This window comes from Micromonospora sp. NBC_00858 (assembly GCF_045207365.1).
Taxonomy (GTDB): Bacteria; Actinomycetota; Actinomycetes; order Mycobacteriales; family Micromonosporaceae; genus Micromonospora.
The window spans coordinates 56861-280975 of the sequence record NZ_CP108828.1; the positions used below are offsets into that span (position 1 = coordinate 56861).

Sequence of the window (224115 nt, forward strand, 5' to 3'; positions counted from 1 at the left end):
TGACTTTGCCTGTGGACGGGGGACGGGCCGTGCTCGGCCTCGACCCGGAGGCCCGCTGACAGTCAGCGGCCACGAGCCCAGTCGACGAAGCGGTCAGTGAGGTTGGCCGGCAGGGCGCTCGGGTTGAGCGCGGCGAGGTGGCCGGCTGCTTCCTCCTGAAGGGACGCCAGGTGGACCAGCAGGGCCGGGCGGTCGTTGCGGTACTCGCCGAGGAGACGCAGCTTCGCGGCCGAGCAGGGCCAAGCGATCCCACAGGTCCGGCAGCGCCACGATGGCTTGATCACGGGGTGTTCCGAGCGGCCGGTCATCCGCCGACCCGCACCGGGTCCCGGCGGACTGGCCGGCGACTCTCCGGAGCGAGCGCAGGAGCGATCACCCGCTGCGCACCCTCCGGCATGAAGTACAGGGACCGCCGGGCCAGCGCCATGCCGTCAGGCCCGAGCTGGTAGGCGTCGATCCACAGCCAGCCGTCGTACGTGATCCAGTCCAGGACCCGGATGACCCGGACCGTGATGGGTCGGAAGAACTGCGGGCTTGCCGCACGGGTCAGGAGCAGAACGTCGCTGGGATGAACCTTGCGCGTGGTCACCGCGACCACCGACGGCGATCGGGAACGCGGTTCCCGACCTGGCCCGGCCCACGGAACGGCGGGATGAACGGCCCGATGGGGCCCCGTACGACCGGCCGGGCGGGCGGCGACGCCGGCGGTGGCGTCGGTGGCGGGTTTGCGGGCTTCGGCTGCGGCTTGTTGTTCGGCACGGTCTCCCCTGGGTGCTGGTGGGAGGGGCCGCCCCGTGAGTGCTCGCCCGTGGGGCGGCCCCGCTACGAACGCGTCCGCCGGGTTCGGGTCCCTGCCGGCCGCGCCGTCCACGAAGCACCTTGCCAAGGGTTGCGGGCCGAACACACTGCGTAGCAGTATCTCCTGTGGACGTGCAGAACGTTCCGGGGAGGATTCGGATGAACCACGCAGTCATTGAGGCGATGTCGGCAGCCGGCGAAACAGCGGACAGCCTCGCAGCTCAGATAGGCGTCGACCCGAAGACGGCAGCCAAGTGGGCGAACCCCGGACGTATCCCGCAGACGCGTCACCGATCGACGGTCGCGGGAATTCTCGGCCGCGAAGAGGCGGACCTTTGGCCCGACCTGTTCAAGCGACGAGAGCCAGCATGGTTCCGGCCGTGGACCGACATCGAGCGTGAGGCTCTCGCGTTGCGTTGGTACGAGTCCGCCGTGTTACCCGGTCTCCTTCAGACCGAGGCGTACGCGCGAGCCGTGCTGAGTAGCGGGCAATGGGCTAGCGACGATATTCAAGGGCACGTCGAGACCCGCCTTCGCCGTCAGGCTGCCGTGTTTGATCGGCCTCGTCCGCCGCTCACCGTCTTCGTCGTCGACGAGGCCGCACTACGCCGGGGGAAACCCGACATTATGACCGATCAGATCGATCACCTGATGGCGCTCGCCGAGCGGCCAGCCGTCATGATTCACGTGGTCCCGCTGACGGCTGGTTTCCACCCCGGACAGGCCGGACCCTTCGTCATCGCCAGCACACCGGCAGGTCAGGATGTCGGCTACCTAGATGACCAGGCGTCCGGGCGCATCAGTAATGACGTTGCTCCGTTGTGGGCGGTGTGGGATACCGTGAGGTCGGTCGCGCTACCGCGAGACCTGACCATCGATCTGATGAGAGCGCGAGCATGGTTGACCTGACCGGCGCCCACTGGCGCACCAGCACCCGCAGCAGCTCGAACGGTGGGGCGTGCGTGGAGGTCGCCGACAACCTTCCTGGCGTCGTGCTCGTCCGCGACACGAAGGACCGCGACGGTGGCACGCTGACCTTCGGGCCGGAGGCTTGGCAGAGCTTCGTGAACCTGGCCAAGGGGATCGCCGCCCAAGGCTGATCGACGCAAGGTGGAGCCCCGGTCACCCGTGATGGGTGTGCCGGGGCTTATCTGTCGCAGGTCGCCGCGTCCCACGGCGCCGTCCGTCGCCTAGCGTCGAGTCCGGCGGCATGGAACCGGCCAGGCCGGCATGCCCGTTCTGGCGGTCGTGGGCGTTCGAGGATTGCTTGGTGTAAGCGGCCCGTTCGTAGGCCAGGCGAGTTCGGCGAGGACGCCGTCGGCAGGGTTTCGGCGCATCGTGGGCGGCCAGGGCACGACTGTAATCGAGCAACGTGTAGTGCCGAGTCAGCACGAAGATGCCGTCTCAACCGTCCGAGTCAGACACGTGCACTAGTTGTCGGCTACGAAGACGCCCTGCCCCTGCTGGCCGTAAACCAGGTTCCGCTCGTGCAGCTCTTTGACGGCTCGATAGGCCGTTGAGCGCGCCACCTTGTAGATCTCGCCGATTTCGGAGACTGACGGCAGTTGTTGGCCAGGCAGGTATTCGCCTGAGCGGATCTTCTGCTCGATGTCATCAGCGACGCGACGGTAATGCGGTGGCCTGGTTGGCATGATCGGCTCTCCTGGACTTCAGCGGAGATCATGTTTCCAGCCCGAACCTGATCAAGACAAGGCGACAACCCATCAGTAGAAGCAGTGACTGATCATGCCGCGTTGCTGTGTTAGCCTCGCTGCGCGCCCCAGATGGGCCTACCCCCCGGAGGTTCTGGCTACTTCAGCCACCACGCCGAGATAGACGCGACGTACGCGTCTCTCGTGCGGGATCCGGGGCGTCGGCGCCCTCGGGGCTTTGTCATAGGTGTGGCTGGGTGAACGCTGTGGGCTTCCGGTCGGGTCTTCGGATCGACCGGGAAGACGGTACGCATGACAGTCACGTTCAACCACACCATCATCGCCACCAAGGACAAGCACGCGTCGGCCGCGTTCTATCGGGGGTTGTTCGAGCTGCCCGAGGCACCCTCTTGGGGGCCGTTCGTGAACGTCCTGCTGGACGAGGGCGTGCTGCTCCAGTTCGCCGAGCCGCCGGTGGACATCCAGATGCAGCATTACGCGTTCCTTGTCGACGACGACCTGTTCCCGCGGTGCCTGGCGTTTGTCGAGGAGCGAGGCATCACGTACTGGGCCGATCCGCAGATGAAACGGCCGGGGGAGACCAACACCGAGCACGGCGGGCGCGGCTTCTACTTCATGGACCCGGCGGGGCACGCTATCGAGATCATCACGCGGCCCTACCTGTAGCACGTTCATGCATGATCAGGGCGTTGTCCACACTGGCGTTACTTGTCCACAGGGCGAGGCCAGGCCGCGCCGCCGCGCCGTCCGTCGCCATAGCGTCGCGTCGTGTCGCACGACGAGGAGACAGAGGTACGCCAGCGTCTGCGCCGGCTGACGGCCCCGCCGGTCGGCGCGTTGCCGCCCCGGGCCGGGGTGCCGCTGGTGGAGCCGGACGCGGGCGGGCTGCCGGGGCCGGACGGCCTCGCAGCCGGGCCGGGTTCGCGGCTGCCCGGTCCCGGGGCGTTCGACCCGGGGCGGCGCGGCGTGCGGGCGCTGGCGGTCGTGGCCGCGGTGGTCGTGCTCGGTGCCGCCGGTTGGGCCTGGCGGTCCCGGCCGCAGCAGGAGCTGGTCGCGCCGCTGGCCAGCGAGGCCGCTCCGGCCACCTCGGCGGGTGACCCCAGCGCCTCCGGCTCGGGCGAGCTGGTGGTGGCGGTCGCCGGCAAGGTCCGTCGACCCGGGCTGGTGCGGTTGCCGGCCGGATCCCGCCTCGCCGACGCGGTGCAGGCGGCCGGCGGCGCGCTGCCCGGTGTCGACGTGGCGCTGCTCAATCCCGCCCGCAAGGTCACCGACGGGGAGCTGATCGTGGTGGGGGTGACGCCACCGCCGGTGCCGGGCGATGCGGCCGGCCCGGCGGCGGGTGGGGCGGCACCCGCCGCCGGGCCGCTGAACCTCAACACCGCCACACTGGCGCAGCTCGACGCGTTGCCCGGAGTCGGGCCGGTGCTCGCCCAGCGGATCCTCACGCACCGGGATCAGCACGGCGGGTTCAAGTCCGTCGGCGACCTGCGCCAGGTCGACGGGATCGGCGACGCCCGCTACGAGCAGCTCAAGGATCTGGTGACGGTGTGAGGGGCCAGCCCGTCGCCGATGACCCGCCGCCGGGCGGCTTGAGCGCCGACCAACCCCAGCCCTCGCCGCCGGACCTGCGGCTGGCCGGGCTCGCCGTGGCCGCCTGGCTCAGCGCACTCGCCGGCCTGCACCTCGGCGCCCGGCCGGTCCTGATGCTGGGCGGCACAGCCGCCGGCCTGACGGCGTTGAGCGCCCTGCACCTGCTCGGCCGCCTCGGCCACCCCCGTGCCACCGCCCGCCGGTACGGCTGGATCGCTGTGGCGGTCGGCCTCGGCGTGGTCTGCGGCGCGACAGCCACCGCCGCCCGGCTCGTCGTCCGGGACGCGCAGCCGATCCGCGTCCTGGCCGAGCAGCACGCCCCGGTCACCGCTGACCTGGTCGTCCGGGACGATCCGCGTCCGATCCGGTCCGCCGCGCGGCGGGGCATGTTGCTGGTGCCGACGGAGCTGGTGCGATTCACCGGCCCGGACGGCCGACGGGTCGAAGCATCGGTGCGGTTGCTGATTCTGGCCACCGACCCGGCCTGGCGGGGGTTGCTGCCCGGGCAGCGCCTCACCGCCGAGGGTCGGCTCGGCGTCCCGCGCGGAGGTGACCTCACCGCTGCGGTGCTCAGCACCACCGGCCCGCCCGTGCGGCACGGTGTGCCGTCCTGGGCACAGCGCGCCGCCGGGACGCTGCGCGCCGGCCTGCAACGGGCCTGCGCGCCGCTCCCCGACGAGCCGGGTGGTCTGCTGCCCGGGCTGGTGGTGGGCGACACCAGTCGGCTGCCACCCAGCGTCGAGGAAGACTTCCAGGCCACCGGCATGACGCATTTGAACGCCGTCTCCGGTTCCAACGTGGCGATCGTCGTGGGCGCGGTGCTGCTGCTGGCCCGGTGGGCGCGGGCCGGCCCGTGGCTCGCCGCCGGGCTCTGCGGGGTGGCGCTGGTGGGTTTCGTCATCCTGGTGCGCCCGTCGCCGAGTGTCGTGCGGGCCGCCACGATGGGCGCGATCGGGCTCGCCGCGCTGGCGGCAGGCCGGCCCCGGGCCGCGCTGCCCGCGTTGGCCGCCGCCGTCACCGTGCTGGTGCTGGCCGACCCGGAGTTGGCCGGCGACGCCGGGTTCGCGCTCTCCGTGCTGGCCACCGGTGGCCTGCTGCTGCTCGCCCCGCGCTGGCGAGACGGGCTGCGCCGACGGGGCGTCCCGACCGGGCTGGCCGAGGCACTGGCCGTGCCGGCGGCCGCGCAACTGGCCTGCGGGCCGGTCGTCGCCGGCATCTCGGGCACGGTCAGCCTGGTGGCGGTGCCGGCCAACCTGCTGGCGGTGCCTGCCATCGCGCCGGCCACCGTGCTGGGCGTGCTGGCGGCCACCGTGTCGCCGCTCTGGCCGGCCGGCGCCGAGTTTGCCGCCTGGCTGGCGAGCTGGCCGGCCTGGTGGCTGGTGGTCATCGCCAAGCAGGGCGCCCGACTGCCGGCCGGCACCCTGCCGTGGCCGGGCGGGGTGTGGGGCGCCCTGCTGCTGGCCGGGCTGACCGTGGCGCTGCTGATCGCGGTGCGCCGGCCGCTGGTGCGCCGGCTGGTGGCGGTGGTCGGCGTGGCCGCGCTGCTGGGCGCCCTCCCGGTCCGACTGGTGGCCTCCGGGTGGCCGCCGTCCGGCTGGGTGGTGGTGGCCTGCGCGGTCGGTCAGGGCGACGCCCTGGTGCTGCCGGTCGCCCCGGGCCGGGCGGTGGTGGTGGACGCCGGTCCGGAGCCGTCGGCGGTGGACGGCTGCCTGCGCCGGCTCGGCGTCCGGGAGGTGCCGCTGCTGGTGGTCAGCCACTTCCACGCCGACCACGTGGGCGGGGTGGCCGGGGTCTTCCGGGGGCGCCGGGTGGCCGCCGTGTTGACGCCACAGTCGACGGATCCGGAGAACGGGCGGGAGTTGGTACGTGCGGCGGCGACCGCCGGGCGGGCCGCGGTGCTGACCACCGTCGCCGGTGCCCGCCATCCGGTCGGCGGAGTCGACCTGCTCGTGCTCGGCCCGCCCTACCCGCTGGCCGGAACGAGGTCCGACCCGAACAACAACTCGCTTATGTTGCGGGCCACGGTGGCCGGGGTTCGGATCCTGCTGCCCGGCGACGCCGAGACCGAGGAGCAGCACGCGATCCTGGCGCGGGCAGGGCCGGGGCAGTTGCGGGCTGAGGTGTTGAAGGTGGCCCACCACGGCTCGGCGTACCAGGATCCGGGGTTTCTCGACGCCGTCCGGCCGGCCGTCGCCCTGGTGCCGGTGGGCACCGGCAACACCTACGGGCACCCGAATCCGGGGCTGCTCGCCCGGCTGAGCAGGGGCGGTGCCCGGGTGTTGCGGACCGACACCGACGGGGACCTGGCGGCGATCCGGGCGGGCGATGGCCTGGCCGTGGTCCGCCGGGGCGTGCCGGCGGGTCAGCGCCCCTGACGGCCGGGCGCCGGTCAGCCGGTGAGGAGGTTGACCAGGATGCCTGCGGGGATCGACGCGGCAACCCCGGCCAGGAACCACCAGATCTGGGACTGCTGGCCCCTGCGGGTGGTCTCCACGATCGTCGTGATGCCCCTCAGCATCTCGTCAGGTGTCGGCGAGTGAGCCGCCATCGTGGCCCGCGTGGAAAGGTTCGACGCGGGCGCCTCCGGTCGCCGGACCCGGCTGGTCGCCGAGTGGGAGTCGCGTGCCTGCGACGCACGGAATCGGGGGCCTGCCTCGCCCGGCCGTGCGGCCGGCCGTTCTGACGGTCTCCCCCATGGTGCCGGCCCGGTCTGGTGCGGATACGACGGCGGCGCATCGGTGGTTGGTGGGAACCATGGCTCAGGCAGGTCGTCCAGCGGAGGTGGGGGCGGCGGTGCGGTGGTGCCGCGCCACGGAGCGCTCCCCACCCGGATATCTCCGTCGCCCGGCCGGGTCTCGCTCGTCCCCTGGTCGTGCTCGCCAACATGGCCGGGGCGCTGGCCGATCGGAGGGACGTCCTCCAACCTTCTCGCTTCGACGATGTTCGCGCTGCGTCCGGGTTCGACGACGTTCGCACGGCGTCCGACCCTGGTGAGGAGTACAGCCGTCGACAGCAGGAGGAGGTCGAGCGCGACCGCGACGACAGACCACGGCGTCGGAACGAAGTAGCCCGCCGTGCCGACTGCGATGGCCGCCGCGATCGAGAGCCGGGATGCGTTTCTCACCCGGGTAATCGAAGCACTTCAGTGCATCGGACGCTACGCACGACATGGCCTCGACATCAGCGCTCGCTGGTGCTGTTGCCGTTCACGTCTGCCGTCTTATGCATTAGATAATGAAATGCGATAAATGTCGGGATTTGCACTGAGTGCGGGCTACGCCGACTGAGCGGCGAATGACCAGGCACGATCCCACCGTGGGCCGTGCGAATATGGGCGGCGTGACCCCCGCCAGCCTCGCCCCCATTCTGCTCGTCCTCGGCGATGAGGAACTGCTCGCCACGCGCGCCGTGACCGAAGCGATCGCGAGGGTCCGCAGCGTCGACCCCGAGGTGGACGTCCGCGAGTACCAGGCGAGCGCGCTCACCGTCGGCGAGATCGCCGAGATGCTCAGCCCGTCGCTGTTCGGCGGGCGGCGGCTGCTCATCCTGCGCTCCGGCCAGGATGCCCGCAAGGACCTGGTCACCGCGCTGCTCGCGTACGCGAAGAACCCCGACCCGGAGGTTCAGCTGCTGGTGCTGCATCTGGGCGCTGCCAAGGGCAAGGCATTCGCCGACGGGCTGCGGGCGGCGGGCGCGACGGTGGTCCCGGCGGCGAAGCTCAAGGGGCACCGCGAGCGGGTGGCCTTCGTCCGCGACGAGATTCGTCGGGCCGGTGGCAAATGCACCGACGACGCCGCCGAGGCGCTGATCGCGGCGGTCGGCAACGACCTGCGCGAGCTGGCCGCCGCCTGCTCCCAACTGATCGCCGACACCGACGGGCGGATCAGCGCCGACACCGTCTCCCGCTACTACCGGGGTCGGGTCGAGGTGACCGGCTTCACGGTGGCGGACGCCACCATGGTCGGCGACGTGCCGGCGGCTTTGGAGGCGCTGCGCTGGGCCCTGCACGTTGGGGTCGACCCGGTGCCCATCGCCGACGCCCTGGCCGACGGGGTGCGCACGGTGGCCCGGGTCGCGTCGGCCGGGCGGGGCAACCCGTACCAGCTCGCCAGCAGCCTCGGCATGCCGGCCTGGAAGATCGAGCGGGCGCAGCGACAGGGGCGCGGCTGGACGCCTGAGGGCCTGGTCCGGGCCATGCAGGTCGCCGCCGAGTGCAACGCGGCCGTCAAGGGCGGCTCGGACGACCGGGCGTACGCCCTGGAGCGTGCCGTCTTTTCGGTCGCGGCAGCCCGGCAGGGCAGCGGCCGGTGACCGGGCCGAACCGTACGGCGTGGGCCACCATCCCCGCCGATGAGGAGCGTTACCGGCCGCTCTACGCCCGGCTCCTCAACCTGCGGTTCGTCAACCCCGGCGGGGTGCTCTGCTTTCTCTTCTTCGAGGGCACCATCGCGCTGGCCGCACTGCTCGCCCTCGCCGAGCTGGTCACCTGGTGGTCCGTGCTGGTGCTGCCGGCCGTGGTGGCGGTGATGGTCAAACTCAACGACATGGTGGCCGCGATCGTGGTCCGCTCCGCCGCGCTCGTGCCCGAGCAGGAACGGGATCGCTTCCGCCGCCAGATGGAGCCGGTTGTCGGCCGGGCCCGGGTGGAGTGGATCTCGCACAGCGTCACCGGCGTGGTGATCGACGCCGATCCGGCGCGGCCTGTTCGCCCGGACCGGGCGGACCGACCGACGCCAGCGACCGAGGCTGGACACACGGAAGCCCCGGACCGGAGTCCGGGGCTTTCCGAATAGGTCTGACGGTGAGTCGTCAGGCGGAGAGAGCCACCACGCGCTTGGCGATCGCGGACTTGCGGTTCGCGGCCTGGTTGGAGTGGATCACGCCCTTGCTGACGGCCTTGTCCAGCTTGCGCGAGGCGTCCTGCATCAGCGCGGTGGCCTTCTCGACGTCACCGGCCTCAGCAGCCTCGTTGAACTTCCGGACGGCGGTCTTCAGCGACGACTTGACCGACTTGTTGCGCAGCCGGGCCTTCTCGTTCTGCCGGTTGCGCTTGATCTGGGACTTGATGTTCGCCACGCGACAGCCTCGTCTTGATAGCTCGGGTTGGTCAGCTTATGCGCGGGATGACGAACATGCGTCATCGCTGCGCGAAGAGCCAGGTTACCAGGTCGCCCGGGACGAGCCAAAACGGCCGGCCACCGCGCGGCCGAACGCGTCGATCACCCGGCCCATCGAGGACAAGTTTACGCCCCGGCCGGTCACCGCCAGCCCTGGCGGTGGGCGAGCCAGTCGAGTGCCTGCTCGCCACTCCACCGCTGGTGCGCGGGCAGATGCGGCGAGGCCGTCACCGGCGCTGCCGCGGCGCCGGTGAGGTAGTAGCCGGCCAATGCGGCCAGGGTGGCGTCCAGCGCGTCCGGGGGTGCGCCCGCGGTCACCGGGTGCGCGGCGAAGAGGCGGTCCGCGTCCAGGCCGCCGGCGTACGCGGTGATCAGCAGGCCGGCCAGATCGAACCAGGCCGGCCCGTGGCAGACCCAGGTCCAGTCGCAGAACCAGGCCCGGCCGTCCGTACCTATGAGCACGTTGTCCACCCGCAGGTCGCCGTGGATCAGGCCGGTCACACCGGCGGCGTACCGGGGGAGGCGGGACTCCAGCGCCACCAGCTCGGGCAGCCGGTCCCGCAGGGGCGGCGGCAGCACCGGCGACGGCTCCCGACCGGCCGCGACCTCCTCCCACCAGAGGATGTCCGACCGGGCCAGGTCGGCCAGGTGCGGCAGGCCGAGCGCGGTCAGCTCGACCGGCGGGTCGGACAGCGCGGCGGCGACCTCGGCGTACCCGGTGAGCGTGGCGTCCAGCTCGGCCGGCACCCAGGGCAGCTGCGGCGTGTGGCCGTCGACGGCGTCGGTGCACAGCACGAACCAGCCGGCCTCGGACAGCGTCCACCGGGGGCGGGGCGCCGGCAGGCCGGCCGGCAGCCGGTCGAGGATCGCGGCCTCCCGGGCGTACCAGTCGACCAGGTGCGGTTGCTCGGCGGCGGGTGCGGCCTTGACGAAGACCCGGCCGCCATCGGCGGTGCCGAGCACGGCGGCGAAGCCCCGGGTGAAGCCCGCGCCGGCGACCCGGGCGGTGACCACCGGCGCGCCGAGCCGGTCGGCGATCGCGTCCCGCAGCGCCGCCGGCAACGACGGCCACGACGGGCGCAGCGCACTCGCGTGGTACGGGACCGGAGGCAACGGCGTGGGGGACGACACCCCACCATGCTGCCCCGGGGTACGTGCGCGGCGTGCGGCGACACTGCGAGACTGCCAAGCCATGAGGACCGAGGACTTCTGGCAGCTGATCGACCAGGCCCGTGCCGGCGGTGGGGGAGAACCGGGTCCGGTCGCCGCGCGGGCTGTCGCGCTGCTCGCCGAGCGTGACCCGGAGGACATCGTCGGATACGCCCGGCACCAGACGCGGGTGCTGGCCGCCTCGCACAAGGCGGATCTCTGGGGAGCGGCGTACCTGATCAACGGGGGTGCCTCGGCGGACGGCTTCGAGCACTTCCGGGGCTGGCTGATGACCCAGGGCCGGGCGGTCTTCGCCCGCGCGGTCACCGACCCGGACTCGCTGGCCGAGCTGCCCCAGGTGCGGGCCGCCTCGCTCAGCGGCGAGGAGTTCTCCGCCGAGCACATGTTGGCGGTGCCCTGGGACGCGTACCGCAAGGCCACCGCGGCGGAACTGCCGGCGGACCGGGAGCCGGTGCGCGCGCCGGACCTCAACGACTTCTGGGACTTCGACGACGAGGAGGAGGCCCGCCGCCGGCTGCCCCGGCTGGCCGCGCTCTTCGTTGAGCCACCGATGGAGTGAGGTGTTGGGCGGTTCGGCGCCCAGTGCCGGGGTCGCGGGGTAGGGAGGATCGCCCGCGCAGCGGACGCACCCCGGCGGCGTGGGAGCATAGAGGGGGTCGGCGGCGCGCCGGCCTGCTCACGTCAGCCGACCAGAACGGACCGCTGTGCCACCGAAGCTCGATCCCGGCGCGAACGCTCCTGGTGCCACCGACCCCGGTCGCATCCGGAACTTCGGCATCATCGCCCACATCGATCACGGGAAGTCGACCCTGGCCGACCGGATGTTGCAGCTCACCGGTGTGGTCGACCCCCGGCAGATGCGCGCCCAGTATCTGGACCGGATGGACATCGAGCGCGAGCGCGGCATCACCATCAAGAGTCAGGCCGTCCGGATGCCGTGGACCATCCGCGAGGGCGAGCGGACCGGCGAGCACGCGGTGCTCAACATGATCGACACCCCGGGGCACGTCGACTTCACCTACGAGGTGTCCCGGTCGTTGGCCGCCTGCGAGGGGGCCGTGCTGCTGGTCGACGCCGCGCAGGGCATCGAGGCGCAGACCCTGGCCAACCTCTACCTGGCCCTTGAGAACGACCTGCGCATCATTCCGGTGCTCAACAAGATCGACCTGCCGGCCGCCCAGCCGGAGAAGTACGCCGAGGAGTTGGCGCACCTGATCGGCGGCGACCCTGCCGACTGCATCCGGGTCTCTGGCAAGACCGGCGAGGGGGTTCCGTACCTGCTCGACGAGATTGTCCGGCAGTTCATCCCGCCGGTCGGTGACGCCGAGGCGCCCGCCCGGGCGATGATCTTCGACTCGGTGTACGACGTCTACCGCGGCGTGGTCACCTACGTGCGGGTCATCGACGGCCGGATCAGCGCCCGGGACCGGATCAAGATGATGTCCACCGGGGCGGTACACGAACTGCTGGAGATCGGCGTCATCTCGCCGGAGATGGTGAAGGCCGAGGCGCTCGGTGTCGGCGAGGTCGGTTACCTGATCACCGGCGTGAAGGACGTCCGGCAGTCCCGGGTCGGTGACACGGTCACCATCAACAGCCGGCCGGCGTCCGAGGCGCTGGGTGGCTACAAGGACCCGAAGCCGATGGTCTACTCCGGCCTCTATCCGATCGACGGGTCCGACTACCCCAACCTGCGTGAGGCGCTGGACAAGCTCAAGCTCAACGACGCCGCGCTGGACTACGAGCCGGAGACCTCCGGGGCGCTCGGCTTCGGCTTCCGCTGTGGCTTCCTCGGCCTGCTCCACCTGGAGATCATCCGGGAGCGGCTGGAGCGCGAGTACAACCTCGACCTGATCTCCACCGCGCCGAACGTGGTCTACCGGGCGATCACGGACGACGGCGAGGAAATCGTCGTCACCAACCCCAGCGAGTACCCGACCGGCAAGATCGCCGAGGTGTACGAGCCGGTGGTCCGGGCCACCGTGCTGACGCCCAACGACTACGTGGGCGCGGTGATGGAGCTGTGCCAGGGCCGGCGCGGCAGCCTGCTCGGCATGGACTACCTCTCCGCCGACCGGGTCGAGCTGCGCTACACGCTGCCCCTCGCGGAGATCATCTACGACTTCTTCGACCAGTTGAAGAGCCGGACCAAGGGCTACGCCTCGCTGGACTACGAGCCCTCCACCGAGCAGGCGTCGGACCTGGTGAAGGTGGACATCCTGCTGCACGGCGAGCCGGTGGACGCGTTCAGCGCCATCGTGCACAAGGACAAGGCGTACAACTACGGCGTCACCATCGCCGCCAAGCTGCGCACCCTGATCCCGCGCCAGCAGTTCGAGGTGCCGATCCAGGCGGCCATCGGCAGCCGGGTCATCGCCCGGGAGACCATCCGGGCGATCCGCAAGGACGTGCTCGCCAAGTGCTACGGCGGTGACATCAGCCGTAAGCGCAAGCTGCTGGAGAAGCAGAAGGAAGGCAAGAAGCGGATGAAGATGGTGGGCCGGGTCGAGGTGCCGCAGGAGGCCTTCATCGCCGCCCTCTCCTCCGACTCCGGCGACGGCAAGGCCGCCGGCAAGAAGTGACCCCGACGCTGGTCCGCCGGCGCTGACTCACGAGAACCGCCGGTACGCCGGCGCTGACTGACGAGAACGGCCGGTGCCCCGGCCGGGCCGGTCGCCACGATCAGGCGTACGGCCGGGGGCGCCGGCCGTCGCCGTGTCCGGATCCCGGTGGCCCGCTGCCTGCCGCCCGTCGTGGGCAGAGCGCCAGCACGGCCTGGCGGCTGGCGGCAGGGCTTGCTCGCGACAGGGCGCGCTGGCGACAGACGGCTGACGGCTGGCGGCTGGTGAAGAAAATTTTCTCCGCCTCGCCGTGCGGTGGGCGACCCGACGAGATGGCCTTCTACCTGGTTGGACGCGCTCCCGTGCCAATCGACGCACCCGTCCGGCATTGACGTGTGCCGCTCTCCGTTGCGAGTGAGTCGGTTTGGATTTCAGGTGGGTCGGGAACTTAGCGGTCACGACAGGAAGCACACATTGTGTGTCAGACATTCTTTGAAGGAGGGCGATCGTGGAGCTCACCGTGTGGGGCATCATCACTGCGCTTGTTGTTGGTCTCATCATCGGGGCCCTGGGCCGCCTGGTCGTCCCGGGCCGGCAGAACATGCCCATGTGGCTGCACATGCTGATCGGCGTCGGCGCGGCCCTGCTGGGCACGGTACTGGCGCGGGCCATCGGCATCGCGACGGAGACCAGCGGGATCGACTGGGGCGAGCTGCTGGTGCAGGTCGTCGTGGCGGCCATCGCGGTCGCGCTGGTGGCAGGTGTGGGTAGCCGCCGCAGCGTCACCCGATAACACCCCCCAACATCACCTCGTACCACCGCAGCACTTCCGATGGGCGCCCGGCCAACAGGCCGGGCGCCCATCGGCGTTCACCGGGCCGCCCGGGGTGACCGCGTCGCGCGATGGCCTCAAGATCCGCGCACTTTCGCCGAAAGTGCTGTCTCAACCCGTTGGGAGGCAGCACTTTCGGCGATGTTGCGCGGATCTTGCTGCATCTCCCGAGAGGCCGGTTGCCGCGGGAGAGCGGTCGCCGGTGGAACACGTCCGTGTATGCCTGATCGTGATCCTCTGGTGGACAAAGTCGGTTTGGAATTTCGGTGGATCGGGCACTTAGCGGTCACGACAGGAAGCGCACGTTGTGCGTCAGACATTCTTTGAAGGAGGGCGACCGTGGAGCTCACCGTGTGGGGCATCATCACTGCCATCGTTGTTGGTCTCATCGTCGGCGCGCTGGGCCGCCTGGTCGTCCCAGGCCGGCAGAACATGCCGATCTGGCTGCACCTGCTGATCGGCGTCGGCGCGGCCCTGCTGGGCACGGTGCTGGCGCGGGCCATCGGCATCGCGACCGAGACCAGCGGGATCGACTGGGCCGAGCTGCTGGTGCAGGTCGTGGTGGCCGCGATCGCGGTCGCGTTGGTGGCTGGCGTGGGTCGCCGCCGCAGCGTCACCCGATAACGACCTGGCATCACCTACGACCACCGCACTACTGAAAGAAGCGCCCGGCCATCGGCCGGGCGCTTCTTCGTGCTGAAGTGCCCGACTTCGGCCTGATGCCACGGTCCCTTTCGCCGATCCGCTGCGGTACGGTCGCCTCGCTCCGTCGATGCGCCCACTGTCGTAAAGGAATTCTTCGTACTAGGGTGCGGCGTGGAAGGTTAGTTCCAGGCGGCGCGAGGGGAGAAGTGGCGTGAACAGGTGGAAGCGGCTGGCCCCGGTCACTGCCGTAGTGGCCTCGGCCGCGATGGTGCTGACCGGCTGCGGCGGGGGCTCCGATGACGACGCGGCCGACAACAGCAAGCTCACGGTCTGGATGATGGGCGAGGGCGGCGACGCGCAGAACGCCTTCCTCGACGGAGTCGAGACCGAGTTCCGGCAGAAGCACCCCGACACCGACGTGGTGGTGCAGTACCTCCCGTGGCTCGAGGCGCCCAAGAAGTTCCAGGCCGCGCTCGCCGGCGGTGAGGGACCGGACATCACCGAGCTGGGCAACACTGAGACCCAGGGCTGGGCGGCCCAGGAGGCACTCGCCGACGTGAGCGGGCGGATGGGTGGCTGGACCGACGGCAAGGACCTGCTGCCCGACCTCGTCCGCAACGCGCAGCTCGACGGCAAGCAGTACGGCGTGCCCTGGTACGCCGGCGTCCGGGCCATCTACTACCGCACCGACTGGTTCGCCGAGGCGGGCGTGCAGCCGCCGAAGACCTGGGACGAGCTGGTCAGCGCGGCCAAGGCCGTGCAGGCCAAGAAGCCGGGCACCTACGGCATCGCGTTGCCGGGCAACTCCGAGCTGCCGTTCTACTCCTTCCTCTGGGGGGCCGGCGGTGAGATCGCCAGCAACCAGGGCGGCACCTGGAAGTCCGGCTACACCACCCCCGAGGCGCAGCGGGCGGTCAAGTTCTGGACCGACCTGGTGACCGTGCACAAGGTGGCTCCGCCGGCGGCGGCAGGCTGGAACGAGATCGACGCCCGCACCCAGTTCGCCACCGGCAAGGCCGCGATGGCGTTCGCCGGTAGCTGGCAGCAGGGTGCCATCAAGAAGGACAACCCCGAGATCGAGAAGGTCTGGGGTACGTTCCCGATCCCCGGCCCCGACGGCAAGGCGGCACCCGCTTTCGCCGGTGGGTCGGACCTGGCGATCTGGAAGGACAGTGAGCGCCAGGACCTGGCCTGGGACTACCTGACCGTGCTGCTGAACAAGAAGAACTCGCAGAGCTTCGCGAGCAGCCTCGGCTTCTTCCCGGTCTACCAGGACCTGGTCGCCGGCGACACGTACGCCAACGACAAGATCATGGCGGCGTTCGCCACCACCATGCAGAACACCAAGCTCACGCCGCTCACCCCGAAGTGGGTGGAGGTCAGCCGGACGAAGACGGTGACCCAGGCGATGAACAGCTCGGTCATGAAGGGTCAGAAGACGGTCGAGAAGGCTACCGCCGATGCGGCCGGTGAGATGGAAAGCATCCTCAACGCCAAGTGACCACGCTGACCGAGGCGCCGGAGGCCGCTGCCGCGCGGGAGACCCCCGCGCGGCGGCGCCGCCCGGTGGACCGCCTGCCCTACCTGCTGCTCCTGCCCGCGCTGGTGATCATCGGTGTGCTGCTGCTCTGGCCGCTCGGCCAGGTGGTGACGATGTCCTTCTACCGGCTGAACAGCGTCCGGCAACTGCGCGGCGACCGGGAGTGGCCATGGGTGGGGCTGGGCAACTACACCGAGATCCTCTCGGATCCGTTCTTCCTGACCGTGCTGCGCAACACGGTCCTGTTCGCCGCGGCCAACGTGCTGCTCACGATGGTTCTCGGCACCCTGGTCGGGCTGCTGCTCAACCGGCTCGGCCGCAAGATGGCCACCTTCGTGGCCAGCTGCGTGATGCTTGCCTGGGCCACCCCGGCGCTGACCGGCACGATCGTCTGGAAGTGGATCTTCGACGACACGAGCGGCCTGGTCACCTGGCTGTTCAACGCGCTGCCGGACGGCCTCTCCAACGGCCTGTTCGGCCGCAGTGACTGGACCGGCTACGGCTGGTTCAACTCGCCACTGCTCTTCTTCGCCATCCTCACCCTGGTGGTGGTCTGGCACTCGTTCCCGTTCATCGCGGTGAGCGTGCTCGCCGGCCTGAAGAGCGTGCCGAGCGAGCTGCACGAGGCGGCCCGGGTGGATGGCGCCAGCCCTTGGCGGGTGTTCTGGAAGATCACCTTCCCGCTGCTGCGCCCGGTCTTCGGGATCCTGATCGTGCTCTCCACCATCTGGGACTTCAAGGTCTTCACCCAACAGTTCGTGCTGGCTGGCGGCACCCAGGACCGGCCGACGTTCATGCTCTCCATCTACTCCTACGCGGAGGCGTTCTCGCCGCCGCCGAAGTACGGCCTCGGTGCGGCCATCGCGGTGATCCTCACGCTGATCCTGCTCGTGGTCACCGGCTTCTACGTGCGGATGGTGCTCAAGCAGGAGGACGAGTAGTGAAGAAGGTCGCCCTCAACGCCGCCGGGCTGCTGGTCGCGCTCTTCGCGGCCTTCCCCGTCTACTGGATGATCTCCACCTCGCTGAAGCCGAGCAGCGAGATCTTCTCGGCCACCCCGCAGCCGGTGCCGACCCACCCGACGCTGACGCACTACCGGGAGATCCTGACCGGCAACCTCATCCCCGGCGTGAGCTTCTTCGACTTCTTCCTCAACAGCGCGCTGGTGGCGGTCTCGACGGTGGTGCTCAGTGGCCTGGTCGCGCTGCTCGCCGCGACGGCGGTCGCCCGGTTCCGGTTCAAGCTGCGGACCAGCTTCCTGATCATGCTGCTGGTGGTGCAGATGATCCCGCTGGAGGCGTTGGTCATCCCGCTGTTCCTGATGATCCAGCGGCTCGGGCTCTACAACACCCTGCCCAGCCTGATCCTCACGTACCTCGGCTTCTCGCTGCCGTTCGCGGTCTGGATGCTGCGGGGCTTCGTCGCGGCCGTGCCCAAGGAACTGGAGGAGGCGGCGGCCATCGACGGGGCCACCCGGGCCCAGACCTTCCGCCGGATCCTCTTCCCGCTGGTGGCGCCCGGCCTGGTGGCCACCAGCATCTTCTCCTTCATCACCGCGTGGAACGAGCTGATCTTCGCGCTGACGTTCATCAACGACCAGGGTCGCTACACCCTGCCGGTGGCGATGACTTTCTTCTTCGGCCGGGACGACACCAACTGGGGGCCGGTGATGGCCGCCTCCACCCTGTTCACCCTGCCGGTCATCATCTTCTTCCTGCTGGTGCAACGACGGATGGTCTCCGGCCTGGTCGCCGGCGCCGTCAAGGGCTGACCAGGGCAGGCAGCGTCGGGGCTGACCGACCGCGTGCGGCCCAGGCCGTCTGGGCCGCCACGCCGCGTCGAGTGCGGGTATCGGCGGGCGCGTCGGGCGCAGCGCCGCCACTAGGCTGACCGTCATGACGGGCAGGGTGGCAGCGGTGAACCTCGGCGTGGTGACCGAGGCGGAGTGGGCCGGCGACGCGAGCGGTCGCAGCGGCATCGACAAGCGACCGGTCGACGGGCCGGTGCCGCTGCTCGCCGGTGGCCTGGTCGGCGACTTCATCGCCGAGCGCGCCCACCACGGCGGGCCGGACAAGGCCGTCTACGCGTACGCCGAGGAGGACGCCGCGTGGTGGTCCGCGGAGATCGGCCGCGCCGTCCGGCCCGGCGGCTTCGGCGAGAACCTGACCACCTACGCGGTCGACGTGACCGGGGCGGTGATCGGCGAGCAGTGGGCGATCGGCACGGCGGTGCTCCAGGTGACCATGCCGCGTACCCCCTGCACCACGTTCGCCGGCTTCTGGGGGATGCCCGACCTGATCCGGCGCTTCACCGTGCGTGCCACCCCGGGGGCGTACCTGCGGGTGCTGCGCGAGGGCGAGGTGGGTGCCGGTGACCCGGTCGAGGTCGTGGAGCGGCCGGCGCACGGGGTGACCATCGGCGAGGTGTTCCGGGCGACCAGCCTGGAGCCGGAGTTGCTGCCCCGGCTGCTCGACGCGGAGGACCTGCCGGTGGCGATCAGGGAGAAGGCCCGCCGCCGCCTCGCCAGCCGCGCCTGACCGACCACCGACCGCGCCTGACACTTGGCTGTCCTCGGGGCGCTACACCCTTGCTCCGTCCGACCGCGCACGTCCCGAAGCGGCGCTCGTCAGGACGTCGCGGCCGACTGCCCGCTGCGGGTGCCCTGCCTCGTGTCGTGCCCGGGGCGGGGGGTCAGCACCTGGGGGCCGGCCTTGGTGATCGCGACGGTGTGCTCGGAGTGGGCCGTGCGCGAGCCGTCCGCGGACCGGATCGTCCACCCGTCCTTGTCATATTTGATCTTGTCGGTGCTGTGGCAGAACCACGGCTCGATCGCGATCGTCAGGCCGGGCTTGAGCTTCATGCCCCGGCCGGGGCGGCCGTCGTTGGCCACGTGTGGGGCCTCGTGCATGGTGCGGCCGATGCCGTGCCCGCCGAATTCGGCGTTGACCTGGTAGCCGTAGCGGCGGGCGACCTCGCCGATGGCGGCGGAGATGTCGCCGAGCTGATTGCCCAGCCGTGCGGCGTCGATCCCGGCCTCCAGCGCGGCCTCGGTGGCCTCGATCAGCTTCAGGTCATCCGGGGAGGGGGTGCCGATGACGGCGGACAGTGCGGAGTCGGCGACCCAGCCGTCGATCCCGACCGCCATGTCGATGCTCAGCAGGTCACCGTCGCGCAGGGCGTAGTTGTGCGGCAGGCCGTGCAGCACGGCGTCGTTGACCGAGAGGCACAGGACGTTGCGGAACGGGCCGCGACCGAACGACGGTGTGTAGTCCCAGTAGCAGGACTCGGCGCCACGCTCCTTGATCCGGCGACGGGCGTGGTGCTCGAGGTCCATCAGGTTGACCCCGACGGCGGCGACCTCCCGCAGCTCCGCCAGCAGCTCGCCGACGAACTGGCCGGTCACGGCCATCCGTTCGATCTCCTCAGGGGACTTAAGCTCGATCACGATCAACCCTTCCCTCTTCGTGGCGGTATATTTATACCACGCTGGTCGGCGCGCCGGCCGGTGGGCGTTGCCGGTCCGAGAAGGCGGATCTATCCTGCTGACATGGTTCGCCCACCGCTCACACCTGAACAGATCGCAGCGGGGCAACGTCTCGGGGCGGCGCTTCGGGTCGCCCGAGGTGGTCGCAGCCCCGTCGAGGTGGCCTTGGCGGCCGGCATCTCACCGGAGACGCTGCGCAAGATCGAGGTGGGCCGGCTCCCGGCACCCGCGTTCGGCACGGTGGTCTGCCTCAGCGAGGTCCTCGGCGTCGCGCTCAGCGACCTGGCCGAGGTGTGGCTGGCCGACCTGCGCCTCCGCGAAGCGTCCTAACCGCGGGCCGGCCGCGCCGAAGGGCCGGCCGGGCGGCGGATGCGCGAGAGCCCCCGACATCGGCGATGTCAGGGGCTCTCGGCTAACGACTCAGCGAAGCCAGGGGATGTTGCGGTCCAGCAGGCCGCGCTCCTTGAGCTCCTTGCGCAGCGGGATCTCGTCGTCGACGTACCCGTCCCAGTTGATGCCCCAGTAGTTGGCGGTGTGGGTGCCCTCACCGATCAACTGGCGCTGCACCGGCGTGCGGTTGCGGTACCACTCGCCGTTCAGGTCCGGGTGCAGCTCGTCCAGCGGGCGGATCCACCGGTAGGTGTAGCCCACGAAGAGCATCTTGCGGGTGATGGTCGACAGGTTCGTCGACCGGGAGTGCCACTGCCGGCGGTCGAAGATGAAGGCGTCGCCCGGCTTGGCGGTGATCTCCACCGTGCCCTCCGGGTCGGGGTTGTGCACGCTGAGGTCCTTGGGCCGGTCCAGCGAGTTCCACAGGTGGCTGCCCGGGATGACCTTGGTGGCGCCGCGGCCGGTCTCGGAGAGGTCGGAGAGCACGTACGCGACCTTCAGCGAGAACATCGGCCGGGGCAGGTTCGGGTCCATCGTCTCCGGGTCGGAGTTCTGCCGGTACCCGTCCTGGTGCCAACCCCAGTACGGCTTCTCCGGCTCGGCGGCCGGCGGAGTGACGTCCAGGTGGTTGTGGTGGGTGTAGATGTTCCAGCCGGCCAGCCCCCACATGTACGGGAAGGCGATCGGGTGGGTGAGCAGCTCACCGAAGAGCTCGTCGCGCTCCAGGAAGCCCAGCAGGTGCAGGGTGCCGTCCTTCTTGGTGGTGCCCTTTGCCTGCTCCTCCGCGTAGACGCGGTCGACCGCCGCCTCCAGCGCCGCCCGGTGGTCCTCCGTCAGGACGTTGCGCAGCAGGAGGAAGCCCTGCTCGTGAAACTCCTTGCGGTCAGTGTCGCTGATCGGTTCGTAGCCGGTCCGGTCGCCGTAATCGAACACCGCGTCGTACCCCTCCCCATGAGGTGAAACCATTTCTGGCACAGGCCGCCGATCGTAACGCGATCACCTTGGCAGCGGGGAGTGCGCATGACAGGAATGGACCTCAGCCGGACCATGCGCAGCGGAGCCACTCCGTAGAGTCAGATTTTCGCGATAAATAGCGGCGTTTGTTGGCCGTTGTCCGATTGTGCGGTGACTGCCGGTTAAGAGATCCGGGCCGCTCACCCCTCGGCGAACACCTCGGCCACCACCTGACCGGCCGCGCTCTGCTCGCCGGTCACCCGCCCCCAGGTGCCGTCCCGGGCGGTCCACTCCAGGTCGCCGAAGCGGACCCGCTTCACCCCGTGGTCCTGGGCGTGCGAGACCAGCCAGTGCGCGTACCGCCAGCCGTCGCGCTGGTCGCCCGCGGTCACCGCCAGCCCGGTCTGGCCTGCGGTGTCCGTGCCCGACAACCCCCAGTCCAGCACCAGGTTGCGGGTCAGTTGGGCGGCCGCCGCCGCGCCGCGCATCACCGGGGTACGCCCCACCGTGCAGGCGACCGCCCCGGTGACGTCGCCCAGTAGCGCCCGGCTGAGCACCTCGGAGTCGTCGGCCCACTTCTGGTACGCCTCGGGGAACGCCGAGCGCTGCACCCGCTGGGCGGCGTCGGTGACCCGCATCTTCTCCCAGCCGCGCACCTTCTTCAGTGCCGCGTAGAACCGGTTCGCCGCGTAGCGCGGGTCGCGGATCTGTGTCGGGGTGCCCCAGCCCTGGCTCGGACGTTGCTGGAACAGGCCGACCGAGTCACGGTCGCCATCGGCGAGGTTGCGTAGCCCGGACTCCTGGTACGCGGTGGCCAGCGCGACCACCACGGCCCGCTCCGGCATCCCGCGCTGTGCGCCGATCGCCGCGATGGTCGCCGCGTTGGCCATCTGGTCGGCGTCCAGGGCGACCCGGCCGTCGGCTTGGACCGTGCATTTCCGGGTCGCCAGTGGTAGCTGCAGACGGTCCCCGACCTGCCGCACGACGAGCCAGACTGCGATCACGGCGACGAGGATGAGAACCACCCCGCCCGCCACGGCTGCACGAGTTCGCACCCACACCCCCAGATCGACAGTCCGCCAAGCGTACGTCCCCGATGGCGTCGTCCGGGTCGTCCGACCGGTTCACGCCCGAGGGGAGCGGGGAAGGCCAGAGTGACGTTCCCCGCCGTCGGCAGGACAAACCGGCTAATCCGCGGCGGGTACCCAGCTGGCGTCCCGCTTCTCCCGGAACGCGGTGACCCCTTCGCGTCCCTCGTCGCCGAGGAAGTAGCCCGTCGACAGCGCCGACAGCCGGGCCAGTTCGCCGCGCAGCTCGGCGGTGCCCGGCCGGCGCAGCAGGTCCTTCGCGCCGGCCAGCGCGCCGGGCGCGCCGCGCACCAGCGAGTCGCAGTACCGACGTATCGCCGCGTCCAGCCCGTCCGCCGGGACGGCGGCGGTGACCAGGCCGATCTCGGCGGCCCGCCGGCCGTCGAAGGTGTCCCCGGTCAGGTACAGCTCGGCGGCGGCGCGCGGGTGCAGCCGGGGCAGCACGGTCGCCGAGATGACCGCGGGGATCACCCCGATCCGCACCTCGGTGAAGGCGAACGTCGCCTCGTCGGCGCAGACCGCCAGGTCGGCGGCGGCGATCAGGCCCAACCCACCGGCCCGCGCCGGCCCCGCCACCCGGGCCAGCACCGGCTTGGGGCACTCCCAGAGCGCGGCGAGCACCTCGCCCAGCATCCCGGCCGGCACCGTCCCGCTGGCGTACGCCAAGGCGGTCTCCTTCAGGTCCGCACCCGAGCAGAAGACCGGGCCGGTGTGGTCCAGCACGATCACCCGGACCGCCTCGTCGGCGACCGCGTCGGCCAGCCCGCCCAGCAGCTGGGTCATCAGGGCTGTGGAGAGTGCGTTGCGGTTGTGCGGGCTGTCCAGGGTGAGGGTGGTCACCCCGCGGGCCGTGGCGACCCGCACGAGGACGTCGGGAGAGGTCATGCCGGGCACACTAGTGGCCATGCCCGGCGTCCTTCCAGATGGTGAGACCGTCCCCGTCGACGGATCGCTGCCCACCACCGCCACCGCTGCGGTCGGCCAGCGCGGCTTCGGCGTGTACGTGCACGTGCCCTTCTGCGCCAGCCGCTGCGGCTACTGCGACTTCAACACCTACACGGCGAGCGAGCTGGGCGGCGGTGCCAGCCGTGAGGGGTACGCCGACACGGTGCTGGCCGAGCTGGCGCTCGCCGCCCGGGTGCTCGGTGACAGCCCGCCGCCCCGGGTCGACACGGTCTTCGTCGGCGGTGGCACGCCCACCCTGCTCCCCGCCGACGACCTGGCCCGCATCCTCGACGGCATCGACCGCACCTGGGGGCTCGCCGCCGACGTCGAGGTGACCACCGAGGCCAACCCGGAGTCGGTCACCCCGGAATCGCTGAAGCTGCTGCGGGCAGCCGGCTACACCCGGATCTCGCTCGGCATGCAGTCCGCCTCCCCGGGGGTGCTGGCGATCCTCGACCGCAGGCACAGCGCCGGCCGGGCCACCGCCGCCGCCCTGGAGGCGCGCGACGCCGGGTTCGAGCACGTCAACCTGGACCTGATCTACGGCACTCCGGGGGAGCGGGCCGAGGACTTCGCCGCCTCGCTGGACCAGGTGGTGGCCGCCGGGGTGGACCACGTCAGCGCGTACGCCCTGATCGTGGAGGACGGCACCCGGCTGGCCGCCCGAATGCGTCGCGGTGAGCTGCCGTACCCCAGCGACGACGTCGCCGCGGACCGCTACCTGGCTGCGGAGGCCGCCCTCGACGCGGCCGGCCTGTCCTGGTACGAGGTCTCCAACTGGGCCCGCACCGACGAGGCCCGGTGCCGGCACAACCTGCTCTACTGGACCGGCGCGGACTGGTGGGGTCTCGGCCCCGGGGCGCACAGCCACGTCGGCGGGGTGCGCTGGTGGAACGTCAAGCACCCGTCGGCGTACGCCCAGCGGTTGGCCGCCGGCGCGTCGCCCGGCCTGGCCCGGGAGGTGCTCACCGTCGACGAGGCGCACATGGAGGACGTCATGCTCCGGCTGCGGCTCGCCACCGGGTTGCCGCTGGCGGTGCTCGACGCCACCGGCCGGGCCGGCGCCGAGCGGGCGCTGGCCGGCGGCCTGCTGGCCGCCCCGGAGTACGCGGCCGGCCGGGCGGTGCTCACCCTGCGCGGCCGGCTGCTCGCCGACGCCGTGGTCCGCGACCTGCTGCCCTGACCGTCGCGCCGCCCCCCGGTCGGCGCGACGGTGTGCCGGACCGGCCGGGGGAGCGGCCGGCCCGGATCACTTGATGAAGCTGCCGGAGAGCGGGTAGCGGTAGAGCTGGCCCTCGTTGGCCTTGATCCCGGCGATGATGCCGAACACGGCGCCGAGGATGATCGCCGCCGCGACCGGAATGAAGCCGATCACGATGCAGGAGAGCACCCAGCCGACCAGGCCGACGATCGACCAGATGAGCTGGAAGTTGAGCGCCGCCACCGCGTGCGCCCGAACCGTCGGGGACTGGTTGCCCCGGGCCAGCATCGCCACCAGCGGGCCGATCCAGCCGAGCACGCCGCCGCTGATGATCATCCCGGCGGCGCCGCCGAAGTGCGCGACCAGCGCCCAGGTCTTGTCCTCGTTGTTGGCGTAGCCGCCGCCGGGGCCGCCGTAGGCGCCACCGGGCGGATAGCCGCCAGGAGGGTAGCCCCCGGCTGGCGGATAGCCGCCCGACGGAGGGTAGCCACCCGACGGCGGTTGGTCACCAGTGGGCGGCGGATAGCCACCGGCCGGGGGATAGCCGCCCGGGCCGGGTGCCCCGGACAGTGGTGCGGTGGGTGGCTCGGCCGAGGCGCCCGGAGATGGCGGCGGGGATGTCGGGTCCGTCGGGTATCCGCCGGGGTCTCCCGCGCCGGGAGGGCGAGGTGGTTCAGTCATGGATGTCACGGTAAGGGCCCGTGGCAACGCCGCACCAGAGCGACACCGCCGGGTCGGCCCGGCTGAACGGACAGCGACGACCTTGATCATCGCGCCGGCGGGTACGCCGACGTAGACTGGCACTCGTTACAGTCGAGTGCCAGGACGGTCCGCCGGCCCCACCGTGGCCGGCGGCCGACGTGCGACAGGAGGTGCGGAGGATGGGTCTCGACGACCGCAAGCTAGCCGTGCTCCGCGCCATCGTCGAGGACTACGTCTCCACCCAGGAGCCCGTCGGCAGCAAGGCGCTGGTCGAGCGGCACCAGCTCGGCGTCTCCCCGGCCACGGTCCGCAACGACATGGCCGTGCTGGAGGAGGAGGGCTACATCCGGCAGCCGCACACCAGTGCCGGCCGGGTGCCCACCGACCGCGGCTACCGCCTCTTCGTCGACCGGCTGTCCCGGGTCAAGCCACTCAGCCCGGCCGAGCGCCGGGCCATCGAGCGTTTCCTGGTCGGTGCGGTCGACCTCGACGACGTGGTGCACCGCACCGTGCGGCTGCTCGCCCAGCTGACCCGGCAGGTCGCCGTCGTGCAGTACCCGAGCCTGGCCCGATCCTCGGTGCGGCACCTGGAGCTGGTGCCGATCTCCACCACCCGGCTGATGCTCGTCATGATCGCCGACACCGGTCGGGTGGAGCAGCGGCTGGTCGAGCTGCCCGGGCCGGTGCCCGCCGACGACGTCACCGACCTGCGTCGGCTGGTCAACGAGAAGCTCGCCGGCGCCCGGCTGTCCGATACGCCGCCGCTGGTGCAGACGCTGGTCGAAGAGGCGCCGACCGAGCTGCGTCCGACGATGACCACCCTCGCCACGGTGTTGCTGGAGACGCTGGTCGAGCGGCACGAGGAGCGGATCGCGCTGGCCGGCACCGCCAACCTCACCCGGGGCGGCCTGCTCGACTTCCAGGGCTCGCTGCGCCCGATCCTCGAAGCGCTGGAGGAGGAGGTCGTGCTCCTCAAGCTCATCGGCGAGACCGAGCCGAGCACGACCCGGGTGCTGATCGGCGACGAGAACGAGTTCGACAACCTGCGCGCCGCCTCGGTGGTCAGCACCGGGTACGGCCCCGGCGCCACCATCGTGGGCGGCCTGGGGGTGCTGGGGCCCACCCGCATGGACTACCCCGGCAACATCGCCACGGTGCGCGCCGTGGCACGCTACGTGGGCGAGCTGCTGGCCCAGAACTGACCAGTCAGGGCCGACGGCCGGCTCCGGCCGACGACCGGCGCAACGCGAGACGAACATGAGGACACGGAACGCAGTGGCCAGGGACTACTACGGCATTCTCGGTGTGAGCCGGGAAGCCTCCGACGACGAGATCAAGCGCGCCTACCGCAAGCTGGCGCGCCAGTTCCACCCGGACGTCAATCCGGACCCGGAGGCACAGGAGAAGTTCAAGGACATCAACGCCGCGTACGAGGTCCTCTCGGACGACCGGAAGCGGCAGATCGTCGACCTGGGCGGCGACCCGCTCGCCCCCGGTGGTGGCGGCGGCGCTGGCGGTCCGGGCGGTCCGGGCGGGGCCGGCCCGTTCGTCGGTTTCCAGGACATCATGGACGCGTTCTTCGGCGGTGCGGCGGGTGGCGGCCGTGGCCCGCGTCCGCGGACCCGGCCGGGCGCCGACGCGATCCTGCGCCTTGAGCTGGACCTGCACGAGACGGCGTTCGGCGTCGAGGCGCCGATCACCGTCGACACCGCGGTGCTCTGCACCACCTGCTCCGGCGCCGGCACGGCCGCCGGCACCCACCTGGCCACCTGCGAGGCGTGCGGCGGTCGGGGCGAGGTGCAGTCGGTGCAGCGCACCTTCCTCGGCCAGGTGGTCTCCGCCCGGCCGTGCACCGTCTGCCAGGGCTACGGCACCACCATCCCGCACCCCTGCCCCACCTGCGCCGGCGACGGCCGGGTGCGTACCCGCCGCTCGCTGACCGTCAAGATCCCGGCCGGTGTCGAGGACGGCATGCGGATCAGGCTGGCCCAGCAGGGCGAGGTGGGCCCGGGTGGCGGCACCGCCGGTGACCTCTACGTGGAGATCCACGAGCGGCCGCACGACGTGTACTCCCGCAAGGGCGACGACCTGCACTGCCGGGTCACCGTGCCGATGACCGCGGCGGCACTGGGCACCCGACTGACCATCAAGACGCTGGACAGCGAGGAGACGGTCGACGTCAAGGCCGGCACCCAGCCGGCCAGCACCCTGCGGCTGCGCGCCCGGGGCGTGCCGCACCTGCGCGGCACCGGCCGGGGCGACCTCTACGTGCACCTGGACGTCCGAACGCCGACGAAGCTCGACCCGGACCAGGAGCGGATGCTGCGCGACTTCGCCAAGACCCGCGGCGAGGAGGTCGCCGAGCTGTCCAAGCAGGGCGGCTTCTTCTCCCGGATGCGCGACGCGTTCAACGGTCACGCCTGACCACTGCGGCTAGCCTGATCATCGTGTCCGCGCCGCTGTTCCTGGTCGAGTCCCTGCCCACCGCCGACGCGTTGACCCTCGACGGTCCCGAGGGGCACCACGCCGCCACCGTGCAGCGGTTGCGGGTCGGCGAGGAGTTGCTGCTCGCCGACGGCCGGGGCGGCACGGCCGCCGCCGTGGTCACCGCCGTCGGCCGGGGCAGCCTGGAGCTCACCGTCACCTCCCGGGGGTACGCGGACGCGCCCGTACCGCGGCTGGTGACCGTGCAGGGCATCGCCAAGGGCGATCGGGGTGAGCTGGCCGTGCAGGCGATGACCGAGGTCGGGGTCGACGAGATCGTGCCCTGGGCGGCGGCCCGTTCGGTGACCCAGTGGCGCGGTGACCGGGGCGTACGGGCCCGGGAGAAGTGGGTGGCCACCGCCCGGGAGGCGGCCAAGCAGGCCCGCCGGCCCTGGCTGCCGGTGGTGGCCGGTGCACCGGACGAGTCCACCGCGACGGTGGCCCGCCGGATCGCCGGTGCCGCCGCCGGGTTCGTGCTGCACGAGGAGGCCGAGGAGCGGCTGACCACGGCCGAGCTGCCGACCGCCGGGGAGATCGTCCTGGTGGTCGGCCCCGAGGGCGGCATCGACGCGGCCGAACTGACCGCGTTCCGCGCGGCCGGAGGCCGGCCGGTGCGGCTCGGGCCGGCGGTGCTGCGCACCTCCACGGCCGGGGTCGCGGCGCTCAGCGTGCTCGCCACCCGGCTCAGCCGCTGGTGACCGTCCGACAGCTGTACCCCGGCGGTCAGCTGCGCAGGTAGGAGGCGCCGTTGAGGTCGACGATGGTGCCGGAGGCCCACTCGGCCTGTGGCGACGCCAGCCAGTGCACCGCGGCGGCGATCTCCTCCGGCCGGGCCACCCGGTCGAACGGGCTCTGTGCGCGGATCGCCGCGCCGCTCTCGCCGCGCAGGTGCTCGGTGGTCATGTCGGTCGCCACGAAGCCCGGCGCGACGGTGGCCACCGCGATGCCGTACGGCGCGAGCGCCACGGCGAGGGACTGGCCCAGCGCGTTCAGCCCCGCCTTGCTGGCGCCGTACGCCGGCTGCTGCGGCTCGCCGCGGAACGCGCCCCGGGACGAGACGTTGACGATCCGGCCGCCGCGCTCCCGCATGTGCTGGGCGGCGCACCAGATGACGTTGCCGGCACCGGTCAGGTTGGTCTCCAGCACCTGCCGCCAGCGCCGCTGCCACTGCTCGTAGGACGCGCCGAAGATCGGGTGCGGGTCGTCCCGGTCGCCGTACACCCCGGCGTTGTTGACCAGCACGTCCAGCCCGCCGAGCAGCTCGGCGGCCCGGTCCACCATGGCCCGCACCGCGTCCGGGTCGGTGAGGTCGGCGCGGACCACCACGTGCCCCTCGCCGGGCAGCTGCGCGCACAGCTCCTCGGCCGCGTCCGCCGAGTCGCGGTGGTGGATCGCCACCCGGTCGCCGCCGGCCGCGAACGCTGTCGCCACCGCCCGCCCGATTCCGCGCGAGGCCCCGGTCACCAGTACCGCCCGATCCGTCATGCAGGGCATCCTGCCGTAGCCGGCGCGAACGCCGGGAAGGGACCCTTGCGCCACCGGAGGCGTTGACAGGGGGCCCTTTCCTTACACTGCCCGGATGGGATCCGACTGCCTGTTCTGCCGCATCGTCGCCGGGGAGATCCCGGCCACCGTGGTCCGGGAGACCGCCACCACGCTCGCCTTCCGGGACATCGACCCGAAGGCGCCGGTGCACGTCCTGGTCATTCCGAAGGAGCACTACGCCGACGTCGCCACCCTCGCCGAGGGTGACCCGGCGCTGGCCGGTGAGGTGCTGGCCACGGCCGCCGCGGTGGCGGACGACGAGGGGCTGCTCGGCGACGGATTCCGGCTGATGTTCAACACCGGCGCGTACGGCGGCCAGGAGGTCTTCCACGCGCACGCGCACCTGCTCGGTGGCGCGCCGCTCGGCCCGATGCTCGCCCGGGACCTGGCGTGAGCACTGGACCGGGCCCCGACGCCCGCGTGGACGAGCGCCTGGGCCGCCTGGTCCGCCGGGTGCAGGCCGACGCCCGGGTGCCGGCGGTGTCGGCGGCGCTGCACCGGGCCGACCGGCCGCTGTGGCAGTGCACTGTGGGCGACACCGGCAGCGACAACGCGCTGGGACCGCGCACCCAGTTCCGGATCGGCTCGGTGACCAAGACGTTCACCGCGGTGCTCACCCTTCAGTGCCGCGACGACGGGCTGCTGGACCTGGACGACCCGGTGGGCCGGCACCTGGACCTGCCGGCGCACGGAGAGCTGACCGTCCGCCGGCTGCTCTCGCACACCGGCGGCCTGCAGCGCGAGCCGTTCGGTGACGTCTGGGACACCCTGAGCGCGCCGGACGCCGATCGGCTGGTGGCCGAGCTGGACCGGGCCGAGCGGGTGCTGCCGCCGGCCCGCCGCTTCCACTACTCCAACCTCGGGCTGGCCGTGCTCGGCCAGTTGGTCGCCCGCCTGCGCGGTGGCAGTTGGGCGCAGGTGCTCACCGAGCGGGTGCTGACGCCGTTGGGGCTGACCGACACCACGGTGACCCCCGGCCCGGCTGCGGCCACCGGGTTCCTGGTCGACGCGTACTCCGACGAGGCGCATCCGGAGCCGCCGACCGATTTCGGCGCGGTCGGCCCGGCCGCCCAGCTCTGGAGCACCGCGACCGACATGGCCCGCTGGGCGGCGTTCCTCGCCGACCCGGCGGCGCTCGACCCGGCCGGCGCGGTGCTCACCCCCGGCACCCTGGACGAGATGCGCTGGCCGCTGACCACCACCGACGAGACGCTCTGGGGCGCCGGCTTCGGGCTCGGGCTGATCCTCATCCCGCAGGGCGAGCGGGTGGTGCACGTGGGGCACGACGGGGCGATGCCCGGTTTCCTGGCCGCGGTCTACGGCCGGCGGGGTGGCGACGGCACGGCGGGCGCGATGGGTGCCGCGGTGCTCGGCTCCTCCGGCACGGCGGCCGAGCTGTTCGACCTGCCGCACCAGTTGCTCGCCGCGGCGGTCGAGCACGACCCGGCCGAGATCGAGCCGTGGCGGCCCGGCCCACCCGCTCCGGCGGCCCTGCGGGGCGTGCTCGGCCGCTGGTGGGGTGAGGGTTTCGAGTACGTCTTCTCCTGGCACGACGGCACCCTGCGGGCGCGCGGGGCCGGCGACCCGGCGGGGCGCCCGCCAGCGGTGTTCACCCCGCTGCCGGACCGCCCGGACGTGTTCCGCACGGTCTCCGGCCGGGAGGCCGGCGAGCTGCTGAGGATGACCCGAAACGAGGCCGGCACGGTGGTCCGGATGCACTGGGCGACGTACCGCTTCTCGCGCCACCAGGAGACCTTCGACCGGTACGACTTCCGGTCCGGGAGTTGATCGCGGCCAGCGGAAATGGACACGATGCGGGCCGCGTTGACCCGATACGATGGGTGTAACGTCCGCACGCCGTGCCAATAGAGCCGGCGCTGAGATCGAGAGCAGGTGCGCAGGGGCCTTCGGCCCGACCTATGACCGGCACCCCACCTCCCGGCCCGCCCCGGGTGCAGACCAGGATCACCGTGCCCGACTCGAAGATCATGGTCAATCTGCTTGGCGCGGGTGACGAGATCCTTCGACTCGTCGAACGCTCGGTCACCAGTGACGTGCACGTCCGTGGCAACGAGATCACCATCACCGGCGCCCCTGCGGACAACGCCCTCGCCGAGCGGGTCTTCAGCGAGCTACTCGAACTCATCGAGAAAGGCGAGACCCTGACCACTGACGCGGTAAGACGTACCGTCGGCATGCTCGAGCAGGGTAGCGCCGAGCGGCCCGCCGAGGTTCTGACGCTCAACATCCTCTCCCGGCGCGGGCGCACCATCCGTCCCAAGACGCTCGGGCAGAAGCGGTACGTCGACGCTATCGACTCGCACACCATTGTCTTCGGCATCGGCCCGGCCGGCACCGGCAAGACCTACCTGGCGATGGCGAAGGCCGTCCAGGCGTTGCAGGCCAAGCAGGTCAACCGGATCATCCTGACCCGACCGGCGGTTGAGGCGGGCGAGCGGCTGGGCTTCCTGCCCGGCACGCTGAACGAGAAGATCGACCCGTACCTGCGCCCGCTCTACGACGCGCTGCACGACATGCTCGACCCGGAGTCGATCCCGAAGCTGATGGCCGCGGGCACGATCGAGGTCGCCCCGCTGGCGTACATGCGGGGCAGGACGCTCAATGACGCGTTCATCATCCTGGACGAGGCGCAGAACACGACGCCCGAGCAGATGAAGATGTTCCTCACCCGGCTCGGCTTCAATTCCAAGATCGTCGTCACCGGTGACGTCACCCAGGTGGACCTTCCCGGCGGGACGACCAGCGGTCTGCGGGTGGTCCGGGACATCCTGGAGAACGTCGAGGACGTGCACTTCGCCCAGTTGTCCAGCTCCGACGTGGTCCGCCACCAGCTGGTCGGGCAGATCGTCGACGCGTACGCCCGCTGGGACGCCGAGCGGGAGAACCAGCAGGCGCAGGGTGTCCACGCCGTGCCCGGGCGACCCGCCCAGGGCGGCCGGGCCGGCCGACGCCGCTAAAGCAGAGGAAAGCAGTTGTCCATCGAGATCGCCAACGAGTCCGGCGTCGACGTTGATACCGACGCCGTGCTCGCCGTCGCCCGGCACGCCCTCGACGAGATGGGGGTCAACCCCCTCGCCGAGCTGTCCGTGCTGCTGGTCGACATCGACTACATGACCGAGCTGAACCACCGCTGGATGGGTGGCGAGGGTCCGACCGACGTGCTCGCCTTCCCCATGGACGAGGGCAGCGTCGACCACGGCCCGGGCGAGAGCGCCCCGGCCGGCGGTGAGCCCGCCCTGCTCGGTGACATCGTGCTCTGCCCCGAGGTGGCGGCCAAGCAGGCGGCGACCGCCGGGCACGCCCCGGCCGACGAACTGCACCTGCTCACGGTGCACGGGGTGCTGCACCTGCTCGGGTACGACCACGCCGAGCCGGAGGAGGAGCGGGAGATGTTCGCGCTCCAGGCCCGACTGCTGGCGAGCTGGCGGTCGACCCGCAACCAGTGATGTCCACTCCACTACTGGCGGCCGGCCCCACGGCCGGCCTACCCGATCTACAACTGATCGTCTTCGCGGCCGGCCTGGTCGTGCTGGCCGGCGTGATCGCGATGACCGAGGCGGCGCTCGCCGCCGTCTCCCCGGCCCGCGCCGCCGAGTTGGCCCGGGACGGCGTACGCGGCGCCCGGACCCTCCAGGCCGTGGCCGGCGACGTGGTTCGGCACCTCAACCTGCTTCTGCTGTTGCGGCTGCTCGCCGAGCTGACCGCCACCACGCTGGTGGCCCTGGTCGCGGTGGACAGCTTCGGCGCCGGCTGGCGGGCCGCGCTGGTCACCGCCGGCGCGATGACCGTGGTCAGCTTCGTGGTGGTCGGGGTCGCCCCGCGCACCATCGGCCGGCAGCACGCGTACGCCGTGGGGCGGGCGGTGGCGCCGCTGGTCCGCTGGCTGGGCCGGGCGCTCAACCCACTCGCGTCGCTGCTCATCCTGATCGGCAACGCGGTCACCCCGGGGCGCGGCTTTCGGGAGGGACCGTTCGCCACCCAGGTGGAGCTGCGCGAGCTGGTCGACCTGGCCGAGCAGCGGGGTGTGGTCGAGCACGGCGAACGACAGATGATCCACTCGGTCTTCGCGCTCGGCGACACCATCGCCCGTGAGGTGATGGTGCCGCGTACCGAGATGGTGTGGATCGAGGAGGGCAAGACGCTCTCGCAGGCGCTGGCGCTCTTCCTGCGTTCCGGCTTCTCCCGCATCCCGGTGATCGGCGAGAGCGTCGACGACGTGCTGGGCGTGCTCTATCTCAAGGACCTGATCCGGCGCTCCCGAGGCGGTGACCCGGCCGCCGAGCAGCTGCCGGTGGCCGAGCTGATGCGCCCGGCGACCTTCGTACCGGAGTCCAAGCCGGTCGACGACCTGCTGTCGGAGATGCAGGCGGCCCGCAACCACCTGGTCATCGTCGTCGACGAATACGGCGGCACCGGCGGCCTGGTCACCATCGAGGACATCCTGGAGGAGATCGTCGGCGAGATTACCGACGAGTACGATGTCGAACGCCCGCCGGTCGAACGTCTGGCCGACTCCTCGGTGCGGGTCACCGCCCGCCTGCCGGTGGAGAATCTCGGCGAGCTGTTCCACACCGACCTGCCCGCCGACGAGGTGGAGACGGTCGGTGGTCTGTTGGCCCAGTCGCTCGGGCGGGTGCCGATCCCCGGAGCGGAGGTCGAGGTGGCCGGCCTCCGGCTGGTCGCCGAGGGCACCACCGGCCGGCGCAACCGGATCGACACCGTCCTGGTCAGCCGGGTGGAGCCGGGCGACGAGCAGGACAACGGAGGGCGCGGCGAGCAGGCCGGCCCCGGAGACGACCAGGACCACAATCGAGACGAGGAGAGGCAACCCGCCGATGCCTGACACACCCGCCGCGCACGCCGCCCGGCCCACCCCCACCGCGCCGGCCCCGCTGAGCGCCGAGGACGGCAAGCTCGTCGTCCTGGCCCGGGGCGCCCGCGGGCGGGTCGGTGCCGTGGAGGGCGCTGCGGTCCGGGACCAGGACGGCCGGACGTACGCGGCCGCCAGCGTCGCGCTGCCCTCGCTGACCCTCACCGCGTTGCAACTGGCGGTGGCCTCGGCCGTGGCGGCCGGGGCGACCCGGCTGGAGGCGGCGGCGGTGGTAACCGAGGCGTCGACGCTGGACGGCGCCGGGCACGCGGTGGTGCGTGACCTCGCCGTGGACGCGCCGATCCACGTGGCCGCACCGGACGGCACCGTGCTCGGCACGGTGACCCAGTGACCGGCGGCGTGAAGGATCCGGAGGCACGCCCCTACCGGGCCGGGTTCGGCTGTTTCGTCGGCCGACCCAACGCCGGCAAGTCCACGCTGACCAACGCCATCGTCGGCACCAAGATCGCGATCACCTCGAACAAGCCGCAGACCACCCGGCACGTCATCCGGGCCGTGCTGCACCGGCCGGAGTCGCAGCTGGTCCTGGTCGACACGCCGGGCCTGCACCGCCCCCGTACGCTGCTCGGCGAGCGCCTCAACGACCTGGTCCGATCGACCTGGACCGAGGTGGACGTGATCGGCCTGTGCATCCCGGCCGACGAGCCGGTCGGGCGCGGCGACCGGTTCATCACCGGCGAGCTGGCCGAGTTGAAGGCGACCGTGCTGGCCGTGGTCACCAAGACCGACCTGGTGGACAAGCGCCGCCTGGCCGAGCAGTTGCTCGCGGTCAGCAAGATGGGCGAGTTCGCCGAGATCGTGCCGGTGAGCGCGGTCTCCGGGCACCAGGTGGACACCCTTGTCGACGTGATGACCAGCTACCTGCCGCCGTCGCCGCAGCTCTACCCGGACGACATGCTGACCGACGACCCGGAGCAGGTGCTGGTCGCGGAGCTGATCCGGGAGGCGGCCCTGGAAGGGGTCCGCGACGAGCTGCCGCACTCCATCGCGGTGGTGGTGGAGGAGATGATCCCCGAGGGTCAGCTCATGAAGATCTACGCCGACCTGTATGTGGAGCGGCCCAGCCAGAAGGCGATCGTGCTCGGTCACCGGGCGAGCCGGCTCAAGGAGGTCGGCACCAACGCCCGCAAGCAGATCGAAGAGTTGCTCGGCACCCGGGTCTACCTGGACCTGCACGTGCGAGTGGCGAAGGACTGGCAGCGCGACCCGAAGCAGCTGCGCAAGCTGGGCTTCTGACCCACTCACCGGTCCGGCCGGGCACTCCGGTCGGGCCGGCCGAGGGTGGGGCGCCACCCGGCAACACGATCATCTTCGGTCGGGCCGATGGCAAGATTCACGTTTGATCGGGGTCACGGCCGTTTGGCGGTGCCACCGCGCAGGGTAGGGGAGGTACATCCCGCGTCCCCGACCCAGATGCAGGCTGATGCGCAACAGGTACCTAGATCTGCTCCGTTTCCTGGCCATCGTCCGAGTGGTCGTCTACCACGTCACCGGGTGGGCGACCCTCACGCTCGTCTTTCCTGCCATGTCGGTGATGTTCGCGCTGGCCGGCTCGTTGATGGCCGCCTCGCTGAACCGCTCGGGGCCGGTGGCGGTCGGCCGCCGGCTGCGCCGGTTGCTGCCGTCGCTGTGGGTGATGGCCGCGGTCTTCGTGCCGGCCATGCTGTTCACCGGGCTGCCGGTGACGCCGCGGCTGCTGCTCTGGTTGTTCCCGATCGCTGACCCGCCGGCCAACAACTGGGGTGCCCTGGCGCTGAGCGTCATCTGGTATCTGCGCGACTACCTGTGGTTCGTGCTCGCCTCACCGATCGCGCTCTGGCTGTTCCGGCGTGCCCCGCTGCCCACCCTGCTCGCCCCGTACCTCCTGCTGGTGGCGATCGAGGTGGGGATCTACCCGGCGCCCCCGGCGGTGCTGCGCGAGTTCGGGCTCTATTTCGGCGCGTGGCTGCTCGGCTTCGCCCACCAGGCCGGGATGCTGCGCCGGCTCGCCGGCCGGGTGCTGTACCCGGCGGCGCTGGTGCTCGCGGCGGCCGGCGGGGCCTGGATCGTCGCGCATCCAGGCCCGCGCGGGTACGACCTCAACGACAACCATCTCGGCAACGCCCTCTGGTCCACCGCGTTCATCCTGATCGTTCTTGGTCGGGCGCCGGCCGGGATCGACTGGCTGAGGCGTAGCCGGTTGGCCGACCGGGCGGTGACCGTGGTCAATCGGCGGGCGCTCACCGTCTACCTCTGGCACATGCCCTTCGTGGTGGCGCTCACCCCGCTGGTGGACGTGGTCGGCTGGTCCCACCAGGATCCGCTGGGGCTGGCCATCCGGGTGCTGCTGGTCTTCGCACTGGTCGGGGTGGTGACCCTGGCCGTCGGCTGGGTCGAGGACGTCGCCGCCCGCCGGCGCCCGGAACTGCTCCCCGGTGGCCCGCCCCGCCAGTCCGGCCCGCCGATCCGCTCCGACAATCGACCGGCGAACCAGACCGGCGTGGGGGCGACCGTCGGACGGCCCGTCGTACCGGCGCAGCGGGTGGCCGGGGAGGTGGCCACCGTCGAGGTCAGCGCTGGCTGATCGTCACGTTGCCGCTGCCCGCCGAGCCGTCGAGCACCAGCGACGCGGCCGGGTTGTCGGCAACGGTGACCCGCGCGTCGCCGGAGCCGGTGCTGGAGCGGACCCGGTAGCTGCCCGCCGGCACCACGAGCGTGACGTCCCCGCTGGAGGCGTGCGCACGGGCCGAGGCGGGCGCGTCCAGCTCGACGGTGACGTTGCCGGACTGCGCCTCGGCGTCGACCGCGCCGCTCAGCCGGCGCGCGGCGATGTCCCCGGACGAGGCGCGTAGCCGTACCGCCGCGCTGGCCTCGCTCACGACGATGTCGCCGGAGCCGGTCTCCACACCGACCGCGCCAGTGGCGCCGGCGACCCGCACGTCGCCCGAGCCGAGTCGCAGGTCGACGGTGCCGACCCGGGTCAGCTCGACATCGCCGGAGCCGGTCTCGCCCTGCACGGCGACCCCCTCCGGCACGGTCACCTCGTAGGAGATGCTGCACCGGTCGCCGCAGTCGGCGTCCAGTAGCAGTTCGCCGTCCTTGATCTCGTACCGGCTGTTGGGCTCGCCGCCCTGGTAGCGCACCACCCGCTTGATCCGCACCTCGGACGCCGAGCCGGTGCCGTGCACCACCAGGTCGCCGGAACCGGGCAGCACCCGGATCGTGGTGATCTTCACCGCCTCGGTGTTGTCGTAGTCGAGGCGGCGGAACGCCAGGTTGTCGCACCCGGTGAGCAGGATGAGGGCGGTGGCCGCCCCCAGTGCGACGGGAGCGACGGCGCGGTGACGGGGGTGGCCGGTGGTCCGGTGCAGTGCCATGTCCAGCACGCTACGGCCGGTCGCGCGCCGGGCGCATCGGGGTTCGTCCGCGCGTCCACCCCGATCCGACCCTGATTTCACACCCCGAGGGAGAATGGTCCGATGGCCGGGTATCGCCGACAGCTCTACCGCGACGACGCGGTGGTGCTGCGCGTGCAGAAGCTCGGCGAGTCCGACCGGATCATCACCCTGCTCACCCGCCGGCACGGCCGGCTGCGCGCGGTGGCCCGGGGGATCCGCCGCACGACCAGCAAGTTCGGTGCTCGGCTGGAGCCGTTCGGCCACGTCGACCTCCAGCTCGCCGGTGACCCGAAGGGCAACCACGGCAGCTCGCTGCACACCGTCAGCCAGGTCGAGGGCATCGAGCTGTACGGCAAGCGGTTCCTCGGGGACTACCCCCGTTACACGGCGGCCAGCGCGATCGCCGAGACCGCCGAGCGGCTGACCCCGGTGGAGCGGGAGCCGTCGCTGCGGCTTTTCCAGCTCACCGTGGGCGCGTTGAAGGCGCTGTCCCGGGGCGAGCACGCCACCACGCTGGTGCTCGACGCGTACCTGCTGCGCGGGATGGCCCTCGCGGGCTGGGCGCCGGCGCTGATCGCGTGCGCGGTCTGCGGCACACCCGGGCGGCACCGGGCGTTCTCCGTACCGGCAGGTGGCGCGGTCTGCCCGGACTGCCGACCGCCCGGCGCGGCCCATCCCGCGCCAGCCACCATCGACCTGATGTCCGCGCTGGCCACCGGCGACTGGGTGGTCGCCGACGCCACCGAGACCGGCGTCCGCCGGGAGTGCAGTGGGCTGGTCGCGGCGCACCTGCAGTGGCATCTGGAACGCGCGCTACGCTCGCTCCCGCTGGTCGACCGGGGTCCCTCGGTGGCCGGCACGGTCCCGCCACCGGGGGGCGCTGGGGCCGCGATGCTCAGGCCGCGCGGCGACGTCGAGGCCGGGGCGGACGGTGCGAGCAGGGGGAGAGAGAGTGATCCGATCGATGAGGGCCGGCCGGCGTGAGCCGATGCCGCCGACACCGCACCCGTCGGGCGCCCGTCCGCCGGCGCTGCCCACCGAGGCGGTGCCAAAGCACGTCGCCGTGGTGATGGACGGCAACGGCCGGTGGGCCAAGGAGCGCGGGCTGCCGCGCACCAAGGGTCACGAGGCGGGGGAGCACAGCCTCTTCGACACCATCGAGGGTGCGATCGAGATGGGCATCCCCTACCTGTCGGCGTACGCGTTCTCCACGGAAAACTGGCGGCGCTCGCCGGACGAGGTCCGGTTCCTGATGGGGTTCAACCGGGACGTCATCCGCCGCCGCCGCGACCAGTTGGTCGACCTCGGTGTCCGGGTGGTCTGGTCGGGTCGGCCCGGGCGCCTGTGGAAGAGCGTCATCTCCGAGCTGCAGACCGCCGAGGAGATGTCCCGCGGCAACTCGACGCTGACCCTGCAGTTCTGCGTCAACTACGGGGGGCAGGCGGAGATCGGTGACGCCGCCGCCGCGATCGCCCGCGACGTGGCGGCCGGCCGGCTGGATCCGGCGAAGGTCACCGAGAAGACCGTGGCGAAGTACCTCTACCACCCGGAGATCCCGGAGGTGGACCTGTTCCTGCGCCCTTCCGGGGAGGAACGGATCTCCAACTTCCTGCTCTGGCAGACCGCGTACGCCGAGCTGGTCTTCCTGGACACGCTCTGGCCGGATTTCGACCGCCGCCACCTCTGGTACGCCTGCGAGCTGTACGCCCAGCGGGACCGGCGGTTCGGCGGTGCGCTGCCCAACCCGGTCGCCCCGGTGGTCTGAGAGGCTTACCGGCACGTCACGCTGGGTATCAGTGATGTCAGGAGCCACTGACGGAGGTGAACCCACATGATCCAGAAGCGCATTGCACAGTGGGCGGTGATGGCGATCGCGGTGCCACTGGCCGCGGCCGGCGCCCGCCGCCTCAGCCACACCCTGGAGGCCCGACGTGGTCCCTCCGGGGCGAGTCGGCTGCTGACCAAGGGTGCCGACCTGATCCGCCCCCAGAAGGCCAAGCGTCGCCGATTCTGGTAACCCTGTGATCCTCGGCGCCGCCCCCACATCTTCGGGGGCGGCGCCGCTCCGTGTCCGCACCCGTCGGGTCGGCGGTGGCGGCGACCCGACCGGGGCGGTCGCCCCGGGAGGGAGTCGTTTCGGGGTGCTGCGGGATGGTGGCGGGTAGGGTCCGAAGGTGGCGGGACCGAGGCGGTCGGAGGTGGACATGCGGGATCTCCGGTACAAGATGATCATGGCGTTGAACGCGGCCGACCTGGGCGACCCGATCTGCGAGCAGGTGGCCGAGATCTGCTCGGAGATCGCCGAGCAGCACTGCGCCGAGTTCGGCCACACGCCGCAGCTGCGCAGCGGCGAGATCGCCGAGCTGGCCACCGGGGACCCGGCCCTGACCTGGGCGCCGTCGTCTTCCGACACCGGGCAGCGTGCCTGGTGACCGCGCCCGCCCCATCGGTCGACGTACGCCGGGCCGAGGACCGCTTCGCCACCAGGATCTCCTGGCTGGACTCGAAGCACTCCTTCTCGTTCTCCCGGCACTACGACCCGGCCAACACCCACCACGGTCTGCTGCTGGTCAACAACGACGACGTGGTCCGCCCCGGTGCCGGCTTCGAGACCCACCCGCACGAGGACATGGAGATCGTCACCTGGGTGCTGCGCGGCTCCCTGGTGCACCAGGACTCCACCGGCCACTCCGGGGTGATCTACCCGGGGCTGGCCCAGCGGATGAGCGCCGGCACCGGCATCCTGCACTCGGAGAAGAACGACGCCTGGCGACTCAACAACCAGGCGCCACACAGCGACCCGGTGCACTTCGTGCAGATGTGGGTGCTCCCCGACGAGCAGGGCGTCGACCCCGGCTACGAGCAGTTGGAGATCGAGGACGAACTGCTGCGCGGCGGCCTGGTCCCGATCGCCTCCGGAATGGACCGCTACGACGGGGCGTCCGCGATCCGGATCCGCAACCGGTACGCCACCCTGCACGCCGCCCGGCTCGGCCCCGGCGACGAGGTCACTATCCCGGATGCGCCCTTCGTGCACCTGTACGTGCCCAACGGCACGGTGGCCCTGGAGGGCAGCGGCCCCCTCGGCACCGGCGACGCGGCCCGACTCACCGCGACCGGCGGCCGTCGGGTCACCGCGGACGAGCCGGCCGAGATCCTCGTCTGGGAGATGCACGCGACCATCGCCTGACCCCGCCCCGAGACGGGGAGAGGCCAGGCGCACGCCGTCAGGCGGGGGATTCGGTGCGCTCTCCCGCCCAGGTGGTGTGGAACGAGCCCTCGCGGTCGACGCGCTGGTAGGTGTGCGCACCGAAGTTGTCCCGCAGGCCCTGGATCAACGCGGCGGGCAGCCGCTCGGCGCGCAGCGCGTCGAAGTACGCCAGCGACGACGAGAACGCCGGCGTCGGCACTCCGGCCCGGACCGCGTCGGCCACCACCCGCCGCCAGCTCGGCACGCCGGCACCGACCGCGTCGGCGAAGTACGGCGCCACCAGCAACGTCGGCAGGTCGGGCTGCTCGTCGTACGCCTCGCGGATCCGGTTCAGGAAGCGGGCCCGGATGATGCAGCCGCCCCGCCAGATGGTCGCCGTGCCGCCGAGGTCGATGTTCCAGTCGTACTCCTGGCTGCCGGCGCGGATGTGGTCGAAGCCCTGCGCGTACGCGACGATCTTCGAGGCGAGCAGCGCGCGGCGGACATCCTCGATGAACGCCTCCCGGTCGGCCACCTGCCACTTCTCACCGGCGTCCGGGAACGCCCGGCGGGCCGCCTCGCGCTGGTCGACGTGCCCGGAGAGCGAGCGGGCGAAGGTTGCCTCCGCGATCCCGGTGATCGGGATGCCCAGGTCCAGCGCGCTCTGCACGGTCCACCGCCCGGTGCCCTTCTGCTCGGCCCGGTCCTGCACCACGTCCACGAAGGGCCGGCCGGTGGCGGAATCGCGGTGAGCCAGCACGTCGGCGGTGATCTCGATGAGGAAGGACTCCAGCTCGCCGCTGTTCCAGTCGCGGAAGATCTCCGCGATCTCCGCCGGCTCCGCGTCCAGGCCAGCCCGGAGCAGGTCGTACGCCTCGGCGATGAGCTGCATGTCGGCGTACTCGATGCCGTTGTGCACCATCTTGACGAAGTGCCCGGCGCCGTCCGGCCCGATGTGCGTGCAGCACGGGACGCCGTCCACGTGCGCGGCGATCTTCTCGAACATCGGCCCGAGCTTGGCGTACGACTCGGCGGAGCCGCCCGGCATGATGCTCGGCCCGAGCAGCGCGCCCTCCTCGCCGCCGGAGACACCGGTGCCGCTGAAGTGCAGCCCTCGCGCCCGGAGCGACTCCTCCCGGCGACGCGTGTCGGCGAAGTGGGCGTTACCGCAGTCGACGATGATGTCGCCCTCATCCAGCAGCGGCACCAGCTCGTCGATCACCGCGTCGGTGGGCGCACCCGCCTTGACCATCACGATCACCGCGCGGGGTCGTTCCAGCGACGCCACGAAGTCGGTCATCGACTCGCCGGGCACGAACGTGCCCTCGTCGCCGTGCTCGGCGATCAGGCTGCGGGTGCGCGCAGGCGAACGGTTGTGCACCGCCACGGTGAAGCCGTTGCGGGCCAGGTTGCGGGCCAGATTGCGGCCCATCACCGCCAGCCCGGTCACACCGATCTGCGCCGTCGCCTGCTCAGCCATCCGTGCCGCCACCTCTCACCGTCGCACTGCCGTGCTGCGACCGTATCGCGGTGCGTGGGAGTGCGGGCGTCGTCGTCGACAGCCGGTCACCGGCCGGTAGCGCTCAGCCCTGGGCCAACCGATCCTCCACGTGGGCCACCTTCGCGGTGAGCGCGTCGGTCACTCCCGGCCGGATGTCGGCCTTGAGCACCACACTCACCCGGGGCGCCTGCGCGGCCACCACGTCGACCGCCCGCTTCACCACCGCCATCACCTCGTCCCACTCGCCCTCGACGGTGGTGAACATGGCATCCGTCCGGTTGGGCAGGCCGGACTCGCGGACCACCCGCACCGCCTCGGCCACCAGGTCACCGACGGACTCACCGACACCGAGCGGGGTAATCGAGAACGCGATCAGCATGGTGCCGATCGTGCCAGGAAAACCGGATGCGCCGGTGCCCGCCAACGGGATAGCGTCTGGGCATGCGCATCTGACGCCCCACTCTCCGAGCCGGCCCGCCGCCCCGCGCCGCGGTCCGTGCGCTCCCGGGCGTCCCGCATCCCCACCCGCCGTGCGGCGGTGCTGGCCCTGCTCGACCCCGGTGAGCAGTCCCTTCCCCGTTCGACCGTCACGCTGCGACGGTCACCAGCCGAACCGACCGACCGCCGGAGCGCGGGACCGGCCGTGTCGATCGGCCCGAAGGAGGCCCGGATGCCAGCCAGGCGCAACCCGAAGAAGTCCCGTACCCCCGCACCGACGCCGCCCGGCACCGACCCGGCGGCCGGCCGTGGCTCGCTGCCGCTACCGCTGACCCGTCCCGACCTCCCACCGGTCGAGCCGGCCCTTCCGGCCATGCTGGTCGGGTCGGCGCTGCCGACCGAGCCGGCGGGGCCGGTCGACCTGTTGCCGCTGGCCGACCTGCCGACGGCAACCGAGGTGCCGGCAGGGATCGAGGTGCCGCCGGTGGTCAACGTGCCGGCGGTGGTCGACCTGCCGGCGGCCGAACGGCCAGCGGCACCGACGGCCGGACCGCCGCAGGGCGGCGGCCCCCGCTCCGCTGGCGGCCGTAGCCAACGCGCCGGCCAACCCCGCCGCTACGCCTTCCGCCGCAGCTGAACCAACCCTTGTCGGCCCCGCCCCGCCCTCAGCTCTGCTGTGGGTGGGGTGGGGTCAGCCGATCAGGGGGCGGAAGGTTCCCAGGAGGATGCTGGTGGTCAGGGCGGTGCCGGCCAGCACCGCTGCGGCGACGATCAGCAGGGTGTCGGCGCGGGTGAAGGGCTGACGGCGGGCCACGGTACGCGGCGTGCCGGCGTCGAATCCGCGCGCGTCCATCGCCACGGCCAGCCGGGTGCCCCGGCGGATCGCACCGACCAACAGCGCGAACGCCGTGGAGGTGAACAGCCGCAGCTTCGCCACCGGGTTGCGCCCGGCGTCGACGCCACGCGCCCGCCGGGCCATGCTGATCATCTGCCACTCCTGACCGAGCAGCGGCACCAGCCGGAACGCGGCCAGCGCCCCGATGGCGAACCGGGCTGGCGCCTTCGCGTTCTGGATCAGCGCGTCGGCCAGGTCGGTGGGATCGGTGGTGGCGAAGACGATCACGCCGGGCAGGGCCACCGCGAGCACCCGCAGCACCAGGCCGAGCGCGGTGAGCAGCACTCCGGTGGTCACCAGCACCGGTCCCGCGTCCAGCAGGACCCGGCCGGACCGGTCGGCGGCGAACAGCACCAGGGTGATCAGGATGCCGGCGGCACTGACCAGCAGCGGCCACGCTCGCCGGGCCAGCACCCGGTAGCGGATGCCGAACAGCGGCAGCACGGCGAGTTCGACCGCGATGGCGATCGCCGGGGCCACCGGGTCCAGGGTGGCCAGCAGGATGAACGAGAAGAGCAGTGCGGCGGCCACCTTCGCCACCGGGTTGCGGCGGGCCAGCGGCGCACCGGGCGCGGCGACCGGCTCGATGCTGATCATCGGTTGTCGCCCCCGCTGGTCACGATCGCTCCAGGGTGACGGTGCGGTCGGCGAGCGCGGCGACGAAGTCCGCGTCGTGGGTGACCGTGACGACGCCGTGTCCGGCGTCGCGCAGGTCGGCGAAGAGGTCGACCAACTCCCGCCAGGTGCGTCGGTCCTGGCCGAAGGTGGGTTCGTCGCAGATCAGCAGACGGGGCGCGGTGGCCAGGGCGGTCGCCACGCTCAGCCGCCGCGCCTCGCCACCGGAGAGGGTGTACGGGTTGGCAGCGGCGAGCCGGGTCAGCCGCAGCCGGTCCAGCAGCCCGGCCACGGTCTCCTTGACGGCCGCCTCGGGTTGGCCGGTCCGGCGCGGGCCGAGCGCCAACTCGTCGAAGACCGTGCTGGTGACGAACTGGTGCTCCGGATCCTGGAAGACCGACCCGATCCGCCGGGCCAGCGCGGGTGCCCGCCACCGGTGCGGGGGAGTGCGCTGATCCGGCCCGGCCAGCTCGGCGGACGCGGTGACCCGGCCGACGCCCGGCCGGAGCAGCCCGCCGAGCAGCAGTGCCAGGGTCGACTTGCCGGCGCCGTTGGGCCCGCGTACGGCGAGCGCCTCGCCGGCGCGTACCGCCAGGTCGGTGGGGCCCAGCCGGGGCGGCAGGCCGAGCCGGTCGGTGGTGAGCAACAGCTCGCCGGGGGCGGCGGTCGCCGGCCGGGGCGCGATGGGGTGACCCGGCACCCAGACACCCTCGGCGGCGAGGGCGTCGCCGTGCGCGGCGAAGACCGCCGCGGGCGGGCCGTCCGCGCGGACCCCGCCGCCGGGCTCCAGGACGACGACCCGGTCGACCAGGGGCAGCGCCTCGGTGACCCGGTGCTCCACCAGGATCAGCGTGGTGTCCGCGTCCAGCGCGCCGGCCACCGCCCGCCGGACCAGGTCGGCGCCGGCCGGGTCGAGGTTGGCGGTCGGCTCGTCGAGCAGGAGCAGGCCGGGTCGCAGCGCCAGCGCGCCGGCCAGGGCGAGGCGTTGCTGCTCGCCGCCGGAGAGCGCGGCGGTGTTCCGGTCCCGGGAGTACGGGAAGCCGACCCGATGCAGGGCCTCGTCCACCCGGGGCCAGATCTCGTCGGCCGGCACGCCCCGGTTCTCCAACCCGAACGCGACGTCGTCGCCGCAGCGGGCCATCACCAACTGGGTCTCCGGGTCCTGGAAGACGATGCCGACCCGTTCCCGCCCCTTGCGCGGGTCGAGCCCGTCGATCTCGACCGTGCCCTCCTGCTCGCCGGAGTCCTCGGGTAGCAGCCCGGCCAGTGCGCTGAGCAGGGTGCTCTTGCCGGCCCCCGAGGGCCCGAGCAGCAGCACCCGCTCCCCAACCTCGACCCGCAGGTCCACCCCACGCACCGCCCAGGCGAGGCGCCCGGCGTGCCGCCAGCCGAACCCCCGCAACTGCACCCCGCTCACCGCACCCACACCCCCACTCCGCGTCCGGTCCACCCTGCCCGGTCGATCATGAGATTGGCGGGTGTTTCGAAGATCAATCCGCCGGTCAACCTCATGATCGACACGGATGGTCAGATGGCGGGGCGGTCGCGGGCTACCGGGAAGCGGTCGAGGACGCCGGTGTTGGCCAGGGCGCGGGTGAGCAGCCAACCGCCGGCGCCGGCGAGCACCGTGGCGCTGACGATGGTGAGCAGTGCGTACGGGATGCGGTAGTCGGTGAGCGCGTAGTCGACGTTCCAGACGAAGAAGTCGAACAGGGCGGCGCTGAGCCCGGTCAGCGCGCCGGCCAGTACCGCGGTCGGCAGCCGGAACGACCGGTACCGGAAGGCGGCGAAGGCCAACTCGGCGCCGATTCCCTGCACGATGCCCTGCGGGATGACCGTGCCGGCCCACTGGCTGCCGAGCAGCGCGGAGAGGACCGCGGCCACCGTCTCGCAGTAGAGCGCGGCGCCGGGCTTGCGGATGACCAGGCCGCCGAGCACGGCCGGCATCAGCCAGACCCCGTAGAGCAGGGTCTGCGCCGGCGGGAAGAAGGCGAAGGCGCCCTCGGTGGCACTCCAGACCAGGCCCCAGGCCCAAAAGATGACGCCGAAGGCGACCGCGATCACCGAGGCGACCACGATGTCGATGGTGCGCCAGCGGTTGGTGTCGGTGTGGTTCATGTGGATGCTCCCAGTCCTGAATGCGAACCAGGAGAAGACGCACGCCGCAGCCCGGTTGGCACCGGACGGCGGCGCGGCTGGAGGTCGACCGAACTCCCTGCGCTGGCATTACCCAGATCAGGTTCGAGGGTCTGCGGGCGTGCCCGCACTCTCAGCGCTGTGCGCTCCCCTGTCGGATGTGAAGTTGTCTCGGTGACGCTAGCACCGACCGGGGGTGCCGGCCCAGCAGGACGTCCGCCACCTCGGCGGCCGGCCCGCCACCACGCCGGCTGGGTAGGCTGACGATCATGCGGGTCGACGCGCGAGGTCTCACGTTCGAGGTACGCACCGGTGGCCCATCGGGCGGTGCACCCGTCGTGCTTTTGCACGGCTTCCCCCAGCACTCCGGTGAGTGGGACGAGGTCGTCCCGGCGCTGCACGCCGGCGGGCTGCGCACGTACGCGCTGGACCAGCGGGGCTACTCGCCGGGCGCCCGGCCGGCGGCGGTCGCCGAGTACCGGATCCCCGAGCTGGTCGCCGACGTGGTGGCGGTGCTCGACGCTCTCGGCCTGGACGCCGTTCACCTGGTCGGCCACGACTGGGGCGCCGTCGTGGCGTGGGCGATGGCCGCCGAGCACCCCGAGCGGGTCCACACGCTGACCGCGGTGTCCGTGCCCCATCCGGCGGCCATGGCACACGCGCTCGCCAACGACGGCCAGCAGAAGGCCCGCTCGTCGTACATCGCGCTGTTCCGCAAGCCGGAAAAGGCGGAGAAGGTGCTGCTGGCGTGGAACGCGACCGCGCTGCGCAAGCTGCTCGGCGGGGTGGGCGACGCGACCCGGGTGGCCCGCTACGCGGACCCGATGCGCGAGCCGGGAGCGCTCACCGCCGCCCTGAACTGGTACCGGGCGATGTCGCGCGCCGACCTGGCCGACGTCGGCCCGGTCGCGGTGCCCACCACGTACCTGTGGAGCGACCGGGACATCGCCATCGGCCGGACCGCCGCGGAGGCGTGCGCCGCGAACGTGACCGGGGATTACCGCTTCGTACAACTGCCCGGGGTGAGTCACTGGATTCCGGACGCCGCGCCGGGCCCGCTGGCCGAGGCGATCCTGGCCCGGGTCGGCGGCGCGGCCTGAACCGCGCCGGGCAGCGAGGAGGACCACTGTGACGACGGACGCCGGCACGCCGGGCACCCGGCGGTCGCTCGCCGCGCAACTGCGCCTGCTGGGCGTACGCCCCGGCGCAACGCTGCTGGTGCACGCCGCGCTGCGCCCGCTGGGCTTCGTCTGCGGCGGGCCGCAGGCGGTGGTGCTCGCCCTGCGCGACGCCCTCGGCCCGGACGGCACCCTCGTGGTGCCCACCCACACTCCCGACAACAGCGACCCCGCGCAGTGGCGCAACCCGCCGGTGCCGGCGGACTGGTGGCCGCTGATCCGCGCCGAGATGCCGGGCTTCGACCCGGCGGTCACCCCGAGCCGGTACATGGGTGTGCTCGCCGAGACGGTCCGTGGCTGGCCGGGCGCACTGCGCAGCTCGCATCCGCAGGTGTCGTTCGCCGCGCTCGGGCCGGCCGCCGATCAGGTGGTGGCCGGGCACGACCGGGCCGACATGCTCGGCGAGGGCTCCCCGCTGGCCCGGCTCCACGATCTGGACGCCGACGTGTTGCTGCTCGGCGTGGACCATGACGTGAACACCTCACTGCACCTCGCCGAGTACCGCCGACCGTCCCCGCCCAGGGAGCGGCTGGGCGGGGCGGTGCGTACCGCCGATGGTGGCCGCGAATGGGTGTGGTGGCAGGACGTACGGCTCGACGAGACCGACTTCGGCGCGTTGGGCCGGGACCTGGAGGCCACCGGGGCGGTCCGCATCGGACCGGTCGGCACCGGGACCGGCAGGTTGATGCGCCAGCGGGCGGCGGTCGACTTCGCGGTGCACTGGCTGGCCCGCAACCGGACGATGGAGGATGCATGAGCGTGAGTGCCGAGGACTACCTGGCCGTGGTGACCGAGACGATCGGCCGGGTGGCCGCCAGCCAGCGGGCGGCGGTGGAGCAGGCCGCCGACCTGATCGCCGACGCGGTGCGCGCCGACGGGGTGGTGCACGCGTTCGGCACCGGGCACTCGGAGGCGCTGGCCATGGAGATCGCCGGCCGTGCCGGTGGCCTGGTGCCGACCAACCGGATCGCGTTGCGTGATCTGGTGCTGCTCGGCGGGGAGCCGGCCGAGCGGCTCGGCCCGCTGCTGGAACGGGACCCGGCGGTGGCGCACCGGCTCTACGAGCTTGCCCCGGTGCGGCCCGCCGACGTCTTCGTGCTCGCCTCGAACTCCGGGGTCAACGGCGCGATGGTGGAGTTCGCCACGTTGGTCAAGCAGCGCGGGCACGGGCTGGTGGCGATCACCTCCGCACAACATTCCGGTGGGATGGCCTCCCGGCACCCGTCCGGGCGCAAGCTGGCCGACCTCGCCGACGTGGTGCTCGACAACGGCGCACCGTACGGCGACGCGACGCTGCCGCTGCCCGGCGGTGGCGCGGTCGGCGCGGTCTCCTCGATCACCGCGGCTCTGCTGGCCCAGCAGATCACCGTGGAGGTGGTGGCCCGGTTGCTGGCGGCGGGGGAGCGGCCCCCGGTCTACCTGTCGGCGAACATCCCGGACGGCGACGCGCACAACGCGGAGTTGGAGGCCCGGTACGCGGGCCGGATCCGGCGCGGCTCCTGAGCCCGCTCGGGCAGGGCAGGTGACCGACTGGTGTCGTGAACCTGTTTCGTGCTCGGCCGGGTGGGGCATTGGCGTTGCTGCCGGCGGCCAGGATCGCCGGCAGTACCGTCGCACCGGAGGTAGCACGTGTCAAAGGAGACCGACAAGCAGCGTTGGCAGCGCAACTTCGCCGACCTGTTGCAGGAGTTGCGGGTCGCCCAGACCGGCGTGCAGATCCTCTTCGCCTTCCTGCTCACCCTGCCGTTCAGCAACGGCTTCACCCAGACCAGCGAGTTTCAGCGGGACGTCTACATCGTCGCGCTGCTCGCGGCGGCCGCCGCCACCGCGATGATCATCTCCCCGGTGGCGTTCCACCGGGCGCTGTTCCGGCAGGGCCGCAAGCCGGAGCTGGTCCGTTTCGCCCACCGGATGGCCACCGGCGGCCTCGCCTTCATGCTGATCGCGATGGTCAGCGCGGTGCTGCTGATCACCGACTTCGTGCTGGACCGGCCGATCGCCTTCGTGCTCAGCGCGCTGACCGGGCTCTGGTTCCTCACCTTCTGGATGCTCCTGCCGTTCGCCCGCCGCAACTGGGGCGAGGACGACATCGACGATGACGACGACGACCCGCGGGCCCTGGCCGACTGACGTCGTCGGGCGAGGCCGAACTCGATCTTCACGGAGCGCTACCCCTGGGTAACAACCGGGGGTAGCGTGACGGTAGTCGCGCATGTCGACGCAGCCGCACCGAGCTTCGAGGGGGCAGCCGTGACCACGACGCAGAACAGCCGACCTGCACCGGACGGCCCCGACTCCGGCGCCACCCCCAGCACCCAGGGCGGCGCGGCGCCGCTGCCGGCAGAGGCCGGGCAGGTCTCCGAGAAGGAGGCTCGGCAGGTCGCCGAGGCCGCCCGGGAGTCCGTCTGGGACCGGCCCAGCTTCGGCAAGGAGTTGTTCCTCGGCCGGTTCCGGCTCGACCTGATCGATCCGTGGCCCCGTTCCGACCCGGCCGATGTGGCCCGCGCAGAGGATTTCCTCGGCCGGTTCCGCGCCTTCCTGACGTCCGAGGTGGACGGTGCCGCCATCGAGCGGGACGGGTCCATTCCGGACGCGGTGTTCCACGGTCTGGCCGACCTCGGTGCGTTCGGCATGAAGATCGACCGCTCGTACGGCGGTCTCGGGCTGAGCAACCTGCACTACTGCCGGGCGCTGATGCTGGCCGGCTCGGTCAGCCCGGCGATCGGCGCGCTGCTCTCGGCGCACCAGTCGATCGGGGTGCCGCAGCCGCTGAAGATGTTCGGCACCGCCGAGCAGAAGCAGCGCTTCCTGCCCCGGCTCGCCGCTGGCGAGGTCTCCGCGTTCCTGCTCACCGAGCCGGACGTCGGCTCCGACCCGGCCCGGCTGGCCACCATCGCCGAGCCGACCGAGGACGGCACCGGCTACCGGCTCAACGGGGTGAAGCTGTGGGCCACCAACGGCATCGTGGCCACCCTGCTGGTGGTGATGGCCCGGGTGCCGGCCGCCGAGGGTCGGCGCGGTGGCATCACGGCGTTCGTGGTGGACGGCGACAGCACGGGCATCACGGTGGAACGGCGCAACGAGTTCATCGGCCTGCGCGGCCTGGAAAACAGTCTCACCCGGTTCCACGACGTGTTCGTGCCGGCCGAGAACGTCATCGGCGGTGAGGGCAAGGGGCTGAAGATCGCTCTGACCACGCTGAACACCGGCCGGCTCTCACTGCCGGCGATGTGCGTGGGCGCCGGCAAGTGGGCGCTGAACGTGGCCCGGGACTGGGCTGCCGACCGGGTCCAGTGGGGTCGGCCGGTGGGCGAGCACGAGGCGGTCGCGCAGAAGCTCTCCTTCATCGCCGCCACCACGTACGGCATGGAGACGATGCTCGACCTGTGCTGCCTGCTCGCCGACGACGACCGTAACGACATCCGGATCGAGGCGGCGCTGGTCAAGCTGTACGCCAGCGAGATGGCCTGGAAGATCGCCGACGACCTGATCCAGATCCGGGGCGGGCGCGGCTACGAGACGGCCGACTCGCTGGCCGCCCGCGGCGAACGCCCGGCCGCCGTCGAGCAGATGCTGCGCGACCTGCGGATCAACCGGATCTTCGAGGGCTCCACCGAGATCATGCATCTGCTGATCGCCCGGGAGGCGGTCGACGCCCACCTGTCGGTGGCCGGCGACATCATCGATCCGGAGGCGGGGCTCGGCCGCAAGGCCCGGGCCGGCGCCCGAGCCGGCGCCTTCTACGCGAAGTGGCTGCCCACCCTGGCCGTCGGCCGGGGGCAGAACCCGTCGGCGTACGCCGAGTTCGGGCCGCTGGCCGCGCACCTGCGGCAGGTGGAGCGGTCGTCGCGCAAGCTGGCCCGGTCGACGTTCTACGCGATGTCCCGCTGGCAGGGAAAGATGGAGCGCAAGCAGGCGTTCCTCGGCCGGGTGGTGGACATCGGCGCGGAGCTGTTCGCGATGTCGGCGGTCTGCGTGCGGGCCGTCGCCGAGCGGGACAGCCGACCGGAGAACGTCGAGTTGGCCGACCTGTTCTGCCGGCAGGCCCGGGTCCGGGTGGACGCGTTGTTCAGCGCCCTCTGGGACAACACCGACTCGGTCGACACCGCCGCCGCGAAGCGGATCCTCGCCGGCCGTTACGCGGGCCTGGAGGAGGGGGTCATCACCCCGTCCGACGAGCTGCCCTGGGTGGCCGGCTGGTCGCCCGGCCCGTCCACCGCGCAGGACGTTCGCCGCCGCATCCCGCCCAAGCCGTGACCGGTGCCGCCCGGCGTGCCGTCGCGCCGGGCGGTCAGCGGGAGACCGCCCAGGCCAGCACCGCCGCCAGGATCAGGCCGTTGAGCCCCGCCAGGGCCAGGTACGCCGCGGGCGGGATCTTTTTGCCCCGCCGGACGAAGGAGACCAGGACCGCGGCGTAGCCGAGCAGCAGGACGGCGATGACGATCAGGAAGTAGAACACGCCGACGACCTTAGCGGGCCAGTCAGCGACTCCTGGCGCGCAGGCCGAGTTGGCGCAGCTCCAGCGCGGCCAGCGCGTCGACCGTGTCGTCGTCGCCGCGCCGCCACGCCTCGGCCACGTCCGGCGCTATCCGGGTCAGCCGGCCCAGCGGCTGGGTGGCCAACGCGCGCAGGGCGAGCAGGTCCCGCCCGGCCGGGCCGGAGGCCAGTTGCGCGGCCGAGGAGGCCCTGCGCATCCAGCGGACCCGCAGCGGCAGCCAACCGAACAGCACCAGGCCGAGCGGGAAGATCAGCACCGCGATGGCGAGCGCGAGGGCGAGCTGGTCGACCAGGTGCTGCTGGTCGCGGCCAGCGTCGGCGAGGGACCGGGCGGCGTCGGCGGCCCGCTGGAAGGGCGCGGTCAGCTCGTCGCCGACCAGCGGCACCCGGCCGACCTTGCCGCCGGCCTCGCCCAGATTGTCGGCGAGCCCGCTGCCGGCGCCCTCCAACTTCTGTCCGGGTACGGCGAGCTTCTGCACCAGGTCGTGCAGCCAGAGCGCGCCGCGGATCGCGACGTACACCCACGCGACGACGAGCAGGTCGGTGAACAACTGGCGGGCGGCGGTCGGAAAGCGATCGGCGTAGATCTTCACGCCGGACAGCGTGCCACGAACGGCCCGGCCCGGCACCCGTCGGATCAACCGCCGGGACGGCCACGACCTGAGCGGCCCCGACGCGGCCGGGGCGACGCTGTCAGTGCACGCAGGTCGGGCAGGTGCCGAAGATCTCCAGGGTGTGGCTGACGTCGGCGTAGCCGTGCTGAGCCGCGACCCGGTCGGCCCAGCTCTCCACGGCCGGGCCGGCCACCTCGACGGTGCTCCCGCAGGCCCGGCAGACCAGGTGGTGGTGGTGCCCCTCGCTGCACCGGCGGTAGAGATGCTCGCCGCCCGGTGGACGCATCACGTCGATCTCACCCGCGTCGGCCAGCCCCTGCAGGGTGCGGTAGACCGTCGTCAGGCCGACCCGCTCGCCGCGCTGCCGGAGCATCGCGTGCAGATCCTGGGCACTGTGGAAGCCCTCCATCTCGCCCAGCAGGGCGCTCACCGCCGAACGCTGCCGGGTGTTGCGCACCGCTGTGCTGCTCTCGCTCATGATCCCTCCCCGGCGTGGCTGACCGCGTCCGCCACGATGTGCGCCACATGCTCGTCGACCAGGCTGTACGCAATCTCCCGACCTCGGCGGGAACCCCGCACCACGCCCGCGCCGCGAAGCACGCGCAGGTGCTGGGAGACCAGCGGTTGGGCGGCGCCGAGCTTCTCCACCAGCTCGTGCACGCACCGCTCGCCGTCGGCGAGCTCGCTGACGATGGCCAGCCGGATGGGCGCCGACAGGGCGCGGAGCAACTCGCTGGCCCCATCGAACCCCTCGTAGCCTGTTGCGCTGGTCATCCTGCAACGGTAACCAATATCGCGGACATTCCGCGGATCCGGCTCAGCGGAGCACGACCTCGTGCGGTTCCGGGGCCAGCGCGGCGGTCGGGGTCGCCCGGCGGCGCACCGCCCGCCAGACCCCGCCGGCCACGGCCACCACCAGGAAGGAGGCGATCGCCACCAGCACCACCGAGGCGCCCGGCGCGGTGTCCGCCGTCGCCGCCACCCAGACGCCGGAGCCGGCGGCGAAGAACCCGAGTGCCATGGCGGCGGTCATCGTGCTGCGGAAGCCCCGGGTGACCTGCTGGGCGGTGGCCACCGGAACCACCATCAGCGCGCTGATCAGCAGCACCCCGACGGCCCGCATCGCGATGGTCACGGTGATCGCGGTGGTGACCGCGATCAGCAGGTTGAGGGTGCGCACCGGCAGGCCGGAGACCCGGGCGTACTCCTCGTCGTGACTGACCGCGAAGAGCGCCGGCCGCAAAGCGATCATGGTGACGAGGATCGCCGCGCCGAGCACCCCGATAGTGGTCAGGTCGGCGGACGAGATGGTGGTCAGCGACCCGAACAGGTAGGCGTTGAGGTTGGCGCTGGTGGCATCGGAGAGGCCGACCAGCAGCACACCGCCGGCGATGCCGCCGTAGAAGAGCAGGGCCAGGGCCAGATCGCCGGAGGTACGCCCGCGAGCGCGGACCAGCTCGATGGCGATCGCGCCGGCGGTCGCGACGATCACCGCCACCAGCACCGGCGAGCGGTTGAGCAGCAGGCCCGCGCCGACGCCGGTCAACGCCACGTGCCCGATGCCGTCGCCGATCAGCGTGAGCCGGCGCTGCACCAGGTAGATGCCGAGCGCCGGCGCGGCCAGGCCGATCACCAGGGCGGCGATCAGGGCGCGCTGCATGTACGGGTACTGGAAGAGTTCCATGGTCAGTTGCTCCACAGCCCGGCGGGCTCGTCGGGACCGTGCGGGTGCACGTGGTCGTGGTCGGGCTCCGCGTGATGGCCGGCCGGATCCGGCACGGCGCCGTCGTGACAGATCCCGCCCTGGTGGACGACGACCGCCCGGCTGATCACCGGTCGCAGCGGGCCCAACTCGTGGGCCACCAGCAGCACCGTGCCGCCGTCGGCCACGAAGCCGCGCAGCGCGGCGGCGAACGCCTCCTGGCTGGCCGCGTCCACCCCGGCGGTGGGCTCGTCGAGGACCAGCAACTCCGGTTGGCCGGCCAGCGCGCGGGCGATCAGGGTGCGCTGCTGCTGGCCGCCGGAGAGGGTGGACACCGGGTCGGCGGCCCGGTCGGCGAGCCCGACCGCGTGCAGCGCGGCGTCGACGGCGGCCCGGTCGGTCGCACCCGGCGGACGGAGGATCCCCCGGCGGGCCAGCCGGCCCGAGGCCACCACCTCGCGGACGGTGGCCGGCACGCCGCCGCCCGCGCCCAGCCGCTGCGGGACGTACCCGATGCGTTCCCACTGCCGGAAGCGGCGCAACGGCCGGTCGAAGAGGGTGATCGAGCCGGCGCTGAGCGGCACCAGCCCGAGCACGGCACGGATCAGCGTGGACTTGCCGGAGCCGTTGGCCCCGAGCACCGCGACCACCTCCCCGGCGGTCACGGTGAGCGAGACGTCCCGGAGCACGGGGCGGCCGTCGTAGCCGACCACCCCGTGCTCGACGGTGATGACGGGTGCGCTCACGAGCAGCTCAACGCCGTCCGCAGGGTCTGCAGGTTGGTACGCATCACCGAAAGGTAGTCCGCGCCGCTGCCGGCGGCGAGCCCTTCGATCGGGTCCAGCACGGCGGTCTTCGCGCCGACCTGACCAGCGATGGTCTCGGCGACCTTCGGGCTGACCAGCGTCTCGAAGAAGATCGTGGTGGCCTGGTGCTCCTTCGCCTCCTCGATCACCTGCGCGAGCCGCTGCGGCGAGGGCTCGACGTCCGGGGTCAGCCCGGTGATGCCGACCTGGTCGAGCTTGTACCGGTCGGCCAGGTAGCCGAACGCGGTGTGGCTGGTCACGATCTCCCGCCGCTGGCAGGTCTGCAATCCCTGGTTGAACTCGCCGTCCAGGGCCGTCAGGTCGGCGCGCAGCGCCGCGGAGCGGGTGGTGTAGTCGGCGGCGTGGTCCGGGTCGGCCTTGCCGAGCCGCTGGGCGAGCTGGTCGCCGATGCCGGCCAGCCGGGTCGGGTCGAGCCAGACGTGCGGGTCCTTGCCGCCGCCGTGCTCCTCCTCGCCGTGCTCCTCCTCGCCCTCGTGGTTGTGCCCCCCGGCGGTCGCGTCCAGCAGCGGCTGCACGCTGGTCACGTCGAACGCCCGGTCGCCACCGCTCTGCGCGATGGCGTCGTCCACCGCCGGCTGGAAACCCTTCAGGTAGACGATCAGCTCCGCCTCACTCACCTGGCCGACCTGGCTCGGGCTGAGCTCCAGGTCGTGCGGCTCGGCGCCGGGCTTGGCGAGGTTGGTGACCCGGACCGCGTCGCCGCCGATCCGCTCGGCCAGGAACTGGAGTGGGTAGAACGCGGCCACCACGTCGACCCGTTGGGGATCGGCGCCGGCGGCACCGCCGGTGGAACAGCCGGCCCCGGCACTCAGGGCGAGCACAGCGGTGGCGGCGGCCAGGACACGGGACGTGGTGCGGTTGGTCATGCCGCCAACTGTCCGTCGTAACGATAATGATTGTCAAAAACGCATGAGTGCATGTCAGAGCAGCTTCGCCAGACCCACCGTGACCAGCAGGGTCAGCATCAGCAGCCGGATCAGCCGCGTCTGCGGGGCCTGAACCGGCCAGGTGGTGACCATCAGGGCGATCAGGCCCGCGGCGAGCGCGAGCGTCAGCAGCCCGCCGATCACGCCGGGGGTGAAGAACGCGACCAGCACCACCACCAGGGTGAGCAGGAACACCGACGTCGGGTTCGCCCCGGCCAACCGGGCGAGCAGAGGGCGCTGCGTACGCTGCATCCCACAGACTCTACGAGGAGGAACCCCCGGTGCTGGTGACCAACCGGTTCGTGGTCGACGTCGATGTCGCCGACGACTTCACCGAACGGGCGCACGCCGCCCTCACCGCGCTGGCCGCCCGGCCCGGCTACCTGCGCGGTCAACTGGTCCGGGCGCTGGACGACCCCCGGTACTGGTCCCTGGTCACCGAGTGGGAGTCGGTCGGCACCTACCGGCGGGCGCTGGGTGCCTTCGAGGTCAAGGTGAGCGCCGTGCCGTTACTCGCCGAGTCCGTTGACGAGCCGTCCGCGTACGAGGCGCTGGCCAGTGCGGCGCCCGGTGGGGCCGTGGTCATCGCCGAGAGTGATCGGGCTGCTGGTCCTTACCGCTGAGCCGTCTGGCACTACCCTGCTCCTATGACCGCACCCGCCCCGCCACCCGGTCCCGGGGTGGCTCCGCCGTTCGCCGCGCCGCCCACCGAGGGCCGCCGGACCCGGCTCTGGATCGGCCTCGGCGTCGGCGCGCTCGCCGTGCTGCTCTGCTGCGGCGGGGGTGGCGCGGCCGTGGTCGGCCTGGCCGTCAGCGGTGTGCAGGCGATCCGCGAACAGGGCCGCACCGTGACCGGCGACTACTACCAGGCGCTGGTCGAGCGGAACTACGGGCGGGCCTACGACCAGCTCTGCGACGACGCGCAGCGGCGCGAGTCCCGCCCCGAGTTCGAGCGGCGGGCGGCCGCCGAGCCGCAGGTCGCCGCGTTCCGGGTGGGTGAGGTGGACACCACCAACCTGACCGTTCCGGTGGACGTCACGCTCGACGGCGGCGACCGGGAACAGCAGCAGGTGAGCCTGGGCCAGGACGGTCAGACCGGCGGCATGGAGGTCTGCGGGGTGAGCTGACCCGCCCCCGGTATTCTCCTGGGCTCGGGGGGACGGTGGTCGTACCGTTGTCCCGAACCGACCGTTCCATCCACATCTCGCCCCCGCCGACCGCCAGCCGGCGTAGGAGGAAACATGCCAGCCGACCGTATCGACGCCGTCGTCAGCCTCGCCAAGCGCCGAGGCTTCGTCTTCCCCTCCAGCGAGATCTACGGAGGCACCCGATCGGCGTGGGACTACGGTCCGCTCGGCGTGGAGCTGAAGGAGAACGTCCGCCGGCAGTGGTGGAAGACCATGGTCCAGCAGCGCGACGACGTGGTCGGCCTCGACTCCGCGGTGATCCTGGCCCGCAAGGTGTGGGAGGCGTCCGGCCACATTGCCGAGTTCGTCGACCCGCTCACCGAGTGCCAGTTCTGCCACAAGCGGTTCCGGGCTGACCACCTCGAGGAGGCGTACGCCGAGAAGCACGGCAAGCCGCTGACCTCGCTCGCCGAGCTGAACTGCCCCAACTGCGGCAACAAGGGCACCTTCACCGAGCCGAAGATGTTCAACGGCCTGATGAAGACCTACCTGGGCCCGGTGGAGAGCGACGAAGGGCTGCACTACCTGCGCCCGGAGACCGCGCAGGGCATCTTCGTCAACTACAAGAACGTCGAGACGGTCGCCCGCAAGAAGCCGCCGTTCGGCATCGCGCAGACCGGCAAGTCGTTCCGCAACGAGATCACCCCGGGCAACTTCATCTTCCGGACCCGCGAGTTCGAGCAGATGGAGATGGAGTTCTTCGTCGAGCCGGGCACCGACGAGCAGTGGCACGAGTACTGGCTCCAGGAGCGCTGGAACTGGTACCTCGACCTGGGCCTGTCGGCCGACAACCTGCGCCTGTACGAGCACCCCAAGGAGAAGCTCTCCCACTACTCGAAGCGGACGGTGGATATTGAGTACCGCTTCCAGTTCGGCGGCACCGAGTTCGCCGAGCTGGAGGGGGTGGCCAACCGCACCGACTTCGACCTCTCCACGCACAGCAAGCACTCCGGCGTCGATCTGTCCTACTTCGATCAGACCAAGAGCGAGCGCTGGATGCCGTACGTCATCGAGCCGGCCGCTGGTCTGACCCGCGCGGTGCTCGCCTTCCTGCTGGAGGCGTACGACGAGGACGAGGCGCCGAACACCAAGGGCGGCGTGGACAAGCGCACCGTGATGCGGTTCGACCCACGGCTGGCCCCGGTCAAGGTGGCGGTGCTGCCGCTGTCCCGCAACGAGGCGCTGTCGCCGAAGGCGAAGGATCTCGCCGCGCTGCTGCGCAAGCGCTGGGTGGTGGAGTTCGACGACTCGCAGGCGATCGGCCGCCGGTACCGCCGGCAGGACGAGATCGGCACGCCGTTCTGTGTGACGGTGGACTTCGACACCCTGGACGACAACGCTGTGACGGTCCGCAACCGGGACACCATGGCCCAGGAGCGGATCTCCCTGGACCAGGTCGAGCGTTACCTGATCGAGCGCCTCCCCGGCTGCTGAGACGGTGGTTACGGGGCCTCGGCCGACGCGGAAAGCGCCGGCCGAGGCCCCGTACACTTGTCCGGTGACCGCCTCGACCGTCCCTGCGCTGCGCCCGTTGACTCTCGGGCGGTACCAGGTGTGGCCGCCGGTGGTGCTCGCGCCGATGGCCGGGATCACCAACGTCGGATTCCGCCGGCTCTGCCGGGAGCAGGGCGGCGGCATCTACGTCTGCGAGATGATCACCACCCGGGCGCTGGTCGAGCGGAACCCGAAGACGCTGCACATGATCGCGTTCGGCGCGGACGAGCAGCCGCGAAGCCTCCAGCTCTACGGCACCGACCCGGAGATCACCGCCGCCGCCGTGCGGATCGTGGTCGAACGCAATCTGGCCGATCACATCGACCTCAACTTCGGCTGTCCGGTGCCCAAGGTGACCCGCCGGGGTGGCGGCGCGGCGCTCCCGTGGCGGCGCCGGCTCTTCGCCCGGCTGGTGAAGGCCGCGGTGGACGCCGCGACACCGGCCGGCGTGCCGGTCACCGTGAAGATGCGCAAGGGCATCGACGACGACCATCTGACGTACGTCGAGGCCGGGCTCGCCGCGCAGGACGCCGGGGTGGCCGCGGTCGCCCTGCACGGGCGGACGGCCGGGCAGCGCTACTCGGGCACCGCCGACTGGGACGCGATAGCCACCCTCAAGCAGGCCCTGGACGTGCCGGTGCTCGGCAACGGCGACATCTGGGAGGCCGACGACGCTCTGCGGATGGTCGCCCACACCGGGGTCGACGGCGTGGTGGTCGGGCGCGGCTGCCTGGGCCGCCCGTGGCTCTTCGCTGACCTGGAGGCCGCCTTCAACGGTCGGCCGGAGCGGCGGCTGCCCACCCTCGGCGAGGTCGCGGTGACCATGCGCCGGCACGCTGAGCTGCTGGTCGACCAGTTCGTCGCGGGGGCGCGCAACCCAGCGCGGGGCGAGCGGGACGGCTGCACCGACTTCCGCAAGCACGTCGCCTGGTACCTCAAGGGTTTTCCGGTCGGCGGCGAGCTGCGCCGCTCGCTGGCGATGATCGAGAGCCTGGCTCAGCTCGACGATCTGCTTGGCACGCTCGACCCGGCGGAGCCGTTCCCGGTGGCAGCCCTGGGCCAGCCGCGCGGGCGGACGAACTCCCCGGGCAAGGTCTTCCTGCCGGACGGCTGGCTGGCCAGCCGAGACGACGACGTCGTACCCGAGGGCGCGGAGATGGACGACTCCGGCGGCTGACCGAACCAACCAACGAAGGGCCGGACCCCGGTAGGGGTCCGGCCCTTCGTTGGTTGGTTCGCTTCAGGGTCAGCTGGTGGCGTAGCCGCGGGTGGCGATCCAGTCGGCGAGGTGCTCGACGGTGACCTCGTAGGAGGCCTGGTTCGGATCGGCCGAGTCGGCGATCTTGACGATGTTGCCGTTGTCGCGGTAGCCCACGACGCTGATGTAGTGCCCACCCTCAAACGAGTGGCTGGTGCCGTCGACGTCGACGCTGGTGCCGGCGATGTTCGCCACCACAGCCCGACCGTCATCCACGGTCTTCACGACGTCGGCGCGCAGCTTGTCGGTCTGCTTGCTGTCAGCGGCGGGGGTGCTGATCTCGACGCTGCGGTAGGCGTCGTTCTTACCGGTTTCCTTGTTCAGCACCGGGGTGATGTCGTTGATGGAGTTCGTGCCGGCCTCGGTGGTACCCATTTCCTTGGCCATGGCGTCCACGCTGATGTCCTTGCCCTGCACGGACAGGGCGTTGCGGGCGGCGGCGGGACCGCAGTAGTAGAAGTTCGGCTGCGCCTCGTAGCGCACACCCAGCTGACGCTCACCCGACGACTTCCGGTCCGACTGGGTCTGCGTAGCGGGCTTGGCATCCGACGCGGCGTAAGCGGCGGTCACGGGGCCGGCGATGGCGCCGCCGGTGAAGGCGAGTCCAGCAGCGGTCAGAGCGGTCTTACGAATCAGATCGGTACGCATGATGGCGTGCTCCTCTGCATCGGGGGTGCGCGCGGCAGGGGGGTGCCGCGTCAAGGAAGTTCAAGAAGGGGGGAACGGTTCGGCGATCTGGGGGGACCTGCTCGGGGTTCCGGGGATGTAACCGTGCCGGCCGGTCGGGTGTTCCCGGCGGCTGCCGCGCACCGGGCCAGGGGGCCACGGTCGCATCCCCCGGTATAACGACCCGGGCCGGCCCCCGATTCCACGCTGAGGGTGGCCCCGACCACGGGACGACCCACCCCACAACCGGACACCCACCCATTCGGCTTACATCCCGAACCGGACACCACACCCACGTGGCCGCCCACGTCGACCGGCGTCGAGCCACGCACTTTCCGGGAAAGTGCTGCCTCCAGACGCGCCGAGACCACACCTTCCCGGAAAGTGCGCAGACCTAGGGCGCCGCCGCCGCGCGTCGGCCGGGTGCGTGCTTTTGAGCGTGATGACTCTGAGGTATCAATATGACTCTGAGGTATCACCCTCAACCGCGCGGGTGCCCCACCGCCGTCGACCCGCCCGAGCGTCGGTCTTCCGCCCGAGCGTCGGTCTTCCGCCCGAGCGTCGGTCTTCCGCCCGAGCGTCGGTCTTCCGCCCGAGCGTCGGTCTTCCGCCCGAGCGTCGGTCTTCCGCCCGAGCGTCGGTCTTCCGCCCGAGCGTCGGTCTTCCGCCCGAGCGTCGGTCTTCCGCCCGAGCGTCGGTCTTCCGCCCGAGCGTCGGTCTTCCGCCCGAGCGTCGGTCTTCCGCCCGAGCGTCGGTCTTCCGCCCGGCCGTCGGTCTTCCGCCCGACTCGCGGCCTGCGAGGGCCTGGGTGACGGGTGAGGCGAGGTCGCGGGTGCGGGGCGGTCAGAGCTGGTCGGCGACTGGGGCGGGGGCGGTACCGGGGCCGGGCTGGGTCGGGAGGTGCGGGCGGGTCGGCTGGGCGGCCCCGATCCCCTCAGCGGGCCAGGGGACCTCGGGGGAGAGGTGGAAGGTGATCCCGGCGGTGGTCCAGCGCGGGCCGTGTCCGGCCAGCCGGTCGCGGAACCCGGCCCAGTCGTGCGTAGCCCGGGGCGACCAGCCCAGCTCGGCGATGGCGGGCAGCCGAGGGAACAGCATGAACTCGATCTCGGCCAGCGAGGTGATCGACTCGGTCCAGAGCGGGGCCTCCACGCCGAGTACCGCCGCCTCCGGCACGCCCGTCACGTGTGACCCGGGATCCCAGTCGTACGCGCGTCGCGCGTCGATCAGGCCGGCCCAGTCCTGCCCGACCGGGGTGTCCGGGGCGTACTTCATGTCCAGGTAGGCGTGGTTGCCGGGGGAGACGATCAGCCGGGCGCCCTGGCGTACCGCCTCGGCAGTGATGGCCGAGTCCTCGCCGTTCGTGCCCCACCACTGGAGCACCCGTCCGTCGGCGTGCGCGGCCGGGGCGAGCTGGTGCCAGCCGACGACGGTCTTACCGGTGTCGGCGACGATCCGCTGCACCCGCTCGACGAAACCGGTATACACCTCGCCCTTGACCTTGAACGCCTCGTCGCCGCCGATGTGCAGCCACGGCCCCGGGGTGAGCGCGGCCACCTCGCCCAGCACGTTGGCGATGAAGTCGTACGTCCGCTCGTCGGCCGGGTCGACGTAGCTGAAGCCGACCTCGGTGCCGGTGTACGGCGGCGGTGCGACCTTGTCCGGTGCCAGTTCCGGGTACGCGACCAGCGCGGCGTTGGTGTGGCCGGGCAGGTCGATCTCCGGCACCACGGTGATGTGCCGGGCGGCGGCGTACTCGACGATCCTGCGGTAGTCGGCCTTCGTGTAGAACCCGCCGGGGCCGTCGCCGACCTCGGTCGTCCCGCCGACGGCGGTCAATCGTGGCCGGGAGTCGACGGCGATCCGCCAGCCCTGGTCGTCGGTCAGGTGCAGGTGCAGGTGGTTGAGCTTGTACCGGGCCAGGTGGTCGATCACCCGGAGTACGTCGGCGACGGCGAAGAAGTGCCGCGCCACGTCGAGCATCGCGCCCCGGTACGGGAACCGGGGCCGGTCGACGATCGACCCGCCGGGCAGCATCCAGTGCTCGGCGACCGGGACCGGGCTCTCGATCGCCGGTGGCAGCAGTTGACGCAGGGTCTGCGCGCCGTAGAAGAGGCCGGCGGCGGTGACTGCGGTGACGGTGACCCCGGCCCGGGTCACGGCCAGCCGGTACCCCTCGGCGCCCAGGCCGTCGTCGTCGGTCAGGACCAGCGCGATGCCGTCGACCGGTGCCGGCCCGGCGGCGTCGGTCACCGGCAGCGGGTATCCGGTGGCCGGACGCAGCTGCTCGGCGAGCTGTTCGGCGACCGCCAGCGCGGCGGGATCGGCGCTGGCCACGATGACCGCCTCGGCCGGCAGCAGCCAGTCCTCGGCCGGGTTCGGCTCGACCTCCTGCGGGGCGGGCACGACGTCGGTCAGACGGACCGGGGCCGGCGGGGCGAGCAGCTCACCGGCGGCCCGTTCGGCGGCCCGGGCCAGCGTGGCCGCGTCCGGTTCGTGCCCCGACAGTGAGATCGGGTCGGTGGATCCGGCCGCGCCGGGGGTGGCGGCGGATCCGGGGGAGGAGAAGGTCGACACGGCGGCGGCTCCGGGGGTGTATTCGCGCCGAATATGGCAAAAGTGAGTTTCGCTGGCTGCGTTGCCATCAAGAGTACGGCGAGAGGGCGGGATGCGTGATCGTGCGCGTGGAAGCGTTCCCAAAAACCGGTACGAACGCGGATAGTCGTGATGGCTGTGCCTATTGTCACCGAACGGTCCCCGGCCGCTCGATGTTCGCTTAACCTTCGCCCACCGATCGATGTCAACCCCGGGATTACCGGTGGTCCGTCCCGGGGTATGAGGAAACTGAACCTTCGTTAAGTGTCAATCCGGCGCGCGTGGGAGGCTCTGGTGGCAGCGCAAGAGACCGTCGATCACAAGTACGTCTACGACTTCTCCGAGGGCAACAAGGACCTCAAGGACCTGCTCGGCGGCAAGGGCGCAAACCTGGCCGAGATGACCAACCTCGGGCTGCCGGTGCCCCCCGGCTTCATCATCACCACCGAGGCCTGTCAGGCGTACCTCGCGACCGGCCGGGAGCCGGACGGGCTCGCCGGCCAGATCGAGGCGCACCTGGAATCGCTGGAGCGCGCGATGGGCAAGCGCCTCGGCGACCCGCAGGACCCCCTGCTGGTCTCCGTCCGTTCCGGCGCCAAGTTCTCCATGCCCGGCATGATGGAGACCGTCCTCAACGTCGGCCTCAACGACCAGAGCGTGCTGGGGCTCTCCGCCCAGGCGGGCGGCTCCACTGACCAGGCCGCCTCCGGCGGCGCGAACAGATTCGCCTGGGACTCCTACCGGCGACTCATCCAGATGTTCGGCAAGACTGTCTGCGACGTGCCGGGCGAGGAGTTCGAGCACGCCCTCGACGAGGTCAAGCGCGCCAAGGGCACCCACAACGACCTGGACCTGGACGCCGACGACCTGCGCGGGCTGGTCGACTCGTACAAGAAGATCTTCGTCAAGCACACCGGTCGGGAGTTCCCGCAGCAGCCGCGCGAACAGCTCGACCTGGCCATCCGGGCGGTCTTCGAGTCGTGGAACGCCGAGCGCGCGGTGCTCTACCGCCGCCAGGAGCGGATCCCGGCCGACCTCGGCACCGCGGTCAACGTGGTTTCCATGGTCTTCGGCAACCTCGGCCCGGACTCCGGCACCGGCGTCGCATTCACCCGGGACCCGGCCAGCGGCGCGCAGGGCATCTACGGCGACTACCTGGCCAACGCCCAGGGCGAGGACGTCGTCGCCGGCATCCGCAACACGGTGCCGTTGCAGGAGTTGGAGCAGCTCGACAAGTCCTCCTACGACGAGCTGCTCGGCATCATGGCCCGGCTGGAGGAGCACTACAAGGACCTCTGTGACATCGAGTTCACCATCGAACGCGGCAAGCTCTGGATGCTGCAGACGCGGGTCGGCAAGCGCACCGCAGCTGCCGCGTTCGTCATCGCCGGGCAGTTGATCGACGAGGGCCTGATCGACCTGGACGAGGCGCTGCACCGGGTCAACGGCGCGCAGTTGGCCCAGCTGATGTTCCCGCGCTTCCAGCTCGACCACGACTTCCAGCCGGTCGCCAAGGGCATCGGCGCCTCGCCCGGCGCGGCATCGGGCAAGGTGGTCTTCACCTCCGCCCGGGCCGTCGAGCTGGCCGCCGAGGGCGAGTCGGTGATCCTGGTCCGCCGGGAGACCAACCCGGACGACCTGAACGGCATGATCGCCGCCAAGGGCATTCTCACCTCGCGCGGCGGTAAGACCAGCCACGCCGCCGTGGTGGCCCGGGGGATGGGCAAGACCTGCGTCTCCGGCGCCGACGAGATCGACGTGAACGTGCCCGCGAAGCGGTTCACCGTGGCCGGGCAGACCGTCGGCGAGGGAGACGTCGTCTCCATCGACGGCACCACCGGCAAGGTCTACCTGGGCGAGGTGCCGGTCATGCCGTCGGAGGTGGTGCAGTACTTCGAGGGCAGTCTCGACCCCGCGCACATCGACAACGCGCTGGTTCGGGCCGTACACCGGATCATGACGCACGCCGACGACAAGCGGCGGCTCGCGGTCCGCACGAACGCCGACACCGGCGCGGACGCCGCCCGGGCCCGGCGCTTCGGCGCCGAGGGCATCGGGCTCTGCCGCACCGAACACATGTTCCTCGGCGACCGGCGCGAGCTGGTCGAGCGACTGATCCTGGCCCGAGCCGAGGGTGAGCGCGAGGCGGCGCTGGCGGCGCTGCTGCCGTTGCAGCGGGCCGACTTCGAGGAGATCTTCCGCGAGATGGACGGGCTGCCGGTCACCGTCCGGCTGATCGACCCGCCACTGCACGAGTTCCTGCCGCCGCTGGAGCAGCTCGCGGTCAACGTCGCGGTCGCCCAGGAGCGCGGCGAGGACGTGGCCAAGGAGGAGGCGCTGCTCGCCGCCGTCCGGCGGATGCACGAGGAGAACCCGATGCTCGGGCTGCGGGGCGTCCGCCTCGGCCTGGTCATCCCCGGCCTGTTCGCGATGCAGGTCCGGGCCATCGCCGAGGCGGCTGTCACCTGCGCCCGTGGCGGCGGGACAGCCAAGCCGGAGATCATGGTGCCGCTGGTCGGCGCCGTGCAGGAGCTGGAGACGGTCCGCGCCGAGGCCGAGAAGATCATCGCCGAGGTGGTCGGGGACAGCGGGGTCGAGGTGCTGATCGGCACCATGATCGAGGTGCCCCGGGCGGCGCTGACCGCCGGTCAGATCGCCGAGGCGGCGGAGTTCTTCTCCTTCGGCACCAACGACCTGACCCAGATGGGCTGGGGCTTTTCCCGCGACGACGTCGAGGGCGCGTTCTTCTGGCGCTACCTGGAGTTGGGCATCTTCGGCATCTCGCCGTTCGAGTCGATCGACCGCGACGGCGTGGGCCGGCTGGTGCGGATCGCCGCCGAGGAGGGCCGGGCCGCCCGGCCCGGGCTGAAGCTCGGTGTCTGCGGCGAGCACGGCGGCGACCCCGACTCGGTGCACTTCTTCCACGAGGTCGGCTTGGACTACGTCTCCTGCTCGCCGTTCCGGGTGCCGGTGGCCCGGCTGGAGGCCGGTCGGGCGGCGGTGGAGACCGGCGGGTCGGACAGCCGCTGACGCAGGGCCGGCGGTGGACCGGGCTCCCGGGCCACCGCCGGCACCAGCGATCAGATCGGCGGGCGCCGCCAGGTGGGTCGGGCCGAGCGGTGCAGCTGCGCCGGCAGGGTGGCCATCGGGGTACGCACGGCCAGCGGGGCGTGCGCGTCGGGCATGGCGGTGTTGCCGATCCCGCCGCCGCGGATGTCCAGCACCGAGCCGGCCCGATGGGCCACCGCCCGGGCCTCCTCGTGCAGCGCCTCCAGGTCCTCCGCGGCCGCGACGGTGACCAGGGTCAGCAGGGCGTTGCGCCCGGCCGGGTAGGTCACCACGCAGCCGGCGGTGGTGCGCACCACCGACTCCCGGAACTCGCCCTGCTGGGCCGTGTCGGCCATCCGGTGGCCGAGCCCGAAGCTGGCCGCGGCGAGCGCGGCGAGGTGGGTGGCGTCGGTGCTGGGCAGGTCACTGGAGATGAGTAGCCCGTCGGTGCCGGCCAGGACGGCCCCGGCGACCTCGGGACGGCGCCGACGCAACCCGCGTAGCTCCGTTCCCACCACGGTGTCTGCGTCCACGAGCGTCCCCTTACCGGTCAGGCTCTGCGTGTCGATCGGCTGGTCACGTTCCGCGCTGGGAACGCTACCGGTAGCAACCTCCGCTCGCGAGCCCGTAACCCTCGGCAATCGGTTGATAACTCCCGGCCAATCGGCGGTTGTGGGCCTGCGGACGAGGCGTCGCGGGCGGGCCGGGCGGCCCCGAGCGGCGTAATCTTGGCTCCTTCGCACACCGCCGATTGCGCACGCCGTCGAGGGGGAAGGGTGACTGCATGACCAGCGTCTGGGAGAGCCTGACCGTCGACGCCCGCGATCCGGCCCGACTGGCCCGCTGGTGGGCCGAAGCCCTCGGCTACCAGATCATCACTGAGAAGCCGGACGAGGTGGAGATCCGCCAGTCCGTCGACAAGCTCCCCGGCCTGGTCTTCCTGCCGGTGGCCGACGGCAAGGAACGCAAGAACCGGCTGCACCTCGACCTTCGCCCGGCCGACCAGGAGGCCGAGGTCGAACGGCTCGTCGACATGGGCGCCCGGCACGTCGACATCGGCCAGGGCCAGGTGGACTGGACGGTGTTGGCCGACCCGGAGGGCAACGAGTTCTGCGTGCTTCGCGAGCGCGAGGAGTGAGCCGGGTTTGCGAGCCCCGCAGTCGCGAGCAAGATGTGGCTTCGCGAGCGCGAGGAGTGAGCCGGGTTTGCGAGCCCCGCAGTCGCGAGCAAGATGTGGCTTCGCGAGCGCGAGGAGTGAGCCGGTGACCGGTTGACCGCACCGCCGTCCGTCGCGGCGGACGCCCGGCTGGTCGAGGAGCCGCCCAAGGACACCGGCCACCGCCGGTCACCGTACGAGCGGGACCGCGCCCGGGTGCTGCACTCAGCGGCGTTCCGCCGGTTGGCCACCAAGACCCAGGTGCACACCGCCGGCACGGACGACTTCCTGCGCACCCGGCTGACCCACTCGCTGGAGGTCGCCCAGATCGCTCGCGAGATGGGCGCCCGGCTGGGCTGCGACCCGGACGTGGTGGACGTCGCCGGGCTCGCGCACGACCTCGGGCACCCGCCGTTCGGGCACAACGGCGAGGAGGCGCTGGACCTGCTCGCCACGCCCTGCGGCGGCTTCGAGGGCAACGCCCAGACGCTGCGGGTGCTGACCCGGCTGGAAGCGAAGGTGCTCCTCCCGGACGGCTCGTCCGCCGGGCTGAACCTGACCCGTGCCTCGCTCGACGCGATCGGCAAGTACCCCTGGCTGCGCCGCCCCGGGCAGCGCAAGTTCGGGGTGTACGCCGACGACGCGGCCGTCTTCGGCTGGATCCGGGCCGGCGCGCCCGGCGACCGGCGCTGCCTGGAGGCGCAGGTGATGGACTGGGCCGACGACGTCGCGTACTCCGTGCACGACGTGGAGGACGGCATCCACGGCGGGTACGTCACGCTGCGCCCGCTGCTCGACGATGCCGACGAACGGGCCGCGCTCTGCACCGACGTGGCCGCCACCTATTCCGGGGAGTCCCCGGGTGACCTGGCCGAGGTGCTGGTCGAGTTGCTGGCCGACCCGCTGCTGGCCCCCCTCGTCGGGTACGACGGCAGCCACCGCGCCCAGGCCGCGCTGAAGGCCACCACCAGCGGGTTGACCGGCCGGTTCGTCTCCGCGGCGGTGGCCGCCACGGAGGAGCGGTTCGGCGCCGGCCCGCATCGCCGCTACGCCGCCGACCTGGTGGTGCCGCGGCTGGTCCGGGCCCAGTGCGCCCTGCTCAAGGGCATCGCGCTGCGCTACGTGATGCGTCGCTCCGGCTTCCGGGGCCGCTACGAACGGCAGCGGGCGATGCTGGCCGAACTGGTGGGCGCGCTGGTCCGGCGGGCGCCGGACGGGCTCGACCCGATCTTCGCCCCGCTGTGGCGGGCCGCGCCGGACGACGCCGCCCGGCTGCGGGTGGTGATCGATCAGGTCGCCTCACTCACCGACCCGGCGGCGGTGACCTGGCACACCCGCCTGGTGGGAGATGGAGCACCGCCGTCCGGGGGCGGCGCAGCTTAGGCTAGCCTAAGTGGTATGACGGAACGCCCCAGGAACGTCACCTCGGTCCGAGTGCTGCGCACCGAGCGACCCACCCCGCATCTGATCCGGCTCGTCCTCGGCGGGGACGAACTGGCCGGCCTGCCGGTGGGCGAGTTCACCGACCACTACATCAAGCTGGTCTTCCCGCAGCCCGGCGTCGCGTACCCGCAGCCGCTGGACCTCGCCGAGATCCGCCGTGACCTGCCCCGCGAGCAGTGGCCCCGGCTGCGCGCGTACACCGTGCGGCAGTGGGACCCGCTGGCCGAGGAGCTGACCGTCGACGTGGTGCACCACGGCGACGAGGGGCTGGCTGGCCCGTGGGCCGCCGCGCTGCGCCCGGGCGACCCGGTGCACTTCGTCGGACCCGGCGGGGCGTACGCCCCGAGCCCGGATGCGGACTGGCACCTGCTGGTCGGCGACGAGAGCGCCCTGCCGGCGATCGGCGCCGCCCTGGAACGGCTGCCGCTGGGCGCCCCGGCCCATGTCTTCGTGGAGATCGCCGACCCGGCGGAGGAGCAGAAGCTGCTCAGCCCGGGCGCGGTCCAGCTCACCTGGCTGCACCGCGGCGAGCGCCCGGTGGGTGCCGCGCTGGTGGCGGCGGTGCGGGATCTGGAGTTCCCGCCGGGCCAGGTGCACGCCTTCGTCCACGGCGAGGCGACCTTCGTCCGGGAACTGCGCCGGCTGCTGCGCGCCGAGCGGGGCGTACCCGCCGATCGGCTCTCCATCTCCGGCTACTGGCGGCGCGGCATGGACGACGAGGGCTGGCGCTCCGCCAAGGCCGACTGGAACCGGGAGGTGGCGGCCGAGGAGCCCACCGCTGCCTGAGCGCGGTTCAGCCCTCGGTCTGCCGGTCCCATTCCTCACGGACCGCGGTGAGTCGCCGGTTGAGCAGCACGGCGTACCCGACGATCGCCGGGGCGAGCAGCAGCAACAGCAGCCGGGCCTCGCGTACCGTCGCGCCGATCAGGCTGACCGAAATCACCGCGTAGGCGGTGATCGCCAGCCGGGAGGCGCTCGGCCGGGTAGCGAGCGTGAACAGGCCCAGCCCACACAGCACCCAGACCACCACCGAGGCAGCCAACAGCAGCCGCAGCTCCAGCGGCAGCCGGCTCGCGCCGCTGTCGACCAGCCGTACCGCCTGCCCGAGCGACCAGCCGAGCAGCAGCAGCGCACCGCTGAGCGGGATGTGCAGATAGGTGTACGCCTGCCCGGCACGCAGGCGGGTCGTCGACAGGTTGGTGGTGACGAAGGTGGTGTAGACCCACCAGACGGCGGCCGGCACCACGAAGGCCAACCCGGCGGTGAGGATCATGTGCGGCCGGGGGTGGTCCGGCACCGCGAAGAGCAGGCTGGCCAGCGCGCTGCCCAGCACGATGATGGTGAACTGGCCGATCCGTTCCGGCAGGTGCCGGTTGTCCACCGGCCACTGCTCGAGCCGCCGTCGGCCGACCCAGGGCGTGGCCAGTTCGATGGCCATCGCGACGACCCACAGCGCCGGGCGCAGCGCGATCGGCACGGCCAGCGAGACCAGCCAGATCAGCCAGCCCAGCCCGAAGCCGACCAGGTAGACCGAGATCACCGTGCGGGCGATCGGGCTGGCCGGCCGGGCCCGCAGGTAGAGCAGGAGCAGCACGCCCCGGACGATCAGGTACCCGACCGGCAGCAGCGCGCTCTCCGGCACCTCGTCCACGCCGAGCGTCATCGCGCCCGCGCCGACCAGCGCGACCAGCACCAGCAGCCGGTGCGGCAGATCGTCCGGGTCGAACCGGGTGTCGTAGTAGACCTGACCCATCCAGGCCCACTGGACCACCACGAAGAGCCCGCTCACGGCAAGTATGCCGCCCACCGACGGGGTCGAGTCGGTGCCCAGCCGGGCCACCACCGCCGCCAGCGCGTACACGAAGATGATGTCGAGGAAGAGCTCCAGCCAGGTGGCGTGGCGGTGCCCGGCCTCGTCCTCCAGCGGTGCCGGCCCGCGTACGCCCAGCCGACCGGACAACCATCCCGGCAAGCGGGCGCCGACGGTCCGTACCCTCCGCATCTGGTCATGGTCCCCGCGCGGGTCCGGCTCCCGGGCGGGAACCGTCGAGCCGGCAGCGGTGGCCGCCACATCCGGCGTGCCCCGGCCGGCGTGCCGCCGGTCCGGCAGGGCAGGATGTACGCCGAGGGGGTGGCGCATGGCTGGGCGAATCCGGGACGAGGACATCGCACTGGTCCGGGAACGCACCTCGATCGGGGACGTGATCTCCGAGACGGTCACCCTGAAGTCCGCCGGCGGCGGCAACCTCAAGGGCCTGTGCCCGTTCCACGACGAGAAGAGCCCGTCCTTCAACGTCTCCCCGGCCCGCAACGTCTGGTACTGCTTCGGCTGCGGGGCCGGTGGCGACGCGATCAAGTTCCTGATGGACGCCGAGCACCTCAGCTTCATCGAGTCCGTCGAGCGGCTGGCCGGCCGCGCCGGCATCCAGCTGCGCTACCTGGAGGACGACAAGGGCACCCCGCGCCCCCGACCCCAGCAGGGCCAGCGCCAGCGCCTGGTTGCCGCGCACGCCGCCGCCGTCGAGTTCTACCAGGCGCAGCTCAGCACCGCCGGTGCCCGCCGGGCACGGGAGTTCCTGGCCCAACGTGGCTTCGACCGGGCCGCCGCCGAGCGCTACGGCTGCGGCTTCGCGCCGGAGGGCTGGGACCTGCTCACCAAGCACCTGCGCCAGCAGGGCTTCACCCACCAGGAGCTGGTCACCGCCGGGCTGTCTCGGGAGTCCCGCTCCGGCACGCTGATCGACCGGTTCCGCCGGCGGCTGCTCTGGCCGATCCGCGACCTCGCCGGCGACGTGATCGGTTTCGGCGCCCGCAAGCTCTTCGACGACGACGACGGCCCGAAGTACCTGAACACCCCCGAGACGCCGATCTACAAGAAGTCGCACGTGCTCTACGGCATCGACCAGGCCAAGCGGGAGATCGCCAAGCAGGGCCGGGCGGTGATCGTCGAGGGCTACACCGACGTGATGGCCTGCCACCTGGCCGGGGTGACCACGGCGGTGGCGACCTGCGGCACGGCGTTCGGCGCCGACCACATCGGGGTGCTGCGCCGGTTGCTGCTGGACACCGACTCGGTGGCTGGGGAGATCATCTTCACCTTCGACGGGGACGCCGCCGGGCAGAAGGCGGCGCTGCGTGCCTTCTCCGACGACCAGCGCTTCGTGGGCCGGACGTTCATCGCCGTCAGCCCCGACAACATGGACCCGTGCGAGCTGCGGCTGGCCAAGGGTGACCTGGCGGTGCGCGACCTGGTGGCCCGGCGCGAGCCGCTGGTCGACTTCGCGCTGCGGCACGTGATCAGCCGGTACGACCTGGACACCGTCGACGGCCGGGTCGAGGCGATGCGTCGGGCCGCGCCGCTGGTCGCGCAACTCAAGGACCGGGAGAAGCGCCCGGAGTACGTCCGCAAGCTCGCCATGGACCTCGGGATGGAGATCGAGCCGGTGCAGCGGGCGGTGCTCGCCGCCGCCAACGCCCCGCCGCCCGGTGCCCGGGACGCCGCCCCCGCCGGTCGGCCCGCGCCGACCCGCCCCGAGCCGGCACTGGACAGCCCGCAGTCGATGGTCGAGCGGGAAGCGTTGAAGCTCGCCCTGCAGCAGCCCGTGCTGGCCGGGCCGATGTTCGACGCCGTCGAGGCCACGGAGTACCGGCACCCGGTGCACGTCGCGGTACGCGCGGCCATCGCGGCGGCCGGCGGGGCCGTGTCGGCGACCGGGGGCGCCGTCTGGATCGAGTTGGTCCGTGACGCCTGCGACGACCTGGCGTCAGCGGCGCTGGTCGGCGAGCTGGCGGTGGAGCCGCTACGGATCGACGGTGAACCGGACCCGCGCTACGTGTCGATCACGATGGCCCGGGTGCAGTTCGGGTCGGTGACGGCCCGGATCCGGGACCTCAAGTCGCGGATCCAGCGGATCAACCCGGTCAACAACAAGGACGAGTACTTCGCCGCCTTCGGCGAGCTGCTGTCACTGGAGCAGCACGCCAGGGCGCTGCGCGAGCAGGCCGCAGGAGGGCTCTAGATGGGACTGTTCAGCCGCAAGCCGAAGCTCCCGCCGGCCGACCGGCCGCCGCTCGCCGCCGACGAACGGGTGCTGGCCTGGGCGGCGGCGGGCAACGGCGAGGGCGACGGGGTGGTGGTGGCCACCAACCTCGGTCTGTGGCTGCCCGGTCGGGGGCACCGGCTCGGCTGGCACGACATCCTCAAGGCCGTCTGGTCCGGCCGCGAGCTGACCGTCACGCCCGCCGAGACCCTCGTCGAACGCGACGGTTACACGGTGGTCACCGACTGCCCGGCCGAGTCGTACCTGCTGCTCGACCCGGGCGAGCTGCCGCACCAGGTGCGGGCCCGGGTGACCCGCTCGGTCGCGTACACCGAACACCACCCGGTGCCCGGTGGCGGGGCCCGGGTCGCGGCCCGGCGCGCGGCCGGGGTGGACGGTCTGACCTGGACGGTCCGCCTCGACCCCGGCACCCCGCCGGACGAGGAGGCCCTGCTCGCCGAGACCGACCGCCTGGTCACCGCGGCCCGGGCCGCCACCGCACCGGTCGACGGGTAGCCGGCCGCCCGGCCCGGCGGCGACCGACTCGCTGGCCGGGTCAGTTGGCGCCGAGATCCTCCAGCGCCTTCGCGGCACCACGGTGCAGCGGAACCGGCTCGGTCTTCCGGGCGGTCTCCAGGGAGATGCCCTTGGCCGCCGGGTTTGCCTGGGCCAGGGTGTCCCGCTTGTCGAAGACCGTTCGGGTGATCGCACAGGCGACGTTGGCGTCCAGGTCCTTGCGGACCAGCAGCACGTTCGGCACGACGATCGTCGGGGTGTCCGCCGCCGTCCGGTACGCGTCCCGGCCGATCGTCCCGGCCTGGTAGGCGGGGCTCAACTCGGTCATCTTCGGCAGCAGGGGCGCGATGTCGATGAACTTCACCCGGTCGCCGGCGGTGGTGAACAGGTCGGTCAGGCCTCCGGTGGGCAGGCCGCCGGACCAGAAGAAGCCGTCGATGCTGCCGTCCTTGATCCCCTCGACTGTCTTGGTCAGGTCGAGCCGCTGCGCCCGAATGTCCTTGGCCGGGTCGAGGCCGGCGGCCTCCAGCAGCCGGTTGGCGATCACCTCGGTGCCGGACTTCGGCGAACCGGTGGAGATCCGCTTGCCCCGCATGTCGGCCACCGAGTTGATCCCGGCGTCATTGCGGACCACGACCTGGGTGTAGTTGTCGTAGATGCGTGCGAGCGCCTCGACCGGCTGCGGCGCGGTGAAGCTGCCCTTGCCCTGAACCGCGTTGACCGCCGTGTCGAAGAGGGAGAACGCCACGTCGTACTGGCCGCTGACCAACTGCTCGACGTTCTGCACCGAGGCGCCGGTCTCCGCGGCCGTGCCGGTGAGCTTGCCACCGGTCGCTCCGGACAGTTGCCCGGCGAGGGCGTTGCCGACCACGTAGTAGACGCCGGTCGCATTGCCGGTGGCGATGCCGACGCGGGTCTCCCGGGTCACCTCACAGGTGACCTCGCTGGCCGCGTCGTCCTTGGCGGCACCGCCCTGCTGGCCCCCGCAACCCGTGGCTCCGACCGCGACGAGGGCGACCACGCTCAGACCCGCCACGAGCCGTACATCGATTCGTCTCACAGTTTCTCCTCCCGGAGGTTCGCTGGTGAACCGGCTGGCCGCCCGCCGGCCCGGCCGGCGGATCCGCGTCGTACGAACACTCCCGCCACCGCGACGGCGGCCAGCGCGGCGCCGACCGTGACCGGTACGGGTTCGAGCCAGAGCAGCGTCACGCCGGCGAGTGCACCGAGCACACGCTCCGGGGCGCCGGCGGGACCAACGCCGGGCAGCCATCCACCGGCGGCGACGGCGAGCACGGCCACGCTGAGCGCGGTGACCAGGCCGGCGAAGACGATCCGCTGCACGCCGCCGATGCCGAGCAGGCCGAGCCCGGCCGGTGTGATGACGAAGGCGATCGGGGTCAGGTAGGCCGGCAGCGCGTAGCGCAGGGTCTGCCACATGGTCGGCACCAGCCGACCGCCGGTGACCGCGGCGGCGGCCACCGCCGCGAGCGCGGTCGGTGGGGACACCTCGGACAGGACCGCGAAGTAGAAGACGAACATCGCGGCGGCCGGTGCCGTCACGCCCAGGTCGAGCAGTGCCGGGCCGACGATCACCCAACCGATCACGAACGAGGCGGTGACCGGCACGGCCAGGCCCAGCAGGGTGAGGGCGACGGCCGCGAGCAGCGCGGTGAGCACCAGCACGAGGGTCGGGTCCGAGGTGACCGCCTTCGCCCCGCCGACCAGCAGCGCCGCGGCCTGCGGCCCGAGGCCGGTCTTCGTCGTGGTCGCCGTGATGATGCCGGCGGCGGCGCAGACGGCGGTCACCGCGAGCACGCCGCGTACGCCGGTGACGAGCGCGGCCGTCAGCCGGCCCGGGGTGAGCCGGTGCGTACGGTCCAGGAAGGAGAGCGCAGCCGCCAGGAGGGTGGCGAAGACGACCGCTCTCGTCGCGGACACGCCGACGGCGAGGAGCACGATGATGGCGATCAGCGAGGCGAAGTGGTAGCCGAACCGGCCCAGTAGGCGCCACGGTGAGGCGACGTCGATCACCACCGGGCGTACGCCGGAGCGCCGTGCGTCGATCTCCACGGCGAGCAGGATGCCGAGGTAGTAGAGCACCGTCGGCACGGTGGCCCAGCCGAGCACCTGCAGGTACGAGACGCCCAGGTACTCGGCGATGATGAACGCCGCCGCGCCCAGGGTTGGTGGGGAGAGGATCGCGCCCACCCCGGCCGCCGCCAGCATGCCGCCGGCCCGCTCCGGGGGATAGCCGGCGCGACGCAGCAGTGGCCAGGTGACCGCGCCGATGCTCACCGTCGTCGCGGCACCGGAGCCGGAGACGGTGCCGAGCAGGAAGCCGGAGGCCACCGCGGTCCGCCCGGCGGCGGTGCGCGAGCGGCGGAACGCGGCCGCCGACAGCTCGACGAAGAACCGCCCGGCACCGGACAGCTCCAGCACCGCGCCGTAGATGGTGAACAGCACGATGTACGAGGCGGCCACGTCCAGCGGGGTGCCGTAGAAGCCGCTGTCGGAGTTGTAGAACGCGTCGACCAGTTGGCTGAAGTCGAGCCCGGAGTGGGCGACCGGCCAGGACTGCGGCAGCAGCCCGCCGTAGTAGCCGTAGCCGAGGAACAGCAGGCAGACCGCGGGCAGGATCCACCCGGTGGTCCGCCGGCACGCCTCCAGCAGCAGGAGCAGCAGGAGGGTGCCCATCACCAGGTCCAGCGGCACGAGCAGGCCCTGCCGGTCGAGGAAGGCGTTGTAGCCGCCGCCACCCGTACCGATCCAGATCGGCAGCACGGGGTAGAGGCAACCGGCCACTGCCAGCGCGACCAGGGCCCAGTCCACCGCGGTGGGTCGTGTCGGGGCCGGACCCGGCAGGCCCGCGTCGACCGGCCGGCTGGTGCGGCGCCGCCAGGCCAGCAGCCGGGCCCGCAGCCGCAGGTCGGCCGGGTAGGCCAGAAAGACCAGCGGCAGTACGAGCGCCAGGAAGATGATCAAGTAGTACTTGCTGCCCTGCGCCAGCGGGCGGAACACCTGCCAGAGGGCCAGCCCGCTGGCCGCCAGCGCCGCCGCGGTGAGGAGCAGGCCGGCCGGCCCGGACAACACCCGGCCCGGCTTCTCGTCCTCGAACTGGGCGGCCAGGTCGCGCGTCGTCCGCTCGGCGTCGGTGCGCGCATCGTCGCCGTCGATGCGCCCGGCCTGATCGGTGTTGCCGGGCGGGTCGGCCACGGCGGCCTCGGGCCCGGCTGGCGCAGCGACGGTCTCGGTCCCGGCTGGCGCAGCCACGGTCTCGGTCTCGGCTGGCGCAGCCTGCCGGGGTGGTGCACCGCCGGTGCCCGGAGCGGGCTCGCTGGTGGGGGAGTCGGCTGGTTGTGCGGGTGGTGGCGAACCGTCGGGCGAACGGGTGGGCGACACGAGGGGACGATACACGTCGATCGACTATCAGGTGGGGCATCGACGGGCGTTTCGCCGCGGGCAGGTCGGGTGTCGGCGCCGCCGCCTCGACCGGCGTCGAATTTGCCTGGAGAGCTGTCGGACCTGGCCGCTAGGGTCGGACGGTGACTTCGGGGCGACCACTGATTCAGGCTCGCGGGCTGGTGAAGCGGTTCGGCGACTTCACCGCCGTCGACGGCATCGACGTCGAGGTGCGCTCGGGCGAGGCGTTCGGCTTCCTCGGGCCCAACGGCGCCGGCAAGTCCTCCACCATGCGGATGGTCGGCTGCACCTCCCCGCCGAGCGGGGGTGAGCTGCGCATCCTCGACCTGGACCCGGTCCGCGACGGGCCGGCAATCCGGGCCCGGCTCGGCGTCTGTCCGCAGCTGGACAATCTCGACCCGGAGCTGACGGTCCGGGAAAACCTGACCGTCTACGCCCGCTACTTCGGCATCTCGCGCCGGGCGGCCCGGGAGCGGGCCGCCGAGCTGCTCGACTTCGTCCAGCTCACCGAGCGGGCCGACAGCAAGGTCGAGCCACTCTCCGGCGGGATGAAGCGCCGGTTGACCATCGCCCGCGCGCTGGTCAACGATCCGGAGATCGTGCTGCTCGACGAGCCGACCACCGGGCTCGACCCACAGGCTCGGCACCTGGTCTGGGAGCGGCTGTTCCGGCTCAAGCAGCAGGGCGTCACGCTGGTGCTCACCACGCACTACATGGACGAGGCCGAGCAGCTCTGCGACCGGCTGGTGGTGATGGACGGCGGGCGGATCGTCGCCGAGGGTTCGCCCCGGGCGCTGATCGAGCAGCACTCCACGCGCGAGGTGGTCGAGCTGCGCTTCGCCGCCGAGTCGCAGGAGCCGTTCGCCGGCAAGCTCGACGGGCTGGGGGAGCGGGTCGAGGTGCTACCCGACCGCATCCTGCTGTACGTGGCCAACGGCGACGCGGCGGTCGCCGAGGTCTCCGCGCTGGGGCTCAGTCCGGCCAACGTGCTGGTGCGGCGCAGCGGCCTGGAGGACGTCTTCCTGCACCTGACCGGCCGCACCCTGGTCGACTGACCCGCGCCCGAGCCCGCCGGTCGGGTGAGTGGCACGTTGTGATCTTGCGTAGCATCGGCAGCCCGGTGAGCGCGTCCGCCCGACCGGCAGCAGAACCATGGGGGGTTTCATGTCCAACCTGCCGACCAACAGCCGGCACCAGGCCGGGTTGACCGCCCTGTACCTGGGCATCTTCGCCACGGTCTGGTTCAGCGTGCCGGCGGCGGAGCAGCCGTGGCGCGCACTGCTGGTGGTGGGCAGCGTGGCCTCCATGATCACGGCTGTGGTGGGTGGCGTGGTGTCGGGCCGCCCCCGGGGCGCCGGCGGCGGAGCGGGGGACCGGGCGACCAACCGGCGGTACGTGCTCATCGTCGTCGTAGAGTTCGCCGCCGCCGGGGTGGGCGCCGTCCTGCTGGCCGCCGCCGACTGGTCCGAGTACATCCCGGTGCTGGTCTGTGCGGTGGTCGGGCTGCACTTCTTCCCGCTCGCCCCGCTGTTGCGAGACCCGCTGCTCCGGCCACTCGGCATCGCGATGTGCGTGCTGGCGGCGGCGGGGCTCGTCGTCGCGCTCGCCTCGGCGGTGTCGGCCGGTGTGGTGGTCGGCACCGGCGCGGGGGTGCTGCTGCTCGGCTACGCCGTACAGGCGCTGGTCCGCGCCCCCCGGCGCGGCTGATCCCGCCGCCGCACCCGCCTCGGCGTGCACCCGCCCCGCCGCCGGCTCGCACCTGTCCGACGGTGGGTGCGAGACGCGCCCCATCGTGCTTGGCGGGGCCGGCGGAAACGGGGGGACAGGTCGGGGGAGGTCGCCGTAGGGTGACCGGCGGCCTGTCGTACCCCGGGGGTAGGAAGGTCGTGGTGGCAGGCACGGTGGGGCGGGGGTGGTCGTGGTGAGCGTGGCGGGATCGGCGCGCGAGCGGGCTCGGCCGGGGTTCCCCTGGGTCCCGGCGTACGCCGTGTTCGAGCACTACCTGGTGGGGTTACGACGCACCTGGCGGGCCGGGGTGTTCTCCTCGTTCCTGCTGCCGGTGTTGACGGTGCTCGGCTTCGGGGTGGGCGTCGGCGCCTACATCGACCAGGGCGTCGGCGGCGTGCGTTACCTCGACTGGCTGGTCCCCGGGCTGATCGCCTCGACCGCCCTCCAGGTGACCGTCGGCGACTCGACGTGGCCGGTGTTCAGCAACTTCCAGTGGGTCAAGACATACTTCGCGCAGAGCGCGTCGCCGCTGCGGGTGGGCGACATCGTGGCCGGGCACCTGGCCTTCGTGCTGTTCCGGGTGCTCACCACGATCGCGGCGTTCCTGCTGGTCACCGGGCTGTTCGGGGCACTGCGGTCGCCCTGGGCGGTGGCCACCCTGCCGGTGGTGGCACTGCTCGGGCTGGCCATGGCCGCGCCGACGTTCGCGTACACCGCGTCGGTGTCCAGCGACAGTTGGCTGGCGATGCTGTTCCGGTTCGCGGTCATCCCGATGACGCTCTTTGCCGGGGTGTTCTTCCCGGTCGAGTCGCTGCCCGAGGCGCTGCGCTGGCTGGCGTACCTGACACCGCTCTGGCACGCCGTCGACCTCTGCCGCGCGGCCACGCTCGGCGTCGCACCACAGTGGTCGATCGCCGGGCACCTGCTCTACCTGGCGGCCTGGGCCCTCGGCGGCTGGTTGCTGGCGCTGCGCGCGTTCCGTCGCAAGCTCGTCGTCTAGGGAGAATGTCGTGGTCACGCTGATCCTGCCTCGGCTGGTCGACGTCTCCGCCGCGTCCCGGCGTTCGGCGTCGGTGGTCGAGCGCAACGTCGCGGCCCTGAAGTCCGTCTACTGGTTGCTGCTGCTCTCCGGCTTCGTGGAGCCACTGCTCTACCTGTTCTCGATCGGGGTGGGCGTCGGGACGCTGGTCGGCGACCTGCCGCTGCCCGACGGGCGGCTGGTCTCGTACGCCGAGTTCGTGGCCCCGGCGATGCTCGCCTCCTCGGCGATGACCGGGGCGCTCGCGGAGACGACTTTCAATTTCTTCGGCAAGATGAAGTACATGAAGCTGTACGACGGGATGATCGCCACCCCGGTTCGGCCGTTCGAGATCGCCGTCGGCGAGTTGGGCTGGGCGATGCTGCGCGGCAGCGCCTACTCGGCAGCGTTCCTCGGGGTGATGATCGCGCTGGGCCTGACCACCGTCCCCCGGGCGCTGACCGCTCTCCCGGCCGCCGTGCTGGTCGGGTTCGCGTTCGGCGCGCTCGGCATGGCGCTCTCCACCTTCATGCGTAGCTGGCAGGATTTCGACCTGATGGGGTCCGCCCAGTTCACCCTCTTCCTCTTCTCCGGCACGTTCGTGCCGGCGCAGGCCTACCCGACCCTGCTGCACTGGCTGATCGAGGTCACCCCGCTCTACCGGTCGGTGCACCTGATCCGTGGTCTCGCGTTGGGTGGCAGTGGTTGGTCCTGGCTGCTCGACGTGCTCTACCTGCTGGCGATGATGGCGCTCGGCCTGCTGGTCGCCTCGCGCCGGATGGGCAGGTTGCTCTACAAGTAGGGGTTACCCAACGTCTTCTGCGGGGCATGTCGGAGGCAACATCGCCGACAGTGAGGAGGGGCAATGGCCTCCGACGAGTCTTCCGCCGACAGCGGGCGTGAGCGTGACTCCGCCAGCGCGCCGGTCGGTCCCGACGCCGGGCCGGACAGCCCCACCGACCTGCCCGGCAGCGGCTGGAAGGCGGCTCTGCGCCGGACGGTCACAGAGTTCCAGGACGACAGCCTGACCGACTGGGCCGCGGCGCTGACCTACTACGGGGTGCTGTCCATCTTCCCCGGGGTGCTGGTGCTGATCTCCCTGCTCGGCCTGCTCGGCGACGGCGCCACCGAGGGCGTCAAGGACACCGTCAACCAGGCGGTGCCGGAGGGGAACATCCAGCAGATCATCACGGACGCGATCAACCAGGCCCAGCAGAACGGCGGGCTGGCCAGCATCGCGGCGATCATCGGTCTGCTGGCCGCGTTCTGGTCCGCCTCCGGGTACATCGCCGCGTTCATGCGCGCCTCCAACACCATCTACGACGTGCCAGAGGGGCGACCGATCTGGAAGACGCTGCCGATCCGGGTCGGCGTCACGGCGGTGATCGGCGTGCTGCTGCTGGCCTGCGCGGTGATCGTGGTCTTCACCGGCCGCCTCGCGGAACTAGTCGGGAACGCGGTCGAGTTGGGCGAGCCGGCGGTCACGGTCTGGAACATCGCGAAGTGGCCGGTGCTGCTGATCCTGGTCAGCCTGATGTTCGCGATCCTCTACTGGGCTTCGCCGAACGCGCGGCACGGCGGGTTCCGCTGGGTCAGCCCGGGTGGCGTGCTGGCCGTGGTGATCTGGCTGGTGATCTCCGGCCTGTTCGCCTTCTACGTGAGCAACTTCGGCTCGTACAACAAGACGTACGGGGCGCTGGCCGGGGTGATCATCTTCTTGGTCTGGCTCTGGCTGAGCAACATCGCGATCCTGTTGGGCGCCGAGTTTGACGCAGAGCTGGAGCGCGGCCGGGCCATCTCGGCCGGCCACCCGGTCGACGACGAGCCGTACGTCGAGCTGCGCGACGACCGCAAGCTCAGGAAGAAGCGGAACGCCGCCGGCCGCCGCTGATCGACGGTCCGACCGCCCCGCCACCGGAGAACGGCTGGCGGGGCGGTCCCGTGTCCTGCGGCGGTACAGCCGGAGAGCGGATGCGGGCGGCAGGTGTCCTTTTCTTGATCGACTAGTAGCTTTTGTTCTTTCGGACAAAAGTTGGGATCAGAATGGTTGAAGCTCTGGACACGCGGTACGGAACGCTCCTACTGTGTCGGACACAACACATCGGCATTGCGCCGATGTGAACGAGTCCGATGAAGAGGTGAGTCCCGGTGCGGACCGTCGACCCCCTGCACGTCCGGCTGTTGCGGTTACTCCGCGACGAGGGGGCCGTGTCCCGGGCAGAGTTGGGTGACCGGCTCCAGATGCCACGCCCGCGCCTGTTGGCCGAGCTGGACCGACTGGTCGCTCTGGGTTACGTCGCCGAGGCCGGGCTCGCCGCGTCGCGGGGCGGGCGCCGCTCCACTCTGGTCGAGCTGAACCCGAAGCTGCGGTTCGCGGCTGTCGACCTGGGCGCCAGCTCGATGGACGTCGAGGTGGTCAACGGCCGACTCGAACCGGTGGCCCACTACGCCGAACCGGCCGACATCCGCAACGGACCGAAGGTGACCCTGCAACGGGTCAACGAGCTGCTGCACAAGGCCCGGGTCGACGGCGCGTACGAGCGGCTGGACGCGGTGGGCATCGGGGTGCCCGGCCCGGTCAGCTTCCGCGACGGCGTCCCGGTCTCGCCGCCGATCATGCCCGGCTGGGACCGGTTCCCGGTGCGCGAGCTGCTCAGCCGGGAGCACGGCTGCCCCGCGGTGGTCGACAACGACGTCAACATCATGGCGATCGGCGAGCGCCACGGCGGGGTCGCCCACTCGGTGGACGACTTCCTCTTCGTGAAGATCGGCACCGGAATAGGGTGCGGCATCTACCTCACCGGCGAGGTCTACCGGGGCACCGACGGCTGCGCCGGGGACATCGGCCACATCCAGGTCGACTCGCACGGTCCGATGTGTTCCTGCGGCAACGTCGGCTGCCTGGAGGCACTGTTCAGCGGTGCCGCACTGGCCAAGGACGCCATCGCCGCCGCCCGCAGCGGGGTGTCGCCGGCGCTGGCCGAGCGGATGGCCCTGCGCGGTGTGGTCACCGCGCTGGACGTCGCCGAGGGCGCCGTCGAGGGGGACGTGACCTGCATCCAGCTGATCCGCGACGGCGGACGGCGGGTCGGCGGGGTGCTCGCCGGCCTGGTCAGCTTCACCAACCCGTCGATGATCGTGATCGGCGGCGGGCTCGCCCAGCTCGGGCACATCCTGCTCGCCGAGATCCGCAGCGTCGTCTACCGCCGGTCGCTGCCGCTGGCCACCGGCAACCTGCCCGTCGTGCTGTCCGAGCTCGGCGGCCGTGCCGGCGTCGCCGGCGCGGCCGTGCTCGCCAGCGACGTCGCCTTCGGCGAGGCGTCATGAACCCGCAGTCGCAGACCGGGACGACGCCCGCGAGCCCGCAGTCGCCAACCGAACAACCGTCGTGAGCGAGGAGGAGACCGTGGCCCAGCCCGAGGAGAACGTCGCCACCGGTCCGGCGGACGCCGCCGCCGAGGCGCCGCTGGTCGAAGCCCCCGCCGACACCGTCGCTGGCGAGGTGGTCCTGCGCCTCACCGACCTGGTCAAGACCTTCCCCGGGGTACGCGCCCTCGACGGCGTGCAGCTGGAGGTGCGCGCCGGCGAGGTGCACTGCCTGCTCGGGCAGAACGGCGCCGGCAAGTCCACCCTGATCAAGGTGCTGGCCGGGGTGCACCAGCCGGATTCCGGCCAGGTCGAGTGGCGGGGCGAGCCGGTCAATTTCGCCAACCCGCAGGCCGCCATGCGCGCCGGCATCGCCACCATCTACCAGGAACTGGACCTGGTCGACGACCTGTCGGTGGGGGAGAACGCCTTCCTCGGCCACGAGCCGCGCCGGCTGGGCTTCGTCCGCCGTGGGCACATGGCCCGGCGGACCCGGCAGATCCTCGGCCGGCTCGGCCACGCCGAGATCCCACCGGGCCGGATGGTCCGGGCGCTGCCGGCGGCCGGCAAGCAGATCGTCAGCATGGCCCGCGCGCTGTCGCACGAGGCACGACTGATCATCATGGACGAGCCGAGCGCCGTGCTGGCCCACGACGAGGTGGGCAACCTGTTCCGGATCATCCGGGAGCTGACCGCCCAGGGCATCGCCGTCATCTACATCTCCCACCGGCTGGAGGAGATCCGCGAGATCGGCGACCGGGTCACCGTCCTCAAGGACGGCCGGACCACCGCGGCGAACCTGTCGGCCCGGGACACCCCCACCCGCGACCTGGTCAGCCGGATGACCGGCCGGAGCATCGAGTACGTCTTCCCGGAGCGCCCGGCGGACGACCCGGCCGGGGTGGAGTTGCTCCAGGTCGACGGGCTGACCCGGCCGGGCGAGTTCGCCGACGTGTCACTCAGTGTCCGGGCCGGCGAGATCGTGGGCATCGCCGGGCTGGTCGGCTCCGGCCGCTCCGAGCTGCTGGAGACCATCTACGGCGCGCGGCGGGCCGAGGCCGGCACGGTCCGGATGGCCGGCAAGGCGTTGCGGGCCGGCAGCGTGGGTGCGGCGGTCCGGGCCGGGATGGGCATGGCGCCGGAGGAGCGGAAGAGCCAGGCGCTGCTGCTCGGCGAGCCGATCTACCGCAACGTCACGCTGGCCACGTTCGGCCGGTACGCCCGGCTCGGCTTCACCAACGCCGGCGCGGAGCAGGCCGAGGCGGACCGGATCGCCGAGAGCCTGGAGCTGCGACCGCGCGACGTCCGCCGGCCGGTACGCACCCTCTCCGGCGGCAACCAGCAGAAGGTGGTGGTCGGGCGCTGGCTGCTCGGCGACACCAAACTGCTGCTGCTGGACGAGCCGACCCGGGGCGTGGACATCGGCGCCCGGGCCGAGCTGTACCAGGTCATCCGCGGGCTGGCCGCTCGCGGTGTCGGGGTGCTGCTGGTCTCCAGTGAGGTGCCCGAGGTGCTCGGCCTGGCCGACCGGGTGCTGGTGATGCGGGAGGGGCGGGTCATCCGCGAGGCCCCCGCCGGCGAACTCGACGAGAACACCGTGCTCGACCTCGTGATGGCGGGGTCCCTGATGGAAGGCGCACCGGCATGAGCGACGCGACTCCCACTCCCACCGCGACACCGGAGCGCCCGCACGTGCCGGCGCAGTCCCCGGCCGAGACGGCGGCGGCCGGCGACCGGGCGGCCTCGACCGGAAACCGGCTCTCCTGGTGGCGGGGCGACGGCGGCGACGGCGCCAAGCGCAACCTCGGCCTGATCGGGGTGCTGGCCGCGCTCATCGTGGTGGGGGCGATCACCAAGCCTGATCTCTACGACGACCCCACCTGGGTCTGGAACAACATCCTGGCCATCCTGCAACTGGCCTCCGTCGTCGGCGTGGTCACGGTGGGGATGACCTTCGTGATCATCGGCGGCGGGATCGACCTGTCGGTCGGTGCGATCGTCGCGTTGGCCGGGGTCTGGTGCACCACGGTGGCCACCCAGAGCTACGGCGCCGGCGGCATGATCTTCGCCGCGATCGTGGTCGGCATCTGCGTGGGTCTGGTCAACGGCGTGCTCATCTCGTACGGGCGGCTGGTGCCGTTCATCGCGACGCTCGCGATGCTGGTGGCCGCCCGCGGGCTCGCCGCGTCGATCTCCAACAAGCAGACCCAGGTGTCGAGCAGCACCTTCATCAACGACATCGCGGCCCGCAAGGTGCTCGGGATCCCGATCCTCGTCTACATCCTCGGCGCGGTCGTCCTGGCCGGGTGGATCCTGCTCAACCGGACGACCTTCGGTCGGCGGACCATCGCCGTCGGTGGCAACCCGGAGGCCGCGCGGCTGGCCGGCATCAACGTCCGCCGGCACACCATGCTGCTCTACGCGCTGTCCGGCCTCTGCTGCGGCATCGCCGCCATCATGCTCACCTCCCAGGCCACCTCGGCCCAGGCGGCGATGGCCAACCTCTACGAGCTGGACGCGATCGCCGCCGCGATCATCGGCGGAACACTGCTCAGCGGTGGCCGGGGCACGATCGTCGGCTCGCTGCTCGGCGTCATCATCTTCGCCACGATCACCAACCTCTTCGCCATCAACGGCCTCTCCATCGAGGCGCAGAACATGGTCAAGGGCGGCATTATCGTCGCCGCCGTCCTGGTCCAGCAGTTCCAGTTCAAGTCCTTCACTCGGCTCCTCGCGCGGAACAGGGTCACCACCGCAACCTGACGCACCGCACCGTTGTCCCTGGCGACGTCGAGATATTCGACAGTGGCCGGACCTCGCACACCCTCACCACTCAAACCCGCTCCCAGGAGGTCGTCATGACCCAGCACAGTCGCGACCTGTCGCGCCGTCGGTTGCTGTTCGGCGGGGCCGCCGTCGGCGCCGCCACCCTGCTCACAGCATGCACAAGCAACGACACCCCGGCCGCCAGCACCCAGACCAAGGCCGCCGGAGACGGCGCCGGCAACAACGCCCCGGGCAAGAAGGTCGTCATCGGGTTCTCCGCCCCCGCGGCGGACCACGGCTGGATGGGCGCGATCCACGCCAACGCCAAGGCCCAGGCCGCCGCGTACTCCGATGTGGAGCTGAAGGAGGTCGACGGTGGGACGACCTCCGAGGCCCAGCGCTCCACGCTCGGCACGCTGATCGCCCAGAAGCCGGACATCATCGTCGTGCTGCCGCACGACGGCAAGGAGGTCAACGCCGTTGCCCTCCAGGCGATGCAGGCGGGCATCCCGATCGTCAACCTCGACCGGGTCTTCCCCGACGCGCTGGCCTCGCGGCTGGTCATCAAGGGTGACAACTACGGCATGGGCGTCTCGGCCGGCCACTTCATCGGCAAGCAGCTCAAGGACAAGGGCGTCACCAACCCGGTCATCGGCGAGATCGCCGGTCTGGAGATCCCGCTGACCGTCGAGCGCAGCGCCGGCTTCACGGCGGCCCTGGCGACGTACGGATTCAAGGTCTCCAACCGCCGCTCGGCCGAGTTCACCTCCGACAGCGGCCAGCGCGAGGCGGCCCAGCTGCTCCAGGCGCTGCCCAAGATCGATGCCATCTGGAACCACGACGACGACCAGGGTATCGGCGTGCTCGCCGCCATCAACCAGGCTGGCCGCAAGGAGTTCTTCATGGTCGGCGGCGCAGGCTCGAAGCTCGCGATCGACGCGATCAAGGCCGACAACAGCGTGCTCAAGGCCACGGTCACCTACAACCCGTCGATGGCCTCCTCGGCGATCTCGCTCGCCCGGCTCGTCGCCCAGGGCCGGGGCCTCGGGGACCTCACGGAGCTGCAGGTGCCCAAGGAAGTGACCCTCGCCTCCGAGACGATCACCAAGGAGAACGCGGGCAGCTACGAGAAGCTCGGGTTCTGACACACGGGGGGAGACCCACCTTGTCCACGACAGACAAAGAACTGCGGGTCGGCATGGTCGGCTACGCGTTCATGGGCGCCGCGCACTCACAGGCGTGGCGCACCGTGAACCGCGTGTACGACCTGCCGGCGCGGGCCCGAATGGCGCTGATCTGCGGCCGGGACACCGCGAAGGTGGCCGACGCCGCCGACCGGCTCGGCTGGGACGCGTACACGACGGACTGGCGTGACCTGATCAACCGGGACGACATCGACGTGGTCGACATCTGCACACCGGGCGACAGCCACGCCGAGATCGCCCTCGCCGCGTTGGCCGCCGGCAAGCACGTGCTGTGCGAGAAGCCGTTGGCCAACACGGTGGCCGAGGCGCGGGCGATGACCGCTGCGGCGGAGACCGCCCGGGCCGCCGGGGTGCGGTCGATGTGCGGGTTCAACTACCGCCGGGTTCCCGCGGTCACGATGATGCGCCAGTTGGTCGCCGACGGACGACTCGGGGTGATCCGGCACGTCCGGGCGACGTACCTGCAGGACTGGATCGTGGACCCGCAGTTCCCGCTGGTCTGGCGGTTGCAGAAGGACAGGGCGGGCTCCGGCGCGCTGGGTGACATCGGTGCGCACATCATCGACCTGACCCAGTTCGTCACCGGCCAGCGGATCACCGGCGTCAGCGCGGTCACCGAGACCTTCGTCAAGGAACGACCGTTGCCGGCCGGGTCGAGCGGCTTGGCGGCCACGGTGGACGGCGGCGGTCCGGTCGACGGCACCGGCGCGGCCACCGGGCCGGTCACCGTCGACGACGCCGCGGTCTTCGTGGCCCGGCTGGACGGTGGCGCCCTGGCCACGTACGAGGCGACCCGGTTCGCCACCGGCCGCAAGAACGGCCTGCGAGTCGAGATCAACGGCTCGCTCGGCAGCGTGGTCTTCGACCTGGAACGCCTCAACGAGCTGGAGTTCTACGACGCCACCCGGCCCAGCGTGGAACAGGGTTTCAGCCGCATCCTGGTGACCGAGGGCGAGCACCCGTACATGTCGGCGTGGTGGCCACCCGGCCACATCATCGGCTACGAGCACTCCTTCACCCACCAGATGCGCGACTTCATCGAGGCGATCGCCACCGGGGTCGACCCGGCTCCGTCGTTCGCCGACGGGTTGCAGGTCCAGCTCGTGCTGGACGCGGTGACCCGTTCGGCGGAGATCGGCTCCTCCTGGACCGAGGTGGAACCGGCGCTGGCCGTGGCGGCCGTCTGACCCATGTTCATCCGCGATGGCGGTGCTCGCGCCGCCATCGCCCGACCGGCTTTCCGGAGCCGACCGGCGAGGGACCGGCCGCGGTTTGCGCCCCGCGGTCGGGACGAGGTCGGCACCGGAGGGCGTGCAGCCGGGCCGTACGGCCCGGTGGCGCACGAGCAGGACGGTCGTCCGGTGCGACCGGACCGGGATTCCCCGGCCGCACCGGAGGACCGCCACCACCCCGGCGATCCGGAGGACCCCATGGAACCGCCCGCCGCTGCCTCCACCCGTACCGCTTCCGTCCGCCGACGTTCGGCGTGCCGCACTCCGGTCGGTGGTCCGTTGGGCACGGCGGCCTGAGACGTCCGGCCGGGGCGGGCCAACGCCCCGGTCGGCCGGATGCGGGGGAGGCAGGGTCGAGACGCCGACCGACCCTGCCTACCAACCCCGTCTGCCCGCCTCCGTACCGGGAGCCGGTCCGGTGTCGTCGCCGCCGACGCCGACGTCGGAACCCGGTGCCGTCCCGGTGCGGGGCGCGGGCGGACGGGGCCCATCCACCCAGGCCGTATCTTTCCGAAGAATATTCTGATATTCCTATATTTAACTGCACCGACGGTTCCTCCTGAACGGGAAGGAGCACCATGCGAACGGGTGTCTGGCTGGTAGGAGCGCGCGGTTCCGTCGCGACCACCAGCATCGTCGGAGGGCTCGCGTTGCGGGCCGGCCTGGCCGGGCCGACCGGCTGCGTCACCGAGCTGCCGGAGCTGCGCGGCCCCGCCCTGCCGTCCTTCGCCGATCTGGTCTTCGGCGGTCACGACCTGGCCACCACTCCGCTGTGCAAGCGGGCCGAGGCGTTGGCCGACACCGGTGTCATCCCCGGGCGGCTGGTCGCCGCGCTCCCCGACGAGTTGGCCGCCGTCGAGCAGGAGCTGCGTCCGGCACCGGCCGGCGCCACCCAGGCCGACCGGGCCGCCGCCGTGGTCCGCGATCTCACCGCCTTCCGCGAGCGGCACGGGCTGGACCGGGTGGTGGTGGTCAACGTCTCCGCCACCGAACCGGCCCCCCGACCGCACCCCGGGCACGCCGACCCGGACGCGCTGCGCGCCGCTCTCACCGGCCCGGACGAGGTGCTGCCACCCAGCTCCCTGTACGGGTACGCGGCGCTGCTGGCCGGCTGCCCGTACGTCGACTTCACCCCGTCCACCGGGCTGCGGCTGCCGGCGCTGACCGCGCTGGCCGAACAGGCCCGACTGCCGTACGCCGGGCACGATGGCAAGACCGGCGAGACCCTGGTCAAGTCGGTGCTCGCGCCGATGTTCGCGATGCGCAACCTGGCCGTGCGGTCCTGGTCCGGGGTCAACCTGCTCGGTGGCGGTGACGGCGCCACCCTCGCCGACCCGGCCGCCAACGCGGCCAAGGTGCAGAGCAAGCAGCGGGTGCTCGGCGAGACGCTGGGCTACGTGCCGCAGGGCGGCACCCGGATCGAGTACGTCGAGGAGCTGGGCGACTTCAAGACCGCCTGGGATCTGATCACCTTCGCCGGTTTCCTCGGCACCGGGATGCGGATGGAGTTCACCTGGCACGGCTGCGACTCCGCGCTGGCCGCGCCCCTGGTGCTCGACCTGGCCCGGCTCACTGCCGCCGCGCACGCCGCCGGTCACGTCGGGCCGCTGGCCGAGCTGGGCTTCTTCTTCAAGGACCCGCTCGGCACGCCCACCCACTCGCTGGCCGAGCAGTGGGCCCGGCTGGTCGGCTTCACCGAGCGGCTGCACGCCGGCGGGGACGGTGCCCATGACCACGTTGGCTGACCTCGCCGAGCTGGTCCGGGCGCCGGCTGCGCTCTCGGTGCCCGGGGACGTGGTCGCCGGCGCGGCGGCGGCCGGCGCGCTGAGCCGGCGTACCCCCGCCCTGGCCGGTGCCTCGGTGTTGCTCTACTGGGCCGGCATGGCCGCCAACGACTGGGCCGACCGGCGGCTGGACGCCGTCGAGCGGCCCGAGCGGCCCATCCCCAGCGGTCGGGTCGCCCCGGTCGCCGCGGTCGGGCTCGCCGCCGGCCTCACGGCCGCCGGGGTGGGCCTGGCCGCCGCCGTGGGCGGTCGCCGCGCCGCCGCGCTCGCCGTGCCGCTGGCGGCCACCATCTGGGGGTACGACCTGCTGGCCAAGAACACCGCCGCCGGGCCGGCCGTGATGGCCGCCTGTCGCGGGTTGGACGTGCTGCTCGGCGCGTCCGGCGGTCGGCTGACCCGGGCGCTGCCAGCGGCGGTGACCGTCGCCGCGCACACCTGGACGGTCACCGCACTGTCCCGCCGGGAGGTCACCGGCGCCGACGCCGCCCTGCCGCTGCGCACGCTGGCCGGCACCGCCCTGGTCGCCGCCAGCGCCGCGGTCGCGGCACCTGGGGCCGCCGCCCGGCGCGCCGAGCCGACCCCGACCGACGGCCCGTCCGCTGCTGGTGACCGCCCTGCCTGGCCGGTCCGGCTCGCCGCCGCGCTGCCCGCGGTGCTCGCCGGCTGGTACGCCGCTCGCTACGGCGCGGCCCAGGCCCAGGTGGTCCGCGACCCGTCGGCCGGCCGGGTACGCGCTGCGGTCGGCGCCGGGATCACCGGACTGCCCGCCCTGCAGGGGGCGCTCACTGCGCGCGGAGGCGCTGGCCTGCTCGGGCTGGCGGTCGCGGCGGCGGCGCCGCTGGGCCGGCGGCTGGCCCGGAAGGTCTCCCCGACATGACCGCCCCGCAGCCCCGCCCCGGGCCACCGGCCGACGCCTCGACGCTGCGCCTCGGCTACGGGACCAACGGCTTCGCCAACCACCGGCTCGACGACGCGCTGGCCGTCATCGCCGACCTCGGGTACGTCGGGGTGGCGCTGACCCTGGACCACGACCACCTCGACCCGTTCGCGCCCGGCCTCACCCGCCGGACGGCCGCCGTCAGCCGGCGGCTGAGCGCGCTGGGCCTCGCGGTGGTGATCGAGACCGGAGCCCGCTACCTGCTCGACCCGTGGCACAAGCACGCCCCGACGCTGTTGCACGACGACCCGACCCGGCGGATCGAGTTCCTGCGCCGGGCCGTCCGGATCGGCGCCGACCTCGGCGCGGAGGCGGTCTCCTTCTGGGCCGGCGTCCGCCCCGATCCGGTGCCGGCACAGACCGCCTGGGACCGGCTGGTGTCCGGCTGCGCCGCCGTTGTCGACGCCGCCGACGCCGCCGACGTGACCCTCGGTTTCGAACCGGAGCCGGGGATGCTGGTCGAGGACATCGCCGGCTGGCGTCGGCTGCGCGCCGCGCTCGGCGACCCGGCCCGCTTCGGCATCACCCTCGACATCGGGCACTGCCGCTGCCTCGAACCGTGGCCTGTGCCGCAGTGCGTCGCCGAGGTGGCCGGGCACCTGGTCAACGTGCAGATCGACGACATGCGCCGGGGGGTGCACGAGCACCTGGAGTTCGGCACCGGCGAGATCGACTTCCCCCCGGTGCTGGCGGCCCTGGCCCAGGCCGGTTACCGCGGGCTGGTCGCCGTCGAGCTGCCCCGGGACTCGCACGCCGCGCCCGCCGTGGCCGCCCGGTCGATCGAGTTCCTGCGCGCCGCCGCGATGGGCGGCCGCACCGAGGACGAGGTGCCCGCCGGCACCCTCCGCTCTGCGTCAGCGGACGCGGCAGCCATGGTCGCCTATCCGGGCAGTGGCCGTCGTATGGGTTGAAGCAGCGCGGAGGGTGTGCCCTGGGGCACCTGCGGAGCAGCACGAGGGAGGAGACGGGATGACACCGGATTCACTACGGGCCGCGCTGCGGGGCGTACCCGACCCTGACTGGCTGGACACGGCGCTGCGCCGGGTCGGGGCCGAGCCCACCGCGATCACCCGGTTGTTCCCGGCCGCCGGCCGGCGCTGCGGCCGGGCCGCGCTGCCCGACGTCCCCGGCTGGACCGCCGACGACGCGGCCCGGGTGCTGCTGCTCACCGCCCTGCCCGCCGAGCACGGCGAGTACGCCGACACCCTCTACCGGAACGGCGACGCCGCCGAACGGCGAGCCGTGCTGCGCGCCCTGCCGCTGCTGCCGATCGGCGCCGCCGGGGTGCCGCTGCTGCACGACGCGATCCGGACCAACGACACCCGGCTGGTCGCCGCCGCGCTCGGCCCGTACGCGCGGCACCTCGATCCAGCGGCCTGGCGGCAGGCGGTGCTCAAGTGCGTGTTCTCCGGCGTGCCGCTGGCCGTGGTGGCCGATCTCGACACCCGCGCCGACGGGGAACTGGCCGCGATGCTGGCCGCGCTGGCCGCCGAGCGGCACGCCGCCGGCCGGGAGCTGCCCGCCGACGCCACCGCCCTGCTCGACCGGCTCACCGCGCACAGCGGCGGGACCGGCACCGTCGACCGGCCCACCCCCACGGAGGCGTGATGCGCATCTTCGACCCGCACATCCACATGACCTCACGCACCACGGACGACTACGAACGGATGGCCGCCGCCGGGGTCCGGGCCGTGGTGGAGCCGTCGTTCTGGCTGGGCCAGCCGCGCACCAGCGCCGCCTCGTTCGCCGACTACTTCGACTCCCTGATCGGCTGGGAACCGTTCCGGGCCGGGCAGTTCGGGGTACGGCACCACGCCACGGTGGCGCTGAACCCCAAGGAGGCCAACGACCCGCGCTGCCGGCCGGTGCTCGACCTGCTGCCCCGCTACCTGGACAAGGACGCGGTGGTCGCGGTCGGCGAGATCGGGTACGACTCGATGACCCCGGAGGAGGACGAGGCGTTCGCCGCGCAGCTCGCGCTGGCCGTGGCGCACGACCTGCCGGCGCTGGTGCACACCCCGCACCGGGACAAGGCGCGGGGCGTCGAGCGCACCCTCGCCGTGGTCAACGAGTCCGGCATCGAGCCGGGCCGGGTGGTGGTCGACCACCTCAACGAGGTGACCGTCAAGCTGGTCCGGGACACCGGCTGCTGGCTGGGCTTCTCCATCTACCCGGACACCAAGATGTCCCCGCCCCGCATGGTGGAGCTGCTGCGGGAGTACGGGACCGAGCGGATGCTGGTCAACTCGGCCGCCGACTGGGGGCGCTCCGACCCGCTGCTGACCCGGGCCACCGGCGAGGCGATGCTGCTGGCCGGGTTCACCGACGACGACGTCGACCGGGTGCTGTGGCGCAACCCGGTGGAGTTCTACGGGCAGTCCGGCCGGCTCGACCTGAGCGACCTGGACTCCGCCGCCGCCGTGGACCCGCAGACCGGCAACTCGATCCTGCGCGGTGGTAGCTGATGCGGCTGCGGCATGCCGGCGGCGAGACCGTCCACCTCGGCTACTGCACCAACGTGCACCCCGCCGAGGAGTTCGCCGGCATCCTCGCCCAACTGGACACCTACGCCGTACCGGTACGCGCGGCGCTCGGCTCCGACCTGCTCGGCCTCGGCCTGTGGCTGGCCGCACCGGTCGCCGCCGAGCTGGCCGCCGATCCGGCGCTGCGCCGCCGGCTGCGCGCCGAGCTGGACGCGCGCGGGCTGGAGGTGGTGACCCTCAACGGCTTCCCGTACGCGGCCTTCCAGGCGCCGGTGGTCAAGCATGACGTCTACCGTCCCGACTGGACCACCGAGCAGCGGTTGACGTACACCCTGGATCTGGCCCGGGTGCTCGCCGACCTGCTACCCGACGACGCCGCCCGGGGCTCGATCTCCACCCTGCCGCTGGCCTGGCGGCAGCCCTGGGGCGCCGACCAGGCCGATGCCGCCCGACGTCGGCTGGACCAGCTCGCCGCCGGCCTGGCCGCGGTGCAGCGGGACACCGGCCGGCAGGTGCGGGTCGGCTTCGAGCCGGAGCCTGGCTGTGTGGTGGAGAGCACCGGCCAGGCCGCCACGCTACTGTCCGGTATGGACACTGAGCGGTTGGGCATCTGCCTCGACCTCGCCCACCTGGCCTGTGCGTGGGAGGAGCCCGGCGCGGCGCTGGACCGGCTGCGGACGGCCGGCCTACCGGTGGTCAAGGTCCAGGTCTCCGCCGCCGTCGAGGCGGCAGACCCGGCCGGCGGCGCCGACGCGCTGCGCCGCTGGGTGGAGCCGCGCTTCCTGCACCAGACCCGGAGCGCCGGCTGCGCGGGCGGGGTCGACCAGGCCGACCCGGCGTACGCGGCCGACGACCTGGACGCGGCGCTCGACGCGGCGCTGCCCGGCCCGTGGCGGGTGCACTACCACGTGCCCCTGCACGCCCCACCCGAAGAGCCGCTCGGCTCCACCCTGCCGGTGCTGCGCGCCGCGCTGGCCGCGCTCTACGCCGGACCGGCGGCCGGCTGTGACCATCTCGACGTGGAGACGTACACCTGGGGGGTGCTGCCGGCCGCGCGACGGCCGGGCACCGACGCGGAGCTGGCCGCGGGCATCGCCGCCGAGCTGGCCTTCGCCCGCGCCGAGCTGGTCGGCCTGGGCCTGACCCCGGAGCTGACCACGACGGCCTGCGCGGGGGTGCCGCGATGAGCCGACGACTGGTGGTGCTCGACGTGGTCGGGCTGACCCCGCGACTGCTGGCGCACATGCCCCGGCTGCGGGGGGTCGCCGACGGCGGCTTCCGGGCCGAGCTGGGCACCGTGCTGCCCGCGGTGACCTGCTCGGTGCAGTCCACCTTCCTCACCGGCGAGCCGCCGAGCGGGCACGGGATCGTCGGCAACGGGTGGTACTTCCGGGAGCTGGGTGAGGTGCTGCTGTGGCGGCAGCACAACGCGCTGGTCGGCGGGGAGAAGCTCTGGCAGGCGGCCCGTCGGGCCGAGCCCGGCTACACCGTCGCCAACGTCTGCTGGTGGTACGCCATGGGCGCGGACGTCGACTGGACGGTCACCCCGCGCCCGGTCTACTACGCCGACGGCCGCAAGGAGCCGGACTGCTACACCGACCCGCCGGAGCTGCACGACGCGCTCACCGGGCGGCTGGGCACCTTCCCCCTGTTCACCTACTGGGGGCCGACGGCCGGGCTGCCCTCGTCACGGTGGATCTGCCAGGCGGCCGAACAGATCCTGGCCGACGTGTCGCCCGACCTGACCCTGGTCTACGTCCCGCACCTGGACTACGACCTGCAACGGTACGGCCCGTCCTCGGCCCAGGCCGCTGCCGCGGCGGCCGAGTTGGACACGGTGCTCGGGCCGCTGCTGGACGCCGCCCGGGCCCGCGATGCCACGGTGGTGGTGCTCTCGGAGTACGGCATCACCGACGTGTCCCGGCCGGTGGACGTCAACCGGCTGCTGCGCGCCGAAGGGCTGCTGCGGGTGCACACCCAGGCCGGCATGGAGTACCTCGACCCGTGGACGTCCCGGGCGTTCGCGGTCGCCGACCACCAGGTCGCGCACGTCTACGTCCGGGACCCGGCCGACGTGCCGGCGGTGGCGAAGCTCTGCGCCGGGCTGCCCGGCGTGGCCGAGGTGCTCGACGCCGAGGGCAAGGCCGCGCACGGGCTGGATCATCCACGCGCCGGGGAGCTGGTGCTGGTGGCCGAGCCGGACGCGTGGTTCACCTACTACTACTGGCTGGACGACGCCCGCGCACCGGACTTCGCCCGGCTGGTGGAGATCCATCGGAAGCCGGGTTACGACCCGGCCGAGCTGTTCTTCGATCCGGCCGCGCCAGGTGCGGCCAAGCGTCGCGCCGGGGTGGCGCTGGCCCGCAAGAAGCTGGGCATGCGCTACCTGATGAGCGCGGTCGGCCTGGACGCCGGGGCGCGGGCGGTACGGGGCTCGCACGGGCGGCTGCCGACCGACCCGGCGGACGCTCCGGTGCTGCTCTGCTCCGACCCGGCCGCCGCCCGGGAGCGGATCGCCGCCACCGAGGTCAAGGCACTGCTGCTGGAGCTGGCCGGGCTGACCTCCGGGGGCGGCGCGGAGGCGGCCCGGCCGGGGGAGGGGTCATGACGGTCACCGTCGCGCCCACCGACGCCAGCGGGCTGCGGGCTCGCTTCGACGCGGAGTTGGCCGGGTTCCTCGACCGGCAGGGCCCGGACTGGCCGGACGGCGCGCCGCGCGGCGTGTTCACCGCGCTGTACCGGTTCGTGCTGGCCGGCGGCAAGCGGCTGCGACCGCTCTTCTGCTACTGGGGCTGGCGCGGTGCCGGGGCGGCCGACGGCACCCCGATAGTCGTGGCCGCGGCGGCACTGGAGCTGTTCCACGCGTTCGCGCTGATCCACGACGACATCCTGGACGGCAGCGACCGCCGCCGGGGTGAGCCGTCCGTGCACCGGCTCTTCGCCGATCTGCACGCCCGCTCGTCGTGGCGTGGCGACCCCGAGGCGTACGGACGCAACACCGCGCTGCTCTGCGGGGATCTCTGCGCGGCCTGGTCGGACCAGATGTTCCACGAGTGCGGCCTGAGTACCGAGCAGGTGCACCGGGGGTACGGGATGTTCGCGCTGATGCGTACCGAGGTGATCGCGGGGGAGTACCTGGACCTGGTCTCCGGGGTGGGCGACGGCTCGGTGGCCAGCGCGCTGACCGTGATCCGGATGAAGGCGGCCCGGTACACGGTGACCCGGCCGTTGCAGATCGGTGCGGCCCTGGCCGGTGCGGGGCCGGAGCTGATCGCCGCGCTGGGCGAGTTCGGTGACCCGCTGGGTGACGCGTTTCAACTCCGCGACGACGTGCTGGGCGTCTTCGGTGACCCGGCGGTCACCGGCAAGTCCGTCCTGGACGACCTGCGCGAGGGCAAGCCGACGGTGATGATGGCACTGGCCCGTAGCGCCGCCGACCGGCCGCAGACCGCCCGGCTGCGGGAGCTGTTCGGCAATCCAGCGCTGGACGCTGACGGCGCGGCGGAGCTGCGCGGGATCATCGAGGCGACCGGCGCCCGGGAACGGATCGAGCAGATGATCCGGGTCCGTACCGAGGCCGCGCTGGTCGCGCTGGAGACCGCGACGGTGGCCGACGAGGCCCGCGCCGCGCTGGTCGCGCTGGCCGCACAGGCGATCGACCGCCGCGCCTGATTCGCCGGCGTTCGTTGGCCTCGGCCCCCCCGGACATCGTCCGCCGTCTTTGGGGAACGGCGCTGCCTGGTGACTTTCAGCCGAATCGACGAAAGTTCACGCCGGTTCGCCGGAAGGTATAGACACATCGACACTCGCAACTTAGTGTCGTGGCCAACACGACAATGTTTCGTCGAGGTGAACCGGCGGCGCGGTAACCCATCGACCCCACCCCACCACCGCTACGGCATCCGGCGCGACGGCGCGCGTCCGGCCTGGCAGTCATTCGTCAGGAAGGGACAGCACAACGATGTCCATGAAGGATGCTCCCACCCACCGATCCCGACGATGGTTCTCCGCCGGATCGGCCCTGCTGCTGGTGGCCGCAGCCGGCACGGTCGCACTCGGCGCCGGCCCGGCCGCGCTCGGCGGCCCCACCCCCGCCCAGGCGCACCCGATCAACGCCACCGACTTCCAGCAGGTCGAGCTCGCCCGCGGCGTGGCCGAGATGGGCGAACCGATGTCGCTGGCCGTGCTGCCGGACCGCTCGGTCCTGCACACCGCCCGCAACGGCACACTGCGCCGCACCGACGCCAACGGCACCACCTCCGTGATCGGCACCCTGCCGGTCTACAACCACGACGAGGAGGGGCTGCAGGGCGTCGGGGTCGACCCGAACTTCGCCAGCAACCGGCAGATCTTCCTCTACTACGCCCCGCCGCTCGCCACGCCCGCCGGCGACGCGCCGGCCACCGGCACCGACTTCTCGGCCTGGCAGGGCGTCAACCGGCTCTCCCGGTTCACCCTCAACGCCGACTTCACGATCAACCAGGCCAGCAAGGTCGACGTGCTCGACGTGCCGGCCGATCGCGGGATGTGCTGCCACGTCGGCGGGGACATCGACTTCGACGCCGCCGGCAACCTCTACCTCTCCACCGGCGACGACAGCAACCCGTTCGACTCGGCCGGCTACTCCCCGATCGACGAGCGGACCAACCGCAACCCGGCGTACGACGCGCAGCGCAGCGCCGGCAACACCAACGACCTGCGCGGCAAGATCCTGCGGATCAAGGTGAACGCCAACGGCACGTACTCCATCCCGGCGGGCAACCTGTTCGCGCCCGGCACGGCCAGGACCCGGTCGGAGATCTACGCGATGGGCTTCCGCAACCCGTTCCGGATCAGCGTGGACAAGGCCACCGGCGTCGTCTACGTCGGTGACTACGGGCCGGACGCCGGCACCACCAGCGCCACCCGCGGGCCGTCCGGCCAGGTGGAGTTCAACCGGGTCGACGCGGCGGGCAACTACGGCTGGCCGTACTGCACGGGCACCAACACCAGCACCGAGACGTACAACGAGTGGGACTTCGCGGCCAACACCGGCGGGGCGAAGTACAACTGCACCGGCGGGCCGACCAACAACTCGTTCCGCAACACCGGGCTGGGCACCCTGCCGGCGGCCAAGCCGGCCTGGATCCGGTACGCCGGCGACGCCGGCACCCCGCCGGAGTTCGGTGGCGGCTCCGAGTCGCCGATGGGCGGCCCGGTCTACCGGTACAACGCCTCGTCGACCTCGACGACGAAGTTCCCGCAGTCGTTCGACGGGCAGTTCTTCGCCACCGAGTTCGGCCGTGGCTGGATCAAGCCGATCCACGTCAACGCCGACGGCTCCCGAGGCACCATCGACAGCTTCCCCTGGACGGGCAAGCAGGTGATGGACTCGGCGTTCGGCCCGGACGGGGCGTACTACGTGCTCGACTACGGCACCGGCTACTTCAACGGTGACGCCAACTCCGCGCTCTACCGCTTCGATTACGTCGGGGGCGGCAACCGGGCGCCCAACGCCACGGCAAGCGCGAACAGGACCTCCGGTGCCGCACCTCTGGCGGTGACGTTCTCCTCGGCCGGCTCGTCCGACCCCGAGGGCGGCGCACTGACGTACTCGTGGAACTTCGGTGACGGCACCACCTCCACGGCGGCCAACCCGTCGAAGACGTACACCACCAACGGCACCTACACCGCGACGCTGACCGTGCGGGACCCGCAGGGCGCCACCGGCAGCGCCAGCGTGGTGATCAACGTCGGCAACACCGCGCCCACGGTGACCATCAACAGCCCCGGCAACGGGCAACTGTTCAGCTTCGGCGACACGGTGCCGTTCAGCATCACCGTCACCGACCCGGAGGACGGCACGATCGACTGCACGAAGGTCAAGATGACCTACGTGCTCGGGCACGACCAGCACGGGCACCAGATCACCTCCAAGACCGGCTGCTCCGGCACGATCACCATCCCGGTCGACGGTGAGCACGACGACGCGGCGAACATCTTCGCCATCTTCGACGCCGAGTACACCGACGCCGGTGGGCTGACCACGCACACCCAGCACACGCTGCCGCCGCGGCACCGGCAGGCCGAGTTCTTCGGCACCTCGTCCGGGATCAACGTGTTCAGCAAGACCCCGGCCGAGGGTGGCAAGACCGTCGGCGACATCAACAACGGCGACTGGATCGCGTTCCAGCCGTACCGGCTGGGCAACGTGACCTCGTTCAGCGCCCGGGTCTCCTCGGCGGGTGCCGGCGGCACGCTCCAGGTCCGGGCCGGCTCGGCCACCGGCACGGTGCTCGGCTCGGCCACCGTCCCGGTCACCGGGGGCTGGGAAACCTTCACCACGGTGACGGGGGCGATCACCAACCCGCCGACCGGCACCACCACGCTCTACCTGACGTTCGCCGGGTCGGGCACCGGCGCGCTCTATGACGTGGACGCGTTCACCTTCACCACCGGGGCGCCGCCCGCCGGCGGGGCCGGTCCGATCAAGGGCCTGGCCGGCAAGTGCCTGGACGTGCGCTCCGGCGCCACCGCCGACGGCACCCAGATCCAGATCTACACCTGCAACGGCAGTACGGCGCAGACCTGGACGGTCACGCCGAACTCGACGATCAAGGCATTGGGCAAGTGCCTCGACGTCTCGGGCGGCGGTTCGGCCGACGGCACCAAGATCCAGCTCTGGACCTGCAACGGGACCGGTGCGCAGAACTGGGCCGCGCAGGCCGACGGCACGGTGCGCAACACGCAGTCCGGCAAGTGCCTCGACGTCTCCGGAAACAACTCGGCGGACAGCACCGCCGTGCACCTCTGGACCTGCACCGCCGCCGCGAACCAGAAGTGGACCCTGCCCTGAGTTGACAGGAGGGGCCCCTTGTCAACGCCTAGTGTGGTGCAAGGGACCCCTCCTAACCGTTCTTAGGAGAGCGACATGCGCAGACTCCTGCGACCCGTCCTCGGCGCGGCCACCGCCGTCCTCGCCGTCATCGCCTGTACCACCCCGGCCACCCCGGCCAGCGCCGCCGACGCCCCCTACGACGTGCTGGTCTTCTCCAAGACCGCCGGCTTCCGCCACGACGCGATCCCGGTCGGCATCCAGACCATTCGGGACCTGGGCGCGGCGAACAACTTCACCGTCACCGCCACTGAGGACGCCGCGGCGTTCACCACCGCGAACCTCAACCAGTACGAGGCGGTGGTCTTCCTCAACACCACCGGCGACGTGCTCAACGCCAGCCAGCAGACCGTCTTCGAGTCGTACATCGGATCGGGTCGTGGGTACGTGGGTGTGCACGCCGCCGCCGACACCGAGTACGACTGGCCGTTCTACGGCAACCTGGTCGGCGCGTGGTTCGCCTCGCACCCGGCCATCCAGCAGGCCAACGTCAAGGTGGAGGACCGGGGGCACGCGGCCACCGCGCACCTGCCGCAGACCTGGACCCGCACCGACGAGTGGTACAACTACCGGACCAACGCCCGGTCCACCGCCCACGTGCTGGCCACCCTGGACGAGTCGTCGTACTCCGGTGGCGGGATGGGCGCGGACCACCCGCACTCCTGGTGCAAGAGCTACAACGGTGGCCGGTCCTTCTACACCGGCGGCGGGCACACCCAGTCGTCGTACGCGGAGCCCGCGTTCCGGGCTCACCTGCTCGGCGGCATCCGGTACGCGGCCGGTCGGAGCAAGGCCGACTGCCGGCCCGAGACTGGCTACACCCCGCTCTACAACGGCTCGACCAGCGGCTGGTCGCAGGCCGGCCCGGGCAACTTCACCAACTCCGACGCCACCCTCACCTCGGTGGGTGGCATGGGGATGCTCTGGTACAACGCCAAGCAGTTCACCAACTACTCGCTGAAGCTGGACTGGAAGCTGGCCGGCGACGACAACTCGGGCGTGTTCATCGGCTTCCCACCGTCCAGTGACCCGTGGTCGGCAGTGGACAACGGCTACGAGATCCAGATCGACGCCACCGACGCGGCCGATCGCACCACCGGGTCGGTCTACACCTTCAAGTCCGCGGACATCGCGGCCCGTGACGCGGCGCTCAACGCGGCGGGGGAGTGGAACACCTACGAGCTGCTGGTCGAGGGCGAGCGGCTGCAGATCTTCCTCAACGGCGTGAAGATCAACGATTTCACCAACACCAACCCGGTCCGTTCGCTGGCCGGCCACATCGGCATCCAGAACCACGGCACCGGCGACGACGCCTCGTTCCGCAACATCCGGATCAAGGAGTTGGGCACCACGCCACCGCCGACCGGGAACACCACCATCCAGGCTGAGGCGTTCAGCTCGGCCAACGGGGTCACCCCGTTCACCAAGGCGGGCGCCAACGGCGGCCAGACCATCGGCTACATCGACCCGGGCGACTGGTCGGCGTACAACGGTGTGAACCTGACCGGCGTCACCTCGTTCACGTCCCGGGTCGTCTCCGGCGGTGCGGGCGGCACCATCCAGGTGCGTACCGGCTCGGCCACCGGTCCGGTGCTCGGCTCGGTGGCGGTGCCGAACACCGGCAGCTGGACCACCTTCGCGAACGTCACCACCGCACTGTCCGGCGTCCCGTCCGGCGCCCAGAACCTCTACCTCACGTTCACCGGTAGTGGCACGGGGCTCTTCGACGTGGACGACTTCACCCTGGTCAGGGGCGGCGGGGGCGGCACCCCCGGGGTCGGCCCGATCAAGGGCTTGGGCGGCAAGTGCCTGGACGTGCGTTCCGGCGGCACCGCCGACGGCACCCAGATCCAGATCTACACCTGCAACGGCAGTACGGCGCAGACCTGGACGGTGACGCCGAACTCGACGGTCAAGGCGCTCGGTAAGTGCCTCGACGTGTCCGGCAGCGGCACCGCCGACGGCACCAAGATCCAGCTGTGGACCTGCAACGGCACCGGCGCGCAGAACTGGGCCGCCCAGGCCGATGGCAGCCTGCGCAACGCGTCGTCGGCCAAGTGCCTCGACGTCTCCGGAAACAACTCCGCGGACAGCACGATCGTGCACCTCTGGACCTGCAACGGCGCGGCCAACCAGAAGTGGACCCTGCCCTGATCCCTCGCTGATCCGACCCCGCTGATCCGGCCCGCCGGGCGTGCCCCGCCCGGCGGGCCGGTCTCGGCCGCGAGCGCGATACCTCTGAGGCATCAATATGCCTCTGAGGTATCGCGCTCGTGCCGCTGCGGGGTGGTCACCCGACCGGCGAACCTTGACCGGCGATCCCCGAGGGTCGGGCCGGCGGACTCCGCGCCGGGCGCGGCCACGGACTCCGCGCCGGGCGCGGCCACGGACTCCGCGCCGGGCGCGGCCACGGACTCCGCGCCGGGCGCGGCCACGGACTCCGCGCCGGGCGCGGCCACGGACTCCGCGGGCCGGCTCACAACCGGCTGCCGTACCTTGACCGGCATGGGGCGTTTCGCGCGGTGGCGCCGGATGGCGCGGGTGCAGGGGCACCGGCTGCGCGGGGCGCTGCGCCGGGCTGAGGAGCCCGACGAGTCAGGCGGCCCGGCACCCAGCCTGAACCGCCTCGATGCGCTGGTGGAGGGTTTCGCCGCAGGTCAGCCGGTGCGCTGGACCCTGGCCGGGCCGCCCCGGCCGCTCCCCGACGCGGTCGACGTGGCGGCGTACCGGATCATCGAGGAGGCGCTGACCAACGCGCGCCGGCACGCCCCGGGCGGGCCGGTAGCGGTCCGGCTGCGCTACGACGCCAAGGGCATCACCATCGAGGTACGCGACGACGGCGCCGGACCCGGACCGGTGGGCGGTGACACCTCCGAACCCGGCCGCGGCCTGCTCGGTATTCGCAGGCGCGCCGAGCGGATCGGCGGCACCTTCTCCGCCGGCCCGCGCCCCGGCGGCGGCTTCACCGTCCGTGCGGTCCTGCCCGCGCCCGAAGAGGTAGCGGAGTGATGAACCGGTGGCGGGGCCGCAGCCGCCCGCCGGTCCGGCGCGGCCCGCGCTGGTCCTGACCCGAATCGACGAGCATCACCGCGACGTGGCGCGTCCGCCGGAACCCGCCCGAACTACCCCGGGCGGTGGGCTTTCGCGATGGGGGCGGCGGAAATAGGGTGAGGGCGGCGACCGTGACGGTGGCCGGTGACCCGGTGGGAGGCGCAACCCGCCGGGCCCAGGTGCGTTCCGCATCCACCGGTGTTCCGTCCCGCAGCCGCGTACCGGTCTGACCGGTCATCCTCGCCCCGGTCCGCACATGGAATCCCCATCACAACAGGGGAGAAGGACAATGGCGCGACCCATCACGCTCTTCACCGGCCAGTGGGCCGACCTGCCGTTCGAGGAGGTCTGCCGGCTCGCCTCCGAGTGGGGCTACGACGGTCTGGAGATCGCCTGCTGGGGCGACCACTTCGAGGTCGACAAGGCGCTCGCCGACGACTCGTACGTCGAGCGCAAGCGGGAGACCCTTGCCAAGCACAACCTTGAGGTCTTCGCGATCTCCAACCACCTGGTCGGTCAGGCGGTCTGCGACCACCCGATCGACGAGCGGCACCAGGACATCCTGCCCGGCCGGATCTGGGGCGACGGGGAGCCCGAGGGGGTCCGCCAGCGGGCAGCCGAGGAAATCAAGGACACCGCGCGAGCGGCGGCGAAGCTCGGGGTGAAGACGGTCGTCGGCTTCACCGGCTCGTCGATCTGGCACACCCTGGCGATGTTCCCGCCGGTGCCGCCGTCGATGATCGAGCGCGGCTACCAGGACTTCGCCGACCGGTGGAACCCGATCCTCGACGTGTTCGACGAGGTGGGGGTGCGGTTCGCGCACGAGGTGCACCCCAGCGAGATCGCGTACGACTACTGGACGACCAAGCGGGCGCTGGAGGCGATCGGCAACCGGCCCGCGTTCGGGCTGAACTGGGACCCGTCGCACTTCGTCTGGCAGGAGCTGGACCCGGTGAACTTCATCTTCGACTTCGCCGACCGGATCTACCACGTCGACTGCAAGGACGCCAAGGTGCGCACGGGGGACGGCCGGCGTGGCCGACTCGCCTCCCACCTGCCCTGGGCGGACCTGCGCCGCGGCTGGGACTTCGTCTCCACCGGGCACGGCGACGTGCCCTGGGAGGACTGCTTCCGGGCGTTGAACGCGATCGGCTACACCGGCCCGATCTCCATCGAGTGGGAAGACGCCGGGATGGACCGACTGGTCGGCGCCCCGGAGGCGTTGCAGTTCGTCCGTCGGCTCGCCTTCGACGCCCCGACGGCCGCCTTCGACGCGGCGTTCAGCAGCAAGGACTGACCGCTCCCCGGGTAGGCGGTCACCCGCACCCGGACAGACCACGGGCCGGTCGCCCTGCGGCGACCGGCCCGTTGACGTGCGGTGGTCAGAGCGTGCTGGCGTTGGTGCCCGAGCCGGACGGCTTCGTGCGGGGGGTGGTGGCCGACGGCGACCCGGAGGTCGTGCCGACCGTGCTGCTGGTGCCCGACGAGCCGGAGCCCGCCTTGGCGCCCACGGTGGCGGGCGTGCCGGCGAACGCGTCGTCGGCGGCGGTCAGCTCCTGCTTGCCGGTGCTGCCGTTGCCCGTGCCCAGCTTCTCGCCCAGCTTCGTCTGGCCGAGCTTGTCCTTGCCCTCGCTGTAGAGCCGGTTGGCCTGGGCCTGCGCGACCCCGGCCGCCTCCTGGACGGTCGGGTGGTCGAGCACCTTGCGGCCCTGGACCACGAGCTCTTCGTACTTTTCCCGGCCGGCACGAGCGCCCAGGACGAATCCCGCAGCCAGCCCGCCAAGGAACATGATCTTTCCGCGCATGGCGGCTCCTTCCGTACCTGACGCGCTGTCGCCCCAGCGAGTTGCCCCGTCGGGAGCGACGAATTCGCGCCTGCGTCCTCTGTCCGCAGCTAACTACCCATCCTGCTCTCCGCTCAAGCCTGCTTGTGCCGGGATGACGATTTACCCGAATTGTCGATGGCTCGCGACGCTGACCTGGACGCCTTGATCAGGGGTGGCCGGGGGCGGAACCCACTGGCCCACCACCGGGGGATGTCCTGTACTCTTGTCCCGTCGCACGGCGTCGGAGAGATCCGGGTCGGGCGGTGTACGGTCCCCTGTAGCTCAATTGGCAGAGCAGCCGGCTGTTAACCGGCAGGTTATTGGTTCGAGTCCAATCGGGGGAGCTTCTCCACTCAGCGCCCGTCGGCAGTACGCCGACGGGCGTCTTCGTGTTCGTACTCCGCGCACCCGTCAGCACATTGCGTCCCGGTTCGCTCCGGTTTCGCCCTCCTGCGATGGTTTCGCCCGGCAGGATGGTCGATGTCGACCTAGAATCCCGCTGCGTCGATTGATGCGTCGAATCCTGGATGGGTGCGGATGTCCGGACGAGGGGGCTTCGGCCGGGTCACGCTGATCGCGGTGGCGGTCGTGCTGGCCTGGCTGGTGATTGGCGGTGTGGCCGGGCCGTACTCCGGGCGCCTCAGCGAGGTCGCCACCAACGACAACGCCGCCTTCCTGCCCACCGACGCCGAGGCGACCCGCGCCCAGGACCTCGGCGGCGAGTTCGTCGACCGGCAGACCGTGCCGGCGCTGGTCGTCTACGAGCGGACCTCCGGCATCACCGACGCGGACCGGCAGCGGGTGAGCGCCGACGCCGCCCTCTTCGCCCAGGTGCCCGGCGTGGTCACCCCGCTGTCCCCACCGATCCCCAGCGAGGACGGCCAGGCGCTCCAGGTCGTCGTGCCGGTGGACGACGCCGCGGGCGAGGAGATCGAAACCGTCGTCGAGCGACTGCGCGACATCGCCGGTGGTGACCGGGACGGGCTCACCGTGGACGTCGCCGGACCAGCCGGCCTGCTCGCCGACCTGATCGAGGTGTTCTCCGCCATCGACGGGCCACTGCTGCTGGTCACCCTGGTCGTGGTGCTGATCATCCTGCTGATCGTCTATCGCAGCCCGGTGCTCTGGATCTTCCCGCTGCTGGCCGCCGGCATGTCGTACGCGCTGGCCTCGGTCTTCGTCTACCTGCTCGCCGACGCCGACGTCGTCAAGCTCAACGGGCAGGCCCAGGGCATCCTCACCGTGCTGGTCTTCGGCGCCGGCACCGACTACGCGCTGCTGCTGATCGCCCGCTACCGGGAGGAGCTGCACCGGCACGACCACCCTTGGGAGGCCATGCGTACGGCGTGGAAGGGCGCCGCGCCAGCCATCATCGCCTCCGGCGGAACGGTCATCGTCAGCCTGCTCTGCCTGCTGCTGTCCAGCCTCAACTCCAACCGGGCGCTCGGCCCGGTCGCCGCTATCGGCATCGCCGCCACCCTGCTGGTGATGCTCACCTTCCTGCCCGCGTTGCTGGTGCTCGGCGGCCGATGGGCGTTCTGGCCTCGGCGGCCCCGGGCCGACCAGGCCGACCCGCGGGCCGAGCACGGCATCTGGAGCCGGATCGCTGGCTTCGTCGCACGGCACGCCCGACCGGTCTGGCTGATCACCGCCGCCGTACTGGCCCTCCTCACGCTCGGCCTCACCCAGCTCGGCGCCACCACCCTCGGCCAGTCCGACCTGTTCACCCAGCGCACCGACTCGGTGGACGGCCAGGAGGTGATCTCCCGGCACTACCCGGCCGGCACCGGCAGCCCGGCCACCATCTTCGCCACCGAGCAGACCGCCCGGCAGGTGGCCCAGGTGGCGCAGGGCGTGCCCGGCGTCGCCGCGGTCCGCCCGGTCAGCGCCGTCCAGCAGACCGGCCCGCCCGACCCGACCGCCGCACCGAAGGTCGTCGACGGGCGGGTCCAACTGGAGGCGACCCTGGCCGACCCACCCGACAGCGACGGCGCCGAGCGGACCATCCGCGAGCTGCGGGCGGCCGTACACCAGGTGCCCGGCGCGGATGCCGTGGTCGGCGGGTTCACCGCGATCAACGTGGACACCTCCGACGCCGCCAAGCGCGACCAGAGCGTCATCATCCCGGTGGTGCTGGTGGTCATCGCGGTCATCCTGGCGCTGCTGCTGCGCGCGCTCCTCGCCCCGCTGCTGCTGATCGCCACCGTGCTGCTCAGCTTCGCGGCCACTCTCGGCCTCTGCGCGCTGCTGTTCCGCTACGCCTTCGACTTCCCCGGGGTGGACACGTCCTTCCCGCTCTTCGCGTTCGTCTTCCTGGTCGCCCTCGGCATCGACTACAACATCTTCCTGATGAGCCGGGTCCGGGAGGAGTCGGTCAGACGTGGCACCCGGGCCGGGGTGCTGGCCGGCCTCGCGGTCACCGGCGGGGTGATCACCTCCGCCGGCATCGTGCTCGCCGCCACCTTCTCCGCGCTGGCCGTCCTGCCGCTGGTGGTACTGGTCGAGCTGGGCACCGCGGTCGCCGTCGGGGTGCTGATCGACACCATTATCGTCCGGTCGCTGCTGGTGCCCGCGCTCGCGTACGACATCGGGCCGAAGGTCTGGTGGCCGGGCCGGTTGTCCCGGGCCAACGGTGAGCGGGAGGCGCGCGATGCTGGCTGAGACCGACGTCGTCATCGTCGGCGGCGGTCTGGCCGGCCTCGCCACCGCCCGCCGCCTGCACCGCGCCGGCGTGCCCTGGCGGCTGCTGGAGGCCGGCGGCCGACTCGGCGGCCGGGTCGCCACCGACATCGTCGACGGCTACCTGATCGACCGCGGCTTCCAGGTGCTCAACACCGCCTACCCTCGGCTCGGCACGCTGCTGGACACCAAGCGGCTCAACCTCGGGTACTTCACCCCCGGGGTGCTGGTGCGCAAGGGTGACGACCTGCTGCGGCTGGTCAACCCGCTGCGCGTACCGACCGGCGGGCCGCGCACCGCGTTGGCCGGCGTCGGCTCCCTGCTCGACCGGGTGCGCTTCGCCACGCTCGCCGCCGGCTGCGCCACCCTGCCCGCATCCCGGCTGCTCACCGCGCCGGAGACCAGCGCCGAGACGGCGCTGCGCCGGGCCGGCCTCTCCGACGCGATCATCGAGGAACTGCTGCGGCCGTTCCTGTCGGGCGTGTTCATCGAACGGGAGCTGGCCACCTCCAGCCACGTGCTGGCGATGGTGCTGCGGTCCTTCGCCCGCGGCCGGATCGGCCTGCCCGCCGAGGGGATGGCAGCACTGCCCCGGGCCGTCGCCGATCCGCTGCCGGCCGACCTGATCGACCTGGACAGCCCTGTCACCGAGGTCGCACCCCGCCGGGTCCGCACCCAGACCGGCGACATCCGCTGCCGGGCCGTCGTGGTCGCCGTCGACCCGCCCGCCGCGTCCGCGCTGCTGCCGACCCTGGCGACGGTACGGATGCACAGCTACACCACCTACTACCACAGCGCGCCCGAGCCACCGCTGACCGAGCCGATCCTGCTCGTCGACGGCGACCGGCGGGAGATCGTCACCAACACCGTGGTGCTCAGCAACGCCGCCCCGACGTACGCGCCGACCGGCCGGCACCTGGTGGCCACCTCCGTGGTCGGCCCGAGTGCCCCGCCCGAGCCGACCGTACGGGCCGAGTTGACCCGGCTGTACGGCCGGTCCACCGCCGACTGGACGCACCTCACCACCGTGGCCGTTCCGGACGCGCTACCCGCCGCGCTCCCACCTCAGGGGCGGCTGCGCAAGCCGGTGGCGCTCGGGGAGGGCCTGTTCGTGGCCGGTGACCACCGGGACACTCCGTCCATCCAGGGCGCGCTGGCCAGCGGCTGGCGCGCCGCCGGGGCCGTCCTGGCGGAACTGCGCGCCGGGTGACAGGCTGCTGCCCTGCGGCCCCGGACAGGCGGCAGCGCGCTGTTATATTCCTGTTGCCCATCGTGCGATTGAGGCGTGGGCGCCGGCCGGCTCGGTGCTGGCCGCTGACCGCCGGGCGGGATAAGATCCGGCGCGGTGTCGGGGCGGTAGCTCAGCCGGTTAGAGCAGGGGACTCATAATCCCTCGGTCGCGGGTTCGAGTCCCGCCCGCCCCACCAAGCAAAAGCCCGGGTCAGCCATGCTGTCGGGGACCCGGACGCACCGCATCGAGGTCTGGACCGACGCCCTCAGTCCGCACCGAGTCCGCAGCAGCACGACCCGCCGCCTGGTCGAGGCGGTCCGCCACCTGGTCCAGGTCGTCCTCGAACAGGTCCGCGTACACGTCCAGCGTCATGGCCGCCGAGGCGTGCCCGAGCATCCGCTGCACCGCCTTGACGTTCGCGCCCTCGGCCACCGCGAGACTGGCCGCCGTGTGCCGCAGTTCGTGTGGGGCTAGGCCGGCGAGACCGATCGACTCCGTAGCCCGGTCGAAGACCCGGCGGCGGAAGTTGTTGTTGCGCAACACCTCGCCGGTCGGGGACGTGAACACCAGTTCGTCACCGACACGGCCGGCGATCTGCGCGGCCATCGGCTCGACCAGGAACCGGGGGAGCTGCCGCCGCGGATCACCTCGCCGGGCACCACAAGGGCTACCAGCATCCCCGGACGGGGTCCAGGTCGTTCGTCCGGTAGGGCGCTCCACCTGGACGCCGTCCGGTGATGCTGGACGGTCTACGACTGCCCGACGAGGAGATCCGCCGCTCCGTGGTTAGCGCGGCAACGCCACGCTTCTGGTTTGATCACCGGATGGGTTATGTCGGTTCCTACACCTGGCAACTTCGACAGTTGGTCGGGTCTCGACTGCTGCTCATGCCCGGAGCACAGGTCGTTCTCCTCGACGCGGCTGAGCACGTCTTGTTCCAGCGACGTCGTGATTCTGGTTTGTGGGAGATACCGGCAGGGGCCGCCGAGCCAGGAGGAAGCTTCGTCGGTACCGCGATCGATGAGGTCCGAGAGGAGACCGGACTCATAGTCGACAGCTCCGATCTCGCCGCCTTCGGTTGCCTATCTGAGCCGGATGCTCACGTCATCACCTATCCCAACGGGGACCGGATGCACTGCTTCGCCATGTGCTTTGAAGCGCGACGATGGTCAGGCGTGATCGAGCCGGAGAGCACGGAGGCGCTCGAAGTGGCTTTCGCTGACCCCGCAACGCCACCCGGCCCGCTGCAAGCACAGACCCGAGTTGTCCTGGAAATGCACGCCGCGTATCGCCTGACTGGTCGGTTCCAAGCCAGGTGACGCCTGGACTCACGGGCCATCGGTGGGCCAGTAGCCATGGCACCCATCGGGCACGAGCGGGCGCGAGAGGCAAACGGGTAGGCCCCTGGGTGCAGGCGTTTCGGGCATCACGACCAGTTGAGCACGCTCTTCCGAACTGACGATCTGCCTTCGCGGGCCGCTTGAAACTAGTTCCCACCGCCACCTGCATCGTCGCCAGCGCCTCCGTCCGGCGGAGGGTGAAGCAAATCAGGGGGCCCGTCGTCGGAACGGGAGCTTCGTGGCTTCAACAGAGCGATCACCATGAGCACCAGGAGGGGCAGCAGGATCGCGACAACGACAACAAGCCTCACCGTCTCGATCACTGACACCACGAAACGAGCCTACGATCGCCTGGGGGTGGAGTCCAGGCGGCGCAGTCCGCATCTGGTCCGCAAGAGGGCGACGGACAGCGGGGGAGTGGTGAGAGATGTCGAGAGGCGTTTCCGCTGCTAGACCACCACATGCCCAGGTCGACGGATCGTCCATTTTGATCTCATAATCCCTCGGTCGTGGGTTCGAGTCCCGCCCGCCCCACCAATAGCGCTGAGTTGGGCAACGTAAAACCGGATGTAGCGGTGCCCGAACCGCTGGGGTAAGTGCCTCGTGAGCAGGCGGGCCGTCACCACCGCGCTTTTATCTGCGGCAGGACAGTGCGCTATTCCGTGAAGTAGGCGGCGCTCTCCGCGTCCGCCGGGTAGTAGGACTCGATCGCGACCTCGTCCAGCGTGATGTCCATCGGGGTGCCGAACGTGGTGATGGTCGAGAACAGCCGCAGCTCCCGTCCGCCGATGCGAAGGATCATCGGGATCACGACGTCTGACTCGATCCGCTCGCTCGACGGACCCGCGGGTTCGGGCGCGAGCAGTTCTTCGTAGAGCGCGGTGAGCTCGGGGTCGGGTGCGATGGCGAGCTGGCGCGTGATCCGGTTGCGGAACACCGCTCGCACGTCGGCCAGGTTGACGACCATGGGCGCGAACCCGCGCGGATCCAGTCCCAGCCGCACCAGGTTGACCGGCGGCCGAAACAGGTCGGGCGCAACCCGCGCGAAGAACGGGTCGACGGCGCGATTGGTCATCACGATGTTCCACCGGCGATCGAATACCAGCGCCGGGTACGGCTCGTGCGCGCGAAGCACCCGCCGGACCGCGTCGAAGGCCGACGACAGTGCGTCGTCGTCGAGTGGACGCTCATCGTGCCGAGGTGCGAAGCCGGCGGCGAGCAGGAGCCGGTTGCGATCACGCAGCGGAACGTGGAGCTGCTCCGCGAGCCGGAGGATCATATCGGCGCTCGGCCTGGACTTGCCGGTCTCGACCAGGCTGACGTGACGAGCCGAGACGTCCGCGGCAATCGCGAGGTCAAGTTGGCTGAGCCCTCGGCGCTGACGCCACTGCCGCAGGAGTTCCCCCACCGTGTACACGATCATGGAGCGTACTCATCTTCGAGCCGGACGCCATGAAGTCCGATGTCATCGACAACCGAAGCGGCCGCGGAAACACTGCGTTCATGACCACCGAGAACAAGAGCATCGTCCAACGGGCGCTGGCAGGACTGATCGAGACCGGCGACGTCGACGCGCTCGCACCGTTCCTCAGCGACGACTTCATCCACCACCGACCGGGCACGACCACCTCGACCAAGTCGGAGTGGCTCGCCGCCGTCGACGCCGCGCTGGTGCCGCTCGCCGGCATGCAGGTCGAGATTCATCAGGTGCTGGCCGACGGTGATCACGTCGTGGTGTACTCGCGGCGGTGGTTTCCCGACGCGGGACCGGAGATCGCGGTCGTCGACATCTGGCGGATTGGCGACGGGCTGATCGTCGAGGGGTGGGAGATCATCGAGCCCGTCGCTCAGGTGGCCGCCAACCTGGTGTGGTGGGAACCTGCTCAGCACTGAACATGCGTGAGCCACCTGCGATGCGGGCCTCGCTGAACGACAGGCCAGGTCCGCATTCCTGCCATGATCGGATATCTGGAGCGAAGCGCCGTAAACCCCTCCGTGGCGGTGCGAGAACCGATGGCAGCACCACCGCTGTTGGCGGTGCGGCGGGTGACCAGCCAAACCGGTCAGGGCATGCGTCGGCGTACGGCCGCTAGCGTCACGATCGGGCCCTGAACAGGGTGAATGAGGTTCGGGTTCTGCCACATCTGGTCCACCAAGCAAAATCCCTGGTCAGCCATGCTGCCGACGACCCGGACGAACCGCATCAAGATCCGGACCGAGGCCCTCAGTCCGCACTGAGTCCGCAGTAGCACGACCCGCCGCCCGGTCGAGGCGGTCCGCCACCTGGTCCAGGTCGTCCTCGAACAGGTCCGCGTACACGTCCAGCGTCATCGCCGCCGAGGCGTGCCCGAGCATCCGCTGCACCGCCTTCACGTTGGCGCCCTCGGCCACCGCCAGACTGGCCGCAGTATGCCGCAGCTCGTGTGGTGTCAGGCCGGCGAGCCCGATCGACTCCGCAGCCCGATCGAAGACCCGGCAACGGAAGTTGTTGTTCCGCAACACCTCGCCAGCCGGGGACGTGAACACCAGCTCGTCGCCATTGCGGCCGGCGACCTGCGCGGACATCGGCTCTACCAGGCACCGGGGGAGCGGCACCGACCGGCGTTGATGCGTCTTCGGCGTATCGAACACCGCCCGACGGTTGACCTCGGTCACCGACTCCGCCACCAGCGGCCGACGCTTCACCAGGTCCACGCGCCGCACCCGCAGCGCCGCCAGCTCACCGCAGCGAAGCCCCGTGTAGGCGAGCACCCGGATGATCAGCCCATGCGGCTCTGCTGCCGCCGCCAGCTCGCCCAGGCGATCCGCTCTCATGGAATCGACGGGCCACGCACTAGCATCCGTTCTCGTGACTACGGGGAAGTCCACGACGGAGGTGACCCGGCGACGAATGTCCACCCTCGTCGTCGTCGGGTCCAGCCTGCTGCTAGCGCTGAGCGGCCTGGCACGGCTGGGGCAGGTGGCCGCGGAGGCGGTCAACCAGGACGCGTACTTGACGGCGCACGAGCGGGTAGGCGCGCCGAGTACGTTCGCCGCCCTGCCGATGATGTTCCTCATCGGCGTCGGCCTGGTCGTGTCGCTGGTCGCGCTCGCCATCCTGCTGCTGGCGTTGGTCAACCTCGTCGGCAGGAACTGGACCCGGATCGTCACCTGGATCGTCGGCGGCGTGACGCTGGCGGTGGCGGGGTGCTGGCGGGCCCTGGCCCTCATCCCGGCCCCTTCCGGAGAGGTCCCGGAGGTGACCGAGTGGGACAGCGTCAAAGCGGTCGCCGGTCAGCTGATACCCGCGTGGGTTGAGCCCGTAGCCACCGTTACGGGGTTCGTGGCGTCGCCCTCGCTGCTGGTCGCCCTCGTGCTGCTCGCGCTGCCGCCCGCCAACGCCTTTTACCGGCGGCGCCACGTGGTCACCGACTGACCGAGGCTGCCCTTTCAAACGGCGGCTAGCCACCGGCGGCGCTGGTCCCATCGCCTCCATTGCAGCCCAGGTCGCGGGCAAGTTCGCCGACCAGCACCTTGGGCCGGCGCCGCAGCCACCATGGGTCAGTCACGCCGAACGGCCAAAAGGCCGCACCGTCGTCGACGGTTACCTCGCGGAACTTCTCGTCCAGTTGATCCACAATGACTTGCCAGTTCTCCCGCACGGGCTCGGTGAGCAAGGGCAGCGCCTGATCAAGCCATTCGCGGCAGACCAGGTCGGTCCTGTACTCGTCGGTACACCAGTCATAGCCTTCACGGATTTCCTCGATCAGTCCGGACCACCCTTCCACCATCTGCGGAAGGCTGAAGGCCCTTCGCCAACCCCGTTCGCGCAGCACTTCCCCTACGCGTAAGGCAGATTGGTAATCCTCACGGCTGAGGTTCTGGCTCTCCATCGTCCCATCATGCATCCACGGGTCACCTGACCCCAGTCAGAGCCAGCAGCACGCGCAGCGGCTATCCCCACCAGAAACAGCGACTCGTCCACAGCGCGAGGTGAACAGCTACCGGGATCAGGCCGCCCGTTCTTCCGGATCAGGGTGACGTGCCAGTAGCCGGTACCCCGAATGGGCGCGAGCGGGCACGACCTGTGACCAGTCCCCCGTCCACGAGCAGGCGTTTCGGGCATCCGGGCCGGTGGTCTTCGTCCTTCCAGACTGAAGGTGTGAGTATGCGGTTGATCGACTTGGTGGAGCGCCTAGACCAGCTCCCCGATGAGGCGACGATCTGCGCCGGCCGACCCTGGTCCCCGGAGGCACGCGCGGAGGCTCTGGTGGACGATGAGAACCAGCGGTCTGACTACCTGCTTGAAGTCAGCCTGGCGCGTGAGGTGCTTGAGGTCTGGTCGGCGTGGCGCGGTGGCCGAACACCAAGCCCAGCCGAGGCGTGCGCCGCCGTAATCCACTACGCGGAATGGGACGCCTACTTGCCGGTGGGGGAGTAGCCGTCGGGCGTCCCTTCACCGAGCGGTCCGCATCTAGTCCGCAAGAGCCGTGACCTGGCGCGGCTGTCGGCGGCGTACGTCAATCTGTAGCCGCTGGCACGGTCGCCCGCCTAGTCAATCAAGTTCATCTAGAAGCTGAGCGCGCATGGAACGGAATGCCTGGCAGGGTGGGGTGGGGTGGGGTGGCTCCGCGAAGACGACGATCGGGGTGCGTCGCATATCGTGATCGGTTGCCCCGCTGACCCGCGTATCAGACACAGCGGCCGTCCTCGCTTACCTCGTAGCGGAAGTGGGCGGGCTTCAGGCAGACATCTGACGGCGGCTGGACGCCGTCGGTAACCATGGCGGCATGGGTAGATGGCAGCGCCCGTACTCTCTCGACGCCGCGACCGGCTTCGCGATGCTGGGGCTGGTCGGGGTGGCTGGTTTCACCACGTTCCTCGCGATCGTGTATGTGCGCGAGCGGGCGGTGCCTGCGCCGGTTGCGGTCCTTTTCGGGGCGTGGCTGGCCGTTTGTTTCGCCGTCGCCGTACGGCAGACGATGCTTGGCGTCTACGTCAGCGCCGGCGGCATCCGGTCCCGGACCCTTCTGCGCACGACCACGGTGCCCTGGGAATCGGTGGCGGCCATCCACAGCGGTATCGCCACCATCGCAGGTCTGGACATGGGCCGCTCCGCGATCATCATTGAGCGAACAGACGGGGTGCCGGTCCAGACTGCGCTCCAGCGCGGTGACATGCTCCGGCCGTTCACGTTCCGGCCCGAGTTGGGGCGGCTGGCCACCTGGCCAGAGCACTATGACGAAATCCTGACGACACTGCGAGCACACCACCGCGACGTGCAGCCCCGGCATCGTGCGCAGACCGGTGGGCCTGCGGGGCCCTCCACCGCTGGTGCCGGGACGACGAGCCCATCCGCCGGAGCCGGCTGGCGCCGCATCACCCGTGGTGGTCCAACCGCTGACCAGCGGCGGAACATCCACGCGCTGACCCGGCAACACCAGCGTGGTGCGCTCACCGACGCCGAGTTCGCCGCAGCACTGGCGAAGATCCAGCGCACCAGCGGTACCTAGCAGGCGCAACGGAGGCGGTTGGCCCGATACCACGAGCAGACCTTCGTGACATCGTGCGACCCCGCAAATTGGTGCCGGAGCTGCTCCTGCCCGTCGGTTTAGAGGTCTGGCCGGAACTCGACCACACGAGGCAGCAAGTTCCGCCATTGGGTACCGACCGGGTGGAGCAACGCGGCGACGCCGTTCTTTAGGGTCCACAGTCTTGGCGGCGATGAGGCTCTTCGTCGGCCTCTAACCGGTGGTTGTGGAGCACAGGGTGATGATCGAGATAGAGCGGCCACGCACCCTCTGCTGTTCCTCACCAGCGGATGCGGCCGGTGGTCAAAGCGTGCAGGACGTCGCCAGTGGGACAGTCGGCACCGCGCTTTATCGGCGGCAGAAGAGCGCACGTGATCTTGGACGCGAGGTCCGCTGATCCAGTCGAATGCAAAGGGGCGCCGGGATTGGCGAGAGCGTTCGTACGCGGAGGATCGCGGTTCGTATTGTGCCTTTGCTTTGTGCGGTGCGAGCACGCCAAACCGTTTTGTGGCCGCGGACCACTGTGGCCCTGCTGTTGTATCGGCGCCGGGACAGTGCCCATGTCGATGCCGGGCCGGCGGCCACCGTTCAGTAGTCGGCGAGCTGCGGGGCCAGCGCGATCGTTACGAAGCGGATCGCTCGGCCCAGCAGGCACGTCGCCGCGAAGGCGACCGGGCGCATGGGTGTGCGGCCCAGGTAGACGCTGGCGGCCAGCAGCGGTGGAAATCCGGTGACGGCGCTGACCAGCAGCACCCCGGTGGCCTGGCGGGGGCGTTCCATCACCTCGACGAGTCGCGCACCGGCCGCCTTCGGACGCGCGAGGATCGTGCCCAATCGGCCTGGTGGCTCCGGCGCGGTGGGCGGGCGTCTGCTGAGCCGGCGTTGCAGCCAAGTCGAGCGGATCGCGCCGCGCGCACCGAGGAAGATCAGGACCTTGCCGGCAGTCTGACCGGCAGCGGCGGCTACGCCGAGCGCCACGGGCGGCGTGCCGGTCGTCGCTACGACCGCGATCAGGTACGGCTCGGCCGGGGTGAACGGCAGGAAAGCCGACAGGAGCCCGACGGCCGCAGCCGCCAGGACGGCGATCATGGCCGGGTGTGCGGCAGGCCCGCCGGCAACTTGGCGGCGCAGACCAACGAGACGACCTTCACCGCGGCGACCCCGAGGGCGAACGTGACGGCCGCGGCCATCGGCGCGAAGATCGCCAGGATCACCACCGCGGCGGTGTTCAGCGCCTTTGCCGGCGGAGACCAGTTCCACCGGTAGATGCGGCGATCGACGCGGGCGAAGTAGTTCGGGCTCAGCAGCGGCCAGCGCAGGAACATCAGGCTCAGCAACTGGTCGATGACCATGAACTGGACGAGGAACACCGCGACCGGCAGGGCGGTGGCGGGCCGCAGCACGACCAGTGCGGCGGCACAGGCCGAGGTGCAGGCACGGTCCGCGACGATGTCGAAGACCGCGCCGGTGCGCGTCTCCTGTCCCAGCCCCCAGGCGGCGACGCCGTCGAGGATGTCACCGATCCAGTAGATCAGGTACGCGGCGACGAGCAGGTGGGCGCTGCGGTGGGTCAGCGCTGCCACGGCGAGCCCGACGGAGCTGGCCGTTCGTACGGCGGTGATGGCGTTGGGAACGTTGAGTAGCGTGACCGGCGGACTGAGGCCGAGGGCGGTCATTCGGCGTCCTTGAGGATGCGTTGCATGTCCGCGGTGCGCCGGTTCAGATCGGCCAGCTGCGCGCTCACGTCGGTGAGCAGGCGCTGTGTTTCGGCGGCCTGCTCGGCGTACTGCCGCTGCAGTTCGTTCGACACCGTAGCCCGCTTGCGGACGCCCGCATACCAGACAACCGAGATGAGCAGGGCGGCGATGACGACGAGGAAGACCGAGCCGACGTCCATCTAGATTTTTCCTTTCGGTACGGCGTCGCCGTCTCCGGCGTTGCTCAGGGTCGTGGCGGCAGCCGCCACCACGTCGGGCGTGAGGTGCAGCGAGAACGGCGTGGCCTCGTAGTACTTGAGTGCCTTGCCGTCCTCGGACAACTCCAGATGCGCGGTGACCAGCCCGGCCTTTTCCAACTTCTTGAGGTGCACCTGCAGCAGTGCGCGGCTGATGCCCAGATCGCGGGCGAGCTGGGAGACGTAGGCGCGTCCGCCGGTCAGTGCGGCGAGCACACGCAGTCTGTGCGGACTGGCCAGAGTGGCAAGGACCTCGATCAGCCGATCGCCGCTCAGCTCTCCCATAGCTCACCTTGGCTCATGCCAACTATTATTGGCATGAGCAAGCGCGTCCGTCAACTCCCGAAGCGCGCCGACGCGCGAGGCGCAAGACCTCACCGACCCATGTGCGAGATCCGTGCTCCGTTCGGAGTCTTCCCTGCGCCACGGCCCACACTGAGTGCATGGGCACGACTCAGGACCCGAATCCAGACCGCGACTGGCTGAAGCGCAGCTACGTGGATACGAGCACCAACCCGTACTCCATCGACGCGCGGACGGAGATGATGGGCCGCCTTGCTCAGGGCACCGGAGGCAGCCGAGTCACCCGGACAGTCATGCGCGCCGTCGCCGGCATCACGCTGGTCGCGATCGCTTTGTCGATTGTCCTAGGGGTCCTGAACCTGGTGGGGTGAGCCGCCCGGGCCATCGACGGGCCAGTAGCAATCGGGTCGACCGGTTACTGGCGGGCACGAGAGGTGAGCGGGCGACGGTCAACGATGAGGGCTGACCGGCCGAGCATGCACCGGCCTGGTTGCCCTGACGAGGGCCGGTCTCTGCCCTGTTGCCCGGCGGATAGCATCGCGCGATGCAGCCGACCTACGTGACGTTCGCCCAGAAACCGGCGTCGACCGCGAACGCCGTCCTGAGCATCAACCGTGGCACCGAGGCCGGGGGACATCTCAAGCTGGACGCCGACGGCTCCGTGGAGATGACGTTCGACGTTCCGGCGGCGGACGCCAACGGGGAAGCCACCCTGGGGATCGTGGCGCTGGTGTCGAAGCTGGGCAGTGCGGTCGGGTTCGCGCCGCTCGACATCTCCGTCAACGATCGGTGCCTGGTGCACGGCTGGCACATCCCGGGCGGGGGAGACCTCTTTCAGCACATGGACTTCGCCATACCTGCTGGCCGGCTGCGGCCGGGCGCGAACAAGCTCCGGCTGGCCAGTGCCGTTGACGCCCGCAGCATGCTCTGGCTCAACCGGATCACCATCGACGCCGTGTTCGACCGGGGCCGGTCCGCGCGGGCCATGGACCAGCGCGAGGCCGAGGAACCGGTGCTCCGGTACTCGACCCGCACACTGCAGGCCATGGGCGGCGCGTGGCAGCCCGGCTCGACGGTCATCGCGTACGTGGACCGCGGCGAGCAGAGCCTGCTCGCAGACCTCGCCTGGGCAGACGCTTCCGGCGCGGAGTACGCGGTCACCTTCACCGCCGAACTGGACGGCTTCTACGGCTGGTGCCGGCCGGCCGGTGCGGAGTCGCCGCACGAGTTCCGCGGCTCGCTGACCGGGCGGTGGCGGGCCGATCACCCCGACGCCGGCATGGCGAAACACTGGTACCACACGGAGGAGGGATGGGGCGGCGGCTGGTACCGCTCGAACGGGATCACCTTCGCGATCGGTGCCGACTCGTTGCCGTTGGCCAGGGCGAGCTGGCGGGACAAGCGCGGCAACACCGGGACGGTCGCGTTCACGGGCCCCGGCGACGCATTCGTCGGCACCTACCAGCGGGTCGGCGAGGGCGCCATCGGCTACCGCGGCCGCTCGCCCGCACCGACCAAGGGCGAATAGCACCAGGCTGCTACCCGGGACGCCCACGTGTCACTCCTTGGTGGCGTCCAGGAGGGCATCGATCAGCGCGCGCAGTGCCGGCTGGGCCAGTGAGATCTCCCGGACCGCGGCGTAGATCCTCCTGATCGGCTCTGGACGGCGGACCGGGCGGGTGGCGACGCCGGGATGGCGGGTGCCCAGCCCGAGTCGGGGGATCAGGCTGACTCCGAGGCCGGCTGCGACGAATCCCTGGGCCGTGGCGTAGTCCTCCGACCTCGCGACAAAATCCGGACTGAAGCCTGCTGCGGCGCAGGCGTCGGTAATTGGTTCCAGGCAGGGGCCGGGCGGTTCGCTGCCAACCCACGGTTCGGCGGCGAGGTCGGCCAGATCGATCACCTGTTGCGCGGCGAGCGGGTGTCCGACAGGCAACACAGCCTGATACGCGTCGTCGAGGAGGTGCACCACACGGATGCCCTGGCGGATTTCGTCGATCGGTCGGCGGACCACAATGGCCAGGTCGGCGTTGCCCCGCTCCACCTCCGGCAGTGGATCATCCGGATCGGTGAGCTTGGGGTCTGTCGCCACGCCCGGATGCTCGCGCCGGAGTCGGGCGAGGGCGGGTGCCAGCAGGGTCGGGCCGACCGAGGCGAAATAGCGGACGGTCAGCCGGCCCGTCCGCCCCGAGCGCAGGTCGGCCAGCGCGGTCTCCGCTTGGGCCACGTGCTGGCTGATGACGGCCGCGTGCCCGACGAGCAGTTGACCGGCCGCCGTGGGCCGCACACCCCGGCCGACCCGTTCGAGCAGCGCGATCCCGGCCTCCTTTTCCAGGGCCGCCACCTGCTGGCTGACGGCGGAGGGGGTGTAGCCGAGGTGCGCCGCCGCTGCGGTCACCGACCCGCTGGTGACCACCGCCCGCAGCACCTGCATGCGTCTCACATCAAGCATGTAGCACAACTTAACGTAAGTGCAGAATCTTTTGCTTGTCCTTACGGGTTGGGGTGCGGCACCGTTCATGGGGGCCGATCAAGGAGATCAGGGGTGACGGTGTCGTGGGCAGGACATGGGCGTGGGCGCGGGTGGGCGTGCTCGCCCTGCTGTGGGGATCGACCTTTCTCTGGATCGAGCTGGCCCTGGACGCACTGACTCCGGTCCAGGTCACCCTCAGCCGTTGCGTACTCGGATCGGCCACTCTGTTGGTCGCATGCCTGGCCTCGGGCCGGCGGTTGCCCCGGAGCCGGGGGACCTGGGGTCACATCGTCGTGGCCGCCCTGTTCTGCAACGCACTGCCGTTCGCCATGTTCAGCATCGGCCAGCAGGCCATCGACTCGGGGGTGGCCGGCGCACTGAACGCGACGACCCCGCTGTGGTCGCTGCTGATCGGCGTCGTCATCGGAACCGAGCGCGGACTCCGGCCGGCCCGGCTGGGCGGGCTCCTCCTCGGGTTCACCGGGGTCGTGCTGATCTTCGCTCCGTGGGAGACGACCGGGCCGATCGGCTGGGGCGCCCTCGCCATCGTCGCCGCGGCGGCCAGCTACGCCGTCGGCTTCGCGTACATGGGCCGCAACCTGGTCGGCAAGGGCATCCCCACCATCTCGCTGTCCGCGGCGCAGCTCATCGCGGCGACCGGCCTGACCGCGGTGACCTTGCCGGCCGGCGGTCTGACGTCGATCGAGATCGGGCCGAAGGCCCTGATCGCCGTCGTGATCCTGGGCGTCGTCGCCACCGGAGCCACCTTCCACCTCACCTACCGGAACATCGCCGCCGAGGGCGCCACCAACACGGCGACCGTCGGCTATCTGCTGCCGGTGGTCTCGGTGGCGTTGGGGGTCATCGTCCTCGACGAGGACTTCGGCCTCCGGATCGCCATCGGGATGGTGGTCGTGCTCGTCGGGGTCGGTCTGACCCGCCTACACAGCCGGCCGCCGGCACCGACAGACGTGATCCGTCGCCTTCCGCGACAGGAACAGGACGTACGCCAGTGACCGCATCCAGATGGAGTTCGCCGGCGACCTGACGGAAAGCCTCACATGGGCCAGTTGCTGGCGGCCAGCGTGCCCAGCAGCCGAAGCGCCTCAGCGCTTCGGCTGTGCGGCTCCGCGCGGTACACGATCAACTGCTGGCCGGGAGCGCCCCGCACGTCGAACGTGTGATACGACAGCGTCATTTCGCCCACCGCGCCGTGCCGGAACGTCTTCGTCTCGTGCGTCTTGCCCTGCACGTCGTTGCGCGCCCACAGCCGGCGGAACTCCGGGCTGGCCGCACCCGCCTCCTGGACCAGCTCCCGCACCCGCCGGTCGTGCGGGTCGTGGCCGAGGGCCAGGCGCAGGTTCGCCACGCACGCCTCGGCGGCTCGCTGCCAGTCGACGAAGAACGTGCCGCCAGCCGGGTCCAGGAAGGTCATCCGGACGATGCTGTCCGCCTCGGCGAAGTCCGCGTAGAACGCATCCGCCAGCGCGTTGCGGGCCAGCAGGTCGAGCCGCCGGTCGATGACGATCGCCGGAGTGTCCGGCCAGGCGTCGAGCAGTTCCCGCAGGCTCTGCTCGACCCGGGGCCGGGCGGGACCCGGCGCGCTGCCGGGCGATATGTCCGCCAGTCGGAAGAGATGGTCGCGGGCGTCCGGTCCGAGGTCCAGCGCCCGGGCCACGGCGTCCAGCACCGAAGCTGACGGGTTGCGCTCCCGTCCCTGCTCCAGACGGGTGTAGTAGTCGACGCTCACCCCGGCCAGCACCGCGACCTCCTCGCGGCGCAGACCCGCGACCCGCCGGACGCCGCTGGACACGAGGCCGACGTCGCCCGGCGTGAGCCGGGCACGCCGAGCGGTGAGGAACGTCCCGAGCGCGGTGGTTGGCATGCCACCAACGGTAACCAGGCTGGCTTCGACCAGGCAGGGTGCGCCGCACCCCGGTTACGCCCGGTCTGGTTGCCGGCTCCGATACGTCCGACGGTGGGAGGACCAAACCCCAACCCCTTTCGGAGGTACGTCGTGAGCATCCCGATGCTCGACGAGGCGGTGCTGGCGAGGATCACCGCGAATACCGGTGACCGGCGTCGCCCACTGATGTTCGTCAACGCCACCATCCACACGCTCGACCCGGCGATTGGTGACCTTTCTGCCGCCGACCTGCTGCTCGACGGCGAGGTGATCGTCGGAGTCGGGCCGGGCCTGCACACCGCGGCCGAGGACGACGGCGCGATCGTCGTCGACTGCACCGGACTGACCATCGTGCCGGCGGTCATCGACGGTGTCGCCGTCGCCGGCCTGCGCGCCCGCCCCGCCGACCGGGTCGGCGCGCTCACGCCCGGTAACCCTGCCACCTTCGCCGTGGTCGCCGACCGGACCTCGGGCGCGTCCGTCCTGGAGATGATCGTCTGGTGGCCGGAACAGGCAGCCGCGATCGTCGTCGACGGTGAGATCGCGCTCTTCAACGGCCGCCGGCTCACGCCCGCCCCGATCGAGCCCGACGTCCGCCCGCTGTTCGAGCAGAGCCCGTACCTCGGCAGGTGGATCGACGAGAGCGGCTTCGTGCACCAGGAACTCACCGCCGACGGCCGGTACGACGAGACACGGGGTGGTCGGCCACACGCGTACCAGGGGTCGTTCTGGATCGACGGCGACCGGATCGTCTACCACGACGACCTGGGCTTCTGGGCGTACGGCCTGTTCACCGACGGCGTGCTGCACCACGCCGGATACGTGTTCCACCAGCAGTGACCACACGTAGCGAAGGAGACACCCCAATGCTGTTGTTCACCGGAGGCACGGTCGTCACGATGGACCCGCGAATCGGCGACCTGGAGCGAGGTGACGTGCTGGTACACGGGGACCGGATCGTCGCGGTCGGCCCCGACCTTCGGTCGCATCCGGAAGCGGCGGGCGCCACCGTGATCAACACGGCCGGGCGGATCGTCAGCCCCGGATTCGTCGACACCCACCGGCACGCCTGGCAGGCGCAGTTGCGCCGCAGCATCCCCGACGTGACCGACCTGGGGGAGTACGTGATGTCGACGCTGGCCAGGGTCGCGCCCGCATACACGCCGCACGACATGTACGTGGGCACCCGCCTCGCCGCGCTCACCGCCCTCGATGCCGGCATCACCACGATGCTGGACTTCTCGCACAACTCCCGCACGGCGGCGCATTCGGACGCGGCGATCCAGGCGCTGGTCGACACCGGCATCCGGGGCGTGCACGCATCGATGGGGCCACACTTCGGCGACTGGGACCGCCAGTGGCCCGGCGACCTGGAACGCCTGCATGGGGAGTACCACGGGGTGAACGACGGCCTGGTGACGCTGCGCCTCGCAGCGCTGGCCACCGATGAGATCGCCGGCCCGGCACTGGCCTACGGGCGGGAACTCGCGGCCGTCGCCCGCGATCTCGGCCTCGGTGTCAGTATCGACGCCGTGTTCGGCGCGCCGTCCTCCGCGGCGATCCTGCGCTGGGCCGCCGACGGCCTGCTCGACCCGGGCCTGACCCTTATCCACGCCACCGGCCTCACTGCGGACGCGTGGCGGGCGATGGGCGACGCCGGGGTGACCGTGTCGCTGGCGCCGACCTCCGACGCGCAGATCGGTCTGGAGACGGCGGTGCCCGCGATCGAGGAGGCGCTGGCCGCCGGTATCCGGCCCGGGCTCAGCATCGACGTGGAGGTCGCACTGGCCAGCGACATGTTCACCCAGATGCGAGCACTGCACGCGATCCAGCGCATGCGTGCGGTAAACGCCGCCTACGGCACGGACACCGTGCCGTACCGGATCACCACCCGCGACGTGCTGGACTTCGCCACGCTGCAGGGAGCCCGTACCAACGGACTCGGCGACCTGACCGGCTCCCTCACCCCGGGCAAGCAGGCGGACCTGCTGGTGGTCAGGGCCGATGACATCAACACGATGCCGCTCAACGACGCGGTCGGCACCCTGGTGCTCGGGGCGGACCCCCGCAACATCGAGACCGTCGTGGTGGCCGGACGGATTCGCAAGGCGGACGGGCACCTGGTCGGCGTGGACCTGGACGAGCTGCGCCGGGAGGTGACCGCGTCCCGCGACGCGATCCTGAAGGCCGTCGCCTCGGGGTGATCCGCGACTCGCGGCGGATATGTCCGGCCCCGGAACGACCGACGCCGCGGGCCGGGCCACCGCCCGACCCGCGGCGCGCGCGGAGTCGGCCGCCGCTGACGCCCAGACGCTCGGCGCGGCGAAAGAAATGTGATCGGCTAGGTTCATGACCTGCGCCTCCGAGGTTCGGCGGGCGGCTGCACGGCGTCGCGTCGGCGCTACGGCGGCCGGCGGGACCGGTGACGACGGGGGTACGTGATGCAGGGCCGGGCGGCCGAGCGCGACCAGATCGACCGGATGCTGGACGCTGCCGTGGACGGCGCGAGCAGCACTCTGCTGATCCACGGCGAAGCCGGCATCGGCAAGACCGCGCTGCTCGACTACGCCGCCGCTCGCGCGTCCGGGATGCGGGTGCTGCGGATCGATGGCCTGGAGTCGGAGACCGAGCTGGCCTTCGCCGGCCTGCACCAGTTGTTCCTGCCGGTCATGGACCTCGTCGACCAGCTGCCCGGCCCCCAGGCCAGGGCACTGCGGGCGGTCTTCGGGCTCACCGACGACACGGTGCGCGACCGCTTCGTCATCGGCCTGGCCGTGCTCACCATGCTGGCGGAGGCCGCCGGCGAGGGGACGCTGCTCTGCCTGGTGGACGACGTGCAGTGGCTCGACCGGGCATCGGTGGACGCGTTGACGTTCGCCGCCCGCCGGTTGCAGGTCGAGGGCGTCGTGCTGATCTTCGCCGCCCGGGACACCGCCGGCGTGGCCGGGGTGGTCGGGCTTCCCACGCTGCCCCTCGCGGGGCTCGATGAGGAAGCCGCCGCGGCACTGGTCGTGGACCTGCCGCCGTACGTCCGGGAGAGGATCCTGGACGAGGCGCAGGGCAACCCGCTCGCGCTGCGGGAACTCTCCGCCGCACTGACTCCGACACAGCGCGCCGGTCAGCTCAGCCCGTTGACGCTGTCCGCGCCCTCGAACCGGGTCCTGGACGCCTTCCAGGATCAGATCCGCCGGCTCCCCGAGGCCACCCGGGCGCTGCTGCTGATGGCAGCCGCGGACGACACCGGAACACTCGACCTGATCCTGCGGGCCGCGGGCGCGACGGTCGGTGACCTGGAGCCTGCCGAGCGCGCCGACCTCATCGTGCTGACCGGCGGTGTGCTGCGCTTCCGGCATCCGCTGATCCGGTACGCGGCGTACCAGGGCAGCCCGTTCGCCGGCCGGGTCGCAGCGCACCAGGCGATGGCGGCGGTACTCGTCGCACCCGAGCACGCGCATCGGCGCGCCTGGCAGTTGGCCGCCGCGGCGACCGGGCCGGACGACCGGGTCGCCGACGAGTTGGAGCGGGTCGCGGTCTGGGCCGGCGGCCGGCAGGCGCTCGCGTCGGCTTCCGCGGCGTACGAGCGGGCAGCCCAACTCACGGCCGAGCCGGAGGACCGGGCGCGCCGGTTCATCGCCGCCGCGCAGGCCGCCGCCGACGCGGGCCAGGACGAGCGGGGCGGTCGGCTCGCGGCGATGGTCGAGGTGGCCGCGCAGGACCCCGGCCTGGCGGCGGACCTCGCGCGGGTCCGGGCGGTGGTAGAGCTCGGGTACGGCAGCCCGGACGTCGCCGGCCGCATACTGCTCGACTGCGCCAACCAGATCGGTCCCCGCCGGCCGGACAAACTTCCCGCGCTGCTGGTGGACGCCCTGCACGCCGCGTTCTCCTCCGGGAACGCCGACCTGATCGCGGCGGTAGCGGCCCAGGCCCCCGCGGAGCCGGTGCTGGCCGTGCCCGGCTGCCTGTTCGCCGGCGATGTGCCCGGGGCGCTGCGCGCGCTCCGACCACTCGTGGCGGCGCGCGGTCGCACCGACACCGGGTTCATGGACCGCCTGATGACCGGGATCTACTGCCACCTGACCGCCGATGACGAGGCCGCGTACGAGATCGCGGCCGAGGCCGTCGACCACTGCCGGGACAGCGGCATGGGTGGGTGGCTGCCCACCGCGCTGCACCTGCTCGCCCGGGTGGAGCTGACCCTCGGGCAGCACGACGCCGCGTCCATGCACGCAGCCGAGGGACTCCGGCTGGCCGAGGGGTACGACCTGGCGCACCGGGCCGCCCACCTGCGCGCCGTCCTGGCGACCCTGGCAGCCGTACGCGGGGAGGAGGAGCAGGCCCGTCGGCTGGCGCGGGACGCGATGTCGTACACCCAGCCACGTGGAATCGGCCGGGCAACGGCGGACGCCCTGTGGGCGCTGGGCCTGCTCGACCTCGGCCTCGGCCGCGCGGACGCTGCGCTGCAGCGGTTCGAGGCGGCGCGGGCGGCATCCGGTCATCCGCTGTTCGGCGTCTTCCTGCTGCCCGATCTCGTCGAAGCGGCGGTGCGCGCCGGGCGACCCGAGCGGGCCGCCGAACCGGTGCGTCTCCTCGACGAGTGGGCCGAGACGACCGGTCGCCCGGCGCTCGCCGCGCTGGCCCACCGCTGTCGTGCCCTGACCGCATCAGACGGCGAGGCGGAGCAGCATTTCGGGTCGGCCGTCCGGCTGCACCGGGCCGGCAGCGCTGTCGACCAGGCCCGGACCGGGCTGCTCTACGGGGAGTGGCTGCGCCGCGCACGCCGGAAACTCGAAGCGCGCGGCCACCTGCGGGACGCACTCGACACCTTCACGGCGCTCGGCGCCGAGCCTTGGGCCCACCGGGCCAGGGCGGAACTGCGGGCCAGCGGCGACGCGGCGGAACCATCCCTGGGCGGACCGCTCAGCCGGCTGAGCCCTCAGGAACGCGAGGTCGTCCGGTTGGCCGCGACGGGCGCGACCAACCGGGAGATCGCCGCGCAGCTGTTCCTGAGCCCACGAACCGTCGGGCACCACCTGTACCGGGCGTTCCCCAAGCTCGGTGTCACCTCCCGCACCGACCTCGCCACGGTGCTCGCCTCATGACTCCGGGGCCGAGTAGAGCAGCCGGATCTGCGCGGTGCGGTAACCGGCCCGCGCGAACGCCGCGGCCATCGGCACGTTCGTCGTGTCGGTGGTGGCGGTGATCAGCTCGGCCCCCTGCTCGGCGTGGAACCGGGTGATCTCGGCGAGGACGTCGTCGATGTAGCGGTGCCCGCGCAGCTCCGGCACCACGCCCAGGTACCCGACATTGCGGTTGTACGGTGTCGCGGACGGGATCGCCAGCCCGGCGAGCGTCCCATCGGCGGTGTGGGCCAGCCGCCACCACGCCCGCTCGCCCGGGCAGTCCAGGTAGAAGTCCATCTCCTCCCGGGCGGTGAGCTCCGGGCCCTTGACCGCAAGGTTCCGGCGGGTCTCGGTGTCCAGGCTGCCCACCGCGATCCGACGGAACACGTCCAGGAACTCCTCGTCGGAGCCCGTCGAGAAGACGAGCCTGCCGCTGGCCGAGGGCACCCCGACCTCCGGCGTCCACTCCAACCGCAGCCGCTCCACCTCGTCGGTCAGCCCGACCGCCAGCGCCGCTCTGCGCCGCCAGGCCACCGCCGCGGAGACGGACTCATCGGCGCGCCAGTCGTTGGGCAGCGTCAGGTTGTACAGCGGCGGCTTCGGCGCACCCTGCTGCGCGAAGGCCCGCAGCCCCGCGCCGAGGAGGTCGGCCGCGACGGCCGCACGGTCGTCGACAGACGCCTCGACGTGCAGACAGTCCAGGGCGACCGGGTGCGCGCTGGAGGCCTGCCCCCACCACAGCGCGCGGCCCACCACCCGCTGGTCGACCTCGGCGATCCAGGTCCACTCCGGCCGGTACATCCCCTGGCCCAACTCGTCCAGGTAGCGGTCGGCGTCGATCGCGCTGACCGCGTCGTCGATGGAGAAGCCGGTGACCCGGTCGAGATCGGCCCCGGTGGTGGCGCGGAACAACATCGGCCCTCTTTCAGTGCTTGACATAGGTGGAAATGGTCGCGCCGGTGTTGAACACCCGGGTGTCGGCCAGCGCGAAGCCCGTCACGGCGAAGGGCGCCCGGAACAGGGGAATGCCGGAGCCGAGGACCACGGGGTAACGCTTGATGATCAGCTCGTCGATCTCATCGACCAGTTGGCCGGCGAGCGTCGCGCCGCCGCAGAGCCAGATGCCCATCCCGTCCAGGTGCTTGAGCTCGCGGACGAACTCCGCCGGCTCGCCGGCGACGATCTCCACCGCCGCATCACGCTGCTCCAGCGTCCGGGAGAACACGTACTGCCGCAGGTGGCCGTACGGGCTCGTGACGCCGATGGCCAGGCCCGGTTCGTAGGTCGCGCGGCCCATCAGGACGGTGTCGAACCTGTTGTTCGCCGCTGTGGCGATCCCCAGCGGCTCCCGCGCGTGGGTTGGCATGGTCTCGGGGTAGTCGGCCAGGATGGCGGCCGCCAGATCTCCCTCGAACGCGAAGAAGTCGAACTCCCCGTCCGGCCCGGCGATGAAACCGTCCAGGCTGGTGGCGATGTAGTAGGTCAGTTTTCGCACGTCAGAAGCTGCTTCCCAAAGATGATGTTGACTGCTGGAACGTTAGTCTGGTCAGCCGCGCCCGGCATCGGTAGCAGCGACGTAACGTGACCGGCGGCAACCGACGCAACGGGGGAGTCTGATCGTGAGACCGGGCGAGGTGGCGTGCACGGCCGACCCGGATGTGCTGCCGGCGGCCACCGGCCGACTCGGCGTCGGCACCGCGTTCGGCACCTTCGGTGAGCTGTTGCAGGGCGTGCTACCCGACGCCGACCGGGATTTCCTGGTGACGTTCCCGATGGCGCAGTGGGCGACCGCCACCTTCTGGCCGTCCAGCGAGCTGGCCCGGGTCCGGGTCTTCCCGCAACACAAGCGGAAGTCGGCCCGGCTGGCCGCCACGATGATGGAGCTGTTCGGCCTTCCCGGCGGTGGGGTGCTGGAGCTGGGCGGCGGGTTGGCCGAGGGGAAGGGCTACGCCAGTTCGTCGGCGGATCTGGTGGCCACCGCCCGAGCGGTCGGCGACGCGTTCGGCATGACGTTGAGCGAGCGCACCATCGAGTCGCTGCTGCGCCGGATCGAGCCCTCCGACGGTGTGATGTACGACGGGATCGTCGCCTTCCATCACCGGGAGGTGCGGCTGCGGGAACGGATCGGCGTGCTGCCCCCGCTCACCGTGGTGGCGCACGACGAGGGCGGCGCGGTGGACACCATCCGCTTCAACCGCATCCCCAAGCCGTTCGACGAGGCCGACAAGCGGGAGTACGCGCGGCTGCTGGCCGCGCTCACCGCGGCCGTACGCGCAGGCGACCTTCCTGCCGTTGGCGAGGTCACCACCCGCAGCGCCGTGCTGAACGGCAAACTGCGCCCGCGCCGGCACTTCGACGTGCTGCACCGGCTCTGCCGCGAGGTGGACGGCTACGGCCTGGTCATCGCGCACAGCGGCACCGCCCTCGGCGTCCTGCTCGACCGGGACGACCCGGAACGCGCCGCGAAGATCGACCACGTGCGCGCGGCGTGCGTCGCGTTGCCCGGCACGGTGACCGTGCACCGGTCGCTCGGCACCGGTGAACTCGCCGGGTAGAGCTGACACACCCGGCCGGCCCGGGACCCCGTCCGCGGGGTACGAGGGCGGTGTCGAAAACCGGACAAGACGGTAAAGCCCCTGGTAGAGCACTGTTGGGGCAGGTGGAGAGGCGAACGGATGGCGGGCCACATCCCAGTCCTCCGGCCCGGTGGGACAGCACCGTCCACGCCGGCGCCGCCCTCACCCAGCCCGGCCACGTCGCCGCGGCGGACACGGCGCAGCCGCCGGCCCGACCACGCGTACGGCCCACCCGTGGCTGCCGTCCACGCCGCTCCGGGCGCCCGCAGCGGTGACACCGCCCACCGGGACAAGGACGTCGTCACCCGCCGGCAGCCGCGTGACGCCGCCAACCGGTTGCGCCACCGCGCCCGTGCCCCCGCCGGCCTCTTCGCACTGAGGACCCCGCCCGGTCCGGCGTCGCTCATCCGCACTCCGGCCGGCGACCGAACCAGAGAGAAGGCCCGACATGGCCGCTCCCACCGCGATCGCAGCCCTGAACGCACCCGTGTACGCACCGGGCGAGCAGATGCTGCTGACCGTCACCTACTCCGACGCCGACACCAAACCGCTGACCGTCACCATCGTGGTCACCGACGCGCAGGGCAACAGCAGCGCCCCCGTCAAGGTCACCGCAGTCATCGACCCGCTCTCCCTGACCGTCACCGACAACTCCGGGCGCACCTGGACCCGGGTTTCCGACAACGGCGCGGTGGCCGTGTACCGGGCGGTGGCGTGATGCCCCGGGTCACCGTTCAGGTCCGTGACGCCGCCGGAAACACCGCGACCGCCACCGCCGACTACGCCCTGAGCCAGCCGGTGCTCGGCGGCTACTACCTCTCCGGAGGCGCCGACCCGACCGCCGACATCGCCGGCGGCAACTTCCGCTCGCTCACCCAGTACCGCAGCTTCGCCGACGGCTACATCTTCCCCGGCTACAACCGGCCCTGGCTGATCAATCTGGGCAAGGCCGGGGTGCAGATGAACATGGTCCTCGAGTTGAAGCACTACGGCGCCCCGAACAACGGGCCGCAGAGCTTCACCGTCGATGGCACCAACTACACCGTGCCGGCGCCGTCGATGACCATCCAACAGCGCCCCGGCACCGCCTGGCCGAGGGCGTACGGGTACAGCCAGGTGATCAACGGCCAGTGCGACGGGTTGTTCCACCGCGCCCTGGCGCAGTACCGCACGCTCGGGTTCGCGGTGAACATCCAGCTCGCCTCGGAGCTGGACACCGACCACGAGTTCGGCACCACCGAGGACGGCAAGGCGTACACCTGGGCCGAGTCGGACGCGCGGGCGGTGCAGGCGATGAACTACATCCTCACCTGGTTCAAGGCGCGGACGCTGCCCGCCGGCACGACGTTCTCGATTGGTCTCGGCGGCTTCGACCGGGCCTGCTTCCAGCGCACCCACCCGGAGTCGCTGATGTCCCGGCTGGACTTCCTTCAATGGAATGCCTACGCCACCAACGCCAACGACGCCGCGCTGTCCCGGTTTCGCCGCACGAAGGACTGGGCGGTGGCGGACCTCGGCCCGGTGGCGCTGTCCCGGCCCGTGATCATCGCGGAGTGGGGGGTGCGGTCGGCCGAGATCCCGAACCAACCCGCCTGGATCGCCACCGTCCCGGCGGCCATAGCCAAGCTCAACGCCGAGCGTGGGCCACGGATCGCCCGGACCAACTACTTCAACTCCGGGTGGGGCACCCTGTCGCCGAAAGCGGCCGGGTTGGCGGCGCTCCGGGCCGCGTACGCCACCCGGCCGTACGTCTGACCGGGCCGCCGGCCCGGCGGCTCAGCCCTGGTCGAGTCGTTCGGCGTACGCGTCGCGCAGCTCGGGCCAGCCGAAGTCCTTGGCCTCGGCACCCCGGATCGGGCCGACCGGGTCGCCGTCGAGCAGCCGGTCGGCCACGTCGAGGCAGAGGTGCCAGCCGGCCGCGACCATCGGCAGCATGCCCGGGTCGGCGACCGTGTGCCGCAGGGTGAGTCGGGTGCCGGCGCCCAGCGGGCTCAGCTCCCAGCGCAGCAGGTCGTCGCCCCAGGTGTACTCCAGCAGGTGCGGCGGCTCGGCCCGGCGTACCGTCGCCGTGGTCGGCGTGGTGGTCTCGCCGTCGATCAGGGTGAGCACGGCGGAACCGGGGGAGCCGAGGTCCCGGTCGGCGAGGAAAGGTGCCCACTCGGCGAGCCGGGCCGGATCGGTCAGCGCCGCCCAGACGATGGCCGGCGGATGCCGAAGGTCGCGGACGAAGACCAGGGTGGCGCCGCCGTCGGCGGGCTCGGCGCGCACCTCGGCGGGTGGGCTGGGGCGGAACGCGTCGCGGTCCATTCACTGCTCCTGACTGTCGAGGTGCCGTTCCAGGGCGTCCAGATGCCGGTTCCACAGCCGGCGGTACGGGTCCAGCCACCCGTCGACCGCCCGCAGCGGGCCCGGGTCGAGGCGGTAGATCCGCTGCCGGGCGGCGATCCGGCAGGAGACGAAGCCGGCCTCGCGGAGCACCCGCAGGTGTTTGGAGACGGCCGGCTGGCTGACCCCCAGGCTGTCCACCAGCTGGCCGACGCTGTGCTCGGCGTCGCGGAGCTGGTCGAGGATCCGGCGCCGGGTGGGCTCGGCGAGGATCGTGAACGCGTCGAGGGTCACGCACCGAATATGCCTCTCCGGGCATATGACTGTCAAGGCATATGAGGGGTGCTTGCCGTCCCAGAGCGGCACCGAAGCCCGGTCCCTATGCTCGGATCATGGAACTGCGGATCTTCACCGAACCTCAGCAGGGTGCCAGCTACGACCAGGTGCTCGCCGTGGCCCGCTGCGCCGAGGACGCCGGTTACGGTGCGTTCTTCCGGTCCGACCACTACCTCATGATGGGGGCGGTGACCGGCGAACCGGGCCCCACCGACGCGTGGACCACGCTGGCCGGGCTCGCTCGGGACACCAGCCGGATCAGGCTCGGCACCCTGATGACCGCCGCCACCTTCCGGCTGCCCGGCCCGCTGGCGATCACCGTGGCGCAGGTCGACCAGATGAGCGGCGGCCGGGTGGAGCTGGGCATCGGCACCGGCTGGTACGCCGACGAGCACACCGCGTACGGCATTCCGTTCCCGCCCCTCGGCGAGCGGTTCGACCGGCTGGAGGAGCAGCTCGAGGTCATCACCGGGCTCTGGGCCACCCCGGCGGGGGAGCGGTTCGACCACGCCGGCCGGTACTACCCGATCAGTGACTCGCCCGCCCTGCCCAAGCCGGTGCAGCAGCCCCGCCCGCCGATCCTGCTCGGCGGGATGGGCCCGAGGCGCACCCCGAGGCTGGCCGCCCGCTACGCCGACGAGTTCAACCTGCCGTTCGCCTCACCGGCGGACACGACGGCCCAGTTCGACCGGGTCCGGGCGGCCTGCACCGAGATCGGCCGGGACCCGGCCGAGCTGGTCTGGTCCAACGCCCTGGTGCTCTGCTGCGGGCGCGACGACGCCGAGGTGGCCCGCCGGGCCGCCGCCATCGGCCGTGAACCGGACGAACTGCGGGCCAACGGTCTGGCCGGTACGCCCGCCGAGGTCCTCGACACCATCGGCCGCTACGCGGACATCGGCAGCCAGCGGATCTACCTCCAGGTGCTGGACCTCACCGATCTGGAACACCTCGAGCTGGTCGCCAGCGAGGTGATGGCGAAGCTCTGAGCCCTGCGCGACCCGCCGGCCGGGCACGCTCGCGGAACGCGGTCTCACGCCTCCCGGTGCGCCCCGCCGCCCGTCTCGACCAGGCCCGGGTCGCGCAGCACGGTGTCCAGCCGGCCGTCGCGATCACTGTCCACATAGGTGACGTCGGTTGTCCCGTCACCATTGAGGTCGACCTGCACGATGTCGGCGACGCCGTCGCCGTCAAGGTCGGTGACCACCTCCACCGAGCCGTCCAGGTGCCGGGTCACGATCGACTGCGCCCCGGCGCCGGGGGCACGCGGCGGCGGTCCGGGTGCCGGCACCGGCGTCGGGGCCGGCGCAGGTGCCGGTGTGGGTCGGGGACCGGGCGTTGGCGCCGGATGGCCCGGCAACGCGCCGACCGTGGGCGCGCTGGCCGGCTCGACCCCACTGCCGGTCGGGTCCAACTCCTCTTCGGAAGGGAAGACGTCGCCCCGCGGGGCCGGATCACGGTAAGTGCTCATGGGCGTAGGGTTCCCCGACGATGGCGAGAACAACCGTGCCCGATCGTCCGGTATCCGTGGAGCCCGGTCTGTCGGAGGATGCTGGGACCGACGCCACGGTCATGAACGGGGGTCCGAGCGTGGAACTGCGCCGGAGTCGGGGAGCCCGGGTGCTCGCCCTGGCCTGCGTACTTGGTGGGGTGGTGTTGCTGGCCCTGCCCCACGAAGGCGCCCTGCTACGGACGATCGTCGCGGTGGGGGCCGTCGTGCTCGGCGTCGTGGCGCTGGGCAGCGCGCTGCGGCCGTTCCGGTTCGGGATCGGCGCGGACGGGCTGACCATCCGGCGGCCGGGCCTGCGACGGACGATCCGGTGGGCCGAGGTCGACGCGCTGGTCCTCGACGAGCCGCCCCGGCGGGACGGCCGTCCGGAGCCGCCGCGACTGCTGCTGGTGCCCGCGCCGGGTGTGACGCTGGGGCCACAGGTGACCGCCCGCCATCCGCTCGACGGCCGGCCCGCTGTCGAGCTGCTCGTCCTCGACCAGGTCCGGGAACAGCCGGAGCAGGTGTCCGCCGCGCTCAGCCAGTACGCCGGCGACCGGTTCGTGGACCTGCCCGCGCTGCGCCGCGCCGCCTTCGCCGACCCGGACCTCACCGCGAGCCTGCGTGGTTACCGGATGGACCAGGTCGACCAGTTGATCCGGCGCGGCCAGAACGCCCTGGTGTCCGGCGACGTGCCGACCCGGCAGGAGGCCCGGGCGGAGATCGAACGGGTCACCGCGGCCGGCCTGCCGGTCGCCCAGCGGGGTTACGCCCGGCCCCAGGTCGACGCGGCGCTGGACGCCCTCGTCGCCGCGTTGGCCGACCACCCGTCCACCGATCGGGAGACCGCCACGTGACCGCGTCGGAACAGGGTGGCCCGCCGGCCACCGCTGCCGGCGTCCCGCGCCACAACTGGGCCGGCAACGTGCGCTACGCCGCCCGGGCCTTCCACCGACCCACCTCCACCGACGAGCTGCGCCGGCTGGTCGCCGGCAGCGCCCGGATCCGGGCGGTGGGCACCGGGCACTCCTTCAACCGGTTCGGCGACACCGAAGGGGACCTGGTCACCCTGGCCGGGCTGCGCCCGGCGATCGACGTGGACCCCGAGCGCGCGCGGGTCACCGTCACCGGCTCCCTGCGCTACGGCGACGTCGCCCGACAGTTGCACGCCCAGGGGTACGCCCTGGCCAACCTCGCCTCACTGCCACACATCTCGGTGGCCGGCGCGGTGGCCACCGCCACCCACGGCTCCGGCCAGACTCACGGCAACCTGGCCACCTCGGTCGCCGCCCTGGAGCTGGTCACCGCCGACGGCGACCTGCTGTACGTCGACCGCGACACCGACGGTGACACGTTCGCCGGCATGGTGGTCGGGCTCGGCGCGCTCGGCCTGGTCACCCGGGTCACCCTGGACGTGGTGCCGTCCTTCGAGGTGCGCCAGTACGTGCGGCTCGACCTGCCCCGGGAAGCGCTGGACGAGGCGCTCGGCTCGGCGTACAGCGTGAGCGCGTTCACCGACTGGCGGGGGCCGCGACTGCGCGAGGTGTGGCGCAAGCAACTGGCCGACCAACCGCCGCCCCCGGCGGACTGGCTCGGCACCACGGCCGCCGACCAGCCGCGGCACCCGGTGCTCGGGATGCCGCCGGAGAACTGCACCCCGCAGCTCGGCGTGCCGGGTCCGTGGCACGAGCGGCTGCCGCACTTCAAGCTCGGCTTCACCCCGAGCAACGGCGACGAACTCCAGTCCGAGTACCACGTGCCGCGCGCGGCGGCGGCCGACGCGCTCGCCGCCCTGGACGACGTGGCGCACCTGATCGCCCCGGTACTGCAGGTCTGCGAGCTGCGTACGGTGGCGGCGGACGAGCTGTGGCTCAGCCCGAACCACCAGCGGGACAGCTTCGTTCTGCACTTCACCTGGATCGCCGACACCGCCGCGGTGCTACCGGTGCTGGCCGCCATGGAGGAGCGGTTGGCCCCGTTCGCCTTCCGCCCACACTGGGGCAAGGTCTTCGTCACCGACCCGACCGCGCTGGCCGCCCGCTACCCCCGCCACACCGACTTCACCACCCTCCTGACCCACCTGGACCCATCCAGCAAATTCCGCACCACCCTCCTGGACCACTACTTCCCCCGCTAAACCCCCGCGCCTCCCCCTCCCCCCGGCCCGCTATCCCCCGGTGATCAGGGTCTGTCAAGAAAACGGTGTAACACGGGTTGTTGAGGACTACTTGCGGGCTGCGGCGAGTCGGCCTTCGAAGGCCATCTCGAAGGCGTTCAACGCTGGCTTCCAGCGCATCGTCCAGCGTTTGCGGCCCTGCCCGGTCGGGTCCAGGCTCATGACCGCGAGGTAGACACATTTGAGCGCGGCGGCCTCGTTCGGGAAGTGTCCGCGGGCGCGGACGGCCCGCCGGATCCGGGCGTTGACGCTCTCGATCGCGTTCGTGGAGCAGACGACGGTACGGATCTCGGCGTCGAAGGCCAGGAACGGCACGAACTCCGCCCAGGCGTTGGTCCACAGCCTGATGATCGCCGGATATCGGCCGCCCCAGGCCTCTGCGAACTCGTCGAAGCGGGCCTGCGCGGCCGCCTCGGTGGGTGCGGTGTAAACCGGCCGCAACGCCTTGGCGATAGCGTCCCAGTGTTGCCGGCCCGCATACCGGAACGAGGCTCTGAGCAGGTGGATGACACACGTCTGGACCACCGCGAGGGGCCAGGTCGCGGCGATCGCGTCGGGTAGTCCCTTCAACCCGTCGCAGACGACCATGCAGGCGTCGTCGACACCGCGGTTCTTCAATTCGGTCAGCACCTGCAGCCAGAATTTGGCGCCCTCCCCGCCGTCACCCGCCCACAGGCCCAGGATGTCGCGGGTCCCATCAACCGTGACCGCCAAGGCGACATAGATGGGCCGGTTGGCGACCTTGCCGTCTCTGATCTTCACGTGCACGGCATCGAGGAAGATCACCGGGTAGACCGGGTCGAGGGGCCTGTTCTGCCACTCGGTCATGCCGTCGATGACCTTGTCGGTGATCGTGGAGATCGTCTGGCGTGACACGTCAGCGCCATACACCTCGGCCAGGTGCGCGGCGATCTCACCGGTCGTCAATCCCTTAGCGGACAACGAGATCACCATGTCCTCGACCCCGGTCAACCGACGCTGCCGCTTCTTGACGATCTGCGGCTCGAAGCTGCCGTCACGATCACGCGGCACGGTGATCTCGACCGGGCCGACCTCGGTCAGGACCGTCTTACCGCGGGCGCCGTTGCGCGAGTTGCCGCCGTTGTTGCCCGCTGGATCGCCCTTGTCATAACCGAGGTGGTCGGAGATCTCACCGTCCAGGGCGGCCTCGATCACCCGCTTCGTGAGCTGCTGCAGCAGACCGCCGTCGCCGGTCAGCTGCAAGCCCGCTGCGCGGGCCTGCTCGACCAGGCGGCCGACCAACTCCGCGTCCACACCGTCCGCCGGCTTACCCACCGGGTTGTTCTTCTTCGCCACCGCGGAAGTATCCACGGCCATCGTCGTTTCGGTCATCAGGTGCCGCTCCTTGATCAGGAGTTACACCGTTCTTCTTACAGACCCGGTGATCATGAAGTTAGCGGTGTCGATGTCGGCGTGTCGTGCCGCTAACTTCATGATCACCGGGGCGTTGGGCGGGTGGGTGGGCGGGGTGGGTGGGTTAGCGGGGTGGTGCGGTGGGGGTGGGTTGGTTGGTGCGGAGGCTGCCTCGTTGGACGGCTCGGCTGATGTCGCTGGGCGAGATGATTCCGGCGAGTTGACCGTTGTCGGTCACCACCAGGGCGCGGCCGTCGGCGCACTCACTGAGCCGGGGGAGCAGGTCGTTGAGCTGTTCACCGGGCTGGGCGAGGACCAGTTGGTCGGCCCGGCAGGCCACCTCGGCCAGCGTGGTCGACGCCCGCCGGTCGGCCGGTACGCCCCGCACCCGATCCAGGGTGACCAGGCCGGTCGGCCGGCCCTCCGCGGTCAGCGGCAGCGCCGAATGCCGGTACGCGAACAGGTAGTGGTCCACGAAGTCGGCGACCGTCATGTCCGCCGAGGCGGTCTGCGGCTGCGGAGTCATCACGTCGCCGACCCGGATCCCGCGTAGCGCGCTGCCGGCGCGGGCCTGCCGTTCCTCCACTCCGGCGGCTCCGATCAGGAACCAGCCGATCAGCGCCAGCCAGAGCCCGCCGAAGCCGACTCCGGACAGGAACTGCCAGAGCCCGAGGCCGATCAACAGCGCGCCGAGGACCCAGCCGGCCCGGGCGGCGACCACCGACGCCCGGGTCCGGTCACCGGTCGCCTTCCACACCGCGGCGCGCAGCAACCGACCGCCGTCCAGCGGCGCGGCCGGCAGCACGTTGAAGACCGCCAGCAGCACGTTGATGCCCGCCAGCCAGGCCATCACCCCGAGCAGCAGCCCACCCTGTCCGGCCAGCGCCAGCACTACCGCGATGGCGCCGAAGAACGCCCCGATCAGCAGGCTGACCAGCGGGCCGATTCCGGAGATCCGCAGCTCCGCGCCCGGGTCGCGGGGCTCGCCCTTCAGTTCGGCCACCCCGCCGAACAGCCAGAGCGTGATGCCGTCGACCGTCAGCCCGTTGCGCTTGGCCACCACGGCGTGCGACACCTCGTGGGCGAGCAGGCCGACGAAGAAGACCACCGCCGCAGCCAGCCCGGCCAGGGTGTACGCCACCGGGGAGCGGTCGGGGTACGAGCGGGGGAACTGGTTGGCGGCCAGCCCCCAGGCGATCAGGGCGAAGATGACCAGAACACTCCAGTTGACACCGACCGGTACCCCCGCGATCCGGCCAAGCCGGAAGCTCGCCTTCATCCCTCCCCGTTACCCCCGGTCGGTCCGCTCATGCCACGGTTCAGCGACGCGGGGTCTCGCTGGCGATGGTCGCCTCGCGGGGCAGCGCCGCCGCACGCAGCGCCCAGTCCAACGCGTAGTCGGCGATCTCCTCCCAGCCGTCCTGCCCGACGGTGAAGTGTGAGCGTCCGGGGAATTCCTCGTACGCGGTGAGCGCCCGGGACTTCTGGTAGAGCCCGGCGTTCGAGCGGACCACCGACGGCGGCACCACGTGGTCGAGCTCTCCGGCCATCAGCAGCAGCGGCGCGCGGTCGTTGCGGCCGTTGTCCACCTTCGTCGGCGACGTCGGGTCGAGGTTGGCGAAGGCACCCTCGAAGAGCACCCGCCCGGCGCCCGGGACGGCGTAGCGCCGCCAGGCCCGATCGGAGTCGGCGCGGGTCATCGTGTTACCGAAGGCGTAGTGGAAGTCCTCCGGTGTGAACGGGACGGCCCGGTGCCGGTTTGCGGGGTTGCGCAGGATCGAGAACGTGGAGCGCAGCGTGCTCAGCGGCAACTTCAGCACCCCCTTGACCTGCGCGGGGTGTACCCCCACGGCTGCCGCGCCGAGGCCCCGGTCAACCAGAAGCTGCGTGATCAGGCCACCGAACGAGTGCCCCATGATGATCGGCGGTTGGGGCAGCCCTCGGATGATCTGGTCGTAGTGCGCGACGATCGTCGCGACGCTCTGCTGAGCGATCGGGGTGGGATCGTCGCGCAACTGCTCGACCTCCCGGTCCATTCCGGGCCAGGCGGGCGCGAGCACTCGCAGACGCCGGGCGGCATACCGTTGCGCCCACCCCTCCCAGCTGCGCGGGGTCATCCAGAGCCCGTGGATCAGCACGACCGTGTCGGCCCGGCCCTGCGGCGTGGCACCCATCGCGTCCTCCCGGTGTCGCGGCGTCCCGGCCGGCGGGTACCCGCTGCCGGGCGTGGAAATCCTCCGCTGGCAGGACGGCTGCACACCGCCGCTGCGCCTCGGACCGGTCCGGACCCGGCGTGTCGTGCTCGGAGGCGATTGCGCCGGTGAGCGTGATGACTGTGCGGCATAAATATGCCGCACAGTCATCACGCTCGTTGCGGTGTTCGCCCCCATGGACGTCACGCTCCGTGTCGCCCAGGCCGTGACCGCCGGGACGGCCCCTGACAAATGTCACGGCCGGAACGTGACGACCGCTCCGGGTACCGGCCCCCGCGCCGCCGGAGCATCAATGCCATGACCAGTACGCTTCCGGCCGTCGAGCTGAACGGCCTCACCAAGACCTTCGGCGCGGTCACCGCGGTCGACGGGCTGAGCCTGCGGGTGCAGCCCGGCGAGGTGGTGGCGTTCCTCGGCCCCAACGGCGCGGGCAAGACCACCACCATCGACATGCTGCTCGGCCTGGCCCGCCCGGACACGGGCACGGTCCGCATCCTCGGCGGCACCCCGGACGACGCGGTGGCCCGGGGCCGGGTCGCCGCCGTGCTCCAGACCGGTGGCCTGCTCAAGGACCTCACCGTCGGCGAGACGGTCCGGATGACCGCCCACTTCTACCGGCACACCCGCCCGGCCGCGGAGGTGCTGGAGCGGGCCGGCATCGCCGACCTCGCCGACCGGGTGGTCGGGCGCTGCTCTGGCGGCCAGCAGCAGCGGCTGCGTTTCGCGCTGGCCCTGCTGCCCGACCCGGACCTGATGGTGCTCGACGAGCCGACCACCGGGATGGACGTGGAGGGTCGGCGGGACTTCTGGCAGGCGCTGCGCCGCGACGCGCGGGCCGGACGGACCGTCATCTTCGCCACCCACTACCTGGACGAGGCGGACGCGTACGCCGACCGGATCGTGCTGGTGCGGCAGGGGCGCGTCGTCGCCGACGGCACCACCGCGGAGATCAAGAACCTGGCCGCCGGCCGTACGGTCCGGGCCACCCTGCCCGGCGCCGACCAGGCCGCGCTCGCCGCACTGCCCGACGTGGACGCCGTGGAGGTGCGCGGCGACAGCGTGCTGGTGCGCACCGGCGACTCGGACGCGATCGCCCGACACCTGCTCACCCGGACCGCCGCCCGGGACGTGGAGATCACCTCCCGCAACCTTGAGGACGCCTTCCTCGCCCTGACCACCGAGCACACCGGAGTCTGAGATGACCACCCTGCCGGCCACCCCCGCCGCCACCCGTACCGACCGGCCCGACCAGCCGGACCGCCGGCTGCCCGCCCTGGGCGGCTTCGCCCCGGCCGTCCTGGGCATCGAGCTGCGCCGGGTGCTGCGCAACCGCCGCACCCTCGCCTTCACGCTGATCATGCCGGGCGCCTTCTTCCTCATCTTCGGCCTGCCCCAGGGCGGGCAGACGCTGGACAACGGCCGGCCGGTGACGGCGTACGTCATGATCAGCCTGGCGGTGTACGCGGCCATGGTGGCGACCACCAGCGCCGGCGGCGCGGTGGCCACCGAGCGGGCGTTGGGTTGGAGCCGGCAGTTGCGGCTCACCCCGCTGCGACCGACCGCGTACGTGGCCACCAAGCTGATCACCGCGATGGCCCTCGGCCTGCTGGCGGTCGTCGTCGAGTTCCTGGTCGGCGCCGCCGCCGGCGTCCGCATCCCGGCGCACGTCTGGCTGCTCGCCGGGCTCGCCGCCTGGCTCGGCTCGCTGGTCTTCGCCGCGTTCGGCCTCTTCATCGGCTACCTGGTGCCGGCCGAGAACGTCATGCAGTTCATCGGCCCGATCCTGGCGGTGCTGGCCATGTTCGGCGGGCTCTTCGTCCCGGTCGAGGTGCTGCCGGACGTGCTCCAGCAGGTCGCCAGGTTCACCCCGGTGTACGGCATGGGCGAGCTGTCCCGCGCCCCGCTGACCGGGGACGGGGTGAGCATGGCCGGGGTGGCCAACATCGCCTTCTGGGCACTGGTCTTCGGCATCGGCGCGGCCCGGTTGTTCCGCCGGGACACCGCTCGGGTCTGACCACTCCGACCGTTAGCGTGGACGCGATGGACCTCTCGACGGGTCAGCCCCGGCCGGTGAGCCGCCACTGGCGGTTCACCGGCTGGCTGCTGGCCGCAGTGTGGCTGTTCTTCCTCAATGTGCCGCTCGCCACCGCGCTGCACCAGCCACATCTGTGGCGACGGGTGCTCGGCGTGGCCGCCCTGGTTGCCTTCGGCGTCGGCTACGTGCTGCTGTTCCAGTGGGCCCGCCAGCTACGCCAGGCGCTGCGGCCGATCCCGGTACGCCGGGCGCGGGCCGGGTTGTTGCTGCTGCTCGCGGTGGGCCTGGTCAGCATCCCGGGCACCGACGGGGACTGGCTGGCCACCCTGGTGTACGTGGCCGCCGCGGCGGTGTTCCTGCTGCCGTCACGGGAGGCGTTGGCGTCCGTGGTGGTCTGCGCAGTGACCCCGTTGGTGGCGTCCTCGCTGGTGCCGGGTTGGGAGGCGGAGAGCACCATCGTGTTCGCGGTGCTGCTCGCCTCGTTCGCCATGTTCGGGGTGTCCCGGCTGGCCCAGCGCAATGGCGAGCTCCAGGCCGCCCAGCAGGAGATCGGCCGGCTCGCGGTCGCCGAGGAGCGGGCCCGTGCCGCCCGCGACCTGCACGACATCCTGGGGCACTCGCTGACCGTGGTGGCGATCAAGGCCGAGCTGGCCGGCCGGCTGATCGAGGTGGACCGGGAGCGGGCCGCCATCGAGATCGCCGAGGTGGAGGCGCTGGCCCGGGCGGCGTTGTCCGACGTACGGCAGACCGTCGGGGCGTACCGCGAGGTGACCCTCGTCGGTGAGTTGGCCGGCGCCCGTTCGGCGCTGGCCGCGGCGGGCATCGCGGCGGAGTTGCCGGCCGAGGTGCCGGCGTTGCCGGACGAGTGGGACCGGTTGTTCGGCTGGGCGGTACGGGAAGGGGTGACCAACGTGGTCCGGCACAGCGCGGCGCGATGCTGCACGATCCGGGTGTACCCGGATCGGGTCGAGGTGAGTGACGACGGCCGGGGTCCGTCCACTCCCGACGCCGACGCTGCCGGACACGGCCTGGTCGGTCTGCGCGAGCGGGCGCGGCAGCTGGACGCCGCGGTGACGGTGGGTCGCCGTCCGGACGGTACGGGCTTCCTGCTGCGGGTGCACGCGCCAGGGGAGGCCCGGTGACCGGCCCCGCTGGCGAGCAGTCCGTGCCGATCCGGCTGCTGCTCGCCGACGATCAGGCACTGGTCCGTGGCGCGTTGGCCGCACTGCTCTCGCTGGAGCCCGACCTGACCGTGGTGGCCGAGGTCGGCCGGGGCGACGAGGTGGTGCCCGAGGCCCGCCGGACCGCGCCCGACGTGGCCCTGCTGGACGTGGAGATGCCCGGCCTGGACGGGATTGCGGCGGCCGCCGCGCTGCGGGCCGCTCTGCCGGCCTGCCGGGTGCTGGTGGTGACCACCTTCGGCCGGCCCGGGTACCTGCGCCGGGCGATGGAGGCCGGCGCGAACGGCTTCGTGGTCAAGGACACCCCTGCCCGGCAACTCGCCGACGCGGTCCGCCGGGTGCACGCCGGCCTGCGGGTGGTCGACCCGACGCTGGCCGCGGAGACACTGGCCACCGGGGCCAGCCCGCTCACCGAGCGGGAGACCGCGGTGCTGCGGACGGCCCGGGGCGGCGGCACGGTCGCGGACCTGGCCGGGGCGCTGCACCTGTCCGAGGGGACGGTGCGCAACCACCTGTCGGCGGCGATCGGCAAGACCGGCGCCCGCAACCGGGCCGAGGCGGTCCGGATCGCCGAGCAGAACGGCTGGCTGCTCGGCGAGTGACGGCTGCCGTTCAGGCGGTCGGGGGCGGGGTGGGCAGTCGGTCGACCACCACCAGGCTGCTGCCGGGGCGGACCTCGGCGAGCAGTTCCCGCTGGCCGCTGGGGGTCACCCGGATGCAGCCGTTGGTGGTGTTCTCGCCCAGGTCGTCGTCGTTGTACCAGGTGTGCAGCCCGATGTGCGCGCCGCGCAGCCCGGTCGGCACCGACTCCGGGTCGTCGGGCACCGAGCCGAGGGCGTAGATGTCCACGCCGCCGTAGACGTCCTGCGGCGGCGGGGTGCGGCCCAGGATGAAGGTCCGACCGAGCGGGGTTTCCTGCCCACGCTGGCCGAGGCTGGTCTGCCAGGTGCGCATCGCCTTGCCGGCTCGGTACCAGGTGAGCCGGTGCGTCTTGCGCTCCACCACGATCTGGTCGCGCAGCGCCACGGTGTCGAACCCGCCGGGCGGCAGCCAGGCGAGCCGCCGGTTGGCCGAGGGCAGCAGGACGGCCGTCCAGCCGGCCCGCCGTTGGGCGATCGGCACGGTCAGCTCGACACCGGCGAGCGTCGGTTCGAGGAAGGCCAGCGGGCGCCCGCCGGGCGCGTTGTACGCGGCGATCCGCCGCGTCGGGTGTGCGCCCTCGGTCAGCGGCGTGGTGTCCATGGTGGCCGGATCGGCCGGGAATCCCCGGGGAGCGGGGTCGTAGTCGATCACCGGTAGCCCGGCCGGGGCGGGCGCGGCCGGCAGCACCTGCTCCTCGGGGCTCTGCTCGACGCTGCTCGGCGTCGGGTCGGGCGCGGCGGCGGCCGGTCGGTCGGGGGTGGCCGAACGGGGGGTGAGGGCCTGGCCGGCCAGCAGCGCGGCGACGAGCAACGCGGCCACGGCGACGGCGGCGGCTACCCATGCGCCTCGGCGGCGATACGGAGTCATTCGGTCAAACGGCACCAAACCACTCTACGGTGGAGGACAGTCCGGGGCCCCCGGTTCGGCGATACCGGCCGGGGGCCCCGGCGGCTCAGACCCGCGCGCCGATGTGGATGGCCACGGCGTCGTGTGCCGGCACGTTGGCGGCGAACCAGCCGTTACCGTCCACCGTGATCACCGGACCGCTGCACGTGCCGCCCGCGTACGTGCCGTGGATGACGTCGCAGTACCGGCCGGCGGGCAGCCCGGTGTAGTACGAGCGACCGTTCACCGCGGAGTCCTCGTCGTTGACCGTGATGAAGCCCTTGCCGCTGCGGCTGAACGCGATGTGGTTGTTGCCGTTGTCGTACCAGTTGGCCACGCCGGCGCCCTCGGTGGCGTTGCGGAAGCCGACCATGTTGGCGATCACCGGCCAGCGGTGCTCGCACTCCCAGCCGGAGTAGCAGGTGGTGTTCAGCGTCTTGTTGGCGCCATCCGACGGCGGGCCGGCGTCCCGGTTGCTGAAGGTGTAGCTGGACATCACCGTCGGCGAGCCGTACGGCCAGGCCAGCATGAAGGCGTTCGCCAGGGCGTAGATCCCGCGATCCTTGTAGGTGAGCACCCCACTGGCGTCGCGCTGGGTGTCGTGGTTGTCCACGAACACCGAGGAGGGCCCGCTGGGCAGGTGCCCCCAGCCCGTGCCGAAGTTCTGCAGGTAGGCCAGCCGCTCGGAGCGGAAGACCCGGGCCAGGTCCTTGCCGTAGCGGAACTCGTGCACGTCACCGATGCCGGTGTACTCGGTCGGCTGGACCGGCTCGCCGGCGCCGTAGATGACCTCCTGCACGATGTACGCGGAGCGGGAGAGCTTGCCCTTGATGGCGGCGATGTCGGCGGCCGGCATGTGCTTGCTGGCGTCCATCCGGAAGCCGTCCACGCCCAGCGAGAGCAGGTCGTTGAGGTACGAGGCGATCTTCGTGCGGACGTAGTCCGACTCGGTCTTCAGGTCCGAGAGGTTGACCAGCTCACAGTTCTGCACCTCGTACCGGTCGTTGTAGTTGGCGATGTCGTCGCCGCCGTTGCGCCCGCAGTGGTGGAAGTCCTGCGTCTGGTAGATGCCCGGGTAGTCGTAGTGGGAGTACGACGAGCCGGCCCAGCCGGTGCCGCCGTTGTCCTGGCCGGACATGTGGTTGACCACCGCGTCGACGATCACCTTGACCCCGGCCGCGTGGCAGGTGTTCACCATCGACTGGAACTGGGCGCGGGTGCCCTTGCGGGACTCGACCCGGTAGCTGACCGGCTGGTACGCCAGCCACCACTGGTTGCCCCGCACGTGCTCCTGCGGGGGTGACACCTGGACGTAGCCGTAGCCCTTGGGGCCCAGCGTGCTCTGGCACTCGCTGGCCACCGAGGGCCAGTTCCACTCGAAGAGCTGGACGATGACCTTCTTGCCGCCGGACGGGGCGGCGACGGCCGGGGGAGCCGTCACGGTGAGGGGGACGAGCAGGCTGGCGACCAGGCCGAGGGCGAGGATCGCCGAGCCGCGTCGACGTCGGTGCATCGGGACTCCTGACGGGGGCGGGGGTGGGTGGTGGCGCGGCGGGGGAGAGCCTGCTTGCCGGGTTCTTGCAAGCCAGGCTGAAATTTTCCGAAAGGTTACAAGCGTGTTGCAGTGACTGTCAATGCATGGACATCTGTCACTGTCCATTTCGGCCGATGGTGCGCCTACCCGCGCCGCCGCTACACGCGTCCCGGCGTCGGTTGGTTCGATCCGCCCGAGAAATTTCCACCCGGGGGTGATCCGCGAGACCCGCCGTTCCGTACTGGATGGGGGAGCAGGGGTCGGCCGGTGGTACGCCGCCGCGAGACGATCGAGGAGCAGATGGCCCGGGCAAAGCAGAACCAGAAGGCGGCCACCGTCCGGACCGGCGCCAGCAGTCGGGGGGTACGCACCCGGTCGCGGTCGGCGACCGCCATGCTGATCGCGTCGCTGCTCGCCGCGCTCTGGGCGGCGATCATGCTGACCGGGGCTGGGCAGACGGCGTACGCGTACGGGTTCTTCTTCACGGAGTTCTTCGCCGGCGTCATCGCGCTGGTGGCGCTGAGCCTCACCGTGATGCTCGGCCTGCTCGCCACGGACCGGCTGGTGCTGCGCATCTCGCACCGGGTGCTGTTGCAGTCGGCGCACCGGGCCTTCGGTGTGCTGGGCGTGGCCGGGCTGGCCTTCCACGTACTCACCAAGATCGCTACCGGTCGGGCGGCACCGACCGACGCCCTGGTGCCCTTCGTGGGCGGCGGAGGGCTCTACGTCGGGCTCGGCACGGTGGCCGCCCTGCTGATGGTCAGCGTGATCTGGACCGGCATCATCCGGGCCCGCTTCGCCGGCATCGGTCCGAAGTGGCTGTGGCGCGCGCTGCACTCCACGGCGTACGTCGCCTGGCCGTTCGCAGTGCTGCACGGCCTCAACGCCGGCCGGGTCGCGAATTCCTGGGTGGTGCTCAGCTACCTCGGCTGCATCCTGCTGGTCGTGCTGGCGTTGCTGGTCCGGCTCTCGGTCACCGTCGGCCGACGCAGCCGTGAGCAGCACCAGGCCGCGGTGCGGAACACGGCGATGGCTGGCCGGGCCGGCGAGGAGGGCCGCGGCCGATCGCTGCTGGCCGGGCTGGGCCGCCGCCGCGAGAGCGGCGAGGAGAAGCGTCCCGCCTGGGCGGAGGCCACCACCGCCTCATGGACCGCGCCGGCCGGCGCGCGGCGGCGCGACCCCGAGCGGTTCACGGTTCCGGTGGTGCCCGAGCCGGGCTCGCTCACCGAGCCGGTCCGGCCCAGCCGGCGCCGGCGGGACGAGGAGCCAGCGGCCCGGCGGGACACCGCACGGGGTGCGCGCGGCCGGCGCGACGAGCGGGAGCCGTCGACCCGCCGGTCGGGCCGCCGAGGCGCGGAGGAGCCGGTCACCCGTCGGCGCGACGAGGAGGAGTTCGAGCCGGTCAGCCGTCGGCGCGACGAGGAAGAGTTCGAGCCGGTGGCCCGGCGGCGCGGCGAGCGTACCCGGGACCGGGACGAGGCCCCGGCCAGGCGGCGGCGGGGTGGCGCGCCGGTCGAGGAGCCGGCCGTTGAGCGGTCCGCCCGCCGGTCCCGGACCGACGACGACGGCAGCAGGTACTCGGCGCCGCCGCAGCGGCTGGTCGACGAGCCCGAGGAGCCGTGGGACAGCCCGCTCCGGTGGCAGGACGCCGAGCCGATCTCGGCCGGCCCGGTCTCCGCCGAGCCGATCTCCGCGGGCCCGATCTCGGCGGCGCCGCGCAGCGGCAGCGGCCGGCACAGCGTTGAGGACGACCTGCCGGAGGAGCCGGACTACTGGCGCCCGCCGGCCCGGTACGTGCCGGAGGAGGTGCCGCCGCCCGTCGATGACACCCCCACCCTGGTCGACCTGGCGTCGCGACGGGCACGGCGGGCCGCCGGCGAGGGTCGGTCCAAGCGTCGCAAGGCCAGCGCCGACGCCGTGGACGGGGCGTACTGGGCCGGGTTGCGGGGTGAGGCGAAGTGATGCGTACGACAGTGCCCCCGGTGGCCTGCGTGGGTGAGCCACGGCTGACCGCCGGCTTCGCGGAGTTCGGCCGGCTGGACCTGGCCGCGCACGAGGAGGTGCACGGGCCGATCGGCCCGATGGAGCCGGCCCAGCTTCTCCGGCTCGCCGAGGGCATGCAGCTCAAGGGCAAGGGCGGGGCGGGTTTCCCGTTCGCCCGCAAGCTGCGCGCGGTGCTGGAGTCCTGCGAGCGGCAGGACCTCGCCGCCGTCGTGGTGGTCAACGCCAGCGAGGGGGAGCCGGCCAGCTGGAAGGACAAGGTGCTGCTGACCCGCGCCCCGCACCTGATCCTGGACGGCGCGGCGCTGGCCGCGTACGCGCTGGACGCCGAGGAGATCGTGATCGGCGTGGCCGACGACGGGGTGGGCCGGGACTCGCTGATGGAGGCGCTGGCGGAGCGGCGGATGCCGGTGCCGGCCACCATCGTCACCGTGCCGCACCGGTTCATCTCCGGTGAGGGCGGCGCGCTGGTCAACGGGATCAACGGGCTGCCGCACATCCCGCCCGGCACCAAGAAGCGCTCCAGCGACTCCGGCGTCGGCGGCCTGCCCACCCTGCTCTCCAACGCCGAGACATACGCCCAGCTCGCCGTCGCCGCCCGGCTCGGCCCGTACGAGTACGCGGCGCTCGGCACCGACGACGAGCCGGGCACCGTGCTGCTCACCGTGACCGGCGCGGCGGCCCGGCCCGCGGTCGTGGAGTGCGCGGCCGGCACCCCGCTGCGCGAGATCCTCGACCTGTGTGAGGTCCCGGACGGCCCGGGCATCCTGATGGGCGGCTATCACGGCAAGTGGATCACCCCGGAGGCGGCGGACCGGGCGGAGATCTCCCGTAAGGGCCTGGCGGCGGTCGGTGGCACCCTCGGCGCGGGCATCATCGTTCCGCTCGGCGTCGACACCTGCCCGCTCGGCGAGGCCGCCCAGGTGGTGCGCTACCTGGCCGGCGAGTCCGCCGGACAGTGCGGACCGTGCAAGATGGGCCTGCCGGACCTGGCCCGCGCGGTGGACCTGGCGGTCGCCGGGAGCCAACCCGCGGACGTGGTGCGGGCCGCCGCCGGCGAGGTGAAGGGCCGGGGAGCGTGCAGCCACCCGGACGGCACCGCCCGGTTCGCCCTCTCCGCGATCGAGGTCTTCGCCGACGATCTGCGGCTGCACAGCACCGGCGACGGCTGCGGCCGGCGGGTCAAGGGTGTGATGGGACTGCCGGGCGCACCCGACTCCAACCCGCAGAAGCTCACCCTGGACTGGTCCCGCTGCGACGGGCACGGGCTCTGCGCGCACGTGGTGCCGGACTTCATCCGGCTCGACGGCAACGGATATCCCGCCTTCCCGACCACCCCGGTGCCGACCTGGCTGCGGGAGGGCGCGCTGAAGGCCGTCAAGGTCTGCCCGGAGCTCGCTCTCCGGCTCGCCAAGGCCGAGTAGGGCACCTTCACGCCTCGTGCAGCGGGGTCCCTTCCGGACAACTGTCGAATGGAGATGCGGATGGGCATGGGGCGAACAACGGCTGGGCGCGTACCCCGGGCCGCCGCTGCCGGGGCGCTCGTCGTCGCCCTGCTCGGCACGGCATCCTGCACCGGCACGGTGCCGTCCGGAGCGGCAGCCTCCGGATCCGCGCCGGCCTCCAGCTCCTCGGGAGCGCCGGCAAGTGCCCCGGCCATCGCGCCGACCGCCGCTCCGGCGCGTGTGCCGGACACCCTGCGGTTCACCGGGACCACCCTCGCCGGCACCGCGTTCGACGCCGCGCAGCTGGCCGGCCGGCCCGTCGTGCTGTGGTTCTGGGCGCCGTGGTGCGCCACCTGCGCCAGTCAGGCCTGGACGGTGGCCGAGATCGCGCCCCGGTACCGGGACACCGTGCCGATCGTCGGCGTCGCCGGGCTCGGCGAGCGGCGGGCCATGCAGGAGTTCGTCACCGAGTTCGACCTCGCCGGGACGCCGCAGATCGAGGACCGTGCCGGTGCGCTCTGGCGCCGGTTCAAGGTGACCGAGCAGAGCATCTTCGTGATCATCGACCGGGACGGCAAGGTCGTCCACCAGGGCTTCCTGGACGGCGAGGCACTCACCGCCCGGGTCGCCGCGCTGGCCGGGGCGTGACCGCCCCGCTGCTGCTCGCGCTGACCGCCGGCATGCTCGGCGCGGTCAACCCGTGCGGCTTCGCGTTGCTGCCCGCGTACCTCTCGCTGCTGGTCGCCGGGGCCACCGACACCCGTGGCGCGGTCGGTCGCGCGCTGACCGCCGCGGTGGGGTTGACCCTGGGGTACGTACTGGTCTTCGGCGCCTTCGGCCTGGCCCTCGCGCCGCTGGCCGGCTGGCTGCGGCCACGGTTGCCGTGGCTGACCGTGGTGCTCGGGCTGCTGCTGGTGGTGGCCGGGTGCTGGCTGCTCGCCGGCCGGCGACTGCCTGCCCCCGGCTGGTCCGCCCGGGCGCCCCGGCTGACCCGGTCCTGGCCGTCGATGGCGCTGTTCGGCGCGGCGTACGCCCTGGCCTCGCTCGGCTGCGCCATCGCACCGTTCCTGGCTATCGTGGTGACCAGCCTCCAGTCCGGTTCGACCGGGCGCGGGCTGGCCCTGTTCGGCGCGTACGCCCTCGGGATGGGGCTGGTGGTCGCGGTCGCCGCGCTCGGGGTGGCGCTGCTGCGCGACGGGCTGGTGGCCCAGCTGCGGGTTGCCGGCGCGCTGGTGCCCCGGCTCAGCGGCCTGGTGCTGCTGGTCGCCGGCGGCTACGTCGCCTGGTACGGCTGGTACGAACTGCGACTGGCCGCCGGCCACCGCAACGCACTACAAGACCCGGTGATCCAAACGGCGTCCCGGGTCCAGCACGCCCTCGCGGACACCCTCGACACCACCGGCCCCGCCGTCCTGGCCGCCACCCTCGCGGTCCTCCTGCTGGCGGCAGCCCTGACCCGCCGCGCCCGCCTCCGCGATCGTGCAGTTGCTACCCCGGCAGAAGCCGCGGAGCGCTCCATGCCGGAGACCGAAACTGCACGATCGGCGGGGCGTTGACGGTTGGGGTCAGCGGGGGGTCAGCCGGTCGGTGCCCATCCGGTCGCGGAGGACCTCGGGGATCAGCACGGAGCCGTCGGCCTGCTGGTACTGCTCCAGAATGGCCGGGAAGAGCCGGCTGGTGGCCAGCGCCGAACCGTTGAGGGTGTGTACGAAGCGGGTCTGCTTGCCGCCCGGCTCCCGGTAGCGGATGGCCGCCCGGCGGGCCTGGTAGTCGCCGGCCCAGGAGACCGACGAGACCTCCTTGTACTTGCCGGTGCTCGGCATCCACACCTCGATGTCGAGGGTCTTCTTCATCGACGCGCTGGCGTCACCGGCGGAGAGCAGCGTGCGCTGGTAGTGCAGGCCCAGCCCCTCGACCAGGCTCTCGGCGTGGGCGAGCATCTCCTCCAACGCCGTGTCGGCCTGCTCCGGCAGCGTGAACTGGAAGATCTCCACCTTGTTGAACTGGTGCCCGCGCACCGTGCCACGCTCGTCCGAGTGCGAGCCGGCCGACTCCCGCCGGTAGCACGGGGTGTAGGCGAACGCCTTCAGCGGCAGCTTCGAGGTCTCCAGGATCTCGTCCTGGTACGCGCCGAGGATCGCCGTCTCCGACGTGGGCAGCAGGAACTGCCCGCGCGGGGCGGACTCCCTGTCCAGGTGGTAGACGTCGTCGTAGAACTTCGGGAACTGCCCGGCGGCGAAGCCGGCCGAGTCCAGCAGCAGGTGCGGCGGGAGCAGGAACTCGTACCCGGCCTTGATGTGCTGGTCGATGAAGTAGTTGAGCAGCGCCCACTCCAGCCGCGCGCCGACTCCGGTGTAGATCCAGAAGCCGGAGCCACCGAGCTTGACGCCGCGCTCGTAGTCGACCAGGCCCAGCGCGCGGGACAGCTCGACGTGGTCGCGGACCTTCTCGATGGCCGGCGGCTCACCGAAGGTCTTGACGACCCGGTTGGCCTCCTTGCCGCCGGGGAGGACGTCATCGCTGGGCAGGTTGGGCAGCTCGCTCATCGCGTCACGCAGCCGGGCCTGCACCTCGTCCAACTGGGACTCCAGCTCGGCGAGCTGCTTGCGCTCGGCCTCCGGCGCGGTGGCCTGCGGTTCGGTGCCGGCGCGCTTCGCCTGCGCGTACGCCCGGGCCTCCGCCTTGCGGCGCTGCCGCTCGGCGTCGATCTCCGTGATCAGGGCGCGCCGCTCCTGGTCGAGCCGCTGAATCTCGTCCAGGGCCCGTTCGACCTCGGCGGGATCCAGTCGCTTCGCCAGCGCGGTCGCCACCGCCTCGCGATCCTTCCGGATCAACTCCATGTCGAGCATGCTGCTCCGTACGCCTCCGTCCGGGGTTAGGTGGACCACCAGATGCTACCGTCGCGCCCCCGTCGGGCCGGGACGGGGAGCGCGAGCCCACCGCCCGCGAGCGCAGGGGGCGGTTCAGAGCCGGATCGGCATCAGCACGGAGAAGGTGTCCGCATCGTCCGGGCGGCGTACGGCCAGCGGGGCGATCGGCCCGTCCAGCTCCAGCACCAGCTGCGATGCGCCGGCCGCGTCCAACGCGTCCAGCAGGTAGCCACTGTTCACCCCGACCCGCAGCTCGCCCGCCGGGTCGGGGCCCGCCAGTAGGTCCGGGGACAGGCCGGCGGCGGACAGGTCGGCGGCGCGGATGTCTGCGGCGGGGATCAGGCGCAGGCCGCCCCGGTCATCGAGGCCGAGCACGGTGACCGCCAGCGGCTCACCGCCGTACTCGCGGGCCACCGTGGGGGCCGCCGGGTCGGTCAGCGCCGCCCGCAGCGCCGCCACGTCCACCGGGATCCGGTACGCGCCCGGCCGCTCACCGACGGCCTCGCGCAGCAGCCGGCGGTAGTCGGGGAAGTCGTGGGGCAGGGCCGTGCCCGCGAGCGTCCGTCCGGCCACCGTGACCCGCAGGTCCGCGCCGGCCACGGTCAGCCGCACCGGCCCGGCGTCGGCGGCGTCGAGCAGCGTGCGGAGCCGATCGACCAGGTCCACTCCGACGAGCACCCGCACCGGCGGCCCGTCGACGCTGGCCCCGGCCCGGGCCAGCGCGAGCCGGTGCCGGTCGGTGGCGACCAGGCGGACGCCGTCTGGCTCGACGTCGAGCAGCACGCCGGAGAGCACCGGCAACTCCGGGTCGGCGCCGACGGCGAAGCGGACCGCGTCGACGGCGGCGGCCAGCTCGGCGGGGGAGAGCAGCAGCGTGGTGGTCGCCGGCGGCACCGGGTCGACCAGCGCCCGGAGCCGGGTGATCTCCCGCCGGGCGTCGGCGAGCCCGTCCGACAGTCGGCGCAGGTGCGTGTCGAGCAGCCGGTGCACCGCCGCCGGCTCGGCGCGTACCGCCGCGGCGATCTCCGGCACCGGCATACCGACCCGGCGTAGCCCGGCCACCAGCCGGGCCGGGGCGATCTGCTCGTCGGTGTACCAGCGGTAGCCGGTGACCGGGTCGACCAGGGCCGGCGCCAGCACGCCCGCGGAGTCGTAGAAGCGCAGCGCGCTGACGGTCAGGCCGCTGGCCCGGGCCAGCTCGCCGATGCTGTGCAGGTCGCTCTCCACGCCGGGCATCCTGCCCCCTCGACCCGGTCGAGGGTCAAGCTGGCGCCCCGGCCCCCGGCTTCGGCGCCGCCTCCGGCCCCGGCGTTGTCGCCCCCTGCTTCAGCACCCGGAAGGTGAGCCCGGCGCGGATGAGCCGGTCGAGCAGCGCATCGCCCATCGCGGCGACCGGAGTGAGCTGGCCGGTGGTCGGCGGCAGCTCGTCCAGCGCCAGGCAGAGCGCCGACTCGGCGAGCATCTTCGCCGTCTCGTCGTATCCCGGGTCGCCGCCGGCCACCTCGGTGACCACCCGTTGCCCGCCCCCGGTGCCGACGAACCGGACCCGGAACCAGGACGCCGCCCGCTGCTGCGCGGTGGGCCCCTGCCCGGAGGCGAGCCGGCCGAGCAGCCAGCGCCGGGTGGGCGGCAACTTCACGAGCCCGACCAGCGCGCCGAGCCCTGCCGCGCTGGCCAGCACCGTCGGCAGCCGCTTCACCGCGGCGAAGTGCCGGTAGCGGAAGTCCGGGCCGTACTCCGGGCGGGCCGCCGCCGAGCGGCGGACCACCTGCGGGTCGATGGTGGGCAGCGGCACGGTCCAGATGCGCAGCTCCGCTGAGCGGGCCAGCCGGCCGGGCACCGCCCGAACCCGACGGTCGGTGGGGCGCGGCTCGACCGCCCGGCGGTCCCGGGCCGCCCGGCTGGCCTGCCCGGTGCGGGAGAAGGCGGTGAGCGCGGAGTGGTACGTGCCGGCGGAGAACCGGCCGCTGGCGCGCACGTAGCCGTCCACGGTGATCGGCACGTCGGCCGGCAACTGCTTGACGGTGAACCAGACGCCCAGGTCGTGCGGGATGGAGTCGAACCCGCAGGTGTGCACCAGCCGCGCGCCGGTGCGGGTCGCCTCGGCGTGATGGCGGACGTACATCAGATCGACGAACTCCGACTCACCGGTGATGTCCAGGTAGTCGGTGCCGGCGCGGGCGCAGGCGGCGACGAGCGGCTCCCCGTGGTGGATGTACGGGCCGACCGTGCTAGCCACCACCCGGGCGCTCTCCGCCACCGCGCGCAGCGCGTCGGCGTCGGTCGCGTCGGCGGTGAGCAGCGGCAACTCGGCCAGCGCCGGGTCGATCGTGGCGAGCCGGCCCCGCACGGCGGCGAGGCGATCCGGGTTGCGCCCGGCCAGCGCCCAGCGCAGCCCGGGTGGCGCGTGCCGGGCCAGGTATTCGGCGGTCAGCCCTCCGGTGAACCCGGTGGCGCCGAACAGCACCACGTCGTACGTCCGCTCGCCAGCCATTCCCAGAGTCTGCCAGCCAGCGCCCCGGACGGAAGATCATGACAGAGGTGAATCTGGGGGGCGTCCTCACCCGGCGTGTGGGGGGCGGTCCAGGGCGGACCGGTCCGCGCGCAGCACCTCGCCGGTCTCGATGTGCTGCTTGACCTGACGCAGCGTCCGGCGGACCAGCAGCCCCGGATCATCGCCGACCAGGTGCGCGGCCAGCCCCACGGTCGGGGTGGCGCCGGCCAGTGGGCGGGCGGCCAGCTCGGTGCCCCGGTCGCCCGGCGCCGGCCGCATGCGCACCTCGACCGCGCCGTCGAGGCGGCGCAGCGGCTCGGGCCACCGGCCGCCAGGTAGCACCCGCTCCGGCGGCCGGCCCACCGTCACGACCTCCCAACGGGCCCGCGAGGCGGGGTCGCCGTCCGCGCCGGTCCGGCCGCGCCATCGGGGTACGCGGAGCAGCCGCGCCGCCCCGACCAGCGCCGCGCCGCCGAGGGCGGATCCCGCCCGCACCAGCCGTCCCATCGGCCCCACCGTCCTTCCGGTCCACGTCCCTCGACCGTCGGTCGGCACCGGGTGAAGCGGGCTCGCCCGGAAGGGGTGAACCGGTGCGGGCCGGGTAACCGCTCGCCGACCGGGGGGTGGAACGCGTCGATGGGGGTGGGTGCCGGGTGCCGGAACAGCAGGATCGCGCGCGGGTGGGCACCGCGCCGGGGCGCCCAGCCGACCCGCCGCTGCTGGCGTCCCGGCTGACCCCGGCCGTGCCGCCCGAACCGGTGGTGGCCCGGCCCCGGCTGCTGCGCAGTCTCGACGAGGGCAGCGCAGGACCCGTCACCCTGGTCGCAGCCCCCGCCGGCTGGGGCAAGACCACTCTGCTCGCCTCCTGGGTACGGCTGGCCGCTGGCACGCCCGAGGCCGGACCGGGGCCGGCGTGGGTGTCGGTGGAGGCTGGCGACGACGGCGACCGGCTCTGGGCGTACCTGGCGGCGGCGCTGCGCGCGGCCACCGGGCCGGCGGACGACGGCCCGTTGGCGCCGGTACCCGACCGGGCGCCACGCCCCGACCAGTTGGAAGTACTGGCCGCCGCGCTCGCCGCCGCCGACCGACCGGTGCTGCTGGTCCTGGACGACCTGCACCGGGTCGCCGACCCGGCGGCGCTGACCGGGCTGGAGTTCCTGCTCCGGCACGCCGACCAGCGGTTGCACCTGGTGGTCGGTGCCCGGGCCGGGCTGCCACTGGCCCTGCACCGGCTGCGCCTCGCCGGCGAGCTGACCGAGATCGGCCCCGACGAGCTGGCCTTCACCGACGACGAGGTGGCCGACCTGCTCACCGCGCACGGCGCGCCGCTGCCGGCCACCGCCGTGCACCGTCTGCGCGAGCGCACCGGTGGCTGGCCGGCAGCGCTGCGCATCGCCGTGTTGGCGTTGCGTGGGCAGCCGGACCCGGAGCGCTGGGTGGGGCAGTTCGGTGGCGACCAACCGGAAATCGCCGGTTACCTGCACGAGGAGGTGCTCGCCGAGATCGAGCCGGCCGACCGGGACCTGCTGCGCCGCACCGCCCTCGCCGAGACGGTCTGCGCCGACCTGGCCGAGGCGTTGACCGGCCGCGCCGACGCCGGGCGGGTGCTGGCCGACCTGGCCGGGGCTGGCGGTCTGCTACACCGGGAGGACAGCCGCCCGCCCTGGTACCGCTGTGACCCGCTGCTGGCCGACCTCCTCCGGGCCGAGCTGGCCCGGCTACCCGCCGACGAGCTGCGCGAGCTGCACGCGCGGGCGGCCGACTGGTACGCCGGTGACGGGCGCCCGGCCGACGGGCTCTGGCATGCGCTGGCCGCCGGCCGGTGGGATCGGGCCGGCGACCTGTTCGTCGCGCACTGGCCGGAGCTGACCCGGTACGACCGCGAGCCGGTGAGCGGCCCGGCGCCCGGGTCCCCACCGCCGGAGGTCGTCCGCGTCGATCCCGAGGTGGCCCTGGCCTGCGCCGCCGAGCGGGCGTACGCCGGTGACCTGCCAGCGGCCACCGGTCACCTGCGTACCGCCGCCGCGTACGCAGGTGGCCTGCCGATGCCGCGCCGGGACCGGTTCCTGCGGCTGGCCACCGCCCTGGAGTTGACCGTGGCCCGGCTCGCCGACGATTCGGTGGAGGTCCGGGCCGCCGCCGCCCGGCTGCTGCGGACCCGTCCGCCCGGGGCGACGCCGACCGGTGTGCCGAACCCCGCGCAGGCCGTCGTGGGGGGCAGCGCTGCCGAGGACGCGGACCTGCGGGCCTTCACGGGTACCGCGCTGGGGTTGGTCGAGCTGGCCGGCGGCGCGCTGCCCCACGCCCGGTTCGTCCGGGCCCGGGCGGCGGCCCGGGAGGCCGGTCGGCCCCGTACGGAGCTGGTCGCCGCGAGCCGCTCCGCGCTGCTTCTCGCGGTGCGCGGCGAGTTGCGCGCGGCCGAGCAGGCCGCCCGGGACGTGCTGGGCACGCCGCCCCGCCAGGGCTGGTCCTGCCGGCTCGACTGTGGCTACGCCTACCTGGCGCTGGCCCTCGTGGCGCTGCATCGTGACCAGTCCGAGGAGGCCGCGGCCAACCTCGCCCTGGCTGCCCCGGCGACCGGCCCGGCCGGCTCCGCCCAGGCGGAGTTGGGGGACGACTGGTCGGCGGGGCCGCCCGGCGAGCCGGTGGCCGCCATGGTGGCCGCGCTGTGTCGGGCCCAACTGCACCGCGACGCCGGCGACCCGGCCGCTGGCCAGCGGCTGCTCGTCCGGGCCCGGGAGTCGTTGACCGACCGGCCGGCCGCCGCCGAGTTGGCGAGCCTGTTGCGCGCCGCCGAGGCCGACCTGCGTGCCGAGCGGGGCGACCTGGACGCCGCCCGCGACCTGCTGGCGGGTGCCACCGAGGACGGGGCCGCTCCAGCACTCGCGGTCACGCTGGCGCGGGTGGAGCTGCGGGCCGGGGACGCGGGCGCCGCCGGGCGGGCGTTGCCGGACTGGCAGGCGCTGCCGGCCGCGGCCTGGCCCCTGCCGGTACGCCTGGACGCCGGACTGTTGGACGCGGTGCTGGCCGAGCGGGGTGGGGACGGGCGTCGGGCCGGCCGGATCCTGGAGCAGGTGCTCGACCTGGCCGGTCCGCAGGGCTGCCGGCGGGTCTTCACCCGTGCCGAACCGCCGGTGCGGGACCTGTTGGCCGCGCACCTCGACGCGGGCACCGCACACTTCTCACTGGTCAGCGACCTGATCCGGGGCGCCGAGCAGACCACGGCCCGGCCGGCGGCCGAACCGGGGGGCACGCTCGACGAGCCGCTGACCGAGCGGGAGTTGACCATCCTGCGCTACCTGCAGAGCATTCTGTCCAACGTCGAGATCGCCAGCGAGCTGTCGCTCTCGGTCAACACGGTGAAGACCCACGTGCGCAACATCTACCGCAAGCTCGACGCGACCCGCCGGCGTGAGGCGGTCCGGCGGGCGCGTGAGCTGCGGCTGATCTGAGCGGCGGGCGGGTCGTCGGCCGCCGCGTCCGGGTCAGGGGTTGGCGGCAGCGTCCACCGCGGCCAGCAGGTCGGGCAGGTCGTATCCACCCTCGTGCCGGACCTCGTTGACGAAGAGGGTGGGAGTGCCGTTCACCCCGCTGCGGATCCCGCCGACGAAGTCCCGGCGTACCCGGTCGGCGTGCACCCGGTTCTCCACCTCCGCGTTCAGCTCGTCCGGCGGCAGCCCGAGCTGCTCGACGCCGAGCGAGAGGTGCACCGGGTCCAGCTGGTCCTGGTGCTCGTAGAGCCAGTCGTGCATCTCCCAGAACCTGCCCCGGGCCGCGGCGGCCTCGGCCGTCTCGGCGGCGCGTTCGGCGTACGGGTGCACGTTGGCGATCGGGAAGTAGCGGTACACCATCCGCACCGTGTCGGCCCGCTGCCGCAGCATCTCGTGCAGGTTGGGGTACGCGGCGCCACAGAACTGGCACTGGAAGTCGCCGTACTCGACGACGGTCACCGCCGCGTCTGCCGGCCCCCGGACGTGGTCATCTTCGGTCACCGGGTCGCGGAGTCGGGCGGTGACCTGCAGTGGCGTGGTCATCCGGCGGCCACCTTCCGATCGGCGGTGAGCCGGTCCAGGGCGTCGATGATGCCGTCCGCGCCCGGGTTGACCTCGGGCGGGGACAGGTGGCTCCAGGCCACCGTCCCGGCCGGGTCGAGCACCACCAGTGCCCGGGCCGCCTCGCCCTGCGGGGTGTACGCGCCGTACCGGCGGGCCACCTCGCCCTTGGGCTCGAAGTCGGACAGCAGCGGGAACGTGATGCCCCGGCTCTCCGCGAACGCCCTGTGTGACCAGATGCTGTCCACCGAGAGGCCGAGCACCACCGCCTGGTACTGGTCGAACACCGGTGCCGCCGCCTGGTAGAGCGACATCTGGTCGCCGCAGACCGGGCTCCAGTCGGCGGGGTAGAAGGCGAGCACGACCGGCCGTCCGAGGAACTGCTCGGGACCGGTCAGACGCCCGTCCGGTGTGCCCGGCACGGCGAAGCGGGGCGCGGGGCGCCCCGGTTGGATCAGCCCGTTCGGATCACTCATGCCCCGAGCCTGCTCCCGGGGCGGGTGAGGCCGGCTCACCCGCCCCGGGTGGTTCCGCGCTCAGCCCAGCCCCGGGGCGACCGCGATGTGGTTCTGCACCTCCCGGATGCCCGGCGCGGACCAGACCACCTGCTCCACCTCGGCCCGCTCGGGCATCGAGTGCACCAGCCCGGCGAGTATCGCCGTGTCGCCGTGCACCCGGACGCTGATCCGCTCGACCTCGGTGGCCCCGGCCCGGGCGAGCGCGTCGACGATCCGGTCGGCCACGTTTCGGCCGTCCGGCGGGGCGGCCGGGCGGACGGTGATGCCGTTACTCACCCCGCGTACGCCGTTCAGCCGGCAGACTGCCCGCTCGGCGGCCCGCCGCTGGTACTCCCACTCGACCTCGCCGTGCAGCGTCACCCAGCCGGCCGAGACGGTGACCTGGAGTTTCTCGATGGGTACGAACGCGTCCCATTCCAGCGCGTTACCGGCCGCTGCGGCCAGATCGGGGTCGGCGCGCTCGGCGCCGCCGGGCAGCCGCACGGCCAGGTCGTTGGCGACCGCCCGGACCCGGACGACCCGGTGCGCGGCCCGCTCGGCGGCCCACTTCTTCGCATAGCTGTCCACCCGCCCGGTCAGCGTGACGACGCCCTCGGCGACGGTCACGCCGATCTCGTGCGGCTGCACCCGTGGTTCCCAGGTCAGCTCGTCGAGTACGGCGGACTGGATGTCCTGGTCGGTGCGGCTGATCGTCGCGATGGCCATCTGTCCCTCCTCGGGTGCGTGGGTGGCGGACCGGGCGACGGCCGGGGCCGGAGGTCCGCCGTTGGTAGAGCCTGCCGCCGCCCGGGGTGACTCGGCCTCGCCCTGAGCGGGTGACGGCACGGCCGGGTGCCCGTGCAGGGGCATGAGCATCGATGGTGGGAGCGCTTCTAAAGTTGCCAGGGATCCGTTACGGTAAGCGCGTTCCTCGATCGCGGGAGCCGTCGCGTCGGGTGGCGGGAGCCAGGGCAGCTCCAGCCCGTTCCCAGCGTCGTGCCCGTCCCCCGGGCGACGACGTCACCACCCGGTCGACCCCGTCCCCGGGCGTCCATCCCGAGAGGAACCGCAGATGCGGAGAAGTCTCGCCGGTGCGGTCGTGTCCGCGCTGGCTGTCGCCACGGCCGTCGTGGCGATCCCGTTCACCGCCGCCGGTTCGGCCCCGGTCGCCGGTTCAGCCCTGGCCGCCGCGGAGGCGTACACCTGGCGGAACGTCCGGATCGACGGCGGCGGCTTCGTGTCCGGGATCGTCTTCAACCCCACCGAGACGAACCTGATCTACGCGCGGACGGACATCGGCGGGGCGTACCGCTGGGAGCAGGCCAACCAGTCGTGGACGCCGCTGCTCGACTGGGTGGGCGCCGACCGGTGGGGTTACAACGGGGTCGTCAGCATCGCCACCGACCCCGTACAGACCAACCGGGTGTACGCGGCGGTCGGCATGTACACCAACGGCTGGGACCCGAACAACGGTGCGATCCTGCGCTCGGCCGACAAGGGTGCCACCTGGCAGGTCACCGAGTTGCCGTTCAAGAACGGCGGCAACATGCCGGGCCGGGGGATGGGGGAGCGGCTGGCCGTCGACCCCAACCGGAACAACATCGTCTACTACGGCGCCGAGGGCGGCAACGGGCTGTGGCGCAGCACCGACCACGGCGCGACCTGGGCCCGGGTCACCGCCTTCCCGAACGCCGGCAACTACCGGGCCGACCCCAGCGACCCGAACGGCTACAACGGGCAGAACCAGGGCCTGACCTGGGTCAGCTTCGACAAGAGCACGGGCACCGCCGGCTCCGCCACGCAGACCATCTACGTGGGCGTGGCGGACAAGGAGAACCCCGTCTACCGCAGCACCGACGGGGGCGTCAGCTGGACGCGCATCCCTGGCCAGCCCACCGGCTACCTGGCGCACAAGGGCGTCGTCGACCCGGTCGGCGGCCACCTCTACATCGCCACCAGCGACACCGGCGGCCCGTACGACGGCGGCAAGGGTGACGTCTGGAAGTTCACCCGGTCCACCGGGGTCTGGACGCGGATCAGCCCGGTGCCGTCCACCAGCGCGGACGCCTACTTCGGCTACAGCGGCCTGACCATCGACCGGCAGCACCCGAACACGCTGCTGGTGGCCACCCAGGTCTCCTGGTGGCCGGACGCGATCTTCTTCCGCAGCACCGACGGCGGGGCGACCTGGAGCCGGATCTGGGAGTTCAGCAACTACCCGGAGAAGACCCGTCGCTACACGATGGACGTCAGCTCGGTGCCCTGGTTGACCTTCGGCACGAACCCGGCCCCGCCGGAGGAGGCACCCAAGCTCGGCTGGATGAACGAGTCGATGGAGATCGACCCGCACGACTCCAACCGGATGATGTACGGCACCGGCGCCACCATCTACGGCACCACGGACCTCACCAGGTGGGACACCGGCGGCCAGTTCACGATCCGGCCGATGGCCCGTGGGCTGGAGGAGACCGCCGTGCTCGACCTGGTCAGCCCGCCCAGCGGCGCACCGCTGATCAGCGCGCTCGGCGACATCGGCGGATTCCGGCACACCGACCTGGACGCGGTCCCGTCGATGCTCTTCACCCAGCCGGTCTTCACGACCACCACCAGCCTCGACTACGCCGAGACCAGACCGGCCGTGCTGGTCCGGGCCGGCAACTTCACCGACGCCGACCGACCCGCCGACAGCCACGTCGCCTTCTCCACCGACGGCGGCGCCAACTGGTTCCAGGGCACCGAGCCGGCGGGGGTCAACGCCGGCGGCACGGTCGCCGCCGCGGCCGATGGCAGCCGGTTCGTCTGGGCGCCGGGCGATGCCGGCCAGCCGGTGGTCCACTCGGTCGCGTTCGGTACCTCGTGGACGCCGTCCGCCGGGATCCCGGCCAATGCGACGGTCGAGTCCGACCGGGTCGACCCGAACCGCTTCTACGGCTTCAGCGGCGGGCGGGTCTACCTGAGCACCGACGGCGGGGCGAGCTTCGCCGCCACGGCGGCGACCGGGCTGCCCACCTCCGACGTGCGGTTCAAGGCGCTGCCGGGCCGGGCGGGCGAGCTGTGGCTGGCCGGGCCGGGCGGGCTCTGGCGGTCCACCGACGCCGGCGCCAGCCTCACCAAGCTGGCTGGCGTCAGCGCCGCCGGCAACGTCGGCTTCGGCAAGGCGGCGCCCGGGCGGACCAACCCCGCCGTCTTCCTGTACGGCACGGTGGACGGTCAGCCCGGCGTGCACCGCTCCGACGACGGCGGCGCGAGTTGGGTACGGATCAACGACGACCGGCACCAGTACGGCAACCCGACCGAGGCGCTGACCGGGGATCCGCGCGTTTACGGCCGGGTCTACCTCGGCACCAACGGGCGCGGCATCCTGGTCGCCGACCGCACCGGGGGCCCTGGGCCAACCCCGACACCGACCACTCCGCCGCCGACCACTCCGCCACCGACCACTCCTCCGCCGACCACGCCGCCGCCCACCGGTGGATGCGCGGTGACGTACCGGGTGACCGGCTCGTGGTCGGGTGGTTTCCAGGCCGAGCTGGTGGTGCGCAATCCGGGCAGCGCGCCCATCGCCGGTTGGACGCTGGGCTGGACCTTCGCGGACGGCCAGCGGGTCACCCAACTCTGGGGCGGCACGTACACCCAGACCGGCGCGGTCGTCTCCGTCCGGGACAGTGGTTGGAACGGCGGGCTCGGTGCCGGGGCCAGCACCACTGCCGGCTTCCTCGGCTCGTGGACCGGCAGCAACACTCCACCGGCCACCATCACCTGCACGAGTCGCTGACCGGGTGGTCCGGGCGCGGTCGGCGGCGCCCGGATCACCCCCTGCACCGGTCCGCCGGGGCTGCCTGAGGGGTCCGGCACCCCGGCGGATCGGCCCCACCCGGCCGGGGCTGGGAATGGAAATGGGCTCCGCTCGACCGGTGGTCGAGCGGAGCCCATGGCGTGCGTGGTGGGTCAGCCGTCCAGGCCGATGGGGGTGTTGGGGCGGTCGACGTCGACGAACTCGACGTCATCCACCGCGCGGTCGTCCCGGCTGCCGGCGGCCCGGGCGGCGGAGCCGACGGCCCAGCCAACCGCCGCGCCGACCAGCGCCGCGCCGATCAGCAGCGTCCAGGGCAGTGCCGGCTGGCGGCCGGCGAGCGCGTCGAAGGCCAGCGAGGCCCGGCGCCGCGCCTCGTCGGCGGCGGAGCCCACCAGGTCACCCGCCTCGTCGGCCAGGCCGCTGCTGCTGCGACGGGCCGAGCGGGCGGTGTCCCGCACGCTGTCTCCCGCGGAGCTGACGGCGGAGACCAGGTGCTCCCACGCCTGGTCCGCGATCCGCTCCGGCTTGCTGCGGCGGTCCAGCAGGTTGGTTCCGAACATCGTGGTTACCTCCTCGGGTGCCGGAGCCGCCGGCCAGGTGGGACTTCGGCGTCTGTCCAGCGCATCACGGCTCGCTCACCCGGCAGTGCCCCGTGCCGGCTGGGCGCAAACCCGCCGGCACAGCTCACTGGCCGCCTCAGTGCAGCACCACCACGGCGACGCCTCGGGCGAAGTCATCGTCATCGTCGTCGTCATCATCGCCTCCGCCACCGAAACCGCAGGCCAGTACGAGGGCGAGCAGGACGCCGACGCCGGCCAGCCCAGCCAGTCTCTTGATCATCGATGATCCTCTCCGTCGCGACGGGTGTCCGGATCGATGCTAGGCGGCGTCGGCAACCGTAGGGCGGATCCGAGTAGCACGGACGAGGCACGACACGCCGGTGTCACACGGGGCCGGCACGGCCGGCAGGCCGGTTGTCGGCTGTGTCGGGCCGGGACCGCTACCCTGGTCCGGCGACGCGTCGGCTCCGACCGGTCGTCGAGTGATCAGATAACGAAAAATTGTGGAGATGAGCGACTTCATGTGCTCGAATCCGCGAATTGCTCATCCCGAGGGGTGGCGACCGAGGCCGTCGGAGGAATACTCTCGGTCGCGGCCCGCGTACTGATGAGGCGCCCGGGGGACGGGCGGGTGGAGGTGCTCGTGAGCCTGTCGATCGTGAAGTCGGTTCTGTCCGGTGGTGTCGTGGAGATCGCCCCGCGGGGCGAGATCGACGTCGATACCGCGTACGAGGTGCGCGAGGCGATCGCCGAGGTGCTGGCCAAGGGTCGCCCTCTCCGCATCGAGCTGAACATGAGGCTGGTTACGTTCATCGACTCGGTCGGCATCAGCGCGATGGTCGCCGGCTTCCAGACCGCCGAGGTCAGCGGCGTCAAGCTGGTGGTCACCGAGCCGAGCCGGTTCGTGCACCGGCAGCTCTGGGTTACCGGCCTGCTCGGTCTCTTCGGCGCCCCGGAGCCCTACTTCGCTGGCGCCGCCACTCCCGAGGTGCTCCCCGGCGCGTGAGAGCGCCGCTCCCGGCGCCCGAGCTCCGGGGCATCGCCCGAGTCAGGGCTGTTCCTCCAGACCGGTCAGGTCGACGTCGGTCATCTCGGTGACCGCCCGGATGGCCGTCACCGAGGCGTACCCGGCGGCCAGCAGCGCCACATCCGTGCCGGGCTGTGCGGCCTGCCCCGGCTCCTCCAGTGAGGTGCGGACGAAGCCGTGCCCGGCTTCGGCCACCGTCATCTGCACCTGACCGAAACTGGCCAGCGTGCCCCGGCGCACTCCGCGCAGCCGCCCGTGCGGCAGGTCCGGGGTGTTGACGTTGAGCACGCTCTCCAGCGGCGCGGCGGTCAGCCGGGGGAGCAGGTCCAGGGCGACCCGCGCGGCGGTGCTCCAGTGCCGCTCGGCGTCGCGTACCAGGGCGGCGGCGTCCACGGCGGCACCACCGCTGGCGGCCGTCGCCTCGCCCGCGGAGAGTACGTCCAGCGAGACCGCCATCGCCCGGCAGCCGTTCGTGGCGGCGGTGAAGGCGGCACCCACCGTGCCGGAGTGCAGCACGGCGCGGCCGGCGTTGGCGCCCCGGTTGATGCCCGAGAGCACCACCGACGGCGGCGGGCCGAACGCGCCGTGCAGCGCGATCAGCGTGATGAAGCCGGGGGAGCCGCCGACCCCGTACGCGGGCACACCCGCCAGCTCCGGCAGCGGGTGGTCGTGCACCACCACCCGCCCGTCCTGCTCCATGGCGCTCATCGCGGCACTGGTGCCGCTCGCCTCCTCCAGTGGCGCCGCCACCACCACGTCCAGGCCCCGCCGCGCAGCCGCCCAGGCCAGCGCCTGGATGCCCGGTGCGGCGATCCCGTCGTCGTTGGTGACCAGCACCCGCAGCGTCATCGCTCGACCGCCCGGTCGGCCAACTCGTCGGGGGTGGTCCGCTCCTGCTGACGGCTGTCCGCCGGAACCAGCCGCACCCGCTCCACCAGGCCCGTGATCGAGTCCAACCGCCCGGTGCCCAGGCCGTGCCGGGTCACGTTCAGCGCGCCAGCGGCAGCGCCGGTGCGGATGGCGGTCCGGATGTCTCCGCCGCCGGCCACCACGGCGGCCACCCCGGCGGTCATCGAGTCGCCCGCTCCACGCGGGTCGGCGGCCTCCAGCCGGGGCATCTCCACCTCGAACAGCTCCCCGTCGATGAGCGCCAGCGCCGGCTCGTCGGCCCGGCTCACCACCACCGTCTCGGCGCCGGAGGCGTGCAGGTCGTACATCACCCGGCTCAGCTCCGTACGGTCCTCGTTGCGAGCACGGCCGTCGCGGATCAGTTCCTCGTGGCTCACCTTGAGGAAGAACACCCCGCTGTCCAGCACCGCGCCGAGGTGATCGCCGGAGAGGTCGACCACCACCCGGCCGCCGTTGGCGCCGAGGTCGGCGGCGAAGCGCCGGTACAGGTCGGCCGGGACGAGCCACGGCTCGTTGGGGCCACTGAGCACGCTCACCGACGCCCGCAGGCCCTCGCCGAGGGCAAGGTTGTACAGCTCGTCGAGCTCGTGCCGGCTCAGGGGCTGCCCGGGCACGTCGACGATCTCCTGCCGGGACCCGTCCCGACGGTCGTGCACGTACCCACCGCTGCCGGAGTCGCGGACCACCATCTTGAGGTCCACCCCCTCGCTGACCAGCAGTGGCTCCAACACCTGGCCGATCTCGCCGCCGAGCGCGGCGCAGAGCACCACGTCGACGCCGAGCGACATCACCATGCGGGCCTGCCAGACGCCCTGCCCGCCGGGATGCAGGTGCAGCTCGGGATGGTCGCTCGGCTGGTCGACGGTCACCGTCAGCTGCGGTGTGGGCGCGAAGACCATCACGTGCCCGCTCACCGATCGTAGCCGTTCATGATTTCCGCCCCTCGTCACGGCCGGTGATTACTCGCTAACCGACCCTAGTGCGACGGAAGCCCCGAACGGCATCGCATCGGCCGGTGTCCCTCCGGGCGTTGCCAGCCCGACCGGGGTACGGGACGATCGGGCGACCATCGACGGCAGGAGACGGTGTGCTCAGGAGCGATACCTTCAGCTACACCGTTCAGGCCCGCTCCTCAACCTCTGACGCGGCGGCGTTGCTCAGCGACCTGACCCGGCAGGGCGAGCTGCACCCGCTGATCGTCCGGGTCCGCAGGCTGCCACCACGGCACGGTGCCCGGGCCAGCTACGCGATCAGCGACCGGCTGGTGGCCGGTCCGCTGCGCTTTCGCACCACCTACCAGGCGGACGTGCTGATCAGCGAGGACGACGAGATCGTCACGGTGGCCCGCCAGTGGCCGGCCACCACGGTGCACAACCACACCCGGCTGCGTGCCGAGCCGGACGGCCTGGTCCGGATCGATGTCGAGATCACCCTGACCGCGCCAGCTCCGCTGTTTCGGTACGCGTTCCGCCAGGCCCGCGCGGCCCACCTGGCCCTGGCCACCCGCCTCGGCGCGGCCCTGGACCGCCCCGACAACCCCCCACCCCCCACCTGACCCCGCGCCCGCGCCCCCGCTCACACCCGCGCCCCGCGCCCGCGCCCGCGCCCCGCGCCGCGCCCGCGCGCCCGGCAAGGTCGCGCTTGATCCTGGAGCTTGTCTCATCCTGTTTGGGCTGGTGGGGTGGTGTTGACAGGACGAGTCGTGGGGTCGCGGCGCTGGTCAGGGTGTGGTGATCTTCGCTGATGATCGACTGCCCTCGGGAAGGTTCGATCTGTTCCGGTGTTGCGCGTGGCTCATAGCAGGGCCCTCGGTGAGGGTTGCAGGTCGTGACACACGACAACACGCCCACCGAGGGCCATGCTCTGGTCTACCAGGTCCATCTGCCCTTGTCGACGAAGTCGCTGACCATGATCACTCAAGCGATCCGCCGGTATCGCCGTGGTGTGCGCTCGCGGTGGCGCAAGCTGCCCGATGAGCAGGTCGCCCTCATCGTGCTGGCCGTGCTCCGCCATGATCAGCGTCCCGCCGACCTCGCCGCCGCCTACGGGGTGTCGCATCACAGCGTGCGCCGCTGGGTTCGGCAAACCATCACCACTCTCGCCGCGATGGCGCCCCGCCTGGACCGAGTCCTCACCCACACCGCCCGCACCAGCAGTGAGGACCCGCTGCTGTTCGACGGCACCTGCCTGCCCGTGCACCGCCCGAGCGGCCGCGCCGAACGACGCCTGTGGTGCGGCAAACACAAGGCTCACCACCTACGCGTACTCACCCTCACCGACCACCACGGCCGGCTGCTCTGGATCTCCGCCGCCGCCGGCGCCCGCACCCACGAAGCCACCCAAGCCAAACGCCTACGCCTACCCACCCGGCTACGCCGTCATGACCTCGCCGTCATCTGCGACCGCATCCACACCCGCCTCGACGACCAACCCGAGAACCCCACCGTCATCACCGGACGACGCGGCAACCGCCACCACCCCCTCACCCCCGCCCAACACAGCGTGAACACCCTGCTCAGCCGCGAACGCGCGGCCAATGAACACGCCCACGCTCACCTCAAGAACTGGCGCATCCTCACCCGACTACGCCACGGCTGGCGCCCACACGCCACCACCCTGCTACGCGCCCTACTCGTGCTGACCAACACCGAAATCAACCGCTAGACAGATGATCAACACCGAAGATCCACACCCGCACACCAGCACCCCAACCACACCACCACGACCTGTCAACCATCCCTGAGCAGCCCAAACAGGATGAGACAAGCTCCTGGATGTAGTGGCCTGTTTCGGTTCGGAGGCCACTACATCCTGGTTGTAGCGCGATCATGGCCGGCCCGGCCCGCGATGGTGGGCCATGCGCCGTGCGCCCGCGCCCCGCGCCCTGCCCCCCGCGCCGCGCCCGCGCGCCCGGCAAGGTCGCGCTTGATCCTGGATGTAGTGGTCTGCTTGGGTTCGGAGGCCGCTACATCCTGGTTGTAGCGCGATCATGGGCAGCCCGGCCCGCGATGGTGCGCCGTGCGCCAGGCCCCGCGCCCTGCCGATCACGGCCGGTCCGGCCGGCGGCGGTGGGCCGCGCGACCGGTCGTCGCCCCCACGGCTTGTACGTGGAGAGCACCGTCGCGATGATCATCAGGCTGGTCGACACCGCAGGTGCGATCACCAGGTCGGCGCGGTCCCGGGCGGGCAGGGCGGCGCCCAGCGCACCGGCGTGCCGCAGGTTCGGGGTGAGCAGGAACAGCACCAGGCCGACCATCACCGTGGTGATCACCAGCTTGGTCACGACCCAGCGGTAGCGCAGCAGGCCCCACGGGGTGAACAGCGCGCTGGCCACGCCGACCAGCCAGACCAGCACGCTCAGCGGAGCGAACAGCACGGTGCCGACCAACGCGGCGGCCGGGTAGACGACGGCCGGGTCGGCACCGCGCAGCGCCGCGACGCCGAGGGTGAGCAGCACCAGGTCGGTGCCGAGCCAGCCGAGCGACGTGACCAGGTGCAGGGTGAGCAGCGCCTTGCGAGCGCTGGGCGGTAGTCGACGCATACGAGCGATGCTGCCGCCGGACCCGGCCGGGGTCGTCCGACCGCCGGCGACATCCGGGGTACGCCCGCTGACGTACTCCGGCCGGCGCCCCGCTCAGCGGGGCGCCGGCCGGGTCGGGTCAGTACACCGACAGGTGTACGTGGTTGGTGTGGTCGCTGGACGGGTCGCCACCCGCCCCGCTGTACGACTTCCACCCGCTGCTGGGCAGCCAGATCTGCCTGTACCAGATCACGTACAGCACGGCGAGCCGGTCGGCGTTGCGGATGAAGTACGCGGCCAGGTTGTTGCCGTACGTCTTGTCGCCGCCGGTGGCGTCCCCGCCGAAGCCGTTCGTCTGCGCGGCGAAGTCGCAGGCCCGGCCCTTCGGGTGTTCACCGGAGCCGCCGGAGCGGTGGCAGGACACGTACCGGGTGAAGCCGGCGGCCTTGGCCTGGTTGAGCGCGTGCAGGGTGCGCGGGGTGATGCAGCCGGTGGCCGGGGTGGGGTCGTTGACGCTGCACGACTCGGACGGCCAGGAGCCGTCGGAGTTGCGCGGCGCGGCCTGGGCGTTGGCGGCGGAGGTGCCCCGGTTGGAGCCGCTGTCGGCCGTGGTCTGGTTGGTGGTAGCCACTTTCAGGGCCCGTTCGGCCTGTTCCTTGCGCTTGGCCATCACGGTGACCTGCTTGCGCTGTTCGCGGATCTCGCCGTCCAGGGCCACCCGGGTGCGGCTGGCCTCGTCCTTGGTGGCGAGCAGTTCGCGCAGCACCCGGTCCTCGTTGGCGGCGACCGCGTCCAGCGCGGCGGCCCGGTCCATGAAGCCCTCCGGGGTGTTGCTGTTGAGCAACGCCGACATCGTGCCGAGCCGGCCGGTGCGGTAGGCCACCCCGGCGATCTCGCCGACCTTGCCGCTGCGTTCGGTCAGCTCGGTCTCGGTGGTCTTCAGTTGGGTGGTGAGCTGCTGCTGCCGCTGGACGGAGGTGTCCAGGGCGCGCTTCGCGTCCAGGTAACCCTTGCTGGCCGCCTCCAGTTGGGCCCGCAGCGCCGGGGTGCCACCCTCCTCGTCGCCGTCGGGTGCCGCGGCGGCCCGCAGGGCGGTCTGGGGAGCGGCCGAGGCGGCGCCGGCCGGGAGTGCGACGCCGAGGGCGAGCATCGCGACGATCAGGGCCGCCAGTCGGGCGGCGGGCGGTCGTGCTGGTGCCACTACGCATGTCCTTCCGTCAGCCGCCGACCGGGTTAGCTGACGGGTTCGGGACGGAAGATCCCTACCGCTGACGCGGATGCACCCCAGGAACATGGTTCCCCGGTTCGCCCGCTCGGGCGATTAGGCGGCGGCCGCCACCGGCGCCGTTAGGGCGCCGCCGGGTGGAGGCCGGGACCGAGCCTACCGGGGCCGGTGGGACTGATGCAGCCGATGTGACGGACGGTGCGTGCGTCGTCACGGTAAATTCGGGCGAAGTTGATGAAAGCTCCAGAAAAAGGCGTTACCACCGGATCGAACCGCAGGCCCCAGGGGCGGCGCCGGGCTCGATCTGCAACGTCGCGTGCTCGATCCGGAAGTCTTCGTGCAGGGCGGTACGCGCCGCGGTGAGCACCGCGCCGACCTCCGCGTCGGGCGCCATCGTCAGGTGTGCGGAGGCCACCTCCATGCCCGAGGTGAGCGTCCAGACGTGCAGGTCGTGCACCTCGACCACGCCGGGCACCGCGGCCAGCCGGTCGTGTACGGCGGTCACCTGGAGGTGTTCCGGGGCGGCCTGCACCAGGATGCGGACCGCGGCCCGCCCCAGCCGCCAGGTGCGCGGCAGGATGAACACGCCGATGGCGACCGCGACGAGCGGGTCGGCCCACCACCAGTCCGTGACCTGAATGAGCAGCGCCGCGCCGATCACGCCGAGCGAGCCGAGCAGGTCGCCGAGCACCTCCAGGTAGGCGCCCTGGAGGTTGATGCTCTCCCGGGCACCTGAGCGGAGCAGGGCGAAGGCGGCCAGGTTGGCGAGCAGGCCGAGCGTGGCCACCGCGAGCATCGGGCCGGCCAGCACCTCGTGCGGGTCGCCGAACCGGCCGATCGCCTCGAGCACCACGTAGACCGCCACGCCGGAGAGCAGGACGGCGTTGGCCAGTGCAGCGAGCACCTCGAGCCGGTAGAGCCCGAAGGTGCGCTGCGGGTCGCCCGTGGTCCGCTGGGTGGCGGTGATCGCGGCGAGCGCCATCCCGATGCCGAGCACGTCGGTGAACATGTGCCCGGCGTCGGAGAGCAGGGCCAGTGAGCCGGTGTGGAAGGCGGCCACCGCTTCGACCACCATCAGGGCGGCGAGCAGCCCGAACGCCGTCCAGAGTCGGCCCCGGTGCTGGTGCGCGGCGTTGGCGACCGACGCATGGTGGTGGTCATGACCTGCGCCCACGAAACCACCCTCCGCCGTCGGTCCGGATTTGGTCAAATGTATGCGCACATCGCTATGTATGCAAGTGTAAGGCCGGTGGTCGCCCGGTGGGGGCTACCGCCGCAGGTCAGCCGATCGGGTCGATGGTGGTGAGCCGCTGAGTGGCCCGGGAGAGCGCGACGTAGAGGGTGCGCACGCCCGCGCCCGGATCCGCCCGGATCTCGCTCGGGGCGACCAGCACCACCCCGTCGTACTCCATGCCCTTGGCCTCCAGGCTGGTCACCACCTGCAGCCGCGGCGCGCCGAGCACGCCGAGCCAACCGGCGACCTCGTCGCGGCGGGGGACCGGCGTGATCACCCCGACCGTGCCCTCGACCTCGGCCAGCAGGCCGGTGGCCGCCTCCACGATCGCGGTCTCCAGCGCGGTGGGGGGCACCACCAGCTCGACCGGATCGACCCCGGTGGAGCGGACGGCTGTCGGCAGCAGCAGGTCGGGGTAGAGCCGGCGGATCTCCGCCGCCGCCACCGCGAAGATCTCCGACGAGTTGCGGTAGTTGGTGGTCAGCGTGAAATCGTGCCGCTTGCGCCGGCCCAACGCGTGGTCACGGGCCCGGTCCAGCTCCTCCGGGTCGCCGGTCCACGCGGTCTGCGCCGGATCGCCCACCACGGTCCAGGAGGCCAACCGGCCGCGCCGACCGATCATGCGCCACTGCATCGGCGAGACGTCCTGTGCCTCGTCCACCACCACGTGCGCGTACTCCCGGTAGTCCGCCGGACGCTCCCGGGCCGACGCCCGGGCGGCCCGCTGCCGGTCGGCGAAGGTGCTCAGCTCGCGAACCCCGCCAGCGAGCTGGAACGGGTCGCGCCGCGCCCGGGCCGGCTGTGCCGGCTTGCCGAGCAACGCGTCCAACTCGTCCAGCAGCGCCACGTCGGCGATGGTCAGCCCGGCGTCGTCCAGGCTCTGGTACGCGGCGCTGAGCAGCCGGATCTCCGCCGTGGAGAGGATCCCGCCGGCGTACCGGTGCAGCCGGTCCGGCCGGGCCAGCCAGCCGAGTACGTGCCGGGGGTGCAGCCGCGGCCACCACGCCTTGAGGAACTCCCGGAACTCCGGCCGCTCGGCGATCTCCGCCTCGAACGCCGGCTGCTCCGGCAGCCGGAGGTTCATCCGCCGGGCCTGCGCCCAGAGCGCGGCGAAGACCCCGTCGAAACCGGCCCGGCGTACCTCGTTGCGCCGGGCGCCCCGGTGCAGCACGCGGTCCCGGATCCCGTCCAGCTCGGCCCGGTCCAGCCGCAGCAGTCCGCCCCGGTAGAGCAGCCGCAGCTCGCCCGGACCGCCCGGCACCGCGTCCCGGACCGCCCGCTCCAGCACCCGGCGCATCCGCAACGAGCCCTTCACCGAGGCGACCTCGGGCGGGTCGGTGCGGGTGGCGGTCATCCCCGGGAAGAGGGTGCCCAGCGAGTGCAGGGTCGCGGTGTCCTCACCGAGCGAGGGCAGCACCGAGGCGATGTACTCGACGAAGACCGAGGACGGGCCGACCACCAGGATGCCGCCTCCGGCGTACCGGCTGCGGTCGGAGTAGAGCAGGTACGCGGCCCGGTGCAGGGCCACCGCCGTCTTGCCGGTGCCCGGGCCGCCGGCGACGATCGTCACCCCGGAGCTGGGCGAACGGATCGCCTCGTCCTGTTCCTGCTGGATGGTCGCCACGATGTCGCGCATGCCCCGGCCGGTGGCCCGGGACAGGGTGGCCAGCAGCGCGCCGTCGCCCACCACCGTCATCCCCTCCGGGGCGGCGGTCGGGTCCAGCAGGTCGTCCTCGATCCGGGTGACCCGCTCGTTGCGGGACTGGATCGTGCGGCGGCGCACCACGCCCTGCGGCTGGGCCGGGGTGGCCTGGTAGAAGGCGGCGGCGGCCGGCGCCCGCCAGTCGACGACCAGTGTGGTGGCGTCCTCGTCGCGGATGCCGAGCCGCCCGACGTGCAGCACCTGTCGGTCCCGCAGGTCCAGCCGGCCGAAGACCAGCCCCTCGTGCTCGGCGTCCAGGGTGTGCCGCCGTTGCGCGGCGTGGAAGACCATCGCGTCGCGCTCGACCAGCGCGCCGAACGTGCCCACCCGGGCCATCCGGTAGCCGTCCCGCTCGGCGCGGACCGCCGATTGCCGTAACTCGGCCAGTCGGGCGTACACCCGGTCGAGGTGCCGTTGCTCGACGGCGATCTCCTGCTCCAGGGTGGTCTGGTCGGTCAACGCACGCTCCTTCGATGTCGCCGGCAAGCGGCGCGAACCGCGCGGGCCAACCGCAGAAGGGTACGGCCCTCGGCCAGGCCCGCCGCGCCCGAGGTGCGGGAACGTGGTCAGGCACCCGCCCCGATGACGCTCGCGTCGCTCGCGGGTGGCGACGGCTCGGCGAGCACCTGGCGCAGGACGCCGGTCAGCGCTGCGTTCACCTCGTCCGGACGTTCCATCATCAGCATGTGCCCGGCACCCGGGCAGACGGTCAACTCGGTGGCCGGCAGGACCTCGGCGATCGACTCGGCGCACGGCGGTGGGGTCAGCCGGTCCCGGTCGCCGACCAGGGCGGCCGCCGGCAGGTGGGCGAGCGCGGCGAGGGTGTCCAGCCGGTGCTGGGTGCCGATCGAGGCGCGGAACCCGCCGATCGAGCGCAGCGAGGCGCGGGCCACCGCCGAGGTCACCAACCGGATGTCGGCCGGCTCGCAGCGGTCGCCGAAGAGCATCCACCGGATGCTCGGTTGCAGAGCGCGTAGCAGCGCTTGGGGCGGTCGCCACGAGCCGCACCGGGCCAGCACTCCGGCGCCGGTCGTCTCGGCCAGCCGGATCAGCCGGGCGATCCGCGGCGAGAGCCCGTAGACGGTGTGCGTGTGCCCCTCGGCGGTGGTCGAGACGAAGACCAGGCCGGCGGTGCGGGCCGCGAAGTGCGCGGGGTGGCGGTGCGCGTACTCCATGATCGTCATGCCGCCCATCGAGTGCCCGACCAGGACGACCCGCCCGACCGGCGCCACCGCGTCGATCACCGCGGCCAGGTCGTCGCCGAGCTGGGCCAGGGTGGCCGTGGGCAGCGCCATGCAGCTGGACCGGCCGTGCCCCCGCGCGTCATAGGTGATCACCCGCACCGCGCCGCCGGCCGGCTCGGTGAGCGCGTCGACCTGGCGGTGCCAGCTGCGCCCGTCCAGTGTCCAACCGTGCAGCAGAATGGCGGTGACCTGGGCATCCGTCGGCCCGGTCGCCTCGACGTGGAGCCGCACCTCATCAGGCAGACCGACCTCGAACCGCTCCGGCATCGCCACCTCCCCAGGGCCGTCCGGTACCACGAGCACCGGGATACCCGGCGGTAACACCGGCTACCCGCCATCGCACCACGTCAATCGCGTCCGTGTGAACATTCCCGACCGCGCCCGTGGCAGCCCGGCTCGGGCCAAGCTGGACGGCATGGGGTCGTCGGGGGCAACGCCCGGCCCGCCGCTGGGCGGACCTTCCGCACAGGGGCGACAGGCCGGGGGTACGCCCCGCGCCGCGCTGGCCGAGCTGCTCGCCGGTAATCGGCGGTTCGTCAGCGGCCAGCCGGTGCACGGTCACGACGTGACAGCCGCCGCGGCTGCCGCATCCGGCGACCAGCAGCCGTACGCCGTGGTGCTCGGCTGCATCGACTCGCGGGTGCCACTGGAGGCGATCTTCGACCAGACCTTCGGTGCGATCTGCGTGATCCGCACCGGCGGGCACGTGCTCGACCGCGCGGTGTGCGGCTCGATCGAGTACGTGGTCGGCCAGCTCGGCGTACCGCTGGTGATGGTGCTCGGCCACGAACGGTGCGGCGCGGTGGAGGCCGCGGTGGACGCGCTGCGCAGCGGGGTGCGTCCCGGTGGCTCACTCGCGCACCTGGTGGACGAGATCGCCCCGGCGGTGACCGAGGCGGGGCTGAACGATCCGGCGGTGCATCCGCTGGCGATCCGCCGGCACGTCCGGCGCACGGTGCAGACCCTGCGCGCCGACGACCTGCTGGTGGGGCCGGTCGCCGCCGGCCAGGTCGCCGTGGTCGGCGGGCTCTACGACCTGGCCACCGGTGAGGTCGCCCTGCTGGACCCGGCCTGAACCCCGGTCACTCTGGCGGGGCCGGACGCGAAACCGCCCGCCGGGAACTCCCGGCGGGCGGTTTCCGATGATGCGGTGGGGGAGGGCTCAGCCCTCGAAGACGCCGGCCGCGACCAGGCGCTTCTCGGTCGCCTCCCAGCCGTCACCCGGGTGGGTCTCGGCCAGGTTGTTGATCTCCGCCCGGATCTTGGCGGCGTGGCCGGCGGCGGCCAGCACACGGATCTCCTCGACGAAAGCGTCGGAGTCGGTGCGCAGGTGCGCGGTCTTGCCGTTGGTCAGGTTCCGCACGTAGGCGTGCTTGCCGCCGTTGAGCGGGATGAGGTACTTGAACTCGCCCAGCACGCTGAGGGCGCCACCCTGGCCAGCCTGGCCGGCCCGGACGGACGCGCGCGCGGTCTTAGAGGTGTTGCTCGCCACGGAGGTACTCCTTGCAAGACGTACGGGAGGACTGGACGTCCGGGGGCTGTGTGCGGGGCGACACTGGGTCGGCCCGCGAAGGTGAAACGCGGCAGAAGCCGCCGATGGAACTGTACATGACCACGACATCATGCTGGTCGTCGCGGTGTCCTGAGGGGTAACGGAGACCACCCGTCCGGCTATTCCGACCGGCGATTTTTCCGATTCCCTGGCGCAACATCCGTCACAGGAGTCATCATGTGTTGCAGCAACCACCTGGGTGGACGAGGTCGTAGGGGAAGACGCACCTCGCTCTCCGGGAGGTCACCGTGCCAACGCGTGGCGTCGTATACGTCCACTCGACCCCACTCGCCGTGTGCTCGCACGTCGAGTGGGCGATCGCGCGCGTCCTAGCCGCGCCGGTCAACCTGCAGTGGACGGCTCAGCCCGTCGACCCCGGTGTACGCCGGGCCGAATGCGGGTGGACCGGTCGTCCGGGGACGGGCGCCGAGCTGGCTGCTGCCCTTCGGCAGTGGCCCATGATCCGTTTCGAGGTGACCGAGGAGCCGAGTCCCGGCGCCGACGGCGAGCGCTTCATGTACGTGCCGGCACGCGGCCTGTTCCGGGCCACCGTCGGTGCGGCCGGCGACATCCAGCTCGGCGAGGACCGGCTGCGGGCACTGATGACCGGCGCCCGCGCCCCGGAGGCGCTGGCGCACGCCCTCGACAAGGCGCTCGGCACCGCGTGGGACGCTGACCTGGAGCCCTACCGGTACGCCGGCGACGGCGCCCCGGTGACCTTGCTCACCCGGGTCGGCTGACCCAGCAGCCCCCGACCCGGCCACCTGCCCGCACGTCGTCGGGGCGGTGACCCGGGGCGGCTGGCCAGTAAGGTCAAGTTGCCCCGATAAGGGTGAACTGGTGGGATGGGCGACGTGTCGATTCGCCCGCGCCGCGCAAGCGTCGCCGTCGCCGCCCTGACCGCCCTTCTCGTCTCCGGCTGCTCGGGTTCGCCGGACCGCCCCGCCCCGACGCCCGGCCCGGGCGGTACGTCCGCCGGCCCGAGTGCTCCCGGCGCGACACCGACCGGTGACCCGGCCGACCCGGCCGTGCGGGCCGCCGCGCTGGTCGCCACGCTGCCCGACGAGGATCTGGTCGGCCAGGTGCTGATGCCGTACGCCTACGGCGACTCGGCGACGAAGGTCTCACCCGGCTCGGCGGCCGGCAACCGGGCGCTGGCCGGGGTCGACACCCCAGCCGAGATGATCGCCAAGTACCGGCTGGGCGGGCTGATCCTGGTCGGGTTCAGCGCCGACGACCCGACCAAGGGCAACCAGGAGACCAGCAACGTCGACAACCCGAAGCAGGTGCACGAGCTGACCGGCGGGCTGCGCGCCGCCGCCGGCCGGCTCGCCGCTGGCCCGGCGCCCTTCCTGATCGGCACCGACCAGGAGTACGGCGTTGTCACCCGGGTCACCGACGGGGTCACCGTGCTGCCCAGCGCCCTCGCGGCCGGGGCGGCTGGCAACCCGGCGCTCACCGAGGCCGCCTGGCGGGCCGCCGGCACCGAGCTGGCCGCCATGGGGATCAACGTCGACTTCGCTCCGGTGGCCGACGTGCTGGCCACCCGCAGCGCGGTGATCGGCTCCCGGTCGTACGGCGCGGACCCGAAGCAGGCCGCCGCACAGGTCGGGGGCGCGGTCCGTGGCCTGCAGGCGGCCGGGGTCGCGGCCACCTTGAAGCACTTCCCGGGACACGGCCACAGCGCCGACGACTCGCACCAGGACCTGCCGGTGCTCAGCCAGTCCGCGGCTGCGCTGCAGAGCGGCGCGTGGCCGCCGTTCACCGCCGGGATCGACGCCGGGGCGATGGCGGTGATGTCCGGCCACCTGGACGCGCGGGCCATCGACCCGGGCACCCCGGCGACCTTCTCGCACAAGCTGCTCACCGACGTGCTGCGTGGTCAGCTCGGCTTCAAGGGTGTGGTGATCACCGACGGCATGAACATGCCGCCGGCGAAGCGCTGGGCACCCGGCGAGGCCGCCGTCCGGGCGCTGAACGCCGGCAACGACCTGATCCTGATGACCCCGAACGTCGGTCAGGCGTACGACGGGCTGCTCGCCGCGCTGCGCGGCGGGTCGCTGGCCCGGCCCCGGCTGGTCGAGGCGGTCACCCGGGTGCTGACCATGAAGTTCCGGCTGGCGGCGCTCCCGCCCGCGCAGATGTCCACGCTCAACGCCCCGGCGCACCGCGCGGCGGCGGACGCGCTGGCCGCTGGCGCCGTCACCGTGCTGAAGGGCGCCTGCGGTGGCGCGGTGCGCGGACCGGTCACCGTCACCTCGTCCGGCGGCCGGGACGGCACCCGGGCCGCGCTCACCGCCGCGCTGACCGCCGCCGGGGTGCCGGTCAAGCCCAGCGGCGGCACGGTGGTGCACCTGGTCGGCTACGGCGACGGCACCGGCGACCTGCGCGCCGACGCCGCGGTCACCGTGGCCATGGACACCCCGTACGTCCTGGCCACGGCGGCGTCGCCGACGCTGCTGGCCACGTACTCCTCCAGCCGGGCGTCGATGACCGCGCTGGCCGCCGTGCTGGCCGGCAAGGCCCGCCCCGGCGGCCGGTCCCCGGTGGCCGTACCCGGGCTGCCCGCCACCACCTGCGCGGCCTGACCTGACCCGAGCCCGTCGGAGCCGGCCGCGGCCGACCTGGGCCGGGTCCGTCGGAGCCGGCCGCGGCTCAGGGCGGGGAAATGGCCTCGCGCCGAACGGCACCGGCCTGGGAGCCTCGGTGCCATGGCAACGGCACAGGGCTTCCGATACGACCAGCGTCCCGACGGCACGGTGGTGATCACGCACCACGGGCGGGTGGCCACCACGCTGCGCGGCGGCCGGGCGGCGGAGTTCCTCGCCGAGGTGGACGACGACCCGCAGCTGGTGATGGCCCGCTGGACCGGCAACTACCGCCGGGGCAACGAGCGCACCGCCAAACAGCACCCCCGCAACCGGGCCTGAACGTCAGAAAGGGCCCCTTCACAAGAAGGGGCCCTTTCGCACACCGCTACAGCGGGATGTTGCCGTGCGCACCCCGGGCGGCCGGAGCGGCGGCCAGCGCCTCGGCGATCCGCCGGCGGGTCTCCGCCGGCTTGATCACGTCGTCCACCACGCCGATCTCCAGCGCCCGGTTGACCCCGCCCGCCGTGCGGGTCTGCTCCTCGATCAGCTGCGCGCGCAGCGTCTCCCGCTCCTCCGCCGGAGCGGCCGCCAGCTTCTTGCGGTAGAGGATGTTGACTGCCGCGCTGGCACCCATCACCGCGACCTCCGCGTTCGGCCAGGCGAAGACCGCGGTGGCACCCAGCGAGCGGGAGTTCATCGCGATGTACGCGCCGCCGTACGCCTTGCGGGTCACCAGGGTCACCCGCGGCACCACCGCCTCGGCGAACGCGTGCAGCAGCTTCGCACCGCGCCGGACCACGCCGTCCCACTCCTGGCCGAGGCCGGGCAGGTAGCCGGGCACGTCGACCAGCACGATCAGCGGCACGCCCAGCGCATCGCACATCCGCACGAACCGGGCCGCCTTCTCCGCGCTGGACGCGTCCAGGCAACCACCCAGGCGCAGCGGGTTGTTGGCGATCACGCCGACCGTCCGGCCGCCGAACCGGCCCAGCGTCGTCACCACGTTCGGCGCCCACTTGGCGTGCAACTCCACACCCGGGGCGTCGAGCAGCGCCTTGACCACCGGCTTGACGTCGTACGCCCGGTTGGTCTCGGCCGGCATCTTGGCCGCCAGGTCGTGCCCGTCGGCGTCGGTGGCCGGCACGTCGTCGGGGGAGAGCCGGCCCTGGTGGCCGAGCAGCGCGGCGAGCTTGCGCGACTCGGTCATCGCCGCCTCGTCGTCGGCGCAGGTCACGTGCACCACCCCGGAGCGCCGGCCGTGCGGCTCGGGGCCACCCAGGCGCTCCATGTCGACCTGCTCGCCGGTGACGCTGCGGACCACCTCGGGCCCGGTCACGAAGATCCGCCCGGCGCCGCTCATCACCACGATGTCGGTCAGCGCCGGCCCGTACGCCGCACCACCCGCCGCCGGCCCGAGCACCACGGAGATCTGCGGCACCCGGCCCGACGCGCGGACCATTGCCGCGAAGACCTGCCCCACCGCGTCGAGCGCGACCACGCCCTCGGCCAGCCGCGCACCACCGGAGTGCCAGAGGCCCAGCACCGGCACCCGCTCCCGGACGGCGGTGTCGATCGCGTCGACGACGTGCCGGCACCCGTCGGTGCCCATCGCGCCGCCCATCCGGGTGGCGTCGGTGGCGTACGCGATGGCCGGCGTGCCCTCGATCTCGCCGCGCGCCCAGAGCACCCCGGAACTGTCCCGGGGTGCCAGCAGGCGCAGCGAGCCGGCGTCGAACAGGGCCCGGAGCCGGACCTCGGGATCCCGGTAGTCCACGATGGATGTGTCCGCACCGACGGCGGTGGTGGTCACGTCAGCCTCCAAGGCTGTGGGTTTCAGGCCCGCGTGAAGACGAGAGCCACGTTGTGGCCGCCGAAGCCGAACGCGTTGTTCAACGCGGCGGGGATCTCCATGTGGCGCGCCTTCTGGGCGGCCACCTCCAGGGTGAGGCCGTCCTCCGGGTCGTCGAGGTTGATCGTCGGAGGAACGACACCGTCGCGGATGGCGAGGATCGTGGCGATCGACTCCAGCGCGCCGGCCGCACCGAGCAGGTGACCGGTCATCGACTTGGTCGCGGCAAGCACCGGGTGATCGCCGAGCGCCTTGTGCAGCGCGCCGATCTCCAGCATGTCGCCGACCGGGGTCGAGGTGGCGTGCGCGTTGACGTGTACGATGTCCCGCTTGGCCACGTCCGCGTCCGCGATCGCCTTCGCGATGGCCCGGACGGCGCCCTCGCCCTCGGCGTGCGGCTGCACGATGTCGTACGCGTCGGAGGTGATCCCCGCGCCGGCGAGGCGCGCGTACACCCGGGCGCCCCGGGCGGCGGCGTGCTCGGCCCGCTCCAGCACCACGATGCCGGCGCCCTCGCCGAGGACGAAGCCATCGCGGCCCTTGTCCCACGGGCGGGACGCCCGCTCCGGGTCGTCGTTGCGGGTCGACATGGCCCGCATCGAGCTGAACCCGGCGATCGGCAGCGGGTGGATGACCGCCTCGGTGCCGCCGGCCACCACCACGTCGGCCCGGCCGGCGCGGATGATGTCCAGGCCGAGCGCGATGGCCTCGGCGCCGGTGGCGCAGGCGCTGGCCACCGAGTGCACGCCGGCCTTGGCGCCCAGTTCCAGCCCGACCCAGGCGGCCGGACCGTTCGGCATCAGCATCGGGATGGTGTGCGGGGAGACCCGCCGCGGCCCGGATGCCTCCAGGATGTCGTCCTGGGCGAGCAGGGTGGTGGCGCCGCCGATGCCGGAACCGACGCTGACGGCCAGCCGCTCCCCGTCGAGGCCGGAGTCGGCCAGGCCGGCATCCGCCCAGGCCTGCTGCGCGGCGATGATGGCGATCGCCTCCGAGCGGTCCAGCCGGCGCAGCCGGACCCGGTCCAGCACCTCGGACGGATCCACGGCCAACTGGGCGGCGATCCGGACCGGCAGTTGCGCGGCCCACTCCTGGGTGAGGGCACTCACCCCGGAGCGGCCGGCGAGCATTGCGTCCCAGGTCGACGCGACGTCCCCGCCGAGCGGGGTCGTCGCGCCGAGCCCGGTGACGACGACGTCAGGACGACTCATGATCAGGACTGCGCCTCGATGTAGCTGACCGCGTCTCCGACGGTCTTGAGGTTCTGCACCTCGTTGTCCGGGATCTTGACGCCGAACTTCTCCTCGGCCGCCACCACGACCTCCACCATGGAGAGCGAGTCGACATCGAGGTCGTCGGTGAAGGACTTCCCCTCGGCCACGTCGTCCGGGTTCACCCCGGCAACCTCTTCGAGGATCTCGGCGAGGCCGGTGGTGATCTCGTCACGGGTCATTGCGGTTGGTTCCTTTCATCGGGGGTTCTCCAGCGGCCGGCGTCGCCAGCCGCCACTCCTCGGCGCGTACGCGCCGGAGGGGGTCTTCAGGGGCAGCGGACGACCTGACCGGCGTAGGTCAGGCCACCGCCGAAGCCGAACAGCAGCACCGGTGCGCCCGAGGGCACCTCCCGCCGCTCGACCAGCTTGGACAGGGCCAGCGGCACGCTCGCCGCCGAGGTGTTGCCGGACTCGACGATGTCCTTCGCGATGATCGCGTTGGGAATGTTGAGCCGCTTGGCGATGCCGTCGATGATCCGGCCGTTGGCCTGGTGCGGCACGAACGCGGCCAGCTCCGACGGGTCGACCCCGGCCCGCTCGCACGCCTGCAGGGCCAGCGGCGCCAGCGCGGTGGTGGCCCAGCGGAACACGGCCTGCCCCTCCTGCTGGATGTACGGCCGCCAGCCCTCGATGCGGACCGCGTCGCTCTTCTCCGGCACCGAACCCCAGATCACCGGACCGATCCCGGCCGGCTCGTCGTCGGCGGTCGCGGTGACCACCGCCGCGCCGGCGCCGTCAGCGAAGATGATGCAGGTGGAGCGGTCGGTCCAGTCGGTGAAGTCGGAGAGCTTCTCGGCGCCGATGACGATCGCGTTGCGCGATGCCCCGGCCCGGATGGCGTGGTCGACGGTGCCCAGCGCGTAGCCGAAGCCCGAGCAGGCGGTGTTGACGTCGTACGCGCCCGGCGCGGTGATGCCCAGCTTGGCGGCGACCCGGCAGGCCACGTTGGGGCTGCGGTCGATCGAGGAGCAGGTGGCGACCACGACGAGGTCGATGTCGGCGGCGGTCAGGCCGGAGTTGGCCAGCGCCTTGCCGGCGGCGGCGGTGGCCATGTCGGCCACCGTCTCACTGTCGGCGATCCGCCGGGTGACGATGCCGACCCGGTCCCGGATCCACTCGTCGTTGGTGTCCACGAGTTGGGCGATCTCGTCGTTGGTCACCACCCGGGAGGGCTGGTAGTGCCCCATCGAGACGATGCGACTGCCAGTCATGAGTGTCCTCCGATGCGGGCGAGCGGTTGGCCCGGCGCGACCGGGTCGTCGTGGTGGGCGAGCCATTCGGTGAGGACGCCGCCCTGGTGCGCGGCCACCTCGACCGGCCCCTGGCGGGTGCCGACGTGCCCGATGACCTGGCCGACGCGGATCGTCTCGCCCTCGGTCAGGTCATCGGCCGGGGCGAAGGTGCCGGCGGACGGTGCCACCACCACGCGGAACTGCATGGTGGGCTCGTGGCTGGGCGCCATGCCGTGCCGGGCGATCAGGTCGCGCGCGGCCGGCAGGTCGTCCGGGGTGTTCAGGGTGACGATCTCCGGGGCGCCGTCGCCCTTCAGTTCTCGCTTGACCAGCCCGGCGAGCGTGCCGGCCGGGGGCAGCTCGATCACGCCGGTCACCCCGAGGTCGGCCAGCGTGCGCATGCACAGATCCCAGCGCACCGGGGCGGTGACCTGGCGGACCAGGCGCTGCACCATGTCCCGGCCGTGGTTCACGGCAGCGCCGTCAAGGTTCGACAGCAGGATCCGGGCCGGGTCGGCCGGGGTGATCCCGGCGGCGACGGCGGCCAGCGCGGTCTCGGCCGGGGCCATGTACGGGGTGTGGAACGCGCCGGCCACCTGGAGCCGGATGATCCGGGTCTTCGCCGGCGGATCGACGGCGAGCTTGTCCAGCCCGTCCAGCGCACCGGCGGCGACGATCTGCCCGGCGCCGTTGCGGTTGGCCGGGTGCAGCCCGTGTGCGGCGATCGCGGCGAGCACCTCGTCCGGGTCGCCGCCGAGGACGGCCGCCATCCCGGTCGGTTCGAGCGCGCACGCGGCAGCCATCTCCCGGCCGCGCACGCCGGCGAGGGTGATCGCGGCCTCGGCCGGCAGCACCCCGGCCAGCGCGGCGGCGCCCAGCTCGCCGACGCTGTGCCCGGCGGTGAGCGTCACGTCGTACAGCGGGAGGTGCTCGGCGGCGAGGAGAGCCGCGGCGACCAGCAGTGGCTGGGTGCGGGCGGTGTCCTTGATCTCGTCGGCGTCGGCGGCGGTGCCGAGGTGCAGCAGGTCGACCCCGGCCAACGCTGACCACCAGCGCAGGCGCGCCTCGGTACCGGTCAGGTCGAGCCAGGGGGTCAGGAAGCCGGGTTTCTGAGAACCCTGGCCGGGACTAAGTACGGCGAGCACGCCTATGACTCTCCCGGATACGCGTGGGTAACGCTGTGCCGGCCCCGACCAAACCGCACTAGGACCTTTGGAGGGTTCCTACAAAGATCGGCGGTGGTCGTCGCCGGTTTGGGCGGATTTCCGGACGGCCGGGGTCAATGTCTGGGTCGGGACGGGCGAGGTTACCGAGACCACCGGATCCAGCCGGCCGACGGTCAGCGCCACCTGGAGGGTGAACGCGTCCCGGGGAGCCAGCGGCGAGAAGCTGGTCACGTCGGCGATCCGGCGCAGCCGGTACCGCACCGTGTTCGGATGCACGAACAACGCACGGGCGGCGCTCTCCAACGTGCCACCGGCAGCCAGGAACGCGTCCAGGGTCTCCAGCAGCTCGCCACCGGCGCGCACCAGCGTCGCGTACACGTCGTGCCGCAACCGGCGGCGGGCCTCAGCGTCGCCGGCGAGCGCCCGCTCCGGCAACAGCTCCGCGGCCAGCACGGGCCGCGGAGCGGTCGGCCACGCCGGCGCCGCCCGGAAGCCGGACAGCGCGGCCCGCGCCGACTCCGTGGCCTCGTCCAAACTGGGTACGGCCGGACCGACCACCACGGGGCCGTCGCCGAACGCGCTCAGCAGCTTGCCGGTGGCGGCCAGCGGGTCCGCCGCGCCGCCCAGCACGATCACCAGCCGGTCGCCGTGCACCCCGCCGATCACCTCCACGCCGATCCGGCGGGCCAGCCGGTAGACCACGTGCAGCACGGCGGAGACATCGCCACCGGGGGAGCGGCCCACCGCCACCGCGACCGGCGGCGCGTCCGCCCAACCCAGTGCGGCGGCCCGGCTGGCCAGCACGTCCGGCGAGTCACCGCGCAGCAGCGCGTCGACCAGCAGCGCCTGCAACCGGGCGTCCCACGCGCCGCGTGACTCGGCCGCCCGCGCGTACACCCGGGCCGCGGCGAACGCGATCTCCCGGGAGAAGCGCAGCACCGCCTCGCGCAGTTGGTGCTCCTCGCCTTCGGCGGCCAGGTGTGACACCTGCTCCTCGACCACGTCGATGGTCACCTTGATCAGCGCCACGGTCTGCTGAAGGGTGATCGAACGGGCCAGCGCCTGCGGGGCGGCGGCGAAGACCTCGTCGGAGACCTCCTGGGTGCTGTCCGCCGTGCCGCCGCCCTCGCGCAGCCACTGCACCAGCGACTGAGCGCCGGCCTGGGCCACCAACATCACCCAGGAGCGCTGGTCGGCCGGCAGGGCGCGGAACCAGGGCAGCGTCTCGTCCATGCGGGCGACGCTGGCAGTGGCCAGCGACCCCGCTGCCCGCTCGATCCGGCGCAGCGTGGCCGTCAGCTCCCCACCGCCCGGCGTACTCCCCACACCACCAGCCTGGCACGTCCTGACCTGGATCTTCACGCCGGGCTGGCTGGTCCGGGCTCAGGATGGCGGGGCAGGGGCGGGCAGGCCCAGCTCCTGGGCCAGGATCGCGGCCTGCACCCGGCTGCGCAGATCGAGCTTCGCCAGGATCCGGCTCACGTGTGTCTTGGTGGTGCTCTCCGCCATCACGAGCCGGTCGGCGATCTGCTGGTTGGACAGGCCCAGGCCGAGGCAGGCCAGCACGTCGCGTTCGCGCGGGGTGAGCGTTTCCAGCGCCGCCCGGGTGGCCGCCGACGCGCCCGGCGCGGTGGCCGCGAAGGCCGCGATCAACCGGCGGGTCACCGCGGGGGCGATGAACCCGTCACCGCGCGCCACCGTCCGCACCGCCGCGACGAGCCCCGGGGCGTCGGTGTCCTTGAGCAGGAAACCGGCCGCGCCAGCGCGCAGCGCGCCGAAGACGTACTCGTCCAGGTCGAAGGTGGTGAGCACCAGCACGTCGGCGAGCTCTTCGGCCACGATCGCCCGGGTGGCGGAGATCCCGTCCCGGAGCGGCATCTGGATGTCGAGCACCGCCACGTCGGGGCGCAGCTCCCGGCACAGCCGGACCGCCTCGTCGCCGTCGCCCGCCTCGCCGACCACCTCGACGCCCGGCGCGCCGGCCAGGATCAGCCTCAGCCCGGCCCGTACCGCCGGCTGGTCGTCGGCCAGCACCACCCGTACCGATGGCTCCGCAGCGCCGACGCCAGCCGGTTCGCGGGCCGACGCGGTCATCCGTCCTCCCGGGTGGGCAGCGCGGCCCGGACCTGCCAGCGGCCGTCGTGCGGTCCGGCGCTGAACCGGCCCGCCAGCAGCGTGGCGCGCTCCCGCATGCCGATCAGCCCGGCACCGGCGCCGGGCAGCCCGGCTCCGCCCCGGCGGACCGGGTTCTCCACCGTCAGCACCACCTCCGCCGGCCGGTACGCGATGGTCAGCTCCGCCTCGCCCGCGCCGTGCTTGAGCGCGTTGGTCAGCGACTCCTGCACGATCCGGTACGCCGCGAGATCCACCCCTACCGGCAGCGGGCCCGGCGTGCCGTCGGTGCGGACCCGCACCGCGAGGCCGGCGGCCCGGATCCGCTCGACCAGCCGGTCCGCCTCTGCGAGCCGCGCGGTGACCGCCTCCGGCAGCGCGCCGCCGTCGGCCCCCGGCGCCCGGCCGCCGCCGGAGCCCGGCTCCCGCAGCAGCTCGATCATCTGCCGCATCTCCGCCAGGCCCTGCACGCTGCTCTCCCGGATCACCCGCAACGCCGACTCGACCTGGCCGCGGTCCAGCCCCTTCACCGACAGCACGGCGGTGGCGTGGATGGCAACCGCGCTGAGGTGGTTGGCGACCAGGTCGTGCAGCTCCCGGGCCATCCGGGCCCGCTCGGCGCTGACCGCCTGCCAGCGGTCCAGCTCGACCAGGCGGGCGGTCTGCTCGGCCCGGGCCCGCTCGGCGGCGGCCTGGTCGCGGTACTGCCGCACGCTGATTCCGGTCAGCACCGGCAGCAGGCCGGCGAGCACCACCGGCACCCCGACGGCGACCCCACGCCACTGGTCGAAGATGAGCACGCCGACCACCGCGCCGACCAGACTCAGCCCGATGGTCACCCGCAGCAGCCACCGCCACAGCCGTGGCGGGCCGTACACGCAGGCGTCGTAGAGCACCTGGGTGTAGATCAGGATCGTCCCCAGCGAGCCGCCGAGCGCGGTGTCCGCGACCAGCGCCCCGGTGCCGACGGCCAGGCTGGTGCGCGGGGCGACGCGGCGCAGGCCCACGGCCACGCACATCGCCAGCAGCGGCGGCAGGTACAGCGCGGGCGGCACCTCCGGGTGCGGACGGATCTGCGGTTGCCAACCGAGGGCCCACAGCACCAGGCCGCCGGCCAGCGACGCGCCGGCCAGGGTGAGGTCCCGGCCGCGGGTGCCGGAGCCGAGCCACGGTGGCGGTCGCATGCCCCCGATCCCACCACAGCCGCCGACCGTCGGACTCCGCCCCCGGGACGACCTGGCCGGCCCCGCGCATGCGCCGAAAGGGGTACGCCCACCGCGCGCCGATCCGGCCAGAATGATCATCATGACTCCCGAACAGACCACAGCCGCACTCGCCCGAGAGATTGACAGCACCTGCCGGCTGACCGGACAGTTCGTGCTCCGCTCCGGGCGGACCGCCGACGAGTACTTCGACAAGTACCGGTTCGAGGCGGATCCCCGCCTGCTGGACCGGGTGGCTGCCCACCTCGCGCCCCTGGTCCCGACCGGCACCGAGGTGCTGGCTGGACTGGAGCTGGGCGGGATCCCGGTGGTGACCGCGCTCGGCCGGCACACCGGGCTGCCCTGCGCCTTCGTCCGGAAGACCGCCAAGCCGTACGGCACGGCCCGGCTGGCCGAGGGGGCGGAGCTGGCCGGCCGACGGGTGCTGGTGGTCGAGGACGTGGTCACCTCCGGTGGGCAGGTGGTCAGCTCCACCGGGCAGCTGCGCGAGCTGGGCGCCCGGGTCGATCACGCGCTCTGCGTGATCGACCGCGCGGAGGGTGGCGCTGCCCTGCTGGCCGAGCACGGCGTGGCGCTGCGGGCACTGTTCACCCGCGCCGACCTGGAGGCCCACCGGACCCGTTGACCCGCTCCGGCGGTGCCGCCCGCACCGACCGTCAACGGCTGCGGGTCCATCGAAGGACGGACCCGGATCTCCTCTTCCACGTCGAGGATCGGACCCCGCCGAGCGGCGACGCTGGGTGACGGAACGGGGAGGTCGACGTGTTGGTCGCGGTGATCATCGGATGTGAGATCGGGTTCTGGGTGGTGCTCGCCGCCGGGCTGGTGGCCCGCTACCCGCTGCGCAGGCCACGGCTGGGCGCGGCGCTGCTGGTCTGCGTACCCCTGGTGGACCTGGCGTTGCTCGCCGCGACGGTGATCGACCTGCGCCGCGGCGCGACCGCCGGCTTCAGTCATGGTCTTGCCGCCGCCTACCTGGGCTTCTCGGTGGCCTTCGGCCACTCGATGGTGCGTTGGGCGGACCAACGCTTCGCCCACCGGTTCGCCGGCGGTCCGCCACCGGTCCGGCCGCCCCGCCACGGCTGGGCGCGGACCCGTTACGAGTGGCGTGAGTGGGCCAAGGCGCTGCTCGGCTGGGCCATCGCCTGCGGTCTGCTCGGCGCCGCGATCCTCTGGGTGAACGACGCGGAAAGGACCCGCGAACTGGTGGGCTGGATTCAGAGGCTCACCGTCGCCATCGTGATCTGGCTGGTCGCCTTCCCGGTCTGGGAGACCCTGTTCCCGCGCCGCCCGAAGCGCTGACCCCGGGGTACGCCGTGCACGACCCGTCGGTCCCGGCCAGTACGGTGTCAGGGCACGTCGGGGGAGCACCCGGGGGTGAGTGCGAGCGTGAGGAGACCGGGGATGGCGCATGGGGAGGCCGATCACGGCTGCGCCCAGGGCGAGCCCTGCCGGCCGGGGCACGACCCGCAGTCGGCTGCCAAGCACCGTCGACCGGTCGGCGGCGTGCCGCCCCATCCGGCGGAGCCGCTCGCCGCTCGGCCCGACGAGGAGATCTCGCTCCCGCGCCAGCGGTCCGGCGAGCCGGCGGCCCTCGGCGAGCCGGAGCCCGACATCGCCGCTGGTTGCCTCAGCGACCTGCCCGGCTGGGCGGGCGCGCACCGGCACGGCCCGGTCCGGCCACGGCAGCGGGCCACCCGCCGGGAGCGCCCGCCGCGCCGTTGGTGCTGACCACCCGGCCGTGCGGCGGCGGCCAGCCGTGACACGGTCCCGCTGGGGCGGGCCCGCGGACGCGCGCCGCCTTGTCGAGGCGGGCCACGCCGGAGCAAGCTGACGCTGGAGGTCCGGACCGGCAGTGCGCGGGCCCGGCGGTGGGTCAGCGGGTGCGGCGGCGGATCAGCAGCGCGATCCCGGCGAGGCCGACCGTGATGGTCAACATCACCGCGACGTTGAGCAGCAGCAGTCGCTGCAACTCGCCGAGCGCCTCGTCGAGGTCCTTGGCCGGGTCGAGAGTGTCCTCCGGGAGCACCCGCTCGCCGCCACCGACGCCGCCGCTGACCGTGTCGAACTGCCGCTCCAGAGGCACCCCGGCGGTGCGCAGCGTCTCGGACATGCTGAGCCGGCCGAGGAACCAACCGGCGCTGGTCTTGCGCCCGTCCGGCTGCTTCGCCGGCCGGTGGATGCGCGGGCCGCCGACGGCCTTGGGGTAGAGGTCGTAGGTCTGCTTCGGCGTCTCCCCGACGAGCACCACGACGGTGTACTTCGGACCGAGGTTGGCCGCCTTCGGCCCGGTCGGCTGGCCGGTGCGACCGAGGAAGTTGACCTGGTCGATGACCGCCACCACGTGCGTGGGCTGCGTGTCCGCGCGCAGCCGCAGCGGCTCGGACAGCCCCACGCCGGTGATGTCCACCCCGGCCGGTGCCGGCTTCGGTGCCGCCGTTGCCGGGCCGGCGGTGCCGAGCGACAGGAGTGCCGCCGTCAGCGTGCCGGTCAGCACGGCGGCCCAGCGCCTCATCTGTCGGACCATCCCGCCTCCTCGCCCCGTTCGATGGATGGCTTCGCCGTGACGTCCGGATCGATTGGTCGGTGGCGGGACCGACCGGGCGGTCGGAGCCACTCTCACAGAGTCGCAGAACGTCGATGATTTACAGCTTGTGGAACAGTAATTGGAACTATCTGCGATCTCTGCTCGACTAATGAGGAGCTGTTTGATCAGCGGGCGGATCGTACCCTTACGGAGGGGTTCATGGGGGGCAGGGTTACACGTTTGGCGCGGATCGTGCCAGTGGTGCTCGGCGTGGCGTTCGGTGTGTCGTTGCTGGTTCCGGCGACGCCGGCGGCTGCGCACAACTCACTGACGGGCAGCGACCCGCGCGACGGTGCCCGGGTGGCGACCGCGCCCACCCGGATCGAGCTCCGTTTCCTGGCCAAGCCGGCCCCGGCCACGACGAAGATCACAGTAACCGGACCGGACAATGTGGTCGCTGGCGGCCCGCCGGTCTTCGACGGCAGCCGGGTGCGTGTGCCGTTCCGGCCCGGTGCCGCAGGGCTCTACATCGTCGGTTACCAGGTCGCCTCCGGTGACGGGCATCCGGTGAAGGGCGAGGTGCGGTTCACCCTCACCACCGGCACGGCCGCCGACCCGTCCGCGCCCGCCGGTGGCATCGCACCGACCGCCGCGGCGGCGGGTCCGACCGCAGAGGTGGCGCCGTCGGGGACGCCCGCCGCCACCGCGACCGTCGGCGCGACTCCGGCGGGCACCCCGGTGCCGACCGCCCAGGAGAGCAGCCAGTTGCGCGGCTGGCTGTGGACGGTCGCGGCGGCTCTGCTGGTGGGCGCGTTCGTCGTCGGGTTGCAGCGGCGGTACCGAGCCCGGCGCCGCTGACCGACGGCGAACACCACGCGCGGCTGGCCGGCCGGGCACCAGCCTGGCTGGCGGCCGACGGTCAGACCAGGCGGAGCCGGGCGGCGCGCATCCGGGTCAGGGCGCGCTCGCGACCGAGCACCTCCAGCGACTCGAACAGCGGCAGGCCCACGGTGCGACCGGTGACCGCGACCCGGACCGGCGCCTGCGTCTTGCCGAGCTTGAGGCCGCGCTCGGCGCCGACCGCCTCCAGCGTCGACTTCAGCGACTCGGCGTCCCAGGACTCCAGCGCGTCGAACGCCGCGATGGCGGCGTCCAGCAGTTCGGCCGAGCCGTCCTTCATGGTCTTGGCCCAGGCGGCCTCGTCGATCAACGGTGACGCCAGGAACAGGAAGTCGACGTTCGGCACGATCTCGCTGAGCACCGTGATCCGGGTCTGGGCCAGCGGCGCCACGGCAGCGAACGCCTCGGCGTCGAACTCCTCGGGCTGCCACGGCGGCGGCGCGATGGTCCCGGTGCCGGTCAGCCACGGCTGGCAGGCGTCGATGAACTCGGCCACCGGCAGCGCACGGATGTAGTCGCCGTTGAACGCGCGCAGCTTCTTCTCGTCGAAGAACGCCGAGGAGGCGTTGACGTCCTCCAGCCGGAACTCGTCCTCGATCACCGACCAGGGGACGATCTCCCGGTCCCCGGAGGGCGCCCAGCCGAGCAGCATCAGGTAGTTGCGCATCGCGTCGGCGAGGTAGCCCTCGTCCCGGTACGCCTCCAGGGCGACCTTGTCGCGGCGCTTGGAGAGCTTCTGCCGCTTCTCGTTGACCACCACCGGCACGTGTGCCCAGATCGGCGGCTTGACCCCGAGGGCGTCCCAGAGCAGCTGCTGCTTGGGAGCGTTGGGCAGGTGCTCCTCGGCCCGGATCACGTGGGTGATCCCCATGGTCATGTCGTCGACGACGTTGGCCAGCAGGAAGACCGGCGAACCGTCGCCCCGGGCGATGACGAAGTCCTCGATCAGGCGGTTCTCGAAGGTGGGCTCGCCGCGGATCAGGTCGACCACCACGGTCGCGCCCTCGTCGGGCGTACGGAAGCGCAGCGCCCGCCCCTCACCCGGGCCGAGGCCGAGGTCGCGGTGGTAGCCGTCGTAGCCCTGGTACTGCGAGCCGGTGCGGGCCTGCACATCCTCGCGGGTGCAGTCGCAGTAGTACGCGCGGCCCGAGTCGTAGAGCCGGGCGGCGGCGGCCCGGTGCTCGCCAGCGTTCTGCGACTGGAAGTACGGCCCCTCGTAGCTGCCGCGGGAGATGCCGATCCAGTCCAGCGCGGAGAGGATGCCCTCGGTCCATTCGGGCTTGTTGCGGGCCGCGTCGGTGTCCTCGACGCGCAGCACGAACACCCCGCCCTGCTGCTTGGCGTAGATCCAGTTCTGCAGCGCCGAGCGGGCGCCGCCGACATGGAACATACCGGTCGGGGAGGGGGCGAAGCGCACACGTACCGTCACGTGCCCCAGCCTACGGCGGTCGGCGACCGCTTTTCGCCACGGCCCCCTCTCACGGGACTGAGCGGATCTTGACGACCAGGGCGCTGCCGACCAGGGTGACCGCGGCGGTGACCGCGTAGAGCGTCGGATAGCCGCCCAGGTGGACCACGAGCGGGGCGGAGAGCGCCGGGCCGAGCACCTGCGGCGCCGAGTTGGCAATGTTGATCACGCCGAGGTCCTTGGCCCGGTCGGTGGCCCGGGGCAGCACCTGGGTGATCAGCGCGGCGTCCACCGCGAGGTAGACGCCGTACCCGGCGCCGAGCAGCAGCGCCGCGACGATCGCCATCGGCCAGACCGGCGCGACCGCGAGCAGCAGCGCCGCCACCGCCATGATCAGCCCGGACACGATCACGTAGATCTTGCGCCGCCCGGAGCGGTCCGACAGCCGGCCGGCGACCACCGCGGTCAGCATCATGCCGAGCGTGTAGAGCAGGATCAGCACGAGCAGGCCACCCTCGGGGTCGGGGTGGCGCACCCCGTCGGTGAGGAAGTACAGCAGGTAGAGGGTGCCGAGCGCGTTGCCGAGCTGGACCAGGAACCGGGTTATCCAGGCCCAGGCGAAGTCCGGGTGCCGGCGCGGGTTGATCCACATCGAGGTCAGCAGCGCCCGCACCCGCAGCGCCGGCCGGTGCGCGCGGGGCAGCGGGTCGTCGGTGGTGAACAGCGCGAACGGCAGCGACAGCAGCAGGATGGCCACCGCGATGGCCAGGTAGCCGGCGGCGTTGCCGGTGACGACGGCGGTGACCAGCACCGCGCCGAGCACCAGCCCGAGCGCCTGCGGGATGCCCACCCAGCCGGAGACCCCGCCGCGCTGCACCACCGGCACCCGGTCCGGGATGGCCGCGGTGAGGCTGGCCAGCATCGCGTTGAAGCAGACCTGTGCGGCGACCCAGGCGAGGGCGACACCCAGGATGGTCCGCTGCTGGGCCAGCAGCATCAGGGCCGCCGCGCCGACCAGTGCGCCGCCGGCGGTCCAGACGTGCCGGCGGCCGAACTCCCGGCCGGCCACCCGCAGGCAGGTCCGGTCGGAGAGCGCGCCCGCGAGGGGGTTGGCCAGCACCGCGGCCAGCGCGCCCAGGCCGGTGACCACCGCCAGCATGGTCTCCTTGTCGCCCGGCGCGATCTGCTCGACCTGCTGCGGCAACAGCACCTGGATCGGCGTGAAGAACGCCATCCACACCCCGAGGTTGGCCGCGAAGATCAACCCGATCCAGCCGCGCCGCACCGGCACGGTCGGCTCGGCGAGCGCGGCCGGCAGCGACGCCGGGGTCGGGTCGAGGGTGGTCACCGGGCCGACCCCGGCCGGCTGGCCGCGATCACGTCCCGCAGCCAGGTGTACGAGGACTTCGGCGTGCGGGTCTGAGTGGCGTAGTCGACGTGCACCAGACCGAAGCGCTTGGTGAACCCCTCGGCCCACTCCCAGTTGTCCAGCAGCGACCAGACGAAGTACCCGCGTACGTCCACCCCGTCGTCGATGGCGGCCCGCACCGCCCGCAGGTGCCCGTCGAGGTACGCGATCCGGTCCGGATCCGGCACCCGCCCGTCCGGGTCCGGGGTGTCGTCGTACGCGCAGCCGCTCTCGGTGATCTCGATGGGCGGCAGCGCGTCGCCGTACGTGTCGCGCAGCCAGCCGAGCAGGTCGTGCAGCCCGTCGGGGACCACCGGCCAGTCGAAGGCGGTGCGCGGGTAACCCTCCAGCGGGACCAGCTCGAACGGCAGTGGCGAGCCCTCCTCGGCGGCCCGTACACCGGTTGGGTTGTAGTAGTTGACCCCGAGCGCGTCGATCGGCGCGGCGATCGTGTCCAGGTCGCCGGGGTGGATCACGCTGGCGTCGAAGCCGGGCAGCTCCGGGTAGCCGCGGCCGAGCAGCGGGTCGGTGAAGAGCCGGTTGTGCAGCGCCTGGTACGCCTCCCCGGCGGCCCGGTCGGCGTCGCTGTCACCGAGCACCCGCACCGGGGAGTAGTTGTTGGCGATCGCCACCGGGCTGGCGGTGCGGGTCCGCAGTGCGGCGACCGCGAGCCCGTGGCCGAGCAGTTGGTGGTGGGCGACCGGGAAGGCGTCGAAGAGCAACATCCGGCCGGGGGCGTGCACACCCAGGCCGTAGCCGAAGCTCATGTGGACGAACGGCTCGTTCAGGGTGATCCAGAGCCGGACCCGGTCGCCGAGCCGGGCGGCGGTCTTCTCGGCGTACTCGGCGAACCGGGCGGCGGTGTCGCGGTGCAGCCAGCCACCGGCGTCCTCGAGCGGTTGGGGCAGGTCCCAGTGGTAGAGGGTGGCCACCGGGTCGATGCCGGCGGCCAGCAGGTCGTCCACCAGCCGGTCGTAGAAGTCCAGGCCGGCCGCGTTGGCCGCGCCGGAGCCGGTGGGCTGTACCCGGGGCCAGGCGATGGAGAACCGGTATCCCGAGACGCCCAACCCGGCCAGCAGCGCGACGTCCTCGGTGTGCCGGTGGTAGTGGTCGCAGGCGACCTCGCCGGTGCTGCCGTCGCTGATCCGGCCCGGGGAGTGCGCGAACGTGTCCCAGATGGACGGCCCGCGTCCGTCGGCTGTGGTGGCCCCCTCGATCTGGTGGGCGGACGTGCTGACGCCCCAGCGGAAGCCGGCGGGGAACTCGGGCATCGGTGCGGTCGACATGCGCCCTCCCGGTCAACGTGAAATGTGCTCGGGACTCTAGGGCGCTCCGAATGAATGCGCCATAGGCCGGGATGGCGAGATGCGCAATGGTTGATCGGCGTGTCTTTTTCCAAACCCGTCCAGGTACGTCCAATTTTGCGCATAGAGTGCCGATATCGTGGGATGTCCTCACTGGAGGAAGACGGAAATGATCCTCGTGGAACGAAGTGCGCACGTGGCGGCGCCGATTGAAGTGGTCTGGGACGTCGTACAGCGGGCCGAGCAGTTGCCGGCCTGGCTGGCGGGGGTCCGCGCGGCCGAAGTGCTCTCGGGAGAGGGCTTCGGCCGGCGGCAGTTGGTCCAGGCGGGGCGCGGCTCGGCGCATGAGGCCGAGGTGATCGCCTACCAGGAGCCGACCTTGATCGGTTGGCGGGAACGGGCCAAGGGCGCCGGTGCCCGTGCGGAGGCTCGCACCGAGATCTACGTCCAGCTCACTCCCGATGAGGAGGAGGAGGGCGGGACCATCGTGCGGCTCATCGTGGTCCGCTGGCCGGCCGGTCCGGTCAAGGCGGCCCTGCTGCGCCTCGGGCTGCGTCGGGTCGGCGCCGACCTCGAGGACTCGCTCGCCCGGCTGACCGACCTGGCCGCCGTCGGCTGACCGCCGAACCCCGGCGTCACCCGCCCCGGCGGTGGCCCCGGGTCCCCGCCAGGGACCCCGGACCGCCGCCGCCCCATCTCACCCGCCGTCCGCCCGGTCGATCGGGGAGCACGGGGCGAGGGTGCGGGTGCACCAAAAAGGGCCCGGCGCGGGTGCGCCGGGCCCTTCCTGGGTGGTGCTGGGTCAGCTGTCGCCGCCGGTCTCGCCGACCGGGGCGGCGTTGACGTCGTCGATCGCGTACTTCTTCGCGGCCTCGGCCGGCACGGTGGCCGCCACCGCGCCGCTGCGGGCCAACTGCCGCAGCGTGGCAACCACGATCGACTCGGCGTCGACGTGGAAGTGCCGGCGCAGCGCGTGCCGGGTGTCCGACATGCCGAAGCCGTCGGTGCCGAGCGACGTGTAGTCACCGGGTACCCAGCGGGCGACCAGGTCCGGCACCGCCCGCATCCAGTCGCTGACCGCGACCTTCGGCCCGTCCGCGTCGGCGAGCTTCTGCTGGATGTACGGCACCTTCGCCTCGGCGCCCGGGTTGAGCAGGTTGAACTCCTCGGCCGCCACCGCGTCGCGGCGCAGCTCGGTCCAGGAGGTCACCGACCAGACGTCGGCCGCCACCCCCCAGTCCTGGGCGAGCAACTGCTGGGCCTTGAGCGCCCACTGCATGCCGGTGCCGGAGGCGAGGACGTTGGCCTTCGGGCCGTCGACCTGCGGTGCCGGCGAGTAGCGGTAGATGCCCTTGAGCAGGCCCTCCACGTCCACGTCGGCCGGCTCGGCCGGCTGCAGGGTCGGCTCGTTGTAGACCGTCAGGTAGTAGAAGACGTTCTCCTGCGCATCCCCGTACATCCGGTGCAGGCCGTTCTCCATGATGTGCGCGATCTCGAAGGAGAACGCCGGGTCGTACGCGACCACCGCCGGGTTGGTGGCGGCGATCAGCAGCGAGTGCCCGTCCTCGTGCTGCAGGCCCTCACCGTTGAGCGTGGTCCGCCCCGCGGTGGCACCGAGCAGGAAGCCCCGGGCCATCTGGTCAGCCGCGGCCCACAGCCCGTCGGCGGTCCGCTGGAACCCGAACATCGAGTAGAAGATGTACATCGGGATCATCGGCTCGTCGTGGGTGGCGTACGCCGAACCGGCCGCGGTGAACGAGGCGACCGAACCGGCCTCGTTGATCCCCTCGTGCAGGATCTGCCCGGTGGTCGACTCCTTGTACGACAGGAACAGCTCCCGGTCGACCGAGGTGTAGCGCTGGCCGTGCGGCGAGTAGATCTTCGCGGTGGGGAAGATCGAGTCGAGCCCGAAGGTGCGGGCCTCGTCCGGGATGATCGGCACCCAGCGCTTGCCGAACTCCTTGTCCTTCATCACGTCCTTGAGCAGACGGACGAAGGCTTGCGTGGTGGCCACCTTCTGCTTGCCCGAGCCACGCTTGACGTCGGCGAACCGCTCGGGACCGGGGATGGCCAGCCGCTTGGTGCTGGTCCGCCGGGACGGCAGGTAACCGCCGAGCTGCTCGCGCCGCTCCTTGAGGTACTGGATCTCCTCGGACTTCTCGCCCGGGTTGTAGTACGGCGGCAGGTAGGGGTTCTCCTCCAGCGCCGAGTCCGGGATGTCCAGGTAGAGCCGGTCGCGGAAGGTCTTCAAATCCTCCAGCGTCAGCTTCTTCATCTGGTGGGTCGCGTTGCGGCCCTCGAAGTGCGAGCCGAGCGTCCAGCCCTTGATCGTCTTCGCCAGGATGACGGTCGGCTGACCGGTGTGCTCGGTGGCCGCCTTGTAGGCCGCGTAGAGCTTCCGGTAGTCGTGCCCACCCCGCTTGAGGTTCCAGATCTCGTCGTCGCTGAGCGGGTCGACCATCTTGCGGGTACGCGCGTCACGGCCGAAGAAGTGCTCCCGCACGTACGCGCCGGACTCCGCCTTGTAGGTCTGGTAGTCGCCGTCGGTCGTGGTGTTCATGAGGTTGACCAGGGCGCCGTCGGTGTCCGCGGCGAGCAGCGGGTCCCACTCGCGGCCCCAGACCACCTTGATCACGTTCCAGCCGGCACCCCGGAAGAACGACTCCAGCTCCTGCATCACCTTGCCGTTGCCACGGACCGGGCCGTCCAACCGCTGAAGGTTGCAGTTGATCACAAAGGTGAGGTTGTCCAGCTCCTCGCGGGCAGCCAGGCCGATGGCGCCCAGCGTCTCGGGCTCGTCCATCTCACCGTCGCCGAGGAACGCCCACACGTGCTGCTGCGAGGTGTCCTTGATGCCCCGGTGCTGCAGGTACCGGTTGAACCGGGCCTGGTAGATCGCGTTGAGCCCGCCGAGGCCCATCGAGACGGTGGGGAACTCCCAGAAGTCCGGCATCAGCCGCGGGTGCGGGTACGAGGGCAGCCCACCACCGGGGTGCGACAGCTCCTGGCGGAACCCGTCGAGCTGGTGCTCGCTGAGCCGGCCCTCCAGGAACGCCCGCGCGTACATGCCGGGGGAGGCGTGGCCCTGGTAGAAGATGTGGTCGCCGCCGCCCGGGTGGTTCTTGCCCCGGAAGAAGTGGTTGAAGCCCACCTCGTAGAGCGACGCGGAGCTGGCGAAGGTGGAGATGTGCCCGCCGACGCCGATCTCCGGGCGCTGCGCCCGGTGCACCAGCATGGCGGCGTTCCACCGGACGTAGGCCCGGATCCGCCGCTCGACGTGCTCGTCGCCCGGGAACCACGGCTCGCGTTCCGGCGGGATGGTGTTGATGTAGTCGGTCGTGGTCAGGGGCGGAACCCCGACCTGGCGCTCACGGGCCCGCTCCAGCAGGCGCAGCATGACGTAGCGGGCGCGTTTGGCGCCGCCCTCGTCGATGACACCGTCAAGCGACTCGACCCATTCGCTGGTCTCTTCAGGGTCGATGTCCGGAAGCTGGCTCGGTAGGCCGTCGCTGATCACCGGGCGCTTGCGTTCCGTAGCCACAGGCGTTCCCTCGGTTGTGTGTGGGATAGGTCTCTAGCGCCATCCTGCCCCCTGGTGGCACCCCTCGTCACGTCTAGGTGCCCCGGACGCGACGCTGAACACAGGTACCCGTCGGTAACTTAGCGCTACGACCGCCGTTCACCTCTCGTTCGGCCCCCTTGTCGCGCGCCGGGCTTGCTCGGTGGTGGCGGCTCCTGAATCCGCACTGCGGCAGAATGCGACGTATGCGCAGTGACGTGATCACCGTCCAGACCGGGTCCCGGCCGGCCGTCCGGGACATCACCGCCGAGGCCCAGGGGTTCGTCTCCAACGAGGGCGACGGCCTGCTGCACGTCTTCGTGCCGCACGCCACCGCCGGCCTGGCGATCATCGAGACCGGGTCGGGCTCCGACGACGATCTGCTCACCGCGCTCGACGCGCTGCTGCCCACCGACGGCCGTTGGCGGCACCGGCACGGCTCGCCCGGCCACGGCCGGGACCATGTGCTGCCGGCGTTCGTCCCGCCGTACGCCACGCTGCCGGTGCTCGGCGGGCGGCTGGCCCTGGGCACCTGGCAGTCCCTCTGCCTGGTCGACACCAACGGCGACAACCCCACCCGCCAGGTCCGCTTCTCCTTCCTCCCGGCCTGACCGGGACGGGCCCACCGCTCGCGACGTGAGCGGCGGGCCCGACCGGGGTGGGTCAGGGGCGGGTGGTCTCCCGCTCCACCGTGCGCCGGCCCTCGTCCGCCCCGGCGTCGGTGGCCATGCGGGCCGCCGACGGGACCGGGGTGTCGGCCGTCTGGTGCAGGCCGGGCACCCGGTCCTCGATCACGAACGAGGCACGGGTGTACGCGGGCGCGCCCGGTTGACTCACGTACGGCAGCACGTCGAAGTCGGCGGCGAGCTGCCCCGGGGTGATCGTGGTGCTCACGTACCCCCGCAGGTTGTTCTGGAAGCGCAGGTGCGGGTTGAACGGGAACCACGGGTGCGAGCCGGACGCCGAGTCCGCGCCGTCGCCGCCCGAGGTGATCGACGAGCAGACCAGCTCGCTGCCGACGGTGCGCGAGGTCGGGTCGGCGTAGTCCAGCTTCAGGTCGCTGGCCCAGTGCGCGTGCACGTCGCCGGTCAGCACCACCGGGTTGCGCACCCCGGCGGCCAGCCAGCCCCGGGTGATCCGATCCCGGGAGGCGACGTAGCCGTCCCACGCGTCCATGCTGGTGACGGTGAGCGGGCCGGCGTTGTTGTCCCGCTGGGCGAAGAAGACCTGCTGGCCGAGGATGTCCCAGCGGGCGTCCGAGCGGCGGAAGCCGTCCAGCAGCCACGCCTCCTGCTCCGCCCCGGTGATCGACCGGGCCGGGTCGAAGGCCGCCGGGCAGGCGTCGTACCCGTCGCCGCAGGCCTGGTCGTCGCGGTACTGCCGGGTGTCGAGCATGTGGAAGGTGGCCAGCCGCCCCCAGCGGACCCGCCGGTAGAGCTGCATGTCGATGCCGCGCGGGATCGAGGTGCGCCGCAGCGGCATGTTCTCGTAGTACGCCTGGAACGCCGCCGCCCGCCGGGCCGGGAACTCCGGGTCCGGCGCCTCCGGCACCTCGTCGGCCCAGTTGTTCTCCACCTCGTGGTCGTCGAAGACCACCACCCAGGGCGCCACCGCGTGCGCCGCCTGCAGGTCGGCGTCGGTCTTGTACTGGGCGTGCCGCTGCCGGTAGTTGGCCAGCGTCCGGGTCTCCGGCCCCTCGTGGTCACGCGGGTTGCCACCCGGGACGTTGTAGGTGTCCGGGGCGTACTCGTACTGGTAGTCGCCCAGGTGCAGGATCAGCTCCGGCTCGGTCTCGGCCAGCCGCCGGTAGGCGGTGAAGTAGCCGTGCTCGTACTGGGAGCAGGAGACGAAGCCCATCGCCAGGGCGGCCGGCATGGTCCACGGCGCCGGCGCGGTACGGGTGCGTCCGACCGGCGAGAGGTGCCGCTCGGCGCGGAACCGGTAGAAGTACTCCCGGCCGGGCAGCAGGCCGGCCAGCTCCACGTGCACGCTGTGCGCCGAGCGGGTGCGGGCGACCGCGACCCCGCGCCGCAGCACGTGCCGGAACCGCTCGTCGGCGGCCAGCTCCCAGTGCACCGGGACGTCGCGGTCCGGCATGCCGCCGAGGCCGTCCTCGGCGAGCGGCTGCGGGGCCAGTCGGGTCCACAGCACGAACCCGTCGTGGTCCGGGTCGCCGGAGGCCACGCCAAGGGTGAACGGGTAGGCCAGTGGCCGGCGGGCCGCCGCCGCGGCGGCCGCCACCGGCAGCCCGGTGACCGCGCCGGCGGCGCCGAGCGCGGCGCCGGACAGCAGGATGGTACGTCGAGACAGTGACACGAATTCCTCCCCAGGGTCCGATCTTTCGTGACTCCGGGAGCCTCGCGAGCCCCGGTGGCCGCCAGGTAAAGGCGAGGGCCCCGGCCCGTCGCCGGCAGTCGAACACCGATCACCACGATCGATCCGTACCCGGCTGCTGCCCCCGCCCGGGCCGCGTCCGGCATCGCCCGCCCGGCCGGCGTGACCGAACCTGATCGGTGAGCTGGGCGGCCGACGCGATGCGTACGATGGGCGCCGTGGCGCAGGAGGTCGTTCCCGGAGCAGGTGGGCCGGTGGACCGTGCCGGCCTCGCCGCCGATGTGGTGCGTCGGATGGCGCACGTGACCGCCGCGCTGCGGCATCGGCAGGGTTCCGCGTTCGCCGAGCTGGGGCTCACTCCGGCGGCGGCCCGGGCGCTGCACGAGCTGGACCCGGACCGCCCGTTGCCGGCCCGCGACCTCGCCGAGCGGCTGGGCTGCGACCGGTCGAACGTGACGGCGCTGGTCGACAAGCTGGAGCAGGCCGCCCTGGTCGAGCGTCGCACCGACCCGGCCGACCGGCGGCAGAAGACGTTGGTGGTGACCGTGAAAGGCCGCGACGTGCGCGCCCGGGTGATCGAGGTGATGTCCGACTCCCGACTCCTGGCCGGGCTGACCGACCAGGAGCTGGACACCCTGCGCGACCTGGTGTGGAAGGTGTCCGACGGGGGCTGTCCGGAGCCCTGCGGCCCGGAGTGAGTCGACCCGCGCCGACCGTGTCCCACTGGGCGACCAGGGCTTCCGTCGGTAATGCTGTGCGACGTGACCACCCCGCAAGATCTCGACGACCGCTTCCGGGAGACGCTGGCGGCCCTTCCCGCCGCCGAGCGGCGGCGTGACCCCGCCGACCCGGTCACCGACGACGCCCCGCTGACCGGCGCGCAACTGCTGGATCTCTTCGACGCGCAGGTCACCAGCCGGCAGCTCGACCTGGCAAGCCGCTGGCTGCGCAGCTTCGGGGAGGGCTTCTACACGATCGGCTCGGCCGGGCACGAGGGCAACGCGGCGGTCGCCGCCGCGCTGCGCCCCACCGATCCGGCGCTGCTGCACTACCGCTCCGGCGCCTTCTACTGCGTGCGCGCCGCCCAGGCCGCCGCCGAGCCGGAGCCCACCGGGGAGCCGGTGCCCGCCGCCGACTCGGCCCCCACCGCCGACCCGGAGTCACCTGCCGACTCGGAGTCACCTGCCGACCAGGAGTCACCTGCCGAGCAGGAGTCGCCCGCCGAGCCGGAGCCGTTGGGATCCGAGCCCGCAGCCGAGCCGGCCGGGGCCACGGCACTGCCCAGCGGCGGGTTCGCGGCGTACGCGGAGGCCGCCCGGGATGTGCTGCGGGGGATGGTCGCCTCCAGTCAGGAGCCGATCGCCGGTGGCCGGCACAAGGTGTTCGGCCGGGCCGACCTGGCCATCGTCCCGACCACCTCCACCATCGCCTCGCACCTGCCCCGGGCGGTCGGGATGGGACTGGCGGTGGAGCGGCTGCGCCGGCTGGACAGCGCCGGGCGGCGCACCGGTGCCGCAGTGCGGGTCGGCAGCGGCGCCACGCACGCCCCGTGGCCACCGGACGCCATCGTGGTCTGCTCGTTCGGTGACGCCTCGGTCAACCACGCCAGCGCCACCGCCGCCTTCAACACCGCCGGCTGGTACGACCACGCCGGGCTGCGCATCCCGGTGCTCTTCGTCTGCGAGGACAACGGGCTGGGCATCAGCGTCCGCTCCCCGGAAGGCTGGGTGGAGGCGACGCTGCGGTCCAAGCCGGGCATCCGCTACCTGACCGCCGACGGGGCCGACCCGGTGCAGGCGTACGCGGTGGCGGCGGAGGCCGCGGCCTGGGTGCGCCGGCACCGGCGGCCGGCCGTGCTGCACCTGCGCACCGTCCGGCTGATGGGGCACGCCGGGGCCGACGCGGAGTCGGCGTACCGCAGCCCGGGGGAACTCGCCGCGGACCTGGACCGGGACCCGGTGGCCGCCACCGCGCGGCTGCTCGTCGACACCGGCTTGGCCACGGGCGAGGAGCTGCTGGCCCGGTACGACGAGACCGGCTGGCAGGTACGCCGGCTCGCCGAGCAGGTGCTGGGCGAGCCGAAGCTGGCCTCCGCGGCCGACGTGGTGTCGGCGCTGGCGCCCCGCCGGCCGGTGCGGGTGGCACGGGCGGTGGCCGACGCGGCGGCCCGGGCCAGCGGCCCGGGCGCGGGCGCGCGGGAGGAGGCGTTCGGGGGCAAGCTGCCGGAACTGGCCGGCCCGTTGACCCTGGCGCAGAGCATCAACGCAGCGCTCGCCGACGGGATGCTCGACCACCCGCAGATGGCCATCTTCGGTGAGGACGTGGCCGCCAAGGGCGGCGTGTACGGGGTGACGAAGGGCCTGCGCGACCGGTTCGGTCCGGCCCGGGTCTTCGACACCCTGCTCGACGAGACCTCGGTGCTCGGGCTGGGGCTGGGCGCAGGGCTGGCCGGGATGCTGCCGGTGCCGGAGATCCAGTACCTGGCGTACCTGCACAACGCCGAGGACCAGCTACGTGGCGAGGCGGCCACGATGCAGTTCTTCTCGCAGGGCGCGTTCCGCAACCCCATGGTGCTGCGGGTGGCCGGGCTGGCGTACCAGGAGGGGTTCGGCGGGCACTTCCACAACGACAACTCGGTGGCCGTACTCCGGGACGTGCCCGGTCTGGTGGTCGCGGTGCCGGCGCGGCCGGACGACGCCGCGCCCATGCTGCGGACCTGCCTGGCCAGCGCGGCAGTGGACGGCAGCGTCTGCGTGTTCCTGGAGCCGATCGCGCTCTACCACACCCGCGACCTGTACGCGGAGGGTGACGGTGAGTGGTCGGCCGGCTATCCGGAGCCGGGCGCCTGGGTGGCCGGGCACGTGCCGATCGGCCGGGCGCGGGTCTACCGCATCGGGTCGGCCGACGACCTGACCATCATCACCTTCGGAAACGGGGTGCGGATGTCGCTGCGGGCCGCAGCCGTCCTCGCCGAGGAGGGGGTGGGCACCCGGGTCGTGGACCTGCGCTGGCTGGCCCCGATGCCGGTGGCCGACATCATCCGGGAGTCCTCGGCGACCGGCCGGGTGCTGGTGGTGGACGAGACACGCCGTTCCGGCGGTGTCGGCGAGGGAGTTATCGCCGCACTGGTCGACGCCGGATATGTCGGTGCCGCGCGACGTGTGGCGGGAGTTGACTCGTTTGTACCATTAGGTCCAGCAGCACGTCAGGTTCTGGTCTCCGCGGAAGCCATTACCGACGGTGCCCGTACGCTGCTGGCACGGTAAATTCCGTTCCACCCGGTGCGCCACTTGCGCGCGGACGCACAACTGTGTGGACTTTGCCTGACGGCGTCGCACCGACGCCGCGAGCAGGGACGAGATGAGGAGGCACGCGACAGTGAGCGCGACCGCTGGTCAGGCCGCCGACGGGGTACGCAGCCTGGCGGACCGGTTCGGGATCGAACCGGGGATGGTCGTCATGGAGATGGGGTACGACGATGACGTCGACCAGGATCTCCGGGACGCCCTGACCGACCGCTCTGGAGAGCTGGTCGACGAGGACACCGACGAGGTGGTCGACGCGGTTCTGGTCTGGTACCGCGACGGCGACGGTGACCTCTTCGAGCTTCTCGTCGACGCCCTCGGCCCGCTGGCCGACAACGGGGTCGTGTGGCTACTCACGCCGAAGGCAGGGCGTGAGGGGCACGTCGAGCCGAGTGAGGTCGCGGAGTCCGCGCCCACCGCAGGGCTCCAGCAGACCTCGACCGTCAACGCCGGCCGGGACTGGAGCGGCGCCCGCCTGGTGCTGCGCCGAGGGGTCAAGGGCAAGAAGTAGCCCAACCGTTGCCCTTCGCGCCCGGCGGTCCGCACCGCCGGGTGTGGCCGGCGTGCCGTCATCTCCTGACTCGATCCGAGGAGTTCGCATGCCCGTCGAGGTTGGCGCCGAGGCGCCGGACTTCGTGCTGAAGGACCAGAACAACCAGGAGGTCCGCCTCTCGGCCTTCCGGGGTAAGCGGACTGTGCTGCTGGTCTTCTACCCGCTCGCCTTCACCGGCACCTGCCAGGGCGAGCTGGGTGAGGTGCGAGACAACCTCGACGAGTACGTGAACGACGACGTCCAGGTGTTGACGGTGAGCGTCGACTCGGTCTACAGCCACAAGATCTGGGCCGACCGGGAGGGCTACCAGTTTCCGATGCTGGCCGACTTCTGGCCGCACGGCGGTGTCGCCCAGGCGTACGGGGTCTTCAACGACGTGGCCGGCGTCGCCAACCGGGGCACCTTCGTGATCGACAAGGCCGGCGTGGTCCGCTTCGCCGAGCTGAACGGCCCGGGCGAGGCCCGCGACCAGCAGGGCTGGCGCAGGGCACTCGCCGAGGCGGCGGCCTGACCACCCGGGGTACGCCGTGCGCCCGGGCCGGCGGCGAGCAGGGTAAGCTTGCCAGCCTCCGGCCCGCCGTACGGGCGTTCCGGGCGCGTAGCTCAGTGGGAGAGCACCCGCCTTACAAGCGGGGGGTCGCAGGTTCGAAACCTGCCGCGCCCACCGACCAGCAGAAATATCGGTAAGCAGGTCCAGGGCGTCATGGCACCGGGCTTGGACACCGCTTGCTCAGGCGGATACTCGGGTGATCCGTCTTGTCGTAGGACATCCCGTTCACCACACAGCCGGTCGTCAGCCGCAGCAGCCCGTGGTTGCCGACATCGTTGGTGTCGTGCGGGCCACGGACTCGATGTCGGCGAGCATGCTCTGTCGTTCGGCGGAGGAGACGAAACGGCCGCGGATCACCAGAGCGTGGATCCTCTGGGTGTTGCGGATGTCGTAAAGAGGGTTGGCGTCCAGGATGACGAGATCGGCGAGGTGACCCTGGCGGATGGTTCCCAGCGAGTGCTCCAGGCCGAGGTGACGGGCCGGCTCACGGGTCGCAGCCTGTAGCGCCTCCATCGGAGTGAACCCTGCCTCCACGAGCAGCGCCAGCTCGTCGTGCAGGGCGAAGCCTGGGTAGCCAAAAGCGATCCCGCTGGCGTCGGTGCCGGCCAGGATCCGGACGCCGGAGCGGTGCATCTCGTGGAGAACACGCAGCCGGTGCCGGAACAGTACGCGGTACTGAGCGGTCTCCTGCGGAGTGCGCCCGTTCTGGAACGTCTCTTCCAGTTGGAGTTTCCAGACGTCCAGCGTTCCGGGCGGTAGATACCTCAGCCGTTCGTGGTCGGGGACGATGTCATCGGGCAGGTCCGTCACCCGGTGCATGATCATGGTTGGTGTCACCGCGACCCGTTCGCTCTTCAGCCGGGCGTAGACCTTGGCGCCCCGGCGCGGGTCGTATGTGTTGGCCGCGAGCCATTCCGCTGCACGGATTCCTCGGAACCACTCGCGGTGACCGTGGCCGTCGCCGGTGAGCGTGATGGCGGCGAGCAGCCGCCGTACCTCCGTTTCCTCGTGCGATGCTCCGAGCAGCGCCGGGAAGAAGTGCTCGAAGCCGCGTTGCCCAGCCCGGGCAGCCTCGGTGATCGGGACGAGGTCCGGCGCGTGGCCGACGACCGGGATCAGTTGCCGCCGAGCCTCGTTGGCGATGGCGTGGAAACTCTGGCGGTCGAGCCGACTGTAGATCTTGACGAAGTCGGCGTCGTCGAGCTTGGCGCGGCGCACCGCGTTACGCGCTTCTCGCTCGTTGGTGATTTCGGCGTAGCTGCCGCCGTCGTTGCCGGACCAGATCGACGGTTTGCCGTCGAGGACCTGGCTGCCGATGATCCATCGCGGCCCGATCAGCTCGCCCGTCTCGATCCGGTCCCGCCACTGTCGGATCCAAGGGAGGTCCATCATCTCGCGGACGGTGGTGACTCCGGTGGCGGCGTACAACTGGGGAAGGATTCCCTCCGGGAAGAGGGAGTGGACGTGCATGTCCCACAGCCCGGGGATGACGAACTTTCCCTCCAGGTCCACGACCCGCGCACCGGTGGGCGCGGGAATCTCGGCGCTTCTGTCCAGTTTGGTGATCCGTCCACTCTGGACGAGTACGCTCATGTCCGGCTGGGCGGGGGCACCGGTGGCGTCAATGACGGTGACATGGGTCAGCGCGACCGGGGGGTCGCCGCCAACCGATCTGGACCGAGCGGCGGTCGGGGCCGACGGGCTCAGCCCGAGGGCGCCGGCCGTGGCACCGATTCCCGCTGTGAGCACGCCACGCCGGGTGATTGGGTGCCGAAGAATTCGCTTTTCTGCCATCTGGACCGTCTTTCCCTAGGGTCGTTGCCGCCAGCGGCTCGCGTTCACGGCCGTGTTTCAGGGGCCTCGGGTCAACAACTGTGTCTGCAAGACACTGTAACTGTGGGACACAGTATTTGCCCACGCCGCAACCGGTTGCTCGGCGCCGCGCCGCCTCGCGTGCGGGTACGCGGCGATTGCGGAGCCGGAATTGCCCTGTTAGGCCGCATATCAGTGTACGGTGGAAACAGTTACGTGGGCCGGTAAGAGGAGTGTCGATGGCGGCCGGGATGACGGCGATCGAGTTGCTGTGGGGACAGCGGGCAGCGCCGAAGCGCGGACCCCAACCGACGCTGAGCGTGGCAAGGATCGCCGCTGTCGGGGTCGGGATCGCCGACGCCGAAGGACTCGCGGCCGTGACGATGCATCGGGTTGCCGAACAGTTGGGCGTCACGAAGATGGCCCTGTACCGGTATGTGCCCGGCAAGGTGGAACTCGTCGCGTTGATGATTGATCTCGGGCTCGGCGAACCACCGCGACTGGAGAGGGTCCCCGGTGGCTGGCGGCCGAAGCTCGATCTCTGGGCCCGGCGGATGTTCGACCAGTTCCGGGCGCACCCGTGGGCGCTGGAAGTCACCGTCGGAGGGCGTGCTGTCGGGCCCAATGAACTCGGCTGGCTGGAACAGGCCACCGCCGCGTTGACGGGGATTGGGCTGGCCGGGTCCGAGATTCTCGACGTGGCGATGACCCTCGTGGGTCACGTGCGGATGGTCGTGCAGCAGGTCGCGGCGATGGGTACCGACACCCCGGAGCAGGCGGCACACGAAGCGATGGATGCAGTGCTGGCTGGCCGTGAGGATCAGTTTCCCGCGCTGGTCGCGGCGCTGGCCAACCCCGCAGGCAAGGACCAGGCACTCGACTTCGGCCTGCGCTGCATCCTCGACGGCGTCCAACTGCTGATCGATCAGTCCCGACCAGTCGGCCGCGTTCCGTCACAGTAGCCGTCTCGTTCACCCGTGTTCCGAAGGCTCGGCGAGCGGTGTCTGTGCGCCAGACCACTGGTAACGGACGTCGGCAGCCGTGGCCGGACGACGCGTCACGGGACTTACATGCGAGGGTCGCAGGTTCGAAACCTGCAGCGCCCACCCAGCATCACAAGCACCGGCGCCGGCCCGAGGATCAGCGATTCGTTCGGGAGTCGGTGGACGGGCTCACCGGCGAGGGCCCGTCCTGGCTGGAAACGGCTACTTGTTCACGAGGTTCCGCAGTGCCGCGATCGCCGCCCGATCGCTGACCTCGGCGTAGATCTTCTTGTCGGCGCCGACCATGACGACGTACGGGCACTTCTGGTCATCGCCGTTCATGGCCTTGTCCAGCAGCTTGCGGCCCGTCGCGGCCTCATACACCCGAAGACGCCAGCCGGTCCGCACCAGCGGCAGCGTCTGCGGTTTCGGGTCGTCGAACTTGCAGTTGCGGATCGTCGAGCCGGTGCTGACCCGGTCGAGGCAGGCCACCATCTGCACCTTCCTGGGGTCCTCCGACGCCCACGTCTGCTCGACCTTCTTCGACAGGCCCAGGTCGTAGTAGTAGCCGTCGTCCTTGTAGCGAAGGCCCGGGGTGTCCGAGAGGAGCAAGACGACCGGGTGCGGAGCCTTGCCGGCGCGCTTCGGCAGCTCCGGGTAGTAGATGTCCTCGTCGCACACCCGGTTCAGGTCCTCGATTTTCTCCGCCGGGTACGCGCTGGCCTGCGGCCCCTGCGCCACTGGCTCCTCGCTCTGGTCGGGCTGACCGCTCGCCGTGGGGCTGCCGCCGGTCGTGGGCAGCAGGGGCGCCCGGGACGCCGGGCTGGCGACCGGGGTCTCCCCGTCGCGGAGCAGGAAAATGCCGCCGACCAGCCCGACGCAGGCCATCAGCACCAGCACCACAACACCCGCGACCGCGGCGACGATGATGCCGGTCTGGTTGGGCTGGGCCGGCGGCGGTGGTGTGGGGACCCAGGTGGTGGTGGCCGGCGCGAAGTCAGGAGCCGTACCCGTACCCGTCTCCGGTGCCTGCTCGTCCTGGGGGCTGGATGCCGATCCCGCAGCCGGATCCGGAACCGGAGTCTGGTTTGTATCAGGTTCAGGCCCGGTGTCGGCCATGCGGATGTCCTCTATTCGATCAAGGGGAAGCGCGACTGTACCAAGCCGTTGCGGTGAACGTGACCCCGTGACCTGGGGATCCGCAGGGCCTCATCGCACCCACAGGCGGGCACCGAAGGATGTCATCCGGTGTGCACGGTCGCCAGCTCCGCTCCCGTCGGTAACTCCCGCTGAGGCGCCCGATCCTGGTAACGCCATGATGGGCGGGTGCAGGACACCGTCGCCGTCGCGCTGATCACCGCACTGTCCACGTTGGCCGCCGCAGCCCTGACCGGGTTGGTCGGCTCGTTCAGCACCCGTCGGCAACTGGCTCACCAGCTCACCGTCGCCCGCCAGGAGAACGCCGAGCGGCGGGCGACGCACCGGGACGAGCTGCGGCGGGACGCGTACGTCGGGTTCCTGAGCGCCTGCGACCAGGCGTACCGGCGGTTGGACCGGCGGTGGGTCGAGGCCGGCGGGGACGAGCCGGCGCCCGGCTACGACGAGGCGTACGCGGCGATGCGCGCCGTGGACGAGGCGTACAACCTGGTGTTGCTGGAAGGCCCGGCGGAGGTCGCGTCGGCGGCCCGGTCGGTGCTGACCAGCGTCAGCGGCGAGTACGCCGACCAGCGCCGGCTCGGTGGCGAGCCGGGCGACGCGACGGTGCCGCTGCGCGAGCGGCACCGGGAGCGCTGGCTCGCCGCGATCGAGGTACGGACGAATCGTCGGATTTCGTTCGTCGATGTCGTACGCCCGGTGTTGGATCGGGACGGGTGACGCCGACGAACGGGGGTGCCGGGTGAGCTACGCCGAGGTCAACGGGCTGCGACTCTGGTACGAGTCGCACGGCGACGGCCAGCCGTTGGTGCTGCTGCACGGCGGCTACGGGTCGGTGGAGATGCTCGCCCCGATCGTGCCGGCGCTGAGCCAGCGGAGGCGGGTCGTGGCGGTCGACCTCCAGGGCCACGGGCGCACCGCCGACATCGACCGCCCGCTGCGCTACGAGTCGATGGCCGACGACATCGCCGCGCTGCTCGAGCACCTCGACCTGTCCTCGGCCGACGTGCTGGGCTACTCGCTGGGCGGCGGTGTCGCGCTGCGTACCGCCATCCAGCATCCGGCGCTGGTGCGTCGGCTGGTGCTGGTCTCCACGCCGTGCAAGCGGGCCGGCTGGTACCCGGAGGTGCTGGCGGCCATGGCCACCCAGGACGAGCGGGTCGGCGAGCAGATGCGTGGCACGCCGCCGCACCAGCTCTACGAGCGGGTCGCCCCGCGCCCGCAGGACTGGCCTCAGCTCTGGGCCAAGACCGGTGACCTGCTGCGCCGCGACTACGACTGGTCCGCCGAGGTGGCGCGTCTGGTCATCCCGACGTTGCTGGTTTTCGCCGACGCCGACTCGATCCCGACCAGTCACGTGGCGGAGTTCTTCGGGCTGCTCGGCGGCGGGCACCGCGACGCCGGTTGGGACGGCACCGACCGTCCGGCCGCCCGGCTGGCCGTGCTGCCGGGGCACACGCACTACGACATCGTCGGCGCGCCGGCCCTGCCGGCGGCGGTGCTGCCGTTCCTCACCCACCAGGTCGGCGCGCCCGCCTGACCCGCCCGTCGAGCCACGGGGATGGTTCGAGTGCCGGGCGCGCCGGGGTGATCCGGCGCGCCCGGTGTCCTCAGCTGGTGAAGCCGCCGTCCACGTTGACCACCGCACCGGTCACGTAGCCGGCCTCCGGGCTGGCCAGGTGTGCGACGGTGGCCGCGATGTCGGCGGGGCGAGCGAAGCGGCCGACGGCGGTGAAGCCGGCGATGGCCGCCGCGTTCGGCCCGTCCGCCGGGTTGGCGTCGGTGTCCGTGGGCCCGGGGTTGACCAGGTTGACGGTGATGCCCCGGGGGCCCAGCTCGCGGGCCAGGCCCCGGGTCAGCCCGACCAGGGCGGTCTTGCTCATCGAGTAGAGCGCCAGGCCGGGAAAGACCGCTCGTTCACCGACGTTGCTGCCGATGCTGATGATCCGCCCGCCGTCGCCCAGGTGCCGCAGCGCCGCCTGGACGGCGACGTACGGCGCCCGGATGTTCACCGCGATCGTCTGCTCCACCTCCGCCGTGCCGAGCTCGCCCATGGCGCCGACCAGGAACACCGCGGCGTTGTTCACCAGGATGTCCAGTCGGCCCAGCTCGGCGGCCGCCCGGTCGACCGCGTCCCGCACGGCGGTCGGGTCGGCGCCGTCGGCCTGGATGACCAGTGCCCGCCGGCCCAGTGCCTCGATCTGCTTCACCACGATCGCGGCCTGCTCCGCGTTCTGCCGGTAGGTCAGCGCCACGTCGGCCCCATCCTGTGCGAGGCGCAGTGCGATACCGGCCCCGATGCCCCGGGAACCCCCGGTCACCAGGGCGACCTTGCCGTCAAGTGTCATCGTCGTCATGCGAATGATCATGTCGCCGCGCCGACCCGCCGTCTGGCGGCCATCGGACGCCTCGCTCGCACCCCGAGGTCCGTTTTCCGCTACCTCGACGCCGTGTGGGCGGCTTCGCTGGTGACGTCGTCGAGGCCGGCCCGGTCGCCGGAATTTTCGCCCCATATCCTCGTGAGACGAGCTTATTGGAGGTGCGTGGTCGTGGATCTGTCCGGCATCGACGCGGTGCTGTTCGACATGGATGGCACCCTGGTCGACTCCGACGCCGCTGTCGAGCGGGCCTGGCGTACCTGGGCGGCCGAGTACGGCGTCGCCCCTGCGGCGGCGCTGGCGATCGCGCACGGCAGACCCGCCGACCAGACCATTCGCCGGCTACTGCCCGCGCTCGACGACGCCGAGGTCGCAGCGGCGGCGGCGCGGCAGTTGGCGTTGCAGTACGACGACCTGTCCGACGTGACGGCGACCCCCGGTGCCCACGAACTGCTGATGGCACTTGCCCGGTTGGGGTTGCCGTGGGCGGTGGTGACCAGCGCCGACGCCCGGCTGGCCGAGGCCCGACTCGGCGCGGCCGGCATCGTTGCGCCCGTGCTGGTCACCGTGGAGGACGTCAGTGTGGGCAAGCCGGATCCGCAGGGCTACCTGCGGGCCGCCGAGCTGCTCGACGTGTCCGCGGCGCGATGCCTGGTCGTCGAGGATGCCGAGGTGGGACTGCGGGCAGGGCGCGCGGCCGGCGCGATGACCGCGGCGTTGAAGGGCCTCGACGGCGATCTGCGCCTCGACGACCTGGCGCAACTGGCACACCGGCTGGAGTCGGCCCCGGCGACACCCTGACCAGTCAGGTCGAGCACGTCAGCGACGGTCTCCACGACCCGGCGGCGCGACAACAGCCGGACGAGTCGGGTCAGGGGAGGCGCTGGGCCAGCCAGGGAAGCAGGGCGTCGGCCTGGGCCTGCTGGAACGCGCGGACGGTGGGGATGCCGAGCGGCGGTGGACGCCGGGCGCCGTCGGCGAAGAAGCCGGCCAACCCGGCGTAGAACCCGGTGATCGTGGCCGGGTCGACACCGGCGGTCAGCGGCAACCGGCGCAGCAGCGCCTCGGTGTCGTGCCCGCCGTGCAGCCGGACGTTGACCAGCAGCAACGCGGTGTCCAGCCAGGCCGGCCCTCGGCAGGCCCACGGCCAGTCGACCACGGTGACCGTGCCGGCAGCGTCGACCAGCAGGTTGTCGGCCCGTACGTCCACGTGGCAGAGCGTGTCACCGGTCAGCGCGGCGATCCCCTGGTCGGCGGCGGCGCGCAGTTGGTCCAGGTGCGCCCGAACCCACGGGTCCAGCCGATCCGGCGGCTCGGCGGCGATCCGGTGCCAGCCGGCGAAGTCCCAGGCCAGCCGCTCGGCTGCGGTCGGAACGTGCGCCACCGGGCTCGGGGTGAGTGCGACGGCCATCGCCTCCAGGGCCCTCAGCACGCGGAACAGCTCGTCGGTACGCCACGGCGTGGTCGGGTGCCGACCGTCCACATCGGAGAAGACCAGCGCCACCCACTCGCCGTCGTCGTGGCAGCCGAGCAGGCGGGGCGTCGGCGCCGAGACCGGCAGCGCTGCGGCGGTCCGGGCCTCCGCGCGGTGCATGACCGGGCTGTCCGGGTTCTGCGCGGGGCTGATCGCCTTGACGAACGCCCGCCGTCCGGTCGCGGTACGGACCCGATCGGCGGTGCCCGGCGAGTACCCGCCCGGCTGGGACACCGCCTCGACCACCCGATCACCGATGATCTCCTCCACCGTGGCCCGGACCCGCTCGGGCAGGTCCGTCCAACCGATCCGCGCAGTGATCCGCCCCGTCATCCCCCCACGGTGCGGCCCGCCCACCCCGCCAGACAACCCATTTCCCCGCCCACCCCACCGACCCCCGCCCCGGTGATCATGGGGTTGGCGTGCCTCGTCGAGATCGAACCGCCCGTCAACCTCATGATCACCGAGGGGTGGGATCGGCCGGGGGTACGGGGGAAGGGGAGGGGGGAGGAGGGCGGGTGAGGTGGACGGCGGTCAGGGCGATCAGGAGCAGGGTCAGGGCGAAGAGCAGGGCGTTGAGGACGACCGTGGGGTAGCCGAGTCGGGGCACGTCGAGGAACGGGTAGAGGTAGCGGTCCTCGTCCCCGCCGAGGGCGCCGCGGACCAGGATCACCGTCAGCCACACCAACGGATAGCCGAGCAGGCTGACCGCGTACACCGGGCGCAGGGCCGCTCGGGGACGGCGGGCGAGCCACTCCGCGGCGGCCAGCGGCGGCGCCACCGCGTGCAGCAGCAGGTTGCCGGCGTCCGAGATTGGCCCCCGGGCTTCGGTGGTCGCCACCATGGCGTAGCCGCTCCACGGGTTGGCCAGCACCAGGACGAAGACCAGGGCGGTGCCGACCAGGTAGACCGTGAGCGCGGTACGCAGCCGGTCGCCGCCGGCCAGCAGCGCCACCAGGTAGGCCAGGTTGACCTGCACGGTGAAGTAGAACAGCAGCTCGACGGGCTCGTCGCGCGCGGCGATCACGGAGAGCACCAGCCCGACGGCGACCACCACGGCGGCGCTCACCCGCAGGACCCGGCCGGACACGCGGCGGACGCTACCATCGCCGCATCGACGGACGCCACGACGAACAACTGCACCGGGTGCGGGCGATCCTGGCCGCCGACACCGAGCGGGAGCCGGATTCGGCGCTCGCGCTGCTCGGCGACAAGCGGTTCCACTTCTCGCCGTCCGGGGGCAGCTTCCTGATGTACGGGGTGTGCGGCCGTTCGTGGATCGCGTTCGGCCCACCGGTCGGGCCGACCGCCGAGCGGTACGAACTGCTGGCCGACTTCTTCGTTACGGCCCGAAGGGCGGGCCGGCGCCCGGCGGTGTACCACGTCGGCGACCCGCTCCTGCCCGAGCTGCGCCGGCTGGGTCTCGCCGTGCACCCGGTGGGGGAGTCGGCGAGCGTGCCGCTGGCCGACTTCGCCCTGAGCGGGCCGGAGCGTGGGGCGCTGCGCCGCAACTGGCGTCGGCTGGCCCGCCGCGACGACCTGTCGTTCGCCGTGCTGCCCGGCGCCGGACTGCTCGACGAACTGCGCCCGGTCTCCGATGCCTGGCTGGCCGGGCGGCCGGACATGTCGTTCTCACTCGGCGGGTTCGTCCCCGACTACCTGGCCGAACTACCGGTCGCGGTGCTGCGGCAGCGGGCGCGGGTGGTGGCCTTCGCCGCGCTGTTGCCGACGCCGCACAGGTGGGGCGTGGACCTGCTGCGGTACCACCCGGACGCGCCACCCACGGCGATGGACCACCTCCTCGTCGAGGTCCTGCACGCGGCCCGGGACCGGGGCCTGGCCAGTGTCGAGCTGGGGTTGGCCCCGCTGTCCGGGCTGACCGGCGCGGACCCGCTGTGCCGGCTGGGCCGGGCGGTGTACGCGTACGGCGAGCGCTGGTACCGCTTTCGCGGGCTGCGCCGGTTCAAGGCGAAGTTCGCGCCGGTCTGGTCCCCGCGTCACCTCGCCGTGCCTCGGGGATGGCAGCTCCCGCTGGTGCTGGCCCAGGTGGGCCGGTTGTCGTCGCGTCCGCTGCGGTGACGGGCGGCAGCGTCGCGTACAACGCGGTCAGCTCGGCCAGGTAGCGCGGCCCGGACCAGGCCGCCACCGCCGCCCGGCCGTCCCGGACCACCTCCGCCCGCAGCTCCCGTTCGGTCAGCAGCCGGGTCAGCAACGCCCCGAACGCCGCCGCGGTGGGCTCGGCGACCGGCCGCGTGGTGCCGGTACCGGGCCGCTCGGCCAGCGCGGAGTCCACCATGGCCACCGGCAGTCCGTACGCCTCGGCCTCGCTGAGCACCAGGCCCTGGGTGTCGGTGCGGGAGGGGAACGCCAGCACGTCCGCCGCCCGGTAGTGCGCGCCGACCCGGTCGCGCGGCACCGGGCGCAGCAGGTGCAGTGCGTCGGCCACGCCGAGCCGGCGGGCCGTCCGGCGGACCGCGAGCCGGTGCCGCCGCGCCCCGAGCAGCACCAGGCGCGCCGCCGGCAGCTCGCGGCGGACCCGGGCGAACGCGGCCAGCAGCAGCTCCGGGTCCTTCTCCGGGGTGGCGCGGCCGACCGCGAGCAGCACGGGCGCATCTGCCGCGATGCCCAGCCGGGCCCGCAGCCGCCGCCGGTCGTCGGCGTCGGCGCCCGGCGCGGCGCCCGGGGTCGGCAGCACCACGATCGGGGTACGCCCGGCCATCGGGGCCATCAGCGCCGCGGTCTTCGCCGACGGGGCGATCAGCACGCTGGTGTGCGCCAGCAGGCACCGCGCGAGCGCGGCCAGCCGAGCCTGTCGGGCCGGCCCGGGGCGGGCCAGCGCCCACAGGTCCCGAGCCCGCCAGCGCAGGCCCAGCCGCAGGCCGGCGTACGCGGCGCCGATCGGCACCTCGGGATAGTGCGCCGCGTACGCCACCAGATCGGTGTGCCAGGTGAGCACGGCGGGTACGCCCCGCCCGGCGGCCCAGCGCAGCCCGGCGATGCCGAGCGGGCCGGTGGTGTGCACGTGCACCACGTCGACCGGCACGTCCGGTGGCCTGGGCGGCGCCAGTCGGTACGGCCGGGTCGGCACCGGCAGCGACGGCACCTCACCCTCCCGGCGGCGCCGCCGGGACATTGGGCCGGGGCAGTGCAGGACGACCTGGTGGCCGGCGGCGCGCAGCAGCGCCACGGTCGTGCCGACCGAGGTGGCCACACCCTCCGGGTTGGCGAGATGGCTGTCGCTGACGTGGGCGATCCGCACCCCGCCATCATCGCCGGGTCGTGCTCGCCGGGCCGTCCCGTCGGGCCCGGATCCAGAACATCGAGGTGGATCCGGCACACCGGGGACGCGGGCACGCACGGCGGATGATTCAGCTCACCGAGGTGGAACTGTCCCGGTTCGGGGTCCGCGAGCCGCGCACCGGCCGGGAGGGTCTCCCCGGCAGGACTGTTCACCTACCCAGCGGGAACCCGGCCCGGACCGCACCTGGGGAGGAGCGACGGATGACGCACGGCGCCGGACTGACCATCGGTGTGCTCGGCTCGTACGGTGGCCGAAACCTCGGCGACGAGGCGATCCTCACCGGCCTGCTCACCGATCTGCGCGAGCAGGAGCCGAATGCCCGGATCATCGTCTTCTCCCGCCACCCGGAGCACACCCGGGCCGCCCACCCCGACGTGGAGGCGGTGCCGTGGGAGGGCGTCAGCCGCACCGACTCCGCCCTGGTCCTGGCCCAGCTCGACCTGCTCATCCTGGGCGGTGGCGGAATCCTCTACGACCGGGAGGCCCGCCGCTACCTTCGGGTGGTCCGGGTCGCCCAGGAACGCGGCCTGCCCCTGATCACGTACGCGGTGGGGGTCGGGCCGCTCAGCGACGGGGTGGACACCGGCATGGTCCGCGAAACGCTGTCCAGCGCGGTCCAGTTGACCGTTCGTGACCAGGAGTCCCGGATGGTGCTGGAGGAGGCCGGGCTGCTCAACCCGATCACGGTCACCGCCGACCCGGCGTTCCTGTTGCAGCCGGAGGACTTTCCGCCCCACCTGCTGGCCGAGGAGGGGGTGCCGGCCGGTAAGCGGCTGGTCGGGATCAGCGTGCGGGAGCCGGGACGGGCCGCCGAACGCCTCGACGTGGACGGCTACCACCGGCTGCTGGCCCAGATCGGTGACTTCCTGGTGCACCGGATCGACGCGTACGTGCTGTTCGTGCCGATGGAACGCGACGACATCCGGCACGCCCACGGGGTGCTGTCGCACATGGTCGCCGCCGACCGGGGACGGATCCTGCACGGCACCTACTCACCCGAGCAGGTGCTCGGGTTGATGCGCCACTTCGACCTGGCCGTCGGCATGCGCCTGCACTTCCTGATCTTCGCGGCGATGGTCGGCACACCGTTCCTGCCGCTGCCGTACGCCGGCAAGGTCTTCGACTTGGCCCAGCGGCTCGGCGTGCCGGCGCTGCGCGGCGTGGAGCGGGAGGTCGAGGGGCCGCTACTGGCTGAGGTCGACCAGCTCTGGGACGAACGGGAGGAGCGCGCCGAAGCCACCGCCCGACGGGTGGCCGAGGTCTGCGAGCTGGCCCGGGGCACCTCCGAGGTCACCCGCGGCGTGCTGGACAGCCTGCGCAGCCACACCCTCACCCGGGCCTGAGCCGGCGGTCACACCGCCGGGCCGGTCCACCGGTAGCGCCACTCGCGGTCGTCCTCGCGGGCGGACTCCAACTCGTAGATCTGCGCCTCGGCCAGCCCACCGGACCCGAGGTGATGGTGGGTCAGTGGTGGACGGCCGTTGCTGTCCAACTCGACGGTGACGCTCTGCCCGTCCGCCGTGCCGCCGACGAGGAGGATCTGCACGGATGAAGCCATGCGCCCATCCTGCCCGTCGCGCGGCCACCTCGCAGCGGATAGCGGGGCAGCGGGACGGCAGGCGCGTGGCTAGGGTCGGCGAATGGCGGAGCCTTCCATCGATCCGACGCTCGGCCCGGTGCTCGCCCGCACCGGCGACGAGCGTGCCGTACTGGAATCGTTCCTCGACGTTCACCGTGGCGTGGTGCTGCGCAAGCTGCGCGGCCTGTCCGACGCCGAGGCCGCCCGCCGGATGGTGCCCTCGGTGACCACGGTCGCCGGGCTGGTCAAGCACCTGGCGTTGGTCGAGCGGAACTGGTTCCCGGCCCTGCTGGCTCCCGAGCCTGGCGACGTCTACCTGACCTCGGAGCAGGACGCGGTGCTGAGCTTCACGCTCGACGAGCAGGACACCGTCGACGGCCTCGCCGAGGCGTACGAGCGGGCCTGTGCCCGGTCCCGGGCGGTCGCCGCGCGGTTCGACCTCGATCACGTGGTGCCGCACCCGCAGCTCGGTGAGGTGTCGCTGCGCTGGATCCTGGTCCACCTGATCGAGGAGACCGCCCGGCACGCCGGGCACGCCGATATCCTGCGGGAGTTGACCGACGGCGAGACCGGCGCGTTCTGAGCTCACGCGGGCGGTACGCGTCGGCCGGTGGGTGCGGTCGTTGGCCCATCGGGGCCGCCTATCCTGGGCACGGGCGGCGACGAGGGGGAGCACGTGCTGGTCATCCACGGGCTGTGGTTGCCCGGTGACGGCTCGACCGCCGGCCTCGCTGTCTGGGCCGAGGACAGCGCCGCCCCGGCCGCCGCGCCGCGTCGCCCCGGCCGGGCGCCCCGGGAGCGCCCGCACCCCTTCGCCGCCGGGCACGCCGCGTTGGCCACCGCCCTCGCTGACGCCGCCGAGCCGGCCCGCCCGGACACCGTGTTGCTCACCCTGCCCACCCGGGCCGGCGCGCCGACCGACTCACCCGAGCTGATCCGGACCGCCGTCGCGCCGCCGGCCCGTGGCCGGCTCACCCTGGCCGGGTGGCGGGTCCCCGTGCTGGTGTACGCCCCGGACGACGCGCTGCCGCTGCTGCGTGCCCTGGACGACCTCCCGGCGGTGCCCGGGGCCACCCTGCGCCACCTCGCCGAGCTGGCCGACTTCGCCGCGGACCTGGTGGCCCGGGGCCGTGTCCTACCCGGCGTCAGCACGACGGTGGGCACCGCGATGTCGGGTGCTGGCGTCGCCGACCCGTCGCGCCCACCGGCCGTTGGACGCGGAGCGCCGTCGGCGGCCACGGGCGCGCAGGTGACGGCGCTCGCCGTCTGGCGACCGCTGCTGACCGGCACCGACGCCGGCTGGGCGCGGTCGCTGGCGCTGGCCCTGCCGCCCGCCGCCCGAGCTGCCGCCACTGCGCCCGCCGCCACTGCTGCCGTTGCCACAGCACCGGCCGCTGCTGCCGCTCCGGACGGGATCGCGTCGGCCGCGCCGCGCTCCGACGGCACCGAGCTGACGGCCGGTGTGCTGGTCGCGGACGCGCTCGACGCGTTGACCGACGCCGCCGCCCGGGCCGCGCTCGCGACCACCACGCTGGCCCGAGGGCTGCGGCCGGGCGGCCCGGCGCCGGCCTGGCTGGCCGCGCTCGCCGGCCCTCGCCGTGACTTCACCGTCGACGCGGTGGCGCTGGCCACCCTCCGCAGCGAACTGGAGGCCTGGCAACGCGACGCCGCCGGCGGCCCGGTCCGGGCCAGCTTCCGCCTGGTGGAACCGGCCCCCGACGAGGTCACCGAACCGATCCTGGCCACCCGACCGCCGACGATCGGCCCCGCCGGCTCGGCGGGCACCGAGGCCGAGCAGGTCGCAACCGGCCCGGCCGACAGCGCCCTCTCCGACGGCGGCCCGGTCGTCGGCGAGCTGGCCGGCGGTGGGCGGTGGCGGCTGGAGTTCGGGTTGCAGGCGGCCGACGAGCCCAGCCTGCACGTCGACGCAGGGCAGGTCTGGCGAGCGCCGCAGACGCTCGGTGGCCTGGGCGGTCGTGCGGCCAGCCCGCAGGAGACCCTGCTCGCCGAGCTGGGCCGCGCCAGCCGGCTCTGGCCGGACCTGGACGCCGCGCTGCGGACCGCCGCGCCCGAGGCGATGGAGCTGGACGTCGAGGGAGCACACCGGTTCCTCAGCGAAGGCGCCCCGGTGCTGCACGCGGCCGGCTTCGGGGTGCTGCTGCCGTCCTGGTGGCAGCGCCGGTCGGCGCGGCTCGGCGCCCGGCTGCGCGCCCGCAGCCGGACCGCGCCCGGCACGGTGGCCGGCGCCGACGCCGGAGTCGGGCTGGACGCCCTGGTCGACTACCGCTGGGAGGTGGCACTCGGCGACCAGCCGCTGTCGGCCGAGGAGTTGGCCGCGCTGGCCGAGATGAAGACCCCGCTGGTGCGCCTGCGCGGCCGGTGGGTGGAGCTGGACCCGGGGCGGCTCGCCGCCGGGCTGCGCCTGCTCAAGTCAGCCGGCGAGCTGACCGTCGCCGACCTGCTCCGCCTCGGGCTGGCCGACGGCGCGGACACCGGTTCGCTGCCGGTGCTGGAGGTGACCGCCGACGGGGCGCTGGGCGACCTGCTCGCCGGTGCGGTCGAGCGTCGACTCACCCCGATGGACCCGCCGCCGGGCTTCCAGGGGACGCTGCGGCCGTACCAGCGACGGGGGTTGGCCTGGCTGGCCTTCCTGCGGTCACTCGGCCTGGGCGGCGTACTCGCCGACGACATGGGGTTGGGCAAGACCGTGCAGTTGCTCGCGCTGCTCGCCGGGGACCCGCCGGACGCCGGGCCCACCCTGCTGGTCTGTCCTATGTCGCTGGTCGGCAACTGGCAGCGGGAGGCGGCGCGGTTTACCCCGGGGTTGCGCGTGCACGTCCACCATGGGGCGGAGCGGGCCCGGGGGGCGGAGTTCACGGCGGCCGCGCACGGCGCGGACCTGGTCCTCACCACCTACTCGGTGGCCGCCCGCGACGCCGTCGACCTGGCCGGCATCGACTGGCACCGGGTGGTGGTGGACGAGGCGCAGGCGATCAAGAACGCGTCGACCCGGCAGGCCGAGGCGGTCCGCGCGCTGCCCGCCCGGCAGCGGGTGGCGGTCACCGGCACGCCAGTGGAGAACCGGCTCGCCGACCTCTGGTCGATCATGCAGTTCGCCAACCCCGGCCTGCTCGGCCCGGCCGCGACGTTCCGCAAGCGATTCGCCGAGCCGATCGAGCGCAACGGCGACGCCGAGGCCGCCGAGCGGCTGCGCCGGATCACCGGTCCGTTCGTGCTGCGCCGGCTCAAGACCGACTCCTCGATCATCTCCGACCTGCCGGAGAAGCTGGAGATGGAGGTGCTCTGCAACCTCACCGCCGAGCAGGCCGCCCTGTACCGGGTGGTGGTCGACGACATGCTCGCCAAGATCGAGTCCAGCGACGGCATCGAACGTCGAGGGCTGGTGCTGGCCACCATGACCCGGCTCAAGCAGGTCTGCAACCACCCGGCCCAACTGCTGCGTGACGGCTCGCCGCTGGACGGCCGCTCCGGCAAGTTGGCCCGGCTGACCGAGATCGTGGAGGAGGTGCTGGCGGCGGGCGAGCGAGCGCTGCTGTTCACGCAGTACGCCGAGTTCGGCGCCATGCTGCGCGGTCACCTGTCCGCACGGTTCGGCCGGGAGGTGCTGTTCCTGCACGGCGGGCTCGGCAAGGCCGAGCGAGACGCCATGGTGCAGCGGTTCCAGTCGGCGGACGGGCCACCGCTGTTCGTGCTCTCCCTCAAGGCCGGCGGCACCGGTCTCACCCTGACCGCCGCCAACCACGTGGTGCACGTGGACCGGTGGTGGAACCCGGCGGTGGAGGACCAGGCCACCGACCGGGCGTTCCGGATCGGGCAGCACCGGCGGGTGCAGGTACGCAAGTTCGTCTGCGCCGGCACCGTGGAGGAGAAGGTGGCCGCACTGATCGCCGACAAGCGCAGCCTCGCCGAGCGGGTGGTCGGCACCGGCGAGCAGTGGATCACCGAGCTGTCCACCGGGCAACTGCGTGAGTTGTTCACCCTGGAGGCCGGGGCGGTGGTGGAGTGAGTCAGCCGTCCGGTGACCGGTTCGCCGACTACGGCCGCCCCCGGCGGGTCGACGGCGGCCTGCGGGCGCGCAGCGCCCGGGGCGCGATCGGCCAGTCCTGGTGGTCGCGGCGCTTTCTGGAGGTGCTGGAGTCGTTCGCGCTCGGCACCCGGCTGACCCGTGGCCGGTCGTACGCGCGGGCCGGGCAGGTGCTCAAGCTCGACATCGCACCCGGGCTGGTCAGCGCCGTGGTCCAGGGCTCCCGGCCGCAGCCGTACCAGGTCTCCATCGCGCTGGCGCCGTTCCCGACCGGGCTCTGGTCCCGGATCGAGGAGGAGCTGGCCGGGCAGGCGTTCTTCAGCGCCCGACTACTCGCCGGGGACCTCCCCGACGAGTTGGAGGAGCTGTTCGTCGCCGCCGGTGCGCCGCTCTTCCCCACCGGAGTAAACGAGCTGACCCAGCGGTGCAGCTGCCCCGACTTCGCGGTGCCGTGCAAGCACCTCGCGGCCACCTTCTACCTGCTGGCCGAGGCGTTCGACGCGGACCCGTTCGAGCTGCTGCACTGGCGCGGCCGGGCTCGCGCGGAGCTGCTCGACCAGCTCCGGACCCGGCGGGCCGAGGCCACCGGCGCACCGGTGTCGCCCGGACCGGTCACCGCGTCGCCCGACCCGGACACGCAGTCCATTCCGGACGGACGCGGGTCCGCGGTGGGCGTCGCCGCACCGCCGGCCGGCGCGGCCCGGGCGCTCGCCGGGCTGTCGGCCACCTCCCTGGCGGAGGCGGTGGACCGGTTCTGGCTGCCGCCGGTGCCGCTGCCCGATCGGCCACCCCGGCTGGCGACCGGGCCGGATCTGCTGCTGCGCCAGCTCGGCCCGCCGGCGCCGGCAATCGGCGGGCCGGGACTGCTCGAACGGCTGCGCCGGGCGTACCGGGCGCTCGGCCCGACCGACCGGTGAGCCGTCACGTCCAGCGGCGGCGGAACCGCCACATGATCGCGGCGTTGGCCACCAGTACCACCGCGCAGATCGCACCGGCCAGCCGGCCGGCGAACACGGTCATCGCCGGTAGCGACGCCCACAGCACGATGGTCAACAACATCAGGTAACGGCCCCTGCGGGCTCGGACCCGATGGTCCAGCCGGTTGAAGAAAGCCGGGTCACTCTCGCGGAGCTGACGGGTGATCTGGTCGAACCTGCGCTGATCCTCTTTGCTGAGCATGGCGCTGCCTTCCCCTCACGCGTTCAGCGGTTCGGCGGCATACCCGCTGTTGCGGCGGCTCACGCTCACCCGTTGCTGCTACTTTCCTCGGTCCCGAGGCAACCTCACGTACCGCTTATCCGGACCTTAAATTTCCCTGTGGTGGACAACGACGCTGAATGTGTCAAACACGGCGACGCGGTCCGATCCGTACCCGGCTGCCGTACGTCCGCCCTGCTGGGAAGGTCCGGGTTCGGCGTCGGTACGCGGCCCGCCGCCAACGCGGCGCTGAGCGGTGTCTTAAGTGCCCTCACGGGGGTCTTCCGCCCACCTTGAAGGCACCTGAGGCCTTGGTTACTTTGCCGTAGCAACCCCCTCAGGCAACAGTCGCCGCACCTGCCGCACCTGCTCGGTCGCAGCTTTCGGCGCTCATCAGAAATCGGGATTGGTACATGGCCGACCAGAATGTGCCACCACGTCGACCGCGGGACGACCGCGGCTGGGACGGACGCCAGCACCACACCTCGGACGGGTACGGCGACCACAACCCGTCCGCGTCGTACGGGCACGACTCGCCCCACACCTACCAGGGCGGCTACCCGCAGGCCGACCCGCGCGAGCAGTACGCCGACGGGTACGCGCACGCCGGACACCCCGCTCCCGCCCCGCGTGGACCGCAGTGGGTCGGCCCGGAGGGTCTTGGCCGCCCGGCCCCGGCCCGGCCGGCCGGCACCGGACTGCCCACCCTGGACGATGACGACGAGCCGGGCCGCAAGGTCGGCCGGCGCAAGGCCATCGTGGCGCTCGGCGGCACCGCCGCCGTCGTCGCCGGTGGCGCGGCACTCGCCATGACCCCGCAGTTCCGCAGCCTGTTCGGTGACGAGGCGGCGGCCGACGCGACCGGCAGCA

Annotated in this window: 217 protein-coding genes, 3 tRNA genes, 4 pseudogenes and 2 riboswitches (2 of these 226 only partly in view); of the genes and pseudogenes, 132 read left to right on the top strand and 92 right to left on the bottom strand. The window is 72.2% G+C overall.

Translation table 11 applies throughout. The features are described from left to right. Positions 1–59, top strand: the final stretch of a protein-coding gene (locus OG990_RS00265; RefSeq protein ID WP_406078561.1) for an SDR family NAD(P)-dependent oxidoreductase. 715 nt of this gene lie to the left of the window's left edge; the window shows 59 of its 774 coding nt (coding positions 716–774); its start codon lies beyond the left edge, outside the window; it ends in the stop codon at positions 57–59. Positions 60–62: 3 nt separating this feature from the next. On the opposite strand, the gene OG990_RS00270 is transcribed toward OG990_RS00265, so the two are convergent. Further along, a complete protein-coding gene (locus OG990_RS00270; RefSeq protein ID WP_406078562.1) occupies positions 63–284 on the bottom strand; it encodes a flavin reductase in 222 nt (73 codons plus the stop codon). Between the two features lie 20 nt (positions 285–304). Continuing rightward, positions 305–589 (bottom strand): hypothetical protein, encoded by a 285-nt coding sequence (locus tag OG990_RS00275; RefSeq protein ID WP_406078563.1) that lies wholly within the window; start codon positions 587–589, stop codon positions 305–307. Positions 590–957: 368 nt separating this feature from the next. Here OG990_RS00275 and OG990_RS00280 point away from each other — a divergent pair, with 368 nt between their 5' ends. Together OG990_RS00280 and OG990_RS00285 are read left to right on the top strand one after the other, a co-directional pair. Continuing rightward, positions 958–1707, top strand: coding sequence for a DUF5753 domain-containing protein (locus tag OG990_RS00280; RefSeq protein ID WP_406078564.1), 750 nt, complete (start codon positions 958–960; stop codon positions 1705–1707). Then, on the top strand, positions 1704–1898 hold the full coding sequence (locus OG990_RS00285) for a DUF397 domain-containing protein (protein ID WP_355609230.1): 195 nt from the start codon (positions 1704–1706) through the stop codon (positions 1896–1898). The genes OG990_RS00280 and OG990_RS00285 overlap by 4 nt, the downstream gene beginning before the upstream one ends. 330 nt (positions 1899–2228) lie before the next feature. Here OG990_RS00285 and OG990_RS00290 read toward each other — a convergent pair whose 3' ends face one another. After that, entirely contained in the window at positions 2229–2450 is a 222-nt protein-coding gene (locus tag OG990_RS00290) for a GntR family transcriptional regulator (RefSeq protein ID WP_406078565.1), read from the bottom strand. Between the two features lie 312 nt (positions 2451–2762). Between OG990_RS00290 and OG990_RS00295 the strand changes: the two genes are divergently transcribed. From OG990_RS00295 to OG990_RS00305, 3 genes are all read left to right on the top strand, one after another. Beyond that, positions 2763–3137 (top strand): VOC family protein, encoded by a 375-nt coding sequence (locus OG990_RS00295; RefSeq protein WP_406078566.1) that lies wholly within the window; start codon positions 2763–2765, stop codon positions 3135–3137. A gap of 171 nt (positions 3138–3308) precedes the next feature. Further along, a complete protein-coding gene (locus tag OG990_RS00300) occupies positions 3309–4022 on the top strand; it encodes a helix-hairpin-helix domain-containing protein (RefSeq protein ID WP_406081607.1) in 714 nt (237 codons plus the stop codon). Further along, complete coding sequence (locus OG990_RS00305; protein ID WP_406078567.1) at positions 4019–6436, top strand: ComEC/Rec2 family competence protein; 2418 nt, start codon at positions 4019–4021, stop codon at positions 6434–6436. The genes OG990_RS00300 and OG990_RS00305 overlap by 4 nt, the downstream gene beginning before the upstream one ends. Positions 6437–6450: 14 nt before the next feature. On the opposite strand, the gene OG990_RS00310 is transcribed toward OG990_RS00305, so the two are convergent. Beyond that, complete coding sequence (locus OG990_RS00310; protein WP_328419377.1) at positions 6451–6579, bottom strand: hypothetical protein; 129 nt, start codon at positions 6577–6579, stop codon at positions 6451–6453. An 812-nt stretch (positions 6580–7391) separates the two neighbouring features. Here OG990_RS00310 and holA point away from each other — a divergent pair. Together holA and OG990_RS00320 are read left to right on the top strand one after the other, a co-directional pair. Beyond that, the gene (gene holA, locus OG990_RS00315; protein WP_386984701.1) at positions 7392–8372 is read left to right on the top strand and encodes a DNA polymerase III subunit delta; all 981 of its coding nucleotides are present in this window, start codon (positions 7392–7394) and stop codon (positions 8370–8372) included. Further along, on the top strand, positions 8369–8854 hold the full coding sequence (locus tag OG990_RS00320; protein ID WP_386984496.1) for a hypothetical protein: 486 nt from the start codon (positions 8369–8371) through the stop codon (positions 8852–8854). Before holA ends, OG990_RS00320 begins: the two co-directional genes overlap by 4 nt. A gap of 16 nt (positions 8855–8870) precedes the next feature. Here the strand turns inward: OG990_RS00320 and rpsT are convergent, their stop codons facing one another. Beyond that, a complete protein-coding gene (gene rpsT, locus OG990_RS00325) occupies positions 8871–9137 on the bottom strand; it encodes a 30S ribosomal protein S20 (RefSeq protein WP_109818418.1) in 267 nt (88 codons plus the stop codon). 182 nt (positions 9138–9319) lie between these two features. Beyond that, positions 9320–10309 carry a phosphotransferase family protein gene (locus OG990_RS00330; RefSeq protein WP_406078568.1) on the bottom strand — a complete coding sequence of 330 codons (990 nt, stop codon included), beginning with the start codon at positions 10307–10309 and terminating at the stop codon, positions 9320–9322. A gap of 61 nt (positions 10310–10370) precedes the next feature. Here OG990_RS00330 and OG990_RS00335 point away from each other — a divergent pair, with 61 nt between their 5' ends. The 8 genes from OG990_RS00335 (at position 10371) to OG990_RS00370 (ending at position 18463) form a co-directional block, all read left to right on the top strand. Next, positions 10371–10907 carry a DUF4240 domain-containing protein gene (locus OG990_RS00335; RefSeq protein ID WP_328419370.1) on the top strand — a complete coding sequence of 179 codons (537 nt, stop codon included), beginning with the start codon at positions 10371–10373 and terminating at the stop codon, positions 10905–10907. Positions 10908–11052: 145 nt separating this feature from the next. Next, complete coding sequence (lepA, locus tag OG990_RS00340; protein ID WP_328419368.1) at positions 11053–12930, top strand: translation elongation factor 4; 1878 nt, start codon at positions 11053–11055, stop codon at positions 12928–12930. Between the two features lie 487 nt (positions 12931–13417). Then, on the top strand, positions 13418–13702 hold the full coding sequence (locus tag OG990_RS00345) for a GlsB/YeaQ/YmgE family stress response membrane protein (protein ID WP_328419366.1): 285 nt from the start codon (positions 13418–13420) through the stop codon (positions 13700–13702). Positions 13703–14080: 378 nt separating this feature from the next. Continuing rightward, a complete protein-coding gene (locus OG990_RS00350; protein WP_091410004.1) occupies positions 14081–14365 on the top strand; it encodes a GlsB/YeaQ/YmgE family stress response membrane protein in 285 nt (94 codons plus the stop codon). A 232-nt stretch (positions 14366–14597) separates the two neighbouring features. After that, positions 14598–15887: a sugar ABC transporter substrate-binding protein gene (locus tag OG990_RS00355; RefSeq protein WP_328419364.1), complete on the top strand. Its 1290-nt coding sequence runs from the start codon at positions 14598–14600 to the stop codon at positions 15885–15887. Then, positions 15884–16867, top strand: a complete 984-nt coding sequence (locus OG990_RS00360) for a sugar ABC transporter permease (protein ID WP_328419362.1) — start codon at positions 15884–15886, stop codon at positions 16865–16867. Before OG990_RS00355 ends, OG990_RS00360 begins: the two co-directional genes overlap by 4 nt. Then, positions 16867–17697, top strand: coding sequence for a carbohydrate ABC transporter permease (locus OG990_RS00365; RefSeq protein ID WP_328419360.1), 831 nt, complete (start codon positions 16867–16869; stop codon positions 17695–17697). Before OG990_RS00360 ends, OG990_RS00365 begins: the two co-directional genes overlap by 1 nt. A gap of 124 nt (positions 17698–17821) precedes the next feature. Then, positions 17822–18463, top strand: a complete 642-nt coding sequence (locus OG990_RS00370) for an MOSC domain-containing protein (protein ID WP_355609083.1) — start codon at positions 17822–17824, stop codon at positions 18461–18463. Positions 18464–18552: 89 nt separating this feature from the next. Here OG990_RS00370 and map read toward each other — a convergent pair whose 3' ends face one another. Then, entirely contained in the window at positions 18553–19371 is an 819-nt protein-coding gene (gene map / locus OG990_RS00375; RefSeq protein ID WP_386984483.1) for a type I methionyl aminopeptidase, read from the bottom strand. 102 nt (positions 19372–19473) lie between these two features. On the opposite strand from map, the gene OG990_RS00380 reads away from it, so the two are divergent. Continuing rightward, positions 19474–19740 carry a helix-turn-helix transcriptional regulator gene (locus OG990_RS00380; protein ID WP_355609080.1) on the top strand — a complete coding sequence of 89 codons (267 nt, stop codon included), beginning with the start codon at positions 19474–19476 and terminating at the stop codon, positions 19738–19740. Positions 19741–19830: 90 nt separating this feature from the next. On the opposite strand, the gene OG990_RS00385 is transcribed toward OG990_RS00380, so the two are convergent. The 3 genes from OG990_RS00385 to OG990_RS00395 all read right to left on the bottom strand — a co-directional run bounded on the left by OG990_RS00385 (position 19831) and on the right by OG990_RS00395 (position 22727). Continuing rightward, positions 19831–20733, bottom strand: a complete 903-nt coding sequence (locus OG990_RS00385) for a phytanoyl-CoA dioxygenase family protein (protein ID WP_386984481.1) — start codon at positions 20731–20733, stop codon at positions 19831–19833. A gap of 221 nt (positions 20734–20954) precedes the next feature. Then, positions 20955–21809, bottom strand: a complete 855-nt coding sequence (locus tag OG990_RS00390) for a hypothetical protein (protein WP_406078572.1) — start codon at positions 21807–21809, stop codon at positions 20955–20957. Positions 21810–21941: 132 nt separating this feature from the next. Continuing rightward, positions 21942–22727 carry an enoyl-CoA hydratase-related protein gene (locus tag OG990_RS00395; protein ID WP_386984477.1) on the bottom strand — a complete coding sequence of 262 codons (786 nt, stop codon included), beginning with the start codon at positions 22725–22727 and terminating at the stop codon, positions 21942–21944. 19 nt (positions 22728–22746) lie between these two features. On the opposite strand from OG990_RS00395, the gene hemW reads away from it, so the two are divergent. Then, positions 22747–23970: a radical SAM family heme chaperone HemW gene (gene hemW, locus OG990_RS00400; RefSeq protein WP_406081609.1), complete on the top strand. Its 1224-nt coding sequence runs from the start codon at positions 22747–22749 to the stop codon at positions 23968–23970. Positions 23971–24036: 66 nt separating this feature from the next. Here hemW and OG990_RS00405 read toward each other — a convergent pair whose 3' ends face one another. After that, the gene (locus OG990_RS00405) at positions 24037–24669 is read right to left on the bottom strand and encodes a DUF4870 domain-containing protein (RefSeq protein ID WP_328419346.1); all 633 of its coding nucleotides are present in this window, start codon (positions 24667–24669) and stop codon (positions 24037–24039) included. A 200-nt stretch (positions 24670–24869) separates the two neighbouring features. Between OG990_RS00405 and hrcA the strand changes: the two genes are divergently transcribed. From hrcA to OG990_RS00420, 3 genes are all read left to right on the top strand, one after another. Beyond that, positions 24870–25892 (top strand): heat-inducible transcriptional repressor HrcA, encoded by a 1023-nt coding sequence (hrcA, locus tag OG990_RS00410; protein WP_328419344.1) that lies wholly within the window; start codon positions 24870–24872, stop codon positions 25890–25892. A 73-nt stretch (positions 25893–25965) separates the two neighbouring features. Then, on the top strand, positions 25966–27114 hold the full coding sequence (gene dnaJ, locus OG990_RS00415; protein ID WP_406081610.1) for a molecular chaperone DnaJ: 1149 nt from the start codon (positions 25966–25968) through the stop codon (positions 27112–27114). 23 nt (positions 27115–27137) lie between these two features. Then, complete coding sequence (locus tag OG990_RS00420) at positions 27138–27872, top strand: 16S rRNA (uracil(1498)-N(3))-methyltransferase (protein WP_328419342.1); 735 nt, start codon at positions 27138–27140, stop codon at positions 27870–27872. 25 nt (positions 27873–27897) lie between these two features. Here OG990_RS00420 and OG990_RS00425 read toward each other — a convergent pair whose 3' ends face one another. Beyond that, positions 27898–28659: an SDR family oxidoreductase gene (locus OG990_RS00425; RefSeq protein ID WP_328419340.1), complete on the bottom strand. Its 762-nt coding sequence runs from the start codon at positions 28657–28659 to the stop codon at positions 27898–27900. A 94-nt stretch (positions 28660–28753) separates the two neighbouring features. Between OG990_RS00425 and OG990_RS00430 the strand changes: the two genes are divergently transcribed. The 8 genes from OG990_RS00430 (at position 28754) to OG990_RS00465 (ending at position 36194) form a co-directional block, all read left to right on the top strand. Then, positions 28754–29113, top strand: a complete 360-nt coding sequence (locus tag OG990_RS00430) for a histidine triad nucleotide-binding protein (protein ID WP_355609066.1) — start codon at positions 28754–28756, stop codon at positions 29111–29113. Beyond that, positions 29110–30507 carry a serine hydrolase domain-containing protein gene (locus tag OG990_RS00435; RefSeq protein WP_406078573.1) on the top strand — a complete coding sequence of 466 codons (1398 nt, stop codon included), beginning with the start codon at positions 29110–29112 and terminating at the stop codon, positions 30505–30507. The genes OG990_RS00430 and OG990_RS00435 overlap by 4 nt, the downstream gene beginning before the upstream one ends. Positions 30508–30638: 131 nt before the next feature. Next, positions 30639–31697, top strand: a complete 1059-nt coding sequence (locus OG990_RS00440; protein WP_328419334.1) for a PhoH family protein — start codon at positions 30639–30641, stop codon at positions 31695–31697. A 15-nt stretch (positions 31698–31712) separates the two neighbouring features. Then, on the top strand, positions 31713–32186 hold the full coding sequence (gene ybeY / locus OG990_RS00445; RefSeq protein ID WP_109818397.1) for an rRNA maturation RNase YbeY: 474 nt from the start codon (positions 31713–31715) through the stop codon (positions 32184–32186). Further along, a complete protein-coding gene (locus OG990_RS00450) occupies positions 32162–33583 on the top strand; it encodes a hemolysin family protein (RefSeq protein ID WP_386984698.1) in 1422 nt (473 codons plus the stop codon). The genes ybeY and OG990_RS00450 overlap by 25 nt, the downstream gene beginning before the upstream one ends. Continuing rightward, positions 33576–33962, top strand: a complete 387-nt coding sequence (locus OG990_RS00455) for a cytidine deaminase (RefSeq protein ID WP_328419326.1) — start codon at positions 33576–33578, stop codon at positions 33960–33962. The genes OG990_RS00450 and OG990_RS00455 overlap by 8 nt, the downstream gene beginning before the upstream one ends. An 8-nt stretch (positions 33963–33970) precedes the next feature. After that, positions 33971–34867, top strand: coding sequence for a GTPase Era (gene era, locus OG990_RS00460; protein ID WP_328426839.1), 897 nt, complete (start codon positions 33971–33973; stop codon positions 34865–34867). A 187-nt stretch (positions 34868–35054) separates the two neighbouring features. After that, positions 35055–36194, top strand: coding sequence for an acyltransferase (locus OG990_RS00465; RefSeq protein WP_386984465.1), 1140 nt, complete (start codon positions 35055–35057; stop codon positions 36192–36194). On the opposite strand, the gene OG990_RS00470 is transcribed toward OG990_RS00465, so the two are convergent. Then, on the bottom strand, positions 36181–36987 hold the full coding sequence (locus OG990_RS00470; RefSeq protein WP_355609055.1) for a DUF4097 family beta strand repeat-containing protein: 807 nt from the start codon (positions 36985–36987) through the stop codon (positions 36181–36183). The two genes, OG990_RS00465 and OG990_RS00470, sit on opposite strands and share 14 nt — an antisense overlap. 102 nt (positions 36988–37089) lie before the next feature. Here OG990_RS00470 and recO point away from each other — a divergent pair, with 102 nt between their 5' ends. The 5 genes from recO to OG990_RS00495 all read left to right on the top strand — a co-directional run bounded on the left by recO (position 37090) and on the right by OG990_RS00495 (position 40198). Then, positions 37090–37992, top strand: a complete 903-nt coding sequence (recO, locus tag OG990_RS00475) for a DNA repair protein RecO (protein ID WP_406078575.1) — start codon at positions 37090–37092, stop codon at positions 37990–37992. A 4-nt stretch (positions 37993–37996) separates the two neighbouring features. Then, a complete protein-coding gene (locus OG990_RS00480; protein WP_355609049.1) occupies positions 37997–38773 on the top strand; it encodes an isoprenyl transferase in 777 nt (258 codons plus the stop codon). 66 nt (positions 38774–38839) lie between these two features. Then, positions 38840–39025, top strand: a complete 186-nt coding sequence (locus OG990_RS00485) for a hypothetical protein (RefSeq protein ID WP_328419316.1) — start codon at positions 38840–38842, stop codon at positions 39023–39025. A 187-nt stretch (positions 39026–39212) separates the two neighbouring features. After that, positions 39213–39440: a thioredoxin reductase gene (locus OG990_RS00490; protein WP_328419314.1), complete on the top strand. Its 228-nt coding sequence runs from the start codon at positions 39213–39215 to the stop codon at positions 39438–39440. Next, positions 39437–40198 (top strand): pirin family protein, encoded by a 762-nt coding sequence (locus OG990_RS00495; RefSeq protein ID WP_406078577.1) that lies wholly within the window; start codon positions 39437–39439, stop codon positions 40196–40198. Before OG990_RS00490 ends, OG990_RS00495 begins: the two co-directional genes overlap by 4 nt. A gap of 37 nt (positions 40199–40235) precedes the next feature. On the opposite strand, the gene gndA is transcribed toward OG990_RS00495, so the two are convergent. Both gndA and OG990_RS00505 read right to left on the bottom strand, forming a co-directional pair. Further along, positions 40236–41678, bottom strand: a complete 1443-nt coding sequence (gndA, locus tag OG990_RS00500) for an NADP-dependent phosphogluconate dehydrogenase (protein ID WP_406078578.1) — start codon at positions 41676–41678, stop codon at positions 40236–40238. Positions 41679–41781: 103 nt separating this feature from the next. After that, positions 41782–42078 carry an MTH1187 family thiamine-binding protein gene (locus OG990_RS00505; RefSeq protein ID WP_328419308.1) on the bottom strand — a complete coding sequence of 99 codons (297 nt, stop codon included), beginning with the start codon at positions 42076–42078 and terminating at the stop codon, positions 41782–41784. A 291-nt stretch (positions 42079–42369) separates the two neighbouring features. Between OG990_RS00505 and OG990_RS00510 the strand changes: the two genes are divergently transcribed. After that, complete coding sequence (locus OG990_RS00510) at positions 42370–42774, top strand: hypothetical protein (RefSeq protein WP_406078579.1); 405 nt, start codon at positions 42370–42372, stop codon at positions 42772–42774. Positions 42775–42828: 54 nt separating this feature from the next. Here the strand turns inward: OG990_RS00510 and OG990_RS00515 are convergent, their stop codons facing one another. From OG990_RS00515 to OG990_RS00525, 3 genes are all read right to left on the bottom strand, one after another. Beyond that, on the bottom strand, positions 42829–43629 hold the full coding sequence (locus OG990_RS00515) for an energy-coupling factor transporter transmembrane component T (protein ID WP_328419304.1): 801 nt from the start codon (positions 43627–43629) through the stop codon (positions 42829–42831). A gap of 19 nt (positions 43630–43648) precedes the next feature. Next, positions 43649–45064, bottom strand: a complete 1416-nt coding sequence (locus OG990_RS00520) for an ABC transporter ATP-binding protein (protein ID WP_406081613.1) — start codon at positions 45062–45064, stop codon at positions 43649–43651. A 110-nt stretch (positions 45065–45174) separates the two neighbouring features. Next, the gene (locus tag OG990_RS00525) at positions 45175–45765 is read right to left on the bottom strand and encodes an ECF transporter S component (RefSeq protein WP_328419300.1); all 591 of its coding nucleotides are present in this window, start codon (positions 45763–45765) and stop codon (positions 45175–45177) included. Positions 45766–45841: 76 nt separating this feature from the next. Further along, positions 45842–45946: riboswitch (TPP riboswitch) on the bottom strand. Positions 45947–46052: 106 nt separating this feature from the next. On the opposite strand from OG990_RS00525, the gene OG990_RS00530 reads away from it, so the two are divergent. The 5 genes from OG990_RS00530 to OG990_RS00550 all read left to right on the top strand — a co-directional run bounded on the left by OG990_RS00530 (position 46053) and on the right by OG990_RS00550 (position 51218). Beyond that, the gene (locus OG990_RS00530) at positions 46053–46883 is read left to right on the top strand and encodes an alpha/beta fold hydrolase (protein WP_406078580.1); all 831 of its coding nucleotides are present in this window, start codon (positions 46053–46055) and stop codon (positions 46881–46883) included. 28 nt (positions 46884–46911) lie between these two features. After that, complete coding sequence (locus OG990_RS00535; protein ID WP_328419296.1) at positions 46912–47718, top strand: AAC(3) family N-acetyltransferase; 807 nt, start codon at positions 46912–46914, stop codon at positions 47716–47718. Continuing rightward, positions 47715–48464: an SIS domain-containing protein gene (locus tag OG990_RS00540; protein WP_328419294.1), complete on the top strand. Its 750-nt coding sequence runs from the start codon at positions 47715–47717 to the stop codon at positions 48462–48464. The genes OG990_RS00535 and OG990_RS00540 overlap by 4 nt, the downstream gene beginning before the upstream one ends. 126 nt (positions 48465–48590) lie before the next feature. Further along, the gene (locus OG990_RS00545) at positions 48591–49091 is read left to right on the top strand and encodes a DUF6328 family protein (RefSeq protein ID WP_328419292.1); all 501 of its coding nucleotides are present in this window, start codon (positions 48591–48593) and stop codon (positions 49089–49091) included. A gap of 120 nt (positions 49092–49211) precedes the next feature. Then, a complete protein-coding gene (locus tag OG990_RS00550; protein ID WP_386984447.1) occupies positions 49212–51218 on the top strand; it encodes an acyl-CoA dehydrogenase family protein in 2007 nt (668 codons plus the stop codon). A 34-nt stretch (positions 51219–51252) separates the two neighbouring features. On the opposite strand, the gene OG990_RS00555 is transcribed toward OG990_RS00550, so the two are convergent. The 8 genes from OG990_RS00555 to OG990_RS00590 form a co-directional block, all read right to left on the bottom strand. Next, positions 51253–51420, bottom strand: coding sequence for a hypothetical protein (locus OG990_RS00555; RefSeq protein ID WP_328419288.1), 168 nt, complete (start codon positions 51418–51420; stop codon positions 51253–51255). Positions 51421–51442: 22 nt separating this feature from the next. Beyond that, the gene (locus OG990_RS00560; protein ID WP_328419286.1) at positions 51443–52051 is read right to left on the bottom strand and encodes a hypothetical protein; all 609 of its coding nucleotides are present in this window, start codon (positions 52049–52051) and stop codon (positions 51443–51445) included. 100 nt (positions 52052–52151) lie between these two features. Beyond that, the gene (locus tag OG990_RS00565) at positions 52152–52550 is read right to left on the bottom strand and encodes a Fur family transcriptional regulator (RefSeq protein ID WP_328419284.1); all 399 of its coding nucleotides are present in this window, start codon (positions 52548–52550) and stop codon (positions 52152–52154) included. Continuing rightward, the gene (locus OG990_RS00570) at positions 52547–52846 is read right to left on the bottom strand and encodes a metalloregulator ArsR/SmtB family transcription factor (RefSeq protein WP_282257156.1); all 300 of its coding nucleotides are present in this window, start codon (positions 52844–52846) and stop codon (positions 52547–52549) included. The genes OG990_RS00565 and OG990_RS00570 overlap by 4 nt, the downstream gene beginning before the upstream one ends. A gap of 43 nt (positions 52847–52889) precedes the next feature. Further along, positions 52890–53756: a metal ABC transporter permease gene (locus tag OG990_RS00575; protein WP_406078581.1), complete on the bottom strand. Its 867-nt coding sequence runs from the start codon at positions 53754–53756 to the stop codon at positions 52890–52892. Between the two features lie 2 nt (positions 53757–53758). Then, positions 53759–54520: a metal ABC transporter ATP-binding protein gene (locus OG990_RS00580; RefSeq protein WP_355609022.1), complete on the bottom strand. Its 762-nt coding sequence runs from the start codon at positions 54518–54520 to the stop codon at positions 53759–53761. Beyond that, a complete protein-coding gene (locus OG990_RS00585) occupies positions 54517–55467 on the bottom strand; it encodes a metal ABC transporter substrate-binding protein (protein ID WP_406078582.1) in 951 nt (316 codons plus the stop codon). Before OG990_RS00585 ends, OG990_RS00580 begins: the two co-directional genes overlap by 4 nt. Positions 55468–55521: 54 nt before the next feature. Then, positions 55522–55779 (bottom strand): hypothetical protein, encoded by a 258-nt coding sequence (locus tag OG990_RS00590; RefSeq protein WP_328419274.1) that lies wholly within the window; start codon positions 55777–55779, stop codon positions 55522–55524. Between the two features lie 29 nt (positions 55780–55808). On the opposite strand from OG990_RS00590, the gene OG990_RS00595 reads away from it, so the two are divergent. The 4 genes from OG990_RS00595 to dusB all read left to right on the top strand — a co-directional run bounded on the left by OG990_RS00595 (position 55809) and on the right by dusB (position 59385). Further along, a complete protein-coding gene (locus OG990_RS00595; RefSeq protein ID WP_328419273.1) occupies positions 55809–56150 on the top strand; it encodes an antibiotic biosynthesis monooxygenase in 342 nt (113 codons plus the stop codon). 24 nt (positions 56151–56174) lie between these two features. Further along, entirely contained in the window at positions 56175–56654 is a 480-nt protein-coding gene (locus tag OG990_RS00600; RefSeq protein ID WP_355609013.1) for a hypothetical protein, read from the top strand. A gap of 114 nt (positions 56655–56768) precedes the next feature. Next, complete coding sequence (locus OG990_RS00605) at positions 56769–58148, top strand: glycine--tRNA ligase (protein ID WP_328419271.1); 1380 nt, start codon at positions 56769–56771, stop codon at positions 58146–58148. 64 nt (positions 58149–58212) lie between these two features. After that, on the top strand, positions 58213–59385 hold the full coding sequence (gene dusB, locus OG990_RS00610; protein ID WP_406078583.1) for a tRNA dihydrouridine synthase DusB: 1173 nt from the start codon (positions 58213–58215) through the stop codon (positions 59383–59385). Positions 59386–59454: 69 nt separating this feature from the next. Here dusB and OG990_RS00615 read toward each other — a convergent pair whose 3' ends face one another. Together OG990_RS00615 and OG990_RS00620 are read right to left on the bottom strand one after the other, a co-directional pair. Beyond that, positions 59455–60114 (bottom strand): C39 family peptidase, encoded by a 660-nt coding sequence (locus OG990_RS00615; RefSeq protein ID WP_386983878.1) that lies wholly within the window; start codon positions 60112–60114, stop codon positions 59455–59457. 861 nt (positions 60115–60975) lie between these two features. Continuing rightward, positions 60976–62706 carry a beta-N-acetylhexosaminidase gene (locus OG990_RS00620; protein WP_406078584.1) on the bottom strand — a complete coding sequence of 577 codons (1731 nt, stop codon included), beginning with the start codon at positions 62704–62706 and terminating at the stop codon, positions 60976–60978. A 312-nt stretch (positions 62707–63018) separates the two neighbouring features. Between OG990_RS00620 and ppdK the strand changes: the two genes are divergently transcribed. Next, positions 63019–65754, top strand: coding sequence for a pyruvate, phosphate dikinase (ppdK, locus tag OG990_RS00625; RefSeq protein ID WP_328419265.1), 2736 nt, complete (start codon positions 63019–63021; stop codon positions 65752–65754). A 50-nt stretch (positions 65755–65804) separates the two neighbouring features. On the opposite strand, the gene OG990_RS00630 is transcribed toward ppdK, so the two are convergent. Then, a complete protein-coding gene (locus OG990_RS00630; protein ID WP_328419264.1) occupies positions 65805–66305 on the bottom strand; it encodes a roadblock/LC7 domain-containing protein in 501 nt (166 codons plus the stop codon). A gap of 251 nt (positions 66306–66556) precedes the next feature. Between OG990_RS00630 and OG990_RS00635 the strand changes: the two genes are divergently transcribed. From OG990_RS00635 to OG990_RS00645, 3 genes are all read left to right on the top strand, one after another. Further along, positions 66557–66910, top strand: a complete 354-nt coding sequence (locus OG990_RS00635; RefSeq protein ID WP_328419262.1) for a VOC family protein — start codon at positions 66557–66559, stop codon at positions 66908–66910. 132 nt (positions 66911–67042) lie between these two features. Beyond that, positions 67043–68311 (top strand): deoxyguanosinetriphosphate triphosphohydrolase, encoded by a 1269-nt coding sequence (locus OG990_RS00640; RefSeq protein ID WP_406078585.1) that lies wholly within the window; start codon positions 67043–67045, stop codon positions 68309–68311. A 15-nt stretch (positions 68312–68326) separates the two neighbouring features. Next, the gene (locus OG990_RS00645; protein ID WP_355609626.1) at positions 68327–69157 is read left to right on the top strand and encodes a siderophore-interacting protein; all 831 of its coding nucleotides are present in this window, start codon (positions 68327–68329) and stop codon (positions 69155–69157) included. Positions 69158–69164: 7 nt separating this feature from the next. Here OG990_RS00645 and OG990_RS00650 read toward each other — a convergent pair whose 3' ends face one another. Then, complete coding sequence (locus OG990_RS00650) at positions 69165–70373, bottom strand: low temperature requirement protein A (protein ID WP_406078586.1); 1209 nt, start codon at positions 70371–70373, stop codon at positions 69165–69167. A gap of 114 nt (positions 70374–70487) precedes the next feature. On the opposite strand from OG990_RS00650, the pseudogene dnaG reads away from it, so the two are divergent. After that, a pseudogene (dnaG, locus tag OG990_RS00655) lies at positions 70488–72390 on the top strand (DNA primase). Next, positions 72391–72927: a hypothetical protein gene (locus tag OG990_RS00660; protein ID WP_386984427.1), complete on the top strand. Its 537-nt coding sequence runs from the start codon at positions 72391–72393 to the stop codon at positions 72925–72927. Between the two features lie 40 nt (positions 72928–72967). On the opposite strand, the gene OG990_RS00665 is transcribed toward OG990_RS00660, so the two are convergent. Both OG990_RS00665 and OG990_RS00670 read right to left on the bottom strand, forming a co-directional pair. Next, positions 72968–73987, bottom strand: a complete 1020-nt coding sequence (locus OG990_RS00665) for a TAXI family TRAP transporter solute-binding subunit (RefSeq protein WP_328419252.1) — start codon at positions 73985–73987, stop codon at positions 72968–72970. Then, the gene (locus OG990_RS00670; RefSeq protein ID WP_406078587.1) at positions 73984–76329 is read right to left on the bottom strand and encodes a TRAP transporter fused permease subunit; all 2346 of its coding nucleotides are present in this window, start codon (positions 76327–76329) and stop codon (positions 73984–73986) included. Before OG990_RS00670 ends, OG990_RS00665 begins: the two co-directional genes overlap by 4 nt. A gap of 143 nt (positions 76330–76472) precedes the next feature. On the opposite strand from OG990_RS00670, the gene OG990_RS00675 reads away from it, so the two are divergent. The 22 genes from OG990_RS00675 to OG990_RS00780 all read left to right on the top strand — a co-directional run bounded on the left by OG990_RS00675 (position 76473) and on the right by OG990_RS00780 (position 104091). Next, positions 76473–77405, top strand: coding sequence for an ABC transporter ATP-binding protein (locus tag OG990_RS00675; RefSeq protein ID WP_328419250.1), 933 nt, complete (start codon positions 76473–76475; stop codon positions 77403–77405). A 109-nt stretch (positions 77406–77514) separates the two neighbouring features. Beyond that, entirely contained in the window at positions 77515–78057 is a 543-nt protein-coding gene (locus OG990_RS00680; RefSeq protein WP_386984420.1) for a hypothetical protein, read from the top strand. Between the two features lie 220 nt (positions 78058–78277). After that, positions 78278–79078, top strand: coding sequence for an ABC transporter permease (locus OG990_RS00685; protein WP_328426836.1), 801 nt, complete (start codon positions 78278–78280; stop codon positions 79076–79078). A 10-nt stretch (positions 79079–79088) separates the two neighbouring features. Next, positions 79089–79898 (top strand): ABC transporter permease, encoded by an 810-nt coding sequence (locus OG990_RS00690; protein ID WP_328419247.1) that lies wholly within the window; start codon positions 79089–79091, stop codon positions 79896–79898. A 63-nt stretch (positions 79899–79961) separates the two neighbouring features. Beyond that, entirely contained in the window at positions 79962–80987 is a 1026-nt protein-coding gene (locus tag OG990_RS00695) for a YihY/virulence factor BrkB family protein (RefSeq protein WP_406078588.1), read from the top strand. Positions 80988–81244: 257 nt separating this feature from the next. Next, positions 81245–82423, top strand: a complete 1179-nt coding sequence (locus OG990_RS00700; RefSeq protein ID WP_328419243.1) for an ROK family protein — start codon at positions 81245–81247, stop codon at positions 82421–82423. A gap of 175 nt (positions 82424–82598) precedes the next feature. After that, a complete protein-coding gene (locus tag OG990_RS00705) occupies positions 82599–84110 on the top strand; it encodes a sugar ABC transporter ATP-binding protein (RefSeq protein ID WP_406081615.1) in 1512 nt (503 codons plus the stop codon). Then, positions 84107–85225 (top strand): ABC transporter permease, encoded by a 1119-nt coding sequence (locus OG990_RS00710; RefSeq protein WP_328419241.1) that lies wholly within the window; start codon positions 84107–84109, stop codon positions 85223–85225. The genes OG990_RS00705 and OG990_RS00710 overlap by 4 nt, the downstream gene beginning before the upstream one ends. A gap of 95 nt (positions 85226–85320) precedes the next feature. Then, positions 85321–86373, top strand: a complete 1053-nt coding sequence (locus OG990_RS00715; RefSeq protein ID WP_355609611.1) for a substrate-binding domain-containing protein — start codon at positions 85321–85323, stop codon at positions 86371–86373. A gap of 53 nt (positions 86374–86426) precedes the next feature. Continuing rightward, positions 86427–87620, top strand: a complete 1194-nt coding sequence (locus tag OG990_RS00720) for a Gfo/Idh/MocA family protein (protein WP_386984696.1) — start codon at positions 86427–86429, stop codon at positions 87618–87620. Between the two features lie 623 nt (positions 87621–88243). Beyond that, positions 88244–89410, top strand: a complete 1167-nt coding sequence (locus OG990_RS00725) for an inositol-3-phosphate synthase (protein WP_386984413.1) — start codon at positions 88244–88246, stop codon at positions 89408–89410. Further along, entirely contained in the window at positions 89394–90326 is a 933-nt protein-coding gene (locus tag OG990_RS00730; RefSeq protein ID WP_386984411.1) for an SCO3242 family prenyltransferase, read from the top strand. Before OG990_RS00725 ends, OG990_RS00730 begins: the two co-directional genes overlap by 17 nt. Continuing rightward, positions 90323–91297: a sugar phosphate isomerase/epimerase family protein gene (locus OG990_RS00735; protein WP_386984409.1), complete on the top strand. Its 975-nt coding sequence runs from the start codon at positions 90323–90325 to the stop codon at positions 91295–91297. Before OG990_RS00730 ends, OG990_RS00735 begins: the two co-directional genes overlap by 4 nt. Positions 91298–91355: 58 nt before the next feature. Beyond that, the gene (locus OG990_RS00740) at positions 91356–91994 is read left to right on the top strand and encodes an EboA domain-containing protein (RefSeq protein ID WP_328419229.1); all 639 of its coding nucleotides are present in this window, start codon (positions 91356–91358) and stop codon (positions 91992–91994) included. Then, positions 91994–92851 (top strand): TatD family hydrolase, encoded by an 858-nt coding sequence (locus OG990_RS00745; RefSeq protein ID WP_328419228.1) that lies wholly within the window; start codon positions 91994–91996, stop codon positions 92849–92851. Before OG990_RS00740 ends, OG990_RS00745 begins: the two co-directional genes overlap by 1 nt. Continuing rightward, entirely contained in the window at positions 92851–94056 is a 1206-nt protein-coding gene (eboE, locus tag OG990_RS00750; protein ID WP_406078589.1) for a metabolite traffic protein EboE, read from the top strand. The genes OG990_RS00745 and eboE overlap by 1 nt, the downstream gene beginning before the upstream one ends. Next, on the top strand, positions 94053–95477 hold the full coding sequence (locus OG990_RS00755) for an alkaline phosphatase family protein (RefSeq protein WP_406078590.1): 1425 nt from the start codon (positions 94053–94055) through the stop codon (positions 95475–95477). Before eboE ends, OG990_RS00755 begins: the two co-directional genes overlap by 4 nt. Continuing rightward, a complete protein-coding gene (locus tag OG990_RS00760; protein ID WP_328419222.1) occupies positions 95474–96541 on the top strand; it encodes a polyprenyl synthetase family protein in 1068 nt (355 codons plus the stop codon). The genes OG990_RS00755 and OG990_RS00760 overlap by 4 nt, the downstream gene beginning before the upstream one ends. 289 nt (positions 96542–96830) lie before the next feature. Beyond that, positions 96831–99704 carry a PQQ-dependent sugar dehydrogenase gene (locus tag OG990_RS00765; RefSeq protein WP_406078591.1) on the top strand — a complete coding sequence of 958 codons (2874 nt, stop codon included), beginning with the start codon at positions 96831–96833 and terminating at the stop codon, positions 99702–99704. Positions 99705–99779: 75 nt separating this feature from the next. After that, positions 99780–101897, top strand: a complete 2118-nt coding sequence (locus OG990_RS00770; RefSeq protein WP_386984398.1) for a ThuA domain-containing protein — start codon at positions 99780–99782, stop codon at positions 101895–101897. A gap of 351 nt (positions 101898–102248) precedes the next feature. Next, positions 102249–102752 carry an ATP-binding protein gene (locus OG990_RS00775; protein ID WP_328419216.1) on the top strand — a complete coding sequence of 168 codons (504 nt, stop codon included), beginning with the start codon at positions 102249–102251 and terminating at the stop codon, positions 102750–102752. A 331-nt stretch (positions 102753–103083) separates the two neighbouring features. Then, complete coding sequence (locus OG990_RS00780; protein ID WP_355609593.1) at positions 103084–104091, top strand: sugar phosphate isomerase/epimerase family protein; 1008 nt, start codon at positions 103084–103086, stop codon at positions 104089–104091. Between the two features lie 85 nt (positions 104092–104176). On the opposite strand, the gene OG990_RS00785 is transcribed toward OG990_RS00780, so the two are convergent. Beyond that, positions 104177–104599, bottom strand: coding sequence for a hypothetical protein (locus OG990_RS00785; protein WP_328419212.1), 423 nt, complete (start codon positions 104597–104599; stop codon positions 104177–104179). A gap of 292 nt (positions 104600–104891) precedes the next feature. Here OG990_RS00785 and OG990_RS00790 point away from each other — a divergent pair. The 4 genes from OG990_RS00790 (at position 104892) to OG990_RS00805 (ending at position 108726) form a co-directional block, all read left to right on the top strand. Next, positions 104892–104964: transfer RNA gene (locus OG990_RS00790), tRNA-Asn, on the top strand. A 193-nt stretch (positions 104965–105157) separates the two neighbouring features. Then, positions 105158–107281: an MMPL family transporter gene (locus tag OG990_RS00795; protein WP_406078592.1), complete on the top strand. Its 2124-nt coding sequence runs from the start codon at positions 105158–105160 to the stop codon at positions 107279–107281. Further along, positions 107271–108509 carry an NAD(P)/FAD-dependent oxidoreductase gene (locus tag OG990_RS00800; protein ID WP_406078593.1) on the top strand — a complete coding sequence of 413 codons (1239 nt, stop codon included), beginning with the start codon at positions 107271–107273 and terminating at the stop codon, positions 108507–108509. The genes OG990_RS00795 and OG990_RS00800 overlap by 11 nt, the downstream gene beginning before the upstream one ends. A 140-nt stretch (positions 108510–108649) precedes the next feature. Beyond that, a tRNA-Ile gene (locus OG990_RS00805) sits at positions 108650–108726 on the top strand. A gap of 14 nt (positions 108727–108740) precedes the next feature. Here OG990_RS00805 and OG990_RS00810 read toward each other — a convergent pair. Next, a complete protein-coding gene (locus tag OG990_RS00810; RefSeq protein WP_406078594.1) occupies positions 108741–109136 on the bottom strand; it encodes a tyrosine-type recombinase/integrase in 396 nt (131 codons plus the stop codon). Between the two features lie 131 nt (positions 109137–109267). On the opposite strand from OG990_RS00810, the gene OG990_RS00815 reads away from it, so the two are divergent. Beyond that, a complete protein-coding gene (locus tag OG990_RS00815; protein WP_406078595.1) occupies positions 109268–109849 on the top strand; it encodes an NUDIX domain-containing protein in 582 nt (193 codons plus the stop codon). Positions 109850–110525: 676 nt separating this feature from the next. Here the strand turns inward: OG990_RS00815 and OG990_RS00820 are convergent. Beyond that, on the bottom strand, positions 110526–111293 hold the full coding sequence (locus OG990_RS00820; protein ID WP_406078596.1) for a helix-turn-helix domain-containing protein: 768 nt from the start codon (positions 111291–111293) through the stop codon (positions 110526–110528). A gap of 80 nt (positions 111294–111373) precedes the next feature. Between OG990_RS00820 and OG990_RS00825 the strand changes: the two genes are divergently transcribed. Then, the gene (locus tag OG990_RS00825) at positions 111374–111763 is read left to right on the top strand and encodes a nuclear transport factor 2 family protein (RefSeq protein ID WP_406078598.1); all 390 of its coding nucleotides are present in this window, start codon (positions 111374–111376) and stop codon (positions 111761–111763) included. Positions 111764–112039: 276 nt separating this feature from the next. Here the strand turns inward: OG990_RS00825 and OG990_RS00830 are convergent, their stop codons facing one another. Continuing rightward, positions 112040–112684 carry a site-specific integrase gene (locus OG990_RS00830; protein ID WP_406078600.1) on the bottom strand — a complete coding sequence of 215 codons (645 nt, stop codon included), beginning with the start codon at positions 112682–112684 and terminating at the stop codon, positions 112040–112042. A gap of 34 nt (positions 112685–112718) precedes the next feature. Between OG990_RS00830 and OG990_RS00835 the strand changes: the two genes are divergently transcribed. Next, on the top strand, positions 112719–113285 hold the full coding sequence (locus OG990_RS00835) for a hypothetical protein (RefSeq protein ID WP_406078602.1): 567 nt from the start codon (positions 112719–112721) through the stop codon (positions 113283–113285). A 25-nt stretch (positions 113286–113310) separates the two neighbouring features. Here OG990_RS00835 and OG990_RS00840 read toward each other — a convergent pair whose 3' ends face one another. After that, positions 113311–113742 (bottom strand): hypothetical protein, encoded by a 432-nt coding sequence (locus OG990_RS00840; protein WP_406078603.1) that lies wholly within the window; start codon positions 113740–113742, stop codon positions 113311–113313. Between the two features lie 275 nt (positions 113743–114017). On the opposite strand from OG990_RS00840, the gene OG990_RS00845 reads away from it, so the two are divergent. Together OG990_RS00845 and OG990_RS00850 are read left to right on the top strand one after the other, a co-directional pair. Further along, entirely contained in the window at positions 114018–114290 is a 273-nt protein-coding gene (locus tag OG990_RS00845; RefSeq protein WP_406078604.1) for a hypothetical protein, read from the top strand. A 349-nt stretch (positions 114291–114639) separates the two neighbouring features. Then, entirely contained in the window at positions 114640–115362 is a 723-nt protein-coding gene (locus tag OG990_RS00850; RefSeq protein WP_406078605.1) for a PH domain-containing protein, read from the top strand. Positions 115363–115968: 606 nt separating this feature from the next. On the opposite strand, the gene OG990_RS00855 is transcribed toward OG990_RS00850, so the two are convergent. Genes OG990_RS00855 through OG990_RS00870 form a run of 4 tightly spaced genes read right to left on the bottom strand, consistent with a single transcriptional unit; the run spans position 115969 to position 117619 of the window. Beyond that, on the bottom strand, positions 115969–116469 hold the full coding sequence (locus OG990_RS00855; protein ID WP_386984377.1) for a hypothetical protein: 501 nt from the start codon (positions 116467–116469) through the stop codon (positions 115969–115971). After that, positions 116466–117056 (bottom strand): CDP-alcohol phosphatidyltransferase family protein, encoded by a 591-nt coding sequence (locus tag OG990_RS00860; RefSeq protein ID WP_406078606.1) that lies wholly within the window; start codon positions 117054–117056, stop codon positions 116466–116468. The genes OG990_RS00855 and OG990_RS00860 overlap by 4 nt, the downstream gene beginning before the upstream one ends. Further along, entirely contained in the window at positions 117053–117277 is a 225-nt protein-coding gene (locus OG990_RS00865; protein WP_386984373.1) for a hypothetical protein, read from the bottom strand. The genes OG990_RS00860 and OG990_RS00865 overlap by 4 nt, the downstream gene beginning before the upstream one ends. Further along, a complete protein-coding gene (locus OG990_RS00870; protein ID WP_328419180.1) occupies positions 117278–117619 on the bottom strand; it encodes a winged helix-turn-helix domain-containing protein in 342 nt (113 codons plus the stop codon). A gap of 158 nt (positions 117620–117777) precedes the next feature. Between OG990_RS00870 and OG990_RS00875 the strand changes: the two genes are divergently transcribed. Further along, positions 117778–118008 (top strand): hypothetical protein, encoded by a 231-nt coding sequence (locus OG990_RS00875; protein WP_406078607.1) that lies wholly within the window; start codon positions 117778–117780, stop codon positions 118006–118008. A 173-nt stretch (positions 118009–118181) separates the two neighbouring features. Then, positions 118182–119165: a hypothetical protein gene (locus OG990_RS00880; RefSeq protein WP_406078608.1), complete on the top strand. Its 984-nt coding sequence runs from the start codon at positions 118182–118184 to the stop codon at positions 119163–119165. Positions 119166–119195: 30 nt separating this feature from the next. On the opposite strand, the gene OG990_RS00885 is transcribed toward OG990_RS00880, so the two are convergent. After that, entirely contained in the window at positions 119196–120089 is an 894-nt protein-coding gene (locus OG990_RS00885) for a LysR family transcriptional regulator (protein WP_406078610.1), read from the bottom strand. A gap of 104 nt (positions 120090–120193) precedes the next feature. Here OG990_RS00885 and OG990_RS00890 point away from each other — a divergent pair, with 104 nt between their 5' ends. After that, on the top strand, positions 120194–121126 hold the full coding sequence (locus OG990_RS00890) for a DMT family transporter (RefSeq protein WP_406078611.1): 933 nt from the start codon (positions 120194–120196) through the stop codon (positions 121124–121126). A gap of 41 nt (positions 121127–121167) precedes the next feature. On the opposite strand, the gene OG990_RS00895 is transcribed toward OG990_RS00890, so the two are convergent. Continuing rightward, on the bottom strand, positions 121168–121995 hold the full coding sequence (locus tag OG990_RS00895) for a helix-turn-helix domain-containing protein (protein WP_406078612.1): 828 nt from the start codon (positions 121993–121995) through the stop codon (positions 121168–121170). A gap of 132 nt (positions 121996–122127) precedes the next feature. On the opposite strand from OG990_RS00895, the gene OG990_RS00900 reads away from it, so the two are divergent. The 3 genes from OG990_RS00900 (at position 122128) to OG990_RS00910 (ending at position 127115) form a co-directional block, all read left to right on the top strand. Continuing rightward, positions 122128–122856, top strand: a complete 729-nt coding sequence (locus tag OG990_RS00900; RefSeq protein WP_406078613.1) for an Atu4866 domain-containing protein — start codon at positions 122128–122130, stop codon at positions 122854–122856. Positions 122857–122882: 26 nt separating this feature from the next. Continuing rightward, a complete protein-coding gene (locus OG990_RS00905) occupies positions 122883–124220 on the top strand; it encodes an amidohydrolase family protein (protein ID WP_406078614.1) in 1338 nt (445 codons plus the stop codon). Between the two features lie 237 nt (positions 124221–124457). Continuing rightward, on the top strand, positions 124458–127115 hold the full coding sequence (locus tag OG990_RS00910) for a LuxR C-terminal-related transcriptional regulator (protein WP_406078615.1): 2658 nt from the start codon (positions 124458–124460) through the stop codon (positions 127113–127115). Here the strand turns inward: OG990_RS00910 and OG990_RS00915 are convergent. Together OG990_RS00915 and OG990_RS00920 are read right to left on the bottom strand one after the other, a co-directional pair. Beyond that, positions 127110–128051 carry a GNAT family N-acetyltransferase gene (locus tag OG990_RS00915; RefSeq protein WP_328419162.1) on the bottom strand — a complete coding sequence of 314 codons (942 nt, stop codon included), beginning with the start codon at positions 128049–128051 and terminating at the stop codon, positions 127110–127112. The two genes, OG990_RS00910 and OG990_RS00915, sit on opposite strands and share 6 nt — an antisense overlap. A gap of 10 nt (positions 128052–128061) precedes the next feature. Further along, a complete protein-coding gene (locus tag OG990_RS00920; protein WP_328419160.1) occupies positions 128062–128631 on the bottom strand; it encodes a dihydrofolate reductase family protein in 570 nt (189 codons plus the stop codon). Positions 128632–128755: 124 nt separating this feature from the next. On the opposite strand from OG990_RS00920, the gene OG990_RS00925 reads away from it, so the two are divergent. From OG990_RS00925 to OG990_RS00935, 3 genes are all read left to right on the top strand, one after another. Further along, positions 128756–129691 (top strand): kinase, encoded by a 936-nt coding sequence (locus OG990_RS00925; protein ID WP_406078616.1) that lies wholly within the window; start codon positions 128756–128758, stop codon positions 129689–129691. A gap of 469 nt (positions 129692–130160) precedes the next feature. Beyond that, positions 130161–130430 carry a hypothetical protein gene (locus OG990_RS00930; RefSeq protein ID WP_328419156.1) on the top strand — a complete coding sequence of 90 codons (270 nt, stop codon included), beginning with the start codon at positions 130161–130163 and terminating at the stop codon, positions 130428–130430. After that, on the top strand, positions 130430–131467 hold the full coding sequence (locus OG990_RS00935) for a hypothetical protein (protein ID WP_406078617.1): 1038 nt from the start codon (positions 130430–130432) through the stop codon (positions 131465–131467). Before OG990_RS00930 ends, OG990_RS00935 begins: the two co-directional genes overlap by 1 nt. 21 nt (positions 131468–131488) lie before the next feature. Here OG990_RS00935 and OG990_RS00940 read toward each other — a convergent pair whose 3' ends face one another. Together OG990_RS00940 and OG990_RS00945 are read right to left on the bottom strand one after the other, a co-directional pair. After that, the gene (locus OG990_RS00940; protein ID WP_406078618.1) at positions 131489–132019 is read right to left on the bottom strand and encodes an SRPBCC family protein; all 531 of its coding nucleotides are present in this window, start codon (positions 132017–132019) and stop codon (positions 131489–131491) included. Next, complete coding sequence (locus OG990_RS00945; protein ID WP_328419150.1) at positions 132020–132331, bottom strand: metalloregulator ArsR/SmtB family transcription factor; 312 nt, start codon at positions 132329–132331, stop codon at positions 132020–132022. A gap of 98 nt (positions 132332–132429) precedes the next feature. Between OG990_RS00945 and OG990_RS00950 the strand changes: the two genes are divergently transcribed. Then, positions 132430–133359, top strand: a complete 930-nt coding sequence (locus OG990_RS00950; RefSeq protein ID WP_386984348.1) for an LLM class F420-dependent oxidoreductase — start codon at positions 132430–132432, stop codon at positions 133357–133359. A 44-nt stretch (positions 133360–133403) separates the two neighbouring features. Here the strand turns inward: OG990_RS00950 and OG990_RS00955 are convergent, their stop codons facing one another. Then, positions 133404–133841 (bottom strand): hypothetical protein, encoded by a 438-nt coding sequence (locus OG990_RS00955; RefSeq protein ID WP_406078619.1) that lies wholly within the window; start codon positions 133839–133841, stop codon positions 133404–133406. 101 nt (positions 133842–133942) lie between these two features. Here OG990_RS00955 and OG990_RS00960 point away from each other — a divergent pair, with 101 nt between their 5' ends. Next, on the top strand, positions 133943–134716 hold the full coding sequence (locus tag OG990_RS00960) for a hypothetical protein (RefSeq protein ID WP_406078620.1): 774 nt from the start codon (positions 133943–133945) through the stop codon (positions 134714–134716). After that, positions 134713–135996 (top strand): FAD-binding protein, encoded by a 1284-nt coding sequence (locus OG990_RS00965; RefSeq protein WP_406078621.1) that lies wholly within the window; start codon positions 134713–134715, stop codon positions 135994–135996. Before OG990_RS00960 ends, OG990_RS00965 begins: the two co-directional genes overlap by 4 nt. Positions 135997–136083: 87 nt before the next feature. Here OG990_RS00965 and OG990_RS00970 read toward each other — a convergent pair whose 3' ends face one another. From OG990_RS00970 to OG990_RS00980, 3 genes are all read right to left on the bottom strand, one after another. Next, positions 136084–137388 (bottom strand): IS256 family transposase, encoded by a 1305-nt coding sequence (locus tag OG990_RS00970; protein ID WP_406078623.1) that lies wholly within the window; start codon positions 137386–137388, stop codon positions 136084–136086. Positions 137389–137533: 145 nt separating this feature from the next. Further along, positions 137534–138688, bottom strand: coding sequence for a site-2 protease family protein (locus tag OG990_RS00975; protein WP_355609531.1), 1155 nt, complete (start codon positions 138686–138688; stop codon positions 137534–137536). 40 nt (positions 138689–138728) lie between these two features. Further along, the gene (locus OG990_RS00980) at positions 138729–139583 is read right to left on the bottom strand and encodes an alpha/beta hydrolase (protein ID WP_406078624.1); all 855 of its coding nucleotides are present in this window, start codon (positions 139581–139583) and stop codon (positions 138729–138731) included. 336 nt (positions 139584–139919) lie between these two features. Between OG990_RS00980 and OG990_RS00985 the strand changes: the two genes are divergently transcribed. From OG990_RS00985 to OG990_RS01000, 4 genes are read left to right on the top strand one after another with little or no spacing between them, the layout of a single operon-like run. After that, entirely contained in the window at positions 139920–140819 is a 900-nt protein-coding gene (locus OG990_RS00985) for an ABC transporter ATP-binding protein (protein ID WP_328419136.1), read from the top strand. A gap of 1 nt (position 140820) precedes the next feature. Continuing rightward, a complete protein-coding gene (locus tag OG990_RS00990; protein ID WP_355609522.1) occupies positions 140821–141636 on the top strand; it encodes an ABC transporter permease in 816 nt (271 codons plus the stop codon). Between the two features lie 26 nt (positions 141637–141662). Next, positions 141663–142799, top strand: coding sequence for a sensor histidine kinase (locus OG990_RS00995; protein WP_386984333.1), 1137 nt, complete (start codon positions 141663–141665; stop codon positions 142797–142799). A gap of 23 nt (positions 142800–142822) precedes the next feature. Continuing rightward, positions 142823–143440, top strand: a complete 618-nt coding sequence (locus tag OG990_RS01000; protein ID WP_386984694.1) for a response regulator — start codon at positions 142823–142825, stop codon at positions 143438–143440. Positions 143441–143450: 10 nt separating this feature from the next. On the opposite strand, the gene OG990_RS01005 is transcribed toward OG990_RS01000, so the two are convergent. Together OG990_RS01005 and OG990_RS01010 are read right to left on the bottom strand one after the other, a co-directional pair. Continuing rightward, on the bottom strand, positions 143451–144362 hold the full coding sequence (locus OG990_RS01005) for a L,D-transpeptidase (RefSeq protein ID WP_406078625.1): 912 nt from the start codon (positions 144360–144362) through the stop codon (positions 143451–143453). A gap of 70 nt (positions 144363–144432) precedes the next feature. Next, positions 144433–145878, bottom strand: a complete 1446-nt coding sequence (locus OG990_RS01010; protein ID WP_406078626.1) for an alpha-amylase family glycosyl hydrolase — start codon at positions 145876–145878, stop codon at positions 144433–144435. Positions 145879–146166: 288 nt separating this feature from the next. Between OG990_RS01010 and OG990_RS01015 the strand changes: the two genes are divergently transcribed. The 4 genes from OG990_RS01015 to OG990_RS01030 are packed head-to-tail and all read left to right on the top strand — an operon-like array spanning position 146167 to position 150901. Beyond that, positions 146167–147861, top strand: coding sequence for a hypothetical protein (locus tag OG990_RS01015; protein ID WP_406078627.1), 1695 nt, complete (start codon positions 146167–146169; stop codon positions 147859–147861). After that, positions 147858–149324, top strand: coding sequence for an NADH-ubiquinone oxidoreductase-F iron-sulfur binding region domain-containing protein (locus tag OG990_RS01020; RefSeq protein ID WP_386984325.1), 1467 nt, complete (start codon positions 147858–147860; stop codon positions 149322–149324). Before OG990_RS01015 ends, OG990_RS01020 begins: the two co-directional genes overlap by 4 nt. A 48-nt stretch (positions 149325–149372) precedes the next feature. Continuing rightward, entirely contained in the window at positions 149373–149993 is a 621-nt protein-coding gene (locus OG990_RS01025) for a redoxin family protein (RefSeq protein WP_406078629.1), read from the top strand. A 32-nt stretch (positions 149994–150025) separates the two neighbouring features. After that, on the top strand, positions 150026–150901 hold the full coding sequence (locus OG990_RS01030; protein WP_406081617.1) for a cytochrome c biogenesis CcdA family protein: 876 nt from the start codon (positions 150026–150028) through the stop codon (positions 150899–150901). A 9-nt stretch (positions 150902–150910) separates the two neighbouring features. Here the strand turns inward: OG990_RS01030 and serS are convergent, their stop codons facing one another. The 4 genes from serS to OG990_RS01050 form a co-directional block, all read right to left on the bottom strand. Continuing rightward, positions 150911–152194 carry a serine--tRNA ligase gene (gene serS, locus OG990_RS01035; protein ID WP_386984318.1) on the bottom strand — a complete coding sequence of 428 codons (1284 nt, stop codon included), beginning with the start codon at positions 152192–152194 and terminating at the stop codon, positions 150911–150913. 114 nt (positions 152195–152308) lie between these two features. After that, positions 152309–153451 (bottom strand): MerR family transcriptional regulator, encoded by a 1143-nt coding sequence (locus tag OG990_RS01040; protein ID WP_406078630.1) that lies wholly within the window; start codon positions 153449–153451, stop codon positions 152309–152311. 25 nt (positions 153452–153476) lie between these two features. Further along, positions 153477–154709, bottom strand: coding sequence for a saccharopine dehydrogenase family protein (locus tag OG990_RS01045; protein ID WP_406078632.1), 1233 nt, complete (start codon positions 154707–154709; stop codon positions 153477–153479). A 66-nt stretch (positions 154710–154775) separates the two neighbouring features. After that, entirely contained in the window at positions 154776–155216 is a 441-nt protein-coding gene (locus OG990_RS01050; protein ID WP_406078633.1) for a hypothetical protein, read from the bottom strand. 129 nt (positions 155217–155345) lie between these two features. On the opposite strand from OG990_RS01050, the pseudogene OG990_RS01055 reads away from it, so the two are divergent. Then, a pseudogene (locus OG990_RS01055) lies at positions 155346–158161 on the top strand (LuxR C-terminal-related transcriptional regulator). Positions 158162–158194: 33 nt separating this feature from the next. Here OG990_RS01055 and OG990_RS01060 read toward each other — a convergent pair. Genes OG990_RS01060 through OG990_RS01070 form a run of 3 tightly spaced genes read right to left on the bottom strand, consistent with a single transcriptional unit; the run spans position 158195 to position 159984 of the window. Next, positions 158195–158743: a DsbA family protein gene (locus OG990_RS01060; protein WP_406078634.1), complete on the bottom strand. Its 549-nt coding sequence runs from the start codon at positions 158741–158743 to the stop codon at positions 158195–158197. Continuing rightward, positions 158740–159237: a redoxin domain-containing protein gene (locus tag OG990_RS01065; protein ID WP_406078635.1), complete on the bottom strand. Its 498-nt coding sequence runs from the start codon at positions 159235–159237 to the stop codon at positions 158740–158742. The genes OG990_RS01060 and OG990_RS01065 overlap by 4 nt, the downstream gene beginning before the upstream one ends. Positions 159238–159297: 60 nt before the next feature. Next, complete coding sequence (locus OG990_RS01070; RefSeq protein ID WP_328419108.1) at positions 159298–159984, bottom strand: BON domain-containing protein; 687 nt, start codon at positions 159982–159984, stop codon at positions 159298–159300. A 346-nt stretch (positions 159985–160330) separates the two neighbouring features. On the opposite strand from OG990_RS01070, the gene OG990_RS01075 reads away from it, so the two are divergent. Beyond that, positions 160331–163033: a cellulose binding domain-containing protein gene (locus tag OG990_RS01075; protein WP_406078636.1), complete on the top strand. Its 2703-nt coding sequence runs from the start codon at positions 160331–160333 to the stop codon at positions 163031–163033. Positions 163034–163206: 173 nt separating this feature from the next. Here OG990_RS01075 and OG990_RS01080 read toward each other — a convergent pair whose 3' ends face one another. Beyond that, positions 163207–163614: a hypothetical protein gene (locus OG990_RS01080; RefSeq protein WP_328419103.1), complete on the bottom strand. Its 408-nt coding sequence runs from the start codon at positions 163612–163614 to the stop codon at positions 163207–163209. A gap of 136 nt (positions 163615–163750) precedes the next feature. Beyond that, entirely contained in the window at positions 163751–163894 is a 144-nt protein-coding gene (locus OG990_RS01085; RefSeq protein WP_328419101.1) for a hypothetical protein, read from the bottom strand. A gap of 363 nt (positions 163895–164257) precedes the next feature. Here OG990_RS01085 and OG990_RS01090 point away from each other — a divergent pair, with 363 nt between their 5' ends. Next, on the top strand, positions 164258–164620 hold the full coding sequence (locus OG990_RS01090; protein ID WP_130403378.1) for an STAS domain-containing protein: 363 nt from the start codon (positions 164258–164260) through the stop codon (positions 164618–164620). Positions 164621–164662: 42 nt separating this feature from the next. Here the strand turns inward: OG990_RS01090 and surE are convergent, their stop codons facing one another. Continuing rightward, a complete protein-coding gene (gene surE / locus OG990_RS01095) occupies positions 164663–165490 on the bottom strand; it encodes a 5'/3'-nucleotidase SurE (protein WP_406078637.1) in 828 nt (275 codons plus the stop codon). Continuing rightward, complete coding sequence (locus OG990_RS01100) at positions 165487–166464, bottom strand: PfkB family carbohydrate kinase (RefSeq protein ID WP_406078638.1); 978 nt, start codon at positions 166462–166464, stop codon at positions 165487–165489. The genes surE and OG990_RS01100 overlap by 4 nt, the downstream gene beginning before the upstream one ends. 173 nt (positions 166465–166637) lie before the next feature. Here OG990_RS01100 and OG990_RS01105 point away from each other — a divergent pair, with 173 nt between their 5' ends. Together OG990_RS01105 and OG990_RS01110 are read left to right on the top strand one after the other, a co-directional pair. Next, positions 166638–167105, top strand: coding sequence for an SRPBCC family protein (locus OG990_RS01105; RefSeq protein ID WP_355609469.1), 468 nt, complete (start codon positions 166638–166640; stop codon positions 167103–167105). A 272-nt stretch (positions 167106–167377) separates the two neighbouring features. Further along, positions 167378–168214 carry a transposase family protein gene (locus OG990_RS01110; RefSeq protein WP_406077537.1) on the top strand — a complete coding sequence of 279 codons (837 nt, stop codon included), beginning with the start codon at positions 167378–167380 and terminating at the stop codon, positions 168212–168214. Positions 168215–168515: 301 nt separating this feature from the next. Here the strand turns inward: OG990_RS01110 and OG990_RS01115 are convergent, their stop codons facing one another. From OG990_RS01115 to OG990_RS01135, 5 genes are all read right to left on the bottom strand, one after another. Then, positions 168516–169091, bottom strand: coding sequence for a hypothetical protein (locus OG990_RS01115; protein ID WP_406078639.1), 576 nt, complete (start codon positions 169089–169091; stop codon positions 168516–168518). A 118-nt stretch (positions 169092–169209) separates the two neighbouring features. Continuing rightward, positions 169210–170271 carry a coiled-coil domain-containing protein gene (locus tag OG990_RS01120; protein ID WP_406078640.1) on the bottom strand — a complete coding sequence of 354 codons (1062 nt, stop codon included), beginning with the start codon at positions 170269–170271 and terminating at the stop codon, positions 169210–169212. A gap of 5 nt (positions 170272–170276) precedes the next feature. Next, positions 170277–170408, bottom strand: a riboswitch (cyclic di-AMP (ydaO/yuaA leader). A 143-nt stretch (positions 170409–170551) separates the two neighbouring features. After that, a complete protein-coding gene (locus OG990_RS01125; protein ID WP_406078642.1) occupies positions 170552–171469 on the bottom strand; it encodes a cation diffusion facilitator family transporter in 918 nt (305 codons plus the stop codon). Positions 171470–171575: 106 nt separating this feature from the next. Next, the gene (locus tag OG990_RS01130) at positions 171576–173690 is read right to left on the bottom strand and encodes a HelD family protein (protein ID WP_386984295.1); all 2115 of its coding nucleotides are present in this window, start codon (positions 173688–173690) and stop codon (positions 171576–171578) included. 107 nt (positions 173691–173797) lie between these two features. Next, positions 173798–174742: an alpha/beta fold hydrolase gene (locus OG990_RS01135; RefSeq protein WP_406078644.1), complete on the bottom strand. Its 945-nt coding sequence runs from the start codon at positions 174740–174742 to the stop codon at positions 173798–173800. 94 nt (positions 174743–174836) lie between these two features. On the opposite strand from OG990_RS01135, the gene OG990_RS01140 reads away from it, so the two are divergent. Continuing rightward, positions 174837–175550, top strand: coding sequence for a carbonic anhydrase (locus OG990_RS01140; RefSeq protein WP_328419086.1), 714 nt, complete (start codon positions 174837–174839; stop codon positions 175548–175550). An 87-nt stretch (positions 175551–175637) separates the two neighbouring features. Here OG990_RS01140 and OG990_RS01145 read toward each other — a convergent pair whose 3' ends face one another. Next, positions 175638–175967 carry a hypothetical protein gene (locus OG990_RS01145; protein WP_328419085.1) on the bottom strand — a complete coding sequence of 110 codons (330 nt, stop codon included), beginning with the start codon at positions 175965–175967 and terminating at the stop codon, positions 175638–175640. A gap of 308 nt (positions 175968–176275) precedes the next feature. Between OG990_RS01145 and OG990_RS01150 the strand changes: the two genes are divergently transcribed. The 3 genes from OG990_RS01150 (at position 176276) to OG990_RS01160 (ending at position 178957) form a co-directional block, all read left to right on the top strand. After that, positions 176276–176767, top strand: coding sequence for a DUF3145 domain-containing protein (locus tag OG990_RS01150; protein ID WP_328419084.1), 492 nt, complete (start codon positions 176276–176278; stop codon positions 176765–176767). A gap of 105 nt (positions 176768–176872) precedes the next feature. Next, positions 176873–178615 (top strand): glycoside hydrolase family 3 N-terminal domain-containing protein, encoded by a 1743-nt coding sequence (locus OG990_RS01155; protein ID WP_328419083.1) that lies wholly within the window; start codon positions 176873–176875, stop codon positions 178613–178615. Between the two features lie 123 nt (positions 178616–178738). Continuing rightward, complete coding sequence (locus OG990_RS01160; protein WP_386984288.1) at positions 178739–178957, top strand: hypothetical protein; 219 nt, start codon at positions 178739–178741, stop codon at positions 178955–178957. 46 nt (positions 178958–179003) lie between these two features. On the opposite strand, the gene OG990_RS01165 is transcribed toward OG990_RS01160, so the two are convergent. The 8 genes from OG990_RS01165 to OG990_RS01200 form a co-directional block, all read right to left on the bottom strand. Continuing rightward, positions 179004–180428 (bottom strand): acyl-CoA carboxylase subunit beta, encoded by a 1425-nt coding sequence (locus OG990_RS01165; RefSeq protein ID WP_406078647.1) that lies wholly within the window; start codon positions 180426–180428, stop codon positions 179004–179006. 23 nt (positions 180429–180451) lie between these two features. Next, positions 180452–181678: a beta-ketoacyl-ACP synthase II gene (gene fabF, locus OG990_RS01170; protein ID WP_355613380.1), complete on the bottom strand. Its 1227-nt coding sequence runs from the start codon at positions 181676–181678 to the stop codon at positions 180452–180454. A 2-nt stretch (positions 181679–181680) separates the two neighbouring features. Continuing rightward, the gene (locus OG990_RS01175) at positions 181681–181920 is read right to left on the bottom strand and encodes an acyl carrier protein (protein ID WP_053653162.1); all 240 of its coding nucleotides are present in this window, start codon (positions 181918–181920) and stop codon (positions 181681–181683) included. Between the two features lie 86 nt (positions 181921–182006). Continuing rightward, positions 182007–182951, bottom strand: a complete 945-nt coding sequence (locus OG990_RS01180) for a beta-ketoacyl-ACP synthase III (protein ID WP_406078650.1) — start codon at positions 182949–182951, stop codon at positions 182007–182009. Then, complete coding sequence (locus OG990_RS01185) at positions 182948–184117, bottom strand: acyltransferase domain-containing protein (RefSeq protein WP_406078652.1); 1170 nt, start codon at positions 184115–184117, stop codon at positions 182948–182950. Before OG990_RS01185 ends, OG990_RS01180 begins: the two co-directional genes overlap by 4 nt. A gap of 78 nt (positions 184118–184195) precedes the next feature. Further along, the gene (locus OG990_RS01190; protein ID WP_386984281.1) at positions 184196–185500 is read right to left on the bottom strand and encodes a PucR family transcriptional regulator; all 1305 of its coding nucleotides are present in this window, start codon (positions 185498–185500) and stop codon (positions 184196–184198) included. 21 nt (positions 185501–185521) lie between these two features. Then, positions 185522–186232, bottom strand: a complete 711-nt coding sequence (locus tag OG990_RS01195) for a response regulator (protein WP_386984279.1) — start codon at positions 186230–186232, stop codon at positions 185522–185524. Then, positions 186229–187434, bottom strand: a complete 1206-nt coding sequence (locus tag OG990_RS01200) for a sensor histidine kinase (protein WP_406078655.1) — start codon at positions 187432–187434, stop codon at positions 186229–186231. The genes OG990_RS01195 and OG990_RS01200 overlap by 4 nt, the downstream gene beginning before the upstream one ends. A gap of 121 nt (positions 187435–187555) precedes the next feature. Between OG990_RS01200 and pyrE the strand changes: the two genes are divergently transcribed. The 3 genes from pyrE to OG990_RS01215 all read left to right on the top strand — a co-directional run bounded on the left by pyrE (position 187556) and on the right by OG990_RS01215 (position 189204). Next, the gene (pyrE, locus tag OG990_RS01205; protein ID WP_406078657.1) at positions 187556–188098 is read left to right on the top strand and encodes an orotate phosphoribosyltransferase; all 543 of its coding nucleotides are present in this window, start codon (positions 187556–187558) and stop codon (positions 188096–188098) included. A gap of 137 nt (positions 188099–188235) precedes the next feature. Next, positions 188236–188775, top strand: coding sequence for a hypothetical protein (locus OG990_RS01210; protein WP_386984275.1), 540 nt, complete (start codon positions 188236–188238; stop codon positions 188773–188775). Positions 188776–188877: 102 nt separating this feature from the next. After that, entirely contained in the window at positions 188878–189204 is a 327-nt protein-coding gene (locus OG990_RS01215; RefSeq protein WP_328419072.1) for a hypothetical protein, read from the top strand. A gap of 145 nt (positions 189205–189349) precedes the next feature. On the opposite strand, the gene OG990_RS01220 is transcribed toward OG990_RS01215, so the two are convergent. After that, a complete protein-coding gene (locus OG990_RS01220; protein WP_406078659.1) occupies positions 189350–190000 on the bottom strand; it encodes a hypothetical protein in 651 nt (216 codons plus the stop codon). Positions 190001–190240: 240 nt separating this feature from the next. Between OG990_RS01220 and OG990_RS01225 the strand changes: the two genes are divergently transcribed. Next, the gene (locus tag OG990_RS01225) at positions 190241–190858 is read left to right on the top strand and encodes a copper resistance protein CopC (RefSeq protein WP_406078661.1); all 618 of its coding nucleotides are present in this window, start codon (positions 190241–190243) and stop codon (positions 190856–190858) included. Between the two features lie 61 nt (positions 190859–190919). Here OG990_RS01225 and gltX read toward each other — a convergent pair whose 3' ends face one another. The 3 genes from gltX to OG990_RS01240 are packed head-to-tail and all read right to left on the bottom strand — an operon-like array spanning position 190920 to position 195002. Next, positions 190920–192329, bottom strand: coding sequence for a glutamate--tRNA ligase (gene gltX, locus OG990_RS01230; RefSeq protein ID WP_328419069.1), 1410 nt, complete (start codon positions 192327–192329; stop codon positions 190920–190922). Between the two features lie 49 nt (positions 192330–192378). After that, a complete protein-coding gene (locus tag OG990_RS01235) occupies positions 192379–193656 on the bottom strand; it encodes an MFS transporter (RefSeq protein WP_328419068.1) in 1278 nt (425 codons plus the stop codon). Further along, the gene (locus tag OG990_RS01240; RefSeq protein ID WP_406078664.1) at positions 193653–195002 is read right to left on the bottom strand and encodes a GH1 family beta-glucosidase; all 1350 of its coding nucleotides are present in this window, start codon (positions 195000–195002) and stop codon (positions 193653–193655) included. The genes OG990_RS01235 and OG990_RS01240 overlap by 4 nt, the downstream gene beginning before the upstream one ends. 187 nt (positions 195003–195189) lie before the next feature. Here OG990_RS01240 and OG990_RS01245 point away from each other — a divergent pair, with 187 nt between their 5' ends. Beyond that, the gene (locus OG990_RS01245; RefSeq protein WP_328419066.1) at positions 195190–195639 is read left to right on the top strand and encodes an SRPBCC domain-containing protein; all 450 of its coding nucleotides are present in this window, start codon (positions 195190–195192) and stop codon (positions 195637–195639) included. A 183-nt stretch (positions 195640–195822) separates the two neighbouring features. Here OG990_RS01245 and aceE read toward each other — a convergent pair whose 3' ends face one another. Then, entirely contained in the window at positions 195823–198561 is a 2739-nt protein-coding gene (gene aceE, locus OG990_RS01250; RefSeq protein WP_386984263.1) for a pyruvate dehydrogenase (acetyl-transferring), homodimeric type, read from the bottom strand. Positions 198562–198785: 224 nt separating this feature from the next. Here aceE and OG990_RS01255 point away from each other — a divergent pair, with 224 nt between their 5' ends. Then, positions 198786–199190, top strand: coding sequence for a YjbQ family protein (locus OG990_RS01255; protein WP_328419064.1), 405 nt, complete (start codon positions 198786–198788; stop codon positions 199188–199190). 52 nt (positions 199191–199242) lie between these two features. Here the strand turns inward: OG990_RS01255 and OG990_RS01260 are convergent, their stop codons facing one another. Continuing rightward, a complete protein-coding gene (locus OG990_RS01260) occupies positions 199243–200895 on the bottom strand; it encodes an alkaline phosphatase D family protein (protein ID WP_406078667.1) in 1653 nt (550 codons plus the stop codon). A 227-nt stretch (positions 200896–201122) separates the two neighbouring features. Between OG990_RS01260 and OG990_RS01265 the strand changes: the two genes are divergently transcribed. The 5 genes from OG990_RS01265 (at position 201123) to OG990_RS01285 (ending at position 205435) form a co-directional block, all read left to right on the top strand. Continuing rightward, the gene (locus OG990_RS01265) at positions 201123–201611 is read left to right on the top strand and encodes a MarR family winged helix-turn-helix transcriptional regulator (RefSeq protein WP_406081618.1); all 489 of its coding nucleotides are present in this window, start codon (positions 201123–201125) and stop codon (positions 201609–201611) included. A 51-nt stretch (positions 201612–201662) separates the two neighbouring features. Beyond that, positions 201663–204179 (top strand): thiamine pyrophosphate-dependent enzyme, encoded by a 2517-nt coding sequence (locus tag OG990_RS01270; RefSeq protein ID WP_406078669.1) that lies wholly within the window; start codon positions 201663–201665, stop codon positions 204177–204179. 112 nt (positions 204180–204291) lie between these two features. Next, entirely contained in the window at positions 204292–204729 is a 438-nt protein-coding gene (locus OG990_RS01275; protein ID WP_328419061.1) for a DUF3052 domain-containing protein, read from the top strand. Positions 204730–204817: 88 nt separating this feature from the next. Further along, positions 204818–205282, top strand: coding sequence for a peroxiredoxin (locus OG990_RS01280; RefSeq protein WP_406078672.1), 465 nt, complete (start codon positions 204818–204820; stop codon positions 205280–205282). 81 nt (positions 205283–205363) lie between these two features. Then, positions 205364–205435: transfer RNA gene (locus OG990_RS01285), tRNA-Val, on the top strand. Between the two features lie 129 nt (positions 205436–205564). Here the strand turns inward: OG990_RS01285 and OG990_RS01290 are convergent. Then, positions 205565–206914: an amidohydrolase family protein gene (locus tag OG990_RS01290; protein WP_406078674.1), complete on the bottom strand. Its 1350-nt coding sequence runs from the start codon at positions 206912–206914 to the stop codon at positions 205565–205567. Between the two features lie 458 nt (positions 206915–207372). Between OG990_RS01290 and OG990_RS01295 the strand changes: the two genes are divergently transcribed. Continuing rightward, the gene (locus OG990_RS01295) at positions 207373–208095 is read left to right on the top strand and encodes a TetR/AcrR family transcriptional regulator (RefSeq protein ID WP_406078677.1); all 723 of its coding nucleotides are present in this window, start codon (positions 207373–207375) and stop codon (positions 208093–208095) included. 243 nt (positions 208096–208338) lie between these two features. On the opposite strand, the gene OG990_RS01300 is transcribed toward OG990_RS01295, so the two are convergent. Then, complete coding sequence (locus tag OG990_RS01300; RefSeq protein ID WP_406078679.1) at positions 208339–209235, bottom strand: hypothetical protein; 897 nt, start codon at positions 209233–209235, stop codon at positions 208339–208341. Between the two features lie 207 nt (positions 209236–209442). On the opposite strand from OG990_RS01300, the gene OG990_RS01305 reads away from it, so the two are divergent. Continuing rightward, positions 209443–209991 (top strand): hypothetical protein, encoded by a 549-nt coding sequence (locus OG990_RS01305; RefSeq protein WP_406078681.1) that lies wholly within the window; start codon positions 209443–209445, stop codon positions 209989–209991. A 22-nt stretch (positions 209992–210013) separates the two neighbouring features. Beyond that, the gene (locus OG990_RS01310) at positions 210014–210811 is read left to right on the top strand and encodes an alpha/beta fold hydrolase (RefSeq protein WP_406078683.1); all 798 of its coding nucleotides are present in this window, start codon (positions 210014–210016) and stop codon (positions 210809–210811) included. A gap of 70 nt (positions 210812–210881) precedes the next feature. Here the strand turns inward: OG990_RS01310 and OG990_RS01315 are convergent, their stop codons facing one another. Further along, positions 210882–211628 (bottom strand): SDR family NAD(P)-dependent oxidoreductase, encoded by a 747-nt coding sequence (locus OG990_RS01315; protein ID WP_386984252.1) that lies wholly within the window; start codon positions 211626–211628, stop codon positions 210882–210884. Positions 211629–211820: 192 nt separating this feature from the next. Between OG990_RS01315 and OG990_RS01320 the strand changes: the two genes are divergently transcribed. After that, positions 211821–212450, top strand: coding sequence for an HAD-IA family hydrolase (locus tag OG990_RS01320; RefSeq protein ID WP_406078685.1), 630 nt, complete (start codon positions 211821–211823; stop codon positions 212448–212450). Positions 212451–212520: 70 nt separating this feature from the next. On the opposite strand, the gene OG990_RS01325 is transcribed toward OG990_RS01320, so the two are convergent. Then, positions 212521–213456 (bottom strand): phosphotransferase family protein, encoded by a 936-nt coding sequence (locus OG990_RS01325; protein ID WP_406078687.1) that lies wholly within the window; start codon positions 213454–213456, stop codon positions 212521–212523. Between the two features lie 127 nt (positions 213457–213583). Next, positions 213584–214213, bottom strand: a complete 630-nt coding sequence (locus OG990_RS01330) for a Pr6Pr family membrane protein (RefSeq protein WP_406078689.1) — start codon at positions 214211–214213, stop codon at positions 213584–213586. A 56-nt stretch (positions 214214–214269) separates the two neighbouring features. On the opposite strand from OG990_RS01330, the gene OG990_RS01335 reads away from it, so the two are divergent. Next, positions 214270–215202 (top strand): phosphatidylglycerol lysyltransferase domain-containing protein, encoded by a 933-nt coding sequence (locus OG990_RS01335; RefSeq protein ID WP_406078691.1) that lies wholly within the window; start codon positions 214270–214272, stop codon positions 215200–215202. Here the strand turns inward: OG990_RS01335 and OG990_RS01340 are convergent. Further along, entirely contained in the window at positions 215087–216382 is a 1296-nt protein-coding gene (locus OG990_RS01340) for a glycosyltransferase (RefSeq protein ID WP_406078693.1), read from the bottom strand. The two genes, OG990_RS01335 and OG990_RS01340, sit on opposite strands and share 116 nt — an antisense overlap. 242 nt (positions 216383–216624) lie before the next feature. On the opposite strand from OG990_RS01340, the gene OG990_RS01345 reads away from it, so the two are divergent. After that, positions 216625–217767: a polysaccharide pyruvyl transferase family protein gene (locus OG990_RS01345; RefSeq protein WP_328419048.1), complete on the top strand. Its 1143-nt coding sequence runs from the start codon at positions 216625–216627 to the stop codon at positions 217765–217767. Between the two features lie 8 nt (positions 217768–217775). Here the strand turns inward: OG990_RS01345 and OG990_RS01350 are convergent, their stop codons facing one another. Then, positions 217776–217982 (bottom strand): hypothetical protein, encoded by a 207-nt coding sequence (locus OG990_RS01350; RefSeq protein ID WP_328419047.1) that lies wholly within the window; start codon positions 217980–217982, stop codon positions 217776–217778. Between the two features lie 82 nt (positions 217983–218064). On the opposite strand from OG990_RS01350, the gene OG990_RS01355 reads away from it, so the two are divergent. From OG990_RS01355 to OG990_RS01370, 4 genes and pseudogenes are all read left to right on the top strand, one after another. Then, positions 218065–218586: a DinB family protein gene (locus tag OG990_RS01355; protein WP_406078695.1), complete on the top strand. Its 522-nt coding sequence runs from the start codon at positions 218065–218067 to the stop codon at positions 218584–218586. A 93-nt stretch (positions 218587–218679) separates the two neighbouring features. Then, positions 218680–219352, top strand: a pseudogene (locus tag OG990_RS01360) (ATP-dependent helicase); the annotation flags it as partial. Positions 219353–219459: 107 nt separating this feature from the next. Then, positions 219460–222030 (top strand): annotated as a pseudogene (locus tag OG990_RS01365) (DEAD/DEAH box helicase); the annotation flags it as partial. Further along, the gene (locus OG990_RS01370) at positions 222027–222965 is read left to right on the top strand and encodes an SWIM zinc finger family protein (RefSeq protein WP_406078697.1); all 939 of its coding nucleotides are present in this window, start codon (positions 222027–222029) and stop codon (positions 222963–222965) included. The pseudogene OG990_RS01365 and the gene OG990_RS01370, both read left to right, overlap by 4 nt. A 4-nt stretch (positions 222966–222969) precedes the next feature. Here OG990_RS01370 and OG990_RS01375 read toward each other — a convergent pair whose 3' ends face one another. Next, positions 222970–223227, bottom strand: coding sequence for a DUF3040 domain-containing protein (locus OG990_RS01375; RefSeq protein WP_074313327.1), 258 nt, complete (start codon positions 223225–223227; stop codon positions 222970–222972). A gap of 431 nt (positions 223228–223658) precedes the next feature. Here OG990_RS01375 and OG990_RS01380 point away from each other — a divergent pair, with 431 nt between their 5' ends. Further along, positions 223659–224115, top strand: the start of a protein-coding gene (locus OG990_RS01380; RefSeq protein WP_406078700.1) for a DUF1800 family protein. Its footprint extends 1634 nt past the window's final position; 457 of the gene's 2091 nt are visible here — the first part of the coding sequence; the start codon lies at positions 223659–223661; the stop codon falls past the right edge of the window.

What these genes read in the sequence shown, in the direction of transcription:
- OG990_RS00280 (WP_406078564.1), top strand. Translation starts at nt 958, where the DNA reads ATGAACCACGCAGTCATTGAGGCGATGTCGGCAGCCGGCGAAACAGCG.
- OG990_RS00290 (WP_406078565.1), bottom strand. Translation starts at nt 2,450, where the DNA reads ATGCCAACCAGGCCACCGCATTACCGTCGCGTCGCTGATGACATCGAG.
- OG990_RS00295 (WP_406078566.1), top strand. Translation starts at nt 2,763, where the DNA reads ATGACAGTCACGTTCAACCACACCATCATCGCCACCAAGGACAAGCAC.
- OG990_RS00310 (WP_328419377.1), bottom strand. Translation starts at nt 6,579, where the DNA reads ATGCTGAGGGGCATCACGACGATCGTGGAGACCACCCGCAGGGGCCAG.
- holA (WP_386984701.1), top strand. Translation starts at nt 7,392, where the DNA reads ATGGGCGGCGTGACCCCCGCCAGCCTCGCCCCCATTCTGCTCGTCCTC.
- OG990_RS00335 (WP_328419370.1), top strand. Translation starts at nt 10,371, where the DNA reads ATGAGGACCGAGGACTTCTGGCAGCTGATCGACCAGGCCCGTGCCGGC.
- OG990_RS00370 (WP_355609083.1), top strand. Translation starts at nt 17,822, where the DNA reads ATGACGGGCAGGGTGGCAGCGGTGAACCTCGGCGTGGTGACCGAGGCG.
- OG990_RS00380 (WP_355609080.1), top strand. Translation starts at nt 19,474, where the DNA reads ATGGTTCGCCCACCGCTCACACCTGAACAGATCGCAGCGGGGCAACGT.
- OG990_RS00395 (WP_386984477.1), bottom strand. Translation starts at nt 22,727, where the DNA reads ATGACCTCTCCCGACGTCCTCGTGCGGGTCGCCACGGCCCGCGGGGTG.
- hemW (WP_406081609.1), top strand. Translation starts at nt 22,747, where the DNA reads ATGCCCGGCGTCCTTCCAGATGGTGAGACCGTCCCCGTCGACGGATCG.
- OG990_RS00405 (WP_328419346.1), bottom strand. Translation starts at nt 24,669, where the DNA reads ATGACTGAACCACCTCGCCCTCCCGGCGCGGGAGACCCCGGCGGATAC.
- hrcA (WP_328419344.1), top strand. Translation starts at nt 24,870, where the DNA reads ATGGGTCTCGACGACCGCAAGCTAGCCGTGCTCCGCGCCATCGTCGAG.
- OG990_RS00425 (WP_328419340.1), bottom strand. Translation starts at nt 28,659, where the DNA reads ATGACGGATCGGGCGGTACTGGTGACCGGGGCCTCGCGCGGAATCGGG.
- OG990_RS00430 (WP_355609066.1), top strand. Translation starts at nt 28,754, where the DNA reads ATGGGATCCGACTGCCTGTTCTGCCGCATCGTCGCCGGGGAGATCCCG.
- OG990_RS00440 (WP_328419334.1), top strand. Translation starts at nt 30,639, where the DNA reads ATGACCGGCACCCCACCTCCCGGCCCGCCCCGGGTGCAGACCAGGATC.
- OG990_RS00455 (WP_328419326.1), top strand. Translation starts at nt 33,576, where the DNA reads ATGCCTGACACACCCGCCGCGCACGCCGCCCGGCCCACCCCCACCGCG.
- OG990_RS00465 (WP_386984465.1), top strand. Translation starts at nt 35,055, where the DNA reads ATGCGCAACAGGTACCTAGATCTGCTCCGTTTCCTGGCCATCGTCCGA.
- OG990_RS00470 (WP_355609055.1), bottom strand. Translation starts at nt 36,987, where the DNA reads ATGGCACTGCACCGGACCACCGGCCACCCCCGTCACCGCGCCGTCGCT.
- recO (WP_406078575.1), top strand. Translation starts at nt 37,090, where the DNA reads ATGGCCGGGTATCGCCGACAGCTCTACCGCGACGACGCGGTGGTGCTG.
- OG990_RS00480 (WP_355609049.1), top strand. Translation starts at nt 37,997, where the DNA reads ATGCCGCCGACACCGCACCCGTCGGGCGCCCGTCCGCCGGCGCTGCCC.
- OG990_RS00485 (WP_328419316.1), top strand. Translation starts at nt 38,840, where the DNA reads ATGATCCAGAAGCGCATTGCACAGTGGGCGGTGATGGCGATCGCGGTG.
- OG990_RS00490 (WP_328419314.1), top strand. Translation starts at nt 39,213, where the DNA reads ATGCGGGATCTCCGGTACAAGATGATCATGGCGTTGAACGCGGCCGAC.
- gndA (WP_406078578.1), bottom strand. Translation starts at nt 41,678, where the DNA reads ATGGCTGAGCAGGCGACGGCGCAGATCGGTGTGACCGGGCTGGCGGTG.
- OG990_RS00505 (WP_328419308.1), bottom strand. Translation starts at nt 42,078, where the DNA reads ATGCTGATCGCGTTCTCGATTACCCCGCTCGGTGTCGGTGAGTCCGTC.
- OG990_RS00510 (WP_406078579.1), top strand. Translation starts at nt 42,370, where the DNA reads ATGCCAGCCAGGCGCAACCCGAAGAAGTCCCGTACCCCCGCACCGACG.
- OG990_RS00515 (WP_328419304.1), bottom strand. Translation starts at nt 43,629, where the DNA reads ATGATCAGCATCGAGCCGGTCGCCGCGCCCGGTGCGCCGCTGGCCCGC.
- OG990_RS00525 (WP_328419300.1), bottom strand. Translation starts at nt 45,765, where the DNA reads ATGAACCACACCGACACCAACCGCTGGCGCACCATCGACATCGTGGTC.
- OG990_RS00530 (WP_406078580.1), top strand. Translation starts at nt 46,053, where the DNA reads ATGCGGGTCGACGCGCGAGGTCTCACGTTCGAGGTACGCACCGGTGGC.
- OG990_RS00540 (WP_328419294.1), top strand. Translation starts at nt 47,715, where the DNA reads ATGAGCGTGAGTGCCGAGGACTACCTGGCCGTGGTGACCGAGACGATC.
- OG990_RS00565 (WP_328419284.1), bottom strand. Translation starts at nt 52,550, where the DNA reads ATGAGCGAGAGCAGCACAGCGGTGCGCAACACCCGGCAGCGTTCGGCG.
- OG990_RS00570 (WP_282257156.1), bottom strand. Translation starts at nt 52,846, where the DNA reads ATGACCAGCGCAACAGGCTACGAGGGGTTCGATGGGGCCAGCGAGTTG.
- OG990_RS00575 (WP_406078581.1), bottom strand. Translation starts at nt 53,756, where the DNA reads ATGGAACTCTTCCAGTACCCGTACATGCAGCGCGCCCTGATCGCCGCC.
- OG990_RS00585 (WP_406078582.1), bottom strand. Translation starts at nt 55,467, where the DNA reads ATGACCAACCGCACCACGTCCCGTGTCCTGGCCGCCGCCACCGCTGTG.
- OG990_RS00590 (WP_328419274.1), bottom strand. Translation starts at nt 55,779, where the DNA reads ATGCAGCGTACGCAGCGCCCTCTGCTCGCCCGGTTGGCCGGGGCGAAC.
- OG990_RS00600 (WP_355609013.1), top strand. Translation starts at nt 56,175, where the DNA reads ATGACCGCACCCGCCCCGCCACCCGGTCCCGGGGTGGCTCCGCCGTTC.
- OG990_RS00605 (WP_328419271.1), top strand. Translation starts at nt 56,769, where the DNA reads ATGCCAGCCGACCGTATCGACGCCGTCGTCAGCCTCGCCAAGCGCCGA.
- OG990_RS00615 (WP_386983878.1), bottom strand. Translation starts at nt 60,114, where the DNA reads ATGCGTACCGATCTGATTCGTAAGACCGCTCTGACCGCTGCTGGACTC.
- OG990_RS00635 (WP_328419262.1), top strand. Translation starts at nt 66,557, where the DNA reads ATGACCAGCGTCTGGGAGAGCCTGACCGTCGACGCCCGCGATCCGGCC.
- OG990_RS00645 (WP_355609626.1), top strand. Translation starts at nt 68,327, where the DNA reads ATGACGGAACGCCCCAGGAACGTCACCTCGGTCCGAGTGCTGCGCACC.
- OG990_RS00650 (WP_406078586.1), bottom strand. Translation starts at nt 70,373, where the DNA reads ATGCGGAGGGTACGGACCGTCGGCGCCCGCTTGCCGGGATGGTTGTCC.
- OG990_RS00660 (WP_386984427.1), top strand. Translation starts at nt 72,391, where the DNA reads ATGGGACTGTTCAGCCGCAAGCCGAAGCTCCCGCCGGCCGACCGGCCG.
- OG990_RS00680 (WP_386984420.1), top strand. Translation starts at nt 77,515, where the DNA reads ATGTCCAACCTGCCGACCAACAGCCGGCACCAGGCCGGGTTGACCGCC.
- OG990_RS00695 (WP_406078588.1), top strand. Translation starts at nt 79,962, where the DNA reads ATGGCCTCCGACGAGTCTTCCGCCGACAGCGGGCGTGAGCGTGACTCC.
- OG990_RS00710 (WP_328419241.1), top strand. Translation starts at nt 84,107, where the DNA reads ATGAGCGACGCGACTCCCACTCCCACCGCGACACCGGAGCGCCCGCAC.
- OG990_RS00715 (WP_355609611.1), top strand. Translation starts at nt 85,321, where the DNA reads ATGACCCAGCACAGTCGCGACCTGTCGCGCCGTCGGTTGCTGTTCGGC.
- OG990_RS00720 (WP_386984696.1), top strand. Translation starts at nt 86,427, where the DNA reads ATGGTCGGCTACGCGTTCATGGGCGCCGCGCACTCACAGGCGTGGCGC.
- OG990_RS00725 (WP_386984413.1), top strand. Translation starts at nt 88,244, where the DNA reads ATGCGAACGGGTGTCTGGCTGGTAGGAGCGCGCGGTTCCGTCGCGACC.
- OG990_RS00730 (WP_386984411.1), top strand. Translation starts at nt 89,394, where the DNA reads ATGACCACGTTGGCTGACCTCGCCGAGCTGGTCCGGGCGCCGGCTGCG.
- OG990_RS00735 (WP_386984409.1), top strand. Translation starts at nt 90,323, where the DNA reads ATGACCGCCCCGCAGCCCCGCCCCGGGCCACCGGCCGACGCCTCGACG.
- OG990_RS00740 (WP_328419229.1), top strand. Translation starts at nt 91,356, where the DNA reads ATGACACCGGATTCACTACGGGCCGCGCTGCGGGGCGTACCCGACCCT.
- OG990_RS00745 (WP_328419228.1), top strand. Translation starts at nt 91,994, where the DNA reads ATGCGCATCTTCGACCCGCACATCCACATGACCTCACGCACCACGGAC.
- eboE (WP_406078589.1), top strand. Translation starts at nt 92,851, where the DNA reads ATGCGGCTGCGGCATGCCGGCGGCGAGACCGTCCACCTCGGCTACTGC.
- OG990_RS00755 (WP_406078590.1), top strand. Translation starts at nt 94,053, where the DNA reads ATGAGCCGACGACTGGTGGTGCTCGACGTGGTCGGGCTGACCCCGCGA.
- OG990_RS00760 (WP_328419222.1), top strand. Translation starts at nt 95,474, where the DNA reads ATGACGGTCACCGTCGCGCCCACCGACGCCAGCGGGCTGCGGGCTCGC.
- OG990_RS00765 (WP_406078591.1), top strand. Translation starts at nt 96,831, where the DNA reads ATGTCCATGAAGGATGCTCCCACCCACCGATCCCGACGATGGTTCTCC.
- OG990_RS00770 (WP_386984398.1), top strand. Translation starts at nt 99,780, where the DNA reads ATGCGCAGACTCCTGCGACCCGTCCTCGGCGCGGCCACCGCCGTCCTC.
- OG990_RS00775 (WP_328419216.1), top strand. Translation starts at nt 102,249, where the DNA reads ATGGGGCGTTTCGCGCGGTGGCGCCGGATGGCGCGGGTGCAGGGGCAC.
- OG990_RS00780 (WP_355609593.1), top strand. Translation starts at nt 103,084, where the DNA reads ATGGCGCGACCCATCACGCTCTTCACCGGCCAGTGGGCCGACCTGCCG.
- OG990_RS00785 (WP_328419212.1), bottom strand. Translation starts at nt 104,599, where the DNA reads ATGCGCGGAAAGATCATGTTCCTTGGCGGGCTGGCTGCGGGATTCGTC.
- OG990_RS00795 (WP_406078592.1), top strand. Translation starts at nt 105,158, where the DNA reads ATGTCCGGACGAGGGGGCTTCGGCCGGGTCACGCTGATCGCGGTGGCG.
- OG990_RS00800 (WP_406078593.1), top strand. Translation starts at nt 107,271, where the DNA reads ATGCTGGCTGAGACCGACGTCGTCATCGTCGGCGGCGGTCTGGCCGGC.
- OG990_RS00810 (WP_406078594.1), bottom strand. Translation starts at nt 109,136, where the DNA reads ATGGCCGCGCAGATCGCCGGCCGTGTCGGTGACGAACTGGTGTTCACG.
- OG990_RS00815 (WP_406078595.1), top strand. Translation starts at nt 109,268, where the DNA reads ATGCTGGACGGTCTACGACTGCCCGACGAGGAGATCCGCCGCTCCGTG.
- OG990_RS00820 (WP_406078596.1), bottom strand. Translation starts at nt 111,293, where the DNA reads ATGATCGTGTACACGGTGGGGGAACTCCTGCGGCAGTGGCGTCAGCGC.
- OG990_RS00825 (WP_406078598.1), top strand. Translation starts at nt 111,374, where the DNA reads ATGACCACCGAGAACAAGAGCATCGTCCAACGGGCGCTGGCAGGACTG.
- OG990_RS00830 (WP_406078600.1), bottom strand. Translation starts at nt 112,684, where the DNA reads ATGAGAGCGGATCGCCTGGGCGAGCTGGCGGCGGCAGCAGAGCCGCAT.
- OG990_RS00840 (WP_406078603.1), bottom strand. Translation starts at nt 113,742, where the DNA reads ATGGAGAGCCAGAACCTCAGCCGTGAGGATTACCAATCTGCCTTACGC.
- OG990_RS00845 (WP_406078604.1), top strand. Translation starts at nt 114,018, where the DNA reads ATGCGGTTGATCGACTTGGTGGAGCGCCTAGACCAGCTCCCCGATGAG.
- OG990_RS00850 (WP_406078605.1), top strand. Translation starts at nt 114,640, where the DNA reads ATGGGTAGATGGCAGCGCCCGTACTCTCTCGACGCCGCGACCGGCTTC.
- OG990_RS00855 (WP_386984377.1), bottom strand. Translation starts at nt 116,469, where the DNA reads ATGATCGCCGTCCTGGCGGCTGCGGCCGTCGGGCTCCTGTCGGCTTTC.
- OG990_RS00860 (WP_406078606.1), bottom strand. Translation starts at nt 117,056, where the DNA reads ATGACCGCCCTCGGCCTCAGTCCGCCGGTCACGCTACTCAACGTTCCC.
- OG990_RS00865 (WP_386984373.1), bottom strand. Translation starts at nt 117,277, where the DNA reads ATGGACGTCGGCTCGGTCTTCCTCGTCGTCATCGCCGCCCTGCTCATC.
- OG990_RS00870 (WP_328419180.1), bottom strand. Translation starts at nt 117,619, where the DNA reads ATGGGAGAGCTGAGCGGCGATCGGCTGATCGAGGTCCTTGCCACTCTG.
- OG990_RS00875 (WP_406078607.1), top strand. Translation starts at nt 117,778, where the DNA reads ATGGGCACGACTCAGGACCCGAATCCAGACCGCGACTGGCTGAAGCGC.
- OG990_RS00880 (WP_406078608.1), top strand. Translation starts at nt 118,182, where the DNA reads ATGCAGCCGACCTACGTGACGTTCGCCCAGAAACCGGCGTCGACCGCG.
- OG990_RS00885 (WP_406078610.1), bottom strand. Translation starts at nt 120,089, where the DNA reads ATGCTTGATGTGAGACGCATGCAGGTGCTGCGGGCGGTGGTCACCAGC.
- OG990_RS00895 (WP_406078612.1), bottom strand. Translation starts at nt 121,995, where the DNA reads ATGCCAACCACCGCGCTCGGGACGTTCCTCACCGCTCGGCGTGCCCGG.
- OG990_RS00905 (WP_406078614.1), top strand. Translation starts at nt 122,883, where the DNA reads ATGCTGTTGTTCACCGGAGGCACGGTCGTCACGATGGACCCGCGAATC.
- OG990_RS00910 (WP_406078615.1), top strand. Translation starts at nt 124,458, where the DNA reads ATGCAGGGCCGGGCGGCCGAGCGCGACCAGATCGACCGGATGCTGGAC.
- OG990_RS00915 (WP_328419162.1), bottom strand. Translation starts at nt 128,051, where the DNA reads ATGTTGTTCCGCGCCACCACCGGGGCCGATCTCGACCGGGTCACCGGC.
- OG990_RS00930 (WP_328419156.1), top strand. Translation starts at nt 130,161, where the DNA reads ATGGCCGCTCCCACCGCGATCGCAGCCCTGAACGCACCCGTGTACGCA.
- OG990_RS00935 (WP_406078617.1), top strand. Translation starts at nt 130,430, where the DNA reads ATGCCCCGGGTCACCGTTCAGGTCCGTGACGCCGCCGGAAACACCGCG.
- OG990_RS00940 (WP_406078618.1), bottom strand. Translation starts at nt 132,019, where the DNA reads ATGGACCGCGACGCGTTCCGCCCCAGCCCACCCGCCGAGGTGCGCGCC.
- OG990_RS00950 (WP_386984348.1), top strand. Translation starts at nt 132,430, where the DNA reads ATGGAACTGCGGATCTTCACCGAACCTCAGCAGGGTGCCAGCTACGAC.
- OG990_RS00955 (WP_406078619.1), bottom strand. Translation starts at nt 133,841, where the DNA reads ATGAGCACTTACCGTGATCCGGCCCCGCGGGGCGACGTCTTCCCTTCC.
- OG990_RS00960 (WP_406078620.1), top strand. Translation starts at nt 133,943, where the DNA reads ATGAACGGGGGTCCGAGCGTGGAACTGCGCCGGAGTCGGGGAGCCCGG.
- OG990_RS00970 (WP_406078623.1), bottom strand. Translation starts at nt 137,388, where the DNA reads ATGACCGAAACGACGATGGCCGTGGATACTTCCGCGGTGGCGAAGAAG.
- OG990_RS00975 (WP_355609531.1), bottom strand. Translation starts at nt 138,688, where the DNA reads ATGAAGGCGAGCTTCCGGCTTGGCCGGATCGCGGGGGTACCGGTCGGT.
- OG990_RS00980 (WP_406078624.1), bottom strand. Translation starts at nt 139,583, where the DNA reads ATGGGTGCCACGCCGCAGGGCCGGGCCGACACGGTCGTGCTGATCCAC.
- OG990_RS00985 (WP_328419136.1), top strand. Translation starts at nt 139,920, where the DNA reads ATGACCAGTACGCTTCCGGCCGTCGAGCTGAACGGCCTCACCAAGACC.
- OG990_RS00990 (WP_355609522.1), top strand. Translation starts at nt 140,821, where the DNA reads ATGACCACCCTGCCGGCCACCCCCGCCGCCACCCGTACCGACCGGCCC.
- OG990_RS00995 (WP_386984333.1), top strand. Translation starts at nt 141,663, where the DNA reads ATGGACCTCTCGACGGGTCAGCCCCGGCCGGTGAGCCGCCACTGGCGG.
- OG990_RS01010 (WP_406078626.1), bottom strand. Translation starts at nt 145,878, where the DNA reads ATGCACCGACGTCGACGCGGCTCGGCGATCCTCGCCCTCGGCCTGGTC.
- OG990_RS01025 (WP_406078629.1), top strand. Translation starts at nt 149,373, where the DNA reads ATGGAGATGCGGATGGGCATGGGGCGAACAACGGCTGGGCGCGTACCC.
- OG990_RS01030 (WP_406081617.1), top strand. Translation starts at nt 150,026, where the DNA reads ATGCTCGGCGCGGTCAACCCGTGCGGCTTCGCGTTGCTGCCCGCGTAC.
- serS (WP_386984318.1), bottom strand. Translation starts at nt 152,194, where the DNA reads ATGCTCGACATGGAGTTGATCCGGAAGGATCGCGAGGCGGTGGCGACC.
- OG990_RS01040 (WP_406078630.1), bottom strand. Translation starts at nt 153,451, where the DNA reads ATGCCCGGCGTGGAGAGCGACCTGCACAGCATCGGCGAGCTGGCCCGG.
- OG990_RS01045 (WP_406078632.1), bottom strand. Translation starts at nt 154,709, where the DNA reads ATGGCTGGCGAGCGGACGTACGACGTGGTGCTGTTCGGCGCCACCGGG.
- OG990_RS01050 (WP_406078633.1), bottom strand. Translation starts at nt 155,216, where the DNA reads ATGGGACGGCTGGTGCGGGCGGGATCCGCCCTCGGCGGCGCGGCGCTG.
- OG990_RS01060 (WP_406078634.1), bottom strand. Translation starts at nt 158,743, where the DNA reads ATGACCACGCCACTGCAGGTCACCGCCCGACTCCGCGACCCGGTGACC.
- OG990_RS01065 (WP_406078635.1), bottom strand. Translation starts at nt 159,237, where the DNA reads ATGAGTGATCCGAACGGGCTGATCCAACCGGGGCGCCCCGCGCCCCGC.
- OG990_RS01070 (WP_328419108.1), bottom strand. Translation starts at nt 159,984, where the DNA reads ATGGCCATCGCGACGATCAGCCGCACCGACCAGGACATCCAGTCCGCC.
- OG990_RS01075 (WP_406078636.1), top strand. Translation starts at nt 160,331, where the DNA reads ATGCGGAGAAGTCTCGCCGGTGCGGTCGTGTCCGCGCTGGCTGTCGCC.
- OG990_RS01080 (WP_328419103.1), bottom strand. Translation starts at nt 163,614, where the DNA reads ATGTTCGGAACCAACCTGCTGGACCGCCGCAGCAAGCCGGAGCGGATC.
- OG990_RS01085 (WP_328419101.1), bottom strand. Translation starts at nt 163,894, where the DNA reads ATGATCAAGAGACTGGCTGGGCTGGCCGGCGTCGGCGTCCTGCTCGCC.
- surE (WP_406078637.1), bottom strand. Translation starts at nt 165,490, where the DNA reads ATGACGCTGCGGGTGCTGGTCACCAACGACGACGGGATCGCCGCACCG.
- OG990_RS01115 (WP_406078639.1), bottom strand. Translation starts at nt 169,091, where the DNA reads ATGCGTCGACTACCGCCCAGCGCTCGCAAGGCGCTGCTCACCCTGCAC.
- OG990_RS01135 (WP_406078644.1), bottom strand. Translation starts at nt 174,742, where the DNA reads ATGCCGGAGCGGTTCGAGGTCGGTCTGCCTGATGAGGTGCGGCTCCAC.
- OG990_RS01155 (WP_328419083.1), top strand. Translation starts at nt 176,873, where the DNA reads ATGGGCGACGTGTCGATTCGCCCGCGCCGCGCAAGCGTCGCCGTCGCC.
- OG990_RS01160 (WP_386984288.1), top strand. Translation starts at nt 178,739, where the DNA reads ATGGCAACGGCACAGGGCTTCCGATACGACCAGCGTCCCGACGGCACG.
- fabF (WP_355613380.1), bottom strand. Translation starts at nt 181,678, where the DNA reads ATGAGTCGTCCTGACGTCGTCGTCACCGGGCTCGGCGCGACGACCCCG.
- OG990_RS01175 (WP_053653162.1), bottom strand. Translation starts at nt 181,920, where the DNA reads ATGACCCGTGACGAGATCACCACCGGCCTCGCCGAGATCCTCGAAGAG.
- OG990_RS01180 (WP_406078650.1), bottom strand. Translation starts at nt 182,951, where the DNA reads ATGACTGGCAGTCGCATCGTCTCGATGGGGCACTACCAGCCCTCCCGG.
- OG990_RS01195 (WP_386984279.1), bottom strand. Translation starts at nt 186,232, where the DNA reads ATGACCGCGTCGGCCCGCGAACCGGCTGGCGTCGGCGCTGCGGAGCCA.
- OG990_RS01200 (WP_406078655.1), bottom strand. Translation starts at nt 187,434, where the DNA reads ATGCGACCGCCACCGTGGCTCGGCTCCGGCACCCGCGGCCGGGACCTC.
- pyrE (WP_406078657.1), top strand. Translation starts at nt 187,556, where the DNA reads ATGACTCCCGAACAGACCACAGCCGCACTCGCCCGAGAGATTGACAGC.
- OG990_RS01215 (WP_328419072.1), top strand. Translation starts at nt 188,878, where the DNA reads ATGGCGCATGGGGAGGCCGATCACGGCTGCGCCCAGGGCGAGCCCTGC.
- OG990_RS01220 (WP_406078659.1), bottom strand. Translation starts at nt 190,000, where the DNA reads ATGGTCCGACAGATGAGGCGCTGGGCCGCCGTGCTGACCGGCACGCTG.
- OG990_RS01240 (WP_406078664.1), bottom strand. Translation starts at nt 195,002, where the DNA reads ATGTCGACCGCACCGATGCCCGAGTTCCCCGCCGGCTTCCGCTGGGGC.
- OG990_RS01245 (WP_328419066.1), top strand. Translation starts at nt 195,190, where the DNA reads ATGATCCTCGTGGAACGAAGTGCGCACGTGGCGGCGCCGATTGAAGTG.
- OG990_RS01255 (WP_328419064.1), top strand. Translation starts at nt 198,786, where the DNA reads ATGCGCAGTGACGTGATCACCGTCCAGACCGGGTCCCGGCCGGCCGTC.
- OG990_RS01265 (WP_406081618.1), top strand. Translation starts at nt 201,123, where the DNA reads ATGGGCGCCGTGGCGCAGGAGGTCGTTCCCGGAGCAGGTGGGCCGGTG.
- OG990_RS01270 (WP_406078669.1), top strand. Translation starts at nt 201,663, where the DNA reads ATGCTGTGCGACGTGACCACCCCGCAAGATCTCGACGACCGCTTCCGG.
- OG990_RS01280 (WP_406078672.1), top strand. Translation starts at nt 204,818, where the DNA reads ATGCCCGTCGAGGTTGGCGCCGAGGCGCCGGACTTCGTGCTGAAGGAC.
- OG990_RS01290 (WP_406078674.1), bottom strand. Translation starts at nt 206,914, where the DNA reads ATGAGCGTACTCGTCCAGAGTGGACGGATCACCAAACTGGACAGAAGC.
- OG990_RS01295 (WP_406078677.1), top strand. Translation starts at nt 207,373, where the DNA reads ATGGCGGCCGGGATGACGGCGATCGAGTTGCTGTGGGGACAGCGGGCA.
- OG990_RS01300 (WP_406078679.1), bottom strand. Translation starts at nt 209,235, where the DNA reads ATGGCCGACACCGGGCCTGAACCTGATACAAACCAGACTCCGGTTCCG.
- OG990_RS01315 (WP_386984252.1), bottom strand. Translation starts at nt 211,628, where the DNA reads ATGACGACGATGACACTTGACGGCAAGGTCGCCCTGGTGACCGGGGGT.
- OG990_RS01325 (WP_406078687.1), bottom strand. Translation starts at nt 213,456, where the DNA reads ATGACGGGGCGGATCACTGCGCGGATCGGTTGGACGGACCTGCCCGAG.
- OG990_RS01345 (WP_328419048.1), top strand. Translation starts at nt 216,625, where the DNA reads ATGACGCACGGCGCCGGACTGACCATCGGTGTGCTCGGCTCGTACGGT.
- OG990_RS01350 (WP_328419047.1), bottom strand. Translation starts at nt 217,982, where the DNA reads ATGGCTTCATCCGTGCAGATCCTCCTCGTCGGCGGCACGGCGGACGGG.
- OG990_RS01355 (WP_406078695.1), top strand. Translation starts at nt 218,065, where the DNA reads ATGGCGGAGCCTTCCATCGATCCGACGCTCGGCCCGGTGCTCGCCCGC.
- OG990_RS01375 (WP_074313327.1), bottom strand. Translation starts at nt 223,227, where the DNA reads ATGCTCAGCAAAGAGGATCAGCGCAGGTTCGACCAGATCACCCGTCAG.